Below are 230,686 nucleotides of genomic sequence, written 5' to 3'. Positions count from 1 at the left end.
TAATAACCCCCCTCCAAGGGTTGTGAGCTTGATATTCCCGAAAATAGACGAAAATAAATTTCTGCATCGCTTTGAAACTGCACTTCCACAAGATAAATTGGGTTTTGTTCATCTTGCTATAGGCAGAAAAATCCCATCTATACGAAATGTAGTTTGCTTAAGTTCAATAGATAAGAACTTATAGTCCGTTGCTATTTGGGGTTGGTTGCCAATTAATTCAAAAAATATGCTGGGAAACTCTTGAAAAAGGTGATAAAATATGCCGTCAATTTTAACGGTCGATAAATTGCTGAAATCAGCACTGTGAATAGATTACTTCTTCGCTATTTACCCCAGTGTTGTACACAATTTAAATAGTCACATCTTGTACCTTATAAATCTGGATTGTAGGGCAATATCCATCTCTTTCCTGTTCCCTATTCCCTATTCCCTATTCCCTATTCACTCATTTTGACGGCAAATACGACTTAGAGATTACGGTTCACCCCAATTCGTGAACGTATTAATTCTCATACATTAGTCAGAGTGGTAACTGTTCAATCCATGAACCAACTAAAAACAAAGTTTAAAATTCACCGTCCTACCAAAGGTTCGGGAACCCACCCTTCATGGACTGGCTACACAAGTTCAGTATATATATCATCAGCGTAATTTGTGGTTTCAACCCCAGAGAAACTAAACCATGCTGGACTGACTGCTTTTTTCAATCAGTTGGTTCAAGATGTAGTGCATTATAATCCCATTCATTTGTAGTTATACGGAGCCAGCACTTAAAATGGCAAAAGTAGTAGGAATTGACTTAGGTACGACTAACTCCTGCGTAGCAGTTATGGAAGGTGGCAAACCCACGGTAATTGCTAACGCCGAAGGTTTTCGGACAACGCCATCAGTGGTGGCATTTGCTAAAAATGGCGATAATTTAGTTGGTCAAATCGCTAAACGCCAAGCGGTAATGAACCCCGAAAACACCTTTTACTCGGTTAAACGGTTTATCGGTCGTCGCTTCGATGAAGTTACCAAAGAAACGACTGAAGTCTCTTATAAAGTTCTCAGCAGTGGTGGTAATGTCAAGGTAGACTCACCCGGTGCTGGTAAGCAGTTTTCTCCAGAAGAAATTTCTGCCAAAGTTCTCCGCAAATTGGTAGAAGATGCTACTAAATATCTTGGTGAAACCGTTACCCAAGCAGTAATTACTGTTCCTGCCTACTTCAACGACTCCCAACGCCAGGCCACAAAAGATGCTGGTAAAATTGCCGGGATTGAAGTTTTGCGGATTATCAACGAACCAACAGCAGCTTCTCTAGCTTATGGTTTTGATAAAAAGAGTAACGAAACCATTCTCGTATTTGACCTTGGTGGCGGTACATTCGACGTATCGGTACTAGAAGTAGGTGATGGTGTATTTGAAGTATTGGCTACATCTGGTGATACCCACCTTGGTGGTGACGACTTCGATAAAAAAATTGTTGACTTCTTAGCAGAACAATTCAAAAAAGCAGAAGGTATTGACCTACGCAAAGATAAACAAGCTTTACAACGTCTGACTGAAGCCGCAGAAAAAGCTAAAATTGAGCTTTCTAGCGTTACCCAAGCAGAAATAAATCTACCATTTATCACTGCTACCCAGGATGGTCCAAAACACCTGGATACGACTTTAACTCGTGCCACATTTGAAGAACTTTGTTCAGACTTAATTGACCGTTGCCGCATTCCTGTAGAAAATGCTCTCAGAGATGCCAAGTTAAATAAGAGCAATATTGATGAAGTTGTGTTAGTTGGTGGTTCTACTCGTATTCCCGCAGTGCAGGAAGTAGTGAAGCGGGTACTGGGTAAAGAACCCAACCAAACTGTTAATCCTGATGAAGTTGTGGCAGTTGGTGCAGCTATTCAAGCAGGTGTTCTGGCTGGTGATGTTACAGGTATCTTGTTGTTAGACGTATCACCACTATCCTTGGGTGTAGAAACCTTGGGTGGTGTGATGACCAAGATTATTCCTCGTAACACCACTATTCCTACCAAAAAATCAGAAGTTTTCTCGACTGCTGTTGATGGTCAAACTAACGTAGAAATTCACGTCCTGCAAGGGGAACGTGAATTTGCTAACGATAACAAGAGTTTGGGAACTTTCCGCTTAGATGGTATTCCTCCCGCACCTCGTGGTGTTCCCCAAATTGAAGTGACTTTTGACATTGATGCTAATGGTATCCTCAATGTCACCGCTAAGGACAAAGGAACTGGAAAAGAACAGTCAATCAGCATTACTGGCGCTTCCACTTTGGATAAAAATGATGTTGACCGGATGGTACGAGAAGCTGAACAAAATGCCAATTCTGACAAAGAAAAACGGGAAAAAATTGAACGTAAAAACCAAGCTGACTCTTTAGCATACCAAGCGGAAAAGCAGCTGCAAGAATTAGGTGATAAGGTTCCCGAAGCTGATAAAACCAAAGTTGAAGGTTTGGTGAAAGAACTGCGGGACGCGGTTGCAAAAGATGATGATGAGCAAATCAAGAAACTGACACCTGAGTTGCAACAAGCTTTGTTTACAGTAGGTAGTAATATTTATCAACAAGCTGGTGGTGCTGCTCCTGGTGCTGAACCTCAAGATGGTGGTGCTACTCCTCCTTCTGGTGGTGGTGATGATGTGATTGATGCTGATTTTACTGAAAGCAAATAATCCAATTTTTCAGCAATTTTTATAGAAAAATAGACTGAATTCCCTGAAGTCAAACCCTAAAAGCCTCAAAAGTTTTTAGGGTTTTGTATATTTAATGACAGGAAATATATCTTAACAAAGCTGTAAATTCTGAAAATATGATTATCCTTAATATTTTATTATAACTAATTCCTTATCCCTGTTGCAGCAATACCCCGAATAAACTGCTTTTGAGCAATTAGAAATAACACCATCACAGGAACAATGGTAATTGTCACCGCTGCCATCATCAATGGCCAATTGTTCGTAAATTGTTCTTTAAACTCTGCTAAAGCCAGTTGTACCGTTCTTAACTCCGGTCTAGTGGTAAATACCAATGGCTTCAATAAATCGTTCCATTCACCGATAAAGGTGAACAAAAACAGTGTCACTAAAGCAGGACGTGCTAAAGGTAAGATGATCTGCCATAAAACCTGTAATCTGTTCGCTCCATCAATTGCTGCAGCTTCCTACAATTCTATGGGAATTGTCTGGAAATATTGACGTAACAAAAAGATACCAACGCCATTTACCGCACTGGGTAGAATTAGCACCCAATACCCGAAAAACTTCGTAAGGTGTTTATCATGTGTCCCAATTTCAGTACCAAAAAGATGGGAATCACCAATAACTGAAAAGGAATGACTAAAGTTGCCAATACAATTAGTAGCAGTGCTTATCTACCACGGAATTTAAGCCTAGCGAGGGCGTAACCAGCTAAAGCAGATGTCATAATTTGAAAAGCTGTAACTGCGATCACGACCAAGGTAGAATTAGCAAACGCCAGTAAAAACTTCCCCCTTTCCCAAGTTTTGCGGTAATTAGCTAAAGTCCAGTTATTTTGTCCCATAACTCCTGGTGTTGTACCTGTGGGAGCAAAGGAGGTGAGAAAAACCATTATCAAAGGCAGTAAAACGATGAATGCTCCTAGTAATAACAGTACCAGGCTCCAAAAATTCGTGTTTTTCCAATTGCAGGTTCGTTTGGACATGGGTTATTGCTCCAAAAGCATTGGTTTTTCTTAGTCTGACTATAGATAACAAGGAATAGGGAACAGGAACAAGGAAGGATGTGTTTATTTCATTTGTAGCGTGTAGTTTCCCCCTAAAGGGTCGCTCCTTGGTAAAAACTAATCTAATTACCATAATTTCTTGTTAAGTTAAATTAAACCACAGTGATTATTACCCTAAATTGAGAGGGTGAATTGAATTTCAGTATCAAATAAATCCAGGGTACGGAGTAAACATATTATGCAGCAACTTGTTGAAGAAATTGAAAAAATCGATTTCCAAAGTGAAAAATACAAAGACGCATATAGCCGTATTAATGCAATTGTGATTGAAGGAGAACAAGAAGCCCATGAGAATTACATCACATTGGCTAAACTGCTGCCAGAAAGCAAAGAAGAACTAATGCGGCTGTCAAAAATGGAAAGCCGCCACAAAAAAGGATTTGAGGCTTGTGGACGCAATTTACAAGTCACTCCCGATATGCAATTTGCTAAGGAGTTCTTCTCTGGACTGCACCAAAACTTCCAAACTGCAGCCGCAGCAGGTAACGTTGTTACTTGCTTGCTGATTCAATCTTTAATTATTGAATGTTTTGCGATCGCAGCTTATAACATCTATATTCCCGTTGCTGATGACTTTGCCCGCAAAATTACAGAAGGCGTAGTTAAAGAAGAATACAGTCATCTAAACTTTGGCGAAGTTTGGCTCAAAGAACACTTTGCAGAATCCAAAGCAGAACTTGATGATGCAAACCGCCAAAACCTGCCTATTGTCTGGCAAATGCTGAACCAAGTAGCTGATGATGCTCGCGTCTTGGCAATGGAAAAAGAAGCTTTAGTAGAAGACTTTATGATTCAATACGGTGAAGCATTAAGTAATATCGGCTTTACAACTCGTGATATCATACGTCTTTCAGCATACGGACTGGCAACCGTCTAAGGAGCACGGAGCACGGAGCACGGAGCACGGAGCACGGAGCACGGAGCACGGAGCACGGAGCACGGAGCACGGAGCACGGAGCAGGGGGAAAAATTAACTTTTTCTTGTTCTCTTCTGGACTCCTAATAGCGGAGGGTGGCGTAAGCCATACTCCTGAACTCCTGGTAGCGTGGGGTATAACTCTTACGTCGTCACAGAAGCTATAGGCATACTTCTACCTTTTACCTCAAATTACAAATAACAAATGATTGTGACAGTTTATGTAGTATTGTTAAGAATTGGAGATTATTTTCTATCCCTAGTTGGCATAATTTAGTATTTTTGGCTATTCCCACAGCAGTCTAATAGCACAGATTGTTAATCAAAAATCTAAAATCCAAAATTTGTATTGCTTATTAATTCCACGCTTTTCATAGCACACGCCTAATATATCACTAATGTTTGGTCTAATTGGACATCTGACTAGTTTAGAACACGCTCAATCCGTAGCTCAAGAATTGGGATATCCAGAATATGCCGATCAAGGGCTAGATTTTTGGTGTAGCGCCCCTCCGCAGATTGTTGATCACATCACTGTCACCAGCATCACAGGTCAAAAAATAGAAGGTCGGTATGTAGAATCTTGCTTTTTGCCGGAAATGCTGGCCAATCGGCGGATCAAAGCTGCCACCCGTAAAATCCTCAACGCTATGGCTCATGCTCAAAAGCATGGCATTGATATTACAGCTTTAGGTGGGTTTTCCTCAATTATTTTTGAGAACTTTAATTTAGAGCAGTTTAGCCAAGTCCGTAATGTCACATTAGAGTTTGAACGCTTCACTACAGGTAACACTCATACAGCCTATATTATCTGTCGCCAGGTAGAAGAAGCTTCTAAACAACTAGGGATAGAACTGTCAAAAGCAACTGTGGCTGTGTGTGGTGCGACAGGGGATATTGGTAGCGCAGTTACCCGCTGGCTAGATAAAAAAACAGATGTCCAAGAACTACTGCTGATAGCTCGCAACCAAGAACGTCTTCAAGAACTGCAAGCTGAACTGGGACGGGGTAAAATTACGGATCTACACGAGGCACTACCCCAATCAGATATTGTAGTTTGGGTGGCTAGTATGCCCAAAGGTGTAGAAATTGATCCCATAGTGTTAAAACAACCCTGTTTACTGATTGATGGTGGTTATCCTAAAAACTTAGGGACAAAAATTCAGCATCCTGGAGTGTATGTGTTAAATGGTGGAATAGTGGAACATTCCCTGGATATTGACTGGAAAATTATGAAAATTGTCAGTATGGAAGTTCCAGGCCGCCAATTATTTGCTTGTTTCGCGGAATCAATGCTGCTGGAATTTGAGAAGTTATACACAAACTTTTCTTGGGGACGCAATCAGATTACCGTAGACAAAATGGATCATATTGGTCAAGTTTCCGTCAAGCATGGATTTAAACCATTATTAGTTTAGAAACTGGGGATTGGGGAGTGGAAACTGGGGACTGGGTAAAATTAATCCAACTTTTGCCCCTTGCCTTTTTCCTATTCCCTATTCCCCATTCCTTATTCCTTATTCCCTCTTCCCTAACTATGGCAACTATTGAACGCAAACCCCTACTGTTGGATTTTGAAAAGCCTTTAGCAGAAATGGCTACCCGGATTGATCAAATTCGGCAACTTGCAGATGAAAATGGTGTTGATGTTTCTGGTCAAATTCGCCAACTCGAAACACGGGCAATGCAATTGCGTGAGGAAATTTTCAGCAGTCTGACACCATCTCAAAGATTACAAGTAGCTCGACACCCACGCCGACCCAGTACCCTAGATTACATTCAGGCTATTAGTGATGAATGGATGGAGTTACATGGTGATCGCTGTGGTAGTGATGATCCGGCTTTAGTTGGTGGTGTTGGTCGCTTGGGTGGACAACCTGTAGTCATGTTAGGGCATCAAAAAGGCCGGGATACAAAAGATAACGTCGCCCGTAATTTTGGTATGGCGGCTCCTGGTGGTTACCGTAAGGCACTACGGTTAATGGAACACGCTAACAAGTTTGGTATGCCTATAGTGACATTTATCGACACTCCGGGCGCTTGGGCAGGGATAGAAGCCGAACATCAAGGACAAGGTGAAGCGATCGCCTACAATTTACGGCAAATGTTTTGCTTTGATGTACCAATTCTCTGTACAGTTATTGGAGAAGGTGGTTCCGGTGGTGCTTTGGGTATTGGTGTAGGCGATCGCCTGCTCATGTTTGAACATTCTGTTTACACAGTTGCTACCCCAGAAGCCTGTGCCGCTATTTTGTGGAAAGATGCTGGCAAAGCCCCTCAAGCAGCCGTGGCATTAAAAATTATTTCCCATGACCTCAAAAACTTGGGAATTATTGACCAAATTTTACCTGAACCCATTGGTGGCGCTCATTCCGATCCCTTGACAGCTGCTACCAATCTCAAAAAAGCTTTGTTGGAGAACCTAGACGAACTCAACCGTTTAACCGCAACTGAACGTCGCCAACTACGCTATGAAAAATTCCGCAAAATTGGTGTCTTTACAGAACTTGCGCACTAAAAATAATAGCTACTAACTGATTAGTACATCAACGGTGCTATAATTGCCTATGGAAGCTTAACGATTCTTAACAATCTGAGCAGCTATAGGCATTTGTATTGTGTATTCAGCAAACAAACCGAATCTAATTGACTAGTTTGCAGAGTATTCAGTAATTAGCCTTAAGTTTAGAACCTGATTTATCAGGTCTATATTTTTCATCCTGACTGGTAAAGCTAATGATAGGGAATATAATACCCATAATGGCAAGGCCTTATAGCAATTGTCATAAAAACAGCAATTGATTTTTAGATTTATTTAATTTATGGGTAGGTAGCGAATTAGAACGCTGCCAAAAAATTTGGAGACACCATGAGTTTTGATCAGAAACGACGCGCCTTGATTACCGGTGCAAGCAGTGGAATTGGGAAAGCAACAGCTTTAGCCTTTGCAAAGGCTGGAATAGATGTCGCCTTGGTTAGCCGTTCCCAAGATAAGTTAGAGAGGGTAGCAGCAGCAGCAAAAGAAATAGGAGTGGAAGCAAAAGCCTTCACTGTTGATCTCAGTTGTGTTTCCCAAGTACAAGCTAAAATACAGGCGATCCCCCATGAATTTGGCGACATAGATATTCTGGTCAATAATGCTGGCATGGGATACACAGCCAACCTAAGCGAAACTCCCTTAGAAGATTGGCAGCAGGTGATTAACTTAAACCTCACCAGCGTCTTTGCGTGCATAATGGGGACTTTGCCAGGAATGAGACAACGAGGTCAAGGCACAATAATCAACATTGCCTCCATAGCTGCCAAACAAGCTTTTGCAGGTTGGGGAGCCTACTGCGTTAGCAAAGCTGGGTTATTAGCCCTTTCTCAAACCCTAGCAATTGAGGAACGGAGCCACGGCATTCGTGTTATTGCAATATGTCCAGGTTCTGTCAATACAGAAATTTGGGACACCGAAACAGTTCATGTTAACTTTGACCGTTCCAAAATGTTAATTCCAGAAATAGTAGCTCAGACAATTCTGCACACTGCTTTATTACCACAGCAAGCAGTCATTGAAGAATTGACATTGATCTCTAATGCTGGAGTTATTTAATTAGTAATTGAGTCATTGATTATTTTCATAACGAATTACCAATTACCAATTACCAATTACCAATTACCAATTACCAATTACCAATTACCAATTACCAAGACTTATACCATGACTATCGCTAGCTCCAACGCTTCCAATCGCTCACAATCTCCTCTGATTCCTGACTTATCACAAGCTATCAGTACCAGACCTGACCGCAACACCCATAATGGTAAGCAGGCGGATTTGCACCCACCTTCAGAGGAAAGCATGGAGCAAATGATGGAAGCTGTGCGGACAATGCTCATAGGTGTTGGAGAAGATCCAGAACGTGAAGGATTACTCAAAACACCCAAGCGCGTAGCTGAAGCAATGATGTTTCTCACTGGTGGCTACAACCAATCTTTAGAAGAACTGGTGAATGGTGCCATTTTTGATGAAGGCCATAACGAGATGGTGCTAGTACGAGATATTAATTTCTTTACTCTCTGCGAACATCATATGCTGCCATTTATGGGCAGAGCGCACGTTGCTTATATTCCTAATCAAAAAGTCGTGGGTTTAAGTAAGATGGCGCGAATTGTAGAAATGTATTCTCGTCGCTTACAAGTGCAAGAAAGGCTAACTCGACAAATTGCTGAAGCAGTCCAGACAATTCTTGAACCTAAAGGTGTTGCGGTGGTCATGGAAGCTACCCATATGTGTATGGTGATGCGCGGTGTACAAAAACCTGGTTCTTGGACAGTTACCAGTTCTATGGTGGGTGTGTTCCAAGATGAGCAAAAAACCCGTGAAGAGTTCTTGAATTTGATTCGTCATCAACCTGCATTCTTTTAAGAATTAGGGATTGTTATAAATTAGGGATTGTTATAAATATCGCTCATCCTCAAAATACATTAGGGGGTGAGTGATTTTGTTGCTTTGTGCTTAGAATAAGCGATCACTCTTCGTATTAATTATAAGCTAGACATCTCGCATTGGTGACAAGTTAAGGAAAAGAAGAAATTGTCAAGGGTGGGATTTGGATAGGTCAAAAATCGTGATAAACTCGGTGTAGACAGGTAATTGAGCGATTGAGATAAGCAATAAGAAGCAGCCTAAAAACCAATCGAGACCACGGCAAAAAGAAACACAGACCAATAGTGGAAGATGAAGTAATAGCCGAGCAATTGGAAAGATTACTGACACCAACCATTACAAATCAAGAAAATTACTACCGAAAACATCGAGATTTAGGTATTATCAAACAGAAGCGAAAACCAAATGTTAAGTTAATTAACGCTCCTTTTCGTGATCTTCAACGTGGGACTGACCAGTTTTTTTTCCATATTTCTCCGAAAGCCTCTTGACAAAGGACTTTCAGCCTTAACTTGTCACAAATGGAAATCTCGCACAACTATCACAGCCCAAAAATCAAGAGTATTTAGTAGCCCTACCAGTACAAACAGCACAAACAGCACTAAAAGCTGGACTGTATCTAGCGATGCGTGAAAAAGGTATTACCAAAGTACAGCTTGCTTCTTCTCAATATCCATGAAAAAGAGGTAAGACGTATCCTTGACCCCCATTATGCAACAAAGTTATCTATTATGGAGCGAGCGGAGGCTGGCGGTACTAGTAAAACGAATAGAATTACAAATCACAGCACAATAGAATTTATGATATCAATAACAACATGACGGAAAAAATAGACTATGACCACTTATTTAAAGAACTAATATCCACGTTTTGCATAGAATTTATAGAATTATTTTTTCCCAAAGTTCTCAAATATGTAGACACCAACTCAGTCACATTATTAGACAAAGAAATATTTACTGATGTAACCGCAGGAGATAAATACGGCTTGCTGATAGCGTAGGGTGGCGTTAAGCCATATAAACGAAAAACCTAGATGAATCAAGAGATTCGGGGGGATAAAAAGTTAATTCAGTTCTTATGTACTTAGTACATCCGTTTTGTTGGGGTGTGACAGTTGTGGGTGCAGAATGTGGGTTCAAAATCCCCATCAGATTCCTATATTTAAATCAGAGATGCGATTAACTTAACAACTCGTTCCTTTACCTCATCTCCCAGTCGATGAAAGGTGTCAATATCATGACCTTCAGGATCATCAAGTTGCCAATCTGCAAACACTTCTCTTAAAAACCAGGCTTCTGGTAAATTTACTCCACAACCACATAAAGAAATCACCCCATCAAAATCATCAGCATTAAAATCACTCAAAGCCTTAGAAGTCTGATTACTAATATCAATGCCAATTTCTGAGATCAATTGTACACAAATACGGTCTACTTCACTTGAATCTAACCCAGAACTAAAAATAGCAATTTTTCCCTCTCCTAAAACTTTGGCAAAACCCTCTGCCATTTGAGAACGACGAGAATTTTTTTTACAGACAAACATGACCTTTTTCATGATGTTTTTATTTATTAAATAACGGTTTATGAATTCAAAGCACTATTAGCTAACTTAATAGCTTCTTTTCCTGCTTTTTCCTTGCGTTCACTGTAGCGGTCAGTTAAATAATCAACTTGCTCACGCAACAGCAAGGTAAACTTATATAATTCTTCCATAATATCAACTACTCGGTCACGATACGCAGAATCTTTCATAGGTCCATCTTCGTTAAATTCTTGATAAGCTTTTGGAACCGAAGATTGATTAGGAATGGTAAATATTCGCATCCAACGTCCCAATATTCGCAGCGTATTCACAGCATTAAAAGACTCAGAACCACCACTTACTTGCATAACTGCTAAAGTTCTACCTTGAGTTGGTCTAAATGCACCAATACTCAGAGGAATCCAATCAAGTTGATTTTTCATAATCCCTGTAATATTACCGTGCATTTCAGGAGAAGACCAGACTTGACCTTCAGACCACATACTTGATTCTCGTAATTCTTGCACTTTGGGATGAGTATCAGAGACACTACCATAAATTGGTAATTCACACGGATCGAAGAATCGGACTTCTGCACCAAATTCTTCAATAATTTTTGCTGCTTCTTCTACTAACAAACGACTATAAGAACGTTCTCGCAATGAAACATATCAAAATAATATTCTCGCTCGATGATTGCAATTTGTCATTTTACATCTTTATTTTTGAGAATCTTGGAAATTATTAGAAATAATTCTATAAACTACGACTGCAAACTGTGAACCTAAAATTGGCGCTACCCAATAAATCCAATGATGCTGCCAAATTCCTGCTACTAAGGCTGCTCCAAAAGAATGGGCAGGATTCATACTTGCACCAGTAATAAGACTCATAAAAGCCACTTCCATTGCTACTGTTAAACCAATAGCTAAACCAGCAAAACCAATGTGGGTGCTACGATCTAATCCAGATCCTAAAATCACAAACATTAAAATGAAAGGGATAACTATTTCTAATACTAAAGATTGCTACCAATTGTTGTTTAGAGGTAAAGTTACACCTAAATTAGCAACTCTTCCTAAACAAATTAGTAGTAAATTAGAAGCTAATATAGCTCCTAATAATTGGGCATAAATATAGGCTAGTACTAGCTTTTTAGAAGAAACACTAGTGAAAATGCCAGTGTTAACGCTGGGTTAAAGTGTGCGCTGCTGAAATGTCCTACAGTGTAAATTAATGCAGCTACTACAGCCCCAAATACAAGACTAATACCAATATGTGTGATAGCACCTTGGCTGATTTTGTTCACCGTAATAGCAGCAGTACCAGCAAATACTAATATAAAAGTGCCAATGGTTTATACTAAACATTCCCGTCTAAAATGATAAATTTCCTTAATGAATGACTTGATTTGGAAGAGGACTTATTTAACTACAATACTTCTGGGGAAGATGTGCGAAAAAACTATTTTTTTAGCCTTCTGGCTAAAGTAAGTCAGGTTACTTATGTCTATTTCCCCAGCGCAGAATTTTTCAAACCCGCCCCCATTAGCGGACATTTTCACTTGTACTTGGGTATTATTTTTTGTAATTGCTGGAAAATCCTTGGTGATTGCCTGGGTAATTGGATCTACTGTACTAAAACCATCAATTTTAATAACGGTTACAGTTTGAGAATTAGCAACGTTTGTTGCTTGTGGTGACTGCTTAATGCTAACACTTCTACTGTGATAACTAATATTTGTGCATTTGCTTTCACTAGCTTTAGCTGTATGGTTGCTGCTAGAGTTATTTATCCATCATTAAAAAAAAATTTATATAACAACCATAAGAATAACACAATATAAAAAAATTAATCAAAAAAAGTTGATGAGTGACAGTAAGAGTATTTCCTAACTACGAGTTATTAATTGATTGTCCCCAGTTTTCCTTACTCACAACAAGAATGAGGGGTAGATGATACAGAATTACGGTGAAGATTGGCTACATAGTGTTCTAAAACGTGAAATTGAGATAAATTTAAACTAAAATAAATCCAGCGTCCTTCTTGACGGGCATTAACTAAATTTGCTTCTTTAAGATTGTTGAGATGGAAAGATAGTTTTGATTGACTTATTTCTAAATCATCGCATAAATCACATACACAAAGTTCACTCTGACGCAGCAATTCTATAACACCAATTCTAATTGGGTCAGAAAGGGCATGAAAGCCTTCAGCAATTAAATGAGAAGTTGTGCTGGTAGGAGTGATCATTAATTTCTCAATTATTAAATAGGATTGCTATATAACAATATTAGACAGCAGAACTACTCAAGTTGTATCATAAAAGTTACACAGTCATCTGCCACAGATTATGGACTGCTGTATTAATTCGGAGTCTTACGAACCCATCAACGCTGATCATAACAAGTTTCTCCAAGCTTGCAGGAGACAAAGTTAGTACCATGATGAACCAGAGAATATTATGAAAGAGTCTGTCATTTATCAGGATGTTTTCCAGAAGGGTGAACGCACGGGAGAACAAAAAGAAAAAGAACCAGTTAGATTTTGTCTGCGTTTACTTAATCAACTGTTTGCAGAAATTGATTCTGAGATAGTGGAAAGAGTAAAAGTCTTACCTGTAGAAAAGTTATAAAATTTAGGTGCACCTTTGTTTAATATTTCTGAAGTTGCTGATTTATTAACTTGGTTAAATCAACAAGAGCACTAAACAGTGATTGGTGATTAGTGATTAGTGATTGGTAAAAATGGTCATCTATTCCCTATCACCTATCACCTATCACCCTGATTATGACGCAGAAACTACAGCTTCAGGTTGATAACGAATTCCTGCTTGTTTAAATCTCTCTAAAGCTTCACCCAAGCGATCACACTCGGCAATTAAACTAATTCTTACATATCCTTCACCACCAGCACCAAACGCATTACCAGGAGTAACAACCACACCTGTTTGCTGTAGCACATTTAAAGCAAAATCTGTAGAACCCATTCCCACAGGACATTTTACCCAAAGATACATAGTGGCCTCAGTTTTGGGAATATTCCAGCCTAATTTTCCTAAACCATCAATCAGAAAATCCCGACGGGTGCGATAACGTTGTTGAACATCGTGTAAGTAAGTATCTGGCAATTCTAAAGCTGTTTCTGCGGCGGTTTGCAATGCGGAAAAAATGCCATAATCTAGGTTAGTTTTTAATGTCCGCAAACCTTGGATAATGTGACGATTTCCCACCACAAAACCAACGCGCCAACCTGCCATATTATAAGTTTTAGATAGGGTGTGAAACTCAACACCAATATCTTTTGCACCGGAAATTTCTAATAAGCTGGTAGGTTGATAACCATCAAAAGCTAACTCTGCATAACATAGGTCATGCACTAACATGATTTCATATTTGCGGGCAAAAGCAACTATTTCTTCAAAAAACTCACGGGGTGCAGTGGCGGCGGTGGGATTACTGGGATAATTGAAATAGAGGATTTTGGCTTTTCTGGCTACTTCGTCAGGAATAGAGGTTAAATCAATTAACCAGTTATTTTGTTCTTTAAGAATTAAACTGTGAATGACTCCACCGGCGATGATGGGACCACGAAAATGGACGGGGTAAGATGGTGATGGTACTAAAACAATATCACCAGGATTGATGTAGGCGATCGCTAAATGTCCTAAACCTTCCTTAGAACCTAACAAAGGCAAAGCTTCACTATCAGGATCTAAGACTACACCATAACGGCGATTGTACCATTTAGCAATTGCCTTACGGAAATTTGCAGTTCCTTCAAATGGTGGATAACCATGATTGGCAGGATTTTTTAAAGCTGCTATCCCTGCTTCTATAATTGGTTGAGGAGTAGCCCCATCAGGGTTTCCCATCCCCAAATCAATCAAATCTAGCCCTTGTTCCCTGGCTTTTCCTTTCAGTTCATCTAAACGGGCAAACACATAAGGCGGTAATTTTTGTATTCTTTCTGCGGGGGTAATCCAACTCAAACTCATTCTATAACCTCGGAATAGGTGACTGGGGATTGGGGATTGGGGACTGGGGAATAGTAAAATAATTACGAATTACAAATTACCCATTTTTAATTTTTAATTGATTTGGCGCAGTGGTAGAAATCATAGCCGCCATTAAATGTTCCCAGGCTACTGGAAAAGGTAAACGGTGAATATCAGAATTAGGTGCTAAGGTGATTTCTGCCGCTGTTTGCAACTCAGCTAAAGTAATATTTCCTAAACCCAAGTCTGCTAGTTTTTGCGGTAATCCAATCTCTGCATAGAACTTTAGTAATTGCTGTCTAGCTGCGTCTGCAAGTTGATTGCCTTGGAGCATTTCTTCTAATCGCAGTTGTACTAAAATACCATAAGCGACTTTTTCGCCATGAATGCTAGCATATCCAGATAAGTGCGTTAACCCATTATGCACTGCATGGGCGGCTACAGTACGACATTGTGCGCCACCTAAACCACCAATTAGACCTGCTGATAATACAGTTGCATCAACAACTTCTCGCCACACTTCGCTACCAGGAGATTGTAAAGCAGCAGCAGCTTTTTGGAAAAGGATATCTCGTAAAACTCGTGCTAGTTGGACTGCGGCAATAACCAGAGTATCTTGTAAATGGCCACTGCTAACAGATGCTTCATACCATTTTGCGATCGCATCCCCAATTCCCGCAACTAAGGTCCGTTGGGGTGCAGTCTGAATCAAATCATAATCCAAAATCAGCAAATCAGGACAGCGCGACAACGCCACATCATACAAAAACGCCCCAGATTCCGAATATACATTAGATAAAGCCGTCCATCCTGCACAAGTAGCTGCAGAAGTAGGAATAGTCACTACAGGTAACTGTAACTGATGGCCGACCAACTTGGCTGTATCTAAAGCCTTACCACCACCCACACCAATAATCACATCTGCTTTATGTTCCTTTGCGGCTTTGCGTAAGGCTTTTAAAGTTACTTCACAACAATCAGCACCATAAGAAACAGAAGTGGTTTGTAATTCTTGGGCTTGAAAAATTTCCTGTAAACTTTCTTGGCAAATACCAAGAGTGCGATTTCCTGCCACAATCAGAGGACGAGTTCCCAATTTAGCAATGTCAGCCACAGTTGACGACAACACACCGCCACCTCGAATTACTTGAGCCGGTGCAATAGTTAGGGTTAATAATGAACTAGCGGTTGGAGTAGAAGATTGATTAGGCATAAATAATCTAGTACCGCAAGGCGGAATTCAAAATTCAAAATTTAAAATTAATACGGCGTGAGCCTTTCAGGGATTTGGAATGGTTGGTTTATTTACGCCGTACTGTACTAGTATGTCAAAACTTGATATTTTTTAATCAAATTAGACTGTTAATTAAAGGTTCTTGTTGCCACATTGACAGAAGTCTATTGGGAATTAGCCAGGAAGGTGATCAATTTTTCCTGATAGTGAAATTTCTGAAGTTTTATTATCTTAATATAAGAATAATCGTAATTGTATTGTAATTGACAGAAAAATTCTATCCATTTGGGAATGGGGGCTTGAGACTGGGTAAGAGTAGTTCCCAATAACTGATAACTGATAACTGATAACTGATTTAAGCCGTGGGTTTTGATAGTTGGGCAAACTTGTCAAGATAAACTTCTACAGCCATTTCTGGATCTTCACGAGTTGTCAAAGTTCTTTGTACCTTACCTAAGTAAACTGGTACGGATACCCCTGGTTCTGCGTGGATTATTGTACGGGCGCGGATAGTCAATTGGTTGTTTCCCCTGCTACCTAAACGACCATAAGAATAGAGATGACTAGCCGCTTGACGTAAAGTTGCTTCTAATTCTGTTGGTGTAATTTCAGGTGCAGTCGCAATTACAGCCTGACTGGAACCATTGTCATAAACTAGGGTGTACTTAACTGCACCCGGAATCACAGTCCGACTCAGAGGTACTAAAGACAGTGAAAATAAGCCAGTTGTCAAAACTATCATAAAGCCTGTTGTACCTACCAGCCGAAAGCGGAAACCCCATTTGAAAATAAAAGCCAGAATTGCTAAGACTGCAAATAATAGGGTAGCAATTCCTGACCATTGGGAATATTGCAAAAAATCAGCCGTTGTAAACATAAGGTTTTCATGACAAATATAGCTATTTTACCCTACAGACACCCACTCCGCTTTGTTATCTAGGGTTTGCGGTTAGCCATCAATTCAAAAATCATTCAAAAATGAGTCATTAAAACCGACCTTCCGTACCCTAACTGTCACACATCAAAAAAAGCTGGTGAAGTAGTACACAAGAACTAAAGATCCTTGAAGGAAGAAAAGGCTTAATAAGAATAAGTATGATTAAAATGGCAATAGAGTGGGAGAATAAAGTTTTGTGAAGAAGATAAAAGAAAAGAAAATTGAATGATTTAAAAATTAAATTAGAACAGAAGAAGAAATGATTGAATCACAACAGGAGTTGTGGATAATTCTGTTGTGAAATCAAAGCTTCAAAAAATGGAGATCAAAACCTAGACCATTTAGGCATAGTAGCAGGAATAATAGACGCCATAGGAGTAGTAGAAATAATCCTTGAAATTGCAGAGAAAGTAAGTCCAGGTTATGTAGTAAAAGCCATGATAATCAACGGGTTAGGATTTGTATAAAAACCCGTATATATGTTTCCCCAAGATTTTGAAACAATCCCCTGTGAGCATCTAATAGGAGCAGGAGTAACACCAGAATATCTCAAGGACGATAAACTGGGGAGAGTCATGGATGAACTATTTATAAAAGGATTGGATAGAATATTTTTTCTTGTCGCCTTCAAAGCAGCCCAAAAATTTGGAGTATCCCTATGAGCAGGCCATCTAGACTCATCATAAATGCACATACATTGGCAATATAATACCAGCTTACCAGAAGTAATATTTGAGAATCAAAAAGTAGGAAATAATCAAGAACTAGAAGAATTAGCAGTAAAATCACCAAAAGAAATAACCATCACCTACGGTTATTCTGGTGACCATAGACCGGAGTTAAAACAGTTCATCATAGAAATGATATCGTCATGAGATGGAGACATACCAATATATATTTTTAAAACTAGCATCGGGAAACCAAGCAGATTCATCATGCTTTGGTAAAATAGCAGTAGAGTACCAAAAACAGTTGAAAGTTAATAGTCTCATAGTAGCAGACTGGGCCTTATATACAGAATGAAATCTGAAAATGATGTCAGCTTTAAGCTGGTTATATCCAGTGCCATTAAGCGTAAAATCAGCACAATAATTAATATCAACATTACCAGAACCAGAATTTGTTGATAGTAACTTACCCCGATATAAACTAGCTTCAAAAACAGTAAATTATGCAGGCATAGAATAAAGATGGTTAGTAGTGCAAAGTCAAAAAAGAAGAGAATCAGACATGGGTAAACTCTCACAAAAAATTACCAAGGCACAATCAAAAGCTGTGCAAGTTTTGAAAAAGTTATCACCAGAAAAATTCGCTTGTGAAGCTGATGCTATCAAGGGGTTATCTAAACTATTCAAACAATTCAAATATCACCGAATTAACCAGAGTAACGTTACTCAAATCAAATCTAAGAAAAAAGATAGTTCAGGAGAGATATCCTAATGAAATATCAGCTACAGTCTCCCAGAATGAAAGTAAAATTAATACAGAATTTCTGAGGGCAGGGCCTTTTATTTTTGCTACAAACCTTTTGGATTCCAATGAACTTACCCATGACTCCATCTTGAGTGAATATAAAGCTCAACAGTCTTGCCAGAGAGGGTTTGCTTTTCTCAAAGACCCATTATTTTGTGCAGACAGTATTTTCCTAAAAAGTCCAGAGAGAATAGAGTCCCTGGGAATGATTATGGGTTTATATCTGCTGGTTTATACTTTAGCGCAACGACAAATCAGAACCGCTGTGAGAGAGTCTAAATCAACAGTAAAAAATCAATTGGGCAAACCAACTGACCGCCCCACTTTACGCTGGATTTTTCCATGCTTTCAGTCTATTTATTTAGTTACACTTAACCAAGAAAAACACATCTGTTACTGGACTCAAGAGAGAGATTTCATTGTGAATCTTTTACCAGAGCATTGTTTTCCCTACTATCAATTAGTTACCTAATTTCTCTCTCTATTAATTTAATTTCTATCAGAAAATAACCTCATGTCGTTGATTTATAGCTCTATTTTACTATGTCCATAATTTCTTTTTTTACTTCAATCTATTAGTCTAAGTCATGATTTATCTCTTGAATATCTTCATTTATCTGTTGACTGCTCTGGGCGGTGTTCTTTCTTATTGCTCCTTATTGAGAATAGCTTTTGATGCTATTCTTGGTGCTTTACTGTTTCTCCAATACCTTTTTTCACTGCATCTGTTTGTTTTTATGCTCCCTTGGATTTTTTCTCTCCATAATTTCTCTCTGTGGCAGTTTATGGTGCCGAATGTGGGTTATATTCCAAATTTACTTAAGTATGATCAGTGCTTTTAGAATTATCAAAGATTCTCTAACAATTCAAAAAAAGCTGAATCACTTACAACAAATACTCAAGGCTACGAATGATACTTTGTATGCAGATTTAAACCGAATTAATCAGGAAGTTAAAACAGCCACTGAAAATTATGTATATGCAATGGAAGAGTCAGGAGAGGATAATCTTTTATATTTGTCACCACTGCTATAAATTATTGTTGATATGAATATTATGATGAATAAGTTATATGAACAAGATGTTAAATTCTTCTTAGTTAAGCAAGCAAATTAATTTCCAATTAACTCATAATTCCTTACCTCTTAATTAGTGAATTCTGGTGAAAAATTACTCCACATAAAGCGGCTATGAACACCCAAGACAGTATACTTAAACGCAAGTCGAAAGTGGTAACATCTACCGTATTAAATAGTATCCAAGAAATAACAGCTAGTAGATAACTAAAAAATATTAATCTGTTTTCTGGTTCTAAAGATTGTGATTTCCATAGAAGTTGACTGGCGGTAAATAAAATCCCAGCGAGTATTCCAGAAAATAAAAAAGTTGTAATTAAACCAGTTTCCGCAGATAGCATTAAAAAGAGGTTGTGGGGATGACCCAAGTCAGTTGCCATTTTCGCTTTGTAGAGTCCACTAAAACTGCGTAAACCCCAACCAGTAAAAGGATGCTGTTGTGTTAAATTCCAGGCAAACTCCCATTGGGTTTTTCGCATTAAGGCCACTGGTCTATCAGGATAGATATCATCATTTAACCGCGCCCAGATAAAATAGGGAACGAAGCGACGGAAAAATTGAGCTATGGCAGAAGGTGCAAAAGCTGCTAAAAGAATAACCGTGGCTATACTCATACAACCAGCCACAATTAGCCGCCAACCTTGGTACAAGGCATAAGCTAAACAGGTAATAATAGCGATTACCCAGCCATTGCGGGAGTTGGTTAAAATCAAAGCGATGAAATTAGCAAATACTGCTATTGTCAGAAAAATAACGGGTCCGTAGGTAGATGAAGAGATAGGAAGATTTTTGACTTTGAGTTTTTGTTTGAGTTTTTGATAGTTTTCTAACCACAACCCTAAACCCAAAATAAAAATAGTCACCAAATAAGCGGCTAAAGTGTTGGCGTGCATCAGTACAGAAGCCATACGTCCTGGTGGTTTTCCTCCAGGGGAAAGTGTTGAATCTATCAACTCCCAGAGAAATTGTAATTTGAAACTCCAGCCTAGAAATAATTGCCCAAAGCCGATAATTACCATAGGTAAAGAACCAAATACTATAATCCAAGCTATTTGCCTTAATTGGGCTGATGTTTGGATTAGGGCGGTCAATGCAGCAAATACGAAAAAATAAGGTAATAAGTTGAATAAACCGAGGAAAGCCTCTAGTTTATGAGAAGCAAACCCTGTGGTTATCAACAACAATAAACTGAGAACTGCAAATCCTTGGTGGAGTGGTCTGCGGATAATTAGGCGGTATTTTTTCGCCCAGGTAATTAATGCTGCCAACGATATTGTAACAGCCCCCAAAAATGGATTGAGTGGGAAGACAAGTAACCCAAATTGAAGACTGTTCCAAGGGATTTGCAAACTAGAATCTGGATGATAAAAAGCCTTGTTCAAGCTGGCTCCCAACATTCTGCACGGGTGAGACGAATTTGCGCTAAGGTAAAGATGGTAGGAATAATACGACCGTAATTAGTAGCGATTGCTCTCCATCCCAAATCCGCAAAAAACCAAGCCCACATCATCGGGCCAATAAAGGCAAACATAGTACGGACTGCACCATAACGGGCTGCACTCATCGTCATTCCCCGTCGCGCCATTTGCGCTGTAACATAGCTTTGAAATTGTTTGCTGGCTACTTGTGTGCCTGTAATTGCAGCTTCTTTAGTTACTTGATAGGTAGCAAAGTGGACAGCAAATTGACGGGCAATTTGTTTAAGAACATAAGGTTGAATGACGGAAGTTACAGCTAAAGCACTACCGCCTTTAAAAATTAATCCCAAAGGATCGTTTTGCAATGATAGTGGTAATGGTTGTTGAATTTCTGATGTTAACAACTGACGCTGTACATTTGTGGTAATTTTTTGCTGTTCTTTTTTTGGTAGCTTTTTCCAGACCTTTCCTAAAAGATGTAAAAAAACTTCTGCTTCTAAGTCAACGGTGGCTAAGTCATCATAATAAGGAATTTTCAAATATTTACATACTTGAATTAAAGCTTGTCGGTAAGTTACTTGTTCAGTACGTCCGCGTAATACCGTCATCCCATCAGCCGCTAAAAAACGAAACCGATCTTCTAGTGCATCTAACCAAACTTGACGATCTTGGCTTTGTACTTCGATGGGTTCAGGTGTCTGAACATAATCTAGGGGATTAAACTTGCGACTAAACAGAATTGCTGTTAAGTCCTGTAGTTCTTCTTTGGTGGCTAATTCTAATACCGCCCTTAGTTCATCCAAAATTTTCCCATCCTCCGTTCCATGCAGCTTGTCTGTATATTCTACTATTAGCTTTTAGCAGATATTCTCAAGGTTGAGGTGTGAGGGATGAAATATCCTAATTCTCAGAATTCCCAAGCCAAAATTATTATCCCTGATATTGCTGTCATTGGTGCAGGTATATCTGGTTTAGTTTGCCCCCAGCGGTTACGTCCAGCTGGTTATTCGGTAGTAGTTGTGGAAAAATCTTGCGGTGTGGGAGGAAGAGTTGCGACACGGCGTTTGCAAGGAACTTGTGCAGATCATGGTGCTTGTTATGTCCAACCCAAGGGTGAATTATTCAGTAAATTTGTGGATTTATTGCCAAGTCGCCACATTCTTGAAGTTTGGACAGATGCAGGTGAAGAATTCTCCGTTAGTGAAGGTATATCTCAATCAACAAACCACAGTCCGCGTTATATTGCACCAGCAGAAATGAGTGCGATCGCCAAATTTCTGACTCCTGGCTTAGACATTATACTCAATCAGCGTGTTATCAACATTAATTTAACCCCAGAAAATACTTGGCTTCTCACCCTGGAAACCAATGCACAATTAACCACCAAAGGTATAGTCGTAGCGATTCCTGCACTCTAAGCAGAGGATTTATTAGCACCTTTAGGTAAAAGTTTATTAGGTTAGGTGCTGAATTTCTAGATAGTTTGCATTCCGTCAAGTTTAACCCATGCATCAGCGTCCTGGATATTCCCCCAACACCCAACCCCTTCCCAAATGGAAAGCTTTAACTTTTCATGATCATGGAAATTTACCATGAATTGGACTTGATAGCAGTAAGGGTATCCACGAAGAAGAACCGCATTTTGTGGTACAAAGTAGTCCGAGTTTAGCGCAACAACATCTTGAAACCCAAGACTTACAATCTGTTGGCAATTATATATTGCAAAAAGCAGCAGAAAATTTAGTAATTCCCTGGTTAGAAAATCCTCAATCGATGCAGCAAGTACATCGCTGGCGTTATGCCTTTCCTCACACTGCTTTAGATGTAACTTGTTTATCTGCGAAAAATCCTCTACATTTAGTTAGCTGTGGTGACTGGTGTGGTGGAAATCTGGTGGGAGGGGCAATGGTTTCAGGAGTAGCTGCTGCTGTTGAAATTGACAAACAACTGCGTAATCTACTGCCGGAAAACATAGATTTTTTGGAAAAATTTGTCTAACAAACACTGTAGCTGGCAGTATTAGCCAGTAAAAACGGACTAACAACCCAGTATAATCTCAGGTACACAGGCAAAATATCTAAAAAGTAATGTAAACTTTATAGTGAGCTTAATTTGACCATCAGGTTAAGCATAATTAAGATAACTTTTAGTGATCAAAATTGCTCCATCTAATAGTTTATGCTGCGGTTTCTGTAGTTTTTAACTAAAATAGCGTTTATTTAAAGAAATTGAATTTGTGGAGCTATAATATCGGTAATTAAGCATTAGCTTGAGTCCTATTCAAGAACTTATTCTGTTAATGGGTATAGATTCAATACTACTTGGTTAACAATCCGAAAGTTGTTATTTCGTTTAGGGCAACGTTAAAGGGTCAAGATTTTTTCTTCCTCTGTCCCCCTTAACCGATAACTATTGGTATGGATTAGGAATTAGGATGCAGGCAAGTGTCAGGAGTCAGGAATCAGGAGTAAAACTCTCTTGCTGTGTAGGTTTCAATCTAGATTCTGTACCTCATGGATCTACAATCTGCTATCAGTTTGTTAGTATTAACAGATTTTCGATATCTGACGCACCTTACTAAATATGCAAGTTGCGTAAGTCATGGTAATAAATATTGTAGGGAAATAAATGCTCTGATATTTCACCATAATCAAATATTAAATTGGGGGTTTCAGGTCTAGTACGGGAAGGGGCTATAACTTTAGATCATTACCAAATTGGTATTGATCTAAAGTTAGCGTGACATAAATCATTAAATGGATTAAAAAAGGACATGATAAATCATGAAAACCGCATTTAAATTAACACATTAATCTGTTATTAGTGAAATTAAAATTGTTTTATATACATACCCATACGAAATCAACAGGCTTTTACGATCCCTGATTTACGCCAAGAACTAATTTCTTTTGTGAGCAATCATCTTCCTTATTTTTTCAGCGAACTTCCTGATCACCAAATTATCTTAGATGAAGATGAAAAAGATAGTTTTTTACATAACAAATTATCCCGTAATTTTTTATAAAAACAATTACATCTGCAAAATTTAACTCACCAAGGTACTTTCTCAAGTGTCTAACAAAAATCCGATTGGACTAGTAATAATCTTTGTGAAACAGTTCAACGAGGTTCTCAAACTTCTCACCGTTTTGGTTGATGCTTCTCAAGAGTTTTTTGGGTTTTAAGTAATATCTGTAAGGAGCGATTAATATCTTACACCGTTATTAATCATAAGCTAAGCTAACGTAACTATGCCGTATCTACAACAGATAGATCAACTGCAAGCACATTGCTTAGAATATTTAGCAGATTTAGCTAATTTACATGGAGTTTCTTTGATGGCATTGATGCAGAATTGAGGTTTTCAACCATAACATAAATCGACGTCAGAATTCAGGAATCAGGAGTCAGGAGTCAGAATGTTTGAGAAATTGGTTAATTATCAAATATATCAAATAGGTATTTTTGTCCTTAGTCTGAAAAAGCTGACTGATGATAGCTGAATAATTACATACTACATTGTAGCCTTTACGAGCAAAAGGGAGCATCCCAATTTGGCAAAAATAAAAGAATCCAGATTTAATCAAGTGGTTGTTCTGACTCTTGCTGAGATCCAGAACTAATGTCTAGCAGACAATTACGGAGGGTATAAAATAATCTCGGTATTCCATCACCAAGAGAACGTCTAAAAACAGAAATAACAGCATCAATATGCTCTTGAGTACCAGCTTTGCCCAAATGCTTATATTTACTCAGTTTGTCTGATGCCGGGCATTGGAAATATGGGATTGGCACTTGTAACTTGTAGTACCAATATCTCTTGAAGTTTTGACGGACTTGATAACGGGCTACCCAAGCCCCGGATGCAGCCAGAACACCCTGCTTTAATAAAAGTGTTTGTTGTTTTCCTAAGGCTGTAATCGCCTTTTTAATCCGCTCAAATCGAGCTAGTTTATCCTGTGACGAATATCAGAGTCGGCAATTTCTGCAAATAGATTCCAAATTCTATCATGCCCATCTCCCAAGCAGTAAAGAGTTTTACCGATGTTTTGGCTATTGACCCAATTACTTAGGGAGAGATTGTCTTGAAAGAATGCTCCTTAATATATACCCTCTAATCGCCCTGTTTTATACTCCTTCCAGTACGCAGGCTTTCCTTTCTCTTGAGAGCGTAACCACACTTTTCCCCCCTCTACGCAGACCTCTGTTAATTTCTGTTTTACCTTCGGGGGAGATAAGTCCACTTTTTTGATTTGGCGATGATAGGTACTATAACCAAATTCTGTCCCTGTTAGAACCTTAAGGTCATTCTCTGCGTCCTGGAATGACTCCTTGGCTGCAAGTAATAAAAAGCACTTTTCGACCAATGGGCTAAATCGCCTATACGGTTCTCTCCCCAAAGGAGATGCTTATTTGTTAGTGACTTTAATCTTACCAGTGCAACTTCTTATTGTCCGTGTTTTACCTTTGTTGTGAGAGTCTTTTCTCTGACGAAAAAAAGGCGCTTTTCGGACTGACATGTTCTAAAACCTGGTCGTGTACAGATGTTTCGATGCCCTCAAATGTTTCGATTTTCTTGGGTGGGGTATTTTTATAAAAGATTTTGGCTATCTCGTTTGATGTGAGCTTCTAAGAGTTTTTTATCTTCTGCTGTCATTGTTTTAAACCATACTCTCTGATTCCCATAATTTTCTCAGTTATGGATCGCATTCTTATAGTCCCCCCTTAATTTGCGAGGCATCATCGCGAATTATTTCTCCTTTCTTTCATCTTCTTCCCAAATTGGGATGCCCCTGTGCAAAATCTGTTAATGCTTCAGTTTGATCAGCTTGTGCTACATTTTCTACATAAGCTATTTCTGCACCCAGCTTTTGTTTAGCGAGATTCACACCTTCATAGCCAGATTGATTGCAGGCTTTACCTGTTATGACTGCAGGGAGGACAACTGCTATTTTCAATCCTTCACCACTATTAGCTGTTGTGGGTGTAGATGTAGGATTTGCATTAGGGTTATTAGTACAGGCTTTTAGTAGTAAACTAGTAGTCAACCAAGGCAATGTTGCTGGGTAAGCCCCTCTAATTGATAAACTAGTCAAAAAAGGGGTTGACCATGGCAAAAAAGTATGTTGTAGATTTAAGCGAAGAGGAAGTTTTACAACTGCAAGCAATCCTCAAAAAAGGAAAGCACAAAGCAAGAAGTATAAACCGTGCAAACATTCTTTGAATGGTATCTGAGGGAGAAAAGGAAACGGCGCTGCCGCAGTTCGAGTTCATGTTGCCAAGGTGGAAAGGACAAGAGAAAAGTTTGTGATTGGTGGATTAGAGTTTGCTTTAAAGGATGGGGAAAATCCACCAAAACCCAAAAAATTAGATGAAAAACAAGAAGCATTTTTGATTGCGACTGCTTGTTCTAATCCGCCAGAAGGAAGAGTGCGTTGGACAATGCAATTATTAGCGGAGCATTTAGTGAAGGTTGGTATCATAGATTCCATTTCAGACGAAACAATACGCCAAACTCTAAAAAAAATGAAATTAACCCGTGGTTAAAAGAACAGTGGTGTATTCCCGAAGTTAACCCAGAGTATGTGTTCAGAATGGAAGATGTTTTGGATTTGTACAATGAGCCATATGATCCGAAAAAACCTACACTCTGCCTAGATGAACGCCCATATCAATTAGTAGAAGAAGTAAGACTTCCTTTGCCACCAGAACCACATCAGCCTGAAGGTTATGATTGTGAGTATAAACGCAATAGTATTGTAAATTTATTTGGCTTTTTGAACCAATAGCCGGGTGGAGGCATATTGAAGTTACACAAAGTCGGACAAAAGCTGATTTTGCTAAACAATTAAAAGATTTAGTAGATGTTTATTAACCCCAAGCTGATGTGATACCTTTACTTGTTGATAACCTAAACATTCATACTCCAAGTGTTTTATATGAAGTTTTCTCTCCACAAGAAGCAGGCCGCATTATTCGGAAATTAGAGTTTCTCTATACTCCTAAACACGCTTCTTGGTTGAATCAAGTAGAAATTGAATTATCAGTGTTATCTCGCCAATGCTTAGAACGACGTATTCCTAATGTAGAAATATTATCTTCTGAAATTGCTACTTGGGAGTCACAGCGTAATCAACGAAAACCCAGTGTTTATTGGGGTTTTAAAACCAAGGATGCACGTAAAAAAATGCAGCGTTTATATCCGAGCATTTAACCCAGCAAAATTGTCTTGGCAGACTATTAGTACCTAATGTAGCTGAACTATATATAATAAATTTCCACCGATTTCAGTTAATCACCGAGTTAATTGTCCTAACAAATTATATTTTACATACACGATCACGTATTTGAATATACCTATGTAAAGGATCTAAAAAGCAAGTGCCATGCCCAAACGCCTCCTAGTTGTCTAATCACCTGGAAAAGTCAAAAAGGTGAGTCAAATTCTCGGTTCAGATTGGATTGTTCGCGCTAGTTGTGGATATATCTGCGAACTCAGCAATGAGGGTGATGATTTACTGAGATTCACAATGGAGGGTAATAGTGTCCGCTGCAACTATATCTCCCGTGACCAACGAGCAAAAGAAACAATTCAGCAACTCAAAGCTGCTGTTAGGCAAGTTGATGAAGTCGTTTTAGCCACCGACCCAGACGGAGAAGGAGAAACCATTGCTTGGCATCTTAAATAAACGTTAGGTTTGAGAGAATCCAAGCGAGTAGTTTATACAGAGATAACAGCATCTGCGGTTCAGAATACGATCGCACATCCTAGAAAACTTGACTCCAATTTAATAGGTGCACGATTATGTTGAGATTATCTCGACAAGCTGGTAGGTTACAAGGCTAGTCCGCTAGTTTGGGCATTAAATAAGGGTGCAAAAAGTGTAGGGAGAGTTCAAAGTGCCACATTACACTTAACTTGTCAGCTAGAAAGAAAAATTCTGGCTTTTGTCCCCCAAGATTACTGGAGTGTTTGGGTAGATTATGATTATAAAGAAGGATTCCGGGCTTTCTATAAAGGTACAGCGAATTCTCCCACAGAAACACCACAACCAGAAACTGAAACTCATGATGATGCAGCTAGTAATAACATAGAAAGAGCTGAACCTAAGCGCGTTCTTTCAGAAGCAGAAGCAACAAGATTAGTTGAGGAAGCAAAGCTTCATCCTCATCAAGTTATTCAAGTTGAAGGGAAACTTGTTAATCGTCAAGCACCTCCACCATTTACCACCTCAACCCTGCAACAAGCAGTCAGTTCTAAGTTGAAATTTGCCCCTGACAAAACCATGCAGGTAGACCAAAAGCTATATGAGGCAGGGTTAATTACTTACATGTATGGGAACAGATTCAGTGATGTTGAGTCCTGAATTTTGTGCCAGTACGCATGCATCAATGGTTGGAGCAAAATGACCCCCAGAATGTCCCCCAGTAAGTAGCCAAGCAAGCACCGTAGTAGTAAAATGGCTCCGGAAGCACAGGAAGCTATTCGTGCTACAGATATCTTTCGTCCTTCAGTCCAATTCCGTGAAGAACTACCTACTGATGAGTTTAACCTGTATCTGATTATTTGGAAAAGAGCGATCGCATCTCAATGTCGTCCTGGGCAAGTTCGCAAAGCTTAGGTAATTACTCAGTCAGGAAATCTTTTATGGCAAGCCAGAGGATAGGTTGTAGAATTTTACGGTTATGAACAGTATTGGCCTAATCTTGGTAAAGATGCCGTTTTACCTCTTTTACAACAGCGACAGGTACTGACTTTAGAGAATGCTGGGCATGAAAAAAAACAAACCCAACCACCACCAAGATACAGCGAACCAAAACTCTTACAACTGATGGAATGCAACGGGGTTGTCCTAGTACCTATGCTCCTACGGTTGCTACTTTAAAGAAAGGTAATTATGTGGAGTTGAAAAAAGACAATCTCCAAACTACAGCCTTGGGATTAGAAGTTGATGAGTTTTTACAAAAGGCATTGGCAGATTTATTAGAAGCGGAATTTACTGCCAAGATGGAAGATGCACTAGACACAATCTCTGAAGGAAAAAACTCTTGGCAACATTACCTAACTACTTGGAATCAAAATTATTCTGTACCTGCGCTTTCCAAAGCTAAAGGTGTGGTTATCAATTCATCATCTACAGCTGAAAGTAATAGTTTATTTGAGCAAAAATATGAAACTTCTAAAACTCGCTGTCCTGATTGTAAGGACTTTTTAGCTAAAATTCCCAGCAGTAAAGTCAAGAAGAAATACTTCCTTAAATATGTGAGTGGCTGTGAAAATACTGTTCTGTTTTGGAGTGATTTTAACAAAATCTGGGAAGCACCTAAAACTCAAACATCTCCAGATGAAAATGATCCCAAGCCTTCAGCAAAGCTGACTTTATATCCCTGTCCGGTATGTAAGAAACCTTTGGAGGAATACAGCTATATTAAGGATAGACAAAATAAAAATATGTTGCGGTGTTCTGGTCAAGATTCATGGAAGGATAATAAACAATAAGTGGGAATTTAAATTTAATTGGTTAAAACACCACTTATTCTTTTATTTCCCCCCTCAAAACAAAACCCACCCACACATAAAGGTGTTAGGTGGATTTGTTAATTATTAAAAGTGGAGCTTATGGGAATTGAACCCATGTCCAAATTGGGTATTAACCCCCCGCTCATTCACAGGTTTAGCCTTTCTGACCCTCAAGGCGGGAATCGTTCATTATCCCGAACGTAGGATACTCTGATTTAATCTTAGCCACCAAGCCAACCAGAGAACGCTTGCGGGAGCATCCGTTGGGGTTAGGTCTTTAGTCCTTAACGGAGTCAAACTAAAGACGCTCGAACCTGAAAGAGGTGTTTTAGGCAGCTACTAGAGCTTCCCGACGAGCAAATTTTACGATATTGTTCGCAATTACTTTTTTTTCGAGTCTTTGATTTCCGAGAGGTGACTCGCTCTCGACCTGAATCACAGAGTAGCTTTCGCCAACCTGTCGAAACCGTTAAAGCCCCATGTCTTTCATATTTTTTATTATAGTACGGGATTTTGCAAGTTGACAAATAAAAGGTATAGCTATTTTATTTTTTTTGACTAAATTAAGGGTAGGGATAGACATTTTACAGGTATAGGGATACGCCATGACTAGCCTAACTCTGATTCAACCAGAAGAAATCGTCCATTTATCAGGTATCAGTTGGCATACCCATGAGAGTTTGCTAAATGAACTCAGTACCAATCGTCGTCTCCGCTTAACCTATTACCAGAGTAATCTGGAAATTATGGTTCTTTCACCAGAACACGAACGTTATAAAAAAATTGTTGGTCTATTTGTCGAAACTTTAGCCGAGGAACTAGAATTGGATATTGATCCTCTAGGTTGTACCACTTTTAAATATCCAGAACTATCTAGCGGAGAACCTGATGAATTTTTCAACATCAAAAATGTCAAGTCCATTCAAGGTAAAACTAGAATTAATTTACAAGAATATCCACCACCTGATTTAGTTGTGGAAATTGATATTACTAGCAATTCTAAGGATAGTTGCGCAGTTTATGCAGAAATGGGTGTGCCAGAAATTTGGCGATATAATTTAGCGATATGATGGTATAGTATTTACTATTAATTTTTAGAAGATGGTAACTATAGAATAGTAGTGGACGAAAGTTTAGCTTTTCCTAATTTGCCCTTACCAGAAATTTCCAACTTCTTGAAAAATGCTGTTAGTAAAAATATTTTGACTTAGTCAAAGAATTTAGAAACTGGGTGAGGAGCAAAATTCAAGAGACTTCCAGTTAAAAATTTAAACAATCAGAACACACCATGATTAGCCCTGTGTTATCTCGACTTTAATGAAATTGATGGTTTTGAGGATCTAAGATAGGTAATTACTATAGAAAAAAATCTAAATTTAGAGTAATACTCGGTATTCTATAATGAATAGAAAGGAGGTGATTTTTCAGGATGACTGTAACTGAAATATTAAGATCATAGCTTTGTTGTTTTCATAAGGTTACTGATTTAATATGTCTAAAAAAAAGAAAACTAATAGTCCCAATCATGATCAATTAGAATTAGACTTAATATTTACTGCTTTGGATTATAAAGACAACAAGAAAAATAACCAAGTTTAATCCCTAGTAAATTCCCATATAAACAATCAATCACAATCCTATTCTACCAACTCCCTAAATAGTCCAGAAAACCCGAAAGATGCTTTAGTATATTCTTGACTACACTTCGTTCCGTATGGCTTACACCAAGCTACGCCACGCCACGCCACGCTAACAGAATGACATTGGGTATTGCTTTTTATGGAGTTCTCTTATTAAATTCGGTTAATGTCTAGTGCAAATATTTACATTCATGAACTATTGCATAATCATTAAATTTATTGATAAAAATAGAGGATACATAGAAATTTAATAAAGACCTTATAAATGGGTTATTTCAGAGTTTTTAGAAAACTGAATATACATCATCATATACATCAGTTTTATTGCCCCGACTTACTTAATAACTGATGATTGGTTATGGTTGACTTTACCAATCACCAATCACCGATTACCAGTTTAAGTCAAGGCTTCTGCACCACCTACAACCTCTAAGAGTTCCTGGGTAATTGCTGCTTGACGGGCTTTGTTGTAAGAGAGTGTCAGGGTACTAATCAATTCCCCGGCGTTCTCGCTGGCGTTACTCATTGCTGTCATCCGTGCAGCTAGTTCACTAGCTGCGGATTCTTGTAATGCCCGTAATAGCTGATTGCTCAGATATAAGGGTAATAAAGAATCGAGAATTTGTACTGGGTCTTGCTCGAAAATCATGTCACGGGGTAAAGCCTTTACTTGACTAACGACTTTTTCGCGTTCGACTTGGAACTGACCACCACGGGTAGTTAAGCGGAAGACTTCATCATCTGCTGCTTCTAAACCTTGGGTATTTAGAGGTAACAAGGTTTGGACTACAGGACGAGAACTAACTAAAGAAACAAATTTGGTATAAACTAATTCGATTCTGTCTACTTTTTCTGAAAGGAACAGAGAAAGTAATTCATCAGCAATATTAGTTGCTTCAGCTGCGGTGGGGATTTGTTCTAACCCGCTGTAGGTCGCATCAATTTTATAGTTGCGACGTTGGCAGTATTGGGCAGCTTTGCGCCCAACAACTACAAGACTGGTATCTATACCTTCTGCTTGCAGTTCTTTGACGCGGTTTTCTGCGCGACGGATCACGTTACCATTGTAACCACCACACAGACCACGGTCACCGGAAATTACTAATAAAGCAACTGATTTAACTGCCCGTTTTCTTAGTAGTGGTAAGTTGACATCTTCGAACCGCAACCGGGTTTGCAAGCCATACAATACTTGTGCTAAGCGGTCAGCAAAGGGACGGGTGGCAATTACCTGTTCTTGGGCGCGACGTACCCGCGCTGCTGCCACCAACCGCATGGCTTCTGTGATTTTTTTGGTGTTTTTGACCGACTGAATGCGATCACGTATTGCTTTGAGATTAGCCATAATTTTTATTAGTTGTCAGTTGTCAGTTGTCAGTTGTCAGTTGTCTGTTGTCTGTTGCTACTGACCACTGACAACTGACCAATTACGCTGCTGCTTGGAAGGTCTTTTTGAACTCAGAGATAGCGGCTTTCAATGCTGCTTCTTCTGGATCACCAAGGACTTTCCTATCTTGTACTGCTTGGTAATAAGCTGTATTTCCTGTCTTCAAGTAATCGCGTAGGCCTTGAGCAAAGCTGGTTACTTTATTTACAGCAATGTCATCCAAATAACCGTTAATACCAGCGTAAAGAACTGCTACTTGTTCAGCTACGGAGAGGGGGTCGTTTTGGGGCTGCTTCAAGAGTTCCCGTAAGCGGACACCACGTGCTAACTGGTCTTGGGTGGCTTTATCTAAGTCAGAAGCAAATTGTGCGAAAGCTTGAAGGTCATCAAACTGTGCCAATTCTAACTTAATCTTACCAGCAACTTTTTTCATTGCCTTGGTTTGTGCCGCAGAACCTACACGGGATACGGAGATACCAGGGTTTACAGCGGGACGGATACCAGAGTTAAACAAGTCGGAAGACAAGAAAATCTGACCGTCTGTGATGGAAATTACGTTGGTAGGAATGTATGCAGATACGTCACCAGCTTGGGTTTCGATGATAGGTAGGGCAGTCATACTACCTTTACCTAGTTCGTCGCTGAGTTTAGCAGCACGTTCCAACAAGCGGGAGTGAATGTAGAATACGTCTCCAGGATACGCTTCCCGTCCGGGTGGACGACGTAGTAGCAAGGACATTTGGCGATATGCCTGTGCTTGCTTGGAAAGGTCATCGTAAATTACTAAGGTTGCTTTGCCTTTATACATGAAGTATTCAGCAATGGTAGCGCCTGTGTAGGGTGCGAGGAATTGTAAGGTTGCTGGGTCACTGGCGTTAGCTGCTACAACTACGGTGTAGTCCATTGCGCCTTTTTCTTGTAAGGTTTGGACTACGTTAGCAACTGTGGAAGCTTTTTGACCGATCGCCACGTAAACGCAAACTACATCTTCACCTTTTTGGTTGATGATGGTGTCAATTGCAATCGCAGTTTTACCAGTTTGACGGTCTCCAATGATTAATTCCCGTTGACCACGGCCGATGGGAATCATGGAGTCAATTGCGGTGATACCTGTTTGCATAGGTTCGTGTACAGACCGACGGGCAATAATACCAGGTGCTGGGGATTCAATTAACCGAGTTTCGGTAGTCTTAGGATCACCTTTACCATCAATGGCGCGACCCAAAGCATCAAGGACACGACCAATGAGGACTTCGCCTACCCCTACTTGAGCAATTCTACCAGTAGCAGTTACGGAGCTACCTTCTTGAATGTTTCTACCTTCACCCATCAGTACCGCGCCCACGTTATCTTCTTCTAAGTTTTGGGCGATACCAATAGTACCATCTTCAAATTCTAGGAGTTCCCCAGCCATAGCCTTTTCTAGACCATATATCCGGGCAATACCGTCACCTACTTGTAGCACAGTACCAACGTTAGCAACTTTAACCTCTTGGTTGTATTGCTCGATTTGCTGTTGGATAATGTTGCTGATTTCGTCAGGTCTAATGGAAATACTCATGTGACTATCTGTAATTTTCTGTCGAGATGGAAGAAGTTAATGATGATTGGTAATTGGTGATTGGTGATTGGTAATTCGTAAAAATCTTACCCAGCCCCCAGTCCCCAGTCCCCAATTCCTAGTTACTGCTTAAGCGTAAGGAAAGACGACGGAGTTGACCGCGCAAACTAGCGTCTATCACTTGAGAACCAACTTTGATGATGACACCACCAATTAAATCGGAGTCTATCTTGGTAGAGATTTCTACTTCCCGTACTTTGGTTATAGCAACAACCTTTGTTTTCACTGCTTCCAGTTGTGCTTCTGTCAACGCAACAGCAGATGTAACTTCAGCTAAGACGGTTTGATTTACTTGCCGTAACAAAGCTAAATACTGATCTAGAATTGCTTCTAAGAAGGCTATGCGTCCTCTATCGACCAAAAACAGTAAGAAATTACGTAGATAAGGACTGGTTCCTTCCCCTAGGATTTGTTTGAGCAGATTTTTCTTGTTGTCAGACTCGATAAAAGGATTATCCAAAAAGTTTTGGAGTTCTTGAGAGCCTGAGAGCAAGTTAATCAATGTTCTAGCATCTGTCCCAAACTCTTCTGTCAGATTGTGTAATTGGGCGATGGATAATAAAGCCTGTGCGTAAGGCTGGGCTACTTCGGCTCTGGCTGCATTACTTTTCATGGTCAAGCTCCCATTTGTGCGATGCTACGTTCAATTAAAATTTGTTGAGCATCGTCGGCAATGCCTGTTTGCAGTTGTGCCTCTGCCTTTTTGAGTGCCATAGCTACCACTTGTTGACGGAGTTGAGAGATCGCTCGCTCTGTTTCCGCATTTAAATCAGCCGCCGCAGTTTCTTTCAAACGTTCTACATCCAGAGTCGCCCGTGCTAGAATTGCCTCTCTAGCAGCTTGAGCCTTTTCTTCAGCTACTTGGGTGATTCTTTGTGCTTCTGCCTGAGCCTGATTCAACTGCTCCTGTACTTGTGCCAAAGCAGTTTGTGCTTGCTTCAAGCGGCATTCTGCATCTTGAATAACGCTTTCAATATTTGAGCGTCGCTCATTCAAGATGTTAGTTAAAACTTTACGTCCAAAGTAGAATAGTATGCCAATCAGAAGCACTAAGTTAATGAGATTGGTTTCTAGGATGTCTAGGTTTAGACCGAAACCACCTTCTGCCATTTCAGAATGTTCTGTGGCAAGTAATAAAAAGTTGCCCATGTTACCCATCTACAAGTGCGCTGCTCGCTTGATAATTCGTTGATTTTTCCCGCTCGGGAAAAAAGTGCCTTTTTCGGACACTTAATTTCAGCACGCTGGGACTAATGCCCTTATGTGTTTATGCTTTGATAGTACCAATTTGGCGAGATAGTATTACCTATTTCACCAATGCTGGCCCTAATAGTTTTTCTAGAATCTGGCTGCTGAGGGCATCAACTTGCTGCTCTAAGGTAGCCATAGCTGCTTGCTTTTGCTGCTCTATTTCTTTAGCAGCTTGTTCTCGTTGAGCTTGTGCTTCTTGTTGAGCTTGGGCTATTTTCTGTGCCTTAATTTTCTTAGCTTCAGCCTGAGCAGTTTCCATTGTCAGTTGCGACTGTCTAAGGGCTGATGCTAGTTTTTGCTCATACTCTTGGGTTAAGCGTTCAGCTTTCGCCAAGTGTTCACGAGCATCAAGGTTATTGGTACGGACATAATTATCACGATCATCCAATACCTTGGTCATAGGCTTGTAGAAAATTACATTCAACAAAGCTGCCAGCAACAGGAACTGCAATGCCATTAATGGCAAGGTAGCATCGAAATCAAACATTTCTCTCCTCTGGGGCTGGGATAGTAATTTTCAAAGGCTAGTAACATCATCCAGCCACTCCAAAAAATGCTCACAATTGCTCACATTTTTTCCTGCTTAATTCTGGCAGTATCAACACTATCCAGTCCACAGGTAGCAGTGATTTTTCTAGCGGCTAGCTGTAAATTATCGAAAAATTGCCAGTTGTAGAGGCGTGATTATGTCTAGCAAATTCTAGCTAAACATATCTCACGTCTCTACACTAACAAAACTTTTTAGGTCTTAGGCGAAGGGGTTAGCAAACAACAATACTAGCGCGATCACCAGACCGTAAATTGTCAGGGATTCCATGAATGCTAAGGTTAATAGTAGTGTGCCGCGAATTTTCCCTTCTGCTTCTGGCTGACGGGCAATACCTTCTACTGCTTGACCTGCTGCATTACCTTGACCAATACCAGGTCCAATTGCAGCTAAACCGATAGCGAGAGCAGCAGCTAGAACTGAAGCAGCTTGTACTAATGGATCCATGACGATTTTCCTTGCTTTAACTACAGAAATGACAAATGTACTTAACAACTAGATGTGTGTTTTTCACACTGCACTAGGTTCTCAAATCGCTGAGGCGATGTTTGGAGCAAGTTTGCTCGTCTGAACTGTGCGATCAACTGAGGGCGTTAATGCTCCTCATGTCCTTCTTCGCCGTGTCCCTCTAGTGCCTCATGAATATAAGCCCCTGCTAGGGTAGCAAATACCAGGGCTTGAATGGCGCTAGTAAATAAACCCAAAGCCATAACAGGTAAAGGTACAAAGAGAGGCACGAGCAGAACCAGGACCGCTACTACCAATTCATCCGCTAATATATTTCCAAATAGACGGAAGCTTAGGGAGAGGGGCTTGGTGAAGTCTTCGAGAATTGCGATTGGCAATAGTATGGGCGTTGGCTCTATATATTTCTTAAAGTAGCCTAAACCTTTTTTGCTAAATCCCGCGTAAAAATACGCTAAAGAGGTTAGCAATGCCAATGCCACTGTTGTATTGATGTCGTTGGTGGGGGCTGCTAGTTCACCTGCTGGCAGTTTGATCAACTTCCATGGTATGAGCGCACCTGACCAATTTGATACGAAGATAAACAAGAATAGCGTACCAATAAATGGTACCCAGGGACGATACTCTTTCTCTCCGAGTTGGTTTTTCGCTAGATCCCGAATAAATTCTAGGGCATATTCCATGAAATTTTGGATACCGCCGGGAATTTTCTGGACGTTTCTAGTGGCTGCTAGTGAGGCTATTACTAGGATACCAATCACAAACCATGAGGTGAGAAAAACTTGCCCATGTATTTTGAGACTGCCCAGTTGCCACAAGAAGTGTTGACCTACTTCCAATTCGGCGAGGGGAAAAGCATTAAAGGCGTTTAAGACACTAAGCATGGGCATTCTTCAAGATTTTTCCCCAGAAATCGAGGATTGGAGGATTGTCTGGAGTGAGCCTGAGTTTTAAGTTTCAGGAATGAATACAGTTTGCACCATATAGATGAGGAGGGTAACTTTGTAGGTGAGAAATCCCAAGAATATAGGCAAAATATGTAGCTGATGCCATTGACTCGCCAATATAATCGGTATAATTATCAGGGCAAAACGATTTTTGCTCAGACTTTGTTTTTCGCCACCAAGCCTCTCAACATCTTTAGCCAGCATTTTTAAGTAAACCACACCTGTACAAGCCCCAATAAAATAATTGAGGGCAATGTTTAAGGAATGAAAAATCCACACAGAGATAAAAAGAATCCCCGTCAACACAAGTGTGATTACTAACAACTTCTGATAGAGTTGATAGAACTCTTGCATAGATATGTCATCTGGTTCTGTATCTTCAAAACCAGATGAAACATCTTGTTGTGTTGTCTGATTGGGCGCAATTGATTCGTCTGACAAGCTCACAGGACTTGAAACTAGTACAGCTAAATATGGTGACTGCACATTCAGTCAGCTGAATCATATCACGATCCGGTAACAATACTTTAGGAAAAAACAATTAACTTATTTTTAGTCATTGGTGATTGGGCATTGGTAAAGAAATTTCTCCTCTGCTTCCTCTGCTTCCCCTACACCCTCTCGCTGGGTGTTAATAAGAGTAGTTGTTGTTTGAGGAGGTTTCTTACTCCGTTTAAGTCTAGCTCAACTTGGGCTAAAATGTTGGCCAATGTGGCAGAACCATTACATTTTTGCATAAAGTCAAATTCGGCTGGTGATAGGTTAACTATTTGGTAATCATAGTTAAATAAACATTGACTGGGAAATCCATCTATGCAGGGGTTAAGTTCGGGTACTGCTGCTAATAAGCTGTTATCGTTTGACCAGTTGGTTTTGGTAATGGGGGGACGACCGAGAAAAAATTCGTAATGGCTTACTTCTGGATTTAGTAATTCTATCAGTCGATAACGTTCTCTTTCGCTCAATTCTCCAGCTCGTTCTATTAATTCCGGTGCTTTAGCTAAGAGTGTTTCTAATTGCCAAAATCCAGGATTGGAGAAACTAATAAACTCTAACCCGGAAGCATCAATTAATTGAAATAATGTATCAATATTGTAATCAGTTTCCTGGGGATGCACGTACATATCAGCAAAACATTCATCCTGCTGGTTTTCTAATGCCCAACGTTCTTTTTCTCTTTTGACAATGCGGTTGCTTTCTGGTAGGGAAGCGAATATTTTTCTACCGACTTGGACACCATCGTGATAGTCGCCTTTTATATTACCTTGGAGGAGTGCAATCGCTTTTTGAATGAGTTGAATTTCCCAGCGTCCCAATTCTCCATACACAAAAATGTGCATTAATCCATCGGTAGCTAACTTTTTAGCTAATGCTTGGATACCACGTACGGGGTCAGGTAAGTGATGCAATACACCAACACAGTTAATTAAATCAAATTTACCTGGTATCTGTTCAACATCATATATACTCAGGTGATGAAATTCTACACGGTCAGCACCAGAACTTTGACAACGTTTCTTTGCTACTTCTAGCGTACCAGCACTTAAATCAATTCCGACTATCTGTGCGTGGGGGTTGAGATGTACTAAATATTCTGTTGAGACTCCTGAACCACAACCAGCGTCTAAGATGCGGACATCTTGTTTTTGTGGTTTTCTACCTGTGCAGAAGTTGTATGCGGCTAACCAATTCCAACGCCAATTATATCCTGGTGGTGGTTCATCAAGGATAGGTTCTGGGGGGTATGGATAGGTGTCGTAGAGTTTTGCAACAGCAGCACTTACTTGGGAGTCGGACATGATCAAGATTAACGCAGCATTTTTGAGTTTAGCTGATGACGGGAATTAGGGCAAAGATTGACCATATAAATTCTCTACATTCGTAGTGGTTTACTGTAAATACTTCTTGTACATAAATGTATTTATTGCTTGCAAGTTAAGCGCTTCTATGGCGCTTAACTTGCATTATCCATGAACGAGTAGTATCTAAATTAAATATTTAGGATCCAATTTTGATTAACCAGGAGCATTAATCATGCCAGTAAGACTGCCTGAGTTTGTGGAAAACCCTGAAAAGAAAATCGTTGTCCTGTAATTCTTCTGTTGGATACTTCTGGTTGAATGTCAGGGCAACCTATACAGGAGTGAAATACACGAAGGGAAATACAGACTCTACCACGATATTCTTTTAACTTGGTTAATTCCATAGCATTCAGCCCAAATGCTCAAACCCTTGCTAGTGGTAGTTATGACGGGACTATCAAGATTTGGCGGATATGATGACGTGAAAAATGTATCTATCTAATTTAACTAAATCTAATTTAACTAAATATTTATTTATAATAGCCATCAATTGTATTAACATGACAAAAACAATATCCAAAAAAAAGCTCCTGTACTTGTATAGATTCAGCTAAGGGTAGATAAAATTAGAGAAAGTAGGTAGACACAAATAAACATAACTATGTAACAAAATGTAAACTACCTGAAACCCTTGGGATTGCTTGATTCCCCTTTGCTGCATTCGCCATGACATAGTTATAAATTTTTCCGCCCACCTACTTATTTATAATGAATGGAATACAGCAAGTTGACATTAATCAATTACCTCCAGAAGTTCAAACTACTATCAATCTTATTTGCATAGGCGGTCTCTAGCCTCATAGTAAAGATGGCATTGTGTTTAAAAACCTTGAAGGATTATTGCCACCACAACCTCGAGGATATTATAAAGAATACACAGTACCCACTCCCGGGGTAACAGAGAGAGGTAGTCGTCGCCTCATTACTGGACAAAATGGCGAAATTTACTATACAGTAAATCACTTAGCTTTCAAGAAGTCATCTAGTAGTTGTAATAAGTAAGGAATATTATGAATAATTTTTTCAATGTTTTATCAACAGATATTAAATCAAACATCCGCCAAGCAATCGAACAAATAGCCGCAGAACCAGGAACAAAAGTTTTTGACCTGGATGGTTAAGAAAATCAATAGCAAAGAAACATTTTTAAAACAAGCTGCTGAAGCAATGGAATTTCCTCAATACTTCGGCAATAACTGGGATGCTTTTGATGAATGTATTACCGATTTAAGATGGTGTCAGGCTCAAAGATATGTCATATTTTATGATCATGCTGATATCTTTGCTCAAGCTGAACCGAGCCAGTACCAAATAGGGATATTTTAAATTCAGAGAAAGAATACTGGGAAGATAATAATATTGCTCTTAAGTTTTTACAGATAAACCAATAGGTAAAATTAATGTTGCACTATTTGTGGTGTGGATTGTTTTTTGTAGTTGTCTGAATCAGGATATCCTGAATTTAAGGATGTAAAGGATTGTTATTTATAGATTGTTTGTGAATATTTAATGATGAGTTATTTTAAAGAATAGAACTCCATCAAAAAACATCCTGTAAATCCTCTGATCCTATAAATCCTGAATACTTAAAGTAAGGATTCCCTTTCTTCCTTCATAATTAAAATATGAATCACTATAAATAACTAAACAGGAGTAAACAAATTATTAATAATTAACCGCAAATAATACTAGGAGAAGGAACTGTACGAACTTATGGAGACTTACTGAAAAAGGTACGTAGAGGTGATAACCTCACACCTCATCATATACCTGCGGATGCTTTTATGAAAGATGAAGTTCCAGGTTATAAAACAGAGCAAAGACTTGCCATCATGATGCAACATTTATCACCAGGAAAAGGAGGTCCTCATCGGCAAACTATTTCTTATGGTAAACGTCCTAACTTAAACTTATCACCTAGAGAAGCATGAGCACAAAAAATTTGTGATGTCCGTTCTATTTATGTTTCTCAAGGTTTGTATAATAGAGAAATCAGAGAGAGTTTACAAGCATTAATCAGACTGAATAAGGTAATTTTGCAATCTATTTTCGTTAAAGGAGGTAAAAACCATGAATCAAAATAATTTCACGACAATCTTAACAGAAAATTGCCTAATGCAAACAGAAGAACAAGTTAGAAATTTTGAAAATGCTTTAACTGCAATAGCTAAAAATCCTGATGAAAATAATTTATCTGCATATCATCTGACTTTAGAGGGTCAATGTCAAGAGCCAGAAGTGATGTTTGGGTTAATTCACTTCCTGGAATATTTTGATATGAAAACCCAAATTTCAGCATTTATTCATGTTATTCCCCAACTAATAATAACTGCACCTGAATGGACAAGAATCATTCATAACCGAATTTTAAATCATGAATCAGCTTGTCAAGTTTATCAAAACCTATTACATTCAGCTAATTTAAACTCTCCTCATTTCCTCTATCATCTTTTGGAAGAAAGTATTATGAATAAATTGCAAGTGAAAGAAAGTGTATTAACGTAATGTGATAATTTGGAGCTTAGACTCCAATCTTATAGACGGAAATTATGCACTTTCTCAAAAACCTTCCAATTAAGAGTAACTGAAATACCATTAACTGATATAGCAGCAATGGGTAAATCTTAAGTACCAACGCGAATATTTTGCTTGACTAATTCAGTGGAAATATTACCAGCAGCTTCGCTCGCTAAGTTACAGTAAATTAACAGTTCCTAAGAAGTCTAAATTAGCGTAGAAATTTGCATAAGCTAATACTAATTAATCCGATGATCAGGCATTTGTAATTACATTGAACCTACCAGATAATTGTTCTTTAGCAGTAATTAATCATAGTATATTTATGGCAACTTATTCAAATTTAAAGTTGTCTTTATTAAGACACTGTAACACAAATGCATGTCTATGTTGAAAGAGAGAAAAATGATCTGTATCAAGTATCCATAAGCTCATTATATATATCTCCTCACTTTCAATTTATTGCTAATCTTCCTCCATCGCTGCATCTAATTCACGACGATATTCTGCTATATATTGCTGTACTTTATCAAAATGTGGATTATCCTCAAGCATTCCTGCAAACTTCATCCAATGATTTCCTGTTTTCACTGCTTCAATTTATAAAGTCATAATCCTAGCATTTCCTAAACGCACTTGGAAAATCTGATCTAATGCTTCTATTGCTTCCGTTTCTGTATTTCCTATACCTTGACATTCTGGTAAACTTAATAATGCCGCTTTCAAAGTGCGATCTGTTTGACTTTTAATTAATAGGTCATAAGTTGATTTAGCTGCAATTTTCACGGAAGATTAGGGATAAGAACTTCTAAGGGTTAAAATGATAATATAGCCACCTTTTTAGTTGCATTTTAATAATTATAAACTTAATCATAAATTACCAGCAGTAAAGTAGATTTTTTGTGGTTCTCAGAATCAGGATGCGCAGGATTTAAGTATATACAGTATTGTAATTCTTATATCTTATGTGCTATGCTTTAAATTTAAATATTCATAAAATAATGCTACAAGATGAATTTGAACATTTACCAAAGCAGGAAAATATGGCTAATTTAGCAAAGTTAGAGTAAGAAATTAAACAGATTGTTAAAATAGTAACTTTGTTAAAGTAGTAAATACAAGCTGTTTATGGGAGAAATAGCCATGACAGTTATAACTCCTAAAAGGATGACTTTTGAGGAATTTCTTCAATTTGATAACGGTACGGATAATTTATATGAGTTGGAGAACGGAGAATTAATTCGTATGCCTTTAGAAAGTGAGCCAAATCGTCGACGATGTTTTTAGTTGCCTATTTTCTGAAATTAGGTATCCCATTTTACCGCTTGAGTATAAAAATAGAAATGGCTGTATATAGTCGGCAGGTGGCGTGCATCTTCTTGACTTGGTGGTGTTTTCTGAAGAATTAGCTCAGGTCATGACAGGTGCTACATGCTCTCTAATTTTAATGGATATGCCGCCACGTTTCTTAGTGGTTGAGGTAGTAAGTCCCAATCAGGAAAATCGGGATTATCGTTACAAGCGTTCTGAGTATGCAGCGCGGGGAATTGCTGAGTATTGGATTTTAGATCCGATTCAGCAAAAAGTGACGGTTTTGGAGTGGGTTGAAGGTTTTTATGAGGAGTAGGTTTTGTCAGGTGATCAAGTGATTTCTTCTCCTTTATTTCCTGATATGAAGTTAACTGTGACTAAGGTTTTACAAGGATAAAATGTTATGAAAATTAAGGATGTAGAAGATTGTATTTTATCTATCGTCTTGAATATTTCATGATGCTTTAAAAAAAGATCTCCATGATTTCTAAAAACTATATTTCATCAAAAAACATCCTGTTCGTGTAGGGTGGCGTTAGCGATAAATCCTTGAGACCTGGAAATCCTGATTCTGACATTTTTTATTTATATGAATTAAGATATAGTCCAATATTCTCAATACAAAACCTAATCACCTCATCAGAACTTAACCAGACTATTCGCTTGCAATAAGATACCCCAGTTCTTAAATGAGTTGGGGAGCTTTTAACTTTTATAAATTCAAAGTATAAAGTATAGAGTATAGAGTATTAATTATTAATTAAGAATTATAGATTTAGATTATAAATTATGGTCGTCTCCACAATGTATGTAAATCCTGTTACAGGCAATGATGCTAATACTGGTTCTCGCCTGAGTTCTGAAAGAACTATCACTGCTGCTTTAAAGGCGACTCAATCATCGGCAATTATTCAGTTAGCACCGGGGACGTACAGCACTGCTAGTGGTGGGGTGTTTCCCCTGATTATTGGTCGGGGGATATTAGTGCTGGGTGGTGGGTAATGAAGCTAACAAGGGTCATTTAATTGTGATTATCTGGAAGTGGTGAGTATCAAAGTCCTACTTTTGGTCTACAAAATATTACATTATTGCTGCTAGGTGATGCAAGTTTGTTGGCTGTGACTGTAAGTAATCCTATTGCTAGGGGTACGGGGATTTGGATTGAATCGACAAGTCCGACTTTAGCAAATAATACTTTCAGTAAATGTGGGAGAGAAGGGATATTTGCAACTGGTAACGCTAAACCTGCAATTTTGGATAATCTGCTTGTGCACAATGTAGCCAGTGGGTTAATGATGGTACGTTATAGCAAAGGGGAAGTGTTGCGGAATGTATTTGAAAATAACCCTGTGGGGATAGCTGTTAGTGATTTTGCAGCCCCTCTGGGGGCTAATAATAAACTCACAAATAACCGAATAGTGCTCGGATTGTCTCCTGATGCTAGTCCTGTACTGCGACGCAATCTGATCAGCAAAAATATTCAAGGTGGTTTGTTGGTAAATGGTAATGCAAATCCTGACTTGGGTAAAGAACAAGACCCGGCTGATAATATTTTTCGCACTCAAGGTGAATTTGATGTCCAAAATTTATCTTCTCAAAACTTAATCTCTGTGCCTAATCAGTTGAATCCTACTCAGGTGAAGGGGTTGGTAGAATTTATTGCGGCTACAGCCGACACTCCCAGTCAAGTGGGAATTAGTACCAGTTTTTCTGATTTAGATGGACATTGGGCTGCTGCTTTTGCTGAGGTTTTGGTGAATAGAGGTTTTATTAGTGGCTTTCCTGATGGTACTTTTCAACCATCCACATCAATTACTCGCGCTCAATATGCTGCCTTAACTACCAAGACTTTTCAACTCCCTGATAGCAATAATTTAAATAAGTTTAAGGATGTGAGAACTGATTTTTGGGGTGCTGGTGCTATTGTAAATGCTGCTGATAGGGGTTTTTTGGGTCGTTTCCCTGATGGGACTTTCCGACCAGGACAAAATTTAACCAAGGTTTAGTCCATAGTATCTATTGTCAATGGGTTGAAATGTTCTGGCAATAATCCCAATGGGTTAAGAGTGTACCAAGACAGGGCCCAAATTCCCAGTTATGCTACCAATACAGTTACAATTGCTACCCAAATGCTGCTGGTAGTTAATTATCGACAATTAGAACCTTTAGAACCATTACGAGAAATCACCCGTGCGGAGGTAGCTCCTTTAATTTATCAGTCATTGGTGGCTAAAGGTGAAATAGAAGCCATACCTTCTGTTTATATTGTGAAACCAGATACAGATATTCCCTCATTTTCTGATTTAGTGGGACACTGGGCAGAACCTTTTATTCGGGCTTTGGTAAGCATGAATTTAACTCAAGGTTTTGCTGATGGTAGTTACCAACCAGATAAACCTATGACTCGCGCTCAATATGCAGCTTTCATAGCTGCTGCTTTTAACCCTGTGTCCAAACGTCAAGCCACAGAATTTACTGATGTAACATCAAATTTTTGGGCTGCTAAGGGGTGATTCAACAGGCTACTAGTGGGGGTTTTGTGGGCGGTTTTAGTGAGCGCACATTTCGTCTTCATCAGAATTTACAACGCCTACAGGTTATAGTTTCTCTTGTCAACGGACTGGGATTACCAACAGCTAGCACCGATTTGTTAAATGTCTATAGTGATAGAAAGTCTATTCCTGAATATGCTCGCATAGCGATCACTACTGCCAGACAATATAAAATGATCATCAATTATCCAGACTCCAAACTACTTGCAGCAACACTAGATGTCACAGGGGGAGAAGTTGCAGCTATGATTTATCAGGCACTAGTCGCTCTCCAGCGAGTCAAACCCATTAATATAGTTATCAGTTAACAGTAATCAATGGTTATTTTCTCCTACACTCCTGCTCTCTTGGTTTACCTTAAATTCCATACAAAAGTACATTTGTCAAGTGCGTAAGTTATACTATAATATTTTGCATATTAGCGATTGACAAGTAGAATAAAAAACACTGCCTATAAAATTTGCTGCTGCTGAACAAACATTCATGTAGCTAAAAAGACGTTAGGCTAGATGCGATGGGTGAGACATTTATACCTATTGCCTGGAACTAAAAGCCCCATGCTAACAACACCCCCAGATACCTCCGCCCAATTGGCCGTCAACTTATTAGTCCACTATAGTTTTGACCTCAATGGGTACAGTGCCAGTGAGTTAATTAACCGTTGGCGATATGATTACCCAATGAATTGGCTACATCTAGCAGTTATTGAAGCACTGTATCAAGGACGCTATAAAGCGATATCAGTACAACAAATATTAAACTTTTGGCTACGGCGAGGTGAGGTGATTTATCATTTCAACATGGAATTTGACCGCCTAATTTGCAGTAAGTTTCCAGCCAATTTAACCAAAATATCTCCCCCTGTTTTACCAGCAATACCGCAAGCGCAGCCAATTGAGCACCCGAAAAACCTTCAATTACTGCCTGCTCCAGGAGGTAATAATTACCGAGAGAGTCACATTGCATCCCGAACTCTGGCCAATGGAGAACGGGATAGTCGTGTTTTAACATCTCCTTCATTTAAAGTGGTAACAGATGTTAGCAAGCGACAGTTAGCAGCAACCGTCAGTCAAAAGCTGATTGCTCAAAAAAGCCTGGTTCCCGCTCAAATGCCAAAACTGCTGGCAGGAAATGCTAATAATCCGCCAATTGGCCAGTTTACTCCTCACAGGAGCGATCGCACTGAGTCATTCACATCCAAACTCAAAGCCATGACTGGTGAAGAAGCTGAATTTGCTGTGTGATGGGAGAGAGGAGGCAAAAGACAAAAGGCAGCAGTATGAATTTATTTTCCTCCCCTACACCCCCACATCCTTATACCCTTTTCTTCGTCCTAATCCAATTACAAGTTAATTCAATCGCTCGATGATAGCTCTCAAACCCCTGCTATTAAGAATTTGAACCATGTCGCTAGCTTTATTTTGAGTGCTAAAAACTCCTACTTGCATGACTGTGCGACTTTGTGAGACTTTAGCAAAAGCATCAGGGACTACAGAAAGCACTGTTTCCCGTTGTTGGTTGTTCGTGACTGGGACTACCACACGATAACGTGAACTCTGACGAGTGGTTGTATAAGGTTTGGATGGTACGACTACACTGGAATTACTATCAGTTCTAGGTGTGGAATTGGATGCTTGAGGAGCAATAAATTCAATTACTCCTGATTCCATCACTTCTCATTCAATTAGACCCTGTTCAATAACTCTGGGTTCAACTCCCACATAATTTAATACCGATGTATTGCTTTGAGAATTAGTTTTGGGAACAGAATTTTCTAGATTAGTTGGGGCTATTTTAGGGATGGGATTATTTTCAGGGGTATTGCTACGACTGGATAAAATCACTATAGACTGGTTGAAAGCTCTGGGGATATTGGGTTCTGCAAAAACTATCTGTCCTCCTGTGGGTATTTGCTGTGCAGAGACAGAATTAGTTGCAGAATTTCTAACAATTATTGCTTTTGTAGCGTTATTAATATCTACATTGCCGATGGATGATGCGATTTTTACATATGTTATTTCCACCAGCGAAAATTACCTGCTTGGCAGCTTTGGCGTTAATATCATAGCGCGAATTATTCCTAAATCGGTTGCCACCTGGCTCACTGGAATTGCCTAAATCTGGTATAGCTTGGTCAATTATGACCAAACCATCTTCTTTACTGCTTTGAATGAAATTTTTCCGTAAAATCGGGCTGGTATTTGCTTGAACGACAATTCCTGATCTGTTGTTGGAGATTTGATTACCAACAATTATAGGAGAAGCATTTTGAGCGAAGTTAATCGCAAAACCATTGTTTTGAAAGAGATTTTCCCAAATTTCGGGACAGGAATCAGCAGAAACGGTAATGCCATTTGCACCATTTTGATAAAAATAATTTTTGCTAATTGATAGGAGTGGCATTACCAGTGGTAGAAATGCCATCTTGGGTATTGCCAGTAAATCTATTTTTCTGAATCAAGAGATTAGCCGATTCAATCCATCAACCATAAGCAAGGCTGTTGGTCTTGGTGACTGTGACTCCGCTTAAACTGGCTAGGTTAGCACCGACAATAGCGACGTTTTGACGGACAAACCTGCGACTGAGGTATTCACCACCACCGATAATTTTGACGGTTCTGCCTTGGTTGCGAATACCTCCTTGAATAGCTACATTCTGTTTGAGGATGATGGGGAATACTTCGCCTGTTTTGGGGCTGTATGTACCTGGAGCAAGGATAATGAGAGTATTTGGTTGTGCTAGTTGCAAGGCTTTGGTAATTGTCTTTAAGGGAGCGATTTTACTACCGTTACTTTCTTGGTCATTGTCGATACTTGGGTTGACAAAGAAGATGTTAACCTGAGAAATTGTTCTGTCACTCTGGACTACTTTTGTTGATGTTGTGGGAATTTGAGCGATTGCACTGCTAATGTTGTTACTCCATAAGGCTGGAATTACTACCGCCAAACCTAAGGTCAAACATACAATTGGGGAAGGTGTAACTGAAAGTCTCTTAAATTCTGAGAAAATGAGTTTTTGAAACAGCATCTCTGCTTTACAGCTAGGAATAAAATTAAGAAGAGGCATAAACTATATGCAACTCCGGTAGCACACCAATCAGTAATGTTCTCAGACTTTCAGACCTCAATATGTCGATTATATTACCCGTAAAGCTGACCAAGTGGCTATTTTTCCTACAAATAAATTAGTAAATTTTAACTGTAGCAATCCTCAATGTAACGTGAATAAACTCAATTTCCAATGCCCAATGCCTAATATCCACACAACATAAGTGAAATAACAAATTAAATCGGATTGCTATATGTCAATTTTAATTAAACTCATAATGGGATTGTTTTAATGGTTACAGCCCATCATCAAGGACAAGAAACACAACAAGTGGTATACCGCATTCTGGATGCTAATTTGGATCGCGCTCGTGAAGGGTTGCGTATTATTGAAGAATGGTGTCGCTTTGGATTAAATGATGCCTCGTTAGCTGAAGCTTGTAAGCACTTACGTCAAGAGCTCGGTCGGTGGCATACCGCACAAATGAGGGCAGCACGAGATACACTTGGTGATCCTGGTACGGGTTTAACTCATCCTCAAGAGGAACAACGGGCTGATATCACATCTTTGTTACAAGCTAATTTTTGTCGTCTCCAAGAAGCACTGAGGGTTTTGGAGGAATATGGCAAACTGTATAACCCAAATATGGGGAGTGCTTTTAAGCAGATGCGTTATCAGGTTTATACTCTAGAAAGCACTTTGATGGGTTATCAACGTCATCAATTACTGGGGCAATCGCGTCTATATTTGGTAACATCGCCAGTAGATCATTTTTTGGAGACTGTGGAAGCAGCTCTCAAAGGCGGACTAATGCTGCTACAGTTTCGTGAAAAGACATCTGATGATCTGACTCATCTGGAAAGAGCCAGGAAACTCCAGCAACTATGTCACGATTATGGTGCTTTGTTTATCATCAATGACAGGGTAGATTTGGCGCTGGCTGTGGGTGCAGATGGAGTGCATTTAGGACAACAAGATATGCCGATCGCAGTTGCTAGGCAATTATTGGGTTCACAACGGTTAATTGGGCGGTCTACCACAAATCCCCAAGAGATGCAAGGGGCTATTGCGGAAGGTGCAGATTATATTGGTGTGGGTCCAGTCTATGAAACACCAACTAAAGTAGGTAAAGCCGCAGCAGGTTTGGAATATGTCAGATATGCGTCCAAAAATTGTCCAGTTCCTTGGTTTGCGATTGGGGGAATTGATGCGAGTAATATTAATGATGTGATTGATGCTGGAGGTCAAAGAGTAGCTGTAGTACGAGCGCTCATGCAAGCTGAACAACCTACATTAGTCACACAGTATTTTATTTCTCAGCTTTATCGGAAGTAGGTAGGGGACTGGGGACTGAGGACTGGGAAGATAGGAAAATTAATCAAATTTTGCTTATTCGCTATTTTGAATCTTGAATTGATTTATTATGAATTCTCAAATTAGTTTGCAAGTCAATGGGGAAATACAGAGTTGTGTATCCCAAACCTCTTTACCTCAACTACTTCAGCAGTTGGGTTTTAATCCTCGTTTGGTGGCGGTGGAATATAATGGTGAAATTTTACACCGTCAATTTTGGTCAGAAACTAAAATCGAAAATGGTGATCGCTTGGAAGTAGTTACTATTGTCGGAGGAGGATAGTCTTCTGTATATATTTAGACAGAGTTTCTGCGTAGTTATTATTCTCACCCATCAGCCTTAATGCGGTAGGATTTTTAGCGCAACTCAATAAAGTTCTAAAATAAAAAAGAAACGCAATCATTCATAACATTCATCAAAATCAATGGGAATATTCGGATTAGGTAAAAAACTGGCTATGATTTCACCTGAAAAAGCCTTACCAGGACGCACAAACAAGATGGCAGTACCGGCAAAACACTACGTTAACAGCAATCCTCTCAAACCGCCTTTTCCGGAAGGGATGGAAACAGCAATGTTTGGTTTAGGCTGTTTTTGGGGTGCAGAACGTAAATTCTGGCAACAACCAGCAGTTTACACCACTGCGGTTGGTTATGCTGCTGGTTACACACCCAACCCAACCTACAGAGAAGTATGCACAGGTTTAACGGGTCATAATGAAGCAGTGCTTGTGGTTTTTGACCCTAAGGTAATTAGTTATTCCCAAGTGTTAAAAGTTTTCTGGGAAAGTCATAATCCTACCCAAGGTATGCGTCAAGGTAATGACAGTGGTACTCAATACCGTTCGGGTATTTACGTTTATTCCCAAACTCAAAAGCAACAAGCAGAAGCATCACGGGACGCTTATCAACAAGCACTTAATGGTGCTGGTTATGGCAAAATTACCACGGAAATTTTAGATGCACCTGAGTTTTACTATGCTGAAGACTACCATCAGCAATATTTAGCCAAAAATCCTGGTGGATATTGTGGTTTAGGTGGTACTAATGTGGCTTGTCCCGTGGGAGTTTCGGTTAACAGTTAACAGTTATCAGTAGGAAAAGGCAATAGGCAATAAATAGGTTATTTTCTCCATCTACCCACGCTCCTATTACCTAATTATTTGCCTTTGAGCCTTTTGCCTTCTACTTGTAGATCGTGTTCTTTTACTAAAAAATACTCATGATTGTGATGATCCCTGCACTAGTCACAATGATTAAAAAACCCATGACTATAGATTGACCCAAGCTATTTGGTAATTTTGTATTATTCATTTCTCAGTAAAATGCTTATTATGTTTAACCTTAGGTTAAGCTTAACAGGATTTGTATAAAGGAATATATATCTATGCGAAATCAAGTAAAACTTAAAATTGCTTAAAAGAACTTAGTATACCCTTTATTGTTCTTTATAAAATTATCCCCGTATTAATACGCAATATCAATACTCATACTAATATAACTTGACTTGTTATAGTCAATCTCATTTTCATTATATTAAATGCATTTATTTGTACATGTATACGAGTAATCAGGGTTTACTGATGGCGTAGCTCGGACTTAAGCCATATAAACGGAGAGCCCGTATAAATCAAGAGTTTCAGGGGTTGAAAAGGTGAATAAGGTGCAAGGAATAAGCCTTGAAACCATCAAAAACCGATTGATTGCCTGCGGTACTAGGGAAGCCAAATACTTTCCCAGATTCGAGACTATTCTTACCTCCTTCTAATTCTCCCTCCTGACTCCTGACTCCTAGCCCTTAGGAAAAGACTTTTTCAGCAAACCCTAATTAATTATTTTTTAAGTCCGATTCTATGCAGCTTTATTTCAAATAATCATGATATCCGTAGAGAATCAATACCCTATTATCGACAGGGATAGGTGCCTTTATAGGGTAAGATAAAGCTTAATTAAGGTAAAAATATCTTTTCTAGGGAATCATCATGACAGTTTCCATAGCTTTTGACTTAGATCGCTTAAATCAACAATTTGAAACCGCAACACCCAAAGAAATCCTAGCTTGGTCTATTGAAAACGTCCCTATAGGACTGGTACAAACCAGCGCCTTTAACGTCGATGACTTGGTAATTACTCACATTCTCTATACTGAACTCAAACATCCAGTTCCTGTAATCTTTCTCGATACCTTATATCACTTTCCCCAAACCTTGGAACTTGTTGCTAAAGCTAAAGAAATCTATAACCTAGATTTGCAAACTTATAAAACTCCCGATTTAGACTCCCGCAAAGCCTTTGCAGCTAAGTATGGCGAAGCACTTTGGGATGAAGATATTACAAAATTCCACCAAATTACAAAAATTGAACCACTGCTACGGGGTCTACAAGAACTCAACACCACAGCTTGGATTACAGGCCGTCGCCGTGACCAAGCTGTTACCCGTGCGAATATGCCTATATTTGAATTAGATAATCTGGGAAGATTGAAAGTAAATCCTATCGCTGCTTCGACACGCAAGGATAGCTGGGGTTATGTAGCTGAACATGGAGTAATTTACAATCCTCTCCATGACCAAGGGTATCCTAGTATTGGTGATGAACCCATTACCACCAAAGTAGCTGATGGTGAAGACGAACGCGCTGGACGTTGGAGGGGAACTGCTAAAACTGAGTGTGGAATTCACATTTAGTTATTGGTCATGAACTCACAGTAGGGTGTGTTAGCGACAGCGTAACGCACCTTAATCTATATATTTTGTCAGAATCAGGAGGTGAAGGATTTGAGGATTGACAGGATGTTGTTTGAAAGTATGATGTTTTGAATTTTGATTGTCCATCTTTATCTGTGTTTATCTGCGTTCATCTACGGTCAATTATTCTTGATATTTTATTCCATGCAGCTTTATATTAATTTGGCATTACTGTTAGATTAGGAGTTTTAATCACAAGGGTAAAATTCTAATCTTTATGTTTTGCTTTATAGGTAACACCAAAACCACCAGCACCAATTTCTTCTTCTATTACATATTGCGGACTTTGTTTTAAGGGCTTTCCTGGCTGTAACATAGAAAGATGTATGAATAAATATGTCCGTAATTGTAACAAAATCGGGTGATTGAAAATCGCGGTTAATTCTAAATCAATAGACCTATTGCAAAATTGTTTATGTGGTATGATAGATAGAGAGATTTAGATCTTATGTATTTTTAGTGTTATTTGCCATCGCTAATTCAAACATAATCTTGTAACTCTAACTTTTGGCTACAACAAAGACAATCCACTTTTATAACATAAAATTAATTCTGTCAGAGGTATAATAACTAATGACTAATAACTAATCGCTAATAAGCACTGACTAATTATGATTAAAATTCTCCACCTTTCAGATATTCATATAGGAAGCGGTTTTTCCCAGGGACGCATTAATCCGGTGACGGGTTTGAATACGCGATTGGAAGATTTTGTTAATACTTTATCTTTGTGTATTGATCGAGCTTTAACAGATAATGTGGATATGGTGATATTTGGCGGTGATGCTTTTCCTGATGCTACACCACCACCTTATGTGCAAGAGGCTTTTGCTAGTCAATTTCGCCGTTTGGTAGATGCTGATATTCCGACGGTGCTGCTGGTTGGTAATCATGACTTACATTCCCAAGGTGTGGGAGGTGCAAGTTTAAATATTTACCGGACTTTGTGTGTACCAGGGTTTGTAGTCGGTGATAAGTTGACAACTCACCACATCCAAACCCGTAGCGGAATGGTGCAAGTAATTACACTTCCTTGGTTAACTCGTTCTGCCTTGATGACTCGCAAGGAAACTGCAGGTCTATCTATGGCTGATGTTAATCAAATGTTAACGGAACGGTTACAAGTGGTTTTAGAAGGGGAAATTCGCAAACTTGACCCAAATGTACCTACAGTACTGTTGGCGCATTTGATGGCTGATAATGCAACTTTAGGTGCGGAACGTTTGTTGGCTGTCGGTAAGGGTTTTACTTTACCTCTATCTTTGCTGACACGCCCTTGTTTTGATTATGTGGCTTTGGGTCATGTTCACCGACACCAGAATTTAAATAAATCCAATGACCCGCCGGTGATTTATCCGGGTAGTATTGAACGGGTGGATTTTAGTGAAGAGAAGGAAGATAAGGGTTATGTGATGGTGGAATTGGAACGGGGAAGTGTAGAGTGGGAATTTTGCTCCTTACCTGTTCGGACTTTTCGCACCATTGAGGTAGATTTATCTAAGAGTAATGATCCTCAAGCAGTATTATTTAAGGCTATCGCAAAACATGATCTGCAAGATACCGTAGTTCGACTGATTTACAAACTGGGATCGGAACAGTTAAATTTAATTGACAATTCCTCTGTCCATAGTGCTTTAAGTGCAGCGCATATATATACTATTCAACCAGAATTAGTTAGTCAGTTGGCTAAACCACGCATTCCGGAATTAAGTGCCAGCAGCAGTATTGACCCCATGGAAGCCTTAAAAACCTATTTAAATAATCGGGAAGACTTAAAAGACCTTGCCACATCTATGTTAGAAGCAGCACAGAATTTATTAGATGATGATGAGGAAATTTGGTCAATCTAGCAGGCCAGAACTAAAGATTAACAAATCAGAGTATACAAACTTTTCCCGCTTATTCACTCAATACCTTTGCCAATTTACAAGGGTTCAACGGATGTAGAAACATTGTGAATACGACCAAGAGAGGTAAGCTTGGCCAAAATTTGGGCTAATAAAATAGGCTCTGGTTATTCCGGAAGCATTTTTAACATTTCACAAACATATCGAAAACCACGACAGTAAGTCTTACGATCAACAATGCCAGAGCTAGCCCTCTCTTCATACTCTTTCTTTGGCTAAGGTATTGAGTGGTTGCTACCCAAATTCGATCATCCTTGAGTTTGCAAACGATTCTAGACACGACTGTGGAAGAGATACGCCCATTGTTGAATTGTGAGCGCGTCAATATTTGGCAATTAGATGCCAATGGGAAAGTAATCACTGTGGCTGAGTCCACAAACTCGGCTCTGTCTCTGCTAGCACAACAAATTCAAGAACAATGTTTTCGGCAACAGCTAGTTTAGATGTATCGCCAAGGAAAGATTCGTATTGTGTCAGATATCTACACAACTGAAATGTCAGACTGTCACTGCGATATGTTGATTAACCTCCAGATTCGTGCCAAGATTTTGATGCCGCTTCTATGTCGTGATGAACTGTGGAGCTTTCTCAAAGTCACCGAAAGCCAGCATCCTCCTCAGTATCAAGAATCAGAAATTGAACTATTGCAACTGTTAACAATACAACTGGCGATCGCTCTTTAGCAAGCTACCACCCACCAAAAATTACAGCAAGAACTAAGAGAACGAACGCCAACGGGCTGAATTAACACTGCAAAAATGGGTAGCAGGAACCGCCACAGTGACTGGAGATGACTTTTTTCCCGCCTTGGTGCCACATATTGCCGAAGCCTTGGATGTTAGCTATGCGCGATCTTCACCGAACTAGTGGTATGTCAAGCTAAAAATTGTGAGTTTGAGGGAAAAGAGAGAGGCTATTCACTCTAAACCTCACCATATATCCTGATAACTGACCATGCTCAAGAACTATATTGTCCTCCCCAGTGCCCAGTCCAGTCTCTAACGATAGTTTGTAAATTGTAAAGCGACAGGAAAATCTTCTTGCTTCAGCCGCTGAATCACAGTTTGTAGATCATCTTTAGCTTTGGCAGTTACCCGCATAGTATCACCTTGAATTGAAGCTTGCACCTTTTTGAATTCCTCACGAATTAATTTAGAAATTTGTTTGGCAATTTCTTGGCTGATGCCTTTTTTGAGGGTAATTTCTTGACGGACCCGATTGCCACTGGCAGATTCAACTTTGCCAAAATCAAGGATTTTTTGGGAGAGGTTACGTTTGGCTACTTTTTCTCGCAGTATGCTGTGTACAGCGTGTAAGGTCATATCACTATCGGTGCTGATAGTAATACTTTTTTCGCCTAATTCGACAGTAGTTTGTGTATCTTTGAGATCATAACGGCTTTTGATATCTCGTACTACTTGATCAATAGCATTAACTAATTCTTGGTGGTCAAAGTCGCTCACAATGTCAAAAGAAAAAGTAGAAGCCATAGAAATTTTAGATATGAAATGTTGAATTTTGGAAGGGTTTATAGTTACTAAAAATATAGTCAAATATTTCTAGCTGTGAAGGGGTACTGAGTAATTTAGAAAAATCATTACCCAATACCCAATGGTAATTTCCCATCTCTATCATTAGCTATGTGGAGACTACGTTTCACTTTAGTCAAAGTAGAACAGTGTCACCACTTTTCTTTGTTCTTCTGCGTCTCCACAAGTTTGCAGCAGGGTGCCGCTATCGTGAAAAGCAAAGCAGATAAGTTGCTGACAACGGGAAACAATCTCCTTATTGCACAGGTAGCTGGCCTCGGCTAAAGACAGATGATCATTACTGGGATTTTCGACTAGATGCATGACCTGCTCTAGCTGCTGCCGTGATTCAGATGGCTGGCGTTCCAAGCTCTGAGGTAAGATTACTGTCAGCAAATTTGGGTCAGCCCGTGTGGCTCCCCTGATAGCAGCTGAATTAGTACCTGTAGCACCAGAAGTGATGACACGATTGCCCAATAAAACTAGGGCATAAGTCATCATTTCAATTAGATTTTGATGAGTAATTGGCACGTGACGCGAACCCAACAAGGCAATTCGTTTAGAACCTGTTTGCTGGATTGTCGCCAGTTCTTGCGCTAATGTATCAAGGTTGATGAGGTCTATTGACTGGCTCAAAGATGGAGGTGATCAGATTAAACGACCTAGATATTCTATCAAACAGCGTGTAGTTGAGAAGCCAACTAGAGTTACATATTGCTATGTTTTCTGGATTGAAACGTTAAGTAACAAAAAGTTTATTGATGGAAACGTTTCACTAAGTCCTTAGTATAAATCTTGAACGATTATTTGTAAGTAATTAGGTTGATTGTGCATATATTCTCACAAATCAACTCAGATGTAGGATTTACGCTGGCGATTAACTGGTAATCTGGGTCAGTAATAATACTAAGATACAGCTGCTGCTGGGTTTAATCCTAGTTGAGATAACAAACGGTTAATATCAAAATGTTCGGACATTAATTGGCAGATGCACTCTACTTTTAGAGGTTCGTGGACACGGACTTGTCCGAAAGTGCGATGAACAATCTCTACGGTGGTCAAGGTGTCGAGGTCAACAGACAAAATCGGGATTTCTAATTCTTCCGCACGATTGAGAATAAAGGCAGGAGGTGGTAATTGTCCGGTCAGGATCAGGCACTGGGTAGAGGTTTCTAAAGCTGCTTGCTGAATTTCTACGCGATCGCCTCCTGTAACTACTGCCTTATTGCGGCGTTTGCGGAAATATTTGACCGCCGCATTTACATTCATCGCCCCAATAGCTAGACTTTCCACCAATAAATCTAAGCGATCACTCCGACACAAAACTTCTGCTCCTAACTGTTTTACCAGTTCTTCCACACTAACACTACGGAGTAAATCACTTTTAGGTAGCATTGCTAGTACAGGAATACCCTGTTGTTCCAAAAATGGACGTAAGAGACTATTACCAGCTTCTAATTGTTCGGTGGGAACTTCATTGATCACAACACCAATCAAGCGTTGGCGTTGCCTCCCACAGGCATCGTCTATCTGTTTTTTGGCAGACAATAGCGCTTCAACGGAGAGCAATGATCCGTACCTATGTACTAACAGCACAGCAGTGTCTAAGACTTGAGCAACTTGCAGCAAAGACAAGCCGAACAAATTACCTTCTGCTAAATTACCACCCCCCTCTAACAGCATCAAATCACCTCTTGGTACTTCTAAATAATGCTGTATTAGTGACTGCTGATAATTAGTTTGATCTTCTCCTCGTAACCGTTTTTGGACTCTGACCTCATCCAACGCCAACAAAGTCGGTGCCACGTGGTTTTCCGACAGTTTGAGGTTTTGAGTAATGAACTGGACATCTTCTTCGACTAAAGTCCCATCAGCATTGTGCAAACAAGTTCCCAGTGGTTTACCGTAGGCTATATCCAGTCCTTTCTGCTTTAGCTGATCAGACAAACCTAGAACTGTTGCGGATTTACCACTGTAAGTCTCTATTGATCCAATCAGCAAATATTTAAAAGATGTTGGCACGCCATGCACTCCTAATTTCAAAAGTCTGTTGAACCCAGCTAGGTGTTTCCTAATTTTAGCTGAAGCAGCAGAAATTGCTTCTGTGGGGATTGGGGATTGGGGATTGGGGGAGATGAGGGAGATGAGGGAGGTGGGGGAGATGGGGGAGATGGGGATATATTACTGACCCTGCCCCCTGTTCCTTTTGCCTTATGATTCAATCTTCTATACTCAGTAGTTTGCGGTAAAAAGTTGTGGAGAAATCACTAAGTTTTTGGCGCTTATAATTTTCCATTAGTTCAATTAAAAAATTAATAAATTCAAAACTGGCCATCCTGACCTCATAACTTAATTCAGCATTGCCATTAAACTGGATTCGGCAGCGGGTCAGGTCTGAGGGAAGGGTGGCAACGTTCCAGGTAGCAATAAAAGGAATATTCTTACTGCCTTCTATTTTGCGGTGTCCTTCCACAAAGCCCTTTTGATAAAGACTGATGGCATAGGGTAAGAAATTCCGTTTGGTTTGCTGGATGTACGGTAGATATACAGTAGCTTGTTGCTGGCTGACAGGCGGGAGTTGGTCGATAGACATCCTTTAAGATTCCTCAAGTTGGCTAATAAATGGGGATATTGAGTTGTCATCAATCAATAGTATTCCCATAACTATGTGTATTCACACAGATTAAAAAAATATTTGTAATTTATGAAAAATACCGAGTATTATGCAGATCGTTATTCGTTATAAGTTCAGGTAAGTTTTGTGGTAAGCATTCACCCATCAGCAGTTAGGTATTTCAGGCTAACGCCAAAAATACCTGTTTGTTAATTAACCAATTTCTCAAACATTCTGACTCCTGACTCCTGACTCCTGACTCCTGAATTCTTACGTTTTGCGATGCTCCCCAAGGTAAAGAAAAGCGGTTGTGAAGGTTAGCAAAATTCTAGAATTTTGCTAACCTTCACAAGGGAATTGTAAACTTTAAACAGATACTGGTTTTTACTCAAATTAACTATGCCAGCGAATTCCTGGCCGGAAAACGACTCTGATAACGGAACCTCTGCTCCTCTTAACTCCCTAGTGTCTGACCTATCAGCACAACAAGAGTTAGTGGAAGACGCGAATGCTATGTCTGTACTTTCACACCGATTTAAACGACGTACACCCAAAGCCGCCCTGGTCTTGACTATTGTCTGGAGTGGGACGATCGCTTTGCATTTAGTTTCCTGGGGTTATATTTTCATTCTCGGACTGACAACTATCCTTGGTATTCACGCCTTGGGTATTATTTTTGCTAGACCCCGCCACCATCACAAAGAAATACACGGAGATTTGCCTTCTGTATCTTTGTTGGTGGCTGCAAAAAATGAAGAAGCAGTTATTACTAGATTAGTCAAGAGTCTTTGTAGTCTGGAATATGCCAATGGGGAATATGAAGTCTGGATTATTGACGATAATAGTACGGACAATACGCCGCATTTATTGGCAGAACTGAAGCAGGAATACAAGCACCTCAAGGTGTTCAGACGTTCTGCTGAGGATAGTGGTGGTAAGTCAGGAGCTTTAAATCAAGTCCTACCAATGACAAAGGGGGATATTATTGTGGTATTTGATGCTGATGCCCAAGTTAACCCAGATTTACTATTACAGGTAGTGCCTTTGTTCCAAAAAGAACAGGTGGGGGCGGTGCAGGTGCGAAAAGCGATCACCAACGCTAAGGAGAATTTTTGGACTAAGGGACAAATGGCAGAAATGGCTGTTGATACTTGGTTTCAACAACAACGGACTACTATTGGTGGTCTTGGTGAACTGCGGGGTAATGGTCAATTTGTCCGTCGTCAAGCTTTGGATGGCTGTGGTGGCTGGAATGAGGAAACCATCACCGATGATTTGGATTTGACAATTCGCCTGAATCTGGATAAATGGGATATTGAATGTATGTTCTATCCCCCAGTGCAAGAAGAAGGAGTCACAAATGTGATCGCTCTTTGGCATCAACGTAACCGTTGGGCTGAAGGTGGTTATCAGCGTTATTTAGATTACTGGGATCTGATCCTTCAAAACCGGATGGGGACGCGGAAAACCTGGGATTTGCTGATTTTCCTCCTGATTATGTATATCCTACCCACAGCAGCAATACCAGATTTATTAATGTCTCTAATTCGCCATCGTCCACCAGTATTAACCTCTGTAACTGGTCTGTCAGTTACGATGTCTTTTGTGGGGATGTTTGCTGGTTTAAGGCGGACACGCCAAGATCAGAAAACATCTAACTATTTTGTGTTACTTCTACAAACCATTCGCGGTAGTATTTATATGTTGCATTGGTTGGTAGTTATGAGTAGCACTACCGCCCGGATGTCAGTACGTCCCAAACGTCTAAAATGGGTGAAAACCGTGCATACAGGTGTTGAGAAAGATTGACACTAGATGTCAAAATAATTCGTAATTGCAATTAGTGGGGGTTTATACCCTCTTAATTACGAATTACGAATTAGTAATTATTGAGTGTGTTTCTAAGCATTGGTCAATATCGAACAGCAACTGTTGAGGTATTTCCCAGGGAAAAAGATGGGCTGTGTTGGGGTAACATTGCGACTGAGAATTTTTGAGATCTCGTCCTGTCTCTAAGCGAGAATCGGGAGTAATATGGCAGTCTGGAGAACCAGCAAGCACCAAACTAGGACATTGTATTTTTTCTACTAGGTCAGGAAGTCGGTTGTACCCTGCTTTTATGGCGCTATAGAGGGCGTGAGTAGAGAGAGTATGGAGAAGTTTGTAAATAAGCTGGTATAGCTTCCCTGTCAATGTAACCGTAAGCTGTGGGTGTATGTTGTTGAATGAGATAGCGAAAGAGCGATCGCTTGCCAAAAGTTTCAATATTCCAAGAGCAACTAGGTTTGATATAGTTTAATAGCACGGCCAGATGACTATAAACATTATCCTGCCAAGAAATAGGAGGATGATTACCCTAAGGTCTAGCTGAAGTTGCCACCAATATCAACCGAGTAACTCGCTGTGGTAAGCGCAATGCCAATTCCATCGCCAAAATTCCACCTAGTGACCATCCCAATACCAGACACTTTTCAATCTCAAAACAGTCTAGGAGAGCTTCTAAGTCCTCCGGTCTTGCATATTAAAATTGCTATTACAGCGACTTTTGCCGTATCCGCGCAAATCTGGGGCAAAGGTTTGAAACCGTCGCGATAAATGATTACTGAAAACAGAAAGACTGCGACCCGCACTAGGATGGTCGTGTAAACCCAAAATGTGAAATCCTTGACCTTGGATATAAACGTTCAGAGGTAAAGCTTCAGTATTCATGATAGGCAGGGAATAGGTGACTTTGACCGATAATTCCTTGATGCTACAAGCCTCCGGCTTTATCCGTGTAATCAATCTCAAATTCAAAATCTCAAATCCTAGTCACTATTATTCTCAGCTTTGTCATGTTATTCAGTGGTGTCGATTCTCCCTTAGCAGATACCACCCCTGCACCTACTCTAGCACCTACTAGAATATCTAATCCTCCTCAAGCAACATTAGGTATTACAACAATTTACAACACTATAGAGCAGCAGCAAAAAGGAGTTACAGCTTATGACGATATTCTGAATTATGGCATAGCTGTTCCTTTTAAATTACCACCAGAATTTCAAGTTCCTGCTAGTAAAAAATTATTTGACAAGAACGTAGTACCCAAACTTGTAGATGCTCTTGGTGATAGTTCAGTAACCAAAGCTTGGTTTCATTTCTAAGCGGGGAATACAGCAACTGCTGGTAACAAATTATTTACCGTTGATGCTCCTCTGGGTGGTAACCTCTATAGTGTTGTAGCTAGCTGGAAGACCGCCTGAACAATGTCCTCTAGAAAATGAAGATACTCAAATTGCTTTCTTTACAGATGCAACTAAAGCATCAGCCAAAGCTAAATAAGTGGATGGATACACAAGGCTATTTTATCTATGTTTCTTCAGTGAAGGAATTACGTAAGAAAGTTCTTGATTCTCTTTACGACCAATATAAGAGTGGAAAGGAAAACCCAACTTGTGTCTTAGTTAACGGTGCTACTCAAAAGATTACTGTTAATTTGCAAGACATCTTTATTCACTCTCTTACCTCCTGACTTACAACAACCAGGACGGGAAATACCCTTTGTTTTATTCCCCGAACTTGGCAAGAACGTGTATATTGTTAATGCCAGACAGTCAGCTTAGTTTTGTCATCTAGCTAAGTGTTAGCACCAATAAAGTCTTTCAGATTTAAATAATCATCAGTGTTATGAAAGTGACCAATATTTCATGGCACTTTTTTATTTTACGCGATCACTCAACTCCCCAACTATACTAAACTGCTAACATACTTACTTTTTCTAGGAAAGCAATATGCAAACCAGTCAATCACTATCTTTACCCACAATGGGATGTGGAACTTGGGCTTGGGGAAACCAACTGCTTTGGGGATACAATGAAAGCATCGATGACCAACTGCAACAGGTATTTAACCTCTGTGTGAATAATGGTGTCACCCTGTTTGATACAGGAGATTCCTATGGTACAGGTAGATTAAACGGACGCAGTGAGTCACTTTTAGGAAAGTTTACTAGAGAATATCAAGGACTAAATAAAGAACATATTTGTATTGCTACAAAATTAGCAGCTTACCCTTGGAGATGGACAAGAAAATCAATTATTTCTGCTTGTCATGCCTCTGCGAACAGATTAGGAAAAAAAGTTGATTTAGTTCAGATGCACTGGTCTACAGCTAATTATGCACCTTGGCAGGAAGTAGGATTATTAGATGGTTTAGCTGATTTATATGAACAAGGATTAGTTAAAGGTGTAGGATTATCTAATTACGGTACAAAACGACTTTTATGGGTAGATAAAAGATTTCAGGAAAGAAGAATACCGATTAAAACTTTGCAAGTGCAGTATTCATTATTATCTACCTATCCAGTCACGGAATTAGGTTTAAAAGATGTATGTGATGATTTAGGAATCCAATTAATTGCTTATAGTCCTTTAGCTTTGGGTTTATTAACAGGTAAGTTTTCCGAAAATGGCAAGTTTCCTAAAGGTGTGAGAGGAATATTATTTAGGCAAATATTACCAGGCATTAAAGGTATTTTAGGGACTTTACGAGAAATAGGAGATACAAGAAATAAAACTATGTCTCAAGTCGCTATTAACTGGTGTATTTGTAAAGGGACAATTCCTATTCCTGGTGCCAAAAGTTTGGAACAAGCACAACAGAATATTGGTGCATTGGGTTGGTTCTTGAGTGATGGTGAAGTTGCAGAGTTGGATAATGCTGCTGCTAGGTCTGATAAAACGATGGTGCAGAATATTTTTCAAGCAAGGTGATATAATTTCTCTTGATTATTATCTTGCTCGAATTAAATATTGATTGACTCAGTGAGCTATAATTAATAATTATTTGTGTCTTTCTGTCGAAATTGAGCCAATTATATTGTTACGAGCAATAACCGTTAAGCAACTCAGTCTAATTACAGATTGACTAACTAAACCACTAGATTGAAAATCATCATCACCAGGTGAAACTATTTCATCAAAATCAGAAATATATTCTTTTAATTGTGTACTAATTCCACATACCAAGAAATCCTGACATTTTGGCATTTCTCTCACAATTAGAGCCGGACGGTTTTTATTTCTCCACTTGCTTGAGGAATAGGAGTTAATATAATATATTATCTTCTTTCATAATCAGCGTTATAGTTTTTAATTGATTCCAATAATGTATATTCTGGTTCGTTTTTTGCATTAAATTGATTTAAGTTATTTAAAGAGAAATCTTCTCAATGTTCGGTTTTATCTGGCATTATTAGGAGTAATAAATACTTTTGTCACCTCTGGGATAGATACAGGATATAGTAATTCTATTTACCCATCTTTAACAATTGGTAAATGTCCTGATGTCATTATTTTATCTCCTTGTTTTTCATAATTTTAGCATATTTTAAATATTGCAATCTTCAAAAGGACATAGTTAGCTCAACACGTAAGGATTCAGGTGGTGGTATATTGACAAGTGTGATAGTAGAGGGAGAATATAGCAGTTGGCAATAGAGCAACTGGTAGAAATCATTATTGACCAGGGGAAAAGTATAGAGAAGCTAACAAATAGAGTAGTAGAACTGGAAAAAGAAATAGAGAAACTCAAAGTCAGTAGACATTTAGAGACCATAACATGATTCAAACCACCGTCGGGAGACATCCTCAAGGAAACCGAGAACAAACAAGAAGAGAAACCAAAAGAAAACCAGACACGAAAACGGAAAGCAGGAGGACAACCAGGGCATAGGGGAAAAAGGAGAAAGGGTTTTGGTGGAGTAGATGGAATAGATTTAAGATAGTGGGACGGCAAGTCTGTGGATGGTGAGGTCAGGGGCAATTGTTTGGCGAACCAATAAAAATCCAAATACAACAACTAGGGGAGTTGGTGGACAGGGCAATCGAAATAGTAGAAAATGAAAGATATACGTAGACTTGCAGTGTGTGTGGGAAAACATAAAGGGCACACACACTGGTCACCAGAGATAGTACTGGGAAAAGATATAGGAATCACAGGACAAGCTTTTTTGGTATGGATCAATAACTAGGGTCATTGACCCTATGAAAAAGAATACTTCTTGTTGTGGGAAGTGGGTCAAATAGAAATTGGAGTGGGAACATTAGTAGGTACCAATGAAGGAATAGATGGTTCAGTGGCTCAAAGTATTCATAGCCTCAAACAGTGGATAAAACAAACCCAGCCTCATATCCTTGGGGATGAAACACCCTGGATAGTCAAAGGGGTGAAACAATGGTTATGGATCTTTGCCAATAGTGACTTCCCTTTATTTCATGGGTCTGATACTCCTTGTCCTGGCGAATTAGAATCCATTGTGGGTTCAAGTTACTCTGGTGTACTCATTTCTGATGACTTTACTGCCTATAATGGTTATACCGGTCACAGCTCAACAGAAATGTCAACCACATCTACCTTACCCCGTCACTTCAAGACACTAATCAAGATTCCTGGCTTCAATCACCAAGAAATTGGCACAACATTCATGGACCTCATAGATGAAGGTCTTAAAAACTACCCTTTATTCCAACAAACCCAAAACCTTCATCAATTCTTAACTTGTGCATCCTACTTTCAACCAAAAGTTGAATCTTCCATTCATTTATTGATCAAGCCCCAGGTGAACCTGGTAAACTTTTACCTTCCTTAGGCAATAGACCTTGATCATAATTTAGCTGAACCAAGGTTAGGTTTAGCACTGAAACAAGGAAAAGTCTGTGGTGGTTCTCTTTCTCTGGAGCTATTCCAACATCCTGCCAATTTATTGACGGTTATACAAACTTGTCGCCGTCAAGCACTTTCTCTAATTGAGTTTTTTGACCAACCTATGAAAGCCATGGATCACTCTGCTTTCCATACACCTTCTTTAATCCCTCTTCCTTACACCTGAATCCTTACGAATAAATGAGTCTTTTCCATCAATTTATTTGTCTATTTTGTTACTTGCCATGCAATTTATAAGTATATCTTCTTGTGTGAACAGAGTAATTTATGGTTATCATTATTATTAATATCAACAATTCTATTATATCGCCAATATCTAAACTTTGTTGGGAAAAATGAAGATCATTTTTCCCAAAAATTCCCGAAATCCCCAAATCTAATTATCAACCTCAAAGCCAAGATACAACAATAGAAGCTGATATTTATTTAATAAATTACGACAACTCACATTGAAACAACGCATATAAATGTTTGTTTCCCATGAACAGGGAGTAAAAAAACTATGTCTTCTAGCAATTAAATCTCGACATCGGAAGCTTCCTAGAGAAGAAATTCGTGATATATTTACTCGTGCTGTATTAGGAGACAAACTTATTCCTGATTTCAACCAAAAGGTATTGATGAAAATATGTGGATTCAAGATTCAATTTCTTTAGCAGGTGAACTGCACCAGATTTTTGAACCAATCAATATTCGTTACTGTGTAAGTGATTGTGTTGCGATTTCTATTCATGGAGAACCTTGTTCTACTCGTGATTTAGATTTAGTTATAGAAATCACACCAAATCAAATAGGTTCATTGGTAAAAGCCTTAGAAGCATCTGGACATTATTGTCCAGCAGGTGCGGTAGAAGACTTGCAACATGGATATGGGAATATGTTGAATATTACCCATACAGAAACTATTGCTAATGCTGATATATATATTACTGATAATTCACCTTTTGCATTCTAAAGGTGGGGATATCGTAGCAAATGAAAAAAGAGTATTATATTATTAACACCTATGGGCTCAATGACTATGAAGCTAGGCCGTATAACCACAAGTCCTAATCGTATGAATGGACAACTATGTATTCGCAATTTACGATTGACACTAAAGAGATTCATAGATTTATTAGCAACTTATCCAAATCGGGAAGAGTTACTGCAAGAATTTCCAGAACTATGAAGATGAAGATATTCAACAAGGCTTAATTTATGCTTCTACATACTTATAAGCTCGCATTTATAGAACTGCCATTAAACTATGAAACTGTTGGTTGATAAAGGATTACCACGTTCTGCGGTAGCTTTGTTATGTGAAGCTGTGATACTTACTATTCATGTTGCTGATATTGGTTTCTCAGCAGCTGACGATACACCAATACTCCAAACAGCTCAAGAGGACAAGCATGTCGTTGTTACTCTGGATGCAGATTTCCACGGATTATTAGCTCTTTCTGAAGCTACTTCTCCATCAGTGATTCCTATTCCCATTGAAAGATTACGCGCTCAATCCTTGACTGGATTGTTAATAAAAGTTATTGCTCAATGTAAGGAAGATTTAGAACAAGGAGCAGTTGTAACAGTTGAAACTCATCGTATTGGTGTGCGTCGTCCTCCTTTACTAAGTTGAGATGTATTACACAGATAATTTAGAGATGATTTATAAAGTAAATGTTTAGGAGAGAAGAGGAAGTAGCATAATTCTAGTCATAAGAGCATATATAGCCCCTTCCCTCATTTGTGTTAAACGCTCATAATCCTTGCTTAGACGATGATATTGGTTAAACCACCCAAATGTTCTTTCTACTACCCAGGGTTGTGGTAAAACTTTAAATTCTTGCTCAGTAGGTCCTATGACTTCAACATGAGCTTGAATCAGGAACCAAACTGCAAGTGCAAATTTATCACCGTCATAACCGGAATCAACCCATAAAACTTGGACTTTTTCCAATAATTCTGTGGGTTCCTCTAGCAGTTCCATTAGTGCATAGGCAGCAAGTATTCGTTCTGGGGCATTCGCTTCATTAACAACAACTTTCAACACAAGTCCCAGGCTATCAACTAAAGTCTGCCCCTTTCTTCCTTTTACCTTTTTACATCCGTCAAAACCATACACATCCCCTTTTTTTGGTCAGTGTTGACCGACTGACTGTCTGCGGCGAGCGCGGTAGGTTGTCTTGATTTACCTAATTTCGAGCGAACTTGACTACCCAATGTATGGTTGAATTTTTCCCAAACCCCCTGGCCCTGCCATTTCCTGTAATAGCTATATACCGTTGACCTTGGCGGGAAGTCACCTGGAAGCATATTCCATTGACATCCAGTTTTCAAATGAAAATATATGGCATTACATATTTCACCTATATCTTTTGTGGGTGGATGCCCTCCTTCTTTGGCTGGTGGAATCAATGGGGCTAGGATTTCCCACTCCATATCAGTTAAGTCTGTGGGGTAAGACTTTCGTTCCATGAGTAGCTATGTAAATACACTAGATTTTATGTATCCTATCCTTCCAACATTCCTTTTCTACTCCCCTTTACATTTACTTTATCAGCCTCTTAGATCAACTATTTGCTAAACTCCAAATTTGGGAAAGATTGAGAAAATATTGGTTATTGGGAGCGATCGCACTGTGACTCACCGTGAAGGTAGAATCAATATAGAAAACATCAACCCCCAGGACTATGAATGGAGGTTCTGGCCTGTTGTCGCCCTTTATCCTTAGGGTAAACGTCGCACTATCTGCAAAGAGGTAGTGAAGTATACTATCTGGATTTTTGACCAAATGCAGGGGGTTTTCTATGTAGTCGTGCCGATCTGCATGAGGGTGGTAAAGTTAGAAAATGGCGGTTTGCTGGTTTGTACACCTGTAGCACTAAGAGGAGAATATATCCGTTTAGTAAATGAGTTGGTGGCAGAACATGGTGATGTTAAGTATATTATTTTGCCAACGATATCGGGAATAGAACATAAGGTTTTTGTTGGACCCTTTGCGCGATGCTTTCCCACTGCACAGGTATTTGTTGCACCCGAACAGTGGAGTTTTCCGGTAAATTCACCTTTGAGTTGGTTGGGTTTACCAGGGAAAAGAACTCAGGTTTTATCAGAAGATAGTCAAAAAACGCCTTTTGCAGATGAGTTTGATTATGGGATACTCGAAGCGATTACTCTAAGCCCAGGTAAGTTTGCAGAGGTCGCTTTTTTCCACAAGCGATGGCACATACTCCTACTTACAGATACCATAGTCTCAGTATCAGCAGATCCACCTGCGATCATCCAACTCGATCCCTACCCCTTGCTGTACCACGCCAAAGATAAAGCTTATGATATTATCGTAGCCGATACCCAAGAAAACCGCCGTAAAGAATGGCAACGCATCACCTTATTTGCCTTTTACTTTCAGCCAAGTGTGGTAAACGTACCCAAATGGAAAGATGTATTTACAGATGCCTGGAAAGCCCCACAAAGCAACAGAAAAACATATTTTGGCTTTTTCCCCTTCCAATGGCGACAAGACTGGGAAAGGTATTATGAAGTGTTAAGAGGACATGGACGGATATTTGTTGCAGCGGTTTTACAGAGTTTAATTCTTAACCGCGCACCGCAGGAAACAATAAATTGGGCTGAGCAAGTAGCAAAATGGGATTTTCAATGGATAATTCCCTGTCATTTTGACGCACCTGTTAAAGCTAACTCGCAACAATTCCGGCAAGCATTTTCTTTTTTGGAAAAATATCCCAGTGGGGGTTTATTTAATAGTAATAGTTATACTTTACCGGATGATGATTTTCAGGTATTGCGAGATATTGATCAGGAGTTGAATAGATTTGGTATTGTGCCACCTGCAAGGGAGAGCATTTAAAGCCAGTGATGAGAGATGTCTAATATTGACTGGTCACTTGTATTAGGTAGCTGATTATCAAAATTCTTAAATAGATCTAGTTGTAATTGTATTGACTGTTCAGATTTTGTCTCCTTTATCTGTTGAGATTTCTCTTCTATATTAGAAGGTGTAATTTTCTTATTTTTATGATTATCTTTTTCCATTTCAGGAGGATTTTCTAGTAAGTTGGCACGTATATTTGCATCTTCATTTAAACTATAGAAAGCACCTCTTCCTCCGATTCCCATTTTAACTAATAGTCCTCTACGAACAAGTTTACTCAGTAAGTAACTTGCTTGCTTACCATTGATGTGATGCGGCATAATTCAGCAGTTTGGGTTCTTGTAATACTTCTATTAGTCTTAATATACTTCACAATCATTTTTTCCTTCTGTATTTCATCAAAACCAGGACGACGAATATATACAGATGAACGACCCATTTGATGATAAACAGGAGCACTCAAATGATACTCTCTCCGTTGTAAAGTTTTGATAGGTTCTACTAAACTATTTTCCATTAATACTGGTTCAAGTAAATGTCGAGCTTGATCTTATCTTTTCTGGATTAGTTTTGCTGCTTCATTAGAATTTAGTTCTCTTTCTTACCATAAATAATTGAGTAGTATTAATTCATCTAAATTAAACTAGCGAATAGATTTTGACGTTTTTCTTCAGATAATATGATTTTTATAAACTCTAAATCAGCATCTCCACCTGGTAAACCTACAGTAACTCGTATATTAGTAGTAGTTGAATAATATGGTAGTTGATGTCCCGTTATTAATTGACCAGAATATATCATTCCTATTCTCCTTGCAGTACGTTCTACTAAACCAATTTTCTTAAATAGGCAAGTAGTAGATTTGTTGGCAAGGGTCCAGTAACCAATAAAGAATCTAATCTAATTCCTTCTAAAAAACCCCCTGAATTGATAATCCTTCAAAAATTATCATGTATTTGAATATGAAGTACTCCCATGAGATCATAATCCCGATGGGTAAGTGCATTATTAACAGCTTCACGAAATATACGGGGGTTATAAGCTGGAACTCCAACCCGGAATAAATCAAAACTTAATTCATGTTCTTCATTTCTTAGAGTAAATGCCTCTATTAGCCTTTCGGAAATACGCAATAATGGCCAACAAGAGAATTCGTTAACAGTAACATCTTGACTTCGTAAAACCTGAAATGCTACTTCATGGGTGGGAAGATGTTCATTAATAAGCGTTTCTCTGCAGACAATTAATAAATCTGCAAGGGTAGGAATTGTATCATCTCCCCCTACTAAATTTAATGCTCTTGTTAACTCTAAATCAGATAGATATTGAAGGGATATATCACCTCGATATTCAGTTAATAATTCTCTTAATAAAACAGATCATCATGGATCTAAATCATTCCAAGTAGTACCAGATATTACTATTGCTGATACATCACGTTCACCTCTATCTGCATACCAACTATTTATTTCACTTGGATATAGGGGTCTACATTCAGGTTGTCCTTGAGTATTTAAAATTAGTTTTAAGGTTCTTCCATCACTGGTTCACACTAATTGTGTAGCAGGAGGTACTTTTACTATGGCTATAGGTATTTCTGATCAATTAATTAACGGGACTTAAACAAAAGTTAAGAGTAAAAAGGAGTATAGTGGGGTTTTGGTGTAGCTTTCACGTTAAAAGAAGCTGATGAGAGAAACCACTGCCCCAGCAATGGCACCATGGTTTGAAAGATGGTGTGATTTGATGATGTATTTACTCATCAAGGGGAAAGAAGAGAGTTTAGACATGATTTAGGGGGATGATTGGGTGAAAGTGAGAGAAAAAACCTATTTGAAATACCAGAGAATGCCCTAGGGGTGACGTACCACCGATTACACTACGTTTTAACTGAAGCACCTTGGTGCAGTTCCCAAGTCAATGACCGTCGGTTAGAGATTATGAACAAATATAGTCAGAGGAGAATCACCAGAGGATTTAGCTTAATAATTGATGATTATGACCATAGAAAAAGGGGGAATTTTAGGGATGGTGTAGGAAGAAAATATATTGGAGAAATTGGGAAAAGGGATAATGGAATAGTAGTAGTAACAACACATCTATATGATGGCAGTCAAGGCTTACCATTAGATATAGAGTTATATCACCACGGCGATTCTTTAGCCAAAGGGAAATAAGACCCTCTATTTGAGAAGAAAGAAGAAACCTGAGTTAGGAATTAAATTAATAGATCTGACCTTAAGCCGTGGTTATCAACCAGGAATAGTAATTATAGATGCTGGATATGGCCACAATACATCTTTCTTATTAAAGATAGGAAATCGGAATTGAAAGTATTTAGGAGGATTAGGTAAAAATCCCAAAGTCCTTGCCAGTGACTAAGAGGATAGTCCACAAATAATTAGGTTAGATGAATTAGCACAAACTTTACCCCAAGAGGCTTTTACAGAAATTAAACTGGAGTTAGATAAAACCAAAACATTATGGGTAGTAACTAAAGAAGTAGAAATATCACCCTTAACTGGAAATGGCAACATTGCTATCGTCATCAACGGTTCTACTTTCTCTCAAGCCACTGATATGGACTACTTTATGACCAATATTTCTTCATCAATTGTCACACCCCAATGGATAGTTGATACATATTCCCAGAGAAATTGGGTAGAAGTTGTTTACAGGGAAGCCAAGGGATGGTTAGGACTCAAAGAATATCAAGTTGGAGATAATAGCAGTTGACTGCGCCATTTTATTTTGGTTTTCTGTGCCTACACTTTTATTCTTTGCCATCAGTGGACTGGAGAGTTAAGACCAAAGTGGGCTAAGAAACCTTTGAATACTTTTACTGCAGCTTTAGAAGGGTTGAGAACAGCCATATCTTTTCTATTTATTGATTGGTTCAACTGAAATCCGGACGTCTTTCCTTCTTATCAAGCTAGTTTGGGCTACATTTGGGCTTGATTTTTGTTTAAGTCCCGTTATTTGTGTATCTACACTTAATGGCGGTACGGTTCTATTAGCCACCATTGCAGATAAATCACTAGGAGGAAATTTTAAATCTTTTTTATGTAAACCTGTGATCTTGCCATCATTTTCTACACCAATTAATAATGTACCACCACTGGTATTAGAAAAACACACTACTGCTTCTAATAAATCTTGATCACTCAGACAAGCAGAATCACTCTTAAACTCTATAGTCAAAGTTTCACCATTAGCTATGAGTTGTGTGATTTCATCTGGAATCAGATTTTATTCTGGAGTCCTAGCACTCGCCTTTTACAAAAAATAATCCTTATAGTTTTGTTAAGTCAACGGCTATCATTGCCATACAAAAATACTAATATTTTTTCCTGTTTTCACCTGGAAGTGTCGTTACTATGCAGTTAACAAACTAATATGATTACTCTAAATTAGAGTAACCCACTTTCCTGAAATTCTCAACTTCCTTTTCTTTGGAAATAGGTTCCCAACTTCTCAAATACGTTTGGTATCTTGGCATTAGAATATCTTGAGTCCTGGATTCTTGAATTTCTAACTTTTAATTCCCTTAAACCGTTATTTTTCCCCTTCAAAAACCTCTTTCATCAAATTTTGAATTCTTTGAAGATCGGGTTTTCTGCCACCCATTAAATCACCAAAATATACACAAGCAGCTTCACCCAAAGACCAAGTATAAGCACCTGCCCAAGATGCTGCAATGACACTACCAAAACCAGGGATAAATTTAATTAACTCCCGTCCTACGGCTTGAGCAATAAAACCACCTGCTATGGCACTCACAATACCCCCAGCTTGAGATGGTGTCAACATCTGACCATATAATTTACCCAACAGTCCCACCATTGAGACTTGCAAAGCCCTTAAAACAGGCATGGTTGCAAAAGGTATAGGTAGTGCGGCTAAAGTACCTGCCATAATCGAAAAAGGTAAAATATAACGTCTTGCACCATCTCGACAAATATTACCTAATTTCTCACCAGCTTGTTTATCTAATAATTGATAAATTGCTTTTAATTCTGCTTCGGTTAACAGTTCAGCTCAATTATCTCGCAGTGTTTCTAAAGCATAAAATACCAGCTCATAACCATCTGCTTCTAAAGTAAAATCAATCAAAACTGTACGACTATATAAACCAGCAGATTTTTTTTATTTCTGTAAATACTCGATTTATTTCCTCAAAATCAGGTGGATAATTAGTATGCTCATCTGTTTTCATTGGATAAATTTTATGTAAATAAGTCACCGCTAACAAACAAGGAATATTGGGATATTGCTGACGCAATTTCTGAGCAATTTTTCGCAGAGTATCAGTAGGAAAATCATTAATTTTAACAGTGAGAATTAAAACTCTCGCCCCTGTAGCTTCTCTTTGTAAATCACTAATTAATTCTTGAATAATTCTTTCTGTATCTTGATTTAGATCTCCTAATCCTACCGTATCCGTAAAAACTAACAACGGCAAATCATTAGAAGGATAAGCGTAACGTTGGGTATTTTGAGTATGAGGACGAAAACCTTGTCCGATAATTTCCGCAGAAACGCCTGTTAAACCCCGAACAATAGAACTTTTACCAGCTTGGGGTTTCCCTAACAGTAAGGCTTCTGTGGTAGGTAACTGAATACGGACAGTTGCTAAAATCTCTGCAACTTGGGCATCATTGACACTAAACCATTGTCCTACGGTCTGTGTTACTTAGTCTACAGGTAGGAGTTGGGTTAATTTAGCTGTAGTGTTGTTAACAACACCAGTGATGCGATTTTTCCGAGAATCATTGTCTAACTTGGGTTTTGTTTCATCAGTTGGCGTCTTTAATGAGTCTGTTTTGGATTGTTCAGTCATTGGTGTAATTTCAACTTGCCACCATTTCTAGTATAGCTGTGCTGTGTTGATACCAGCCCCCGCATTTATCCGTGGAATCAATCCAAAATCTAAAATCGGATGAGAATTAATGGTAATATTTGTCTATCCATTGGGTGAAGATTTACAATCCTAAGTATCTCTGTGAAAAATTTAGCTCTACTATGTATCACAGTTCTCATCGCCACATTTGGATTGGTTCTTGGGACAATGCAAACCGCCTCAGCTTTAAGTTGGAACTGGAATTATTCTGCTACTAGCGTAACGGCAAGCGGTACTTTTACCACTAATGATAAACCTGACCATTTGGGTTTTTACGTAATTACTGGAATTACTGGGACACGAAATGGTGAAACGATTACTCGTCTGCTATCTGCCGGGACTGCAATACCAGGAAATGAACCTTATCATATTGACAATTTAATTAGTCTGAATAGTCCACAGTTAACCGGTGACGGTTTTGGATATTCTACTGCTAGTGGGAGCTATTCTAGTCCGTTTTTCGCTAGTTTTTTACCGACACCGGGTTATTTAGAGGTGTTTTCTGCTCTACCATTTGTACCAGATGCTGAAAATTTTGGACCCGAAGATACTGAACTAGACATTGATTTTTCTGCAACGATCATTCATCGAGGTAGGATGTCATCAAGTTGAAGTTGTAAATTTGGCACAATACCAGAAATGATGGATTCACCAAGACGAAACTGTTTTTGGGTATAGTCATCACCACTCAACTGGCAAACTGTGAAGTAGGTTGTTTTGGCCTACCGATAAAAGCGACACCTCTCAGTCCTCGGTAATCTGCTATCCAGTATTCAGGGGTTCGTAAAAAAGCGTATTCTTCAACCTTGCAGGCATAGTCGCTTTCCCACTTACTACTAACAACTTCAACAACGAGTTTAACTGAACGACCATGAGTAATTACTGGTTCTTGTTCCCATAAGGGTTCACTGAGAAGAACAGTTTCATCCAGGACAACAATATTAGGTCTACGGGCGGTGATGCCATCATCAGCGAAGGGGCAAATCAGGCAAGTGCGGGGAATTAACCAAGGTAGTTAGGCGTTAGTAATAGCAACACCAATTTTAGTCGCCAGTTTCCCACAGAAGGTTTCGTGGCATCTTGTGAGTGACCTGTCAATTAATTCTCCGTCAGCCAACTCATAGCGGGGATTATCGCGGTACTGGGTAATAAAATCCTCGAAGCTAAGAAGCTTTGATGGTGCATAACCATGGGACTTTTTCCTATTTATCAATTCCCTTGGGGGTAATCATCCCAGAAGCTTGTAATTTCTTACACAATTTGATGAGTGCCATTACTTAAAATTAAATGATCTAACAAGGGAATACTCAAAAGTTGTGCCCCTGCTAATAATTGCCGTGTTATTTCTATATCTGCTTCACTAAGTTCTAAATTACCAGAAGCATGATTATGGGTAACTATCGCCCGTGTTGCACCTTGACGAATGAGTTCTCGAAAATATGACGGGCAGAAGCTAAAGTTTCCGTCGCAGTACCACCAATAGTGATTACTTTTGTCCCCAGAAATTTATTTATTTTTCACATCTAAAAGTAAGACGGCGAAACGTTCTCGATTTTGCCACATTAAGTCTTGATTGAGGGTTGCGGCCGCAGCTACAGGACTGTCAATTACTGTTCCATCGGCAGAACGGCATCAAAAAGCACGTTCACCTAATTCAATTGCGGCGAGAATTGTTGTGGCTTTTGCATGGGTAACACTGTGAATTTCCATCAACTCAGCGAGTGTAACTTCTCGTAAAGCAGCTAAGGGGTCACGCTGATTCTGGCTCAATTATTGTAGTATATATTGCCCTAAAGCGACTGCGGAGAGTTTACCCGATCCTTGTCCAGTTCCCAACAGAATGGCAATTAATTCCGCATTGGCTAATATTTTCGGTCCATCAAATCGTTCACGGGGACGCTCATTTCCAGGTAAGTCGGCGATTCTGAGGCTGTCATATAGAAACAAAGGGAATATGCAGCGAGGATGGAATTATTGTAGTTATCCCTTTTTTAAACTGAAAATTATCTCTATGGACAAAAATATTTAATTTTTGAACGTTACTACTTGCCTTTAGGCTTGATGATGAATGTTTATCTTTACTGTGAACAAATTAAGTCAGCAAAACCACAGATAGATGGTGATACCGAGTAAAAGTAAGGCTGTAAATTGAGTGATGCGTCTTTGGTGTCAGGCTGGGTGAGTGTGATCTGTTATTGACATTGCTTCTTGAACTAAAATCGAAATTGATGAACCCACTACAAAGCTCAAGCCCACCACTAAATAAGGTTCCTCTGGTACAAGTGTCGCAATTATTAGCATAGCTATCGCTAACGTCAGGACCAATAACTCAATAAATCGCGGTGGATTATATTGACTTGATAAAATCAGGGTATTTACATAAGAGTTCCACAATCGCATAATTTGTTAGTGGTCAGTAGTCAAATGTGATTCTTCTAGAATCCTTGCAGAGACGTTCCATGGAACGTCTCTGCATTAGATGATAGAACTTAGACACAAACAGAGTTAAAAGTCTGTCACCTGTCACCTGCTATAACTAACGCGCCCCACCTTTGATTCCTGTCCCGTTTTTCTGTGCAGCATCATCTTCTGAAAGTTCCACACCAAAAACGCGAGCAAAAGCTTTTTGCACTTTGTAGCCAGAATCAATTGATTCTAAAGGATCCTTCCGTAAACGGTGACGCAGACATAAAGTAATTACCCGTCGGATATCATCAACGGTAACTTGTGTCCTTCCTTCAAAGGCGGTTAAGGCTTTAGCAGCGCGGTTGGTTACAATGTCACCCCGCAAACCATCAACATCTAATTCTGAACAAACTTCTGAAATTTTCACCCGCAGGTCATAGTCAAGGTTAACTTGGGGTAACAATTCTTGAGCCTTGACAATTTTTTCCTGTAATCCTTCTTGTTCGGATTTGTAATTTTCTAGAAAAAACGGGGGATTTTGGTCAAATTCTGACCTTTTTTCCACAATGTGCACCCGCAATGCTGGTTCTTTCACTGTGTGAATTTCGGCGTGCATTCCGAAGCGGTCGAGTAGTTGGGGACGGAGTTCTCCTTCTTCTGGGTTTCCTGAACCAACCAGAACAAACCGCGCTGGGTGACGGATAGAAATTCCTTCCCGTTCTACCGTGTTCCAACCACTAGCAGCAGAGTCCAGAAGTACGTCTACCAAGTGGTCATCTAACAAGTTGACTTCATCGACGTAGAGAATACCCCGATTCGCTTTGGCCAGTAGTCCTGGTTCAAAAGCTTTTACACCTTCAGACAAAGCTTTTTCGATGTCGATGGTACCACAAACCCGGTCTTCTGTAGCTCCCAATGGTAAATCTACCATCTGTACTTTTTTGTGAGCTATGGGAATTTCTGCCCCTTGGGATACTAGTTGACGGACTTCATCGCTCATCAAGTCCGGGTCGCTGGGGTCACTGCTGAAGGGGTCATTGGCAACCACGGAGATTTCTGGCAGCAGGTCTGCCAAAGCGCGGATAGTTGTGGATTTGCCGGTGCCGCGATCGCCCATAATCATTACACCACCAATTTTGGGGTCAATAACGTTTAACAGCAACGCCAGTTTCATTTCTTCCTGGCCGACAATTGCAGTAAACGGAAAGATCACGCGACGCGCACTTGCCATAGATTGAGCAGTTGGAGTCACTAAATTACCTTAACAATACTTTTCTCATTACAATTCTTTATTTTGCCATATTTGGCCAGTGTGGTTCAGTTATTCAGTTTTCGGGAACAGGCAGAGGTGACAATATCTGAATTTTTCAGCACCTGATGATTGGGCTGCTGTTTCTATGTAAGGAAACTGGGGATTTGAGGACAAAATAAATAGACCTCTTACAAAATTGTTTCTGTGGTATGATAGAGAGATTTAGATTTTATGTATTTTTGGTGTTCTTTGCGGTCGCTAATTCAAACATAACTGTGTAAATCTAACTTTTGGCTAAAACACATGTACCCTCTCATTATAACATAAAATTAATTCTGCAATAGGTCTAATAATTACGAATTACACGGTGTTTTTGCAAATCGTCTAAATTACAAACTTCCAAAGGTCTAGCGTGTGTAGCTTCTAGAACAACTGGAGGTGCAACACCATCTGCTAGGGCTTCTTGCCATCTGGCTGCACATAAATACCAACAATCTCCAGGTTTTAAGCTGGGAAAGTTAAAGTGAGGTGCAGGTCTGCTGAAATCATTGCCTTGGGACTTTGTATATTTTAAAAATTCTTCTGTCACTTGAGCGCAAACAATGTGCATCCCAAAATCCTGACCACCTGTCTTACAAAAACCGTCGCGGTAATATCCAGTTATGGGAGATGTGCAGCAAAGTTGTAGTTTTTCACCAAGTACGTTTTTGGCTTCTGTCATTTTTCAAGATTGTGTAGGTTGTTAGATATAGATGGAGATGATACAATCAAAAGTTATTTTTTTATCCTTTGAGCTTTTTGACCCATGTTGGACACGATGTAAGCCTGTTGAGTAGAGATTGGTCTGCTGTCCAAAAATTCCGCAGATTCTAGTTCGGTAACTGCCAAGAAAGCAGTATCATAGAGAGTTGCCAGAGAGAATTTTTCAGTGATCGCATAGGTTTTTGTACGGATATCATCCCTATCGAGGTAGTCAATGGGTATTTGGCAGGAATTATCATAAAAACCTTCTGGTTGTGCTCCGGTAATTGCTCCCGATCTAACTTTATTTTCGCAACACTGACCCAACTTCAGACCATGCAAATCCCGGAGCAACTAAATGCACATCTGATGTTAACAAGGGAATAATCCAGTTTCTTGCTTGGGTTGTAATGTTTCAGGCAGAAGATAGGGAATCCAAATACTGGTGCCAATACACTTAGTCACGGCTTCCCTAACCTGCTCGTAACTGACGAATTAAGTCCACTGAACTTGATTGCATACCTGTTTTAGCTTCTACTTCCGCACTACGACCTACAATCCGCTGATGGGCTGCCAAAGCCCACCGTCGTCGCACTTGACGGGCGATCGCATCCACAAGCATCTCATTAAAAGACTCACGGCTTTCTCTAAACTGCTTTGCTTGTTGTAGCAAGTCCGCAGGAATGCGAATACTTATAGCGCTCGTTCCATAGTTACATTTAATGTAATTAAAATATGATTTCATATGATGTAACTATGGTCCAATATTGTCAATTCTAAATATCCAATCATAATGATTATTCTTTCTGCTCCTAGTTTTGGTTAACGATAGAATAGTTATAAACCCCAAATCTAGTTACAGATTCATTATGGAAACAACTTTAAAGCGTCTGAATTTTGAAGAGTACCTAACTTACGATGATGGTACAGATAATAAGTATGAATTAGTTGATGGGGAGTTAGTATTAATGCCACCTGCTGTATTTAAACATGATAATATTGTTAACTTTCTTGACATAGCCTTTTATTTAGAAATTAAACGTTTGGATTTAGACTGGATAGTTAGGCAAGGAACTATTGGAGTCAGAACCACTACAAACAAATGTCGTATTCCTGATATCATAGTCATTCAGGGTGAAGAATGCCGATAAATTCTCCTGATGCTCCTTCCTGAGGTTTTAGAAACAGCACCATTATTAGTAGTGGAACTTGTTAGCGAAGGTTCTATAACTACTGATTATCGGCGTAAACGTACAGAATATGCTAATCGAGAAATCCCTGAATATTGGATTATTGATGTTATGAATTCTAAAATTTGTGTATCATACCTCTTGCAGATTTACTTTTATGTAACAATGAGAGGGTGTCTTTGTTTTAGCCAAAAATTAGAGTTACACGGTTATGTTTGAATTAGCGATGCCAAATAACACTAAAAATACATAAAATCTAAGACTCTCTATCATAACCAAAGAAACAATTTTGTAAGAGGTATATTTTTATTAAATGAGGGAGTTTACGATTTTCTGGAATTTAAATAAAGATAATAAAAAAATTGTCTCTATGATCTTTCCTGAATTAGTGTTAATGGTAGAATAAATAATATTGAGCGCATAATGAATTAGTAAAAATTGAAAAATGCACAAATTAAATAAACGTTATAATTAGACAGGCAACTATAAATGATCATCAAGGCATGAGAAAATAGGCTATCAAATTAGTTCATCAACATCAAGATTTTAATCCACTCAGATTGGTTGAATTTGAGAATCACGAACAACGGCCTTTTAATTTATTTGAAGAACAAATGACCAACCCAAAAGCAATTATGTTAGTTCTGGAAGTAGAAAATGAAATTGTTGGTTATTCATTTACACGGTTAGAAGAAAGTAGTTTCGTTGATATTATACCAGCACCAGTATGGCTTCATGATATATACATTGCGTTAATAGATTGACCTCCATCTTTTAGCAATCTAGTTAGGGCAGATTTATACTCATCAGAGTATTTTCTTGTTCGATATACATCTGACTTTTTTCTGCTTATTGTGTAGGTTTGATTGGACGAATTCTACCACGATTCATACAGGATTAGGAACAGGGGAAACAGTGATATTTTGAATCAAAACCATATCAATAGGACTTGCGCATCGATAAAGTAGCAAAATAGTGTAATGGTAAAAATGTCATTTACTTAGCAGGTATGGGAGAATTAGAGAAATAATCAAACCTTCTACAGCAGAATGCAATCTGGAACATTACACTGTGTTGTTACTATCAGAACCAAAGCATGGGGGATGTTGTAGATTGGCAGAGATATTGGAAAACGTTTCACATGACAGTGTAAATAAATTATTGCTCAGAGAGAGATAGGAACCGAAAGATTTATTCCATACAGTAAAGAAAATCATAAATATAGTAGGAGGGATTTTAAGTGTGGATGACACAGTAGTATAAAAATTGTATAATGACACAAAAATTCAGAATTAATCAGTTATGTTTGGTCTAGGAAATATCATAAGAGCATCAAAGAAATAATAAATTTAATCACACTGTACTAAAGTGATGTGTATGAAAATTCAGTACCAATAAATTACAGAATATACGAGAAGAAGGAGGGAAAGACGAAGAACGATTATTTTCAGGAAATGCTCAAGGAAGTGATTGATTAGGGTGTAAAACCAAGAATAGTTACAGGAGACAGTTGGTATTCAGGGGTAGAAAGCTTAAAATTCTTGAAAAACCAGAAATTGGGTTTTCTGTTTGGGATTTAGAAAAAAATAACCGTATCAAGTAAACTGGAAATAAACTGGAAAAGTACTGTCTATTAAGGAGTTTACAAATTCCCGATAAAGGTTTGATAACTCATTTGAGAGCATTTGGATTGATTAAATTTTTTAGGCAAGAGTTCAAGAAAGAAGATTATAGAGACTATATAGTGTATGTACCAGATGAAGAAGCTCTCAATCAAATCACCAAAGATGAATTTGTGACAATTGATGATACTCATTGGGGGATTAAAAGTTTTCATAGAGCCATCAAACAAGTATGTGGAATTTGTCGATTTATGGTTAGAGATAGCCAAGGAATTAAAACACAGATGTTTTGTTCACTTCAAGGATTTGTTTGTTTAGAAAAAATGTACTCTGAAAACATAATTTCTAATTGGTATGAATTGCAAAGGAACTTATTCACTTCAGTTGTGCGCGACTACATTGTGGAAAATCTTACCAATGCTGGTGCTGCTTAATACCCCTGGATGAGTTTTTTTGTCAATGCGTAACTCCTACGATATTGTAATTCCTCAAAAAGGACAACCAAAGTTTAGCGGTTGGATTTTCAATAGATTTGATACAATGAACGCTGAAACTTAGATAAGGAGATGGTTGAAATTTATGGAGACTTTTTCCTAATAACAATCCATTGGTACATAAGTAAACATATTTCTTGCGTTCCACTAAACCTTTAAAGATTTCATCAATTTGAGGATGTAATAGTGGTTCTCCTCCAGGAATGGAAATCACAGGTGTGCCGTATTCTTCTACAGCTGCAAAGCACTGTTCTGGGGTGAGGTTTCGTTTAAGAGTTTCTGTAGTATACTGGATTCTTCTACAACCTGTATAATCTAAGTTACAACGGAAAAGAGATTCTAAAATTAATACGAGGGGAAAGTGTTTACGTCCTAGTAGACCCTGCGTAACTAAATACTTTCCAATATCAATTGCTTGTTGTAGATTAATCGCCATTTAACTAACACTCCTCTCTTTGATTATAGGGAATAGAGAGGTCCGGAAATTTAGAAAGGAGTCTGTGTATGGCTTTCCATAGTATTAAGATGAGAAAATAGCCAACGAAAGAATCAGGGTTGGGAATAGTTACGGATAGTTCCTATCCATGAAGATGTTAATGACTAATTCATAACTGACCTCACATCCATAACATTTATGAAATGGGCAAAACTAATTAACCAATTCCTAATATGACTAAACCACAAATAGTTAGTAAGAATTACTTGTGAGTAAATTGGGCAATCCAGGGGAAATCTTTGTTGAGGTACCCGGAATATTTTTACAAGTCTAATGACCTATTCAACGAAAATACCCTTGGTGGAAAACTCTTTGTTTCCTGCCTTTTATCCTGAGTCGCCATGGCATAATCGCTATCATGTTTTTTTACCTGTTCAAGGAGACTAGGAGGGAAAACATTCCGTAATATCTTTAGCCAGTAATAAAATGTGTCCTTTGCCTCCTTTTTCCATATACCGAAATGTAAACCTAAAACCTCAGATGTTGGTATTTCCCTCAAATAGAATAATGATAGACATACCTGTTGTTTTATCTCTAGTTTCCCTTTCCCCCCTGCTCCTTTCTGATTTATACCTATCTTTTTACTTTCTATGTCACCTTGAAGTTTTTTATGCTACATTTCACCTCGGGCTAACAAGTCTTGAAACTCATGCTTAGTTATTCCCAGTATTTGTTCTGTAGGATGTGAATGTTCTTGAATATAGTTAATTTAGTGGATTTTTCCTTTTGGTACACCCTCAAAATTCCCTTCTACCATTTTTTTCACTCCAAGTTAATTTTCCTGACAGGTCTAATTGTTAGTTGCTACCATATATTCTCAGAATTTTCTCTGGAATTATCTAGCCTATTTGCAGCTTGCTTATTTTCAATATATATATTGACGTATTGCAAAAATAAATGCTGGTAGTAGCGGAGTTACAATATCCAATACGAACTTTCCTAAAGTTAACCCTCCAATTAAACCTACTAGAAAGACAATTATTTATTACAATTGCTACTAATCCAATAAGTATACAATGGAGATAACGACGCTTTTGTTTAGCATCCCACCAAATATTAGATAGTTGACAAATCAAACGTGCTTCATGGATAAGTAATTGGTCAACACTAACGGGATACCAGTCTTTTAAATCTAAGTAATTTGGATCTTCTTTTCTATATGGAGCACCATTAATAATGAATTCTGGCTCAGGACGACTACCAGAGCATAATTGTGACTAATCTAATTCAAAAATAAATATTGCAATGAAAGAATTGTTATATCTTCGCTGCTTTTTCCTGTAGGGATTTTTGTAAATGACTGAGAATAGCTTGTTCTAATAAATAATCTTACAGACAATCCCCATAAAGCAGCAGAAATTTGTAAACCAGGAAAAATTTCAACCAAAATAGACCATAGAATTACAGATAGGATACACTGATGTTTTGGATATTCTTAGCATCAGAGTAAAGCTGACGCTGTGCGGCTAAACGTTCTAACTGAAGTTGTCTATCTTGTTCTTGAGGTATATGGTTCATGAGTATCTGGTGAATAGTTATTAGCTAATTTTTACTTAGTAAATAGGAAAATAACTTCCAAAGATTTATCCACATTTATTAACAGCTAACCTATGATAACCTGCACTTTGCAATCCAATAGCCTCTAAGGATTTTGTATAATCTTTAAATCCGCGACTATAAATTATTCTTTTATCTTCTAAATCCAAATTATCAATATTACCTTGTATTGACTTAGGATCATTGACTGGATAGAAAATATTAGTGGGAATATGGGAATATGTGTATTTCTAATAAAACAAAAGACGCAGAAAAAATTCTCTGCGTCTCTGGGTGGAAAAAACCCTTAAACTATCTCAGAAGTCTGCACAGTAGGCTGTGGCTGTGGCTGGAACATAAACAGCGAATAAACCACATCACGGCGGATATTCACCATCATATCCAAGAACAATTCATAACCCTCACTCTTATACTCAATCAGAGGGTCTTTTTGACCATAACCACGCAAGCCAACAGACTCCCGCAAAGCATCCATTTGTTGCAGATGTTCCCGCCACAAAGTATCTATGCGTTGGAGAATAAAGAACCGTTCTGCTTGTCGCATCAAACCTGGTTGAATTTGGTCAATTTGCGCTTCCTTCATATCATAAGCAATACGCGCTTGTTCATGGAGGAAAGCCTTAATTTCTGATACTCCCATATCCTCCAACTGACTGGCTTGCATATCAGCCAACAGGTAAACAAACTCCTTAACTTTTTCCACCAATTTTTCCAATTCCCATTCTTCTGAAGGCAAATCAGGGTTAATGTAATAATTAACGATGTCGTCCATCGTTTTTTCAGCGTACTTAATTACCTGTTCCTTCAAATCTTGACCTTCCAACACCCGTCGACGTTCTGCATAGATGGCACGACGTTGGTTATTCATCACCTCGTCATACTCAAATACCTGTTTTCGGATGTCGTAGTAATAGGTTTCAACTTTTTTCTGTGCGCCTTCTAAGCTGCGAGTTAACATACCTGATTCAATAGGCATATCTTCTTCTACTTGGAAAGCATTCATCAAGCCGGCTACGCGATCGCCCCCAAAGATCCGCAATAGGTTATCCTCTAAACTGAGGAAAAATCTTGTCGTCCCAGGGTCACCTTGTCTTCCCGCCCGTCCACGCAACTGGTTATCAATTCGCCGTGACTCATGGCGTTCTGTGCCAATTACGTGCAGTCCGCCTCTACTTACCACATCATCGTGTTCACTGCTGGTGAATTCTTCATACTCATGCTTAATACGCTGGTAAGCTTCTCGCAATTTCTGAATTACAGGGTCGTCCGTAGGTGCTTTTTCCGCCGCCACAGCTACCTTATCTTCCGCTTCTAATTCTGGTAAACTCCGACTGCCATAAGCTTTTACTGCTACCTCCACCGCTTCTTTTAAAAGTTGTTCTGTTTCCTTCGATAGCTGGGTTGGGAAAACTTCCGGGGAAGCCCGCCAAGTCTTCACCTTTTTACCAGGAACAAAGCCTTGAGCACCACCACTAGCAGCCATAGGTAGTCCAGAAGCCCTTTGCATGCTAAAAACATCTTCATCCTCTGGGCTGACAATACGGGGCATAAAATATTCCCGCAGCTTCAACCGCGCCATATACTCAGAGTTACCACCCAGGATGATATCTGTACCCCTTCCCGCCATGTTAGTGGCAATAGTTACACCCCCCCTACGTCCCGCTTGGGCGACAATCTCTGCTTCCCGTTCTACGTTTTCCGGTCTAGCATTAAGCAACTCATGGGGAATATTTATTTCCTTCAGGAGTCGGCTGAGGAGTTCAGATTTTTCTACACTGGTTGTACCCACTAACACAGGTCTACCATTTTCGTACATTTCCGCACATTCTTTTGCGATCGCCCGCCATTTTCCTGGTTCAGTCTTAAACACCATATCCGACAAATCTTCCCGTCTTCTAATCCGATTCGTGGGAATAACAGTAACTTCCAGTTTGTAAATCTTCTCAAACTCTACCTCTTCCGTTTTTGCAGTTCCCGTCATCCCCCCCAACTTGGGATAAAGCAAAAACAAGTTTTGATAAGTAATAGTTGCCAAAGTTTGGGTCTCAGGCTGAATTTCTACGTGTTCCTTCGCCTCAATGGCCTGGTGTAAACCATCACTCCAGCGTCGTCCCGGTAGTACCCGACCCGTAAATTCATCCACAATCACAACTTCATCATTGCGGACAATATAATTCACATCCTTGAGAAACAATTCCTTAGCCTTAATCGCATTAAAGACAAAATGCGCCCAAGGATTTTCAGGATCAAACAAATCTGTCACACCCAACAGACTTTCCGCTTCTGCAAAACCCTCATCAGTTAAAATAACGTTACGATCCTTCTCATTAACATCATAATGTTCATCTTTTTGCAGAGTAAAAGCAATTTCCGCCGCTTGCAAATATTTTTCTGTCGGTCTTTCCACCTGACCAGAAATAATCAACGGTGTCCGAGCTTCATCAACTAAAATTGAATCTACTTCGTCAATAACACAATAATTAAACGGGCGTTGCACCACCTCAGGCATAGAGGTAGCCATATTATCCCGCAGGTAATCAAAACCGATCTCACTGTTAGTTACATAAGTAATATCACAGTCATAGTTTTTCTTCCGTTCCGTCGGGTTCATAGTAGCTTGAATCAGCCCCACACTTAAACCCAAGAACCGATGTACCTGACCCATCCATTCAGCGTCCCGACGTGCCAGGTAATCATTAACAGTAATAACGTGAACACCTTGACCTGTCAGGGCATTTAAATAACTCGGTAAGGTAGCCACCAAGGTTTTACCTTCACCAGTTTTCATTTCCGCAATTTGCCCAGAGTGGAGAATCACCCCACCTAATAATTGCACATCAAAGTGTCGCAACCCTAACACACGCCTTCCTGATTCCCGCACAACAGCAAAAGCCTCAGGCAAAATATCATCCAGAGTTTCACCCTTAGCTAATCGCTGTCTAAATTCGGCAGTTTTACCTTTTAACTCATCATCAGAAAGTGCTTTAATTTCTTCCTCTAACAGGTTAATTTCTGTAATGTAAGGTTGGTATTTTTTAAGTTTACGAGCGTTGGGATCGCCCAACAAGAGTTTTAGCATGGCAGTTTATGGAACTAAATCAAGGGGGATGGAAATTAAAGGTTTTAGCTAATAGCTATATAATTATAGACACTTAACACAACCCAGCCGTTTTGGTTATAGATGGCTAGGAAATGAGAATTTACTCAAAAACCAAATGAAAAAATCCCAATCACCTTGTTATGACGATTGGTTTTAATTCTTATCTTAATATTTAAACTCCTTCATAGTATAATTCTGCCACCAGATAGCGCAGGGGAGCAGGGGAGCAGGGGCGAGAATTACGAATTTATTTCTCCCATTCTAGTGTCAGGCTGCGGAAATTATACTTACTTGCACCAGGATGACAACTGACACAACTGCCGATGTTTATAGGTTCTGGTAATTTGACACCAGGATGTAAGGCTTGGAAATAACGGGATCTATTGAGGCGATAGGGTATTGCTTCATCTTGACGCTGCACACGGGAGAAAGTAGAAATATATTTCCACACCAAGATGCGTTGTGGATCGACCAACGGCTTAATCTGTGCGCCATAGTGCTGGGAGTCTTCCACAAGATTCTTCCAAGTTTGGGTGGGAAATACCGCTGGTGGTAAAGCAATGTGACAGGTTGAGCAATTTTCTATATATAATTCTTGCCCTAATTGGTATTGTGCGGGTACTACGTCAACGGTGCCAACTGAGGGGGTGGGGTTAGCGGCGTGAACACTGGTGGTGGCTAAACCTAGTATAAATCCTATAGCTACACTCCAAGCGAAAATCACCAGCATGACAATCAGCAGTTGGCGTTTCATTCGTTGATGGGATGATTTTAGTTTAAACATATCAAGTATAAGTTAAATTACTTTAAACTAAATATTGCTGTTTTTGTATCTATTGAAATACAAACCTAATTGTTGAGTCATTTGTATGCACCGGATATTTAGACAGGTTTTATCAAAATTTGTTGCATGATGTCTTGTTTATTTGCAGGTTTTATAATTTCTTTCAACAAGTTCGATACCATCATAGTCTTCTACAAACTCTATCGCCAATGCTTGCCAACTTGAATCAAGTTTTGGGTAAAATTCAGGAGTACAAACATAAGCTTCTCAATTTAATGCTGGGTAGTTTCTACTTAATTTAAAATTAAACCGACTTATAGTGTTTATTAATTGCCTAATAGCATCTGGGAGGATAGAGTTTTAGCAGAAAGACTCAAATAGGAAGCAAACCATTGAGATAAGCACAAGGAAGGGAAAGGATTTGGTAGACACTTTCAACATTCCACTGTGGTCCAGAAATTTTAATCCTTGCTCCAATGTGTTTAATAGCAGATTCGACAAATCCAGAACCAATAGAACACAGTTGTTTAGCTTGGTAGTAGGTGTAGTTAATAATGCCAGTGGGATGTTTTTCGCCTATGTCGAAACACTTCTTAACTTGTTTGCCTCGACAATTATTAAATAAAGGTTGAATTGGCTCTATCTGACCTTGCCACAATAAACTCCCAACAGCTTGGAGACGCTTTAAAGAACCACTAATTTGATAAAGATTCTCTTTGAGGTGATACCAATCTAAAATTTCCAAAGGTTTGAATTTTTCAGTTCCAAACTCTTTAACTAAATTCCAAACTCCATCATGACCATCCCCCAAACACACAAGGGGGTTAACCAAAGACTGGCTATTAACATAATCAACTAATGATTGATTAGTTATTATCAAAAAATGCGCCATCATAAATTCCTTGTAGACGAAGGGTCTTATAGTCTCGCCAGTACCAGCCTGCTTGTAGTGTTTGCCCCCTAGTAGTCGACCAAGGCAATGTTGCTTGGTAAGCCCCTCTAATTGATAAACTAGTCAGAAAAGGGGTTGACCATGGTAAAAAAGTATGTTGTAAATTTAAGCGAAGAGGAAGTTTTACAACTGCAAGCAATCCTCAAAAAAGGAAAGCACAAAGCAAGAAGTATAACCCGTGCAAACATTCTTTGAATGGCATCTGAGGGAGAAACGGACACGGCGCTGCCGCAGTTCGAGTTCATGTTGCCACGGTGGAAAGGACAAGAGAAAACTTTGTGATTGGTGGATTAGAGTTTGCTTTAAAGGATGGGGAAAATCCACCAAAACCCAAAAAATTAGATGAAAAACAAGAAGCATTTTTGATTGCGACTGCTTGTTCTAATCCGCCAGAAGGAAGAGTGTGTTGGACAATGCGATTATTAGCGGAGCATTTAGTGAAGGTTGGTATCATAGATTCCATTTCAGACGAAACAATACGCCAAACTCTAAAAAAAATGAAATTAAACTGTGGTTAAAAGAACAGTAGTGTATTCCCGAAGTTAACCCAGAGTATGTGTTAAGAATGGAAGATGTTTTGGATTTGTACAATGAGCCATATGATCCGAAAAAACCTACACTCTGCCTAGATGAACGCCCATATCAATTAGTAGAAGAAGTAAGACTTCCTTTGCCACCAGAACCACATCAGCCTGAAGGTTATGATTGTGAGTATAAATGCAATGGTGTTGTAAATTTATTTGGCTTTTTTGAACCAATAGCCGGGTGGAGGCATATTGAAGTTACACAACATCGGACAAAAGCTGATTTTGCTGAACAATTAAAAGATTTAGTAGATGTTTATTAACCCCAAGCTGATGTGATACCTTTACTTGTTGATAACCTAAATATTCATACTCCAAGTGTTTTATATGAAGTTTTCTCTCCAGAAGAAGCACGCCACATTATTCAAAAATTAGAGCTCCACTATACTCCTAAACACGCTTCTTGGTTGAATCAAGTAGAAATTGAATTATCAGTTTTATCTTGCCAATGCTTAGAACGACGTATTCCTAATGTAGAAATATTATCTTCTGAAATTGCTACTTGGGAGTCACAGCGTAATCAACAAAAACCCAGTGTTTATTGGGGTTTTAAAACCAAGGATGCACGTAAAAAAATGCAGCGTTTATATCCGAGCATTTAACCCAGCAAAATTGCCTTGGTAGACTACTAGTCGTACTTTTCCACCATCCATGCTCACTTTACAGACAGCTTGTTTTCCTTGTGGTAGCTCCCAATCTTCTTCTACAACTAGTTTTTGTTGCCTTCTATGGGCAACTTTTACTCCTGTTAATGCTTCAATTTCAACTTCTGCTTGTTGATATGATTCCTTAGCTGATAGCCTCAAGCAGCACTTTTGAAGTAATGGACTTAACCGACTTCTTGGCTTCAAACCCAGTCTCTGCAACTGTTTAGCTTTCAGTTTTAGTTCTCCTCTCCTACCAAGGCTTTGACTTTCCTGGTTTTACCTACTTTCCTTCCGGTTGTTTCTTCAATAAAAAAGGGCTATTTCTGGACTTACCACTTCTAATATTTGACTCCTTACTGTTTTTTCTATTCCTTCCAAGTCTGTTATCTGACTTTTGTCTGCTTCTTCATATAACAATGTTGCCTATTCTTCTAAGCAGGCTTTGAGCCGTTCTTTTTTCCTGGTTCATAGTTGCTAATCCATACCTGTTTATCCTGATATTCTCCTAACACCTGTGTATCTTCCAATAGTGGATGCTCCCTTTTGTTCTGTTCTTATGTCTGGATCTTTCTTCTGTGCTTATCACATTCAATTTGAACTCTACAAAACAAAAATCATTTTCATCAAAAAATAGAAAATCGCCATAAGAATTACCAAAGCTTAAAAGTCCCTCTTGTCCATCAACATCAATAGGAATGAAACTAACTATTTTAGCATTGCTGACATTAATACCAAGTCTAAATGAGTGTAGATAGAACTGTAGAATAAAGAACATGGAAGATAAAGACTCATGAGGAAGCAATGGCACGCCCTTTCAATCTAGAAGTTCAAGAAAGTGCTGAGTATTTGTCAAAAAGCCTGAAAAATGCGCGGACAGCATTAGACAAAGAACGTTTACAAATGCTGTGGTGGATAAAAACAGAACAAGTAACCCAGCATCAAGAAGTGAGCCGAAGATTGGGCAGAGATGGGTCAACAATAACAGGATGGTTACAAAGGTATGGAAAAGGAGGACTATCTTCTCTTTGAGAGGTAAAAACTGCGCCTGGGGCAACTCCTTTAATACAAGGTGAAATGCTATCACAACTAATATCAAAGTTAGAATCCCCCCAAAGGTTTAGCAGTTATAGGCAAATTGTGGAATGGCTAGAGCAAGAATGGCACGTCCAAGTCAAATACAAGACAGTTTACAGTTTAGTGCCCTACAAACTAGGGGCAAAGTTGAAAGTACCTCGACCCATCAGCTCATCACAAGATGAGCAAGCTATAAACCTTTAAAAAAAAACATCCCCCTTGCCTTGGTAGCTTTAGAGAAACTATTGGGTGGGGGAAAACGACTGAGTTACCTGTGCCAGGACGAAACCAGATTAGGTTTGAAGACCGAAACTGGACGAGTGAGTGATTACGGCTCGTGGTGTTAAACCTGTAGTGAGGGTGCAGTGGCCACGAAAAGCATTTTGGCTTTATGGAGTTGTTGAACCCACCTCTGGATGGCATTTTTGTCAGGAATATCCTCATCTAAACAGTGAAAATTTTCAGAAATTCTTGGATGTCCTATTTCAGGAATTAGGTTCTGATATGGCATTAATGCAGATGGATCAAGCTTCTGCACACCAAGCTTTGGCACTGTCTTGCCCTGAAAATATTATTCCCATTTTTCAAACATCTCACTCTCCTCAACTTAACCCCATGGAGCGATTATGGCAGTTTATTAAACGTCAGTTCAAAGGTGAAAGTTTCTCACATCTCGACCAATTGCGTCAATGAGTTCAAAATGAATTAGCTCAATTATCTTCTGAGGTCATCTCCTCTTTGACCAGTTATGATTTCATCCTTGAAGCTCTGTTTCACCAAGCTTTATTCTGTGCAGCCTCATAGAGAATTGGTATAAGTAATTTATTGCTGTTAAATCCTTCAACAATAGTTTTAATACCATTTAGTTGAATACTAAAGGTATTATCCTCGAGTTGAATACTGGTAAGAATGAAAGATTATCCTTTATAGTCTTTGACTGAAAACTCGTCTCTCAATTCTATTTATAGAAAGAAGATCAGGCAACTTAGGGAAAATATTTGATAGAAGTTCTTTGATATCAGGACTTACGCAACTGGCACAAATAGCGGGCGGGATGTAGCCCTGGCACGGAACAATTAAACTCAAACCAAGCACATAGGAAGACTTGGGCATTTTAGTTGCTGAATTAAATAATTAGAAAGGAATCTATGCTTGTTTTGATAAACAGTTTGACCAGTTTGATAGGCTAAATTCTTTAATCTAATCCAAACCAACATTGCACAAGCAATATGATCTCCTTGAAGCCTAGCTTTACGACATTGACAAGATTCAATGCCAGTGATTTGTTTAATCTCTCGGTGAAACTCCTCAATTTCCCAACGAATTTTACACACCTCTTGTACAACATTCGTAGAACTTTGAGATAAATCCTTAGTAGCGACATAATCCGTTCTGTTGGTAGAAACAGCAACCCGGAATAGTTTCACTTTTTTCTGAGCGGGAAACCCTTTAATTTTTATAATTTTACCACATTCTAACTCTTCAGTACTCCATTGTCATAATTCAATAGGTTTATCTTTTCCTTTGGCAAATGTATCATCAACTAACCGATTCTTTTTTAAAGGGTAATAATAAATTTCGTCTAATCTATCAATATACAGCATGAAACTGTTTACTGCATACCATGTGTCCATCAGAACAGTATTAAATGGGAAAAGCTGATGATACACCAGGTTTTGCAGCATATCTTTCACATGGTCTATCTTGGTTTTACCATCCACATCAGGATTAAAAATGCGGTAATCTATTACCCCAAATCTTTGAAATTTAGGATTCACATATACACAACTGACTACACCAATTCTTTGGAGTATGCCATGTTCATTACCACTATATTGTCTCCTCACTATCTCTATTTCTTCAGAATATCTTTTGTCTAAAACACTATCATCAAATATGATGTACCAATTACCATCAGCTTCTACTACCTCTTTCACCTTATCCCATAGTAAACGAGATGTTAACTTTTCGGTTTTTAAATAATAGTTAATTGCATCATGGCTAATACTTTCTAAATGCTCTGCTAAATTAGTAATTGTATAGTTAATTTAACTAGTTCATAAGTATTGGCAGTAATCAAGTTTAGTAAATCTCATTACCGTCAGGAACATTTATCTAATACAATCTCCTACCTATTTTCTCATGAATATTTCAATAATGTTTTCTGTTGCAGCTACTTCTTATGGGTTGATAAAGCTTTCGGTATCCGATTTATTTAATACCGATGTACTATATTCACCCATTGCCTGTCCCAGTTGCCTAAGTCCTGAATATCTTCAAATTGGCTGATCTTGTTTTAAAGGTTCTAGCGTGGATACTGTAAAAAGCCTGAAAATCACCAGTCAAAATTTCGGAAACAGTATCCAAATAATTTTGTTGAATCGTACCTTTTCCAGCATTGAAAATGGGTTGACAATAATTGGTATTCTCTCCAACAGATTGATAACCTAGTAAATAAGCTGAAAAGTCATGAGCATTTAACCAACAATCTTTCGGAATTATTTCTGTTACTTCTGATTCTAACGACGGATTCTTTTTTACTACTCTCTCTGCAAAGAGTAGATTATTGAAAACTGTTAATACATAATGACTCTGAGTTCTAACGATAAGTTGTTGTCATCATTTTGATTTACCATTAAGGCTAATAGTTTAATCACTTCCTTTTGAGCAATGGCAAATAAATGTGCTTATGGTTTTTATATTATTCTTAATATTTCTAACTCATCAAGGATATTAATAAAAATATCTGGCGAAATCCTTATACACTCCTGCTGTCCTGATGAAGCATTACAAAGATAAATATAATCCTTTACTTCATTATCCAATCTGATTTTTTCATTACCAGAGGGATCAATATAATATTTTTCCTTTAATATTCCATGTCCCATGGATTTTGTTCATACTAATAGATAGTTTTCTTCTTATCTACCCTGTTATTTTTTTACGAAATCTTAATTGGTTAATCTTTCCATATAAAATATCTTAAGAATATCTCTATTTATTATAACTTTGTGCATGAATTTTAGCATTCAGATTATATCTATCTTTTGCTCACTACCTTAATAGTTAAAATTTAAAATATTTGTCGTAAACTATTTTAAATACTTGCAAATAGATACCTTGCAAGGAAATCATAATAACTTACTGTTGCGCTTATTACCGAAATTATAAATAATGGATTTTTTTACTTACTTTCAAAAAATTAATTTAAAAGTGTATAAAGCTGTTAAGTATATCCTAATTTCATCTTCCTTATTAATTAAGGATTCAAAATTAGAATTTAAATATTCCTGCCTAACTCTCAGTTAGATACTACTAGCAAAATTTTTAAACTCCCCATCTATAAGATGAGTGAGTATATATAATTTTCACTTCTTGATTTCATTCTAAAATTAATTTTATATATTTATCTTTCCCAAAACTATATTAGACCTACTGCAAAATTGTTTCTGTGGTATGATAGAGAGTTTTAGATTTTATGTACTTTTGGTATTCTTTGAGCTCGCCAATTCAAAATTTCGAAATCATGTAAGTGATTGGTAGGAAGAAAAAACCTATAAAATTCTTCCCGAATAGGAGATAATATATCAGAACCAATATCCACATATTTCTGTTTATCCCAGTAAATTTGACTACATAAATTGACTGAATAAATCATCTTTTAGTGTTTTAAGGAAGTAAATGAGTTTAGCAATAGTGCTTTTATGACTGGCTTATTCACCAATTAAAACTAAGATTTTCTTGACTTCAGTCTGTGCATTTTGAATTGCACCGAAGTCTTTGATAAAAGTTTTCTGCATAATTGCTCTTTTTTTATGTTACCATTCAGCTAATGCCTAACGGCACGCTACGCTAACAGCAGTGAGCGTTTTCAGGCTAACGCCAAAAATACCTATTTGATAATTAAGCAATTTCTCAAACAGTCTCACTCCTGACTCCTGAATTCTTACTTTTTTATATTCTACAATTAATTTTTTTATGTTACCCATCGCTGACTTGTTTATCAAGGGAAATCACCGCAGCAAGACAAGCCAGCAGTTCTGGATACATTTATTTACCTTTTAAAAATTACGGAATAGCAACCGATCGCAAGATCCCATCAACTATATCTTTAGCATTCCTTCCACCTCTAGGAATCAGGCGATGACAAAGAACGTGAGGTGCAAGAGATTTCACATCATCGGGAATAGTATAATCTCGTCCTAAAATAAAAGCTAATGCTTGGGTCGCTTTTTGTAATGCCACCGTACCACGTGGACTAACACCAAGACTAATTTCCTCATCCTGTCTGGTTGTCCGCACCAATTCTAAGATGTATTGTTGCAAGGAAGTTTCTACTTTTACTTTTGAGCAGAGTTGGCGTAACTCAGCCACCTCATCCAAAGTAATACAAGGCGCCAAATCAGCTAATTGAATACCATTATCTAGATTTTCCAGCATTTGTAATTCATCTGACTCCGAAGGATAACCCAAACTCAAAGACAGCATAAATCGATCCATCTGTGCTTCTGCTAAAGGAAACGTCCCTTGGTACTCAATGGGGTTTTGAGTAGCAATCACAAAAAAGGGCTGAGGAACAGTATGGGACACACCATCAACCTTCACCTGACGTTCTTCCATTACTTCCAGGAAAGCTGACTGGGTGCGGGGAGTAGCACGGTTAATTTAATCAGCTAGTAGGACGTTAGCAAATACTGGCCCCGGCATAAAGGTAAATTCACTGCTTTTAGGATTCCAAATATTTGTGCCTGTAATGTCAGTGGGGAGTAAATCGGGGCTACATTCATTGTAGCCGCTGAAATCTGCTATCTACAGAACGTGCTAAAGATTTGGCCAGGAGGGTTTTACCAACTCCTGGTACATCTTCTAACAAAGGGTGACCACCACCAAGTAAAGCAACTACCACCAAGCGAATGGCCTCATGTTTAGCAACAATGGTACGAGCCAGATTTTGTGTTAAAATCTCGATTTTTTCTCTCATGCTGGGGATTGGGTACTTGGGATTGGGGAAGATGGGGAGATGAGGGAGATGGGGGAGATGGGGAAGTAATTTTCCTAATGCCCAATGCCCCATGCCCAATGCCCAATCACCAATATATACAGTGTTCCCTAGTAATTATCCAAATTCAGTATGATGCTAAAAATTCAGTATGATGCTAAAATTTCTCTGGCTACAGTGCAGTCCAGTTGAATTTGGGTTTTTAGGGCTTCTAGGGAAGGAAATTTTTGTTCAGGGCGCAAAAATTTTACTAGCTGAACAACTAGTTCTTTACTGTATAAATCATCAGGCCAATCAAACAGATGTACTTCTACAGCAAAATGAGTACCATTAACGGTGGGGCGGTTGCCTATATTCATTACTCCTAAGTTCTCATTAGCAGACACTTCTGGGTTTTGGCTATGGATAACAACCCGTACTGCGTAAACTCCTTGATGGGGTAAAAATTTATCTTTTGGTAGTTGCAGGTTTGCGGTGGGAAAGCCAATGGTTCTACCTAATTTTTGACCTGGTATCACTACACCCGTTAGGGTATAGGGTCTTCCTAGTAGGCGGTTTGCTTTTTCTATATCCCCTGCTTCCAAACTTTGACGAATTAATGAAGTGCTAATCCGATTGTTCTCGGTCAGTGTGGTATTGATGTCACTGCTCTTTGTGGACAATTCATCTATATCAGTTTGGATGGGAACTATGGTGACGGGTATATTGAATTTGGCAGCGAGAGTTTGCAAATCTTTGGCTGTACCTGTGCGCTTTTTGCCAAAACAGAAATCTTCTCCCACACTGATTTGTTGACATTGTAGTTGTTGGACAAGTATTTTTGCTACGAAATCTTGGGGTGAGAGGGCAGATAGCTCTTTATCGAAGGGTAATAATACTAGTTGTTCTACCCCAAGCGATCGCAACTGTTCAACTTTTTCATCAAGTGGTGTCAACAAAGTACGGGGTTGTCCTGTAAAAAACTCGTGTGGATGAGGATCAAAGGTGACAACTGTCGAGTGTATTCGCTTTTTTTGTGATTCTAGGGGTGTTAGATTCCCGGTTGGAAGGGTTGATTTTTCTGCTAAGTTCTCCCCGTTTCCCCGTCGTTCCTGATCCTGGGCTGAGGGCAAAATTGGTTGAATTACCCTTTGATGACCAATATGAACACCATCAAATTTGCCAAGAGCAACAGCAGTTGGTGTTAGTATTCCTTCAGTTGAAGAAGTAACCAACACGGAACACCCATTTTGAAACAAATTTAGCACGTGGATTCTGGGATTTTAGGTTTATTCTAGCTGTCAGCAACAAGCTCTGTCACCTCTATTTTTGCTGGGGAGAGTTACCTACCCCTCAAAAATCCCTCGTCTGAATTCTGGATACTTACTTGCCAATTGGCAAAAAAGAGGGCCGAAAATTTAGAAAGGAGTATGTGTCTGGCTTTCCATAGTGTTAAGATGAGGAAATAGCCAAGGAAAAAATCACGGTTGGGAATAGTTACGGATAGTTCCTATCCATGAAGATGTTGATAACTAATTCATAACTGACCTCATATCCATAACATTTATGAAATGGGCAAAACTAATGAACCAATTTCTAATGTGACTAAACCACAAATAGTTACTAAGAATCACTTGTGAGTAAATTGGGGAATTCAGGGGAAATCTTTGTTGAGGTACCCGGAATATTTTTACAAGTCTAATGACCTGTTCAACAAAAATACCTTTGGTGGAAAACTCTTTGTTTCCTGCCTTTTGTTCTGAGTCGCCATGGCATAATCACTATCATGTTTTTCTACCTGTTTAAGGAGACTAGGAGGGAACACATTTCGTAATATCTCTAGCCAGTAATGAAATGTGTCCTTTGCTTCCGTTTTCCATATACCGAAATGCAAACCTAAAACCTCAAATGTTGGCATTTTCCTCCACTAGAACAAGCATAGACATAGCTCTTCTTTTTTCTTTTATCTCTAGTTTCCGTTTCCCCCCTCCTCCTTTCTGATTTATACCTATCTTTTTACTTTCTATGTCACCTTGAAGTTTTTTATGCTACATTTCACATTGGGCTAACAAGTCTTGAAACTGATGGTTAGTTATTCCCAGTATTTGTTTTCTACGATGTGGATATTCTTGAATATAGTTAATTTAGTGGATTTTTCCTTTTCCTACACCCTCAAAATTCCCTTCTACCATTTTTTTCACACCAAGTTAATTTTCCTGACAGGTCTATTGATTCTGATAAAGGATCTAAAACCGGAACTTGGAGTATTAATCCCTCTCTAGCCATGATTGCACCAGGAAATTTCTCAAATACTTGTTTGCCTACATTATCTAAGAAATCATCGTTGTGGCCAGGATCATGATGGTAAATTACCAGAGTTTTGACGTTGGCTGCTTGTGCTACTTTCACAGCTTCTTGCCAAGTAGAATGTCCCCAGCCAATTTTTGGTAATTTTGGGGAATGGTATTCATCATCAGTATAAGTGGAATCGTAAATCAAGATGTCGGCATTGCGAGCCAACCAGAGAACATTTTGGTCCAATTTCTCAGGTAAATGTTCTGTATCTGTGATGTAAACAGCAGATCCACCATGCCAGTTAACTCTATATCCCACAGCTTCACCGGGATGGTTTAAATGCCTGGTTTCTATCATAATGTCATCAATCTGGATGGGCTGCCCTGCTTTAATGTTGTGAAAATTCAAATTAGCTTGCATAATCTGCAAGGGTACAGGGAAGTTGGGATGAAGCATCTGGTCATTGAGACGTTGTTCAATGGTAGAGCCATCAGGAGCGATCGCTCCATAAATATTAAATTGATTACCTTTGATAAAAGCTGGGCTAAAGAAAGGAAACCCCTGCATGTGATCCCAATGGGAGTGAGTGAAGAAGATATGACCTTCTACGGGCATTTGGGACAATAGCGATTGACCTAAAACGTGGACTCCCGTACCACAATCAAAGATTAAGCGTTTACCCCCGACTTGCATGGCTACGCAAGGGGTATTACCACCATAGCGAACTGTGCTTGAACCTGGACAGGGGATGCTGCCCCTAACGCCCCAAAATTGGACTGTAAATTGATTCTCTATCCTAGACATGGGTGTTGGTTGCTGGACTGAGCGGGTAATCAATCAAAAAAAGGCTTCTTATGTTTTTTAGTTTATGCTGTCTTAGCATCTTGGTTATAGGGTATGTTTTTTAGTACAAAATCATACCCTATAACCGTTACAAGAAAGTTAAAAGTCAAAAGTTCTTTGTTTCTAACTTTTGTCATTTTGCTCTGAGTTGGCTGATTTGTATCATTCTTTAATAGTAGATACCGGGTTAAGCAAATAGAGTATAATTAATTCTCAATGCACCATAATTTATTATGTAGTCATTTATCCGAATAAAATGCCTAAATCTATATGGTCAATTTGATTGTAAAAGATTTAATTGACACTACAGTCTTAACCTAATACCAAAAAACTTAGGGGAATTTAAATTCCCACCTGGAGAGTTGATGCAGTCCATTGGCATAAGTAAGATTGTATTGCAATGGAGTAATACTAATGAAGTTATTACGCATGACTTCTACATCAGTGGGGATATCTGACGGCAGATTTAAACCTGCTGGTGGTTGCACATCTTCTAGAACCTCTCCCGTTAACCAGTAGTAAGTTTTGCCACGGGGATCTACTCGCTTGTTAAAAACATCTACATAGCGACGCACTCCTTGACGGGTAAGAGTTGCACCAACAATTTCTTCCCAGGGAATAGGAGGAATGTTGACGTTAAGTAACATTAAATCTGGTAATGGTTCTGCTGTCAGTTGGTCAACTAGAAGTTTGGCAAATTTGGCTGCTGGTTCAAAGTTTTTGTGAGTATGACTAGTCAGACTGAGGGCAATACTAGGAATGCCTTCTATTATACCTTCCATTGCTGCCGAAACAGTTCCTGAGTAAAGGATTTCCGTTCCTAAATTGGCACCTTGGTTAATTCCAGATAACACCAACTCAGGAGGGGAATCGAGCAAAGCCCACAAAGCTAATTTTACACAGTCGGAGGGTGTACCGTCACAAGCCCAAGCATTGATAGCAGGATGAAACAGGGATTCAACCATTTCAGCGCGAATCGGTTGATGTAAGGTTAATCCATGTCCTGTTGCCGAGCGCTCTCGATCTGGACAAACTACACTAACATCATGGCCGGCTTCGGCTAGAGTGTTGGCTAAGGTGCGGATACCCAAAGCGGAAATACCGTCATCGTTGCTAATTAGTAATTTCATGTGTCATTGGTCATTAGTCATTGGTCATTAAATTAGTGGTCATTAGTTATTAGTCATTAACTGGGTGTCAGTTGTCAGTGTTTTTGGTCACAAAGGCAAGAAAAAAATTTCTCATCAGAAAAAGGGGTAGAAAATTTGTTGGATACACAACCTTGATTGCCGACGTAAAAGTTGTGTTCGTCCTACCTGCATATACCAGTTAAACTTGTTCCCGATGGGGAGATATTCACCCAATCAAGGGTAGGTCCTATCCCTAGGGGAAAGTTTTTAAGTGTGGGCATTGTGGATTTGAACATGATGGTGATCTAAACCCTGCTATTAATATTGCTCCTTTGGGGAAGTCTGTAAGCCTTCCTGAAAATCCAGGGATGAATTGTCAATTAGAGGATCCACTGCGTTGGGCGGCTCTGCCGACTTGTTAGGGAAGCTCCTCTGAAAGAAGCAGCAAGTGGCGTGGGCAATTCTCTCTCTTCCTGATGATTCAAATCTGTGACTCAAGCCTTGTGCCTTTAGGTCGAGGTAAGCTTACGGCTAATCGCTTCTAAACTGCTAAAGATAGGAGAGGCTTTAACTGATGCCGTTGACTTAATTACTGGCACATTGCTAAGGTTAATCGTCCTTTGTCAGTTTTTGGTTGTTTGTATTTTGCCATTGACCACTGACTAATAACTAATGACTAATAACTAATGACTAGTAATTTAGAGGATCAACTTTTAGCATTGCGGCAGGAAGCAGAAGCAGCAGTCGCATTTGCCGATACCCTAGAACGCCTGGAAGAACTCAGAGTTAACTATTTGGGTAAAAAAGGGCAATTAGGGGCGCTATTACGCAGCATGGTAGAGATGAGTGCGGAGGAACGTCCAAAAATTGGAGCGATCGCCAATACAGTTAAAGAAGCTTTACAAAACAGTCTTGACCAGCAACGCGCCGCTTTAGAATCTGCTCAAATTCAAGCACAACTAGAGGCTGAAACTTTAGATGTGACAATGCCGGGTATTTATCGCCCCCAAGGTCGCATACATCCCCTCAATGGGATAATTGATCAGGCACTAGATATCTTTGTCGGTATGGGCTACACTGTCGCCCAAGGGTCAGAGATGGAAACAGATTACTACAATTTTGAGGCTCTTAACACCCCTCAAGACCATCCAGCCCGTGATATGCAGGATACCTTTTATTTACCAGATGGTAATTTACTGCGGACTCACACCTCATCTGTGCAAATACGGTACATGGAAAAGGAAGAACCACCATTTCGCATCGTTGCCCCAGGTCGAGTTTATCGAAGAGATGATGTAGATGCAACCCACTCCGCAGTTTTTCATCAAATTGAACTGTTAGCAGTTGATGAAGGACTAACTTTTACAGACCTTAAAGGCACTGTGAAGATATTTTTACAAGCAATGTTTGGTGATTTACCAATTCGTTTCCGCGCTAGTTATTTCCCCTTTACCGAACCTTCTGCTGAGGTAGATTTACAGTGGAATGGACGCTGGTTAGAAGTGATGGGTTGCGGTATGGTTGACCCGAACGTATTAAAATCTGTGGGTTATAATCCAGAGATTTATAGTGGGTTTGCAGCCGGTTTTGGTGTAGAACGTTTTACAATGGTTTTACATCAAGTTGATGATATTCGCCGTTTGTATAATAGCGATTTGCGTTTTTTACGGCAGTTTTAACTAATTGTCAGTGGTCAATAGTCGGTAGTCAGTAGAAAAACCACTGAGAGACTGACTAATGACTACTGGCAAGTGTTTACAATTATCACAATCTTCACAACCCCTAACCATTAAAGGAGGTTTTATATATATTGAGTAAACCTTTGAGGATTTATATGGATTCCTCTTGTTTCTGCCGTATTGTAGATGATCCCGTACAGTATCGACTTCGTTTACAAACTGAAGCAGTAGTCTCAATTCTAGAATTTTGCGATCGCGGCAATTTAATGCTAGTTAGCAGTGATGCTCTAGAGTTTCAGCTTCAAAAGATTCCTGATACTGGTCATCGTGATCAAATATTGGCTTTTTTAGGCGCAGCCAATATTTTTATTGAGTCGAATGGAAATATTAAATCTAGAGTAGAGACTTTATGTAACATAGGTTTTACTTGCTATGATTCATTGCACTTATTTAGCATTTGCAGAAGCAGCGGAATTAACATTTTTTTGACGACAGATGACCGGCTGTTAAGAAAAGCAAGGAGTTATATTAATGATGTTAAAATAAGTGTGGCCAATCCCGTAAATTGGTTAATGGACGATCAAGAGGTAATTCAGGAGTTTTAGAAGTGAAAGCCAGTGAGATTTCGAGAAGAGGCTACCAAGCACTAATTCAAGAATTAGGTTATGGTGGTGCTGGGAGATTTTTACTCAGATTTGAATCTGGTTCGATCGATTATCTAAAAGAGCGTCATCAATGGCTAGAACCATTAAAAATGGATGACTTTCGTAATTATATTCAACAAAAACCCAAACAGAAATAACTGATAACAATAGCTAAGGCTCTGATTCAGGAGTGCGTATATAATTCTAATCAAAAACCACATATCAAGCAGGTTTTACTCCTGAGTGCTGTTGTATTTATCCCTAAACTTTTTCAAGGTGGTTCTGAGTTTTCCCTGCAGTTCTGGTGGATTTTCCATGACAGAGATAAATAAGTCCCTATCGCGACTTGATAAAACCAGCCTTTCATAGGAATTTATTTCCTGGTTATCAATGATAAGCATATATAAAATTATATTGCTGATCAGTAAAGCTTTTTTAATGGCTACGGTTTGTTCTAATAGTTATTTTTGCTATTGTGTATCCCTCAAATCAAGTCTACTGTCTTTGGGTGAAGAGGTTTCCAACATTTTCGCGATTGAGGGAGTATCTTAAATTGATATTTAAGCATTTTAGGCGTTAAATTTCCACAAGGCCCATTTCTCTATTAGGTTCAGTAATATCTCTCTCTATTGTCTGACGCATGGATTAGTCTGCAATCCCTTTTGGCTCGATGGTTTGCAGTAACTCCTCTCCCGACTTTTTACTCGAATCCAGTTTTTGCGTCATCTGTCATATTTTATTACATTGTGTATCCCCTACTTACCTTATCTTTCTCCCCTTGCCCTACTTATTGAGCCGATACAATTTCTTGATGCTTTATTCACGATTAGCATTTGTTTCTCCCCCTTATATTCCTACAGGAGATTGCAGATCAATGAAGTACAGAATCTAAATCGAAACCTAGAGAGCAAGAGAGTTTTACTCCTGACTCCTGCTCTATAACCAATAGACCTCTTGCAAAATTATTTCTGTGGTACCTAGGGAGTTTTGGATTTTATTTATGTATTTTTGGTGTTCTTTGCGATCACTAATTCAAACATAACCCTGTAACTCTAACTTTTTGCTAAGACAACTACAAGCCCAGATTATAACATAAAATTAATTTTGGAATAGGTCTAATTTTCAGCAGGTTAACGCACCACAGCCGCTCTTTATTTCAGTTGTTCTATAATTAATTGCAAGTAAATCAGAGAAAGATAACGATGGCAGCTAAAGATAGATTTCATGCTGTGGTTAGAATTGCTCTCGAGAAGGAGTAGTGGCAAATAACCCATGATCCCTTGCTACTGGAAGTAGGTGGAACAAAGTTTGAAATCGATTTAGGTGCCCAGCAACTGTTAGTAGCAGAGCAAGACCAAGAAAAAATTGCAGTTGAGATTAAAACTTTTTTGATTCATTCCCCACTGACTGATTACCATGGTGCGTTAGGACAGTTTTTGAATTATCGGGTGGCCTTAGAAATTAGCGATCCAACTCATATTCTCTATCTGGCCATGGCTCTAGTTGCTGATGAAGCCTTTTTTAAGCAGGAATTTGCACAAATTTCATTGGAGACATATCAAATGAAACAAATTATTTATGCCCCGATTGAAGAGGTGATTGTGCAATGGATAAAATAGAGTCTTATCTCCATATAGTTCAGTCATTGTTGATGAATTATGCTGCTATGCCCATCGCCAATGGGTCAATTGCTACACTATTTTTGATACGAAACAAGACCATTACCAGGTAATGAATGTAGGACGGGATGGATATCGGCGGGTATATGGTTGTGTTTTACATTTGGACATCAAGAAGGGAAAGACTTAGATTGAGCAAAATATGATGGAAATGAGAGTAGCCCAATAACTTGTGGAAACAGGGCTGGCAAAGAAAGATATTGTGTTGGGGTTTTAAGCTCCAGAAATCGGGACATATACGGATTATGCAGTTATATAATTTAATTGGAGTTTGGCAAACCCCTAAGTTGGGGCGTAGGGGCTTCATTTTTTCTTCACCGCCCCAAACCCCATCGCTAAATGATGTTGTGTCGTAATTTTTATTCTATTCACCGTGAACATTCTTAGTTAACGGTTAGCCTAGTAGAGTACGGCGTAAATAAACCAACCATTCCAAATCTCTGAAAAGCTCATGCCGTATTCATTTTGAATTTTGTTCGTGTAGGGTCTCTGAAGGAGATATTTTGTTAGGGTAGCTCTTCTGAAAGAAGCATTTTGAATTCACGGTGGTACTAGTAGTCGACCAAGGCAATGTTGCTGGGTAAGCCTCTCTAATTGATAAACTAGTCAAAAAAGGGGTTGACGATGGCAAAAAAGTATGTTGTAGATTTAAGCGAAGAGGAAGTTTTACAACTGCAAGCAATCCTCAGAAAAGGAAAGTACAAAGCAAGAAGTATAACCCGTGCAAACATTCTTTGAATGGCAACATGAACTCGAACTGCGGCAGCGCCGCAGTTCGAGTTCATGTTGCCAAGGTGGAAAGGACAAGAGAAAAGTTTGTGATTGGTGGATTAGAGTTTGCTTTAAAGGATGGGGAACGTCCATCAAAACCCAAAAAATTAGATGAAAAACAAGAAGCATTTTTGATTGCGACTGCTTGTTCTAATCCGCCAGAAGGAAGAGTGCGTTGGACAATGCAATTATTAGCGGAGCATTTAGTGAAGGTTGGTATCATAGATTGAATCTCAGACGAAACAATATGCCAAACTCTAAAAAAAATGAAATTAAAGCGTGGTTAAAAGAACAGTGGTGTATTCCCGAAGTTAACCCAGAGTATGTGTTCAGAATGGAAGATGTTTTGGATTTGTACAATGAGCCATATGATCCGAAAAAACCTACACTCTGCCTAGATGAACGCCCATATCAATTAGTAGAAGAAGTAAGACTTCCTTTGCCACCAGAACCACATCAGCCTGAAGGTTATGATTGTGAGTATAAACGCAATGGTGTTGTAAATTTATTTGCCTTTTTTGAACCAATAGCCGGGTGGAGGCATATTTAAGTTACACAAAGTCGGACAAAAGCTGATTTCGCTAAACAATTAAAAGATTTAGTAGATGTTTATTAACCCCAAGCTGATGTGATACCTTTACTTGTTGATAACCTAAACATTCATACTCCAAGTGTTTTATATGAAGTTTTCTCTCCACAAGAAGCACGCCGCATTATTCAAAAATTAGAGTCTCACTATACTCCTAAACACGCTTCTTAGTTGAATCAAGTAGAAATTGAATTATCAGTTTTATCTCGCCAATGCTTAGAACGACGTATTCCTAATTTAGAAATATTATCTTCTGAAATTGCTACTTGGGAGTCAGAGCTTAATCAACAAAAACCCAGTTTTTATTGGAGTTTTAAAACCAAGGATGCACGTAAAAAAATGCAGCGTTTATATCCGAGCATTTAACCCAGCAAAATTGCCTTGGCAGACTATTAGTACTCCGTCAAAGACATTTGGGATGCTCCCCATTTTGACAGGTAATGATAGGAAAAAATTTCTCTGAGTACAAACGTCTGTCTCGTAGTTCTTTAAGTGCTTCAGCAGCTGTGTAAAATCCTTTTTCAACTTGCCTTCGTACTGGAGTTTAGACTAAATCGGTGATGTTCAAGAAAAAAATGAGCTCTGTATTCAATCACACCTCCTAGTAGTAGAAACTGAGACAAGTACTACCAACTCTCACCTGCGAATATGAAACGTGCCAGATTAGAAGAATTCTTTCAAGCAGCTTACAAACATCTAGGTAGGGCTAAAGATGCTACCTTTGAATTGACAGATGCCATACTGCTGACCCGAAATATTTATTGCCTAGCAGAATTGTCCTTATCACCAGTATTTAGACGTAAGTGGCCAAGCATATACGAGGTATTAGCAAGATAGCAGTCCACAGCTACAGAAATTGATGGAGCTATATATAAAACAGATGCCCCAAGGGGGGAGAGACTTTTATTGGCAGGAGACCATACTAACTGGTCACACCCGGATGCAGTGCAACTACAAGAAAGAACTTATGAACCCATATTCCGCACTTCATTTTGAAGTACATATATATCCACATGTAAAAAAGATAGAAGGCTACCTAGTCACACATAATTTAAATAGTAAAGCAATAGACAATATAATAAAAATTGCCAACAACTTGGAACTCGGCAGTATTGACAATAAATTCAGGATAAAAGATGAGAAAATCAATCTAAATGAGCCTAGATCAAATAAAAATAGCCAAGAATATGAATTACCAGAAATAATAGTTTGAGAGTAAGAACTTAGATCACTTGGGAATAATAGATGAGATAGTAATTTTAGAAAAAATCAATGAAATATTCTGAATACTATAGTAGGGAGAAAGTGAATAGAGGAGAAGTAGTCAAAGCAATCATTCTGAATGGACTAGTTTTCATGTATATTTCTTCCCTTAATTTCTTGACTAAAAAGCCATAGAAGATTTATTAGGAATGGGAATTGAAGGCGAAGATTTAAATGATGATAGAACAGGCATAGTAATGGATAAGTTATACAAATATGGATTAACTAAATTATTCCTAATAATTGCCTTATAAGTAGTAAAAAAATATGGCATAGCAACCAAATACTCCCATTTAGGTTGAACCTCAGGGAGCATCCACTATTGGAAGACACACAAGTGTTAGGAGAATATAAGGACAAACAAGTGTGGATTAGCAACCATGAACCAGGATAAACAAGAACTGCTCAAAGCCTGCTTAACGGCTTAAGGTCAGATCTATTAATTTAATTCCTAACTCAGGTTTATTCTCAAATAGAGGGTCTTGTTTCCCTTTGGGTAAATCATCACCGTGGTGATATAACTCTATATCTAATGATAAGCTTTTACTGCCATCATATAGATGTGTTGTTACTACTACTACTCCAGTATCCCTTGTCCTAATTTCTCCAATATATTGTCTTCCTACTCCATCCCTAAAATTCCCGCTTTTTCTATGGACAGAATCATCAATTATTAAGCTAAATCCTCCGGTGATTCTCCTCTGACTCCACTTGTTCATAATCTCTAACCGACGCTCATTGACTTGGGAACTGGACCAAGGTGCTTCAGTTAAAAAGTGGTGTAATCGTTGGTAAGTAACCCCTAGGGCATTCTCTGCCATTTGAAATAGGTTTTTTCTCTCACTTTGACCCAATCATCCCCCTAAATCATGTCTAAACTCTCTTCTTTCCCCTTTATGAGTAAATACATCATCAAATGACACTATCTTTCAAAACATGGTGACATTGCTGCGGCAGTGGTTTCTTTCATGAGCTTCTTTAAACGTGAAAGCTACACCGGAATCCCATTATACTCCAGGGGAAACGCAGCTTATTTCCTAATAAAAACTAATGAGGATTTTAAAATCATCTATATAAGTGCAAAGCTTGATGGATATATAAACAGAATCAATCAGTTTTCTATTAAGTGCTGAATTAGCTTATCTCTAATTGAATAACTCTTAGCTAAGGATAAATGAGCTAACTATTCATCCATAAATAAGTAAACTTATCTGTAAAAATAAGTAGAAGAAAATATTAAGTAAATTGTTGACAAGTTAGTTGAGGCTAAAGCTAAAACTCTTTCTCAAGAGTTATTATCCATTTCTGCCAAAAACTGTTTATTTTTTATCCCCCGCTTCACGGGGTTCTCTTTACCCAAAAGATCGACTGCTATCTGCCGCATCACTGCAAAGTTTTGTGGAGCATTATCTTTCCTAATCCGGTAGTCATCTTGTTTTAAAGCTACATCTAATACCCAATGCAATGAATTTTCTATTGCCCAATGGCTGCGGACAGAATTAGCCAATTGTTCTACATTTGACTCAAGACTACTAATAAAATAACGAGTCTCTACTGTTGTTTTATCATCCACTTATCCGATAGATTCTACCATCCCAACACTTTTTAGATTTGACCAAACTGAATCAGGGTCAAGCTGAAATCCCATTCCAGGTAACATCACATAGTTGCGGATTCCATGACGACCATGCCCTATTGCTTCGGGTTTATATGTGCTATGTTGAAGCTCTGGAAAACCTGTACTTATCCCTGACTTCAATAGCTGTTCTACTGACTCATACAGATTACCTTGGTTCTTTTTTAAAGAAATTACATAATCTGCATTTTCTTGCGTAATTAACTTTACTATGTCTTTGTGACACCCGATGGCATCAATCCTGACAATACATCCAGCTAATTCTAAAACCTTTAATAATTCGGGAATTGCTGTAATTTCATTTGATTTCTCATGCACCTTCACCTGTCCCAACACTAATTTATTTGTAGTTGCCCATGCACTTACCATTTGGATTGCACTCTAGTCACTATTTTTACCATGAGAACTACATAAAGTTTTCCCGTCAATTGCCACAACTTCACCATCCCTTATCTTATGTACTGATTTCATCCAGTTCAAGAAACAATTTTGAAATTGTTGCGGATTCAATTGTGCAAATACCCTTCCAAATGTGTCCTGGGACCGGAGCCCATTTCCTAGTTCTAAAAAGGTTTTTAACCACTTATATTTTGTGCAGCCATACAGTTCAATTGCCACCTAACTATCTGCTCCACAAATTACTGCACAAATTCCAATGGTAAGAATGTCAATTAACTTGTGTCGTTTCCTCCCCTCTACTCTTGGATCTTCCATCTGTGCAACGTGGTCAGTAATCATGATTTTGGGCTTGAGCTTCACACTTTTTGGGACTTTCTTCTTCTACTTTTACAATGACTTTACCATCAGAGCCTCATTGGTCAACCTCCATATCATCAGCCCTCCCTACCTTTCTCGTTTCTTAGTATATATTTACCATATTTACATGCGTTCGCCCTACATTATACTCCTTTTTACTCTTAACTTTTGTTTAAGTCCCGCTACCCTGACTGCGACGGACAACCTATGGCAGACAATACTAAATAATTTCGCTGGACTCTCACTTTTAAAGAAAATTTAGAAATCTTATTTGCATCACCGGATGATATTTTTATTGGTGGAAATCTTTTATGGTATCCGGTTGAAGGAAGTGTGAAAACTCGTCAAGCACCTGATGTGAGTGATGGTTATCTTTGGCAGGGTAAAAGGTGATAGAGGTTCTTATAAGCAATGGCAAGAAAATAATATTTCTCCACAGGTAGTATTTGAAATACTATCACCTGGAAACAGAACTCAAGAGATGAGTAATACATCACTATTTTATTAACGTTATGGAGTAGATGAATATTACGTTTATGACCCAGATACATTAGAATTGTCTGGTTGTTTGCGTTCTCAAGATTCTTTTGTAGCTATTGAAGAAATCAATACTTGGGTAAGTCCACGCTTGGGTATCCGGTTTCAACTCACGGCCGATACTTTAGCAATTTATTATCCTGATGGTAGGAAATTCCTCACATCTGTGGAACTTGATCAACCTGCTGAAGAAGAATATCAACGTGCTGAACAAGAACATCAGGAAAAAGAAGCAGCACTTTTGCAATTAGAACAGGAACGAAAGCAGTATCAAGAATTATTAGAAAAATTGCAAGCTCAGGGAATTGATGTAGAAAACGTATGAAGTTGTAGTGAATAAACTCACCTGAGTGGTACTGATAATTACCCTGGTCGTGTATTGTGCGGTGGTTCTTTGTCTTACCGTCTAGTCTATTGCCGTTCAGCGTATCGCGTCAATTATCCGGCTGTTAGCAGAGATTTCAATCACGGTTTTCGTGTTGCTTATTCTGCTAAATGGAGTCAGTAATTTCTGATTAGTTGTGAAGGTAATAGAGAATAAGAAAACTCAAAATTCTGAATTCTTAAACCCTTTATTAAAAATTTTGGTACGTATTCAGCTAATGCCTAACGGCACGCTACGCGAATAGCCATCAGCAGTCACCTTTTTCAGGCTAACGGTAAAAATACTTTTTTGATAACTAACCAATTTCTCAAACATTCTGACTACTGACTCCTGAATTCTTACATATTCTCCCTAACATAATTCATGTTTTTTACCAATTCTTCAGAGAATCAACTCCAAGGCTGTAACGAAACTATTCGTAATCAACCCAATAACGCTAATGCTTATATTCGTCGGGTAATGGTTTATTTTCAATTAGCGAAAATTCAAGAATCAATTGAAGATTTTCATACCGCAGAAAAGTTAGATGCTAGACTAACACCCTATCTTTGGCAACGTGGTTTATATTATTATAATGCAGAAATATTTGCTGAAGGTGCTAAACAGTTTGAAATAGATTTAACGGTAAATGCTCAAGATCTGGAAGGCACAGTTTGGCGATATCTTTATACTTCGCAGTTATCTAGTGTAACAGAACTGCGTAATTATTTGTTACCGGTAAAAAATGATCCTCGGAAAATCATGCGGTCTGTATATGATTTCTTCTCTGGAATTTGGACACATAATGATGTTTTGAATATTGGTAAATCAGAAGGCTTAAAAGGTAATCTTTACAGTCATCTTTACTTTGGTTTATATTATGAATCTGAGTGTAATTTGGAGTTAGCACAAGAGTATATTATGCAAGCTGCCGATAATTAGAAAATTGATGCTTATATGTGGTATTTAGCTGTGGTGCATAAAGAGGTGAGAGAATGGAATTAGGAGATAAGCTGAATATTTTTTTATAGAAAACTATAAAATATACAATTACAGATAGTGATAGTCAATGAGGTGATAAATTCTAGTATTATTGACATCTAATAGTCACAATTCTAGAGAATCATAATTATTTGGAGTTCTTTTGTCATTAGTTAATTACCAAAAATTAACCACCAGTTCTCTATGTAGAGACTATAAGAGACTGTCCCCATCATGTAAAGATACTTCTGAAAGACTGGTATGATATCTTGCAACTCCCTGAAGATTGCTTAAAAGTTAAGGTTGATTTTCAACATTGCAAATTTCTAGGACATATTGGAGTTACCTTTTTAGGGGGAATAGTTCGCTTATTTGAATCCCGTGGTGGTTATGTGACTTTTGACTGGAATACACTTGTCGATGAAAAAATTCCTATGAATTTGGCTCAGAATGGATTCCTGTATGAATTTGGCTATGACAGGAAACCTTGGGATGGTAATTCAGTACCTTATGGAAGAGATATCCAACATGACCCCATAGCTATAGCTGATTACTTGGGACATAAATGGCTTGGCAAAGGTTGGGTTAATATCAGTCCTGGATTACAGAATGCGATCGCAGGGAAAGTAGTTGCAATATATTTTAACCCCTTTGAACATAGCCATTCTCCAATTGGGGTGTTTTGCGGCGGACAACGTTATCCTGAGTCAGCTACTCTTCAGTTAACGGTAGTTGACTTTGGTATTGGTATCCCTAATAGTGTTCGTACCTTACCCGAAAATGTAGGAATGACGGCTAGTAAGGCTCTAAAGTGGGCATTTGACCCGGTAAATAGTACCAAGCAGTAAGATGTCCGACAGGGTGAAGGTTTACACATACTAGAAGAATTTGTCAAAAAAAATCATGGAAACCTGATGATTTTCAGTAATGGCAGCTATGTCAACATAGGGGATAATGGAGTTGAATATGCGAACATTTGTACTATATTATCGTGAACGCTAGTTAATATAACCTTTGGATGTGATGAAAGATACTAATGTTTAGCCTCTGAAGTTCCTAAACTCAAGAAGCTGAAGCTCTAGAGAGAAGGAGACAAGGAGACCATGTATAAAGTTTATGATATACTTGGTAAGTGTGCTATCACTGCTGAGGGTGGACAGAAGTTATATGATCAGATTCATCCCTGTTTGCTGACTGGTGAATCGGTGAAGATAGATTTTAGAAGAGTTGAAGTTTTTGCATCTCCATTTGTGAATTTCGCATTTGGTCAATTGTTAAAAGATGTTCCAGCAGAAAGGTTAAATCAATTACTTGAATTTATTTCTCTCAGTGATGATGGCTGGGACGTTATCAATCATGTAATGGCTAATGCGAAACGATATTATTCTGATGAAAAATATCGTAGTGCTGTGGATACTGTAATTACAGATATGGCTGAAAGTATTTGATATATGGCGATTAATATCACAATTCAAGCTGATGTAATAGACATTAGAAATGATAATCCACAAAAAAGCGATATTTTCCTTGTAGAAACTAACCTATGGTTTTGGCAAACTTACACCAACCTTGGATTTAATGCTAAACCTGATCAACTCAAAAAGATTAGAAGTTACTCTAAGTATCTTAATCTAGCTCTGTCAAATGAAGCTACTTTAACTTATTCAGCACTAACTTTAGCTGAACTTAGTCATATTTTTGAGAAAACTGAATATAAGATTTATATCAAATCTAATGGATATTTAGCAATCACGAAATACCGTCATAACTATCCAGCAGAACGAGCTAACGAGCTAATGTAGTTACTGAAGTTAAGTTGGCTTGGAAGCAGGTGAAGGCGCTCGCAATTCCTATTGATGTAACAGTAGATAATGCTACATTTACTGATGCAGCCCTCAAGCGTTTTCAGACTAAAGCGGTTGATGGTTATGATTTACTACTGCTCGAAGCTATTAACAGAGCAGGAGTAGGAACAGTTAAGATTATTACTGATGATATGGACTATAGTGTTGTTCCAGGTATTCAGATTTTTACAAGCAATAAATATGTCATTCCAGACGCTGTTGTCCAAAAGAAGTTAGTAGTGCGCTAATTATAAATTTATTTTCCTAACATTTTACCCCTGAGATGTTTAATGCGATCGCGCAATTTTGCTGCTTCTTCAAATTCCATCTTTTTCGCTGCTTCCTTCATCTGTTTTTCTAACAGCGTAATTAACTCTGGAATATCTTCTAACCATAATTCATCTAAATGTTTATCCACCACCTTTAAATCACGTGTATTTAAGCGCCGCGATACATCCAAGAATGATAAAATCGCATTACTTGACTTCTTCACAACTGGTTTTGGTGTAATTCCGTACATTTTGTTATATGCTGTTTGAATTCCCCTTCTTCTATCAGTTTCGTCAATAGCTTTAATCATGCTATCTGTTAACTTATCAGCATACATAATCACCTTACCTTGAATATGACGCGCAGCCCGTCCAATAGTTTGAATTAACGAACGTTCTGCACGTAAGAAACCTTCTTTATCTGCATCCATAATTGCCACTAAAGAAACTTCTGGTAAATCCAAACCTTCCCGTAGTAAGTTCACACCTACCAAAACATCAAATTTACCATTTCGTAAATCTTGTAAAATCTCAATTCTCTGAATCGAATTAATTTCCGAATGCAAATATCTAACTTGAACTCCCTTATGTTCCAAATATTCCGTTAAATCTTCCGCCATGCGTTTAGTTAACGTGGTGATTAAGGTTCTTTCTTTCAGTTCAACTCTATCTTTAATTTCTCCTAATAAATTATCAACTTGTCCTTCCGTAGGACGAACAAGAACTTCTGGATCTACTACTCCAGTAGGTCTAATTACTTGCTCAATTATATTATCTTCAGAAACTTCTACTTCCCAATTTCCCGGCGTAGCAGAAACAAAAATACATTGATTAGCTTTTTGCCAAAATTCCTCTGCTTTTAAGGGACGATTATCCGCCGCACTAGGAAGCCGAAAACCATGATCAATTAAAACCTTTTTCCGTGCTTGGTCGCCGTTATACATCCCGCGAATTTGCGGAACAGTAACGTGAGATTCATCTATTACTAATAACCAATCTTTAGGAAAATAATCAAGTAAACATTCTGGTGGTTCTCCTGCTTGTCTACCTGCTAAATGACGAGAATAATTTTCTACTCCGTTACAATATCTGACTTCCCGTAACATTTCTAAATCGTAGCGTGTGCGTTGATCTATGCGTTGTGCTTCCACTAATTTACCTAGTTCTTCTAATGCTAATTTCTGCTGTTTTAATTCTGCGGAAATATCTTCACAAGCCACTTCTAAACGTTGTTCTGGAGTGATAAAGTGACGCGCAGGGTAGACATTCACCGCTTGCAAACTACTGAGAATTTCCCCAGTTACAGGGTCAATATAACGAATTGCGTCAATTTCATCACCAAAAAATTCAACACGAATGATTCTATCTTCGTAAGCGGGTCCAATTTCTAACAGATCACCCCGGACGCGAAATTTTCCCCGACCCATTTCTACATCGTTGCGGCTATACTGCACAGATGTCAAATCTCGCAAAATCTGCCTTTGGTCAACTTCCATACCTATCTGTAGGGGAATTGCAGCTTTGAGGTATTCAGCCGGCATTCCTAAACCGTAAATGCAGCTAATGGAAGCAACAACAATTACATCGCGACGTTCAAACAGAGAACGAGTTGCAGAATGTCGCAACATATCTATTTCATCATTAATCGCTGCTGTTTTTTCTATATATGTGTCTGTGACGGGAATATAGGCTTCCGGTTGGTAATAGTCGTAATAGCTGACGAAATACTCAACGGCGTTATTGGGGAAAAATTCCCGCATTTCGTTACATAGTTGTGCTGCAAGGGTTTTATTATGGGCTAAGACTAGGGTCGGTTTACGAACTTTTTCAATCACTGCCGCGATAGAAAACGTCTTACCTGTTCCCGTCGCACCCAGTAAAGTTTGGTAACGATTACCCGCTTCGATGCTGGTTATAAGTTGGGCGATAGCCTGTGGTTGATCACCAGTGGGACTAAAAGGAGCTTGAAGACTAAATTCTGTCATAACTGTTTGTGCTGAACATACCCTTTTCCATAGTAGCGATAGTAGCGATGCGATCACCTTGAGCACTGGCGTAGCCAATCGCCTATCCCTGTGAGTCAGATATTATTCACAAAAATTCACTCTTTTAATTTACTTATGTGTCAGTTTTGAAGGAACCTATATCTAGGTGTGGTTTTTTAAGGTTACACTCTTAATATTATAGGAAAAAATAAACCTTGCCTTAATTATTGTAAAATTCATGTAACAAGCTGGATGCGTTAGTTTACAAAGCACTCAGCTGCAAAGGAGATAAGAAAGTGGAAGAAAATAACCAAGGTAATACAGAACAGGGTTCTCAGGGGACAATAGTAGTTGCTGGAGAGCGTCCTATTGGCAGCAGCGACTTACAATTTTCAGGAACATTATCAATCGCTGGGTTACGTCCTATTAGTACAAGCAGTTTAGAAGTAGTTGAAACTTACAATGCCATGGGAATTCGTCCCATTAGTGCTAACACTTTCCAAGTTGTGAGCAGCATTAACCTATCCGGTATTCGTCCTATCGGTTCTAGTGCATTGGTAGTTTCGAAAAACTATTCAATATTTGGTAATCGTCCAATAGCATCAAATACTGTTGATGATTCTGAGACTTTGATGGGTTTTATAGACTAATTTCAAACATTATTCCCATATTCTTAACAACCCAGTTAACTAATAAAACTGGGTTTTTTTATTATTTATAAATAGCTGTGCAAAATAAATTATCTAGTGAAGATAGCTAATAGAAATTCTTCCTGCTTTGTTCTTCCTTGTGAAATTCCGACTCCTTAACTCTACTTTATATATTCCTGTTTACAGAGATACTTAATATATCTTGTATACCTTGTGGTGGAAGCATTAAGTTAATATTCAAGCTAACTTAGTATGGTAATGAATAATTATAGGTAAAGCAAATGAGCTTAGAAGAACGGGCTAAAGCCACAGGTAAAAATATTGAAGGTAAAGCACAAGAAGCTTTAGGAAATATTACTGGTGATCCCAAAGATCAAGCCGACGGTAAAGGAAAACAAGCAGAAAGCGAAGTACGTCACTCTGTAGAAGATATCAAAGATAATGTGAAGCAAAAGCTTGACTAAAAGAAAGATTGATTGAATAAAATGCAGTTCATAGTGACAGATATTTCTCTCACTTCCAGAATTTTAAGGAGTTGTATAGTTGTATATCTGATTAGTAACTTTTGTATTCTCATCTTTCTTAGGACTTACAGAAGTGTCACGTTCAAGTCTATTGAAGGGTGCGTCAGACCTATATATTGGTTAATATCAACAGATTTTTGGCACCTGACGCACTGTAATGATATGCCAGTTACGTAAGCCTAAGTCCTGTTTCTATCGAAAGTACAACTTAAATTTTGAGTTGTCTGAGGAGAAAAATTATGATTCTAATTCAACAGAGTCGTAAAATTTTGATATCTTTAGTTTTGATTTTGGTGTTAACGTTGACTACCGCTTGCGGTGGTGGAAGAGTCGCAGAATCAGACCGCACAATTACTCCATCAGCAGTAGGAAGAGATGGTACCTATGCAGAATTAGAACGTGGTAATACTCCCGCAGGGGGGAATTTTGGCAACTGGGTTGTGCAAACTTCTAAAGGATTAGTTACAGATGCTTATGTTAGAGACAATAACAAACTAGGTGTAGTTATTTCTCCTCAATTTAGTCCGGATGAAGTGCGACCACTAGCAAACTCTTTGGTGCAAGGTTTTAGAAAGAACTTCCCTAATCAAGACTTGGAGGTTTTGATATATGCACCTGATAAAAAGTTAATTTTGACTGCTGATTATATTGCTCAGACAAATCAAATTAGGTATAGCTAAAAGAGGTTATTGAAAGTTCAAAATAAAGAAAATAAAGTTGGATTGTGTAAAAAATATAAACCAGGAGAGAAATCACGTGAGAAGTAGTAAAAAATATAAACGCGATATCATGAAAGATTTGGCTCACGGAAATATCGAATCTTTGGATAATATGCCAGCCGATACTACAAATGAATATGAAACTTTTGATGATTTTGCTCAAAGGACAACAATAGATCAACGTCGGCAATTATTTAGTCAATCTTTACATCCAGAAGGCATTCCTCCTAGTCAAGTGGAGCCTGAATTACAAAAGGCAATTTCTCAAATTAAACCCAATGAACGGGATGATGTTGCACGGGCTTTTCTCAAACAATTAAAAGGAAGAGGAATGGACGAAAATCGTTTACAACAACAGTTAAATCTTTCCACTCACAACCCTAACCGTATGACTGCTGATGATGTGAGTAATCTTGCATCTTTTGCTTATCATCATCATCCTGATATTCTCCGTGAAGTGTTAGCGGAACAACCAGGAATTATCAACTTTCTCAGTAATCCTATTGTGGCAGGAATTATTGGGATTGCGGCAGCTAAATGGTTGGGTAGTCGGAAGTAATAATGTATAGTTATGAAGGGTGGGCAATGATCACTGTACACCATAATAATGGTAATGACTACAGGTAAAAATCTTGTTCATAATAATGTTTTGTTGCTATCAACTGTCACTATACTGTTTTCACTGTGCTTTGGTAGTCTTTTTTATCTTTGTTGAGATGAAACTTGTATTGTAGAATAACTATTATCATTAATAATTGAATGAGATTTTAACCAATGAATCAAAATGGCTTTATTCTAGTTCAAAAAACAAACTAAATATTTCGGTAAAAAATTTTCAAGTGGTATATTACCTCAATAGAGGTTGAGTAATTTGCTAAATAAAAACATTTTTCTTAAAGTTGCGGGTTTGAATAATTTTATTCTCCCATTTAGGTTAAGTGTAATTCGCTTTTTTTTTAAGTTCGCTTATTTATTATAGATGTGTTCATTTTTTCGGATGTTCATTATTTACCCACGAAATACCTTAGATGAGTCCAAAACTAAATCAGCGAAATCAGGAAATTTAACAGACTCATTAGGCAATAAAATCAATTTCCGAGCGACGATAATCAAAATTACTTCTATAACCTTGACAAGGCTCACTGTAAAACTCTAAACGATGATTGATTAAATTAGAAATCCAATACTCAGAAATGCCTGCTTCTACATAAAGAGGTAATTTCACTTCTTGGTAATATTTCAAAATAGAATTAGAAATTTCAATTAAAAGTAAAATTTCAGATGCTTTAGGATGGATTGAAAGATAATTATCATTGACATTACAAACAATGGTTAAATCTGGTTCTGGTTCGCTATGATCAGGAATAATAATAGGCTGTTGTCCTCTGACCATAGCACGGCCTAGTAAAAGTTGAATCAATTCCTGACAGAACAGTGTTTCACAAACACAATGGGGTGTAACTTTTGCAGTCATTTGTATGACTTCACCCTTAATTAATTCAACTCGCTCATATTCTCTAAAGAAGCCGAGTTCCGCTAGACGTTGATATTCAGGTATAGTGAAGCGTTGAGCAGTAACTACAGTCATAAAAGTTAGAGAATTACAGAGCTATTTATTTTTATGTATAACCGTTAATTATTTACCAGTAGACTTTTGATACTCTTGAATTTTGTCATATAAGCTATCAAGTGTTTCTTCAGAAAATAGGTTTTCTTTCAGTTGTAAATCATCCCCTTCACCTATTTTACAAGCTGCCCAAAATTTCATTAATTTTGCTGGTTCTAAGTGAGCAAGCAAAACCTGCATCACTTCCTGTAAGTTTTCTTGTTCGTTAATCACTTTTATACTCATCTTCTATCTCCGAAATTAAATCTGTTTGGTTAATTACTTTGAGTGATAAATATTGACAATGATTAATTAATCTTTTATCGCAAGTGATAAAGTAATAACTTTGATATGCTTCTGCACAAGCTAAATGAAGTGCATCAATAGGTTTAATACCTTGTTTTTCCAATTGCTTGGCGCTGGTTCTAATATTTTCGTCTACTACTACTCTTATTGAACTTCTGCCATTTGTAAAATTAAAATAACCGCCTGTCTTTCTAGAAATATTTTGGGCTCTGTTTGGTCGTCAAATGGACGATCATAAATACCGATATCTAGATAAACCCTGGTCATATAACTATTGTTGCATATTTCTCTAGTAAACAGGCAAAATAGCCCTATTCCCCAGTCTAAAATAAAGAAGTAGGATGAATATTAATCACCCTACTTTTTTTGTCACTCTATCTAATTGAAACTAAATCTGACTAAATTAAACAGCTGCTAATTCTGGTGTGGGACGCTTACTGTTACGAATATTCTTAATCGCCTCAGCATAATCAGGAGCATTAAACACAGCAGAACCCGCTACAATAGCATTAGCTCCTGCTTCCAAAACTTGCCAGGTATTATTGGCTTTCAATCCACCATCAACTTCAATCCAAGGGTCTAAACCGCGTTCATCACACATTTGACGCAGTTGGCGAATTTTAGGAACTACGCTAGGAATAAAGCTTTGTCCACCGAAACCGGGGTTAACGCTCATAATCAGCACTAAATCACACAGTTCCAGTACATATTCAATTAATTCTAAAGGTGTACCAGGGTTAAGCACAACTCCAGCTTGTTTACCGAGTTCTTTAATTTGTCCCAAAGTCCGGTGGAGGTGAGGTGAAGCGTTATGTTCAGCGTGTACAGAAATTATATCAGCACCAGCCTTAGCAAAACCTTCTACATACTTTTCTGGTTCCACAATCATCAAGTGGACATCTAGAGGTTTGGTTGTAATCGGACGAATCGCCTCCACAACCAGAGACCCTATTGTAATATTAGGTACAAAACGTCCGTCCATTACATCGACGTGAATCCAATCTGCTCCCGCTTTGTCTACAGCGCGAATATCGTCACCCAGACGGCTAAAATCGGCTGATAGGATAGATGGAGATATAACTATAGGCTTTTTAGATGGGTTTTGGGTCATGGCTAGTGGGTTCTTAAGCGTCCTCGTCTGTAAGCATTGTAACAAAATATGGAGAAATCTATTCTAATTTCAAGTAGAATTCAAAATTTTCTATAAAACTCCTTCTTTTGCCTCTTGCCTAAAAACTGACTATGAACAAAATCTGGATAATTTGCGGTTTGGGTGTTTCCTGTTTGACTCTGCCAGTACTGGCATCTGTGCAGTTTAGCAGTTCTCTAGGAAGCGGTGGTATTGATGTGCTGAAATTACATCAACCTCCTTACAATTTAACTGGTAGCAAAATCGCTATCGGTCAAGTAGAAATTGGTCGTCCTGGTATGTTCGGCTTGGATAAAGCCGTGTCTAAAAATCGTGCGATTTCTCCTGTAGCTGTTTTTTTAGGCACTACACCAGCTAAGTCAAATAGTGGTGTTGATCCCCATGCTTATAATGTAGCTGGGCTGATGGTAAGTCACCATAAAGCTTGGCCGGGAGTTGCACCAGATGCAAGGCTATATTCTTCTGCTGTCGGTTCTACGAAAAATATGGGTCAATGGGAAGAGTGTTTATCAACACAACATATAGCTTTACAAAATAGCGGTGATGTTCGCGCTATTAACTTTAGTTTTGGTGAACCTTTCAACCGTGACCCCAGACCAGAGGCTGTTTTGGATGGTCAAGCTTTACTAACTTTGTGTATTGACTGGTCGAGTCGGTTTCATAATGTGGTGTATGCAATCGCAGGTAACCAAGGCAAAGGTGGGATTCCGATTCCTACAGATAATTTTAACGGAATTAACGTGGCTTTTTCATCCCCAAGAGCAGGGATTTTTAATAAGGTTCATGTTTCTAATCTAGCAGGTAATAATCAAGGAGTGGGCGATCACTTAGTTGGTAAGGAATTTAATATTGGTGGACGCAGATCAATCAGTTTAGTTGCTCCCGGTAGTAATATTCCTTTACTGAATCCTGATGGCAAGTTGAATAAATCTACAGGTTCGAGTTTTGCAGCACCTCATGTTACAGCGACTGTGGCTTTATTACAAGAATTTGCTGACCGACAACTACGAATTAAACAACCAAATTGGACTATTGATGCTCGAAATCATCAAGTTATGAAAGCTGTATTATTAAATTCAGCCGATAAAATTCAAGATAGAGGTGATGGTTTATCGTTGGGTATGACTAGGACTTTAGTTGATAAACAAAATCGACATTGGTTTGCTTCTGATGCTTACAAAGATGCAAGAATTCCCCTTGATGATCAAATGGGGATAGGGCATTTAAATGCTTTTCGTGCTTATCAACAATTTCTTCCTGGTCAATGGCAACCTCCAACTTCTATCCCGGCAATTGGTTGGGATTACAATACTATTAATACTGCATCATCTGTGGAATATAGTTTAGCTAAACCCTTAAAACACAATAGTTTTGTAGCTATTACCTTAACTTGGGATAGATTGGTGGAATTAGAAGATAAAAATAGAAATCAGGAATATGATGTGAATGAAAATTTTCTAGATAAGGGATTAAATAATCTCGACCTTGATCTAGTGAAAGCAGACGCTCCCACAACTGAAGTTCCTACTTGTTGTTCTGTCAGTAAAATAGATAATGTAGAGCATATTTTCTGTCCTATTCCTGCTAATGGTAATTATAAAATTCGGGTCCAGTTTAAAGAAAAAGTCAATAAACTAACTCAAGCATATTCTTTAGCTTGGTGGACTGTGCCTGTAAATTAGATGGTAAGAATTCATGAATCAGGAGTCAGAATGTTTGAGAAATTGGTTAATTATCAAATAGGTATTTCAGGCTAACGCCAAAAATACCTGACTGCTTATAGCTGTTCGCGTAGCGTGCCGTTAGGCATTAGCTGAATGTTTAAGATTTTATATTCCAATTTTCTACATCAAACTTTCAGGATGGACTCCTAACTTTTTTAATATTTCTGGGAATTTACGGGCTCTTTATTCACTAATATAACTAAATTAATAGTTTTTGCGTTTAGTTTTACGAAATCTTGTTAGTGTAGTGTTTTGTAGAAATGCGCGATCACACGAAACCAAAATTAGGATGTGGTTCATTATCTATTACCACAACTGTAACGGTCAACTGTTTTTGTGCTGGTAAATGAATGTGATAGTGAACATCTGACACATAATCAGCCTCTAATTTGATGGATAGCTAAAACAACGAATGAGGTAATAGATGAACGTATACAAATTTAGTGCTGTGCAAGAAAATTCCTTACAGAGACGCTACGGAGTTAGTTTGGGTAGACGCTACGTTTTAGCCGCAGCTAGTGTTGTGATGTTAAGTTTATTTGGATGTTCGCAAATTGCTAATAATAACAATTTGATGACTAAATCTCCTCTACGTAGTTGTGAATCTAAGGGACTTCCAAAAAACAACATCTAAAATTTGCTTGTCTCTTCAACTTTGGATTTGTAATTTTAAATTGTAGATACTTGCATCCAAAATCCAAAATTTTCAAGCTAAGTTATCAGAAACACTAAGGGAATTGTTCACTTCAGCTTTTGCAGATTCTTCTGGTGTCATGGGTGCAACTATTTCTCCTGATGAGGATTCTTCGGGATCATGACGCATTACTGGAGGACGAATGGCGCTAATTATTGTTTTAATGACAACAGCGCAGGGAACCGCTACGATTACACCCAAAAGTCCGCCTATTCTCGCTCCTGTTAAGACGGAAATTAGCACCCAAACGGGATTTAAACCCGTAAAACTCCCTAAAATTCGGGGTGCAATTAAGTTTTCTAAAATTTGTTGGACTATGACTGCTGCGGCTAAGACTCTAGCTCCCATCCAAACATCTTGGAGGGATACTAATAAAGTTGTGGCAGCAATACCTACAGAACCGCCAAAGGGGATAAGAGCCATAATACCGATGGTTAAGCCAAACAATAACCCATAAGGCACTTTTAACCACAAAAAGCTGGGTATAAGGGCAGATGCCATACAGATAGATAGTATTAATTGGCTGATGAAGAAGTTTTGGAAACTGAGGCGTACGGTTCTAGAAAAGGGTTCACGAAATCTTGTGGGTAGCCATTCTACTAAACTTTCCCAGAGTTCACCACCATGTTGCAATAGATAAAAGGTTAACACCATTGTCAACAGAAAGTCTAACAAGCTGGTGACGGTGACAACTGCTAGATTTAAAACTTGTCCAGCTATGGCTTGTAATTGTCCCTTGACGCGATCGTTAATTTGCACCACGATCGCATCAAGATTAATTGGTAAGCCCATGCTTTCGGCTTTTTCGTTTAAAATCATTAACTGCGAGCGCCCGGAGTCAATCAACTCTGGTAAGCGGGCTACAAGTTGTTGGGCTTGGGTAAGGGCTAGAGGAAAGAGGGTGACACCCAGCGCCAATAAAATGGACAAAGCTAATAAAAATACTAAGATAGCAACTTGTTCTCGCCTAGCACCGCGCCTTTCCATCCAACTAACTGGGTAGTTGAGGAGAAAAGCTAGAACTGAGGCTCCGACTAAAATAGCTATCAAAGAGTGAAAATAATTGAAAATTGCCGATATCGCCCATCCATTGAGAACTAATAGAGGAGCGAATAGCGCGCTCGCCCCGATTCGCGCTATTGGTGTAAGTGTTTGCCACCAGTCGAGTAGCTTGCGTGTCTGCATTTTTAGATAATTGGGGATAAAACTAAATAGAACTCAGTTAAATTCTTCTTTACAGACTATTATCTCTAACTATATGAGTCTTTTTCATTCCTCTACTTTATAAGTAGACCCACCACATGCACAATCTACCACCAATGGACAATTACCTACATCCTCAAGACACAGCTACCTCTAACAAACTTTTGCTTTTATACTTAATTCCCGTGTTCGGCTTTTTCCCTTCCCTCTGGACTCTCTATCGCCGTCAAGGTAGCCGGGAACAATTGGCAGTAAGTCGTCTGTCCATTACTTTGTGTTTTACATGGATGTTGGGATACTTTTTGTTATCATCTGGGGCAGCTAGTTCCGATTTTTTGGCAATCCGTTTGTTGATTCTTAACAGTTTCTTCACATCTGGTTACTTTTTGGTGAGCATTTGGCTAATTTTCCGTGTTATCCAAGGAAAGTCTTACCGTTTACCAGGATTGAGCAGTTTTGCCGAACGCATACTGCGTAAATATTAAATCTTCATTTATTAAGTGATTAGCCCGTTAAGATGTTTATTGCTGATACACAACTTTAGAGTTAATCCATAAGCAATATGATCAAATCTGGTTTATTATTGCCATACTTCCAGAAACCTCTCCGGATTGTCAACAGATAAATCGAAATCCGGGTAAAGGTCTTGTAGTTCCCAAGATCATAAAAAATCAGCACTATTAATTAAGATTTATCTATTAAAGTCTGGTTTGTCTACATATATTGGTTCGGCAAATTTACGGTATTGTATCAGTCAGTGTGAGGGAATTTGTGACTAGTCAAAGAACATCAGCAGAAAATAATAAATCAGCAAAAGCGAAAACCAGAAGTAAAACCTCTCGTAAATCAAAATCAGGGCGTTGGCTATGGTTTGTGGTGGGTATGGGTGGGATTGCAATGGTTTCAGGTATGGCGGGAGCTTTGTTGGCAGTTTCTTGGGACAGTACACCTTTGCAGCAAGAGCAGTTGAGTGCCAAGGATGCAGCAGTTTTTGACGGTGATCGCATTTCGGGAAATGGATTGCAATTTTCCCAATTAACTCGCCCAGTGAATATCTTAGTTATGGGCATGAGTGTACTGCCACCAGATGTTCAAAACCAACCCAGTGATACCAAAGAACTTAAATATCTACCCCAGATCAATTCTTTTGATGGTCTCTCTGACGTGATGCTCTTAATCAAATTTGATCCAGAGACAAAAAAAATTGTCATGCTTTCTATTCCTAGAGATACTCGTGCAGAAATAGAAGGGTTTGGTGCCAAAAAAATTAACGCCGCCAATGTCGATGGTGGACCAGCTTTAACTGCTAAAGCCGTCAGTAATCTCTTGGGTCGAGTGGGAATTGACCGTTATGTCCGCATTAATGTCCTGGGGGTTGCCAAGCTGATAGATGTTTTGGGTGGGGTAACAGTTTACGTTCCCAAAGATATGAAATATCAGGATGATTCACAGCATTTATATATTAATTTAAAGGCAGGTAAACAGCATCTTAAAGGTGAACAAGCCTTACAGTTGCTGCGTTTTCGCCATGATGAACTAGGTGATATTGGAAGAATTCAGCGTCAGCAAATGGTCTTGCGTTCTTTGATTGAACAAACTCTCAATCCCTCAACATTAACGCAATTGCCCCAAATTTTGAATGTAGTTAAAGATAATATCGACACTAATTTAACAGTTGAAGAATTAGTTGCGTTAGTTGGTTTTGGTTCACGAACTAATCGTTCTAATATGCAGATGTTGATGTTGCCTGGACGCTTTAGTGGAAAGAGTGAGTATGATGCCAGTTATTGGATACCCCAGAAACGAGCAATCAACAAATTAATGGTTCAGAATTTTGGTTTAGAATCAGAATTATTAGACACTGAAACAATAGACCTTGGTGCATTGCGAGTAGCGATTCAAGATAGCACAGGTGGCGATCACTCTCAAATCCGTCCCCTAATTATAGCCTTGGAAAAAGCCGGATATCGCAACATCTTTATCTCTAAACCATGGGGTGAACCTCTGGAAATTACCCATATCGTCGCCCAACAAGGAGACAGTGAAAGCGCCGAATCAATTCGTAATACTTTAGGATTTGGCGAAGTGCGAGTAGAAAGCACAGGTAATATCGGTTCAGATATCAGCATCCAAGTCGGTAAAGATTGGTTAGAAAAGAAGGCAACTTTTGAAGCCTATAGTAGGTAAGGGTGTAAGAGGTTGTTTGAGAAGTCGGTCTTTGTATTATGGTGAATGCAGCGGAGCGGAATGAAACATCTCAGTATACTCTCAAAACCTAGATTCTAGAGCCTCCGCCACGCTTCACGTTAACGCAGTGTCCCGAAGGGATACGCCCCATTTCATGGCGCTCAGAATGACAATTTATTTATACCTCCTAAAATTTTCAAACATTCTCTAAGGGTATAAGGATGTAGGGAAAAGAGGAAATCTTCTCCTCTACACCCTGCCCTCTCATTCTCCTGTCACGTGTCACTTGTCACCTTATTCTTATCAAGAAAAAGGCGTGGAATTTGATCTCAGGCCTTCATTGTTATTACTTCTACAGTTGTGAAGTCTTTTTAAATAAATATCTACCAAGACGCTGCTTTACCTTTCTTATAAGGATCCCCAGTAAAAGGTTGGAACCCAATTACAGGATAGGCATCATCTGTAGGGCTGAAAATTCGCATGAAGCCTTCACAAAGAAATTGAGTTATGCTAGTAAGCATTTTAGTGATACCCATAATATTTAGACTCCCTTTTTTTATGCTTTCCATTTTTCATATCTATAATTTAATGCTGATATCTATACACTTGCTCATATTCGCAATATATTGATATTATCTGCAATGATTATTCAGATATATTCGTAATACCTTATTTTGTTGAATTTGCAAACTTTTCTGTTTAATTGTAATTGTAACTGCCATCGTAGTAAAGGGCATTTCCACCGCTTGATTGTTGGTTTTACTATTAAAAATAGTAAAATAATAGGTTTTCATCGCTTAATTTGCCTGTATTTACAAGACTTTCAAGCATAATTATTCTTAGACTTGACATTAATTATGGTGTTATTTACTATAATTAGATAAGCAATTTTGCTAGGATACAGTTATATGACCACTTTTATAGATGTGGGCTATGGCTACCAAAACCCAGAACTGAATCTCAGTCAAGAAGATTACAGCATGCTGACTGACCTTTACCAGCTAACAATGGCAGCTTGTTACACAGGTGAAGGGATAGAACAAAAACGGGCAAGTTTTGAATTATTTGTGAGACACTTACCTAATGGTTTTGGCTATTTAATAGCTATGGGTTTCGCGCAAGCTTTGGAATACTTGGCTAAATTCCGCTTTAATTCCGCGCAAATTGCTGCTTTGCAGGAGACGGGAATTTTTACCCATGTACCTGAGCGTTTTTGGTCATTACTGGCTGAAGGGGCTTTTACTGGGGATGTATGGGCTTTACCAGAAGGAACTGCGGTATTTGCCAATGAGCCATTTCTACGGGTGGAAGCGCCTTTATGGCAAGCACAGTTAGTAGAAACATATCTTTTAAATACTATTAATTACCAAACTTTAATTGCTACAAAGGCAGCTAGATTACGTGATATTGCGGGAGAAAAAGTAACACTTCTAGAATTTGGCACGCGCAGGGCTTTTAGTCCCCAAGCTTCTTTATGGGCTGCACGGGCAGCTTTAGCTAGTGGTTTAGATGCAACTTCTAATGTGTTAGCAGCGATACAACTAGACCAAAAACCAAGTGGTACTATGGCACACGCTTTAGTTATGGCTTTATCAGCTTTAGAAGGAAGTGAAGAACAAGCTTTTACAGCCTTTCATCAATATTTTCCGGGTGCCCCATTGTTAATTGATACCTATGATACTGTTGCTGCCGCTCAAAAGTTGGCGCTGAAAGTAAAAACGGGGGAAATGAAATTAACGGGGGTGAGGTTGGATTCTGGAGATTTGGTTAGTTTATCAAAAACAGTGCGAGCGCTCCTACCAGAAGTTTCAATTTTTGCCAGTGGTGATTTAGATGAATGGGAAATTCAGCGACTCAAAACAGAAGGTGCAGAAATTGATGGTTATGGTTTAGGAACAAAATTAGTTACAGGTTCTCCTGTCAATGGAGTTTATAAATTAGTAGATGTTGATGGTATTCCAGTGATGAAAATGTCTAGTGGCAAGTTTACTTATCCAGGACGTAAACAAATATTTCGTTCCTTTACAGGAAGTAAATTACAAGCAGATAAATTAGGTTTATCATATGAAAATAATTCTGATAAAAAACCTTTATTGCAGTTGGTGATGAAAGAGGGTAAACAATTACAAAAACCTGAGAGTTTAACAACAGTTCGTCAGCGAACAGAGTTTTCTGTCGCTAGTTTATCAGAAGAAATACGAAGATTAAAAAATCCTATTTCTCTGAAAGTAGAAATTTCTCAAATGTTGCTAAACTTGACTGAGGAAACGAAGGAAAAACACTAACTTTGAATACAGATACACAGATGATTAACTTATAGTGCTGAGTGAGTAGTTAGCAATTTATAACTGTGAAATGTCAACTTTCACCTACTTCTTGAACTCCTATATTATGAACATTGCCTTATTTGGAACAAGTGCTGATCCACCAACTGCTGGACATCAAAACATTCTCAAGTGGTTATCTGAAGATTTTGATGGGGTTGCTGTTTGGGCTGCTGATAATCCCTTTAAGTCTCAGCAAACTCCTTTACCTCATCGGGCGGCTATGTTACAACTTTTACTCAGAGATATAGAAAATCCCAGAGATAATATTTCTTTGGAACAAGATTTGAGCAGTTGGCGGACTTTTGAAACAGTAGAAAAAGCTAAATTCCGTTGGGGTGATAACGCCGAATATACTTTAGTAATTGGTTCAGACTTATTGCATCAGCTACCACGATGGTATCATGTTGAAGAATTGTTAAAACAAGTGCAACTTTTAGTAATTCCTCGACCAGGCTATGTCATAAATGATTCTACTTTGGAGGAAATTAAGCAGTTAGGAGGTAAAATTGCCATCGCCAGTTTAACTGGTTTAGATGTCTCTTCCACAGCTTTTCGTGAACAAAAAGATCCCGAAACTCTTACCCCCCCTGTGATCGCTTATATTTATCGAGAGCATTTGTACCTTTAAATGCCAGCACGCAACCACAAAAAAAATCCCAATCCGATAAATCAACTAAATCAACAACCTTTGGCTGATTTCAAAGTCGGTGTAGATAATGTAATTTTTTCTGTAGATACAGCCCAAAATCGGCTGTTAGTTTTATTAGTAATCCGACAGCAAGAGCCATTTTTAAGTTCTTGGAGTCTTCCCGGTACTTTAGTACGTCAAGGAGAATCTTTAGAAGATGCGGCTTATCGCATTATGGCAGAAAAAATAAAAGTCAATAATCTCTATTTAGAACAACTCTATACTTTTGGTGGTCCCAATCGTGATCCAAGGGAAAAAACTGATAGCTATGGAGTGCGTTATTTATCAGTAAGTTACTTTGCTTTAGTCCGGTTTGAAGAAGCAGAATTAATTGCTGATAAAGTTGCTGGTATTGCATGGTATCCAGTTAAACAAATACCCCAACTAGTATTTGATCATCATGAAATTATCACCTATGGACACAGAAGATTGAAAAATAAATTAGAGTACAGTCCTGTAGCTTTTGAAGTCTTACCAGACACCTTTACTCTCAATGATTTATATCAGCTATACACCACGGTTCTAGGGGAACATTTCTCAGATTATTCTAATTTTCGAGCGCGTTTACTCAAGCTAGGTTTTTTATCGGATACTGGAGTTAAAATATCGAGAGGAGTAGGTCGTCCTGCTAGTTTGTATAAGTTTGATGCAGAAGCCTTTGCACCTTTTAAAGATAAACCTTTAGTTTTTATTTAAATAGGTGATAGTTAAGAGGGAATAGGGAAGAGAAAATAATTATTTACGAATCACCAATCACTCATTACTAATTACCTTTTATATGAAGATAACCATTGTTCAACTTAATCCTATCATTGGTGACTTGCCCGGAAATGCCCAAAAAATTCTGGAAACTGCACAACAGGCAGTATCAGCAAATGCACGTTTATTATTGACACCAGAACTTTCTTTATGTGGTTATCCACCACGAGACTTATTATTAAATCCTAGCTTTGTGGAAGCTATGAATACCACATTACAAAAATTAGCTAAAGACTTACCACCCAATTTAGCTGTATTAGTGGGAACTGTTGTCAAAAATACCGAAGCATACATTAATGGCGGTAAAACTTTATTTAACAGTATTGCTTGGTTAGAAGCAGGAAAAATAAAGCAATATTTTCACAAACGACTATTACCAACTTATGATGTATTTGATGAAAAACGATATTTTGAACCAGGGTTACAGGCTAATTATTTTTCTTTGGATGATATCAATATTGGAGTAACAATTTGTGAAGATTTATGGAATGATGAGGAATTTTGGGGTAAACGTAGTTATGCAGTTAATCCCATTGCTGATTTATCGATTTTAGGTGTAGATTTAATTGTTAATTTATCGGCTTCACCTTACACAGTTGGTAAGCAAAAGTTACGGGAAGCAATGTTGCAACATAGTGCTGTAAATTTTCAAGAACCAGTAATTTACACTAATCAAGTCGGCGGAAATGATGATTTAATTTTTGACGGTCGGAGTTTTGCTTTGAATCTTCAAGGTGAGATTATTTGTCGTGCTAAAGGATTTGAGACTGATTTGTTAGTCGTTGAATTTGATGAAACACAACGAGATTTACAGCTAGGTTCTATTTCCCCAGTTTATGAATCTGAAGATGAGGAAATTTGGCATGCTTTGGTTTTGGGTGTGCGCGATTATGTTAATAAATGTCGCTTTTCTGAAGTTGTCTTAGGTTTAAGTGGCGGGGTTGATTCGGCTTTAGTCGCTGCTATTGCTACTGCGGCATTAGGCAAAGAAAACGTTTTAGGAATTCTGATGCCTTCTCCTTATAGTTCTGAACATTCTCTTACTGATGCTTTGGCATTAGCTGTTAATTTGGAAATTAAAACCCATATTTTACCCATTGGGGAATTAATGCAAGGGTTTAATAATTCTCTAGTTGAGCTGTTTGCCGGAACAGAATTTGGTATTGCCGAAGAAAATATTCAATCCCGGATTAGAGGTAATTTATTAATGGCTATAGCAAATAAATTTGGTTATCTGCTCTTATCTACTGGGAATAAATCAGAAATGGCTGTTGGTTACTGCACTCTCTACGGTGATATGAATGGTGGTTTAGCGGTAATTGCAGATGTTCCCAAAACTCGTGTTTATTCTCTTTGTAATTGGTTAAATTTCCATAGCAATAGGGAAATTATTCCCCAAAATATCCTCACTAAACCACCAAGCGCCGAACTCAAACCTGGTCAAGTTGATCAAGATTCTTTACCTGCTTATGAGATATTAGATGATATATTACAACACTTGGTTCATGACCACCAATCAGGAGAACAGATAGTTGCATCTGGTCACGATTCAGCTATTGTCAACCGAGTGTTGCAAATGGTAGCGCGGGCTGAATTTAAGCGCCGACAAGCACCCCCTGGACTCAAAATCACTGACCGCGCTTTTGGTACTGGTTGGAGAATGCCTATTGCTAGAGTTTTTAGTATTCAGTAACCGCAACCTTCCAGATGCCAAATTTTTGAATCATAAAATTCTGAGAATCCTTCACTATACTGCCAGGAGTCCAACACATTCCAGAATATTCAATGTGTTGACCTACGTGATAGTTTACTCCAACTTGTGTGTACACCGTAGCCCTCTTTGAGAGAGTGCCTATGGTATGGCCAATCTTTTTACATTTAAGCTACCCAGTGCTTTACACAATAATTCTGCCTGTTCTAAAACTGTGGAAGTTGCTCTATCACATTTATCTGGTGGATAACCATGCTTTTTCAATAATCATTTAACTGTTACTCGTAATTTAGATCTGACATTTTCTTTCACTGTCCAATCAATGGTTAAATTAGCACGAATTGCTTTTACTAAATCACCAGCGATCACTTTAAGGGTGTCATCTCCCAAAACCATCACTGCACTCTCGTTTACTTCCAAGGTATCATAAAAAGCTGTTTCATCGACCGTTAGTCCCAAGTCTTCACCCCGTCTTTGTGCCTCCGGTATAGCTTTTGCTAGTTCAAAGCCGGAATTTGGGTATTATAAAATAACTATCCTGGCAACGGCACCATGCAATCAACTAACTCTGCTTCAATTAAAGATTTCCTAGTCTCTTTTTCCCCAGATTGATTAGGACTCATTGAACCATTAGCTAATACAAACCCCCCAGAATATTGAGGGGATAAATGAGTGATAATATGTTGAACCCAGGCGTAATTGGCATTAGTAACCGCAGGGGTTCCGTAAATCCAACGTCCATCTTCTTGTAATTTGTCTCCTCCCCAACCACTCATATTAAAAGGAGAATTTGCTAATATATAATCTGCTCTTAAATCTTTGTGTAAATCACTGCGGAATGTATCACGACTCTGATGACCAATATTTCCCTCAATCCCCCGGATAGCTAAATTCATTTTGCACAGTTTCCAAGTTGTGGGATTAGATTCTTGTCCATAAATAGAAATATCCCCAACTTTTCCACCATGAGACTCAACAAATTTCTCTGACTGGACAAACATTCCCCCAGAACTGCAACAAGGATTATAAACTCGTCTTTTGTAGGATTCTAGTATTTCTACTAAGAATTGAACTACACATCTAGGAGTGTAAAATTGTCCTCCATTCTTCTTTTCCGCACTGGCAAAATGGCCTAAAAAATACTCGTAAACTCTCTACCTGAAATAGCCTTAGAGCGACTTTCAGCATCTCCTAAACCAATTGTGCTAATTAAACCTATTAATTCCGCCAGTAATCGTTTATCTAGGGAGGGTTTACCATATTCTTTGGGTAATATGCCTTTGAGAGAGGTGTTTTCTTTTTCTATGGCCTCCATCCCCTCATCAATTAACTGCCCAATCAGCGGGTTTTTAGCATTACTCTGGAAATGTAACCAGCGTGCAGCCTGGGGGACGTAAAATATATTGTCTGCTTTGTATTTGTCTCCTTCTTCTGGGTCTGCGTATTCATCCTCTGCTAATTTCTCCTAGAGTTCGTTAAAAGTATCGGAAATGTACTTGAGCAAAATCAAACCCAGGACAACGTGCTTGTATTTGGCAGCATCTAAGTGACCCCCCAACCTATTAAACTTCATACATAGTTAGTCTGCGTTAGCAGACTAAGCTGCAAGCTGCAATAATTAACCGCCTATTTCTCGTAACAAGGCTTCTACCCGGTCTATACCTTCTGGGTCATTACTACTACGATATAAATTCAGGGCTTTTCTTAAAATATTGCTGGCTTCTTGAGTTTGTCTTCGCTGCTTAAACATTGAACCCATCAACTCATAGGTGCGGGGGTTGTTCCTATTCAGGTTGATTGCTTGTTCATAAGCCCACATTGCTGATTCGTAGTCTCCCAAAGTAGTTTGGGTTACACCTAAACCTAAATAAGCATTAACGTTATTACGGTTTAGCTGGATGGCACGACGATAAGCTTCCTTAGCGCCAGGTGTGTCTCCTGTGTTACCTTTGATATAACCTACGGCGTAATAAAAATCACTGTTATTAGGGTCGATAGTGATCGCTCGGCCATAAGCAGCTAACGCCAATTGAAAATTACTTTGTTGAGCATATAAATAGCCAATCCCAGAATAAATTTTGGCATTTCTAGGATCTAATTTCCCTGCTTCCTGATAAACTGCGATCGCTCCATTATAATCCCCCGCATCTACTAGCCTCCGTCCTTCTTCCAGCAGTTCCTTTAACCGCTGATTACTGGCTTGAGCAACTAATACTTCTGCACCCACTGCTACCAAAGGAGTAGTAGTAACGAGAGATCCTAATAATAGAACAGTCACTAAAAATGATGTCTGTTTATACACAATAAATTTCCTTAAATTTTAATGAAGTTTTTGTTTGTACATTAAGACAAAAATCTTTCAATTTGAAATCGGTATTTTTTCACATTGACAAAATACTCCATTCAAATATACAAATCCGGTTTGATTACTGATAGTAGTGTCATGAACCAAATTTCCTTGTTATCGTTCAGGTATAAAGGTAATTGATCAAAACTACAGTTATTAACTGCCTTCTGTTCTCCGTTCCCCTAACTAGCAACTTACCTTATTAGGATGACAACAAAATCTAGAAAGTTCCAGGCATTGTTACCTTCTTCATCAAAAAAATGCAAAATTAGAAAATATCCAGCTATTTGCTATTTATGAGGTAATTGATACTTTTAAGTACCACCGATGTAATTCAAGGTGCTGTAATTGATTCTTATTTGGGCATAGTAACAGCAGAAGTTGTCTATGGTAGCAAATTTCCTGCGGGATTTCTTAGCCAGCATTCGTGATATTATTAGTGGACGTACTGGTAGTTATGAGCGTTTATTTGAAGAAGGACAACGAAAGGCGCTAGAAGAACTGGAAAACAGAGCGCAGTGTTTAGGAGCCGATGCTGTCATCGGGATTGACATTGAGACTGGTACAATCAACGTTGACCAACCTGGAATTTTATGACTGATTATTGCTATAGGTACAGCAGTAAAAATTCGCTAATATTTTCATCATTCTCTAATAGATAAAAAGTCTGACTTATACAATCTAATTCATAGTCAGTTCTATGATTAGATTTGATCATATTCAGATATTGAAGATAACTAAACCTAGTATCAAAATGAATTAAAATTCAATACATCATAATAAGTTGTTTATAAACTCTGAAATTAGTGTTTGATTTATGCCGTAATTTACTAGTTTAATTTAATCAGGTTTGCCCAAATTTATTCTAACTACAGACATAGTGATTAACTCTTTCCATTGATAGAGATTAAAAAGCCAAATTGGGAATTTAATTGTAAATATAAGCATTAAATATACCTGATAATCCTTACTAAAATTGCAAGGGAGCAAATAAACTATGTCATACGTAAATCGAGTAGGCGATGAAATTATTCCTGAATCTACGGTCGCTACTAGAGTAACAGAATATCGTGATCGCGTGCGTTGGGGTCCAGTTATTTCTGGTGTTTTGATGGCTTTGGCCATTCAACTAATTTTGAGTTCCTTTTTTGGAGCGCTGGGTGCAGGTAGAATAGCCGACTCTTTAGCACCAAGATCAATTGCTACAGGTATTATTAGTAATGTAGGAATTTGGTCAACTCTCGCATTATTACTTTCCCTATTTCTTGGTGGTTGGGTAACAACTCGCGCTTGTGGATCAATGCACCGAGATACAGCCCTACTTAATGGCGCAATTCTTTGGGGAACAACCCTAGCAATTAGTTCTTTTCTATTAGCAAATGGAGTCTGGGGTGCTTTTGGTGTTGCTGCTTATAATGCTGCCGAAGTAATGAATCAACTACGACTACAAGGAAGTACCATATCACCAAATTTACCTGCATTAACCACCGCACAAACTCGTGAAATAGCAGCAGCAACTTCCAGAACATTATGGTGGTTTGTCTTAGGTTCTTTATTGAGTTTAGCAACAGCATTAATGGGTGCAGTTGTGGGCGCTCGCACACCCCGGACTAATAATTACAATCATTAACCAATTTTTTTTAGATTTGAAATTTTGGATTTCGTCGTGAGTGATAAGTCGAACAATTTTGGTTTGAAAATTCAAACAATAAATTCTACGTCCCTGAATTATTTGAGAATTTGGGGATTCGATTATTACCGTAGTACGGCCGTGAATTCAAAATTCAAAATCTATATGGCATGAGCTTTTCAGAGATTTGGAAGGGTTGGTCTATTTACGCCCTACTGTACTAGTAATTAATTTTTTCCAATTACCAAGCCCTAACAGATATCATCATTATACTAAGAACGGTTTAAAAGTGTCATTCTGAACGTTCGCGGAGCGTCTCTGAAAGAGATAGTGAAGAAATCTCCGAGATACTAGAGCCTACGGCATGCTCTGGGTTCACCCAGTGTGCTGAAGGGATAAGCTGCACTACGTTACCCATGGCTTACACCACCCTGCACTATCAGTATGACATAAGTCCAAGTTTCACCCGTTTGCAGTATATTTAACCGATCATGATATGACTTTTTTTGGGCTTTATTCACGACCGCCATACTCACCTTTAATTAATTGTTGAAATCTGAAATCTTTGTTAAAATCATTAAACTCTATATCAGTTGCAGCATCTTCTCTGTAGCTAGGTTTAATTTGAATAGCTTTTTGGAGATTCTCTAAAGCTAGTGGAACTTCTCTTTGCAGTGCAAAACAAGCTGCTTTATTATAATAAGCACTAGGATAATGTGGATTAATTTCTAATGCTTTATCAAAATTTGTAATCGCTTCGTCATCTTGCCCTAATCTTACCAAAGTGTAACCGCGTTTATCCCAAATTTTGGGGGAATTGGGTTGAAATTCCAAAGCTTTATCAAAGGAAGAAATAGCATCTTCATAATTCTCCAATTCTAGCAAAGATAACCCACGATTGAACCAAGCCACACCATCATCAGGCTTAATTTGTGTAGCTTTATCAAAACAGTTGTAAGCTTCTTGATGTTTACCTAAATTACCGCAAGCTACACCAATATCACACCAAGCTTGATGATAATCAGGATTAATTTTAATGGCTTGATTGTAAGATATAATCGCATCTTTATAGCGTTTTAACCTACTCAGAGTTAAACCTCGCTTTAGCCAAATTTCTGCATCATCAGGCTTAATTTTAACGACTCGCTCATAAATCGCTAAAGCCTCATCGAAGCGTTTTTCTAAAAAAATTATTTCTGCTTCTTTGATATCATGATCAGCAGAAATTTCTAGTTGTTTTTCTTCTGGGATTGTTTGCAGTTCTGGAGTAGGTTGAGGTTTGATTTCCACTGACTCTTGTAAAATTGCATTTTTACGTTGGTGAGCATCTAAGAGGATCTTTGAAAGTTTATCAACCAATTCAGATTCTAACTTTTCTAAGTTGTCTAATTTATGTAAAATCCTCAATTCTTGTTGTTGAATATCAGATTGAATGTCTGAAAACTGAGTAGTAAATTCATTACCAGATGCTTCTAAATTATCAATAATTTCTTGTTGACGAACTTGAGCATCATTCTGTAATGCTGCAACTTCATTGATAAATTCAGATTCTAAATTTTCAAACCTCTGTAAAATCTTCAATTTCTGTTGTTCAAGATCAGACTGAATATCTGAAAACTGAGCAGTAAATTCACTAGCAGATGCTTCTAAATTACCAATTATTTCCTGTTGACGCAGTTGAGCAGTATTCTGTATTTCTGAGACTTGTTTAGAAAGTTCTAATTGTAATTTCACTAAAGTAGCAACCAGGTTATCCTTTTGGTTTTGCTCATCAATTTCTAATTCAGCAATCCGTGATTTCAACAAATTATTTAATTCTTCGAGATGAGCTATAAATACATTTTTTTTATTTTGAGTATCTAGTTGAAATTGAGATAACTGTTCACTAAAATTTGACTGGTATTTTGATAGACTTTCAAAAGTCTGTTCTTTGTGTTGTAGAGTTTCCGACTCTAACCCATGAAGTAGAGAGATGAACTGAGAACGGGATTGTTCAATATCATTAACAGCAGTATCTTTTTGATGGAAAACTTCTAAGTTCACTTGCGTAAATTTAGAAACTAAATCGGCTTGTAATTTTCTGACATTTTCAATATTTATTTTTTGCTGTTGAGCAGATAGAGTTACTTGTTCTAATTGTGTATTCAATTTAAATTCTAAATTGCTGATATTCTCTTGAGCAGATTCAACTTCACGTTCTAAGGCTGTTAAAAATTCTTGTTTTGATTTTGGTAAGTCTGATAAAAGAATAGATAAATTTTCTTCTTCACCTTGAATTGCTTGCTTGAGTCTATTAACTTCCTGTGCTAATTCTTGAGTAAGATATTGTGATGTTTGAATCAAGTTTCCTGCATCTTGATTAACAGTCAGTAGTTGAGTTTGCAATTTGTCTATTCCTTCTATTTGTTGCATTGATCGCTCGATAATCTCCTGAATGATGGCTTTTCTTAAAAACCATACTGTAGCGATTAAAACTACTGGAAATAAACTTAAAATAGTTAACCAGATATTTAGTAGTGTATTGGTGCGAGTAAAAGCACGCTCAAAATCTGACTGTACTTGCTTTTGAATGCGGTTTTCTGTTCGCAGTCTGGTTAGTTCTTCCCGTTCCTGATTTGATATTACCTGAGCAGTAGCTGATAGTTCGAGTTTTCCACTGAGAAAACTAGTACATATCAAGAGGGGTGACAATAAAATGGCGCTTCTTAAAGTTAATTTTGAGAATATGGGTTTTTTGCTGTTCATTAAACCTTCCCTATCCGTTGGTTAGTATTTCCAGCGGTATGTGTCTATGCAATCTATGATATATGATGGATGTAAGGTTACTGGATCTTAGGGTGGTTATTTGATCTTAGCAGATTTATGATGGGTGATCGCTCTATCAATAACCTTGTAAGAGTGTTTCATAAAGGTATAAAAATCGTGATTATAGCTGGCTGACAAATGTTTGAGGTTTCAGTATTGTTATACTCCCAAAAGGATGAAGAGTAAGTAAATCAGAGATTATCATTTAGCTGGTTTCGCCGCAATGCAAGAGTCGACACAGAAGTATCAACAAGGACGTTCATATTGTTTGTCATTGTTGCTTGTAGTTATAATCTTCCTCAGTTAATAGTACCAAAAACTTCCAATACCTTAACTTGTTTGCGACGTTGGATTTACTCATGTAAACCAGTTTCTGTCAATAATGAAGTGGCTGTTCGATAGTTACTCAAAGCTAAGGCTTCTTAAGACAGATTCGTGTTAATTTCAATCTTAGTTACCATATAATATTTTTTTTCTTTTGTCAGTGGGGTATGACAAAATCTTTAATAAATATTAATATTAATATTATTGTGATTTAATTTTATCACAATCCCAGGATATAGATTTTTACTTCTCAAAGAAGTCGGGGATATAGTTATTCAAAATATGAGCTTCAATACTTAAATCATCCCCGAATCACCATAGAATAATTAGCGTGGTATCTTGAAGATTGAGGAAAATTCAATGACATTATTACACGATCAAGTTGCAATTGTCACAGGTGCATCAAGAGGAATCGGACGTGCGATCACTCTCCAACTAGCCTCTCAAGGCGCAAAAGTCGTTATTAACTATGCTAATTCTAGTGCTGCAGCAGACCAACTAGTAGCAAAAATTACAGCAAAGGGAGGCGATGCGATCACCCTCCAAGCAGACGTTTCTCAATCAGATCAAGTAGATACATTGATAAACACAACCTTAGAAAAGTTTAAACGCATTGATATCCTAGTCAACAATGCAGGGATTACCCGTGACACCCTGTTATTAAGAATGAAACTGGAAGAATGGCAAGCAGTAATAGATTTAAATTTAACAGGTGTATTCTTATGTACAAAAGCTGTTAGTAAAACTATGCTTAGACAACGTTCAGGACGAATTATCAATATATCCTCCGTTGCTGGGCAAATGGGTAACCCTGGACAAGCCAACTACAGTGCCGCTAAAGCAGGTGTAATTGGGTTTACCAAAACCGTCGCCAAAGAACTAGCCAGCCGTGGTATTACTGTAAACGCAGTTGCCCCTGGTTTTATCACCACTGACATGACCAGTAATATCGCAGCCGAAGGCATTCTGCAATACATCCCTTTAGGGCGTTTTGGTGAACCAGAAGATATTGCTGGTATGGTGAGCTTTCTAGCAGCTGATCCCGCCGCAGCTTACATCACTGGACAAGTTTTTAATGTCGATGGTGGCATGGTAATGTAATTTCTAATTATTAATAATGCCTCCGGTTCCCATGAGGGATATGTAATTTGTAATTCGTAATTAAGGAACTTCCAATTAAATGTGAGTTTGGAAAAATACAAGTTTTACCCAAAGAATGCTTTCATCAATATATAATATATGATTTGCATTTGAATTAGTAATTTGTATGATTAATTACGAATTACGCATTATTAATTAGGGCTTGCTGATAGCCTAGCATGGCGTTAAGCTCTATAAAGAGAAAACCTCTATAGATCAAGAGTTTCAGGGCTTGAAAAGGTGAAGAAGGTGCAAGGAATAAGTCTTGGAACCATCAAAGAACAATCAATTTCCCAGATTTGAGACTATTCTTACCTCCTTCTAATTCTCCCTCCTTACTCCTGACTCCTAGGCCTTACGAAAAGACTTTCTCAGCAAACCCTAATTACGAATTACTATGGATTCTCTGCCAGATACTAAAACCCAAAAGCAAAATAATAGTGGTGGCAGAAGCTAGCATCACAGATGAAGTCATACCTTGTATTCTCATTGCCAGCAAATTAAAAAACAAGGTGATTGACCACAGAGTAAAAGCTGCATGACGTTGGGAGAAACCCCAAGCCAGCAAACGGTGGTGTAGATGGTCTTTACCGGGTGTACTCAGGGGATTTTTTCCTGCTAAGATTCGCCGGACAAACACCTGAGTGGTGTCTAATACCGGCAACATCAGAAATAAAATCGTCGGGACAAGAGCATAAACAGTATTTTGTTGAAGTTTTCCTAATATGCTAGTTGCTGCTAGTACATAGCCAAAAAAGTATGCTCCAGCATCACCCATGATGATGCGTGAAGGGTGAAAATTGTGTCTTAAAAAGCCGAGTGCTGCACCTCCCAAAGCGGCTAAAACTAGGGTTGCTGCTGCCCGATTGTCAAACTGAGCAGAAACCCCTAACAAACTCATGGCAGTAATAAAACTAATCCCGCCAGCTAAACCATCCATCCCATCCATCAAGTTAATGGCATTGGTAATACCTACTACCCACAATACTGTCAATGCCATTGACAATAGTGAGTCGATAGGTGTACCAAACGTGACTTTGATACTAATGCCATTAGCCACCAACAACAGGGCTGTGATCATCTGCGCCCACAAACGCACAGAAGGAGGTAAGCCAAATTGGTCATCAATAAAGCCAACTAGGACTAATATCGAACCTCCCAAAAGTACAGTTAACACCTGAGCTAATACGCCTTGGAGTTCAATGGGTCGTAAAAGACTGGCTAATACTAAAGCGGCAATAACACCGGCATAGATAGCCAAACCTCCGGCATTAGGTAAGGGTTCTCGGTTAAGTCGTCGAGCGTTCGGTTGGTCAGCCCAACCTACCCGCAAGGCAAATTTACGGATGGCGGGAATCAAACGCCAAGTTACAAGCCAAGCCAAAATAAAAGTAAATACTACCGCCAACCAGCCGGTGCCGCTAGGGTTAGCAATACCAAGGGATCTAAGGGAGTTGTCTAAATTCATCTCCCGATTCAACCATTACTGCTAGTATCCAAAATGAGCATCAACTGTAATATTAATCAATTTTTTATGACAATTTGTAAAATTGAATAGCTGAAACTCTTAGCACTCTTTACCTGTGAGTGCTAAATTATCTAATGGAAGCGTTAGAAAAATTAAACATGGCGAAAATTATTGCATTTGATGAAGAATCTCGGCGGGCTTTAGAAAAGGGTATTAACGCTCTGTCCAACGCAGTGAAAATCACCTTGGGGCCAAAAGGTCGTAACGTCCTGTTAGAAAAAAAATTTGGTATCCCTCAAATTGTCAACGATGGTATCACCGTCGCCAAGGAGATTGAATTAGAAGATCCTTTAGAAAATATTGGCGCAAGATTGATCCAAGAAGTGGTATCCAAAACTAAGGATGTGGCTGGAGATGGTACTACAACTGCGACAGTTTTAGCACAAGCCTTGGTACGAGAAGGACTCAAAAACGTAGCGGCAGGTACAAACCCCATTGCATTAAAGCGGGGTATAGATAAAACGGTTGAGGCACTGATAGCTGAAATTGCCCAAGTAGCCAAGCCAGTAGAAGGTAGTGCTATCGCTCAAGTAGCTACTGTTTCCGCTGGTAACGATGAAGAAGTCGGCAATATGCTGGCACAAGCAATGGAAAAAGTCACCAAAGATGGTGTGATCACCGTTGAAGAATCCAAATCCCTGACCACCGAATTAGAAGTAGTCGAAGGGATGCAGATTGACCGGGGTTACATTTCTCCCTATTTCATCACCAATAACGACCGGATGACGGTGGAATTTGAAAACGCCCGCATCCTAATTACAGACAAAAAAATCACCGCCATTCAGGATTTAGTACCTGTACTGGAAAAAGTTGCCCCTTTAGGTCAGCCTTTGTTAATTATTGCTGAAGATTTAGAAGGTGATGCTTTAGCAACCTTAGTACTTAACAAAGCACGGGGCGTTTTAGCCGTTGCAGCCATTAAAGCCCCTGGTTTTGGCGAACGTCGCAAAGCCTTATTACAAGATATTGCCATTCTCACCGATGGCCAGATGATTTCTGAAGAAATCGGCTTGAGCTTGGATACAGCTACTGTGGAAATGTTGGGTACAGCCCGGAAAGTCACCATTGACAAAGAAAGTACCACCATTGTCTCTGGCACTTCTACCAAACTAGAAGTACAGAAGCGAATCGCCCAAATTCGCAAACAGTTGCAAGAAACAGATTCCGACTACGATTCTCAAAAACTCCAAGAACGCATTGCCAAACTGGCTGGTGGTGTAGCAGTAATTAAAGTGGGAGCAGCTACAGAAACCGAACTCAAAGACCGTAAACTGCGCATTGAAGATGCTCTCAACGCTACCAAAGCGGCAGTAGAAGAAGGTATTGTTCCTGGTGGTGGTACAACCTTAATTCACCTGGCTACAAAAATAGATGCAATTAAAAATAGCCTCAACGCTGAAGAAAAAATTGGCGCTGAGATTGTGCAAAGAGCATTAGAAGAACCTTTAAAGCAAATTGCAGACAATGCTGGTGCTGAAGGTTCCGTCATTGTTTGTAGAGTTAAAGAAACCGATATTAACATCGGTTACAACGCTGCTACTGGAGAATTCGAAGACTTAATCGCCGCAGGTATTATCGACCCTGCTAAAGTTGTCCGTTCTGCATTACAAAACGCCGCTTCTATCGCGGGTATGGTTTTAACCACCGAAGCGATCGTTGTTGAAAAGCCTGAAAAGAAAGCTGCTGCTCCTGACCCTGGTATGAGTGGTATGGGTGGTATGGGTGGTATGAGTGGTATGGGTGGTATGGGTGGTATGGGTGGTATGGGTGGTATGGGTGGTATGGGTGGTATGGGTATGTTCTAATCACCCTTGTCCCAAATAAATAAAGTGTAATTCTTTCTACAGTTTGTCTTGACAAAAAGGCAAACTTTTTTTATACAAGCAACAGGGAAGAGAGGACGTAAACTAAGGTTAGTGCCGTGATCATATATCAGACACCAACTACCAACTGCTCACCGCTAACTACTATAGGTAAAATTTGATGATTAAAAAAATTCGCCGTCTTCCTAAAAATATAAGTAAGCTCACGTCCATACAGGACTATTATCATCAACAAGGAACTGTTCCAGGGACAATAATTATTGATGAAAATGCTGTACAGCCAAATATTATTTTGATTGATTACAACCAAGCTGAATTGATTCGTGTACAAATAAATAACCCAGAAGATTGTACTAATTATTTAGATACTGAATCAGTTTCCTGGGTGGATGTTCAAGGTTTAGGGAATAGAGATATCTTAGAAAGATTGGGGCAGGTTTTTGATTTACATTGTCTGGTATTAGAAGATATGGTAAATATGGCAGAGCGTCCCAAAATTGAGGACTATGGAGACCAATTACTGATTATTGCTCGCATGGTAATACCAAAAGAAAGAAGCTATGGTTTTCACAGTGAGCAAGTAAATTTAGTATTGGGCAAACATTATTTACTGACAGTTCAAGAAGAACCGGAATATGATTGTTTTGACGGAGTAAGAACGCGAATTAAAAAGAACAAAGGTATAATTCGTAAACAAGGATCAGACTATTTAGCGTATTCTCTATTAGATGCGATTATTGATGGTTTTTTTCCAGTGCTAGAACTCTATGGAGAACGCATTGAAGAATTAGAGGAAGAAGTAATTGTTAAGCCTACGCCGCAAACATTACAACAAATTTACAAAATCAGGAGAGAATTATTACAATTACGTCGAGCAATTTGGCCTCAAAGGAATACAATTAATTCTTTGATTAGAGATAGTAGTGAAATAATTAGTGATGATGTACGCATCTATCTACGAGACTGTTATGATCATACTGTACAAGTCATGGATATGGTAGAAACTTACCGAGAATTGGCATCTGGATTAATGGATGTATATCTTTCAGCAGTTAGCAATAAAATGAATGAAATCATGAAATTACTAACTGTGGTTTCATCAATTTTTATTCCTCTAACCTTTGTAGCTGGAATATATGGGATGAATTTTAATACTGAAAAATCACCATATAATATGCCAGAATTAAATTGGTATTGGGGATATCCATTATGTCTGGGATTGATGGCAGTAATCTCTGCTGGGTTAATAATATTTTTCTGGCAGAAGGGTTGGCTTTCTAATTCATTTAAAATTAAGTGAAAATCAAGTCTCAAAACCATATAGGGAGTTTATTACCAGTTCTATGGTACTACAAAGTAGCGATCAAAATCTAATTATTTTGACAGTTTATATTCTAGGAATATATTACACAGTCAATCGGATGATTGAATCTATCGACGACATGGTGATGCTAAATTTCCAAAAAAGTGCTGTTGATGAACAATTGAAAGAACAAAATATTGAAAATAAAGTAGGGATTTCCTGTGGTACAGGCACATATTGTTTGGAAGAATTGAAAGACAATTTGAAAGAAGTGTCAATTACTATTGATAATAAATCAGAAAGTTTAGCGGTATATGTGGACTGGGATAATAGTTCTTGGGTTGTTGAACATACCAAAAAATCCCGTAGAGTGATCCGCAAATCTCCAGACCTCAGCCGTGATTTAGCAATACCGCAAGTTCCAACTATTATTGCTCCTAAAAAAACAATTTGTGAAAATGTTACCGCAGAAGATGTTTTAAAAAGGGACAAAGACACAGGAACATATCAACCAGGAGAACCTTTAATTGATATTGTTGGTATGAAGAATAATAAAAGTCTAAAGGGTTTGTACAAAGATTTTATGGATGGTAAAAAGAAAGTAGAATTTTCTTTTCAATTGGTGCTGAGAATATCTGAATTACGTGTTGGTTTAGCTCCGGGTGTAAATGTTCCTCCAATATCAATTATCAATTGTCCGTTTACTATTGAGAAATTACACTGGACTTATGCTTTACCTTGGAATAAGAAAAAGTGATGGGGACTGGGGACTGGGGAAAAATGACCAATTACCTGATAACTGAACAACACAGAAGGGGCTATCAAGGCTTAAACTGGATCTAGGGGAGAGTAGGCGCAGGCAGTTGCAGATCAGTTATTAAGACTGGTTTGAGGAAAGTCCGGGCTCCCGAAAGACCAGACTTGCTGGATAACGTCCAGTGCGAGTGATCGTGAGGATAGTGCCACAGAAAGATACCGCCAAAACAATTCAAAATTAAAAATTAAAAATTTTGAATTGAATGGTAAGGGTGCAAAGGTGCGGTAAGAGCGCACCAGCAGTATCGAGAGGTGCTGGCTCGGTAAACCCCGGTTGGGAGCAAGGACAGAGGAACTATGGTTGGTCTTTTACCAGTTCTGTTAAACAAGAGCCGCTAGAGGCGTTTGGTGACAAGCGTCCCAGATAGATAACTGCCCTCGCAAGAGAACAGAACCCGGCTTATGTCCTGCTCTCTCTTTTGATGAACTATGGATGTTTGATTTTTCCATAGTTCGTTTTTTATCGGTGGTGAGTTTAAGTTTTTTGGGAAGATGCGATCACTCTATAGTACTTAACTATAGGTATAAACCGAAGATTTTCATGCAATTTACAAAGATTCAATTGTTAAAAGGCGTGCAAAAACTATAATGGTAAACAAACCAAAAAATAAAACGAATTTTAAGTTTATGGACTTGATAAAAAAATACAGAATATCAAAACACGGCGAATAGAAGAGCTTTATCAGGCAAAATTGAAGAAAGTAAAATTGCGAAAGTAGTTAGTTGTAGATCTTGAAAAAATAGGTGAGCCAGAGGGTATTATAAAATCTATCTATGAGTGAATCTATGTGTTGAGATAGCCTAATCTTCCTCACGATTCTACACTTTTAGAAAAGCGAGCTACTGCCAAAATGGATATGGCGAAAAAATGTATAAATACAGCACGAGACTACAAAAGCAAGCCAGAAATAAAGGCATGGGCATGGGAAATGTGCGGAGAATTGTTGGAAGAAGCAGAAAGAGATTTCAATGTAGCGTTAGAAAATGCTGAAAATCCCAATGGAATTTTTTTTATTGAGAAGAATATTAATTTCTTAAATGATTTGAAACAGACTTCCGGAAAACCATCAAATAGATAAGATACTTTGTATTTATGCTTTATATTTAATGCTAAGTTAAGAGTTATTAGCCCTTTTTCCCACACTTACCTAATGTCCCGCGTTTATCCTCGCCGTCAACGGCAACTTGAAAATTTAGTCCAAAAGTTAGGTTTGTCACCAGATAGTCCCATAAAGTGGCCTTTACTTGATTTGGCACTAACTCACGCCACTGTTTCTGAGTCGGCAAATTATGAACAACTGGAGTTTGTTGGTGATGCGGTAGTGCGGCTGGTGGCTGCTGTGGTTTTATGGGAACATTACCCATATTGTTCAGTAGGGGATTTTGCGGCTATTCGTTCGGTGTTGGTGAGCGATCGCATTCTCTCCCAACTCGCAAGAGAATATGGTTTAGAATTATACTTACTAGTCGCTGGTAGTGCTACTGCTGATCACGTTGGTCAAGAGTCACGTCTAGCAGATGCCTTTGAAGCGGTTCTGGGGGCGCTTTATCTTAGCACTCATAATTTAGAATTGATACGTCCTTGGTTAGATCCCCACTTTCAAGAACTAACAAAAGAAATTCGCCTTGATCCGGCTAGACTCAATTATAAAGCGGCTTTACAAGAATGGACTCAGGCACAATTTAAAATTTTACCAGAGTATCGAGTTATGGAAGTTAATCAACCTCACCGTACTCATGAGCGTTTTATGGCTGAGGTTTGGTTGCATAAAAAAATGTTAGGACAAGGTAAGGGACGCTCGATAAAAGCGGCTGAACAGGCTGCTGCTAAAGTAGCTTATTTGGCAGTTACTGAAGAAGTCTAGGGGTGTGGGGGTATAAGGGTGTAGGGGAAGAATAATCTCTTGCCCAATGCCTAATGACTAATAACCAATAACTAATGACCAATGACTAAAATTAAACTTGCAGTTATGGGGGTTGGACGATGGGGAGTACATTTGTTCCGGAATTTTCTCGCACACCCCCAGGTAAGTGTAGTGGCTGTAGTAGACCCACATAAAGAAAGATTCACAAAAATCAAACGACAATTTGATTTAGATGAAAATGTATTATTAACAACGGAATGGGAGTATGTAAAACAGATTGCGGGACTCACAGCCGTGGCGATTGCAACTCCAGCTACTACTCACTATGCCTTAATTAAAGATGCTCTCCACCAGGGATATCATGTTTTAGCAGAAAAACCTCTGACTATTGACCCAGAAGAATGTCGGGAACTTTGCCAAATAGCAGAGTATCAGCAATTAATACTGATGGTTGACCACACTTATTTATTTCACCCAGCAGTGGAAAAAGGTCAAACAGTCGTTCAATCGGGTCAGTTAGGTCATTTACGTTATGGTTATGCTACCCGTACTCATTTGGGACCTGTTCGCCAAGATGTTGATGCACTATGGGATTTAGCAATTCATGATATTGCTATCTTCAACACTTGGTTAGGTAAGTTACCTATAAAAGTACAAGCAACTGGCACAGCTTGGTTACAAGGAAATAGGGAAGTGGGGGAAAACACCATGAGCACATTACCTGCAACCCAAGGTTTAGCTGATTTACTTTGGTTGACACTGACTTATCCAGATAATCTTCAAGCTTATGTTCACCTGTGCTGGCTGAATCCTGATAAACAGCGTCGGTTAGGGATTGTGGGTAGTCAAGGTAGTTTGATTTTTGATGAAATGTCAGCTTCTTCACCGTTAACTTTGATACATGGTGAAGTTACCAAAGAGGGAAATTCATTTATACCTGTCAATCAACGTCAAGAAGTGGTGGAAATTGAAAAAGCTGAACCTCTGGGAAAAGTGTGCGATCACTTTGTTTCTTCTGTTATTCAGAATACACCTTCACTGATTTCCTCTGGTTCGGTAGGAAGAGAGTTAGTAGTAATTCTCCGTGCTTTAACCACATCACTCAATCAAAAAGGAAAATCTATCAAAATCAGTAATGGTTGATAATCACCCATTTGGCTTTTTTGACGTAAGCATTCAGCCATTAGCAGTCAGCCTTTTCAGGCTAACGCAAAAATACTTATTTGATCATTAACCAATTTCTCAGCCAACATTAATCCATCTCCTGGGCTCACGTGCCGGTTCAACTGTGAAACTTCCTGGAGGTGAAATAGGGTATGCTAACCAGTACATTGTGGAAGGTATACCTCTAACTTGGGGTGAAGCGATCAAAGATTGTACTCGCATTCCCAATAGTAGTCTGCCAAGGCAATTTTGCTGGGTTAAATGCTCGGATATCAACGCTGCATTTTTTTACGTGTATCCTTGGTTTTAAAACCCCAATAAACACTGGGTTTTTGTTGATTACGCTGTGACTCCCAAGTAGCAATTTCAGAAGATAATATTCCTACATTAGGAATACGTCGTTCTAAGCATTGGCGAGATAACACTGATAATTCAATTTCTACTTGATTCAACCAGGAAGCGTGTTTAGGAGTATAGTGAAACTCTAATTTCCGAATAATGCGGCCTGCTTCTTGTGGAGAGAAAACTTCATATAAAACACTTGGAGTATGAATGTTTAGGTTATCAACAAGTAAAGGTATCACATCAGCTTGGGGTTAATAAACATCTACTAAATCTTTTAATTGTTTAGCGAAATCAGCTTTTGTCCGACTTTGTGTAACTTCAATATGCCTCCACCCGGCTATTAGTTCAAAAAACCCAAATAAATTTACAACACCATTGCATTTATACTCACAATCATAACCTTCAGGCTGATATGGTTCTGGTGGCAAAGGAAGTCTTACTTCTTCTACTAATTGATATGGGCGTTCATCTAGGCAGAGTGTAGGTTTTTTCGGATTATATGGCTCATTGTACAAATCCAAAACATCTTCCATTCTGAACACATACTCTGGGTTAACTTCGGGAATACACCACTGTTCTTTTAACCACAGTTTAATTTCATTTTTTTTAGAGTTTGGCGTATTGTTTCGTCTGAAATGCAATCTATGATACCAACCTTCACTAAATGCTCCGCTAATAATTGCATTGTCCAACGCACTCTTCCTTCTGGCGGATTAGAACAAGCAGTCGCAATCAAAAATGCTTCTTGTTTTTCATCTAATTTTTTGGGTTTTGGTGGATTTTCCCCATCCTTTAAAGCAAACTCTAATCCACCAATCACAAACTTTTCTCTTGTCCTTTCCACCTTGGCAACATGAACTCGAACTGCGGCAGCGCCGTTTCCTTTTCTCCCTCAGATACCATTCAAAGAATGTTTGCACGGTTTATACTTCTTGCTTTGTGCTTTCCTTTTTTGAGGATTGCTTGCAGTTGTAAAACTTCCTCTTCGCTTAAATCTACAACATACTTTTTTGCCATGGTCAACCCCTTTTTTGACTATTTTATCAATTATAGGGGCTTACCCAGCAACATTGCCTTGGTTGACTACTAGTTCTGAATATGTAGCAAATACAATTAAACTAGCAAAAGTTTCGTGAGGAGTAAGAGAAAAGTTTGATTCACCAATTAGAATCACTTCTGGTTACCGTCCACCGCAGGTAAATAAGAGTGTTAGTGGCGTTAGTAACAGCCAACACATTTACTTTCACGCCCTGGATATGCAGCCCCTGAATGAAGATTTTGGCAAACTTTCGGAAGTGTTAAAAGCTTCTCTATTTACAGGTTTGGGAGATGCTGTATTCATGGGGCGCAATAAAGCATTTTTTCATGGAGATACTAGACCTAGTGGCAGAATTATTTTCCCTTATCAATAGCTCAAAGCTCGAATTAATCAATTAGTACAACAGGGGAAAATACTAGAGCGTGGTTGCTTTTTCCCCTTTTTGTAAAAATAGACTTATTTCGCCACTATCAACGGGTTCTGTATTTAATTTCCCTGGAGAAAAATCGTCAATTTCTGAAGATTTATCTGGCGACAAGTGAGAGTAATTAGTACCTTTGACTTCATTAATTGACGCGCGTTCATGATTACCTAAATCTCCCTTTTTACCGGATGCGGATAATAGGGAAATATCAATTAAAGGTAAGATAATTTTCACCGTTGTTCCATGGTGCAAACCCAAACTCTCCAGAGTGATTTTCCCTCCCATCAGTTCAATTAAATTCCGGGAAATTGCCAATCCTAATCCAGTACCTTCAAATTTACGTGTAGTTGTACCATCCACCATCACAAAAGGACGGAACAGTTTATCTTGTTGCCCAGGATCAATACCTATACCGGTATCTTTTACAGAAATTATAACATGAGATGAGCTGTTATTGTGGTGAATGTCTGTACTAATAACGATGCTACCTTTATCGGTGAATTTAGTAGAGTTACCAATAATATTAATCAGGACTTGTTTAAGTTTTAGCTCATCTGCCCTAACTGGTATCAGTTCATTACCAATTGCACATTTTAGTTGTAGTCCCTTTTGTTGAACATTAACTGATTGTAAATTAATCACGTCTAGTAGTAATTTACGTAATTCTAGAGGTGTCGTAATTACAGAAATTTTACCCGCTTCAATTTTGGAAATATCGAGTAAATCATTAATAATCCCTAATAAGTGAATTGCTGTTTCATCCGCTCGCTGAAGAAACTCTAATTCTTCTTCTCGATCATCACACAAACCATCTCTAACTAAGCGAACACAGTTAATAATAATATTTAGTGGGTTTCTCAATTCATGGGAAGTTGTCGCTAAAAACTGACTTTTAACAAAATTAGCTGATTTAGCTTCTTTCCAGGCTATTTCTAGTTCTTCTGCCCATGCTTTGAGTCGTTCAACCATTTGGTCTAGTGCCTGAGCAAGTTGATTAAATTCCCGGATTTTAAAGTTTCTAGGAATTGGTTGTGCAGCGTGGTGACTGTGAATATTTAAAGCATAGTCTCTGAGTTCTTCTAAAGGACTAGCTAAGTAAGGTGCTAAATATAAAGATACTAACAAACTAGCACCAATTAAACCAGCAGTTAATACTATGAGAATCACTTTGATTTCATTTAAACCCAACAGGGCATCTTTGACACTGGCAACAGCTAAAATAATCCATTTCTGTTGTTTTTGTTGTGTAATCGGATTAGGGATTGCTGTATAACCAACGATTGATTCTTGTCCATTTGGGAAATTAATATTTATGGAGTTATTATTTCCTTGAATGGCATTTTGAATGATGTCTTGTATTTTTTGAATATGTGAAGGATTCTTAAGATTAGTTACGAATTTTTCCCGTGATAAATTAGCCAAGATAGTACCATCTTGAGCAATTACTACCAAGTAACCAATCAGTGAACCTTGCTTATGTTTAATTTGTTGATGTAATGTAGTTTTGATAGTTAAGGTATACGCTAAATTTCCTCGTTGACTATAAACTGGTGCTGATAACAGTAATTGCAGTTGATTATCTGGGTTTTTCTTACCAGTTTTTCCTGGTTGTGGTGGTGAAATAGCAGTAATCTGCACTTCATCATTGGTAAATGATATTGGCAATTCGGCAATTGTTTGCTCGCCGCAGCTACTAGCAATAATTTTGTGTTTTCGGAGAGCTTTAAGTTGAATACAAGCAATTTTAGTAGGTAATTGCTTGGCTAACTGAGTGAGAAATTTTTGCGCTTGATATGATGATCCAGACTGAACGGCTTTTGTTTGACTGGCACTCAGTAAATTAGTTTTCAGTGCAGCGATATCATCAGTGATTTTTTCTCCTTTGTTAATAGCACTGTCTGTTAGGTTTTGACGTGCGGCTGTCAGAAGGCTGGAACGTGCCTTATTGAGTGTAACCATTTCCCCAATTAGTAAAACTGGGACAAATAGTAGCAATATTTTAGTTACTAAAATTCGTCGAAAGGACGATTGACGGGACTTAGCCATCGAGTCTCTCACTTCGTATCTGCAAACCACAATAATAACGATATGCGATGAGTTTAGCTAAATGATGCATTTTATGAAGTTATGAGAACTTTTTTGTAATTGGCTAAAGGAATCAGAATTTGATACCTTTAGAACTTACGCAAGTCTCACACTCAATGTTTCTTGTAGGGTTAGTCAGATGTCAAAAATCAGTTGATGCTAACCAATTTATAGGTCTGACGCACCTTAGTAATATGCCAGTTGCGTAAATTCTATGGTTAAAAAGAAACTTGATATAACAAAACTTTGGGACGGTAGATGTAATAACGATTTGTGTCGCATATCGATCCAGAAGTGAAATTATTCAATAAGGAGTTCAGAATACAAGAGTTAATGAGAAATTTGTGGTTGGTTTAGCTTAGGCACTGATACAACAGTGCTATTACGCTTTATATTTACGGTACAATAACTACCATATTAAAGCCAGTACTGTTACAACAGAGAAAGAAAGAAAATAAATCTCCTTGGCCTCTTCATATAGTGCTTTCAAGTTCTAGACACCTCAATCCGGATATTAAATTCTTTCAACAACTGGTTAAATACTGTTTGTTACTAGAACTTTACACAGTTGTACTGGAAGTATTTCTCCATGATCCACGGCAATAATCAGTGGTGATGGATTAGGCTAAATAAAGCTTTTGCTAACTTTTAGATATTCAAAGTAGATATTTAAAACTACACGATGCTGAAACAATTCAAACCAAACTACTCTGTTATTTGGACTAATAAAATTACCGAAGTTCCTCAAGCAGTCTGGGGTGCTTTGGCTATGCCCCTGAAAACCCCGTTTTTGGAGTGGGATTGGCTGAATAATATGGAAACTTCCCATAGTACGACAGCAAATGCGGGTTGCTTGCCAAATCACTTAACTTTGTGGCGAGATAGAGTATTAATTGCTGCTGCCCCACTGTATCTAAAAGGGAATAGTCAGGGTGAATTTGTATTTGATCATCACTGGGCGGAATTAGCTTGTCGCATTGGGGTAGAGTATTATCCAAAAATGTTGGGAATGTCACCTTTTACTCCCGCTGAAGGCTATCTCTTCTTAATTGCAGATGGGGAAGATGAGGAAGAAATCAGCGCGTTAATGGTGCATGAGATTGATGCCTTTTGCGTTAAACATGGGATTTCTGGTTGTCATTTTCTTTATGTTGATCCTCAATGGCAGCCAGTCTTGTAAAGACAAGGTTTTACGCCTTGATTGCACCATAACTATATTTGAAAAAATTCTAATTTTCAAACTTTTGATGATTAGTTAAAAGTATTTAATGCTAATCAAAAACGGAATATTAGGCGGGAACGTAAGGCTGTAGAAAAGGCAGGTTTACGACTGCAAGCAATAACTGGGGATGAAATTCCTAAGTCGCTGTTTCCGTTGATGTATGATCTTTATGCTGATACCTGTGATAAGTTTGGTTGGTGGGGCAGTAAATATTTAACCAAAAGGTTTTTTGAACAACTATTTTATAATTATCGCCATCGAGTGGTGTTTTTCGGTGCTTATGGTGAATATAATCAGCATCAGCCTGTGGGGATGTCATTTTGTCTATTTAAGGATGACAAACTGTATGGACGCTATTGGGGGCAGTTTTCAGGACATAGATTGCTTGCATTTTGATGCTTGTTATTATGCACCGATTGAGTGGGCGATTGCTCACGGTATCCAAACTTTTGACCCCGGTGCAGGTGGAAGACATAAAAAACGCCGTGGGTTTCCCCCTACCCCCAATTACAGCCTACACCGCTTTTACAATAATCGTTTAGGACAAATCTTAGGTCCCTATATCTTGGAGGTGAATCAAATGGAAGAGGAGGAAATGAAAGCAATTAACGCAGAGTTACCTTTTGCTACCAGGAATTCAGAATAAATTTCCAGTACCAGCCTGTAATTTTTGAGAAAAAGCTAACTTAAGAATTACACTTGAGTTGTAATGTAAAAAAAACTGTTGACATAATTTCTCTTTTTAGAATGGGTATGGATTTAATAGTTGATGATTTAACGGCCATTGATGATAAACTTTCACAGCGTCGTATTGACCTTGACCCTAACGGCTATTTCATTATTTACATCGACCGCAATGATCGGTTGATTTATGCCAAGCATTTCACAAATGTGATTGATGATTGCGGTTTGGCTGTAGATCCAGAAACAGGCAAGGTGATTCCAGCACGGGGTAAGGTGGAAAGAACTCACACAATGGTATTTAGCGGGCGGACGGCAAAAGAATTGTGTGTGAAAATTTTTGAAGAAACTCAACCCTGTCCTGTTACTTTCTTAGATCATGCTGCTTATTTAGGGCGAGAATTTGTCCGGGCTGAAGTTGCTTTGGTGACAGGGAAGGATTACGTGCAGGATTAGGGACAGTTATCAGTTATCAGTTATCCCGGTTTACTTTTTCCTATCTCATACCTCCAATCATGACAACATCTTTAAAATGCTTGCCAGAAAATCATCTCGGTTGTGTTGAGAACGCAGAGGTTCAAGAATATAGTTAAAGGTAGGAGAAGTCATTTTAATCCCATTGGTTGTTTATATTCAGCAGCAGCTTTCATCATGGGCTGATTAGGTGCTGGGGGATTAAGAAGTGAAGCCACAAATGCATTTCCACTTTCTCCTATTCTAGGTCTATTTTCCGTAATTATAATGTGGGGAATGGGTCGACATTGATAGGTTATTAGCCACCCAATCCCCAATTAGCTACCCTTGATTTGAAGGCTGATTGATTTGATAGATGTAATAAGTTGCCATGGGGATCACAGTGGCAGCAATTAATAATCCTACTACCCAAGCGGTAGCATTGCCCTTATTTTTGTCGGTGTCTTCAGCTTTGGTAAATGTTCCTTCTACCTGTATGGTTTCTTTTTCTTCCGGTGGGCCGGGATCAGGTTTACCGGAAAGAACTGTTACCAAGCGCTCGCTCGCATCCAATAATCCTTGATTATATTTATTACCATTGCGTAAAGCTGCACCCAGGGTTTCCTCAGTCACACTATTAGCGATTGAATAAGTCAATAAAGATTTAACCTGATCCCCGCTAATAATAGTTGCGCCATTGGTAACAGTATCAATGACCAACAGACTTTGATTAGCCTGTTCCTCTGGTGTAGGAAACCATTTTGTAAATAGTCCTTTGGCGAAACTTTCCGGTGTTTCCCCATAGTCAAGACGATGAATGGTAACAATCCTGACTTCCTTGCCAGTTTCCTTAGCCAAGTCTTTAAGAGTGCCGCTAATTTGACCTTCATTAAGACGGCTAATAACTTCACCTTCATCTACAATCCAAGTATCCCCTGTCAGGTTGGGGATTTGATATACACCTGTAGCTAATGCTGGTGCAGTAAACAGATAAGTTGCCATCAAGATCACCATCAAGGGTAAAATGAGGCGAATAATGTATTTCTGAATACTAAATAATTGCTTGAGTAGCTGTTCCATGGGATGAATCCTAAGACACTCTAGCACTCAAAATACTACACAATCCATGTCAAAAGCATCTCATTTGTGGATAATTTTCCAACCCAAAACTCTGTGTACCTCCGCGCTACCTCCGTGTTCCTCTGCGTTAAAATACAATAATGAAAATTATCTTAACTAACGACGACGGTATCGACGCACCAGGTATCCAAGCCTTAGTCAAAGTCGTAAACAACAAAAATGTAATTATCGCTGCACCACAAGAATATCAGTCTGGTTATGGATATCAAGTTACTACCCATCGTCCTATTAAGCTACAACGCTGTTCTAAGGTTGAGTATAGAATTGCTGGTACTCCCGCTGATTGTGTCAGAATTGCAGTAACACAAATTTGCGAAGATATCAAATTTGTCCTGTCAGGTACTAATCCTGGTGGAAACTTAGGAGTGGATGCATACATTTGGGGTACTGTTGCGGCTGTTCGCGAAGCAGCAATGCACGGTATTCCCGGAATTGCCATTTCTCTGTATCGCAAATACAAGCTAAATTATGATTGGGATTTAGCCACTCAATGGACATCAGAAATATTAGCAAACTTGCTGGAACGTCCTTTAGAACCTGGTGGCTTTTCGAATGTTAAGTTACCCCATCTATTACCAGGAGATACTGATCCTGAATTTGTATTTTGTCAACCTTCTACCAAACCTTTACCTGTGAATTGTCGAATAGAAGGTGATAATTTTTATTATGAAGATGAATATGGTAAACGTGTTAGCGAAGCTCACTGAAGGTATTGCACTCCTGGTAGTGATGTAGATATATGTTTGTCTGGAAATATTGCAATTACTCAGTTGAAGCTTTGATTTAAAACTTCATGTTTCTTCATCTGAACATTGCAGCAAAGATACGATTTTATCTACAGTTTGTGTCAATTGACTAATTCCTTGTAGTGAATCTTTCTGAGATTCAGCTAAACTTTGAACAGCATCACACAAAGCAAAAATTTGATACCCTTGCTGCTGTACTTGTTTTCCTTGAGCCTCTACTTGTGAACTTAGAGCATCTAATCTTTCAGCGAGACGTTCAATTGTCTCAGTTGTTGAGAGTACAGCTTCACCAATTTGCTCAAGAATAGATTCTAATCTGTTGATTTTAGTTTCGATACTTACTGAAATCATTTCCTGACCGCCCCAATTTTGAGAAATCATCATAGTAATATCGTTAATATTCATCAAATAATTTCATAATCAGCCATAAACTGTGTTAATTAAAATTTCGGAATCAAAAGAAAATTCCATAGCAGTGTTGTTTTATTTGTTCACTTGTGGAAGCAGGTATATAGAAAAAAATTCACACACACAAATGATTAAGGATGACTAGATTGTGTAATCTAGTAGTTACTTAGTAATAATTTTGATCTTATTTTCACAAAAGTTAAGGTTATTAGCAACAATAATACCAAGTTTGTAATTGGGCAAGTTATTTTAATTTTTCCTAAGGACAATTACCAAGCTAGTGATATTCCCAGTAGCAAAACAACGCTAAAGTATTTTGTTAATCCTAGATTACTGCATTGCCCAAAAATACGATACCAACTGCACAAAAAGTTAACCCAATCCAGGGAATAGTTCTAGGTAACATCTGAGTCATTACCTTTTGAGTGATAATTATGCCTATTCTTCTAGCAGACATTGCAATCGCAATTTGAGTTAAGCTAACACCAATCAAATATGGAACTAGAGTTACAATTTCTGTACCTATGATGGCTTGACCATCAGTATAACCTTAAGATAGACCAGCAGTAACACTGAGTATAGGACCAGCCAACCAAGTTATTTGCGTAGGTAAAGTTAACACTACACCAAATATGATAGTTCATAAAGCGACTACCATTTCTGCACCTTGGAGATTTGGCTCACACAAATGAAGTATTTGTCCACATAAAGCAGATTAGATAAAGAATCCACCTATCCAAGCACCACGGACAAACCTTGCAGAGAGTAAAGCCAGAGCGATTATACCAGCTAACCAACTTAAGCCAATAACAGGATCTCCTATACCCCAAACAAACCCTTCCCAACTGTTAGAAATAGTATGAGGAATTGGCGCTCCACCAGATGAAGTCGACAGACTAATTAAAACTAGAACTGCCATCGCCCCCATAAAACGATACTGTTTATTACATGTGGGGAGCTTTTCAGGAATAGCTGATGTTGATAATGGAATTTTGAACATAGAAATTATATCTCAAATTCTTCCTTTCGGTAATCTATATTACTCCAATCCCCAAAAGGATTAATGTAATTACATATATTTCTCAGTATCCTGTTTCAAGCTGATAGGTAAACCATTGATTCACTTATGGGAATCCCTCAGTACTAGTCACAGATTGGCTAAAATGACAGAATAGACTCAATTTAAGTTCTCAAGCTAAGTTATCTCCTGTAGCCTTTAGTACTTTCGTAAACATTTATTTTCCCTGAACTAAACCTGAACGAAAATTTATGTCTTCTTCCAATCCCAAATCAGACAAACGCTTTGTTTACCAAGAATTTGGTAAGGGTATCTCACCTGCATTAGAACGTGGTGTAGAATGCGGAATCCAAGATTTACCACCAAATCAGCAAAATGTGAGAGTACAAGCTACTCGTGCTGGACGCAAAGGTAAAACTGTGACAATAATTACCGGGTTTCAAACTAAACCAGAAAATTTGGCTGCTTTATTAAAACAGTTAAAAACCCAATGCGGTACAGGTGGAACTCTGAAAGAGAACGAAATTGAAATTCAGGGAGATCATAAACAGAAAATATTAGAGATTTTAATCAAGCTTGGTTACAAAGCCAAAATCAGCGGTGGTTAAGAAGTACGGTTTACCGTATCTTTTTAGGAATCGTATTTATGGCAAGTGATGTTAATTGTACAGACGTGGAATATTAATGGGAGGGTGAAATGGATTTAGTACGGATTTTATGCGCGGTTTTTCTGCCACCTTTAGGAGTATTTTTGCAAGTAGGTTTCGCTTGGGATTTTTGGATTAATATCGTTTTGACGTTGTTCGGTTATATTCCGGGAATTATCCACGCGGTTTGGATAATTGCCAAGAAGTAATTATGGCTGAGAGGTAGGTGCTATTTTCCTATCTCTCGACTTATTCCTTTAATTTTATTGATTTGTATAAGTATCTCATTGTGCCTTCACCAAAGAGTCCTTTATGAACTATAAAGCTATTGCTTTAGCAAGAATTTTGGGTATTTCTGCACCTGCGATTATTGATGTTGCCATTCCTCAACCTGTACTAGCCGCATCATACAATTATCCAAAAGTAAATTTTGCTGATAAAGACTGGATAGTAAGTTTGTCTGGAGAGTAAGTTTGTCTTTTGATAATAATATCTATTATTATGGCGAGAACCGTAAGAGTAATTCTTATATTACCCTGTCTAGTGCTGTTCCTTCAGGAACTAATAACCGTCAAGTTTATACTTGAAATAATAATGGCACAAAATATCAAGTAAGTTGGCGACCAAGTGATCCGAGTTGTATTCAGGTAGAGGTAAAAAGTCCTAGTGGTAAGGTGATTTTGAATCTGTTCCTGATGGCTACAGGAGATTAGAGACATTTATTGATCATAGGTAACGGGTAATAGGTGAAAGCTTATTACCTGTTTTTGATAGCATTTATAAAATTTATCATCATTGTCATGGATTTTTACGGTATACTATGTAATATTTCTTAGTCTTCACCGATATTCTGCTAGAAAAACCTGAAAATGAAGAAATATCAGGTTTTAGTAAAAGATTTTGGGCAGATATTAGTTATGGTTTTTAGCAATTTAGCTACTCAAGTCCTGCAAGAATTTGGTTTTCGAGTTCCAGAAGGTAAGGATTCAGGTGGTGGGGTATTGACAAGTGTGATAGGTGAGGCAGAATATAGCAGTTATGGAAAAGAAGCTGCCACCAAAACTAGACAGAGACATATTGAAGCAGTTAGCAATAGAGCAACTGGTAGAAATCATTATTGACCAGGGGAAAAGTATAGAGAAGCTAACAAAATAGAGTAGTAGAACTGGAAAAAGAAATAGAGAAACTCAAAGTCAGTAGAGATTTAGAGACCATAACATTATCCAAACCACCTTTGGGAGACATTGTCAAAGAAACGGAGAACAAACAAGAAGAGAAACTAAAAGAAAACCAGACACGAAAACGGAACCCAGGAGGACAACCAGGGCATAGGGGAAAAAGGAGAAAGGGGTTTGGTGGAGTAGATAGAATAGATTTGAGATAGTGGGACGGCAAGTATGTGGATGGTGAGGTCAGGGGTAATTGTTTGGCGGACCAATAAAAATCCAAACACAACAACTAGGGGAGTTGGTGGACAGGCCAATCCAAATAGTAGAATATGAAAGATATACGTGGATTTGCAGTGTGTGTAGGGAAACCCAAAGGGCACACTGGTCACCAGAGATAGTACCGGGACAAGATATAGGAATCACAGGACAAGCTTTTTTGGGATGGATCAATAACTAGGGTCAATGACCCTATGAAAAACAACACTTCTGGTTGTGGTATTCACAACCAGAAGATACATAGGGCCTTGAATTGCGTCACCTCACCGTTGGTTTAACCATTCCCTCCGGTTTTAAACTCCGACTTCTTACCGAAGATTTACAACCCTTCCCCGACAACAAAGCCGTAGCTACAACTGCGGTAGAATCATTATTTATAGATGTCGCATTATAACCAGGAGAAGGCATAGTTTGGGAAATTGAACCCTTACGGAAAAATTATGACCGTAAAATTCTCAGGTTTTAATTGTACAGTTTTAATAGATTTGAACTTTCAACTTTTAACAAACTATGATTGGTGTTGCAGTTGTCGGTACTGGATTTGGTCAGAAAGTACATATTCCCGCATTTCAAGCCCATCACAAAACAGAGATAGTTGCTATTTATCATCGAGATATTCATAGAGCTAAGGCCATAGCCGCAACTTATAATATCCCCCATGCTAGTGATAATCTAACAGAAATTCTCGCTTTACTAGAAGTGCAAGCAGTCAGCATTTCCACACCGCCATTTTTACACTATGAAATGGCAAAACAAGTCCTGCAATCTGGTAAACATATTTTACTAGAAAAACCCATCACCTTAAATGCAAACGAAGCCAAAGAACTATATCTTTTAGCTAAAAATCAAGGTGTAATTGCATCTGTAGATTTTGAATTTCGCTTTGTTCCCGCATGGCAACTGTTTTCTCAGCTTCTATCCTCAAACTCTGTGGGTAATTTGCGCTTAATCAAAATTGATTGGTTGGGTTCTTCCCGTGCAGATACATCCCGTCGTTGGAATTGGTATTCTAGTCAAGAAGAAGGTGGAGGTGCATTAGGTTCTTTAGGTTCTCATGCTTTTGATTATATTAACTGGTTATTCGGTTCAGTTAACAGATTAAACGCCCATTTGAGTACAGCTATTACTGCCAGAACTAACCCAGAGACTGGAGAATTAAAACCAGTAGATACAGATGATAATTGTTTACTAACTTTAGAATTAGCAAATGGTATACCTTGCCAAGTTTCTATTAGTGCAGTTGTTTATGCAGACAGACCACATTGGCTAGAAGTATATGGAGATAAAGGGACATTAGTTTTAGGAAGCTATAACCAAAAAGATTATATTCACGGTTTCCGGGTTTGGGGTTCACAACCAGGTCAACCTTTACAAGAAATAGAAATTCCTCAACATTTACTCTTTCCCCAACATTATAATGATGGTCGGATTTGTGCATTTCTGCATGTGGTAGACCAATGGGTAAAAGGAATTGAAACCAAGCAGGAAACTACACCCTCTTTGTATGAGGGTATGTATTCTCAATTATTAATGGATTTATCCTATAAATCCAATCAATTAAAAACCTGGGTAGATGTACCAAGTATAGAATCATTCTTAGCTAGAAATACTCAATTATAAACCTGAAAGTTGCAAATTGGTTTGGGGAAAGGTTAAAGCTTCTTCTCCCCTAACCGAGCAGTATTGAGTTCGGAGTCTGATCAAATTTGAATAATAAATTTACACAAGTTTAAGTTTCTCTAGAATCATATTGCTTGATATATAGGTTACTATATATCAAGCAATATTTTATTATGTCTAATATAAAAGTTCAAGATTCTTTTAAATAAGATGGTTCAAGTCCTTACCAAGAATGCTTTGATAGCTTGGATTCCCAAGCGGGGCCGAAGGTGACAGTTGCTAAGTCTCCTCTGGAGTTAGGTAATACATCAAATGTTAAATGGTTTGATGGCATTGGTGAATATAAGATTGATTGGAGTCCAGGATATTGAATTTATCTAGCTCAGGATGGTAAGTAACTAATAGTCTTATTTGTTCGTTTGTAAGGATTGAGGTGGTGGGGTATTGACAAGTGTGATAGGAGAGGCAGAATATAGCAGTTATGGAAAAGAAGCTGGGACCAAAACTAGACAGAGACATATTGAAGCAGTTGGGAACAGAGCAACTGGTAGAAATCATTATTGACTAGGGGAAAAGTATAGAGAACCTAACAAATAGAGTAGTAGAACTGGAAAAAGAAATAGAGAAACTCAAAGTCAGTAGAGATTTAGAGACCATAACATGATCCAAACCACCCTTGGGAGACATCCTCAAAGAAACCGAGAACAAACAAGAAGAGAAACCAGAAGAAAACCAGACACGAAAACGGGAACTAGGAGGACAACCAGGGCATAGGGGAAAAAGGAGAAAGGTGTTTGGTGGAATAGATAGAATAAATTTGAGATAGTGGGACGGCAAGTATGCGGATGGTGACGTCAGGGGCAATTGTTTGGCGAACCAATAAAAATCCAAACACAACAAGTAGGGGACTTGGTGGACAGGGCAATCCAAATAGTAGAATATGAAAGATATACGTAGACTTGCAGTGTGTGTGCGGAAACACAAGCGCTACTCTGGTCACCAGAGATAGTACCGGGACAAGATATAGGAATCACAGGACAAGCTTTTTTGGGACGGATCAATAACTAGGGCCATTGACCCTATGAAAAACAACACTTGTTGTTGTGGGAACTCGGTCAAATAGAAATTGGAGTGGGAACATTAGTAGGTACCAATAAAGGAATAGATGGTCCAGTGGCTCAAAGTATTCATAGCCTCAAACAGTGGATCAAACAAACCCAGCCTCATATCCTTGGGGATGAAACACCCTGGGTACTCAAAGGGGTGAAACAATGGTTATGGATTTTTGCCAATAGTGACTTCCCTTGATTTTATGGGCCTGATACTCCTTGTCCTCGTGAGTTAGAATCCATTGTGGGTTCAAGTTACTCTGGTGTACTCAGTTCTGATGACTTTACTGCCTATAACGATTATGCGGTCACAGCTCAACAGAAATGTCAGGCACATCTACCCTACCCCGTCACTTCAAGACACTAATCAAGATTCCTAGCTTCAATCACCAAGAAATTGGCACAAAATTCATGGACCTCATAGATGAAGGTTTTAAAAACTACCCTTTATTCCAACAAACCCAAAACCTTCATGAATTCTTGACTTGCTCATCCTAGTTTCAACCAAAAGTTGAATCTTCCATTCATTCATTGATCAAGCCCCAGGGGCACCTGGTAAACTTTTACCTTCCTTAGGCACTAGACCTTGATAATAATTTAGCTGAACCAAGGTTAGGTTTAGCACTGACACATCGAAAAGTCTGTGGTGATTCTCTTTCTCTAGAGCTATTCCAACATACTGCCAACTTATTGACGGTTATAAAAACTTGTCGCCGTCAAGCACTTTCTCTAATTGAGTTTTTTGACCAACCTATGAAAGCCATGGTTCACTCTGCTTTCCATACACTTTCTTTAATCCCTCCACCTTAGACCTGAATCCTTACGGATTTATGGTGGATGTTATCTGCAAAACATAATCCAATAATGGATAATCTGACTGCCATTTTCAATGTTTTACGGAAAAAGCTGAATTTTGATATCAATGTTCAGACGACGGTTGTTTCATAGTATAACCACCGTATTGTCTTATAGTCGGCTTTATCTGAATCTGATTATTAATATTAATTAATTCGACGAATCAAATTAATCGTAATTCCTAAACATAAATTAGTCCAGAATTTATCTGCTGTCAATACCGATAAATTCAAACGTTTACCTAAACCAAGACAAGCCCGATCACCTAATGAAAATCCTACACTTTTGCTTAAGGGTCGAAATTTAGCTATAGTGATAGCATCTTCTTCGATGCAAGGAATTTCTAAACTCTTTTCTAGGAAGATTTCATTTTTTAATCCTTTAATAATTTCCTCAGGTGATTCTCCTCAATCAACAATTTTTCATAAGACTTCTACCCAGTCAATAATACTGATATAGCACCCATCAGTCACAGTATTCTTCTACAACTTCTGCACCTGGTTTCTCCCTCAGATAAGCTAAAAATACAGAAGCGTCTAAAACCGATTTATTCACTTAAATACTCCTGCCTGCGTTCCTCAATGAGTTTATCAACCGAATTTCTATCAGGTGATTTATTCTTTAATAAAACTCTTAATTTCTTAACTTGTTGTTTGAGACTAACTAGTTCCAGTTTGCCGTTATCTTCAAGTGTTAAAATTAATCTATCGCCATCTTCTCAATTTAGAATCTGTTGAATTTATTTAGGAAAAGTTAAACATCCTTCTGGTTCAATATCAAGTGTATAGTGTTGAGGGATTGATGAATTAGCAAGTGTCATAACTTGATATTCTCTTCTCTTATACATCTTTCTAATTTAGCAAAACTAAGACTGGGAGGATCGAGTTTTGGCAGAAAGACTCAAATAGGAAGCAAACCATTGAGATAAGCACAAGAAAGGGAAAGGACTTGGTAGACAGTTTCAACATTCCACTGTGGTCCAGAAATTTAAATCCTTGCTCCAATCTGTTGAATAGCAGATTCGACAGATCCAGAACCAATAGAACACAGTTGTTTAGCCTGGTAGTAGCTGTAGTTAATAATGCCAATGGGATGTTTTTCGAGATAAGCGAAAAACTTCTTAACTTGTTTGCCTCGACAATTATTAAATAAGGCTTGAATTGGCTCTATCTGACCTTACCACAATAAACTCTCAACAGCTTGGAGACGCTTGAAAGAACCACCAATTTGATAAAGATTCTCTTTGAGGTGATACCAATCCAAAATTTCCAAAGGTTTGGATTTTCCAGTTCCAAACTCTTTAACTAAATTCCAAACTCCATCATGACCATCCCCCAAACACACAAGGGGGTTAACCAAAAACTGGCTATTAACATAATCAACTCATGATTGATTAGTTGTTATCAAAAAATGCGCCATCATAAATTCCTTGTAGACGAAGGGTTTTATAGTCTCGCCAGTAGCAGCCTGGTTGTGGTTTGCTCCTCGTACTTTTCCACCATCCATGCTCACTTCACAGACAGCTTGTTTTCCTTGTGGTAGCTCCCAATCTTGTTCCACAACTAGTTTTTGTTGCCTCCTATGGCCAACTTTTACTCCTGTTAATGCTTCAATTTCAACTCCTGCTTGTTGATATGATTCCTTCCTTAGCTGATAGCCTCAAGCAGCACTTTTGAAGTAGTGGACTTAATCGACTTCTTGGCTTCAAACCCAGTCTCTACAACTCTTTAGCTTTTAATTTTAGTTCTCCTCTCCTACCAAGGCTTTGATTTTCCTGGTTTTACCTACTTTCCTTCCGGTTGTTTCTTCAATAAAAAAGGGCTATTTCTGGACTTACCATTTCTAATATTTGACTCCTTACTGTTTTTTCTATTCCTTCCAGGTCTGTTATCTGACTTTTGTCTGCTTCTTCATATAACAATGTTGCCTATTCTTCTAAGCAGGCTTTGAGCCGTTCTTTTTTCCTGGTTCATAGTTGCTAATCCACACCTGTTTATCCTGATATTCTCCTAACACCTGTGTATCTTCCAATAGTGGATGCTCCCACTAAGACTTACGCAAGAACTCTCTAAAATTCTCTTTCCTTCCTGTCCTTCGTCCCTATCCCTATGGGACGCTATGGGGTGGAGCTTTCGCTTTAGCGATACGTGATTTGTTTTTCCATTACTAATCCTTTTCTTTCCCCACACCCTTCTTTTTCTTCTTTTTCAATCCTGCCAACTATTAGGTAGAATAATCATCTATTTGCAATTTTTGTAGTCAAAGGAAAGTGGGAAATTATGGCGCGTCTAGCCCTGCTGAGTGTATCTAAGAAAACTGGTATAACTGATCTAGCCCGCAGCTTAGTTGAAGAATTTGGCTTTGATATTATCAGCAGTGGGGGAACTGCCAAAACCCTCAAGGATGCCGGAATCCCAGTTACTAAGGTTTCAAATTATACGGGTTCACCAGAAATTTTGGGTGGTCGGGTGAAAACTCTCCATCCCCGCATTCATGGCGGTATTTTAGCACGGCGGGATATAGAGCAAGATATCAAGGATTTGGCAAATAACCAAATTCGTCCTATTGATTTGGTGGTGGTGAATCTTTATCCTTTTGAGGAAACTATTGCTAAACCTGGTGTCAGTTTAGCAGAGGCTGTGGAACAAATTGATATTGGTGGCCCTGCAATGTTACGGGCTTCATCCAAAAACTTTACCCATCTGACTGTATTATGTAATCCTGATCAATATGATGAGTATTTGCAAGAACTACGCACAAATGGGTCAGCTTCTTTAGAATTTCGGCAAAAATGCGCCTTGAAGGGATTTCTGCACACGGCAAGTTATGATAACGCCATTGCTGCTTATTTGGCTGGTGTAGAAACTGAAGGTATACCAGAAACATACACTGTTTCCGGTATACAAATTCAATCTCTGCGTTATGGTGAAAACCCTCATCAACCTGCTGCTTGGTATCAAACGGGAACTAAACCTACAGGTTGGGCAGCGGCAACGAAACTGCAAGGTAAGGAACTCAGCTATAATAATTTGGTAGATTTGGAAGCTGCACGCCGCATTGTTGCTGAATTTACTGATACTCCCGCAGCGACAATTATTAAACATAATAATCCCTGTGGAACTGCTGAGGCTGGCAGTATTTTTGATGCTTATCAGAAAGCTTTCAATGCTGATTCTACCTCAGCTTTTGGCGGAATTGTGGCTTTAAACCGTGCTATTGATGCTCTCACAGCCTCCGAATTAACTAAGACCTTTTTAGAATGCGTGGTTGCACCTGGTTGTGATGAAGAAGCCCAGGAAGTTCTTACCAAGAAAGGTAATGTCAGAGTTCTGATTTTACCAGATTTCCTCACTGGCTCGAAAGAAACGGTGAGAGCTATCACGGGTGGTTTCTTAGTTCAAACTGCTGATGATATCATTGCTGACACCAGTAAATGGCAAGTTGTTACTGAACGTCAACCCACTCCCGCTCAGTTAGCTGAGTTGCTGTTTGCTTGGAAAGTTTGTAAGCACGTTAAATCTAATGCTATCGTTATCAGCAAAGACCGGACAACTTTAGGCGTAGGTGCTGGACAAATGAACCGTGTCGGTTCCACAAAAATAGCTGTAGAACAAGCTGGAGAAAAAGCGAAAGGCTCAGTTTTGGCGAGTGATGGCTTCTTCCCCTTTGATGATACCGTGAGAACCGCAGCCGCAGCGGGAATTACAGCCATTGTTCAACCCGGGGGAAGTCTGCGGGATAAAGATTCTATCAAAGCCGCTAATGAACTGGGTTTATTGATGGTTGTCACTGGTGTTCGGCACTTCTTACACTAAACAAAATACCTTGCTTTTTAGAGAAGTCGGGAATGAATCTAAAGCACTGCTACAACTTAATTCTCACATTATCATGCAATATACTTGCTATTTTCTGACTTGAGTGATATGGTTATTTTGTGTGAGGAGCAAAGTTAAATATAAAAAGCGTTTGGGGTGGAAACACGGTAACACTCCCAAGCGCTTTTTATTTTGTGTGTAGGAAATCAACTCCTGGTACACTTATCAAAATGGCACTCATAATACTTATTTTTAAGTTAGCACTGGTATAATTCCTCTTGTGTGTGAGGAGTAAGTTGAAAGTAAAAAATGGCTGGGCTGGAAACACGGCAACACTCCGAGGCGTTTTTATTTTTGCTCTCAACGACATAATATTTGAATTACTAATTTAAAAAAAAAACACTTGCTATTAAATTAAACCAGTGATATATTCTATTTGTGTGTGAGGAGCAAATTTGAAAAAAGCGTCTGGGGTGGAAACATGGCAACACTCCCAGGTGCTTTTTGATTTGATAAATGATTTCCTATTATGGTTAATTAGCACTGGTTAAGAATCTCTTCCCACTCAACTTCAGAAAGCGGTTTTAACTCTGTTTCCATATTAAAACAATCACAAGCCGCAATAATTAAAGCTTCTATTACGGTTTCTAGATGGAAATTATGCGGCAGTTGAACTGGAGTAAAAGCATCTTTTCCAAATACTTCCTGAAATAAACCTGCATGTGGGTCTAGTAAAATAGAACCATGTTGTAAGATTGCTTCACCTTTTCGCAGTTGGGCGCTACCAATTAATTTACTACCATCGGCTAAAATTAAATCTGCACCTGTCGCAGTTCCAAAACAGTTAGGGTTGTGAATATAACCGCGTCCAGCCTGACCGTAGTTTAACTCTACACCGAGCGATCGCCATCCTTGAATCAAAAACTCACAAATCTTTGCATAAACCTGGAGACGACTTCCCTCAAGTCCAGAAGTAACAACAGCATAAGTTAAATCACCTTGGTGTAAAACAGCCCTCCCACCGCTAGGACGACGCACCAAATCAAGTTTATCACCTTGCCCAGTGAAATTTGTCCTTAAATTTTGCCAAAATTCCGGGTATTGTTTTTGATGACAACCCAGAGAAATAGCGGGTGGCGACCAAGTATAAAACCGCAAAGTGGGAGGATGCTTTCCCGACTCGTGTTGTTCAAGCAACCATCTGTCAACTGCCATTTGTACATTACCAGCAGCTGCTAAAGAAGGAATTAGTCGCCAAACCTGTTTTACCAATTCAACATCCAAAATAGCCTATGGTCCACCAAACTGATCCACCAAAGCTTGATCATTATCATCAGCGATAGTGGCAACAATTGTAATTAGCCGAGAAGTTTCCCCTGGTGACAACTCTGCTAAAGTGCGCGAGGAAATGACAACAACGTGATTTTCAATAATGCCAAAACGGGCTTCAAATGTACTAGTGCAATTCAACTCTAACAAATAACGCATCAATTTGGGTTCATCTTTAGCAGGTAACTTTAGCACTGCTGACCAAACAGTGATAGTATCTTCATCAGTAGAACCAGTGAGTTGTACAAATACTTCCACACTACCATACTTAAACTTCCATAGATAAGTGCCTCCTGGTGTGTGGTTAAACATTGCGCTGTTATTTTGTCCTAGCGTACTAATAACGTTTTCAATGACTTCTATATGGTTAGAACTTGATGTTTCAGCAATAATTTCATCAATCAATTCATCGGGAGTGAGAGTTTCTTGGTAGCTTGTCATACAGATTTATTCCTGAATATAGTTACTGCTTTTCTCTACAACTACTTTATCGCTTGTAGGTCAAATTAGTTTAAGTCAGAAGTTCAGGGAATAGGGAACAGGAAATAAAGGTTTACCTAGCTTCGCAAAAATCAAATATGATTTTTATACTATGACGGCGAGTATACTTAATTTATAACATATAATGCAGCAAATAATACCTAAGTTTACTACCTCTATTTTTCCAGTTTTACAAACAAGTGTCCGTTAATTGGGAATTAATCCAAATAAGTAGTATGCAATGGCACGTAGTAAAGAAGTAAGAATATACCAATTGCTATAACTATTTGGACACGAGTGATCGCACTCTATAGAGAGAATAGTCTAGAAGTTCACACCCTAGAATACCGCTGTCCCCATCGTCAAGTTAAACTCAGTCATAGGCAAATTATAACAATCAGTTAGAATGTACTTATCACGATTGGCATTTCAATAGTGAAGGTGAATGTACAGCCGTTCGCTATTTAGCAGCCAATCAAAAATTACCAACTTCCACAATTCGCTATTATCCAGTCAAACAACAAGAAGGTTTTATCTGGTTATTCCCGTCAGATATAGAACCATCTGTAGAACCATTTAGTTTACCAGAATGGGAACATTTAGATTAAATTGCCACAGTTTCCCTCATTAATACTCAAGCTCATTCATTATTCTTATTTAATTGAAAACTCGATGGATATGTATCACGGATATTTACATCAAGTTTTGCAAGCTTAGGCAGAAGTATTACTGCAAAATATTGACGAAGATGAAAGTTGTCTCAATGCTCATTATACAGACAAAAGTTATTCTGAAATAGATAAAATTTGGTCAATATCACAATTATTTTTCCCAGCTTTGCGTCCCTTCCATCCTGAACCATTAGATGTCAGTTACGTTCATCCCCATTGGGTATCTACCTTGGGTAATGATTTGAAAATTTACTGTTTGTTGTGTCCTGTAAATGAGACACAAACCAAAGCCTCTTTAATTTATCTTACCTCACTCAATGCATTTTGGAGACAGCACAAACTACCTGTATGGTTTCAGATATTTATCAGAAATAGCTTATTTCGTACAGCCCAAAAATTACTTGACGGTTTGGTGGTACAAGATGTAAAAATGACTGAATAAGAACGACAACCTTATTTGCAGAACCCAGGAATCCGAAATTATGAATTAAATCGAGCTTTAGTAACTGTGTAGACGCTAATGAAAACTCAAGTTGAGAAATTAGGTTAAGGTTTGATAGTTAGTAGTTTGAAAAATTTTACTAAATCGGCAACAATTTCGAAAACTTCAGCCTCTTCTCTAAAGAGACTTAAATATTTGTGATTTGGTGAATATGAAAAACTTCTCTATCCTAAAAGCCAATATCACTCACAGAAAAGTGACAGCTTCCTTGATGTTAACTGCCATTTTATCTACAATTGGCAGCTTAACTATCATTAATAATCATCCTGCTTCTGAAAATCCTATCAATATTCATCAGAGAAATATAAACAATAATAAGATCCAACCTATACCAATTCCTGAAAACGAGTTACCACCACCTTTAGATAGAGGTATGGTATTCCGAGAGATTTCCAATGGTAGAATTACAGGAGCAACATATCAAACAGTCTTACTGAATGATGGACTTTTGATACCTGTGGGTATTGGTGATGCGAATCACTTTGAATGCAGCCTCCGTCGTGTTTCTTTACAAGAGGTGAAAAAGTTTAAAAAATTGTTGAATCAAAATAACATTGCTAAATTCAATAATCTCAGTTGTCCCGCACCTCGCGGTGCTGCTGACTACATTACCTACACTCTAACTAGTCAACAAGGTACGGTTCAATAGAACGATATTTCTCAAAATAGCTTACCGAATAAATTGCAACTCGTTATCTCAGCTTGGAATCAACTCAAGACTAAAGTACAATGACTTTGACACTCTACGGTCTGAAGACACGCAGATTATTTAAGACTCGCGTGAAACAGTAATTGTGGATGTTAACATCCAATGAAATTTAACAAAAACCGCACAATTCCTCATACAATTTAGTAAAGGGGTAATTGGTGATAGATAATTAGTAAAAATTATTACTCCTTACCCCTTATCTAATTTACAGGTTACCGTTGCGAAAAGCGAGGACAAAGATTACTGCTGGACCAGCAATTATAATCAATGCTACACAGGCTAATTGAAACACAACTTCCAAATTAATATTGGCCAAAGCTTCCATTTTTCCTCCAAACGGTTTTAAAAAGTTCAATAATTCAAGGCTAAAGCCTGCAATATATCATATCTGGATAGGGGCAGCAATTTTTAATTTACTTAATAAAATTATAGGAAAATACATAAAAAAGTAAGCTGTGAATGGGTTCACTTATCAAACAGGTGTGGTCCTTTTCCCAGTCCCCAGTCCCCAATCCCTAGAGGTAAATTATGGCTTCTTGGCAATGTATAAAGCAATGTGGAGCGTGCTGTCATCTTGATCCTGATGAGCGTCCAGATTTAGAAGAATATCTTTCACCAGAGGAACTGGGACTTTACCTGAGTATGGTAAGTGAAGGAGGATGGTGTGTGAATCTTGACCAGCAAAGGAAAGAATGTACTATTTACGCTAATCGTCCGCGTTTTTGTCGGGTGGAAGCAGAGATTTTTCAGGATATGTATGGGATTGAACCAGAGGAACTAAATGACTTTGCCATCGACTGCTGTCGTCAGCAAATAGAAGCAGTTTATGGCGATCACAGTTTGGAAAGTTTACGGTTTGATCAAGCTCTTGGATTTTAAACGTCCAAGAATAGTGTTCTTTCTTCCATAAACAAGTAGCCATCATTCATCTTTTTCGGGTCTCTGAGCTTCATAAGATTCTCTAAAACGAGGTTCATCAGGCAATAGTTCCATCGCTTTGTTATAAGCTTCAAGAATCTCGGTTTCAGATGCTCGTAACCAAATTCAATGTTTTTGCAAGGTCAAACCAACACCAAGCATTTCTGACTTTATCATCAGATAATTGAATTGCACGACGAAGTAATTCTACAACCTCCCGATTTAATCGTTTCTTTCTGTGTATATCTCCGCTTTCTTGGAGAGAGTAATTTTAGTTTGTGCTAGTTAACCTCTCTGCTGCAAGTCGAATGGTTTGGGTAGTAAGTAGGTGGGCAGAAAAATTTATCTATCGGCGGAATAAGTAGGGGTAAGAGAAAAAAAGAAAAAGTTGAGGGTGGGACACAGGGCATTATAAAATATGAGACATGAGGCAAAAAATTTTAGTAAAAGACTTATCACAAACAGAGTTGCTGCAAAGCATTGAGCGAAAAGGAATTGCAGAAGAATCCATGGGTCAGAAAGTAGAGATATTACTGACTCTAATAGAGCAATTACAATTAGAAGTCAAAGAACTACGGGTAGAAAATCAAGGGTTAAGAGATGAAAACAACCGATTGAAGGGAGAAAAGGGTCAGCCAGAGATAAAAGCCAAGAATAAAAAAGGCTTCACAAGTAATCACTCATTGGAGAAAGAGCGACAAACACCAAAAAATGACAACAAAGGCAGTAAGAAGGCTGGGATTAAAATAGACAGAGAAGAAATACTAGAATATCCCCAAGAATTACTGCCAGCAGAGGCGCAGTTCAAAGGGTATGAAGAAGTAATCATCCAAGACATCATCCTGGCAACCGATAACGTACTATTCCGGAAAGAGAAATACTACTCACCATGAGAAGGAAAAACCTATTTGGCAGAACCTCCTTGGGGTTATGAGGGAGAGTTCCAGGGCGAACGCATGTAGATATGGTACATATATACTAAGAAATGAGAAAGGTAGGGAGGGCTGATGATATGGAGGTTGACCAATGAGGCTCTGATGGTAAGGTCATTGTAAAAGTAGAAGAAGAAAGTCCCAAAAAGTGTGAAGCTCAAGCCCAAAATCACGATTAATGACCACCTTGCACAGATGGAAGATCCAAGAGTAGAGGGGAGGAAACGACACAAGTTAATTGACATTCTTACCATTGGAATTTGTGCAGTAATTTGTGAAGCAGATAGTTGGGTGGCAATTGAACTGTATGGCTGCACAAAATATAAGTGGTTAAAAACCTTTTTAGAACTAGGAAATGGGCTCCGGTCCCAGGACACATTTGGAAGGGTATTTGCACAATTGAATCCGCAAAAATTTCAAAATTGTTTCTTGAACTGGATCAAATCAGTACATAAGATAAGGGATGGTGAAGTTGTGGCAATTGACGGGAAAACTTTATGTAGTTCTCATGGTAAAAATAGTGACTAGAGTGCAATCCAAATGGTAAGTGTATGGGCAACTACAAATAGATTAGTGTTGGGACAGGTGAAGGTGCATGAGAAGTCACATGAAATTACAGCAATTCCCGAATTATTAAAGGTTTTAGAATTAGCTGGATGTATTGTCAGGATTGATGCCATCGGGTGTCACAAAGACATAGTAAAGTTAATTACGCAAGAAAATGCAGATTATGTAATCACTTTAAAAAAGAACCAAGGTAATCTGTATGAGTCAGTAGAACAGCTATTTAAGTCAGGGATAAGTACAGGTTTTCCAGAGCTTCAACATAGCACATATAAACCCGAAGCAATAGGGCATGGTCGTCATGGAATCCGCAACTATGTGATGTTACCTGGAATGGGATTTCAGCTTGACCCTGATTCAGTTTGGTCAAATCTAAAAAGTGTTGGGATGGTAGAACCTATCGGACAAGTGGATGATAAAACAACAGTAGAGACTCGTTATTTTATTAGTAGTCTTGAGTCAAATGTAGAACAATTGGCTAATTCTGTCCGCAGCCATTGGGCAATAGAAAATTCATTGCATTGGGTATTAGATGTAGCTTTAAAACAAGATGACTACCGGATTAGGAAAGATAATGCTCCACAAAACTTTGCAGTAATGCGGCAGATAGCAGTCGATCTTTTGGGTAAAGAGAACCCCGTGAAGCGGGGGATAAAAAATAAACAGTTTTTGGCAGCAATGGATAATAACTCTTGAGAAAGAGTTTTAGCTTTAGCCTCAAATAACTTGTCAACAATTTACTTAATATTTTCTTCTACTTATTTTTACAGATAAGTTTACTTATTTATGGATGAATAGTTAGCTCATTTATCCTTAGCTAAGAGTTATTCAATTGGAGATAAGCTAATTCATCGCCTAATAGAAAAGTGATTGATTTCGTTTATATATCCATCAAGCTTTGCACTTATATATATAGATGATTTTAAAATCCTCATTAGTTTTTATTAGGAAATAAGCTGCGTTTCCCATGTTTCAGTATCCGATTTGTTCAGTATTTCTGTACTATACATTAGCCATCGCCTGTGCCACTTGCCTAGGTCCAGTGCTATTAAGAGGCTATTGATAAAGTAAATGTAAAGGGGAGTAGAAAAGGAATGTTAGAAGGATAGAATACATAAAATGTAGTGTATTTACATAGCTACTCATGGAACGAAAGTCTTACCCCACAGACTTAACTGATATGGAGTGGGAAATCCTGGCCCCATTGATTCCACCACCCAAAGAAGGAGGGCATCCACCCACAACAGATATGGGTGAAATATGTAATGCCATCTATTTTCATTTGAAAACTGGATGTCAATGGAATATGCTTCCAGGTGACTTCCCGCCAAGGTCAACGGTATATAGCTATTACAGTAAATGGCAGGGCCAGGGGGTTTGGGAAAAATTCAACCATACATTGGGTAGTCAAGTTCGCTCGAAATTAGGTAAATCAACACAACCTACCGCGCTCGCTGCAGACAGTCAGTCGGTCAAAACTGACCAAAGAAAGCGGATGTGTATGGTTTTGACGGATGTAAAAAGGTAAAAGGAAGAAAGGGGCAAACTTTAGTTGATAGCCTGGGACTTGTGTTGAAACTTGTTGTTAGTGAAGCGAATGCCCCAGAACGAATACTTGCTGCCTATGCACTAATGGAACTGCTAGAGGAACCCACAGAATTATTGGAAAAAGTCCAAGTTTTATGGGTTGATTCCGGTTATAACGGTGATAAATTTGCACTTGCAGTTTGGTTCCTGATTCAAGCTCATGTTGAAGTCATAGGACCTACTGAGCAAGAATTTAAAGTTTTACCACAACCCTGGGTAGTAGAAAGAACATTTGGGTGGTTTAACCAATATCATCGTCTAAGCAAGGATTATGAGCGTTTAACACAAATGAGCGAAGGGGCTATATATGCTCTTATGACTAGAATTATGCTACTTCCTCTTGTCTCCTCAACATTTACTTTATAAATCATCTCTAAAAGGCTTTTGCCAACGTTGAATATCTTGTCCTTAATCTTGCATAAAAGCATACCAGGCACCATAACCTTCTGGTGCGCGATTATAACTTGAACCATTTTTAATTTTGCTGCTGGGAGCAACTCAACTATTAAACCCACTATAATCATGACTGCTAGAGCGATCACGCCTAGCCAAATCACACGGTGGAGGAAATGAATAATTACGAATTAAACAATTCTTGATAAGCCTGTCGGCATTGTTGATACTTTTCTGCTAGGATTTTAGCATTACTAAAACATAATTGCTCATGAGTATTAATTAAAGTTTCATAAGGCTGAATGGAATTTACCGCAGACGTTAGTAATTGCAGATATTCTCTATCAGTGCGGCTAGGTTATTGAAGTGTGATCGCTTTTTCATGTAATTGCAGTAAAGTAGCTAAATATAAAAAACGACAAGCTTAACAGTTCTCACCATGTTGATATAATTCCTGTGCTTTTGTTAGCATAAATTGGATGGATAATTCACCGATTTGAATTTGATAATCCGCAATAGTTGATCTACCAACTTTCCTAAACCAAGCATAGATATAAGGATTAAATTCTTGCCATAACTGCCAACCTACCCAAACCACAAATAAACCGAATATTATCCGAGATAAGATTTTTATTAACTCAACTACCCAAGGACTAATTGACCATCCAGGAGGTAATCATGGCAGAGTTTGTTGAAAGTGAGACAACTGGTATTCCAGCCATTTTGCTACTTGTTGCTACCACAAATAAATCTGCCAACCCGAATTTATTTTTCCAAAACCATCTGTAGACAGAATTCCTAATTCGTAACTTGTAATAGTTACTCCGACTCCCGTTAGTACAGTACGGTGTAAATAAACCAACCATTCCAAATCTCTGAAAAGCTGACGCCGTATACATCTTAAATTTTCAATTTTGAATTCCACCTTGCAGTACTAGGGTAATTAATTAGTTCCTGTCTGCTACCTCCCATGAATAACTAATGACCAATGAATGCCCAATGCCCAATGACTAATAAATTCTTTGCTGTTTTGTAGTAAGCATTCAACTAATGCCTAACAGCACGCTATGCGAACAACCATCAGCAGTCAGCTTTTTCAGGCTAACGGCAACAATACCTATTTGATAATTAACCAATTAATCAAACATCCTGACTCCTGACTCCTGACTCCTGAATTCTTAGCTTCTGTATCATTATCCAGCCAATTATTACAAGCAATATACCTAGAGCCAAAAATCCTAAATCCCAAGCTAACTCATTTGTCCCTGGTTTGACATCATGGATACCGAGAGTTTGATGGTCTATCAATCCTTCCACTACATTAAATAACCCACTACCCATAAGTATTGCCCCGACAAAGGTCTGTAACGACCAAACACCATCATGCTGCTTCCCAGGTTCCCACAGTAAAATTACTCCTATAAGAGTGAAAATCCAGTCTAAAGCATGAAATAAACCATCCCAGACCATGTTCAAATCTATATTTGAGATAGTTGTTGGTGGTTGAATATTACTGATCATGTGATGCCATTGGAGAATTTGATGCAACAAAATGCCATCAATAAACCCTTCCAGACCCAGACCCAGGAAAATTCCCGCAGGAATTAGCAGTGTAGTTCTTTTACCTCCCTCATTCTTCACGTTCATATCAACCTCAGAAATAGAGCCGACTACCAAAATACAATTGTTGTTGGAGTAATATCTTCTGTCTTGAGGTTAGTAACAGTGTGTGTCAGTCAAAGAGACAGATAAAATTTGATATATAAAAGAGCAATTTTCAAATGACCATTTACTTTTACAAAGTTTGGCAGCCCTATGGCTGTTTTTCTAACTTCTCCCCACATCCGATCGAAATCCAGGGTACTTACTGGCCAACTGTTGAGCATTATTATCAAGCACAAAAGTTTGTTGGTAGTGAAGAAGCAATTATTATACCCTCAATCCATGCTGCTCCTACCCCTGAAGAAGCAGCTACTTTAGGACGTTGTGGCACAAGAAAACTACGTTCTGACTGGGAGATGGTCAAAACTGATGTGATGCGTGCAGCTGTACTAAAAAAATTTATTACGCATAGGGAGATTCAAGAAGTTCTTTTAGTAACTGATGATGAAGTTCTGGTGGAAAACTCACCTACAGATTATTTTTGGGGTTGTGGTGCCGATAAGACTGGTCAGAATCATTTAGGTAAAATCCTTATGAGTGTAAGAGAAGAAATCCGTCAGTTACTATCTTTATCTGTAAATAAGTAGGTAGACACAAAGAAACATAAGTATGTAACAAAATCTAAATTACTTGAAACCCTTGGGATTGATTGATTTCCCTTTGCTGCATTCGCCATGATATAGTTATAAATTTTCCCGCCCACCTACTTACTTGACAGAAAGAGAAACTAAGTAACTGGTGTTGCTTAAAAACTACTAATGTTAATTTTTCTAAAATTATGACCTCAGAACATAAAACTTGATGGAAGAAGATTATCTTGATCAGTATAATGCTAAGAACTCTCCAGAAACCGCGTATCTTTACTAGGAAGAGGTAGGAATGCGGATACACGATTTGTTTGTCAGGATAAGATGAGGTTTCATCAATAAAAGATAATAAATATATACAGTACTGTACATATCAAATGAACACACCTAAATACATGAAATGCCTATATAGTGAGAGTTATAGGGTTGAATTTCGTACCAAACCGTTGAGTAAGGTGCTGTATATCAAGATTTAAGTGATAAATTCACGCCAGGGAAATGGGTTAAAAACAATTTAACCCACCTTCTTCACCCTAACTGTCACAGATACTACTACACAAGAACTAAAGCTCCTGCAAGGAAGAAAAGGCTTAATAAGAATAAGTATCATGAAAATGGCAATAGAGTGAGAGAATAAAGTTTTGTAAACAAGATAAAAGAAAAGAAAATTTAATGATTTAAAAATTAAATTAGAACAGAAGAAAAAATGATTTAATCACAACAGGAGTTGTGGATAATTCTGTTGTGAAATCAAAGCTTCAAAAAATGGAGATTCAAAACCTAGACCATTTAGGCATAGTAGCAGGAATAATAGACGCCATAGGAGTAGTAGAAATAATCCTTGAAATTGGAGAGAAAGTAAGTCCGGTTCATGTAGTAAAAGCCATGATAATCAACGGGTTAGGATTTGTATAAAAACCCTTATATATGTTTCCCCAATATTTTGAAAAAATCCCCTGTGACCATCTAATAGGACCAGGAGTAAAACCAGAATATCTCAAGGATGATAAACTGGGGAGAGTCATGGATAAACTATTTATAAAAGGATTGGATAGAATATTCTTTATTATCGCCTTAAAAGCAGCCCAAAAATTTGGAGTATCCCTATGAGCAGGCCATCTAGACTCATCATAAATGGACGTACATGGGCAATATAATACCAGCTTACCAGAAGTAATATTTGAGAGTCAAAAAGTAGGAAATAATCAAGAACTAGAAGAATTAGCAGTAAAATCACCAAAAGAAATAACCATTACCTACGGTTATTCTGGTGACCATAGACCGGAGTTAAAACAGTTCATCATAGAAATGATATGTTCAGGAGATGGAGACATACCAATATATATTTTTAAAACTAGCATCGGGAAACCAAGCAGATTCATCATGCTTTGCTAAAATAGCAGTAGAGTACCAAAAACAATTAAAAGTTAACAGTCTCATAGTAGCAGACTGGTCCTTATATAGAGAATCAAATCTAAAAATGATGAATGATGTCAGATTTAAGCTGGTTATGTCCAGTGCCATTAAGCGTAGAATCAGCACTATCATTAATATCAACATTACCAGAACCAGAATTTATTGATAGTAACTTACCCGGATATAAACTAGCTTCAAAAACAGTAAATTATCCAGGAGTAGAACAAAGATGGTTAGTAGTGCAAAGTCAAGAAAGAAGAGAATTAGAGCTGGGTAAGCTCTCACAAAAAATTACCAAGGCACAATCAAAAGCTGTGCAAGATTTGAAAAAGTTATCACCAGAAAAATTTGCTTGTGAAGCTGATGCTATCAAGGGGTTATCTAACCTATTCAAACAATTCAAATGTCACCAAATTAACCAGAGTAAAGTTACTCAAATCAAATCTAAGAAAAAAGATAGTTCAGGAGAGATATCCTCTGAAATATCAGCTACAGTCTCCCAGAATGAAAGTAAAATTAATACAGAATTTCTGAGGCTAGGGCCTTTTATTTTTGGTACAAACCTTTTGGATTCCAATGAACTTACCCATGACTCCATCTTGAGTGAATATAAAGCTCAATAGTCTTGCCAGAGAGGCTTTGCTTTTCTCAAAGACCCATTACTTTTTGCAGACAGTATTTTCCTAAAAAGTCCAGAGAGAATAGAGTCCCTGGGAATGATGATGGGTTTATGTCTGCTGGTTTATACTTTAGGGCAACGACAAATTAGAACCGCTGTGAGAGAGTCTAAATCAACAGTAAAAAATCAATTGGGCAAACCAACTAACCGCCCCACTTTACGCTGGATTTTTCCATGCTTTCAGTCTATTCATTTAGTTATACTTAACCAATAAAAACACATCTGTTACTGGACTCAAGAGAGAGATTTCATTGTGAATCTTTTACCAGAGCATTGTTTTCCCTACTATCAATTAGTTACCTAGTTTTTATCTCTACTAATTTAATTTCTATCAGAAAACAACCTAATGTCTTTGATTTATAGCTCTATTTTACTATGTCCATAATTTCTTTTTTTACTTCAATCTATTAGTCTAAGTTATGATTTATCTCTTGAATATCTTCATTTATCTATTGACTCCTCTGGGCGGTGTCCTTTCTTATTGCTCCTTATTGAGAATAGCTTTTGATGCTATTTTTGGTGCTTTACTGTTTCTCCAATGCCTTTTTTCACTGCATATGTTTGTTGTTATGCTCCCTTGGATTTTTCCTCTCCGTAATTTCTCTCTGTGGCACTTTATGGTGCCGAATGTGGGTTACATAGCCAGGGGAATAAATATTCTCAGATACATGGTGTTATTGTGATTATTATGAGTGACACATCACCAATTTCTAATCAAGCTTACTAATGTCTAGACGAGATGATTTACATTTTTCTGTGCGTCGCACCTTAGAAAAGGACGGTTTGAACATCTAATCCCTTAGTTTTAGTATTAGAGACAACATTACTAAAAGCTGATATTGGAGTAGAGAAGTTTTTTATCGCCAATAAAGAAAACCAGAAAATTGCCATTAAAGTCGAAGATTTTGATACTCCTTCTATAATTAGTGAACTCGAAAAGACGATGGGTCAGCTTCAGCTTTATCAATGGGACTTATAAGGACAAGATGCATAAATGAAACTTCTTTGTAGCTGTAAGTCAGCCTATATATTTAATTATATCATTTTCAAGAACCTATTTTTCAGTTAGTTATAAAACGGAATAAAATTAATTTGCTAGTTTATAAACCCATATATGAGGTACTTCTTCAACGGATAACTCACTAAAATGAATGTTCAGAAATTTTAACCCAAGTATTACGGAGAGCCGCATTTGCACAACCTCGCTTATACCCTATTTCAACTCGTGCTGTATGTGATGCTGAGTCAGGTCAGTTTTTAATTATTAGAACAGGTTGGGAAAAGAATTGTTAGATGAATACAATTTCCTTTCATGATCAGTTGATAGAGGGAAAAGTTGTGATTGAAGATGATAATGTTGAAGAGGGTTTAACAGAGGCATTAATTACAGACGTAATCGCACCTGAGGATATTGTGACGGGGCTTTTGTAGAACATAGACAATTGAGTTGACACTCTTAAATAATGGTTGCTTTCCATCCTATGTGTACATACAAGTTTTTCAAAACTAAACACGATTTTATTTACGATTAAGGTCCGCTACAATCTCGCCCCGGAAAATAGTATCCCATTTGAGAATATGATTGGTATACTCGTTACTTTCTAACCGATTTATACCATTGCTACCAAATAAAAAATTTCTTCATTATCTATACTTTGATTTAACTCTGTTTGTACTTTCTTATTTCTTACCCAGAGAATAGCTATCTCAGAATCAGAATAAATAGGTATATCTCTATCTTCTTTCTTGAGGTATGCAAGACCGTGAACAATAGCTAAGAACTCTCCAAGATTATTTGTTCCATTTGACATAGGGCTTTTATGAAAAAGTACCTTATTTATTCCTGTATGAATATCTCTATACTCCACATCACCAGGATTACCTAAATAGGAAGCATCCACACAAGTGCTATCCATAATTAACTCTGTTGCTGGAGAAGTTTTTGCTTTCCTCTGCTTGATAGTTTCTCCTTCTTGCTCATTTCTAAGATTGAAATAATGTTCTGGAAACTCTAATGCTGCTTCTGCTTCTACTCTAGTCTTAAAAGACTTATAAAGCGCACCCTCAACTTCAAAAGGAAGCATATCCCCAATGCCTTCATCATTTTCAATTGCAGCCTTTGCTTGGTTGATTACCTCTTTTAAATTGGAGTCAACACCTTGGACTTGAATAGTACCTGTCCCGTAAACCTTAACAACACAGACAAACTTTCCGTGCTTAATGTCTATGCATGCGTTTACAGCCATTTTCAAGTTTTTCTTCACATAACCATGTATTTCTCTGAATAAAGGACTTCATTTCACCATAGTGCTTTTCTTGAATTCCAGACAGTCCAAAACTCTTTTTGTTACGCTTATCACCTCTGGATATTACAGATGTCTATACCTCTAAATAACAGTACATAGAGTAAAGTATAATAATAGACTATCTCCTACGTCCATCGACCAGCAAAATCAAACAAAGTTAGCCTTTATAACTACCAAACAAGACGGTAAATACTGCAAGCTTTCATTTTTAATACACCACAACTAGAGCTGCAGAAACCTCTTAGCCGAACGTGGTTCATTCTCTATTCTCCTTACTTATGTAGCCATTATATCTAATTCCCCCTACTTAAACCGAAATCAACAACAGCCAAACCGAAATTGTTAAAATCTAATTCAGAAGGTGCCTGATATCCTAGATGGATGGTACAAAAGAAGAACTTGTAAAATTAAACACCCTGATATTCTAAAAATGGTGAAAGCATCTCCTAAGTTCGATTTTGAAGACGAAAAATTTAATGCCCTACCGTCTCAAGTCCTTCCCTGGGGTTTGATGATCAATCCTCGTTATGGTACGGATGGTTTACAAAGTTATGGTTTGGCTATTAGCCAGGATAATGCCCAAGCAGTTGGGTTTCAGCCTGATGATAATTGGCAACAAGTAGAGCATGAATTTAGTTCAGGAATGGAAACGGTGTTTATTAGCTCCACTCCCCGATTAGTAATTGTGCGTCGTGGTCCATTATCTGTTAAAGACCGGGAAACTGGTATGAAATTGGGTACTTTTAAGGATAATTATGATGCTTTTTTAGCAGATAAAGTTAAATTTAAAACTTTTACTCGCCATCTTATTTTCTTAGTAGGTGAAGATAAGAAGTTTTTGCATCAATCACCAATACAACTGACTTTGAGTGGTGCAGCAGGAGCAAGTTTTGGTAAAAGTTACGCTGAATATCAACAAGGTAGAATCACTGGCGGTTTTGCTGGGGAATTAGAAAAAGCCTATGCTGGTTTTCAAAAGAAACCTCTAACTCCCAAGGGTCCTTTATTTCATGCTCACGGAATTTTTTGCCCAATCATTGAATGTGAAGAAAGAGGCATTGAACCTAATATTGCCTTGGTAGCTTCAACTGTAGATTATAAACAACCTACAGTCTCAACTTTAATTGATCATATGATTGCCTCAGATTCTCCTGAGTCGGAAATAATTTGTCAGGCTTTTGAAGAATATAAGGAATTTGGTAAGGAAGTGATTAAACCAGAAATTTCTAAAGCAGAAATGGCTGGTGTTACCAGTTCTTATGTTTATGCAGATGATGATGATTTTGCTTATCCACCGTATTAGGGAGTGGAGATGAGGGTGATGAGAGAGAATACTCTGTCACCTGTCACCTATTCCCCATCACCTAGCACTAGTTTTTCAGTAGTAAATAATACAGCGAACCCTTGCCGCCTGTAATCCCGGCGCGCTCGCCTGCTAATTTACCTGTACCCATGAAATAATCTACTCTTCCTGCGCCTTTAATTGCGCTGCCTGTATCCTGATCTAATACAAAGCGGCTAACTCTACGAGATTCCAGGTTGCCGCGACTATTAGGATAAGGAAATGAGTTGTTAATCAGTGCTAGTGCGCCCGGAGGCATGAGAGATTTATCTGTAGCAATGGAACGTTCTGCGGTTACAGGTACGCTAATACTGCCTGTAGCTGCTGCACTATTGGTTTCTTGAAAGAAAACAAATCTTTCCCAACGTGGCAAATAATTACTCATTTCCCTGGGATTTTGATGGAAATAACTGAGTAACTTGGGCATGGTTAAACCGCTGAGTGGTAACTTACCATCTTTTGCTAGTTCTCCACCAATGCTAGTCCAAGGATAATCTGTTCCTCCACCAAACCCAACAGAGGTTCTTTGTCCATTAGTTAATTTAATTTGGGCAGAACCTTGAATTTGAATCATGTAGGGATGAAAGCGATCGCGAAACCAAAGCATTTCTAAGCCACTTAGCTTGCTTTTGTTCCCCAACAAACCATCTTTCCCTTCTAAGTCAACCCTTTTGGGGTGGGGTTTAGCCCATTGTTTAAAATCTGTTGGGACTCTATACAGGGGATATTTGTATACTGAAGTCCTGACACGACTAGCAGTATACTCAGGTTCATAATAAGCAGTAAATTTAACAGTACCCTTGCCATCATTTCCTATGGACTGGTAAAAGACAAACTCCCGATGGACAGAGGCTTGTAGTTCTGCTGCTGACTTGGAACTCATAACCAGTTGACGGAAGCGTACCAAACTCCGACGCACACGATCCAGAGTAATTTCTCGGATTGGATAAGTTTGATAAACAATGATCGCTTTATTAGTTTCGAGGTAACGCAAACTGTTATCTATAGAAGTTAACAAAGCTTGGCAATCGCCATTTCTCCCCCACAGTTGCTCATCCCAACCCAAGCAATTTCGGGAGTTACAAGCAGTTGCTGGGCTGACGGGTTGGAGTGGTGGTACAACTTCAGGTGTAATCGGTACAGGTGCTGCTACAGGTACTGGTACTGGCTGCGGAATAATAACTTGAGCGACAACAGGCCAAAGTGGATTTACAACAGCAATTCCCAGACTCAAGGACAGCAAAGCAAGGGTTTCTCTCATCATTTATCGTTCAATACTAGAATTAAAAATGGGTTCTACCCGAATTCCGACAATCCGGGATGGACGTACCACCATATATTCACCTTGAATATTCTTAATCGGTACGCTGATAAAATCATTAGACGCAGATTTTGGTACAAGCTCACCACTATACCACTTCTGAAACTCCTGAATAGTAGGAAAACGTACTTCTTCTCGATGACCACTTTCTAACAGTAGGTAGACAGCATATTGGTTTGGAGTTCTAGGCATAAATTCACATCATTTTTAATACATCCAACCGATTGTTAACCACATCAGCCCCCAATGAAAAGAGTAGGCACACGGGAAAAGTATCAGATTTACCACAATCACAGAGAGTTCAAAATTTTTACTTTCGCATCACGACGCTTGCTTCTCCAGAAATAGTTCCCAACTCTTTAGGAACAGGGGGAGATGAATTTTATTACCAGTCCCCAGTCCCTAAAATCATTTGAATTGTGCTAACTGTGTTTCAACCGCTTCTGTGAGGATTTTATTTAATTCCTCACTATCTTGAAATAGTAAAATTTGCTGTATTGGTAAATCAAAGGGAAATTGCCCCTCTAATTCTGGACGTTGCTGATGTACAAGTAAAATTTGCTCAGACCGCTTACTTTCCATCGCATAACCAATTTCTACGCAGACATTGGGACTGGGAATTAATTGACGGGTCTCTTTAGCTTCAACCCTTGTAATGGCTGTGGTGTCAGCAATAAATAATAAACTCTTACGGATTTTCCGCATTATGGTACGGTTAAAGCGCAGTGGTGCGTTCTTGGGACGAGATGATTCTATTAATGTTAGAGGTAGACGCGATCGCAAATTTAAGGTTTTCAAACTTGCCTGGAATTCTTCCCTGAGCAGATCACTGGCTATTGCATATTCAGTTTGATAGCAGAAAAAAATTGTTGGTTCTAACTGCGCTAACAACCCCTGTTTAGGATAATAAATCTCATGACTAATTAAGTCAATACTTAGCTACACAATAACCACTACTACCATCAATATAAAGTTCAGTATTTTCATCTTCCAGATAACTTTTAAACCAAGTTAATGCTTTAACTTCATCACTATCTTCCAGAAAATCCACACGCAACCCAGTTTTGAGCAGGCTTTTTCACTCAAACGAATATTTGGAGGACGTTTTTCCAATGACGTTTTTCCAATTCTGAAATTGGTTCACAATCTTTTAGATACCAAGCTTTGAGCCAAATTATTGACATGAAAAGCTATTGAAACTGTCTTTTTCTATTCAATTTCCATACAAACTTACGCATTAGTCAGTTATCACTTAAATAACTAAATTTTCAATGCCTAATCCCCAAAAACAACAACACCCAATATCTACTAGCTTGGTTTCTCACTCCCCTTGTTCATTCTAGCCAGGGATGTACTACCTTTCACCACCTTGATAAACAAGGAATGAAAACCAGTGACATTGCCCCCTAACTCTCAATAATTTAAGGGAATATAAGCGTTCGCCTTGGGTGTTGTTCTGATTTGACGGGACAGATAGGAATTTAAAAGCGATTGTAACCTCTTACTACTTTTTTTTCTACCTCTAGCTGTTTAATCTGCCAGGGAAGCTTCTTTTTGAGCTTCAATTATTAGAATTAAACCTCTCATTTGGAGTTTGTATATTAGCAATTAAACTTTACTTTCATCGTCAGTAAAAGTTTAAGAAATAGGTTGATGAACCCCTTAAATACTTGAAGTATAAATGTTTATTTTGTATAAAATTTAAATAGTAATTACTCATTAATATCTTAAGTCTTGAAGACATACAGCAGCTTAACGCTTAGGATATTTCAGGTTGTGGGATGCAGAGGTAAATTTCTTTGTCTGAGATGGTTCAATCCAAAGTCTAAAATTTCTCAGCCTCCTGATCCTGGCAATTTCAGAGGAATTTCAATCCAGAATTCTGTACCTTTTCCTGGTTGTGATATACACTCCATCAAACCGCCATGTTTTTCCACTACAATTTGGTAGCTAATTGCTAATCCTAATCCTGTACCCTTACCTACAGGTTTGGTGGTAAAGAACGGGTCAAAAATTCGCTTTCTTATATCTTCACTCATGCCAGGTCCATTATCTGTAATCCTGATGAGGAGATAGGAGTTGTGTGCAGAAACTCTGGTGGAAATACGAATAGTAGGTGAGGGTTTGTTATCATTAGAGTTTTGTCTTTCTTCTATTTCATCGGTTAAGATATCAATGGCACTGCTAATGATATTTATGAATACTTGATTCATTTGTCCGGGATAGCATTGTACTTTTGGCAAGTCAGCATAATCTTTGATCACTTCAATACCAGAAAAATGACTGTGTGGCTTAAGGCGATGTTGTAAGATTAATAAGGTGTTATCAATGCCTTCATGCAAGTTAACACATGTGTTTTCAGCTTCATCAAGACGGGAAAAATTGCGTAATGATAGTACGATGGAACGAATTCGATCTGAACCTACTTTCATTAACCTACTTTCATTGATGATAGGATGTTCAGTAGGTCTTGCACCAAAAAGTTAAAGTCTATGGACTCTATAGTGGCAAGAATTTCACTACCAGGGTTAGGATATTTGGACTGGTAGAGTTGTACTAGCTTGAGTAGGTCTTCCGTGTAGTTGCTGGCATTATAAAGGTTGCCATAGATAAAGTTGACGGGGTTGTTTATTTCGTGAGCTATACCTGCTACTAATTGTCCTAAACCGGACATTTTTTCCGCTTGAATTAATTAATTTGGCTTGGGTTTCTTGGAGTTGATGGAGGGTATGCTCTAAGTGTCCAGCTTTTGCTGTAGCTGTGGCTTCTGCTAGACAACTTTGTTCGTAGAGTTGGGCTTTTTGAATGGCGATCGCAGCTTGGTCTGCTAGTTGTTGCAATAACTTAATTTCTGCATCTTGCCAAGTTCTGGCAAATTCACACTGGTGGGCAACCAGTAAACCCCAAAGTTGGTTTGCCATTCTAATGGGTACAATCAAATTGGCTTAGACTTCCATCATTAACAACAATTCTAGATGACAAGGCGTTAATGTAGCTACAGATACATTACTAATTGCTCTGACCCTACCTTCTAAGTAAAGTTGGACATACTCTTGTGGGAAACAATGTGATGATAACTTCAGACCTAAAACTGACCGCCAATTACCATTACTTTCTTCTACAATGACTTCGCCATTGTATTCAGCCATTAATTTATAAATCAGCGTCAGAATCAAGTAAAGAACGGACTTCTCTAACGATGCTTTGTAGGGTTATATTCAAGTCCAATGTACTGCGAATCTGATCTGTGATTTGTTTGAGTGCTTTTCTCAAAAATAATGTTTTTTCCATTTCTGCGGTTTATTCCTGGACTCTAACTTGTAAGTTGGTATTAAGTGTTTGTAATTCCTGGTTTGTTTGCTGTTGCTGAATTACCATTGAGAAGCTATGTGACAAAGCTTGTGCTAGTAATATTTATTCAGGGTTCCATCCAGGTGCTAGTCATTTTCTTTCTTCTCTCCAAACTTCAAAAGAAAGGCGTGGTAATTCTTGATGCCTATTAGAGTCTGTTCTACCTGCCCAGAGGATTTCAATATTCAATTCTGCTCGGAAAATAGTTAATACACCGATAAATTTTCCGCGGTAGTGCAGGGGAATTAGTATCAGTCCCTGAATCCGAGTAGACCGAAAGTCCAGGGCTAAAACTTTTAATTTTGCTTGTTTGTAAAGGTCGGGAATTGCTAATATTTGGTCTGGTTGGTACTCCGAAATCGAGTTTTCCCAAACGGGATGTTTTTCCAATACATTATTTTCCAGCTCATCAGCTAGTTCTGGTTGTTCGTCACAGGTATATAGTTCTTCATTCTGTTCAATGTAAAGCCTGCCACCTATCCCTTGAAAGGATTTAATCGTTATTTCTAGTGCTTTTTGTAGTTGGATGGTTGGTAGTTGATGTAGGAAAGTTGCGACTTGGTTAATGATGGCTTCTCGGTGTTGTTTGTCTCTAGCTTCACTGAGTAGGTTACTTTGAGAAATTGCGATCCCAACTTGATCTGCTATTTGCTGTACTACCTTGAGTTCTTTTTTCAGGATTATTCGCTCCTGACTGTGATGAGATACTAGTAATCGCCACACTTTTGGCTATTTTGATTCTCCTCTAGGATCATATTCTAGAATTGGTACTACCAGCAAAGATTTAACACGCATAGCTTTTAGGTGTTCAATATGACAGGGATCTAGTTGCCGATAGTGAATATTCTCTGTCAGTAAAGATTTACCACTTGTTGCTGACTAGAGTGGTGATAGTCCTATTATTCCCTTAGTTACATCTACTATGGAGCGTTGTCTCATTAACAAAAACATCTCTTTTGCAGATGAGGGAATGTCATTAGCAGGAAAATGAAGTCCCAGTAAGGATGGTAAGTTTTGGTGATGAATAGATTCCGCAATGACTTCACCGCTACGATCAGCTGCAAACTTATATATCTTAACTCGATCTGTTCTCAAGAATGATCGCACTTCACTAACAGTACTTGTTAATCTTTCTTGAAGATCAAGCGAGCGCCGAATCTGTTTAATCATCCGGTGCAGTAAAGTTTCTTGATCTATTTGCTACAGTCGGTTTGGTTTATCTGTAAAAGCCATTACAAATCTTTACCTTATCTATAAATCCCACATTCCGCACCCTAAATTGCCACAGAGAGAAATTACGGAGAGAAAAAATCCAAGGCAGCATAAAAATGAACATATGCAGTGAAAAAAGGCATTGGAGAAACAGTAAAGCGCCAAAAGTAGCATCAAAAGCTATCCTCAATAAGGAGTAATAAGAAAGAACACCGCCCAGAGCAGTCAACAGATAAATGAAGATATTCAAGAGATTAATCATAACTAAGAGATGATTTATAAAGTAAATGTTTAGGAGAGAAGAGGAAGTAGCATAATTCTAGTCATAAGAGCATATATAGCCCCTTACCTCATTTGTGTTAGACGCTCATAATCCTTGCTTAGACGATGATATTGGTTAAACCACCCAAATGTTCTTTCTACTACCCAGGGTTGTGGTAAAACTTTAAATTCTTGCTCAGTAGGTCCTATGACTTCAACATGAGCTTGAATCAGGAACCAAACTGCAAGTGCAAATTTATCACCGTCATAACCGGAATCAACCCATAAAACTTGGACTTTTTCCAATAATTCTGTGGGTTTCTCTAGCAGTTCCATTAGTGTATAGGCAGCAAGTATTCGTTCTGACACATTCGCTTGACTAACAACAAGTTTCAACATAAGTCCCAGGCTATCAACTAAAGTATGCCCCTTTCTTCCTTTCACCTTTTTACATCCGTCAAAACCATACACATCCCCTTTTTTTGGTCAGTTTTGACCGACTGACTGTCTACGGCGAGCGCGGTAGGTTGTGTTCATTTACCTAATTTCGAGCGAACTTGACCACCCAATGTATGGTTGAATTTTTCCCAAACCCCCTGGCCCTGCCATTTCCTGTAATAGCTATATACCGTTGACTTTGGCGGGAAGTCACCTGGAAGCATATTCCATTGACATCCAGTTTTCAAATGATAATAGATGGAATTACATATTTCACCCATATCTGTTGTGGGTGGATGCCCTCCTTCTTTGGCTGGTGGAATCAATGGGGCCAGGATTTCCCAGTCCATATCAGTTAAGTCTGTGGGGTAAGACTTTCGTTCCATCAGTAGCTATGTAAATACACTACATTTTATGTATCCTATCCTTCCAACATTCCTTTTCTACTCCCCTTTACATTTACTTTATCAATAGCCTCTTAATGGCACTGGACATAACCAGCTTAAATCTGACATCATTCATCATTTTTAGATTTGATTCTGTATATAAGGCCCAGTCTACTACTATGAGACTGTTAACTTTTAATTGTTTTTGGTACTCTACTGCTATTTTACCAAAGCATGATGAATCTGCTTGGTTTCCCGATGCTAGTATTAAAAATATATATTGGTATGTCTCCATCTCCTGAACATATCATTTCTATAATGAACTGTTTTAACTCCGGTCTATGGTCACCAGAATAACCGTAGGTGATAGTTATTTCTTTTGGTGATTTTACTGCTAATTCTTCTATTTCTTGATTATTTCCTACTTTTTGACTCTCAAATATTACTTCTGGTAAGCTGGTATTATATTGCCCATGTACGTCCACTTATGATGAGTCTAGATGCCCTGCTCATAGGGATACTCCAAATTTTTTGGCTGCTTTTAAGGCGACAATAAAGAATATTCTATCCAATACTTTTATAAGTAGTTTATCTATGACTCTCCCCAGTTTATCGTCCTTGAGATATTCTGGTTTTACTCCTGGTCCTATTAGATGGTCACAGGGGATTTTTTCAAAATATTGGGGAAACATATATAAGGGTTTTTATACAAATCCTAACCCGTTGATTATCATGGCTTTTACTACATGAACCGGACTTACTTTCTCTCCAATTTCAAGGATTATTTCTACTACTCCTATGGCGTCTATTATTCCTCCTACTATGCCTAAATGGTCTAGGTTTTGAATCTCCATTTTTTGAAGCTTTGATTTCACAACAGAATTATCCACAACTCCTGTTGTGATTCAATCATTTCTTCTTCTGTTCTAATTTAATTTTTAAATCATTAAATTTTCTTTTCTTTTATCTTCTTTACAAAACTTTATTCTCTCACTCTATTGCCATTTTAATCATCCTTGTTCTTATTAAGCCTTTTCTTCCTTGCAGGGGCTTTAGTTCTTGTGTACTACTATCTGTGACAGTTAGGGTGGGGAAGGTGAGATGTAAACCAGGAGTATAAACAAGGTAAATAGAGATTTACAGACGTTGGAGTATATTTAACCCATGTGTATCAGTCCCACAGGTGTTATATAAACCATACTCTTCAGCTAACAGTTGTACTTCTTCTGTTTGTACAGGACTTGGTTTCCAGGGATTAGGGTTGTTGTAAGCGTAGAAAGCCTCAACACCATCAATCCTGTATTCTGCTGCTGCGGGAATTAAATCAAAATGTGATCGCCTATAACGTGCTGGATGTGCTAATACTGCTAATCCTCCAGCATCATGAATAGCTGCTATGACATTAGCTGCTTGATAGTTCCTACCTGTCGTTGGTTTTTTTTGTAAGTAAGGCTTCATGCTGGAATCTTTCAACTCAAAACCATAAGCCAAAATATGAACTTCTATATCCAATAAGTTGGCATTAATTTCTACACCAGTCCACAAATGAGGAATAATACCATCAGGATTATTCCACTTCCAGTCTTCTAACCAAGCGGATGCTGCTTGGTAGCCACCAGTACCATGATGATCAGTAATTGCCAGTCCTTTTAACCCAATAGAGATCGCTTGCTCCATTAGTATATTGGGCTGCAACCTCCCATCAGAGCTAACTGTATGCAGATGAAAGTTGTACAATCTGGGACAACTTTGTCCATCGATACTTTGAAATACTTGTGTTAAAAGTTCTATAGAAGCAGTAGTAGTCCGGGCCAAATTTACAACCATAACCCCCTCTGAGCAACAATACAATATGCGATTCTAAATACACCAACAGACCACATTGAAAAATAATAAATTACTAGCTCCCTACAGTAGTATTAGGTGCTACTTTTTTAGCTACAGCAATTAATTCTTGAGATTTATCAAGACTACGTTAGCAAATCTGAACGCTTATGGTCATGCGTATTTTTGATCACCTTTATAAAGGCAAGCTAAAATTTTGCTGAAGTTCCCAAAAATACTGGTATTTTCCCGACGGGAATTTCTAGAAAAAATCTTGGACTGAGTAAAGTTATCACCTCTATCAAAGCTAGTTCAACTATCTTCAGTTTTGGCTGTTACTTTTACTTTCACAGCAACCTAAGTAAAAAGACCTACTAGTTCTCCAGAACCAGTGACTACTTCACCAATTGTATAAGCGGGAATGTTCTGTTCCTGAAAATGAGTAATTGCTTGTTCTACTTGATAGGGTGGTAGCACTAGCACAAATCCAATTCCCATATTAAAGGTATTATACATAGCTTCAGCACCCACAGAGCCAGCCTTGGCTAACCACTGAAACACAGCAGGAATATTCCAACTACCAGAGTTAATTTTAATACTTTGATCCGTCCCTAAACATCTAGGCAAATTTTCTGGTAAACCCCCACCAGTAATATGTGCCATACCGTGAACTTCTAAACCAGCTTTTAAAGCTCCTAACACAGGTTTAACATAAATATGCGTAGGTGTAAGGAAAGTTTCACCGATAGTTTCCCCATTTAATAAATCTGGGGTATCATGCCAAGAAAAACCACCGTCCCTAACAATCTTTCTCACCAAACTCAAACCATTACTGTGAACACCAGCACTGGCTAAACCTATGGCCACATCTCCCAATTGTATCTGAGAAGTATTAAGCATTCGGCTTTTTTCCACGATTCCCACACAGAAACCAGCCAAGTCATATTCACCAAATTGGTAAAAACCAGGCATTTCTGCGGTTTCTCCCCCCAATAAAGCAGAACCAGCTAATTTACAACCAGCAGCTATTCCAGCCACTACTTGAGTTAACTGTTCTTTATCTAGCTTACCCATAGCCACATAGTCTAGGAAGAACAAAGGTTCTGCACCTGATGTCAACACATCATTAACACACATCCCCACCAAATCAATGCCAACGGTATCATGGCGGTTGAGAATTTGAGCAATTTTTAGCTTTGTACCGACACCATCTGTCCCAGACACCAAAACCGGTTCTTGATAACCTGTGGGGAGTTGAAAACAACCACCAAAACCACCAATACCACCAATTACTTCTGGTCTAAAGGTACTATGGACCAAATTGCGAATTTGGTCTACAAAAGCTCTACCTGCTTCAACATCAACACCTGCATCCCGATAATCCATGCCTAATTACACCGTTATCATTCCGTTATTAATCCAGTTTCCTATCATTACATAATTTAGGTCATTGGTGATTGATGATTGGTGGTCATTCAGAAAATTACTTCCCAATCTTCCTCATCTTCCCCATGGGGAGCAACGCGATTGTATGAGGTGGGGCAACAAAGTGTGTGATCGCTAAACCCAAAATAGGAATCGATAAAAATCATTTACCGTACAGTTAGAGTATCCTATATATTCCAGTTAACTATTATTACTTAGGGAAACTTTCAGATGAGAGAAGTTGCAACAGACTGGTATTGTGGTCAAAACAAAGGTAGGATTTCCAAAGAAAAAACAGGGAATGTCTACCATTAATGACAAGAAATATATATTCAAGTCTGGATTCGACCAAATGTTTCAAAGATTTTCAAGAGTAACTTACGAAATCTTTAGGAAAAAAGAACATTCCCTAATGGAATGGACAAGCTTTTAAGGTCCATGAAGAAAAGATTAGAGAAGCTGCATTAATATGGTTTAATTTATTGCTTCAGCAGTAGGACAGCATTCTAAAACTCTGGTTAAACAAAGAAATTATCTTTTACATGCCTATGGGGAAGAACATTTGAACTATGCTCAAGTTTCAGCCCGTAAATTACCTATTGGTAGTGGAGCTATGGAAAGTTTAATCCGCCAAGTTGTCAATTTAAGAATGAAAGAAAACAGTGAATTTCGGTTAAAAGAAAATGCGGATATTATGTTACATCTTCCTTGTCAATGGATAGCTGGAAGTTGGCATAATTTCTGTAATTCCATTTTTACCTCTTTTATCCATCTTGAAACTGTCTAATATCTTATACCTACAACTCCCATTTAACACAATTATCTGTGCTAATCACTACATGCCTATTTGATTACTGACCTAAGCAGCTTATTCCCACAAGCGACAAATTATTGAGTGCAAGTCTCCTTAGGATATTTTAAGAAGATACTTTGTCTTGCAATTTTACTTGTTTAATGTGATTTATTGTACTTTAATTCCAGAAAAATATTTTAGCGATATCTGTGATTGGCGTAGCTAAAAGCACGATTTTTACCCCAGCTCACAAAATCGTGTTGCTCCCTCCCCATCTTCCCCATCTTCCCAGTCTCTTAAAAGACTTTATCTTCTATACGGCGCCAGCATTCGCCTGAATTCATTAAAGTTTGCTCAATACCTGCTAGTTCTTGCTGATACACGTTGCGTTTAAACTGTTGGTTGTAGGGCTGAGTCTGTAGCTTTATCATCAAACAGTGCCATGATAGCATCACCAATATATTTCAGGACTGACGCAACTGGCACAAATAGCGGGCGGGATGTAGCCCTGGCACGCAACAGTTGAACTCAAACCAAGCACATAGGAAGACTGGGGCGTTTTAGTTGCTGAATTAAATAATTAGAAAGCAATCTATGCTTGTTTTGATAAACAGTTTGACCAGTTTGATAGGCTAAATTCTTTAATCTAATCCAAAGCAACATTGCACAAGCAATATGATTTGTTTGAAGCCTAGCTTTATGACATTGACAAGATTCAATGCCAGTTATTTGTTTGCTCTCTCGGTGAAAATCCTCGATTTTCCAACGAATTTTACACACCTCTTGTACAACATTCGTAGAACTTTGAGATAAATCCTTAGTAGCGACATAATCCGTTCTGTTGGTAGAAACAGCAACCCGGAATAGTTTCACTTTTTTCTGAGTGGGAAACCCTTTAATTTTTATAATTTTACGACATTCTAACTCTTCAGTACTCCATTCTCATAGTTCAATAGGTTTATCTTTTTGTTTGGCAAATGTATCATTAACTAACCGATTCTTTTTTAAAGGGTAATAATAAATTGCGTCTAGACTATCAATATACAGCATGAAACTATTTACTGCATACCATGTGTCTATCAAAACTTTATTAAATGGGAAAAGCTGATGATACAACAGGTTTTGCAGCATATCTTTCACATGGCCTATCTTAGTTTTACCATCTACATCAGGATTAAAAATGCGGTAATCTATTACCCAAAATCTTTGAACTTTAGGATTCACATATACACAACTGACTACACCAATTCCTTGGAGTATGCCATGTTCATTACCACTAAATTATCTCCTCACGATCTCTATTTGTTCAGAATATCTTTTGTCTAAAACACTACCATCAAATATGATGTACCCATTACCATCAGGTTCTACTACCTCTTTCACTTTATCCCATACTAAAAGAGATGTTAACTTTTCGGTTTTTAAATAATAGTTAATTGCATCATGGCTAATAGTTTCTAAGTGCTCTGCTAAATTAGTAATTATATAATTAATTTGACTAGTTCATAAGTATTGGCAGTAATCAAGTTTAGTAAATCTCATTACCGTCAGCAACATTTATCTAATACAATCTCCTACCTATTTTCTCATAAATATTTCAATAATGTTTCCTGTTGCAGCTACTTCTGATGGGTTGATAAAGCTTTCGGTATCCGATTTATTTAATACCGATGTACTAATTTCATCCATCGCCTGTGCCAGTTGCCTAAGCCCTGTATTTATCAATAAAGCCACCTGCTTGATCTATAACTTTTCCCATACAAGCCAAATAGTCATTTAACAATAAAAAAATCTGCATTGGTATCATCGCCTCTGACATGGAAGTATAACCGCAAATATCACAGAATAAAATTGTCATTTTTCGCGTTGAAGCCATACCTACTGCAATATTTTCTATTCCTTGAGGAGGGATGACGGAAACAAATTTATCTGGAACAAAGCGCTCAAAAGAGCAGGATCATAAATGGAATATAAGACAGCTTGTAGCTATCGGACTACAGGAGTATTAAAAAAGCCGCTATCTAGATGCAGTGTTTTTACATTTATTTTAAGAGAATCAATTTCCGCTAATAAATAGGTAATAATAGAGACACTCGTATCAAATCTACGAACACCTATTATGGCAAGATCCACACGCTTATTATTGTTAATAACATATAAAGTTGCATAGGCACACAATGAATTTATGCCAGATTTATTTTGACTTTGATATATGTAGGGTAATTCCTCCGATATCGGCTGAGCCTAGTAGCAGATTCAATTTAAATCAATAGCTATTTTTAAAGAATTGTTTTTAACCCCAGAGGAATTCCGCTTTTCAATGCTTGATTTATTTGTGGCTCTAATTCGTCAGAATTATTGATTTTCTTCAGATGATATCTAATATCATTTGCTGTAGTGATATTTTTGAAAATTTCAGCTGTGTTCTAAGGCTATCCCTACTACTTGCTGCTTTTACTAGAATTTAAAATAACGTTTCTTGGTCACATCCACCTTGAGTTTCAATTGACGAATTCTCTGCTAAACACTCAAGAACTTTCTCAAGGGTTTCCGAATCCGTTAAAGCCAGATGTTCTGATGGAAATGTCAATTGATTTCAGCCAAAATCCTACACATTACTTTCATTATTTCATCTTTAGAAAATTCTGATAGCACTATAAGTATTAGTTATACCACTACTAATCAGTACTTATACAATAAATATTGCATAAGTACTGATTAGCGAGCACTCTTCTGAGAAAAACTTTTTGGTTTACTGATAACTAACTATCTTTACTCTATATCTCCATAAATTATTTTCTTTTCAGCATATGAATATCCTAATTTTTCACTTTTAAAAAATTCTGATCCTGCTAAACTTATCACTAAGCTTTTTGCTGATTTTATCGTAACTACTAATCGAGTTAACCATTTGATACTGCGTATTAAATTGATATTTGATTCTGTATATGTGCTATCTGCTACTATTAAACTATCAATTTATATTCTTTTATGATATTCGACTGCGATTTCTCCAAACCTTTTAGAATCAACTTCATTTCCTGATAATGACTTGATATATGTTGGTATATCTTCATTTCCTCAACATACTAATACTGTGATAAAGTCGCTGTCTTACCTTCTATAACTAAGTCCCAGCCACCCTGCTGGTTATTTTGGGCTTGTTCTGCCAATATTTGATTGTTGCGACCGCTCGCCTCTTTCCGCGATACTTCCATTTGTTCTTTTGTTGGTCTTTCTGTAAAACCTCCCAAACAGACAATAGCTATCCTCAAAGATACTAAAACCAGGTTTTTGAAGATATTCAATGCAACTACAGTCAAACTACTACTTGAGAAAGTTTACAAAATGGTAGTAACTAAGTTTAAAATAGCACCATAGTACAGTTTTACACAGTGATTTGATATTATTCAAAACTGGGGACTGGGGAACATGAGGGAGATGGGGAAGTAATTTTCCTAATGCCTAATGACCAATGACCACTGACTACTAACATTTATGATGTTACAAGTACAAAACGGCACTTACGAATCTAAAACACAAGAAATTGCTAAAGAATTTCTCGCTGCTACTCAGGAAAATCGCTCTTTTTTGGCTTCTTTAGGCGATCAAATGCGGTGGGATGATAAATTACTCGCTTGGGCTATGAGTAATCCAGGTTTGCGGGTACAATTATTCCGGTTTATTGATACTTTACCTGCTTTAAATAGCAAAGCAGAAATTGCGTCCCATTTGCAAGAATATTTGGGTGATCAGTTGGTGGAATTACCTGCAGCTTTGAAGGGGATGTTAAATTTTGCCAACGCTGATTCTATGCCAGCACAGGTAGCAGCAAGAACAGTGGAAACTGCCGTGCAAACTTTGGCACATAAATATATTTCTGGGGAAAATATTTCCCAGGTTATCAAGACTTTGGAAAGACTAAGAAAGGAAAAAATGTCTTTCACTATTGATTTACTTGGAGAAGCGGTAATTACCGAAACAGAAGCGGAGTCTTATTTACACAGATACTTGGATTTAATGCAGCAATTGGTAGCAGCATCCAAAAATTGGGCTAATATTCCCAGTATTGATGAAGCAGACGGTCAGAAAGTTCCTAAAGTTCAGGTTTCTGTGAAATTAACGGCGTTTTATTCCCAGTTTGATCCTTTAGATGCTCAAGGTAGTGAAGAGAAAGTTAGCGCTCGCATTAGGATTTTATTACGTCGCGCTCAAGAATTAGGTGCAGCAGTCCATTTTGATATGGAACAATACGCCTATAAGGATATTACCTTTAATATTCTCAAAAAACTTTTACTGGAAGAAGAATTCCGTCAGCGTACCGATATTGGCATGACGATTCAAGCATATCTGCGCGATAGTGAACAAGATGCTAGAGATATCATTGCTTGGTTAAAACAACGTGGTTATCCTTTGACCATACGTTTGGTTAAAGGTGCTTATTGGGATCAGGAAACTATTAAAGCAGAACAAAAACATTGGCTCCAACCAGTATATAACGATAAAGCTACAACAGATGCCAATTTCGAAGCAATTACAGAAATATTGCTAGAAAATCATCAATATGTCTATTCTGCCATTGGTAGTCATAATATGCGATCGCAATCTCGCGCCATAGCAATAGCCGAAACTCTCCAACTTCCTCGTCGTTGCTTGGAATTGCAAGTTTTATACGGCATGGGTGACAAAATCGCTAAAGCCTTAGTAGATAAGGGTTATCGAGTTCGGGTTTATTGTCCCTACGGTGATTTGTTACCGGGAATGGCTTATTTAATTCGTCGATTGTTGGAAAATACCGCTAATAGTTCCTTTTTACGGCAGAGTCTCGAAAACCGTCCGGTTGAGGAATTGTTAGCACCTCCAATTCCATCTTCCCCCTCCCTTGCGGGGGGGATTGAGGGAAGGTTTATTAGTGTCGCGGATACGGATTTTGCTGAAGAGAAAAAAAGGAATAAATCGAGCTTAGCTTTTGCAGGTGTGCGTCAGCAGTTGGGTAAAACTTATTTACCTTTTGTAAATGGTGAATATGTCAATACAACAACGTTTGTTGATTCTCTTAATCCTTCTAATTTTAGTGAAGTAGTTGGAAAAATTGGGTTATTAAGCATTCAACAAGCTGAACAAGCTATGCAAGCTGCTAAAGCTGCTTTTCCCGCTTGGAAGAAAACCCCTGTGAAAGAGCGTGCGGATATTTTGCGGAAAGCTGCCGATTTGATGGAACAACAACGCGCTGAACTTTCTGCGTGGATGGTTTTAGAAGTGGGAAAACCTGTTAAAGAAGCTGACGCCGAGGTTTCGGAAGCAATAGATTTTTGTCTTTATTATGCTAACGAGATCGAACGTCTTGACAAAGGTGTAATCTATGATGTATCTGGAGAAACTAATCGTTATATTTACCAGCCTAAAGGAATCGCGGTGGTAATTTCTCCCTGGAATTTCCCATTATCTATTGCTTGCGGGATGACAGTTGCTGCATTGGTTTCTGGGAATTGTACTTTGCTTAAGCCTGCGGAAACGTCTTCTGTAATTACTGCGAAGTTAACAGAAATTTTGATAGCAGCAGGAATACCAAAAAGTGTTTTTCAACACCTTACTGGTAAGGGTTCTCAAGTTGGTGCCTATTTAGTCAATCATCCTGATACACATGTGATTGCTTTTACTGGTTCTCAGGAAGTTGGTTGTCGAATTTACGCAGAAGCAGCAATTTTAAAACCTGGTCAAAAGCACCTCAAAACAGTAATTGCCGAAATGGGTGGCAAAAATGCCCTCATTGTTGATGAAAGTGCTGATTTAGACCAAGCTGTAATTGGAGTTGTGCAATCTGCTTTTGGTTACAGTGGCCAAAAATGTTCAGCTTGTTCACGAGTAATTGTGCTGGAACCGATTTATCATGCTTTTTTACAAAGATTGGTGGAAGCGACTAAATCTTTAAACATCGGAGAAGCGGAGTTACCAAGTACCCAGGTTGGTCCTGTGATTGATGTCAATGCACGCGCTCGCATTTTGGAATATATTGAGATTGGGAAAAAAGAAGCAACATTAGCTTTGGAATTACCCGCACCCAACCAAGGATATTTTATCGGACCAGTGATTTTTTCTGAAGTTCCTGCTAATGGAGTCATAGCCCAACAGGAAATATTTGGCCCTGTTTTAGCAGTAATTCGAGTTAAGGATTTTCAAGAAGCTTTAGAAGTTGGCAATGGCACAAATTACGCTTTAACTGGTGGTCTTTATTCTCGTACTCCTTCCCACATCCAGCAAGCACAAGCCGAATTTGAAGTTGGCAATTTATACATTAATCGTACCATCACCGGAGCGATCGTCGGCCGTCAACCTTTTGGTGGGTTTAAACTTTCTGGTGTAGGTTCAAAATCAGGAGGTCCAGATTATTTATTACAGTTCCTAGAACCGCGACATATCACAGAAAATATCCAACGTCAAGGTTTTGCACCTATTGAGGTTTCTGAGTAATTACATGAAACACATACCCCTAAATCCCCCTTTTTAAGGGGGACTTTTTCTTATCCTGTAAATCCTGAAATTCTGGATATCCTGCTTCAGACAAATGGTAATATTTTTATGCTACAAGATTAAACTAGGATATATCTATTATTTATGGGTAGAAAAGATGATATTAAATAACTTGATTCCATTGCTAGAGAATTTACTATGACATTACAAATTCACAGCAGATTGTAGGTAAAAGATGTACAGAATTTACTAACAAAGGTGTATAGTAAGAAACTTTCCAGCCTATTCCCTGTTTCCTACTGTAATTCTTTGGTGAATTTCTAACTAGAACGACGTGAAGAAAACCAAAAGTATGTAGCAAAATGTAAAGTACCGTGAAAACCTCTTCACTCTTCCCTTGTTATAACGACAGTTTTTAACGCCCACTTACTTATACTGGCACTATTATAGCAGCCCTACTAAAGGCGAGCGCAGATAAAGCATATAAATCTTAACTTATGCCGATTTTATACAATCTTTGTGTATAAGTTAAGTGTAGAGATTCGGAATTATAACATCCTCAAGATAGATATCTTCCCACTGAAACTATGTAACTATGAGAATAGAATGGCTATTAAGAAAAGTAGAAAACTTTTTCTATTTTCAACTCCAGGCCTCTGACTAATAATTTCTTAATGGTATAAGCTCCCAGATTTATCCGTGGAATCAATCCAAAATCCAAAATCCTGTTAGAGGATGACTTCTGAACTCCTATCGCAGGAGGTGGAACTATGATAGATAAAAATATAAGAATTGTCTCTTTAATTCCTAGTGCCACAGAAATAGCTGCTACTCTGGGTTTACAATATGCTATTGTGGGGCGATCACATGAATGTGACTATCCTCCAGAAATAGCTCACCTGCCAGTTTGTACGCAAGCACGTTTGAATGGTAATGCTGATAGCAGTTCTATTCACAACGAAGTCGATAATATATTGCTATCTGCTCTGAGCATCTACAAAATTAAAGTTGATGTTTTAGAACAATTGCAACCTACCCACATTCTCACCCAAGACCAGTGTGATGTTTGTGCTGTTAGTTTACCAGAAGTAGAAAAAGCTGTTGCCCAACTGACCTACACCACACCCCAAATAATTTCTTTACAACCCAGTACACTGCGGGATGTATGGGCAGATATTGAACGAGTCGGTCAAACATTTGGGATTAATTCAGTAGAAATACTAGAAAATTTAGAGGCCCGTGTAAAAATATGCAATCGCAAAATCCAAGGACTTTCGATCACAGAAATGCCTACAGTTACTTGTATCGAATGGACTGATCCTTTGATGGTGGCTGCTAATTGGATTCCTGAACTCATTCATCTTGCTGGTGGACAGACATTATTTAGCGGTATCGGTCAACCTTCAGCACCTTTAAGCTGGGACACATTAATTGCGATTAATCCCGATGTAATTATTTTTATGCCCTGTGGCTTTGATTTACAACGAACTTACCAAGAAGTAAAACTGTTAACTCAGCGTCCAGACTGGGAAAAATTACACGCATTTAAAGCTGGTAGAGTCTACATCACAGATGGTAACGCTTACTTTAACCGTCCTAGTCCACGCCTAGTAGATTCTGTAGAAATATTAGCAGAAATTTTGCACCCAGACATTTTTGAATATGGTTATAAAGGTACTGGTTGGCAAAATTTATAAAACCTAAATCACTCCCATTCCTGGGATAAGTGAGACTTATAAAAAGAATAATCAATCTACCACTTTTTGGGAAGGCTTCGTTTACATCAAGCATCATCATTCCTTGATAGTACAAGCCCCCATATTTATCCCTATAATCAATGCAAAATCCTGTTAGAGTAAGCCACAAAATAAATGAGCCTGTGTTCATTATCTGTATCCCTTTGGGACACTGCGTGAATGCGAAGCCTGGCATATGAATCCTAGGTCGTCATGCAACCTATAGCCATGTTTAGCAAGCATTTCGGAAGATTCTTTTCTACACTTATTGAGGATAACCCGCATCAACTTGCACCTTCACAAAGATACAGCAGATTGCAGATCAATGAGGTACAGAATCTAAATTGAAACCTAGACAGTAAGAGAGTTTTACTCCTGACTCCTGACTCCTGACTCCTGACTCCTGACTCCTGACTCCTGATGTATTAGCCAAGATATATTAGCTTATTGCTAACTCGGTTTCTGGGTCAAAAAAGTGAATTTTTTCAGGAATAAATGATAACCACAGTTGTTCACCCAGACTAATGAATCTATCCGGGGGAACTCGCACTTGCAAAGATTGACCTTCTGGACTTGATGATTCAGGATCAAAAATCCTGATAGATAAAAAACTATCATTTCCTAAATTTTCTACCAAATCTACTTTAATTGGTAGATTTTTGGTTGCAGGTACACTCAAAGTTAAATGTTCTGGACGAATACCTAAAATTAAAGTTTTTCCATCGTATTTTTGTAAGAGTTTTCCCCACATTTCTGGAAGAGTGAAACGAAAGTTAAGATGGGTAATTAATAAAGGTGCGTGAAATTCTACCGGGATGAAATTCATTGGTGGTGAACCAATAAATTCGGCTACAAAGCGGTTAGCAGGGTGGTTGTAAAGTTCTAATGGTGGTGCGACTTGCTGGATTTGACCCCCATACATGATCGCAATGCGATCGCCCATTGTCATTGCTTCAGTTTGATCATGGGTGACATAAATCGTTGTTGTTCCCAACTGACGCTGCAATTTGACGATTTGGGCGCGAGTTTCAGCCCGTAATTTAGCATCTAAGTTTGATAATGGTTCATCCATTAAAAATACTTGAGGATTCCGGGCGATCGCCCTTCCTAATGCTACCCGTTGTCTTTGTCCTCCAGATAACTGTTTAGGTAAGCGATTTAATAAAGTTTCAATTTGTAATAATTGGGCAACATTCCACACTTGTTGTTCTACAGTTCGTTCTTTTGGAGAAAGATAACGCAGTCTTTGGGGTAATTTTCTGGTCATTCCCACCAGTAGATTTTCTCCCCACTGACGTAGCAGGGGTGAAGAAACTGTTTCTCTATTTCCAAATCGACGACGCAACCCAAAAGCAATGTTTTCATAAACTGTCATGTGGGGATAGAGGGCGTAATTTTGGAACACCATGGCGATGTCACGTTCTTTGGGAAGTAAATCATTAATCAAGCGATACCCTTGGTCAGCTTCGCTATCGCCCACCCAGATATTACCCGCAGTCATCACCTCTAACCCTGCTATTAACCGGAGCAAGGTACTTTTACCGCAACCAGAAGGTCCCACCAGCACCATAAATTCACCATCCGCGATGGTTAAATTAATTCGCCGTAGGACATTAATATTATCTGCACCTTCCTTTCCTAGTAATGACATCTGTGTAGTCACACCTTCCCCCTTACGAGGAGGAAAACTTTTATAAACGTTTTCTAATACAACTTGTGCCACAGGTAATTATACCAATTCAAAATAGTGATTACAACAGGTTACACCAACGAAATTCAAACTTCATAAAGTTAGACCTTACAGCATATTGCAGATCAATGAGGTACAGAACCTAAATTGAAACCTAGACAGCAAGAGAGTTTTACTCCTGACTCCTGACTTCTGCTGTATCTGCTCCTCTAGAGTTAAATTAGAGTTTAAATCCTAAGTTTCATCTTGTTTATCCTTAATTTCTATAAGTTCTGATTCTGAGAAGAGATTAGTTAATTTTAGTTAATTATGCCAAATGCATAAAAATCATTTTTACCAACTCAGTAGGAGTAAAAGGTTTAGTTAAATAACCAGAGGCTCCCACCATTCGGGCTTTTACTTTATCAACAATTCCTTTGCTTCCTGTAACAAAAATAATGGGAATTTCCTGAAACATTGAATTATTACGGATTATTTTACATAACTCATAACCATCAATTCCTGCCATATTGAGATCCAACAAAATCAAATCCGGTTTATGTCTAATAATAGACATAACTGCTTTGATTGGATCATTAATCGTGACTACCGCAACATTTTCACCTTCTAAACAACGGCTGATTTCTTTAAGAATGGTTGGACTATCATCTACAGAGATAATTTTGTAGGTTTCCTTAGGACTTATAGTAGTCGTATTTACGGTTTCGTTTTCAGCCTCTATGTTATTTAGTATGTTTAGTTGCTTATGGTTCTCTGTTCGTAAAGTAGAAATTTCAGGTACATGGTTTTCTACAGCAGGATTATCATCTGCTAACGCTTCTACATCAGATTCTTCCTCATTAATTACTAGTGTGCTATATGTAGAAGATATAGAAACATCTTCAAAAGTCTTAGGCAATTGATCAAATGGAGGGTCTGGTTCATGGAGAATAACCGAACCCTGAAGTATATAAGGGTATAAAGTTCGAGCCAGTTCTACTTCATCTACATTCATAATTACAGCCAAATGACGCAGGCTAAAGCCCTTCATCCAAGTTGTCATATTCTGCTGTAATTCTGGTAGTTGTTTGTTATAAAACCTGCTGTTAATCAACAAGTATGGACGCTGATAGGGAGAAGATATTTGCGGAGCGCAGGATTGCCAACTTTGTAAACGCTTTTGGCAAATGTCTATAATGTTTTCTGTATCCAACTTGCAAAGTTTAGGAAGGCTCTTTACTCGTTCTGTTAATACATAGGTTGCTTCTTTCATCAACATAAATGATTCAATTACTTCTTTTACTAACTCTTGAATTAGTAATGCTGCCTGGTGAGAAGGTAAATGTTTTTGCGTCACTAGCCAGTGAATTCCTTGATATTCTGGCGGTTCACTCAGTAAATCATACTCAGGTTTGCTTAACTGAGTTTGCCAATCAGGTTCAAAAGTCAAGCGTAATTGTACACGAACTTCATTAGTTAGTGGAGAAATTTGCTGATTCAGACGACGTATATGTCGTTCTAATCTATCAAAAGGTTCTACTGAATGGGTAGCATAAATAATTTTACCTTGCTCTAAGTATATTGACCACAGTACTGAGTTGTGCGAAACCTGTAAACAAGTAGTATCAGAGGAATTAGTTAACTGTCTTAATAGACGTTCAGGAGATAGTTTGCTAAATGTGCCAGTATTATTCATATTTTTACAGTTTTCTCTAAGAACTTAACTTTCTATTGAGAAAGAGGAATTTTGGGGTTAAGTATTGTCTTTCCTTCTGTAAGAATTCAGGAGTCAGGAGTCAGGAGTCAGAATGTTTGACAAATTGGTTGATTATCAAATAAGTATTTTTGGCGGGCGTTAGCCTGAAAAAGCTGACTGCTTATGGCTGTTCGCGTAGCGTGCCGTTAGGCATTAGCTGAATGCTTACTCCCTGCTATATTTCTCTATCAACCAATTATATATCGGTAAATTTTATGTTATATAAAAGCGAAGACCAGTTTCCATTTTTACATAGTAATAATCAGCAAATTACCCACTTAATTATGATTACTTAGGGGTCTTGAATCAGGAAATTTTCCACATAAAATCTTTAAAATTTTTCTTTATGTAAATGTATATATTGATTATTATATTCTTAATTTGTTGAAAATAAATTATGGTAGCTCCACTACAACAGGTAATGTTCATACCTCCTAATCATTCGCCTCTACTAAAGTATATGGTGATTCAAGTTTCCTGAAATAGAGAATTTGGTGAGAATAATTGAATTAATGAAATTTAAGCGCTCTAGAGCAAAATACCATAGTTCTAGTCGTACTAGTCTAGGAAACTATATACTTTGAGAAAAGGAAATTAAAACGTTGGACTATAACATAACACAAAAGGTTATGCTGGATACGCTAAAATTAGATGAAGTCGTAGAATTTGCAGAAAATCCAGAACCACGTTGTCCCTGTGTGCTATTGCTAGACACATCTGGATCAATGCAAGGAGAACGAATTGAGGCTCTAAATCAGGGTCTGCTAACTTTTAAGGATGAACTAGTAAAAAATTCCTTGGCAGCTAGAAGGGTAGAAGTAGCAATTATCACATTTGATAGTCATGTTAATGTGGTGCAAGATTTTGTAACCGCAGACCAGTTCAACCCACCTATTCTAACAGCCCAAGGGCTAACAACAATGGGGGCTGGAATTAATAAATCTTTAGAAATAATTCAAGAACGTAAATCCCAGTATCGTACTAATGGGATTGCTTATTACCGTCCTTGGGTATTTATGATTACAGATGGTGAGCCGCAAGGTGAGCTAGATAATGTGATTGAGCAAGCTGTACAGCGTCTACAAGGAGATGAAGCGAATAAACGAGTTGCCTTTTTTACGGTAGGAGTAGAAAATGCGAATATGACCCGTTTAAATCAAATAGCCGTGCGTGCTCCTATCAAACTTCAAGGATTAAACTTTATTGAAATGTTTGTTTGGCTTTCAGCCAGTATGTCAGCCGTCTCTCATTCCAAAGTAGATGAGCAAGTAGCACTACCACCAATTGGTTGGGGATCCGTTTAGGAGTTATCAATTATAGCAGGGAATAGGCAACAGGTAGAACTGATAACTCTTGACTGTGTGCTGTTGGGGTAATTAAAATTACAGCTACTTAGCTGTGAACAACAAATTTATGAACATACCAAAACAGATTACTAAATGGCGGATAGTAGCCGCATCTGTGTGTGGTACGAGCCACATTAAAAACCAGCAGTTATGTCAGGATGCTCACCATTGGCAAGTATTAGCAAATAATGTATTGGTTATAGCAGCAGCAGATGGGGCAGGTTCTGCAACATTGGGAAAAATGGGAGCAATGATTGCTGTAGAGACAGCCACAGAATATATCTCACACAGTGAAATTAGCCATAAAACCTTTGCTGAGGATGGTTTTTTGCGTGATTTGCTAACTGATGCCATGTTAGCAGCCAAAAAAGCAGTAGAAGATCAGGCAGATTTGTATCACCATCAGCCCCATGATTTAGCTACTACCTTAATTATTGCGATCGCCACACCAAAAATTGTAGCAGTAGCCCAAATCGGTGATGGTTTAGCCGTAGCTAAGGATAGCAGAGGCAACCTAATAGCACTGACCATTCCTAGCAGCGGTGAATATATTAATGAAACCACATTTTTAACTTCACCTGATGCCTTAGATACGGCACAATTCAGAATACTGCGGCAAGAAATAGTGAATCTTAGTGTTCTTACAGATGGACTACAAATGCTAGCTTTGAATATGCTAGTGGGTGAACCGCACAAACCGTTTTTCTTTCCTTTATTCGATTTTGTCGCCAATGCCGAGGATAAGACCATCGCCAAAGAACAGTTGATAAAGTTTTTATGTTCAGAGCGCATTACCCAAAGGACTGATGATGATTTGACCTTGGTTATAGCGGCATTAAGAAAGCCCTGAAGGTAAAAACAACGCAGTCACAAGTATTTAGCCCCCTCGTTACAAAAGGAATAAACACGAAAAATCACATCCTGTTCCCTATTTCCCTGACTGTTGACTAATTTTAACCACCATTCTTAAGCACATATTCCACCATGCAGGTACTACGTTGTCTTCCCAAGCAAGAAACTCTCAATCTCACTGTTAGTTTGGGGCGTGGCGGTGAAGCTTGTGTCTATACAGTGCCATCAGATGAAAATTTAGTGGCAAAAATTTATCATAAGCCAATTGATACCTATGCTCAAAAACTTCAGGCCATGATAGCTAATCCCCCCGAAAACCCTACAGCTAATTTGGGGCATATTTCCATCGCTTGGCCACAGGAATTGTTGGAAGCTGTGGATGGTAGCGGTAGTATCATTGGCTTTTTAATGCCGCGCATTCGGGGAATGCGGCCGATTATGGATTTTTACAATCCGGGGAACCGACGTCAAAATTTCCCATTATTTAATTATCAATATTTATTGCGTACTGCTCGCAATCTATCGGCCGCTTTTGCAGCTCTACACGCCAGCCAATACTGCATTGGGGACGTAAATGAATCAAATATTCTGGTGAGTAATACTGCATTAATAACCTTAGTAGATACAGATTCATTTCAAGTACGTGATCCAGAGAAAAATATTGTCTATCGTTGTTCAGTAGGTAAACCGGAGTATACACCTTCAGAATTACAGAATAAAACTTTTGCTGACTATGATCGGGAAAGTCATCATGATTTATTTGGGTTAGCAGTGCTAATATTTCAATTATTAATGGAAGGTACTCACCCATTTTCTGGAATTTTTCAAGGTTTATTTGATCCACCGGGTTATGAAGCCAGAATAGTTGCTGGTCATTTTACTTACAGTCAAAAGCAGAAAGTTCCCTATTTACCTACTCCTATTGCACCTGCTTGGCAGATGCTTCATCCCCGTTTACAGGAACTGTTTGTGCGTTGTTTTGAAGATGGTCACAACAGTCCTCAATTGCGTCCTACTGCTCAAACCTGGTTATCTGCGATCGCAGAGGCTGAGGAGAGTCTTGTCACTTGTTCTCTAAACCCCCAGCATCTTTACCATAATCACCTCAATAAATGTCCTTGGTGTGAACGTGCTTCCCAATTAGGTGGACGTGATCCTTTTCCATCACTGGAGGCGATCGCTTGTGGAGAGCATCTCAAACCACGTTGCAAATCTAAAAAGTACCATCTCCCAATTCCTCGTATACGCAAGCCAGCTATTTCTCCATCTCCTCTACATCATTGGCAACCAATACTTACTGCCAATCTTTCTGCTTATCAAGCAGCTAAAAAACCAAACAAAACAAGGTTTTATACTATTATTTTTTGCTTGTTAGGTTTTGGTTTATTAGGATATCTCGACATAATGATTAAATTCACTCGTCCTTTTATTTCCCAAAATCCTTATACCCAACAATCCTTAATATCTCACTTAGGAAATAATAGTATTCAGACTGACAGTCTCACCTTTATTGATTACTATGACCGGGGTAATGAAGCTTATCAAAAGCGAGACTATGAACAAGCAATCGAAAATTTCACCCAAGGAATTAAAAAAAAATCTACTTTTTCTAAGTTCTATATCAATAGAGGTAATGCCCGCTATAATCTGAACGATTATGAAGGAGCATTAGCAGACTATAACCAGGCGCTAAAAATTAATCCCCAGGAAGTGAAAGCACTAGTCAATAGGGGTAATGCTTATTATATGCTGGCTGATTATAGTAGCGACCCTGAACAAGAATATCAAAAAGCTATCAACAATTTCAACACTGCTATTCACATCAATGTACGTGATACTGAAGCTTATATTAGACGAGGTATTGTGCGTTCTCAAATGGCTAAATATAGCAGTAATTATCAACACGAATACCAGAAATCTATTGCAGATTTTACTGAAGCAATTAAACTCAATACCTCCAAAGCAGAAGCTTATTTTCAGCGTGGTCTTGCCCGTTATCAATTTGCCCAATATAGCAGTAATTATGCTAGAGAATATAAACAGGCAATTGTAGATTTTACCCAAGCAATAAATATCAATCCACGCATGGCTAAAGTTTATCTCAAACGGGGTATGGTTCATTATGAACTAGCACAATACGGTGAAAATACAGTCCAACAAAACCATGCTCAAGCCATTGAAGATTTAGAAAAATCCGCTCAAATTTACCTTGAAGATGAGGATATGGATAACTACCAGCAAGCCCTCAGTAATATTTGTGTTATTGTCTCCAAAAAGTGTGATACTTTATTCCAAAGTTCCACAAGTTTTAACCAAGTTCAACCTTGATATAGTCGGTGACAGATAACAATCAAAAACTTTTTCAGATTTGAGACTATTCTGACCTATTTATAACTCCTACCTCATGGCTAACCCCACACTACCCTATCACGAATAAATCTTTACACTCAACCTTCAATACTTACAAACTACCCCTCTCAAGATACTTAATATTAGTTAGAGGGTATTTAATTTATATTAAATTTATTAATCTTCATTAAATGTATATATGTGAGGTATAACCACTGGTGTTCATAAATTTTTTACTTTTTTACATATAAAATATCTTAAATTTACTAATTCTTGATAATTTTTCAGCAGTTTCCAGTTAAATTATTTCTAGGTTAGTCATAGAGAGAAGTGTATAGAAGTTGATTTTTTATCTAGATTATTCCTCTATTTGTGGTGCATCCTCCTCATCCCTAAAAACTCAAATAATAACCTAAATAAAATAAATCTTTAAGGTGATTGCATGAAAGCAGTGATTTTGGCTGGCGGACTGGGTACACGCCTCAGTGAAGAAACGAGTATCAGGCCGAAGCCGATGGTTGAGATTGGAGGTAAGCCAATTCTCTGGCATATCATGAAGATATATTCGGCTCATGGTATTAATGAATTTATCATCTGTTGCGGGTACAAAGGTTACATCATCAAGGAGTATTTTGCTAACTACTTCTTATATATGTCAGATGTGACTTTTGATATGCGCTTTAACCAGATGAGTATACATTCTGGGTATGCTGAACCCTGGCGAGTTACCTTAGTTAATACAGGTGATAATACCATGACAGGTGGACGTTTAAGAAAAGTCAGAGAACATATTGGTAATGAAACTTTTTGCTTTACTTATGGTGATGGTGTTAGTGATGTAAATATCACTGAACTCATAAAGTTTCATAAAGAACAAAAAACGTTAGCAACATTAAGCGCAGTCCAACCAGTAGGAAGGTTTGGTGCAATTTCCCTAGGACAAGAGCAAACTAGAATTACTAGTTTTAGAGAAAAACCGGAAGGCGACGGTGCGTGGATTAATGGCGGTTATTTTGTGCTTGAACCTGAAGTAATTAACTTCATTACTGATGAATCTACCGTTTGGGAACAAGAGCCATTGGAAAAATTAGCTGATATGGAACAACTTTCAGCTTTTAGACATAATGGGTTTTGGCAACCAATGGATACTTTAAGAGATAAACAATACTTAGAAGGGCTATGGGAAAATGATGAAGCGCCTTGGAAAGTGTGGTAATAAAAATTAGGATTTCTCGAAGTTTCACACTAAAGTCCTAGGGTGATTCAGCCGTGATATATTGGCTAATATCAACAGATTCTCAACATCTGATACACCATACTAATATATGAGTTGCATAAGTGCTGACAATAGTAGATTTTAGAACTTAGATTTTCGATTGGGGAAAAATTACTAATGTATGATTTTACGATTATTGGTGGGGGGATAGTTGGACTTTCTACAGCTATGGCTTTAGGCGATCGCTATCCCCATGCCAAGATTTTAGTCTTAGAAAAAGAAAGTCAATGGGCATTTCACCAAACAGGTAATAATAGCGGCGTAATTCATTCGGGAATTTACTACAAACCAGGCACCTTTAAAGCTCAATTTTGCCGTGAAGGCAGTCGTTCAATGGTTGAATTCTGCCAAAAGCATGATATTGAGCATGACCTTTGTGGTAAAGTGATTGTAGCCACAGAATCACAAGAACTCCCACGTTTAGAGAACCTCTACAAACGAGGTTTAGATAACGGCATAGCACTGCAAAGAATTAGTCCCGAAGAAGTTAAAGAGATTGAGCCTCATGTTAGTTGTGTAGGTGGAATTCGCGTATTATCTACAGGCATTGTTAATTACAAACAAGTTTGTTTAAAATACGCTGAAGTTATTCAAAAACAAGGGGGAGATTTATGCCTCAATACCAAAGTTAACCAAATCTTCCAAAGAGGTAAAAACCAAGTAATTGATACCAGCAAGGGTAATTTTGAAACTAAATTTGTGATCAATTGTGCCGGATTGCATAGTGATCGCATTGCAAAATTAGGTAAAGTAAATCCCCAAGCAAAAATCGTCCCGTTCCGTGGTGAATACTACGAACTCACACCCGCAAAATGCTATCTCGTCAAAACCTTGATTTACCCAGTTCCTAACCCGGACTTTCCCTTTTTGGGTGTTCACTTCACGCGCATGATTGACAATAGCGTTCACGCAGGGCCAAATGCAGTTCTCAGTCTCAAACGCGAAGGTTATAAGAAAACCGATTTTGACCTGAGAGATTTTGCCGAAGTAATCACCTATCCGGGATTCTGGAAACTAGCCGCCAAACACGCTGACGAAGGCATTCAAGAAATTATTCGTTCCTTTAGTAAAGCCGCCTTTGTGAGAAGTTTGCAAAAACTAATTCCCGAAGTTCAAGCAGAAGATTTAGTCCCAACCCATGGAGGAGTTCGCGCCCAAGCATTAATGAATAATGGCTCATTAGTAGACGATTTTTTAATCATCCAAGGTGATAACTCCATTCATGTTTGCAATGCACCCTCTCCCGCAGCTACATCTTCTCTAGAAATTGGTAAAGCGATTGTCACTCAAATATCGCAACAGTCTCATTTACATCGGAACAGTCTCATTTACAAAGCTTAGTAGCCTAAACCAAATTTAGAATGGGAATTTGTGGAAAATTTCATCCGTATTAATCTATGTTAATTTGCGGTTAATTAGTCATGCTCTACATCTGAAACCAAAAGTAACTCCATACCTCAAGATATTTAAAAATCATGAAAATATTAGTCACAGGAACAGAAGGATATCTCGGTTCTTTACTACCTTCTTTATTAATTGCTAAAGGTCACGAAGTGAGCGGACTAGACACAGGTTTTTATAAAGTTGGTTGGCTATATAACGGAACTAACATCACAGCTAAAACCCTCAACAAAGATATTCGCAATATTATTCCTGAAGATTTAGAAGGTGTGGATGCAATAGTTCATATGGCGGAACTTTCTAATGATCCCGCTGGACAATTAGCACCTCACATTACCTATGAAATTAATCATTTAGGTTCTGTTCATCTAGCTAACTTAGCGAAAAGAATGGGGGTACGTCGCTTTCTTTATATGTCTTCTTGCAGTGTTTATGGTGTTGCCAGTGAAGGTGATGTCACAGAAGAATCACCTGTTAATCCGCAAACAGCTTACGCAGAATGCAAAACATTAGTAGAGAGAGATATTAAACCATTAGCTGATGATGATTTCTCTCCTACATTTATGCGAAATGCTACCGCTTTTGGTGCTTCTCCAAGAATGCGATTTGACATTGTTTTAAACAATCTATCTGGTTTAGCATGGACTACCAAAGAAATTAAAATGACCAGTGATGGTACTCCTTGGCGGCCATTAGTTCATGCTTTAGATATTTGTCAAGCTATTATTTGTGCCTTGGAAGCACCAAGAGATATTGTCCACAATCAAGTTTTTAACGTTGGAGATACAGCGAATAACTATCGCGTTAAAGAAATCGCCGAAATCATTGCTGATACTTTCCCTAGTTGTAAATTAACCTTTGGTAATAACGGTTCAGACAATCGTAGCTATCGAGTATCTTTCGAGAAAATCAACACAGTCCTACCCGGATTTAAGTGTGAATGGAATGCTCAAACTGGCGCTAAACAACTATTTGATTTATTCAGTCAAATTGACATGACTGAAGATACTTTCTTGTTTAGAGGATTCACAAGATTAAAGCAGCTAGAGTATCTGATTCGCACTCAACAAATTGATCAAAATTTCTTCTGGGCTAAATGCGATAATGTAGTAGTTTAAGTTTCTGAGTCGAAAAATTTGGTTCGGAAAGCCATCATTTACAAGCTAGTGGAGTACGGCGTAAATAAAGCAACGATTCCAAATCTCTGAAAACTAACGACGTATACATTTTGAGTTTTGTTAGCGTAGCTCTTCTGAAAGAAGCATTTTGAATTCACAGCGTTACTAGTTTTCTCAAGTTCGCCTATGAAATCCAGCAGCATCAAATATGAATAAATTACTTACAGTTGGTATTCCTAGATTCAATCGCGCCACCTTTTTAGAGCAACAACTCTCTTGGTTAGCAAAAGCTATTAAGGGTTTTAAACCTCAATGTGAAATAAATATTTCTGATAATTCTTCCACATATAACACTCAAGAAATCATTAATAAATGGCAGACAATATTTAATCAGACTTCATTTATAACGAATAAAGGTATAAGTAATATTGGTGTAATGGCTAATATAGCTCATTGCTTTAAATCTGCTAGAACTGAATATGTTTGGGTAATTAGTGATGACGCTCGGATTCAAATAAGGACTTTAGGATATGTAATCAACAACCTGAAAACTCATCCAGAATTAGCATTATTAATTTTGGATTTCTCCTGGCTTTATTTAGGAAGTGGTAAACTAGCTCATGAACACTGCTTCACTGTTAAAGATGAAGAAACTGTATCTGGTTGTAAACCTCTGATTGAAAATTATTTACATTAGAACTTTGGTAGTCTGGGTTTTATGACTGCTCAAGTATACAAAACACAAGCAGTTCAATAGGCGTTAAGATCATAGATCTCTAGTGTAAATAACAGAGAATCTCAGGCCTATTGAAATGCATTTTCTGCTGATCAGGGAAGTGTAAAAATTACCACAGATGTTTATTTAGAAAATGCTTGCGGCATCAATTCTGCACCTGGGGAAAAACTACGGTTGAGGATGTATTATTTAGACTTAACCATGATGTATGTAAAACTCATAGAAATAGGCTATAGAGAAATATTTATTTTGCTACAAATTAATTATCGATCACTTTGCAGAAAACGATTTGAGGGTAGTTTTAGGTGCCGTGAGAAGATGGATTTTGACGACAATAAATATTGTCTATCATACTCTACTGAAGTTCAGTAGGTATATGTCGTTGGAGACTTCTTAATCATTCAGTAAAATAACCAATAAACATTTCAGTACAATAACCAATAAATAGGATGAGAATTCAAACAAATAGTAAATTTAAGATATTGACAATTGATCTAATCACCCATGAATAAATTATTGACCATTGCTATTCCTACTTATAATCGGGCAAATTCACTTGAGCGACAATTAGAGTGGCTTTCTAAAGCTATCAAAGGCTATGAATGTGAATGTGAGATATTAGTTTCTGATAATTGTTCGACTGACAACACTCAAGAAATTATCCAGAAATGGCAATATACTCTTAATAATATCACTTTTATATCTAATCGAAATAGTGAAAACTTAGGCGTAATGAGAAATATTATTTATTGCTTAAGTTCGGCAAATACAAAATATGTTTGGACAATTGGCGATGATGATCCCATTCAAGAAAGAGCAGTAAGTTATGTAATAGAGAAAATAAAAAGAATTGAGGATTTATCATTGGTTTTCCTCAATTTCTCTGGTAAAAATAAAATAACTGGTGAAGCAGTTCATCCACCGACAATTTGTGGTAATTGCTGGTTTGATGCTGATACTGAAAATGGTGAGGGTGATGGTAAAGCAATCTTTGAATATTGTTTTACTAAAAGTGTGGGAGCAGTCATTTTTCTCACTGCTACAATATATCGTACTGACTTAGTTAAACGCGCTCTACAAATTTGGCCAAATGCTATCAATAACTGGATATCTTTAGCATATTTAGCGGGTTATTGTGCTGCTAATGGCAAAATAATTGTCACTAAAGATACCTATCTGGAATGTATTATTGGTGTAAGTTATTGGCAAGAAGAGCCAAAATCTGCGCTATTAATGCAATATAAACACATCCCAGAAGTAATTTTAAAGCTGCAAGAGAACGGATATTCCAAGCAATTTTCTGGAAAAATGATGCTGCATAATTTCCGAGAAATTAACTTGAGAGTTTTCTTAGGTGCTTTGAGAAGATGGCCAGTTTCCGCTATTCAAACAGTCGTTCCTTTTTTAGCATTAGTGACTATTTCTGCTTTTGAAATCATGGCTTATCCAGAATTGAAAATTGCAGAATCTCAGCCAATATCTAACCAAATTGTCCGTAGTAATAAAGAATAAGGAAGGAGAAAGCTAGAAGTTCTATGATTATTACCAAGCTTAACGACAAAATAAGTAACCTGACTTCTGAGCTAGGTTATCGAATATCATTATTCAGGCACAGAAAAAATTTACCTGTATTATCTAATTCTGATCAATTAATTGCCAGGACTCTAACAGGGGAAGGTGTTTACATCACTTCTTTAGAGAAGTTAGGATTACCATCAACTGCAGAAATGTTAGATCGTGCTAACAGTTATGCAGCTATGATGAAAAGTCCAACGAATATGCAATCAAGATATGAATTACCCCAAATTTATACAGTTACAGATTTGCCAGAGTTTTTTACTTGGGGAATTGAAGAACGCCTACAAGATATCATCGAAAACTATATAGGATTACCTATAGCCTTTCATGGTGTTCATATGCGGAAAGACTTCCCCAATCAGCAGCAATTACAAACATTGTTGTGGCATAAGGATGCGGAAGACCGACGGATGATTAAAGTCATCATATATTTACATAATGTGACAGAAAGACACGGTGCTTTTGAATATATACCATTACCTGCTAATCTTTTAGACTGGTATAATTATTATCGAGTTGATTATGCACTCTGGAAGTCTAACTTTTTAGGAATTAACGATCAACAAATGATCAATTTTATTCCTAAATCAGCTTGGAAATACTGTCCAGGCAAAGCGGGAACTGTGATTTTTGTAGATCCTAGAAATGTTTTACATCATGGTACTGTAAGATCCGAAGCACGCTCAACACTATTTTTTATCTACACATCGAATTCACCAAAGCGTCCAGAACTTTGTACTCAATACAATGATTATACTTTCATCAGACCCAAAAAACAATAAATCCCTGAGAGCATAGGAAATGGTTAGTAAATTATATATGGTAATTCAATCCTTACCATTTCTAGTGCTTACGGATAATTAGTCATTGTAAACGTAATTTTGTAAGCATTTAGCTAATTCCTAACGGCACGCTACGCGAACAGCCATCAGCAGTCAACTCTTTCAGGCTAACACCAAAAATACTATTTGATAGTTAACCAAAGTCTCAACCATTATGACTCCTGAACTCTTATGTAATTTTCTGCTACCTGTTACTTAGAAAACTATGATTTTTACGAAAACTGAACTCCCTGGTGCTTTTATTATTGACTTAGAAGAAAAACCAGATCAGCGTGGTTTCTTTGCTCGGACTTTTTGTGCTCAGGAATTTGCTAACCATGGCTTAAAGCCGACGGTTGCTCAATGTAACCTTTCTTTTAATCATATAAAAGGTACATTGCGAGGAATGCATTACCAACTTCTACCAGCGGCAGAAACTAAATTAGTTCGTTGTACTCAAGGAGCTATTTATGATGTAATTGTGGATATGCGTCCTGAGTTTCCAACTTATCTGTCGCATATTGGTCTAGAACTAAGTGCGGAAAACCGCCGGGCTTTATATGTACCGGAAATGTTTGCTCACGGTTATCAAGCTTTAACAGATGGGGCTGAAGTTGTGTATCAAGTGGGTGAATTTTACACTCCTGGTTATGAGCGTGGTTTGCGTTATGATGATCCACTTTTAGAAATTTCTTGGCCTTTGGCTGCAACTGAAATGTCTGATAAAGACCGGAATTGGCCTTTACTAGAATCTATTTTAATAGGAGTTTAATGATGATTATTATAGATAAAGCCTTACAAGCCCGTGCGGCATTAGGTAAACCTATAAAAGTAGCAATGATTGGTGCTGGTTTTATGGGTCGCGGTATTGCTAATCAAATTGCCAATTCTGTTCCTGGGATGGAGTTGGTTGCTATTTCTAACCGTCACATTGATTCAGCTAAACGAGCTTATTCAGAAGCAGGAATTGAGGATGTTCAGGTTGTTTCTAGTGTAGTTGATTTAGAAGATGCACTGATTCAAGGTAAATATGCAATCACTGAAGATGCTATGTTGCTGTGTGAAGCTGATGGCATAGATGCAATCATTGAAGTGACAGGAACAATTGAATATGCTGCTCATTTGGTGATGAGAGCGATCGCTCATAAAAAGCATATCATTTTAATGAATGCAGAACTCGATGGTACTATTGGCCCCATCCTCAAACTGCATGCTGAGCGGGCTGGAGTCATCCTCACAGCTTGCGATGGCGACCAACCAGGGGTAGAAATGAACCTCTACCGCTTCGTTAAAAGTATCGGTTTAACCCCCCTATTGTGTGGCAACATCAAAGGCTTACAAGACCCCTATCGCAACCCCACCACCCAAGCTAGTTTTGCTCAACATTGGGGTCAAAATCCCGCAATGGTGACAAGCTTTGCTGATGGAACAAAAATTTCTTTTGAGCAAGCAATAGTTGCTAATGCTACAGGGATGAAGGTAGCAAAACGAGGAATGTTGGGATATGATTACACAGGTCATGTTGATGAAATGACCAAAATGTATGATGTTGACCAACTCAAAGAATTAGGTGGCATCGTTGATTATGTAGTTGGCACGAAACCAGGCCCAGGAGTGTTTGTCTTTGCCACCCACGACGACCCCAAACAACGCCATTATCTCAACCTCTATAAACTCGGTGAAGGACCCCTGTACAGCTTCTACACCCCCTATCACCTCTGCCATTTTGAAGTTCCTCTATCAGTAGCCCGTGCAGTCCTCTTCCATGATGCTGTTCTCTCACCCATAGCAGGCCCCATTATCGATGTCGTCGCTACTGCCAAAATTGACCTCAAAGCCGGAGAAACTCTTGATGGCATCGGTTATTACATGACCTATGGACAATGCGAAAACTCAGAAATTGTCCACCAAGAAAATTTACTACCAATGGGAATAGCAGAAGGATGTACTTTGAAGCGTGATATTTCTAAAGATCAAGTCCTCACCTACGACTGTGTAGAATTGCCTGAAGGTAGACTTTGTGACAAACTCCGTGCTGAACAACTAACTTATTTTGTACCAGTAAAAACCTTGGTACTTGCAAAATAGTTTTCATACCGCAATAGGTTCATAACCTGGAATTAGTAAATTGATTTGGGGAAAGGTTTTCTCTTCACCTTTTCCCCTTTACTTGATCCGAAGCCTAATTTTGCTTATTTTGAGCAAATACTTAAAATATTTCCTGATATTCTTATTCAACCGTTGATTGTTATTAACAGGTAGTAGAAATTTCTAGTTGATAGTATTGACTTAGGGTTTATCTATATTAAATTAAGTAAACTATTAGCATTGGTAATTTACCTTACTAAATTCAATTTTCAGATAAGTAAATATTCCATTTTTTTATATGTTGCAAGGGTATTATCCCAAATTTCAAATACATACAACCACCTCAGGATGGGTTTAGTACAGAAGGTAGACTGGTATAAACATATCTGTACATACTTGCTAGTCAACCCAGAATTTAATCAATATTGCAATATAAGGCATCATCCATGAAAATTGCTCTCGTCCATGATTACTTAACCCAGCGCGGTGGGGCAGAGCGTGTGTTTGAATTGCTTTCTAAACGCTACCCCGAAGCTGATATTTTCACATCTTTATATGATCAGCAAAAAAGTATTGATTTCGGTGAGCGTATAGTTAACACAACTTTTTTACAAAAGATTCCCGGTGCAGCCAAGTATTTCCGCCTGATGGCTCCTCTCTACTTTCCTGCCTTTCGGACGTTGAATCTCCAACACTATGATTTAATTATCAGCAGTAGTACTAGTTTTGCTAAATCAGTCAGAAAAAAACCACAAGCACGCCATATTTGTTTCTGCCATAATGTTACCCGGTTCTTATGGGATACAGAGACTTATTTACGGGAGTATGGAGACTATCGCTATTTTGCTCCCTTAATTGAAAAAGTCTTTCAAATGATGAGAAATGTAGACCTGAAATATTCCCAAGAACCAGACCTCTACATTGCTAACTCTAGTGTTGTTGGCCATCGTATTCGGAAAATTTATGGTAAACAGGCAATTGTGATTAACTATCCAATTGATACCAAGAATTTTGTTTTTTCTGATACAAAAGATGAATACTACTTGGCATCTGCCCGGATGATAAGTTATAAACGTCTTGATATAATAGTTGAGGCTTTTAACTGGTTAGGGTGGCATTTATTAATATCAGGTGAGGGACCCGAACTAGAACGGTTAAAATCGAAAGCATTAGGTAATATCCAATTCCTAGGTCACGTTAGTGATGGACAACGCAAAGACTTATTTTCTAGAGCTAAGTCCATTATTGTCGCAGCCTTAGAAGACTATGGATTGGTTCCAGTGGAAGCTAATGCTAGTGGGACTCCAGTAATAGCCTATGGTGCTGGTGGGGTATTAGATACTCAGATACCTGGTAAAACAGGAGTTCTTTTTAAAAGACAAACACCCGATTCTCTACAAACAGCATTATTAGAGGCTAGAGGAATATCTTGGAATTACGAGAATATTCGTAATCATGCCGTAAATAATTTTTCTGAACAAGCATTTTTTAGTAAAGTTGAGCAAATTCTTGTTCAAGTTTCTGGTGTGCATCACACATTCATTTAACTTGTCATCAAAAACCCTTGAAAAAAACTGGCATTCCAATATTACTCTGTTAATAACCTGAATTTTATCAGTTGTGTTGGGGAAAGAGCAAAGGTTTTTTATTTTCCCCTTACCCCCTCAGATTTTTTCCTTAACAGAGAAGTATTGACAAGCTATATATAGCGTCTCGCACAACAAGGATAAGGATAATTAAAGTGGTTCAAACTAGTCTAAATCCCCATATAAGTTCAGCAGCTGATACAGAAACAGGTTATGGACAAATGTTTACTGTATTTGTCAGAAGATTTCCCTGGTTTTTATTAGTATTCCTGAGTTCTACTGCTCTTGCCTGCATCATTACTTTAAAGACAAAGCCCAGTTTCAAAAGTACGATGCAACTGTTAGTAGAACCTAACTATCAAGGTAAAAAACAAGGATCAGATACAGCAGAAAGTCAGTTTACAGACTCTAACGTTGTCATAGACACGGCAACACAGCTTAATTTGATGCAAAGTTCTGGACTGATTCAAAAAGCAGTTAATAAACTCAAGTTAGAAGATCCAAGTATTACTGTAGAGGAAGTAAAGAGATCCTTAGTCTTAACCCAAATCAGGACTAAAGAGGATAATGTTGTCACCAAAATTTTCCAAGTTGACTATACCGATGGCAATCCAGAAAGAACACAAAAAGTTCTAACTGCTATTCGACGAGTCTATGTGGATTATAACAAACAACAACAGGATTTACGGTTACAAAAAGGTCTGCAAGTTATTAGAGAGCAGTTGCGAAAAGCTAGTGACGAAGTGAATGCTTCTGAAACCAATCTCCAACGATTTCGCAGAAACCAAAATTTAATTGATCCAGAATTACAAGCCAAAGCGATTGAAGAATCTTTAACTTCTATTCAGAGAGAAAGACAAACAACTCGTTCTCAATATCAAGAAGCTTTAGCAAAGCAAAAGTCTTTGCAGCAACAACTTAATCGTTCTCCTCAAAATGCATTGGTTTCTTCTCGTTTGAGTCAGTCTATACGCTATCAGGGCTTACTGAATGAAATTCAGAAAACAGAACTAGCTTTAGCACAGGAACGCTTACGTTTTACGGATGATACTCCCAACGTACAGAAGCTAACTGAACAACTCCAGAGTCAAAAGGAACTTTTGCAAAAAGAAGTCAGCAGAACTTTAGGTAGACAATCCACCAGTGTATTCAGTTTTGGAGAAAATCTTCTCGAACAAGGACAACTTGGGGAAATTGACCTAAATTTGACTGGGGAATTAGTAGAAAATCAGACTAACATAGTTGCATTAAGTGCGCGTGATCAAACTTTAGCAGCAAAAGAGAATGAACTGCGATCACAACTCAAACGTTTTCCCTCTCTCTTAGCTTATTACAACCGTATCCTTCCCCAATTACAATTTAGTCGAGAAAGAATGGAGCAATTGTTGAGAGCAGAACAGCAGTTGCGGCAGGAACTATCCAAAGGTGGATTTAATTGGGAAGTAGTAGAAGAACCACAACTAGGTATAAAACTAGGTCCCAATCTCCAGCAGAACCTCTTATTAGGTGCCGTAGTAGGATTAATGTTAGGTGGTATTGCCGCCTTTATTCGAGAAACATCTGATGACTCTGTACATACTACTGCTGAATTAGAAAAACAAATTACCCTACCATTATTGGGCACAACTCCCAAATTGCCACCAGCAAAACCCAAAGAGTCAATCATCAAATTACCATTTGGTAAACCAGAAGTTCTTGCCCCTTGGACAATTCAAGTTTTACAATCACCACCCCGTTGGGAATCACTGGATCTCATTTATAAAAACATAGAACTCCTCAATAGCGTCACTGATTTAAAATCATTGATGGTGACATCAGCATTACCAGATGATGGTAAATCAGCTTTGACATTAGGTTTAGCTATGAGTGCAGCGAGATTACATAAAAAGGTACTGCTCATAGATGCCAACCTTCGAGACCCCAGCTTACACAAACAACTTAACCTTCCTAATGAACAAGGTTTATCCACCCTATTAGCCAGTGATGCTACCCTTCCTAATCAGATTGGGCTTCAATACTCAGGTTCATCTTATATCGACATTTTAACTGCTGGCCCCATACCTGTAGATCCTGCTCATCTTTTGAGTTCTCCACGGATGATGGAATTGATGGCTGCATTTGAAGAAAACTATGATTTAGTCCTCATAGATGCTCCCTCAGTTATCGGTATGGTAGATGCTATACTCACAGCCTCATCTTGTCGGAGTGTAGTCATGGTAGCAAGCATTGGTAAAGTAACACGCAATAATTTAGCTCAAGCTACAGCAATGTTGAGCAAGTTAAATCTCATTGGAGTTGTAGCCAATGGAGTATCTAACTCTGATAGCACTTATGTACCTTATGCCAAACAATCACAATTAATATTACAAGAAGTTATGGAAAAATAGCTAAATGATTTCTACTGACTATACTTGTTGGTTAAAGGTAAACCGTGAAATAAGTTAACAGTTAGCAGAAAAACTAGTACAGTACAGTGTCAATAAAGTAACGATTCCAAATCTCTAAAAGGCTCATGGCGTATACATTTTAAATTCTGTTGGCGCATCCTGCGGGAAGCACTATTTTGTTAGCGTAGCTCCTCTAAAAGAAGCATTTTTAATTCACGGCGGTACTAATTTTTTTGTAGGTTGGGTAGAACGATGGTGAAACTCAACAAATCCTTGTAAATCAGGACTTGCGTAAGGTTTATAAATTTTGGGTGATGTCTACGGGACACTGCATGAATAGGAAGTGTCCCGTAAGGATACGTTCCAAGCAACCTCATTTCATTTTTTGCACTTAACCGATACTGATGAGGAAAACATCGAAGTTCATCAGATTTTTATATTAGTTTCCAAGAAATCTAGATATTTAAAGATTTAATCAAGAATTTAGTAGCAGGATAAGTTATTTCTGTCCGTTCCTATATTCTAGAGATTAAGGACAAAACTAAATTGTTCGAAATTAAGAGCAGACATGTTTTGCAATAGATCCTGAAAGTAGATTGATGTAGCGGTAATCTGAAGGGATGATTGACCTCTACATATCCCTAACAGAAATACCAACTTTCCTAACTCTCCATTTATCTTAGTTGCCGTTTGCTTAACTCCTATTGTTTCTTTCTGTACATCTTCACACCTACAGAAATCTGCAAATCTAAACTCTTACTTACCGCTTCAGTAATTTTATACTGCACAAATCTCAAGACCTATGACAACTTCAATAGTTCCCAAGTTACAAGCTCAAACTACTATAGCCCAGTCTCGCGAAAATTATCACATCCAATACTGTACACTTCAATGGCGTAGAGGTCAGCTACTGGTAAAGCCTCCTAGTGATTTGAAACAACCTTATTTACCTTCACTATATAACGAACAATTATTAGTGGAGTGTTTAAAACATTCCCCAGTTAATTTAGTAACTATAGATCCTAAACTAGGTGATGCTGCGCTGCGATTTTGGGCGGATGCTTGTCACCAAGCTAATAAGCCTATATTCCTATCTATCCCTTTTAAAAATCAACTTCCCAAATTAAGTAACCAAGTATTGAGATTAACACAACGGGTAATCAACTGGATTTTAGCATTAACTTTACTGCTATTAATTAGTCCTTTAATCCTGGGATTAATTGTCATCATGCGTCTTCAATCATCAGATATACTCTTTGCTTATGAATGGCGGATTGGTGAAAAAGGTAAACTATTTCGAGCTATCGAATTTTGCACAACTAGAAAAAACCATAGCACGCTATTAGGATTATGGATGCGTAAATATGGCCTAGATAAATTACCTAAATTATTGAATGTCATCCGTGGTGAGATTAGTTTAATCGGATACCATTATTGGTGTTTAGAAGAAGCAGTTAAACTAAGTTTAGAGAAAGAAGCAGAACAATCAGATCCATTACCAGACGTGATCAACTCATGGCAAATAGAAACTAAATACAACCCAGTTAGACTTTCATAAAGTCATCACTAAAGAAACTAGGAAAGTCATTGATTCTTTCATCCTATTACAGTACGGCGTAAATCAACCAAGGATTCCAAATCACTGAAAAGCTCACGCCGTATTCATTTTGAATTTTGTCGGTGCAGCCTGCTGGAACCACTATTTTGTTAGGGTAGCTCTTGTGGAAGAACCATTTTGAGTTCACGGCGGTAGTAGTATATTTTTTATTCCCATGAGGATTATTTCCTGTTTTCATATTTAAACCCTGGAAGTATATACGTAATTTAAAATATAGAATCGTGATGGATACAGCAATTTGTACAGTATTTGAAAAAGACTATCACTATGGTGTAGGAGCTTTAGTGAATTCTTTATATCACCACGGTTTTCGAGGCATATTTTGGGCAGGATATCGTGGTAATTTGCCACCTTGGGCTAAGTCTCTGCAAGCAGGAAATGGTTATCAAGAATTACCTATAGCTGAAGGGTGTGCAGTACGGTTTATAAAACTAGAAACTCGTAAACATTTAGGTTTTTACAAGCCTGATTTCATGTCTCAACTATGGGAAAATTATTGCCCAAATATTGAGGTATTGTTTTATTTCGATCCTGATATTGTAAATAAATGTAGTTGGAACTTCTACGAACATTGGGTGAGCAGAGGAATTGCTATTTGCGGCGATTCTTGGTATCTTGTTCCTGCTAATCATCCGAAACGTTTAGCATGGAAAGAATTTGCAGAAAATAACGGTTTTGTTTGTGAACGTAAATTAGATTATCACTACAATAGCGGGTTCATTGGTGTCCCTAAAAAATACAAATCTATCCTCACCCTTTGGCAAAAATTAGAAGAGGTGGCTGAAATGTCAGGATATGCAGATTTAGAGCATCTTTATGGGGATAAGACTTTCCATCAATATCCCTATCTTTATGGAGATCAGACTTATCTAAACTTAGTATTAATGCTGAATAATTATCCTTTAAGTACCGTTGGACCTGATGGTATGGATTTTCTTCCTGGTGGTACTATTATGTCTCACGCCACTGTACCAAATATTAAACCTTGGCGCAAGCAAATAATCATCAGTGCTTTACAAGGTAGTTCTCCAACTATAACTGATAAATTGTATTGGCGGCATAGCCAAACACCAATTCAATTATATTCAACGGCAAAATTACTATGGCAACAAGTTGAAATTCTCTTTGGCTCTGCTATTGGGCGTTTTATTCGTCGTGCTCCCATGTAAGTAGATTAATTATATTTTGACTATAGTTTTGGCGCTGAATTCTGAAAGAAATCATTCCCAATTTTATGTATCTAAAATTACCGACATCAACATTAAAAATTCTACAAGCTACGAACTTTTGGCAGAATAATTATTTAATATTACGAGAGTTTAAACACTTTCGGATTATAGCCTCTTTAGCTATAGTTTTTTCAGCTTTTGCTGCTAGTTGTGAGGGATTTGGCTTAGGTTTTCTACTAGTATTTCTGCAAAGTTTAACTACTCCTGGTGCTGAACCTCTGAAAACAGGAATTGAGTGGTTTGATATTTTTATCTTAGGAATTAACGCTTCAGCAAATGAACGATTATATCGCGTTTCAGCGTTAATCATCATTACAACCTGTATGCGTGCATCTTTTAACTATCTAGGACAGCTTTGCATCCAGTTTAGTGAAATAAATTTAATAGATAATCTACGTAGAAGAATTTTTGGGCAATTAGCAGCTCAAAGTCTTAGTTATTTTGGCAAGAAAAATTCTGGAGAGTTGATTAATACTCTCACCAATGAAATGGAGAGAATTAGGCAGATTTTCGGAGGCATGGCTTTTTTAGTCACAAAAACCTTAACACTAGTTGTTTATTCAATTTCATTATTTGTGTTTTCATGGCAACTTTCCATAGTTTCCGTTTTATTATTCAGTCTTTTAGCAGTAGGACTATCAACACTAAATAAACAAATTAGAGAACGTAGTTTTGCTATTACCAAAGCTAATGATCATTTTACTTCAAGGGCGCTAGAGTTTATCGAAGGTATCCGCACAGTTCATGCTTGTTCTACTCAAGAATTTGAACAACAGCGATATTATCAGGCCAGTGGCAATATCGTTAAGACTTGGAAGAGTGTTTATTGGATTTCTCTGCTAGTTAAACCTCTAGCTGAAAGCCTATCTACTATGATTCTGATCTCAATGATCATTATGGCTCTAGTGACAGGATTCATGAAGATTTCTTCATTATTAACCTTCTTCTTTATACTATTTCGTCTTGTGCCAATGACTCAAGATTTGAATGGAGTAATAGCTTTTTTAAGTACCCAAGCCGGAGCAGTAGAAAATCTCAAAGATATCCTAAAAACAGATGATAAAACTTACTTTGAAAACGGTCATCTTGAATTTTTGGGATTACAACGGGCCATAGAAATAATAGCTCTAAATTTTAGTTATGAACCGCATAAACTTGTACTCAAAGATATCACGTTGACCATTGAAAAAGGCAAAATGGTCGCCTTAGTGGGTGCATCTGGTGGTGGTAAAAGTACCCTAGCAGATTTAATAGCCAGATTTTACGAGCCAATAGATGGAAAAATTCTGATCGATGGACTGAATTTGCGAGAATTAGAAATTGATTCACTGCGTCGTAAAATGGCGATAGTTAGTCAAAAAACATTTATTTTCAACACTTCTATTCGCAACAACATTGCCTATGGGACACCAAAAGCAACTGAGGCAGAAATTGTAGAAGCCGCACGGCTGGCAAATGCTCTAGAATTTATCACAAAATTACCTCAAGGTTTGGATACAATTGTCGGTGCTGATGGGATTGAATTATCTGGAGGACAACAACAACGAATTGCGATTGCTCGTGCTTTGGTAAGAAATCCAGACATTTTGATTTTAGATGAACCAACCAGTGCTTTAGATGCAATTACAGAGCAGGTCATTCAAGAGTTGTTAGAAAAGTTCACTGTCGGTCGTACAGTAATTGTTATTGCCCATCGATTTTCCACAATTGCTAAAGCAGATAAAGTGGTAGTGATTGAACAAGGAACAATTGTCGAACAGGGAGCATACCAAAGCCTACTAGAACAACGTGGTAAATTTTGGAAATATTATCAAATTCAAAATGAAGTGAGATAGGTACAGTAATTAAGCTATTAAACCTTTTATTTGTATATTTAATTAGGCAAGGGAGCAGCATAAATAAACTATAATTTGTTAAATAAGTTCGGTTTTATGTCAAGAAACATTAAGGATATGATTAACAATCTTCCAGCTAAATTTAATGGGAAAGTATATTTCTTCTGTGATCCTAGAGAAGAAACTAAGCCAGAATATAAGTTCCAACATCTATTGATTTGTTTGGCAGAAGGGTTTCGGGAGCTGGGAATATCTTTGTTTTCCAATGTCAACTACTGGCAGGAATCAACACAAGAGAATAAATATCTTTTTAATCATCAACCAGATATCACACCTGATGATTGTTCTATTGTGGTATTAACTAATAATTGGTTTCATATTAATTATCCTTTACCAGATAATTTATCTCATCCCAATCGTCCGTATACAACTGTGTATTTAGATGGGGAGGATAGTGACAAAACCTACATAGAAAGACCGGAATTTAGACAATTTGATTTTATTCTTCGCAATCATTACAATAATAAACTCAAATATGCTAAGAATTTTTATCCCTGGGCTTATGGTTTGAGTAATCGGATTTTACAGGAACTGAAAGAAGTTCCCAACTCTTATGAGCGAAAAAACCAAATTCTGATTAATTTTAGGCATTGGAAAAAAGGTCATCCCGTTAGAAATTTTAGTGCTAGTACCTTCATCCCTCACATTAAAAATATGCTACAGGTAGATAATAGTATTGAGCATCCAGATGACCATTCAACTGATCCATATCATGAATTGCAATGGTTACAAACAGGTAAACGCCATTATCCAAGTTATTATAACCGACTCAAAAATTCCATGGCTTGTGCTTGTTTTGGCGGCTTTTTTGTTCCTGCTTGGCCTAATGATCCAGGTATGTTAATGAATCGGATTGGGAAGAATCTTCTGAGTAATCTGAGATTGAAATCTAACACGGTTGTACAGTGGGATAGTTGGCGATTTTGGGAGTCATTGGCAGCTGGCTGTACTACTTTTCATTTGGATTTTGAGAAATATGGGCTTTCTCTTCCTGTGATGCCTGAAAATTGGCGGCATTATATTGGCATAGACTTAGATAATGTACAAGGAACTATTAATAGAATAGCTGATGAACCAAAAATTTTAGAAAAAATTGGTGTACAAGGAAGGCAGTGGGCAATTGAAAATTATAGTCCAGTCCCGACTGCATTACGGTTTTTAGAGACAATTTACCAACAGCCAATAACTAGCACAACTCAAGTATCAACCTTGACAAACATCTGAATAAATTATTATTTTCTGGAGTTGATTGGTTATCAATTAGCATTTTAAATATAACCATTTTATACTTGGAATTTATATGTAATTATCAGTAACATTCCAATTTTGCTAAGAAAATCAACAGACTAACTCACAAGCCATTTAAAGCGCTCTTTACTTTGCGGTTTGTTTATTTCATGCCTTCGATAAGTTGTAAGGTCAGATGGAAATAAACTTAAATATCTGGGGAAATAAACTTAAATATCTGGGATAGTTTCTATTTATCTGTATGGCTCTACCGTTAATTTATATTCTTTACTTTTGGAAGTATACCGAGTTGAAATTATGACTATTAATTCTGAATTACTAGAACCACTAGTTAGCGTGATTATTCCTACTTATAACAGACCACAATATCTAGAACAAGCTATTTCTAGTGCTTTTAAACAGACCTATCAAAATATTGAAATTATTGTTTCTGATAATTTTAGTCCTGAAGATCCTCAAAATTTAGTTGCATCTTTTGGGGACTCCCGCATTAAGTTTTGGCGACATACAGAAAATGTGGGAATGCTAACTAATCAGATGAATGCCTTTAAGATGGCACAGGGTAAATATGTAGCTAGTCTTCACGATGATGATATCTGGAATCAAGATTTTCTAGCTAAACTCATACCACCATTAGAGGCAAATTCTAACTTAATTCTAGCTTTTTGTGACCAATATATTATTGATGCTCAAGGTCAAATTAATGTTGCTGCTACGGAAGGAAATTCACGCAGTTATAAGCGTGATCGAATCACTTCAGGAATTCATGAGGATTTTCAGAAAATTGCCTTAGTTGATAAAAGTATCCCTACTGCCGCAGCTTGTGTAATTCGTAATGGTTTGATTGATTGGGATAGTATTCCTGCAGAAATTGGGGGAATGTGGGATTTATATTTAAGTTACCTGTGTTATATATCAGGATATGCTGTTTATTATTATCCAGAAAAGTTGACCTATTATCGTGAGCATGAGCAAACTGATACTATGCTCAGTGGTAGACGTAATGTACAGGCAAAAATTCGCAAGGCTGAAAGTGAAATATTCTGTTATAAAGTTTTTATGAAAGATGTCCGTTTACAGGAGTATTATTCACACTTTAAAAAATTATGGTTAGAAGCTAATACAACCTTAGGCATTGGGTTGTTACTAGATAATAAAACGAAAGCAGCACGTTCTTA

The 230,686-nt window shown here is 38.2% G+C and carries 204 protein-coding genes, 2 other RNA genes and 53 pseudogenes (2 of these 259 only partly in view); 142 read left to right on the top strand and 117 right to left on the bottom strand.

Annotated elements, in window-relative coordinates; translation table 11 throughout:
* Positions 1-309, bottom strand: a pseudogene (locus AAZO_RS30890) (Rpn family recombination-promoting nuclease/putative transposase) (it extends 535 nt beyond the left edge of the window).
* Positions 310-775: 466 nt separating this feature from the next.
* Between AAZO_RS30890 and dnaK the strand changes: the two are divergent.
* On the top strand, positions 776-2,677 hold the full coding sequence (gene dnaK / locus AAZO_RS15995) for a molecular chaperone DnaK (RefSeq protein ID WP_013192044.1): 1,902 nt from the start codon (positions 776-778) through the stop codon (positions 2,675-2,677).
* 164 nt (positions 2,678-2,841) lie between these two features.
* Here dnaK and AAZO_RS15990 read toward each other — a convergent pair.
* Positions 2,842-3,686 (bottom strand): annotated as a pseudogene (locus tag AAZO_RS15990) (carbohydrate ABC transporter permease).
* 259 nt (positions 3,687-3,945) lie between these two features.
* On the opposite strand from AAZO_RS15990, the gene AAZO_RS15985 reads away from it, so the two are divergent.
* From AAZO_RS15985 to AAZO_RS15950, 7 genes and pseudogenes are all read left to right on the top strand, one after another.
* The gene (locus AAZO_RS15985) at positions 3,946-4,644 is read left to right on the top strand and encodes an aldehyde oxygenase (deformylating) (protein ID WP_013192043.1); all 699 of its coding nucleotides are present in this window, start codon (positions 3,946-3,948) and stop codon (positions 4,642-4,644) included.
* Positions 4,645-5,081: 437 nt separating this feature from the next.
* A complete protein-coding gene (locus tag AAZO_RS15980; RefSeq protein ID WP_013192042.1) occupies positions 5,082-6,101 on the top strand; it encodes a long-chain acyl-[acyl-carrier-protein] reductase in 1,020 nt (339 codons plus the stop codon).
* A 119-nt stretch (positions 6,102-6,220) separates the two neighbouring features.
* Positions 6,221-7,201 (top strand): acetyl-CoA carboxylase carboxyltransferase subunit alpha, encoded by a 981-nt coding sequence (locus tag AAZO_RS15975; protein WP_041643289.1) that lies wholly within the window; start codon positions 6,221-6,223, stop codon positions 7,199-7,201.
* 351 nt (positions 7,202-7,552) lie between these two features.
* Positions 7,553-8,278, top strand: coding sequence for an SDR family oxidoreductase (locus tag AAZO_RS15970; RefSeq protein WP_013192040.1), 726 nt, complete (start codon positions 7,553-7,555; stop codon positions 8,276-8,278).
* Positions 8,279-8,386: 108 nt separating this feature from the next.
* The gene (gene folE / locus AAZO_RS15965) at positions 8,387-9,094 is read left to right on the top strand and encodes a GTP cyclohydrolase I FolE (protein ID WP_013192039.1); all 708 of its coding nucleotides are present in this window, start codon (positions 8,387-8,389) and stop codon (positions 9,092-9,094) included.
* A gap of 305 nt (positions 9,095-9,399) precedes the next feature.
* Positions 9,400-9,606 carry a hypothetical protein gene (locus AAZO_RS15960; protein WP_013192038.1) on the top strand — a complete coding sequence of 69 codons (207 nt, stop codon included), beginning with the start codon at positions 9,400-9,402 and terminating at the stop codon, positions 9,604-9,606.
* 326 nt (positions 9,607-9,932) lie between these two features.
* A pseudogene (locus AAZO_RS15950) lies at positions 9,933-10,100 on the top strand (flagellar assembly protein H); the annotation flags it as partial.
* 179 nt (positions 10,101-10,279) lie between these two features.
* Here the strand turns inward: AAZO_RS15950 and arsC are convergent.
* The 5 genes from arsC to AAZO_RS15930 all read right to left on the bottom strand — a co-directional run bounded on the left by arsC (position 10,280) and on the right by AAZO_RS15930 (position 12,895).
* Positions 10,280-10,675, bottom strand: coding sequence for an arsenate reductase, glutathione/glutaredoxin type (gene arsC / locus AAZO_RS15945; RefSeq protein ID WP_013192035.1), 396 nt, complete (start codon positions 10,673-10,675; stop codon positions 10,280-10,282).
* Between the two features lie 26 nt (positions 10,676-10,701).
* A complete protein-coding gene (gene arsH, locus AAZO_RS15940) occupies positions 10,702-11,304 on the bottom strand; it encodes an arsenical resistance protein ArsH (protein WP_228371239.1) in 603 nt (200 codons plus the stop codon).
* A gap of 57 nt (positions 11,305-11,361) precedes the next feature.
* Positions 11,362-11,625, bottom strand: coding sequence for an aquaporin (locus AAZO_RS42655; protein ID WP_338026905.1), 264 nt, complete (start codon positions 11,623-11,625; stop codon positions 11,362-11,364).
* A gap of 164 nt (positions 11,626-11,789) precedes the next feature.
* Positions 11,790-11,951, bottom strand: coding sequence for an aquaporin (locus AAZO_RS42650; protein ID WP_338026904.1), 162 nt, complete (start codon positions 11,949-11,951; stop codon positions 11,790-11,792).
* A gap of 620 nt (positions 11,952-12,571) precedes the next feature.
* Positions 12,572-12,895: an ArsR/SmtB family transcription factor gene (locus tag AAZO_RS15930; RefSeq protein ID WP_013192033.1), complete on the bottom strand. Its 324-nt coding sequence runs from the start codon at positions 12,893-12,895 to the stop codon at positions 12,572-12,574.
* Between the two features lie 211 nt (positions 12,896-13,106).
* Between AAZO_RS15930 and AAZO_RS30885 the strand changes: the two genes are divergently transcribed.
* Entirely contained in the window at positions 13,107-13,277 is a 171-nt protein-coding gene (locus tag AAZO_RS30885) for a DUF4351 domain-containing protein (protein ID WP_228371238.1), read from the top strand.
* 153 nt (positions 13,278-13,430) lie between these two features.
* On the opposite strand, the gene AAZO_RS15925 is transcribed toward AAZO_RS30885, so the two are convergent.
* From AAZO_RS15925 to AAZO_RS15915, 3 genes are all read right to left on the bottom strand, one after another.
* Positions 13,431-14,639, bottom strand: coding sequence for an aspartate aminotransferase (locus AAZO_RS15925; RefSeq protein WP_013192032.1), 1,209 nt, complete (start codon positions 14,637-14,639; stop codon positions 13,431-13,433).
* Between the two features lie 76 nt (positions 14,640-14,715).
* A complete protein-coding gene (locus AAZO_RS15920; RefSeq protein ID WP_013192031.1) occupies positions 14,716-15,852 on the bottom strand; it encodes an iron-containing alcohol dehydrogenase family protein in 1,137 nt (378 codons plus the stop codon).
* Between the two features lie 376 nt (positions 15,853-16,228).
* Positions 16,229-16,750: a Ycf51 family protein gene (locus tag AAZO_RS15915; RefSeq protein WP_013192030.1), complete on the bottom strand. Its 522-nt coding sequence runs from the start codon at positions 16,748-16,750 to the stop codon at positions 16,229-16,231.
* 378 nt (positions 16,751-17,128) lie between these two features.
* On the opposite strand from AAZO_RS15915, the pseudogene AAZO_RS43900 reads away from it, so the two are divergent.
* The 3 genes and pseudogenes from AAZO_RS43900 (at position 17,129) to AAZO_RS15895 (ending at position 19,318) form a co-directional block, all read left to right on the top strand.
* A pseudogene (locus AAZO_RS43900) lies at positions 17,129-18,755 on the top strand (IS1634 family transposase).
* A gap of 115 nt (positions 18,756-18,870) precedes the next feature.
* A complete protein-coding gene (locus AAZO_RS38725) occupies positions 18,871-19,125 on the top strand; it encodes a hypothetical protein (RefSeq protein ID WP_013192029.1) in 255 nt (84 codons plus the stop codon).
* Positions 19,079-19,318: a hypothetical protein gene (locus tag AAZO_RS15895; protein WP_013192028.1), complete on the top strand. Its 240-nt coding sequence runs from the start codon at positions 19,079-19,081 to the stop codon at positions 19,316-19,318. The genes AAZO_RS38725 and AAZO_RS15895 overlap by 47 nt, the downstream gene beginning before the upstream one ends.
* A gap of 103 nt (positions 19,319-19,421) precedes the next feature.
* On the opposite strand, the gene AAZO_RS15890 is transcribed toward AAZO_RS15895, so the two are convergent.
* Positions 19,422-20,756, bottom strand: a complete 1,335-nt coding sequence (locus AAZO_RS15890) for an O-antigen ligase family protein (protein ID WP_013192027.1) — start codon at positions 20,754-20,756, stop codon at positions 19,422-19,424.
* Positions 20,738-21,580 carry a YaaW family protein gene (locus AAZO_RS15885; protein ID WP_013192026.1) on the bottom strand — a complete coding sequence of 281 codons (843 nt, stop codon included), beginning with the start codon at positions 21,578-21,580 and terminating at the stop codon, positions 20,738-20,740. The genes AAZO_RS15890 and AAZO_RS15885 overlap by 19 nt, the downstream gene beginning before the upstream one ends.
* 87 nt (positions 21,581-21,667) lie before the next feature.
* Between AAZO_RS15885 and AAZO_RS42645 the strand changes: the two genes are divergently transcribed.
* Both AAZO_RS42645 and AAZO_RS42640 read left to right on the top strand, forming a co-directional pair.
* Positions 21,668-22,195: an NAD(P)/FAD-dependent oxidoreductase gene (locus AAZO_RS42645; RefSeq protein WP_338026903.1), complete on the top strand. Its 528-nt coding sequence runs from the start codon at positions 21,668-21,670 to the stop codon at positions 22,193-22,195.
* Between the two features lie 226 nt (positions 22,196-22,421).
* A complete protein-coding gene (locus AAZO_RS42640) occupies positions 22,422-22,775 on the top strand; it encodes an NAD(P)/FAD-dependent oxidoreductase (RefSeq protein WP_338026902.1) in 354 nt (117 codons plus the stop codon).
* 1,581 nt (positions 22,776-24,356) lie between these two features.
* Here the strand turns inward: AAZO_RS42640 and AAZO_RS38715 are convergent.
* From AAZO_RS38715 to AAZO_RS15865, 3 genes and pseudogenes are all read right to left on the bottom strand, one after another.
* Complete coding sequence (locus AAZO_RS38715; RefSeq protein ID WP_228371236.1) at positions 24,357-24,572, bottom strand: hypothetical protein; 216 nt, start codon at positions 24,570-24,572, stop codon at positions 24,357-24,359.
* A gap of 158 nt (positions 24,573-24,730) precedes the next feature.
* A pseudogene (locus AAZO_RS32855) lies at positions 24,731-25,434 on the bottom strand (ISKra4 family transposase); the annotation flags it as partial.
* A gap of 121 nt (positions 25,435-25,555) precedes the next feature.
* Positions 25,556-25,873, bottom strand: a pseudogene (locus AAZO_RS15865) (BMP family ABC transporter substrate-binding protein); the annotation flags it as partial.
* Between the two features lie 14 nt (positions 25,874-25,887).
* On the opposite strand from AAZO_RS15865, the pseudogene AAZO_RS43895 reads away from it, so the two are divergent.
* Both AAZO_RS43895 and AAZO_RS15850 read left to right on the top strand, forming a co-directional pair.
* Positions 25,888-26,991, top strand: a pseudogene (locus AAZO_RS43895) (IS630 family transposase).
* 220 nt (positions 26,992-27,211) lie between these two features.
* Positions 27,212-29,271: pseudogene (locus AAZO_RS15850) on the top strand (type IA DNA topoisomerase); the annotation flags it as partial.
* 115 nt (positions 29,272-29,386) lie between these two features.
* On the opposite strand, the gene ssrA reads toward AAZO_RS15850, so the two are convergent.
* Positions 29,387-29,777, bottom strand: a transfer-messenger RNA (tmRNA) gene (ssrA, locus tag AAZO_RS30855).
* 126 nt (positions 29,778-29,903) lie between these two features.
* Here ssrA and AAZO_RS15845 point away from each other — a divergent pair.
* Entirely contained in the window at positions 29,904-30,368 is a 465-nt protein-coding gene (locus tag AAZO_RS15845; protein WP_013192023.1) for a Uma2 family endonuclease, read from the top strand.
* A 967-nt stretch (positions 30,369-31,335) separates the two neighbouring features.
* Here AAZO_RS15845 and AAZO_RS15840 read toward each other — a convergent pair.
* From AAZO_RS15840 to AAZO_RS35480, 10 genes are all read right to left on the bottom strand, one after another.
* A complete protein-coding gene (locus AAZO_RS15840) occupies positions 31,336-32,283 on the bottom strand; it encodes a F0F1 ATP synthase subunit gamma (RefSeq protein ID WP_013192021.1) in 948 nt (315 codons plus the stop codon).
* Positions 32,284-32,365: 82 nt separating this feature from the next.
* The gene (gene atpA / locus AAZO_RS15835) at positions 32,366-33,886 is read right to left on the bottom strand and encodes a F0F1 ATP synthase subunit alpha (protein ID WP_013192020.1); all 1,521 of its coding nucleotides are present in this window, start codon (positions 33,884-33,886) and stop codon (positions 32,366-32,368) included.
* Positions 33,887-34,004: 118 nt separating this feature from the next.
* Entirely contained in the window at positions 34,005-34,559 is a 555-nt protein-coding gene (atpH, locus tag AAZO_RS15830) for an ATP synthase F1 subunit delta (protein WP_013192019.1), read from the bottom strand.
* 2 nt (positions 34,560-34,561) lie between these two features.
* A complete protein-coding gene (locus AAZO_RS15825) occupies positions 34,562-35,104 on the bottom strand; it encodes a F0F1 ATP synthase subunit B (RefSeq protein WP_013192018.1) in 543 nt (180 codons plus the stop codon).
* Between the two features lie 148 nt (positions 35,105-35,252).
* Positions 35,253-35,684 (bottom strand): F0F1 ATP synthase subunit B', encoded by a 432-nt coding sequence (locus tag AAZO_RS15820; RefSeq protein ID WP_013192017.1) that lies wholly within the window; start codon positions 35,682-35,684, stop codon positions 35,253-35,255.
* A gap of 261 nt (positions 35,685-35,945) precedes the next feature.
* Positions 35,946-36,191 carry an ATP synthase F0 subunit C gene (gene atpE, locus AAZO_RS15815; RefSeq protein WP_013192016.1) on the bottom strand — a complete coding sequence of 82 codons (246 nt, stop codon included), beginning with the start codon at positions 36,189-36,191 and terminating at the stop codon, positions 35,946-35,948.
* Positions 36,192-36,337: 146 nt separating this feature from the next.
* Complete coding sequence (gene atpB, locus AAZO_RS15810) at positions 36,338-37,099, bottom strand: F0F1 ATP synthase subunit A (protein ID WP_013192015.1); 762 nt, start codon at positions 37,097-37,099, stop codon at positions 36,338-36,340.
* A gap of 60 nt (positions 37,100-37,159) precedes the next feature.
* Positions 37,160-37,603, bottom strand: a complete 444-nt coding sequence (locus tag AAZO_RS15805; RefSeq protein WP_041643270.1) for an ATP synthase subunit I — start codon at positions 37,601-37,603, stop codon at positions 37,160-37,162.
* 164 nt (positions 37,604-37,767) lie between these two features.
* A complete protein-coding gene (locus tag AAZO_RS15800; RefSeq protein WP_013192013.1) occupies positions 37,768-38,955 on the bottom strand; it encodes a class I SAM-dependent methyltransferase in 1,188 nt (395 codons plus the stop codon).
* Between the two features lie 233 nt (positions 38,956-39,188).
* Positions 39,189-39,362 carry a hypothetical protein gene (locus tag AAZO_RS35480; protein ID WP_187289499.1) on the bottom strand — a complete coding sequence of 58 codons (174 nt, stop codon included), beginning with the start codon at positions 39,360-39,362 and terminating at the stop codon, positions 39,189-39,191.
* Here AAZO_RS35480 and AAZO_RS30850 point away from each other — a divergent pair.
* The 5 genes from AAZO_RS30850 (at position 39,349) to AAZO_RS15785 (ending at position 41,523) form a co-directional block, all read left to right on the top strand.
* Positions 39,349-39,435, top strand: coding sequence for a WD40 repeat domain-containing protein (locus AAZO_RS30850; RefSeq protein ID WP_228371727.1), 87 nt, complete (start codon positions 39,349-39,351; stop codon positions 39,433-39,435). The two genes, AAZO_RS35480 and AAZO_RS30850, sit on opposite strands and share 14 nt — an antisense overlap.
* Positions 39,436-39,834: 399 nt before the next feature.
* The gene (locus tag AAZO_RS43890; RefSeq protein ID WP_420807024.1) at positions 39,835-40,020 is read left to right on the top strand and encodes a ribonuclease domain-containing protein; all 186 of its coding nucleotides are present in this window, start codon (positions 39,835-39,837) and stop codon (positions 40,018-40,020) included.
* A gap of 111 nt (positions 40,021-40,131) precedes the next feature.
* A complete protein-coding gene (locus AAZO_RS15795) occupies positions 40,132-40,344 on the top strand; it encodes a barstar family protein (protein WP_013192010.1) in 213 nt (70 codons plus the stop codon).
* A 458-nt stretch (positions 40,345-40,802) separates the two neighbouring features.
* Positions 40,803-40,949: a hypothetical protein gene (locus AAZO_RS38695; RefSeq protein ID WP_228371232.1), complete on the top strand. Its 147-nt coding sequence runs from the start codon at positions 40,803-40,805 to the stop codon at positions 40,947-40,949.
* 139 nt (positions 40,950-41,088) lie between these two features.
* Positions 41,089-41,523, top strand: a complete 435-nt coding sequence (locus AAZO_RS15785) for an Imm30 family immunity protein (RefSeq protein WP_013192009.1) — start codon at positions 41,089-41,091, stop codon at positions 41,521-41,523.
* Between the two features lie 477 nt (positions 41,524-42,000).
* On the opposite strand, the gene AAZO_RS41525 is transcribed toward AAZO_RS15785, so the two are convergent.
* Positions 42,001-42,126 (bottom strand): hypothetical protein, encoded by a 126-nt coding sequence (locus tag AAZO_RS41525; RefSeq protein WP_266885483.1) that lies wholly within the window; start codon positions 42,124-42,126, stop codon positions 42,001-42,003.
* A gap of 9 nt (positions 42,127-42,135) precedes the next feature.
* Positions 42,136-42,321, bottom strand: coding sequence for a hypothetical protein (locus AAZO_RS34010; RefSeq protein ID WP_081462802.1), 186 nt, complete (start codon positions 42,319-42,321; stop codon positions 42,136-42,138).
* Positions 42,322-42,678: 357 nt separating this feature from the next.
* On the opposite strand from AAZO_RS34010, the pseudogene AAZO_RS15775 reads away from it, so the two are divergent.
* From AAZO_RS15775 to AAZO_RS15765, 3 genes and pseudogenes are all read left to right on the top strand, one after another.
* Positions 42,679-43,243, top strand: a pseudogene (locus AAZO_RS15775) (Uma2 family endonuclease).
* Positions 43,244-43,635: 392 nt separating this feature from the next.
* Positions 43,636-45,706: pseudogene (locus AAZO_RS15770) on the top strand (DUF1565 domain-containing protein).
* 249 nt (positions 45,707-45,955) lie between these two features.
* Positions 45,956-46,642: a hypothetical protein gene (locus AAZO_RS15765; RefSeq protein ID WP_041640985.1), complete on the top strand. Its 687-nt coding sequence runs from the start codon at positions 45,956-45,958 to the stop codon at positions 46,640-46,642.
* A gap of 105 nt (positions 46,643-46,747) precedes the next feature.
* Here the strand turns inward: AAZO_RS15765 and AAZO_RS38690 are convergent, their stop codons facing one another.
* From AAZO_RS38690 to AAZO_RS41515, 4 genes are read right to left on the bottom strand one after another with little or no spacing between them, the layout of a single operon-like run.
* Positions 46,748-47,068 carry a hypothetical protein gene (locus AAZO_RS38690; protein WP_013192005.1) on the bottom strand — a complete coding sequence of 107 codons (321 nt, stop codon included), beginning with the start codon at positions 47,066-47,068 and terminating at the stop codon, positions 46,748-46,750.
* Between the two features lie 6 nt (positions 47,069-47,074).
* The gene (locus AAZO_RS38685; RefSeq protein ID WP_013192004.1) at positions 47,075-47,422 is read right to left on the bottom strand and encodes a hypothetical protein; all 348 of its coding nucleotides are present in this window, start codon (positions 47,420-47,422) and stop codon (positions 47,075-47,077) included.
* Complete coding sequence (locus AAZO_RS41520) at positions 47,370-47,822, bottom strand: DUF1565 domain-containing protein (RefSeq protein WP_049790759.1); 453 nt, start codon at positions 47,820-47,822, stop codon at positions 47,370-47,372. The genes AAZO_RS38685 and AAZO_RS41520 overlap by 53 nt, the downstream gene beginning before the upstream one ends.
* A 58-nt stretch (positions 47,823-47,880) precedes the next feature.
* Positions 47,881-48,345 (bottom strand): DUF1565 domain-containing protein, encoded by a 465-nt coding sequence (locus tag AAZO_RS41515; protein WP_266885474.1) that lies wholly within the window; start codon positions 48,343-48,345, stop codon positions 47,881-47,883.
* Between the two features lie 393 nt (positions 48,346-48,738).
* Here AAZO_RS41515 and AAZO_RS15750 point away from each other — a divergent pair, with 393 nt between their 5' ends.
* The 4 genes from AAZO_RS15750 (at position 48,739) to cysH (ending at position 52,487) form a co-directional block, all read left to right on the top strand.
* Positions 48,739-49,782, top strand: a complete 1,044-nt coding sequence (locus AAZO_RS15750; protein ID WP_013192003.1) for a thiamine phosphate synthase — start codon at positions 48,739-48,741, stop codon at positions 49,780-49,782.
* 88 nt (positions 49,783-49,870) lie between these two features.
* Positions 49,871-50,083 (top strand): sulfur carrier protein ThiS, encoded by a 213-nt coding sequence (gene thiS, locus AAZO_RS15745; RefSeq protein WP_013192002.1) that lies wholly within the window; start codon positions 49,871-49,873, stop codon positions 50,081-50,083.
* A gap of 142 nt (positions 50,084-50,225) precedes the next feature.
* Positions 50,226-50,885 (top strand): peptide-methionine (S)-S-oxide reductase MsrA, encoded by a 660-nt coding sequence (msrA, locus tag AAZO_RS15740; protein WP_013192001.1) that lies wholly within the window; start codon positions 50,226-50,228, stop codon positions 50,883-50,885.
* An 897-nt stretch (positions 50,886-51,782) separates the two neighbouring features.
* On the top strand, positions 51,783-52,487 hold the full coding sequence (gene cysH / locus AAZO_RS15735; RefSeq protein WP_013192000.1) for a phosphoadenosine phosphosulfate reductase: 705 nt from the start codon (positions 51,783-51,785) through the stop codon (positions 52,485-52,487).
* A gap of 268 nt (positions 52,488-52,755) precedes the next feature.
* Here cysH and AAZO_RS35475 read toward each other — a convergent pair whose 3' ends face one another.
* Positions 52,756-52,902: a hypothetical protein gene (locus tag AAZO_RS35475; protein ID WP_187289498.1), complete on the bottom strand. Its 147-nt coding sequence runs from the start codon at positions 52,900-52,902 to the stop codon at positions 52,756-52,758.
* A gap of 256 nt (positions 52,903-53,158) precedes the next feature.
* Between AAZO_RS35475 and sbcD the strand changes: the two genes are divergently transcribed.
* Positions 53,159-54,397: an exonuclease subunit SbcD gene (gene sbcD / locus AAZO_RS15730; protein ID WP_013191998.1), complete on the top strand. Its 1,239-nt coding sequence runs from the start codon at positions 53,159-53,161 to the stop codon at positions 54,395-54,397.
* Positions 54,398-54,471: 74 nt separating this feature from the next.
* Here the strand turns inward: sbcD and AAZO_RS34005 are convergent.
* Positions 54,472-54,636 (bottom strand): annotated as a pseudogene (locus AAZO_RS34005) (IS4 family transposase); the annotation flags it as partial.
* Between the two features lie 45 nt (positions 54,637-54,681).
* Between AAZO_RS34005 and AAZO_RS34000 the strand changes: the two are divergent.
* Positions 54,682-55,137 (top strand): annotated as a pseudogene (locus AAZO_RS34000) (GAF domain-containing protein).
* A gap of 315 nt (positions 55,138-55,452) precedes the next feature.
* Here AAZO_RS34000 and AAZO_RS15715 read toward each other — a convergent pair.
* From AAZO_RS15715 to ebsA, 4 genes are all read right to left on the bottom strand, one after another.
* A complete protein-coding gene (locus tag AAZO_RS15715) occupies positions 55,453-55,944 on the bottom strand; it encodes a YajQ family cyclic di-GMP-binding protein (RefSeq protein WP_013191997.1) in 492 nt (163 codons plus the stop codon).
* A gap of 171 nt (positions 55,945-56,115) precedes the next feature.
* Complete coding sequence (locus AAZO_RS15710) at positions 56,116-56,619, bottom strand: hypothetical protein (protein ID WP_013191995.1); 504 nt, start codon at positions 56,617-56,619, stop codon at positions 56,116-56,118.
* Positions 56,620-56,889: 270 nt separating this feature from the next.
* On the bottom strand, positions 56,890-58,005 hold the full coding sequence (locus AAZO_RS15705; RefSeq protein ID WP_013191994.1) for a phosphotransacetylase family protein: 1,116 nt from the start codon (positions 58,003-58,005) through the stop codon (positions 56,890-56,892).
* Positions 58,006-58,201: 196 nt separating this feature from the next.
* A complete protein-coding gene (gene ebsA / locus AAZO_RS15700; protein WP_013191993.1) occupies positions 58,202-58,576 on the bottom strand; it encodes a type IV pilus biogenesis protein EbsA in 375 nt (124 codons plus the stop codon).
* Positions 58,577-58,996: 420 nt separating this feature from the next.
* On the opposite strand from ebsA, the gene AAZO_RS15695 reads away from it, so the two are divergent.
* Positions 58,997-60,406, top strand: a complete 1,410-nt coding sequence (locus AAZO_RS15695) for a glycosyltransferase family 2 protein (protein WP_013191992.1) — start codon at positions 58,997-58,999, stop codon at positions 60,404-60,406.
* A 63-nt stretch (positions 60,407-60,469) separates the two neighbouring features.
* Here AAZO_RS15695 and AAZO_RS15690 read toward each other — a convergent pair.
* A pseudogene (locus AAZO_RS15690) lies at positions 60,470-61,306 on the bottom strand (alpha/beta fold hydrolase).
* A 125-nt stretch (positions 61,307-61,431) separates the two neighbouring features.
* On the opposite strand from AAZO_RS15690, the gene AAZO_RS15685 reads away from it, so the two are divergent.
* The 3 genes from AAZO_RS15685 to AAZO_RS15675 all read left to right on the top strand — a co-directional run bounded on the left by AAZO_RS15685 (position 61,432) and on the right by AAZO_RS15675 (position 63,348).
* The gene (locus AAZO_RS15685; protein ID WP_013191991.1) at positions 61,432-61,740 is read left to right on the top strand and encodes a hypothetical protein; all 309 of its coding nucleotides are present in this window, start codon (positions 61,432-61,434) and stop codon (positions 61,738-61,740) included.
* A 116-nt stretch (positions 61,741-61,856) separates the two neighbouring features.
* Entirely contained in the window at positions 61,857-62,108 is a 252-nt protein-coding gene (locus AAZO_RS15680) for a hypothetical protein (protein ID WP_013191990.1), read from the top strand.
* A 259-nt stretch (positions 62,109-62,367) separates the two neighbouring features.
* Complete coding sequence (locus AAZO_RS15675) at positions 62,368-63,348, top strand: aldo/keto reductase (RefSeq protein WP_013191989.1); 981 nt, start codon at positions 62,368-62,370, stop codon at positions 63,346-63,348.
* A gap of 69 nt (positions 63,349-63,417) precedes the next feature.
* Here the strand turns inward: AAZO_RS15675 and AAZO_RS15670 are convergent, their stop codons facing one another.
* Positions 63,418-63,636 carry a hypothetical protein gene (locus AAZO_RS15670; RefSeq protein ID WP_266889577.1) on the bottom strand — a complete coding sequence of 73 codons (219 nt, stop codon included), beginning with the start codon at positions 63,634-63,636 and terminating at the stop codon, positions 63,418-63,420.
* Positions 63,637-64,064: 428 nt separating this feature from the next.
* On the opposite strand from AAZO_RS15670, the gene AAZO_RS41510 reads away from it, so the two are divergent.
* The 7 genes from AAZO_RS41510 to AAZO_RS15655 all read left to right on the top strand — a co-directional run bounded on the left by AAZO_RS41510 (position 64,065) and on the right by AAZO_RS15655 (position 66,917).
* Positions 64,065-64,199 carry a hypothetical protein gene (locus tag AAZO_RS41510; RefSeq protein ID WP_266885449.1) on the top strand — a complete coding sequence of 45 codons (135 nt, stop codon included), beginning with the start codon at positions 64,065-64,067 and terminating at the stop codon, positions 64,197-64,199.
* Between the two features lie 438 nt (positions 64,200-64,637).
* The gene (locus tag AAZO_RS30825; protein ID WP_081462801.1) at positions 64,638-65,225 is read left to right on the top strand and encodes an IS66 family transposase; all 588 of its coding nucleotides are present in this window, start codon (positions 64,638-64,640) and stop codon (positions 65,223-65,225) included.
* Between the two features lie 114 nt (positions 65,226-65,339).
* Entirely contained in the window at positions 65,340-65,465 is a 126-nt protein-coding gene (locus tag AAZO_RS41505) for a hypothetical protein (RefSeq protein WP_266885446.1), read from the top strand.
* A gap of 301 nt (positions 65,466-65,766) precedes the next feature.
* Positions 65,767-65,955, top strand: coding sequence for a hypothetical protein (locus AAZO_RS38675; RefSeq protein WP_013191987.1), 189 nt, complete (start codon positions 65,767-65,769; stop codon positions 65,953-65,955).
* A complete protein-coding gene (locus AAZO_RS38670; protein WP_013191986.1) occupies positions 65,928-66,254 on the top strand; it encodes a hypothetical protein in 327 nt (108 codons plus the stop codon). The genes AAZO_RS38675 and AAZO_RS38670 overlap by 28 nt, the downstream gene beginning before the upstream one ends.
* 66 nt (positions 66,255-66,320) lie before the next feature.
* A complete protein-coding gene (locus tag AAZO_RS30815) occupies positions 66,321-66,470 on the top strand; it encodes a DUF433 domain-containing protein (protein WP_228371231.1) in 150 nt (49 codons plus the stop codon).
* Between the two features lie 78 nt (positions 66,471-66,548).
* Positions 66,549-66,917, top strand: a complete 369-nt coding sequence (locus AAZO_RS15655) for a DUF5615 family PIN-like protein (protein WP_013191985.1) — start codon at positions 66,549-66,551, stop codon at positions 66,915-66,917.
* A gap of 45 nt (positions 66,918-66,962) precedes the next feature.
* Here the strand turns inward: AAZO_RS15655 and AAZO_RS30810 are convergent.
* A protein-coding gene (locus AAZO_RS30810; RefSeq protein ID WP_085940212.1) for an IS5 family transposase occupies positions 66,963-67,756 on the bottom strand; the annotation gives its coding sequence in 2 pieces (ribosomal slippage) (positions 66,963-67,405 and positions 67,405-67,756; 795 coding nt in all).
* Between the two features lie 163 nt (positions 67,757-67,919).
* On the opposite strand from AAZO_RS30810, the pseudogene AAZO_RS15640 reads away from it, so the two are divergent.
* Positions 67,920-69,149 (top strand): annotated as a pseudogene (locus AAZO_RS15640) (DUF4336 domain-containing protein).
* Here the strand turns inward: AAZO_RS15640 and AAZO_RS26930 are convergent.
* The 3 genes from AAZO_RS26930 to AAZO_RS26920 all read right to left on the bottom strand — a co-directional run bounded on the left by AAZO_RS26930 (position 69,146) and on the right by AAZO_RS26920 (position 70,306).
* Positions 69,146-69,493, bottom strand: a complete 348-nt coding sequence (locus AAZO_RS26930; protein WP_013191983.1) for a hypothetical protein — start codon at positions 69,491-69,493, stop codon at positions 69,146-69,148. The pseudogene AAZO_RS15640 and the gene AAZO_RS26930 sit on opposite strands and share 4 nt — an antisense overlap.
* Positions 69,451-69,690: a hypothetical protein gene (locus AAZO_RS26925; protein ID WP_049790756.1), complete on the bottom strand. Its 240-nt coding sequence runs from the start codon at positions 69,688-69,690 to the stop codon at positions 69,451-69,453. The genes AAZO_RS26930 and AAZO_RS26925 overlap by 43 nt, the downstream gene beginning before the upstream one ends.
* A 421-nt stretch (positions 69,691-70,111) precedes the next feature.
* Positions 70,112-70,306, bottom strand: a complete 195-nt coding sequence (locus tag AAZO_RS26920) for a hypothetical protein (RefSeq protein WP_049790754.1) — start codon at positions 70,304-70,306, stop codon at positions 70,112-70,114.
* A gap of 556 nt (positions 70,307-70,862) precedes the next feature.
* Between AAZO_RS26920 and AAZO_RS30805 the strand changes: the two are divergent.
* Positions 70,863-72,077, top strand: a pseudogene (locus AAZO_RS30805) (IS701 family transposase).
* Here the strand turns inward: AAZO_RS30805 and AAZO_RS15620 are convergent.
* Complete coding sequence (locus tag AAZO_RS15620; protein WP_041640938.1) at positions 72,054-72,374, bottom strand: AlbA family DNA-binding domain-containing protein; 321 nt, start codon at positions 72,372-72,374, stop codon at positions 72,054-72,056. The pseudogene AAZO_RS30805 and the gene AAZO_RS15620 overlap by 24 nt on opposite strands.
* Positions 72,375-72,728: 354 nt before the next feature.
* A pseudogene (locus tag AAZO_RS15615) lies at positions 72,729-74,013 on the bottom strand (YcjF family protein).
* Between the two features lie 162 nt (positions 74,014-74,175).
* Between AAZO_RS15615 and AAZO_RS15610 the strand changes: the two are divergent.
* Positions 74,176-74,685 (top strand): hypothetical protein, encoded by a 510-nt coding sequence (locus AAZO_RS15610; protein ID WP_013191982.1) that lies wholly within the window; start codon positions 74,176-74,178, stop codon positions 74,683-74,685.
* On the opposite strand, the pseudogene AAZO_RS30800 reads toward AAZO_RS15610, so the two are convergent.
* From AAZO_RS30800 to AAZO_RS15580, 7 genes and pseudogenes are all read right to left on the bottom strand, one after another.
* A pseudogene (locus AAZO_RS30800) lies at positions 74,658-75,283 on the bottom strand (Uma2 family endonuclease). The gene AAZO_RS15610 and the pseudogene AAZO_RS30800 sit on opposite strands and share 28 nt — an antisense overlap.
* Positions 75,284-75,324: 41 nt before the next feature.
* A pseudogene (radC, locus tag AAZO_RS15605) lies at positions 75,325-76,020 on the bottom strand (RadC family protein).
* Between the two features lie 240 nt (positions 76,021-76,260).
* Positions 76,261-76,473, bottom strand: a pseudogene (locus AAZO_RS15600) (hypothetical protein); the annotation flags it as partial.
* A 136-nt stretch (positions 76,474-76,609) separates the two neighbouring features.
* Positions 76,610-77,731 (bottom strand): magnesium chelatase ATPase subunit I, encoded by a 1,122-nt coding sequence (gene bchI, locus AAZO_RS15595; RefSeq protein ID WP_013191980.1) that lies wholly within the window; start codon positions 77,729-77,731, stop codon positions 76,610-76,612.
* Between the two features lie 346 nt (positions 77,732-78,077).
* Positions 78,078-78,452, bottom strand: a complete 375-nt coding sequence (locus tag AAZO_RS15590) for a DUF2237 family protein (RefSeq protein ID WP_013191979.1) — start codon at positions 78,450-78,452, stop codon at positions 78,078-78,080.
* Positions 78,453-78,505: 53 nt separating this feature from the next.
* Positions 78,506-78,799 carry a PIN domain-containing protein gene (locus AAZO_RS15585; RefSeq protein WP_228371230.1) on the bottom strand — a complete coding sequence of 98 codons (294 nt, stop codon included), beginning with the start codon at positions 78,797-78,799 and terminating at the stop codon, positions 78,506-78,508.
* A 145-nt stretch (positions 78,800-78,944) separates the two neighbouring features.
* Positions 78,945-79,217, bottom strand: coding sequence for a YlcI/YnfO family protein (locus AAZO_RS15580; protein WP_013191977.1), 273 nt, complete (start codon positions 79,215-79,217; stop codon positions 78,945-78,947).
* A gap of 124 nt (positions 79,218-79,341) precedes the next feature.
* Between AAZO_RS15580 and AAZO_RS41500 the strand changes: the two genes are divergently transcribed.
* The 4 genes and pseudogenes from AAZO_RS41500 (at position 79,342) to AAZO_RS15565 (ending at position 81,718) form a co-directional block, all read left to right on the top strand.
* Positions 79,342-79,623: a Uma2 family endonuclease gene (locus AAZO_RS41500; RefSeq protein ID WP_049790753.1), complete on the top strand. Its 282-nt coding sequence runs from the start codon at positions 79,342-79,344 to the stop codon at positions 79,621-79,623.
* A gap of 9 nt (positions 79,624-79,632) precedes the next feature.
* Positions 79,633-79,881, top strand: a complete 249-nt coding sequence (locus AAZO_RS41495; protein ID WP_049790752.1) for a Uma2 family endonuclease — start codon at positions 79,633-79,635, stop codon at positions 79,879-79,881.
* 395 nt (positions 79,882-80,276) lie between these two features.
* A complete protein-coding gene (locus tag AAZO_RS38660) occupies positions 80,277-80,426 on the top strand; it encodes a hypothetical protein (RefSeq protein ID WP_228371229.1) in 150 nt (49 codons plus the stop codon).
* Positions 80,427-80,679: 253 nt separating this feature from the next.
* Positions 80,680-81,718 (top strand): annotated as a pseudogene (locus AAZO_RS15565) (IS701 family transposase).
* A gap of 106 nt (positions 81,719-81,824) precedes the next feature.
* Here AAZO_RS15565 and AAZO_RS15560 read toward each other — a convergent pair.
* The 7 genes and pseudogenes from AAZO_RS15560 to AAZO_RS15540 form a co-directional block, all read right to left on the bottom strand.
* Positions 81,825-82,214 (bottom strand): annotated as a pseudogene (locus AAZO_RS15560) (radical SAM protein); the annotation flags it as partial.
* 322 nt (positions 82,215-82,536) lie between these two features.
* Entirely contained in the window at positions 82,537-82,806 is a 270-nt protein-coding gene (locus tag AAZO_RS26905) for a helix-turn-helix domain-containing protein (RefSeq protein ID WP_081462799.1), read from the bottom strand.
* Positions 82,807-83,113: 307 nt separating this feature from the next.
* Positions 83,114-83,473 (bottom strand): annotated as a pseudogene (locus tag AAZO_RS43885) (S-4TM family putative pore-forming effector); the annotation flags it as partial.
* A gap of 202 nt (positions 83,474-83,675) precedes the next feature.
* Complete coding sequence (locus AAZO_RS35465; protein WP_013191973.1) at positions 83,676-83,792, bottom strand: S-4TM family putative pore-forming effector; 117 nt, start codon at positions 83,790-83,792, stop codon at positions 83,676-83,678.
* Between the two features lie 325 nt (positions 83,793-84,117).
* Positions 84,118-86,910 carry a preprotein translocase subunit SecA gene (gene secA / locus AAZO_RS15550; protein ID WP_013191972.1) on the bottom strand — a complete coding sequence of 931 codons (2,793 nt, stop codon included), beginning with the start codon at positions 86,908-86,910 and terminating at the stop codon, positions 84,118-84,120.
* 268 nt (positions 86,911-87,178) lie between these two features.
* Positions 87,179-87,715: a cytochrome c gene (locus AAZO_RS15545; RefSeq protein ID WP_013191971.1), complete on the bottom strand. Its 537-nt coding sequence runs from the start codon at positions 87,713-87,715 to the stop codon at positions 87,179-87,181.
* A gap of 373 nt (positions 87,716-88,088) precedes the next feature.
* Positions 88,089-88,662 (bottom strand): annotated as a pseudogene (locus AAZO_RS15540) (ISKra4 family transposase); the annotation flags it as partial.
* Positions 88,663-88,748: 86 nt separating this feature from the next.
* On the opposite strand from AAZO_RS15540, the pseudogene AAZO_RS30795 reads away from it, so the two are divergent.
* Positions 88,749-89,853, top strand: a pseudogene (locus AAZO_RS30795) (IS630 family transposase).
* Positions 89,854-89,880: 27 nt separating this feature from the next.
* On the opposite strand, the pseudogene AAZO_RS30790 reads toward AAZO_RS30795, so the two are convergent.
* Positions 89,881-90,367 (bottom strand): annotated as a pseudogene (locus tag AAZO_RS30790) (ISKra4 family transposase); the annotation flags it as partial.
* Positions 90,368-90,699: 332 nt separating this feature from the next.
* On the opposite strand from AAZO_RS30790, the gene AAZO_RS33990 reads away from it, so the two are divergent.
* The 3 genes from AAZO_RS33990 to AAZO_RS15510 all read left to right on the top strand — a co-directional run bounded on the left by AAZO_RS33990 (position 90,700) and on the right by AAZO_RS15510 (position 91,665).
* The gene (locus AAZO_RS33990) at positions 90,700-90,927 is read left to right on the top strand and encodes a helix-turn-helix domain-containing protein (RefSeq protein WP_041640488.1); all 228 of its coding nucleotides are present in this window, start codon (positions 90,700-90,702) and stop codon (positions 90,925-90,927) included.
* A 45-nt stretch (positions 90,928-90,972) separates the two neighbouring features.
* Positions 90,973-91,176 carry a winged helix-turn-helix domain-containing protein gene (locus AAZO_RS43880; protein WP_049790750.1) on the top strand — a complete coding sequence of 68 codons (204 nt, stop codon included), beginning with the start codon at positions 90,973-90,975 and terminating at the stop codon, positions 91,174-91,176.
* 120 nt (positions 91,177-91,296) lie between these two features.
* Positions 91,297-91,665: a transposase gene (locus AAZO_RS15510; RefSeq protein ID WP_144031312.1), complete on the top strand. Its 369-nt coding sequence runs from the start codon at positions 91,297-91,299 to the stop codon at positions 91,663-91,665.
* A 389-nt stretch (positions 91,666-92,054) separates the two neighbouring features.
* On the opposite strand, the pseudogene AAZO_RS30780 reads toward AAZO_RS15510, so the two are convergent.
* The 6 genes and pseudogenes from AAZO_RS30780 to surE (AAZO_RS15475) all read right to left on the bottom strand — a co-directional run bounded on the left by AAZO_RS30780 (position 92,055) and on the right by surE (AAZO_RS15475) (position 100,218).
* Positions 92,055-93,020 (bottom strand): annotated as a pseudogene (locus AAZO_RS30780) (IS701 family transposase).
* A 2,020-nt stretch (positions 93,021-95,040) separates the two neighbouring features.
* Positions 95,041-95,953, bottom strand: a pseudogene (locus AAZO_RS15495) (AAA family ATPase).
* Between the two features lie 164 nt (positions 95,954-96,117).
* A complete protein-coding gene (locus AAZO_RS15490) occupies positions 96,118-97,218 on the bottom strand; it encodes a bifunctional riboflavin kinase/FAD synthetase (protein WP_041640862.1) in 1,101 nt (366 codons plus the stop codon).
* 422 nt (positions 97,219-97,640) lie between these two features.
* Positions 97,641-97,868 carry a transposase family protein gene (locus AAZO_RS33980; RefSeq protein WP_041640849.1) on the bottom strand — a complete coding sequence of 76 codons (228 nt, stop codon included), beginning with the start codon at positions 97,866-97,868 and terminating at the stop codon, positions 97,641-97,643.
* A 254-nt stretch (positions 97,869-98,122) separates the two neighbouring features.
* Positions 98,123-99,049, bottom strand: coding sequence for an MBL fold metallo-hydrolase (locus AAZO_RS15480; protein ID WP_013191968.1), 927 nt, complete (start codon positions 99,047-99,049; stop codon positions 98,123-98,125).
* A gap of 371 nt (positions 99,050-99,420) precedes the next feature.
* Complete coding sequence (gene surE, locus AAZO_RS15475) at positions 99,421-100,218, bottom strand: 5'/3'-nucleotidase SurE (RefSeq protein WP_013191967.1); 798 nt, start codon at positions 100,216-100,218, stop codon at positions 99,421-99,423.
* A gap of 686 nt (positions 100,219-100,904) precedes the next feature.
* On the opposite strand from surE (AAZO_RS15475), the gene pheS reads away from it, so the two are divergent.
* The 12 genes and pseudogenes from pheS to AAZO_RS43870 all read left to right on the top strand — a co-directional run.
* On the top strand, positions 100,905-101,897 hold the full coding sequence (gene pheS / locus AAZO_RS15470) for a phenylalanine--tRNA ligase subunit alpha (protein ID WP_013191966.1): 993 nt from the start codon (positions 100,905-100,907) through the stop codon (positions 101,895-101,897).
* Between the two features lie 155 nt (positions 101,898-102,052).
* A complete protein-coding gene (locus AAZO_RS15465) occupies positions 102,053-102,502 on the top strand; it encodes a hypothetical protein (protein WP_013191965.1) in 450 nt (149 codons plus the stop codon).
* 2 nt (positions 102,503-102,504) lie between these two features.
* Complete coding sequence (locus tag AAZO_RS15460; protein ID WP_013191964.1) at positions 102,505-102,699, top strand: hypothetical protein; 195 nt, start codon at positions 102,505-102,507, stop codon at positions 102,697-102,699.
* Positions 102,700-103,806: 1,107 nt separating this feature from the next.
* A complete protein-coding gene (locus AAZO_RS15455; protein WP_338027207.1) occupies positions 103,807-104,160 on the top strand; it encodes an element excision factor XisH family protein in 354 nt (117 codons plus the stop codon).
* Positions 104,161-104,185: 25 nt separating this feature from the next.
* Entirely contained in the window at positions 104,186-104,350 is a 165-nt protein-coding gene (locus AAZO_RS43875) for an element excision factor XisI family protein (RefSeq protein WP_420807068.1), read from the top strand.
* Positions 104,351-104,954: 604 nt separating this feature from the next.
* Positions 104,955-105,221, top strand: a complete 267-nt coding sequence (locus AAZO_RS38655; RefSeq protein ID WP_228371228.1) for a helix-turn-helix domain-containing protein — start codon at positions 104,955-104,957, stop codon at positions 105,219-105,221.
* Positions 105,167-105,541: a hypothetical protein gene (locus AAZO_RS38650; protein ID WP_228371227.1), complete on the top strand. Its 375-nt coding sequence runs from the start codon at positions 105,167-105,169 to the stop codon at positions 105,539-105,541. Before AAZO_RS38655 ends, AAZO_RS38650 begins: the two co-directional genes overlap by 55 nt.
* A gap of 78 nt (positions 105,542-105,619) precedes the next feature.
* On the top strand, positions 105,620-105,751 hold the full coding sequence (locus AAZO_RS38645) for a transposase (protein WP_228371226.1): 132 nt from the start codon (positions 105,620-105,622) through the stop codon (positions 105,749-105,751).
* A complete protein-coding gene (locus AAZO_RS38640; RefSeq protein WP_228371225.1) occupies positions 105,752-105,946 on the top strand; it encodes a hypothetical protein in 195 nt (64 codons plus the stop codon). It abuts the gene before it with no gap.
* A gap of 282 nt (positions 105,947-106,228) precedes the next feature.
* Positions 106,229-106,417, top strand: coding sequence for a hypothetical protein (locus AAZO_RS38635; protein WP_041640810.1), 189 nt, complete (start codon positions 106,229-106,231; stop codon positions 106,415-106,417).
* A gap of 22 nt (positions 106,418-106,439) precedes the next feature.
* Positions 106,440-106,793 carry a hypothetical protein gene (locus AAZO_RS38630; protein ID WP_041640796.1) on the top strand — a complete coding sequence of 118 codons (354 nt, stop codon included), beginning with the start codon at positions 106,440-106,442 and terminating at the stop codon, positions 106,791-106,793.
* A 19-nt stretch (positions 106,794-106,812) separates the two neighbouring features.
* Positions 106,813-107,094, top strand: a pseudogene (locus tag AAZO_RS43870) (DUF4277 domain-containing protein); the annotation flags it as partial.
* A 168-nt stretch (positions 107,095-107,262) separates the two neighbouring features.
* On the opposite strand, the pseudogene AAZO_RS15430 reads toward AAZO_RS43870, so the two are convergent.
* Together AAZO_RS15430 and AAZO_RS15425 are read right to left on the bottom strand one after the other, a co-directional pair.
* Positions 107,263-107,813: pseudogene (locus tag AAZO_RS15430) on the bottom strand (transposase); the annotation flags it as partial.
* Positions 107,814-108,128: 315 nt separating this feature from the next.
* A pseudogene (locus AAZO_RS15425) lies at positions 108,129-109,238 on the bottom strand (ISAs1 family transposase).
* Positions 109,239-109,442: 204 nt separating this feature from the next.
* On the opposite strand from AAZO_RS15425, the pseudogene AAZO_RS30740 reads away from it, so the two are divergent.
* The 6 genes and pseudogenes from AAZO_RS30740 to AAZO_RS38620 all read left to right on the top strand — a co-directional run bounded on the left by AAZO_RS30740 (position 109,443) and on the right by AAZO_RS38620 (position 113,209).
* Positions 109,443-110,097, top strand: a pseudogene (locus tag AAZO_RS30740) (Uma2 family endonuclease).
* A 423-nt stretch (positions 110,098-110,520) separates the two neighbouring features.
* Positions 110,521-111,078, top strand: a complete 558-nt coding sequence (locus tag AAZO_RS15415; protein WP_013191961.1) for a tetratricopeptide repeat protein — start codon at positions 110,521-110,523, stop codon at positions 111,076-111,078.
* 308 nt (positions 111,079-111,386) lie between these two features.
* Positions 111,387-111,965: a hypothetical protein gene (locus tag AAZO_RS15410; protein WP_013191960.1), complete on the top strand. Its 579-nt coding sequence runs from the start codon at positions 111,387-111,389 to the stop codon at positions 111,963-111,965.
* Between the two features lie 255 nt (positions 111,966-112,220).
* A complete protein-coding gene (locus tag AAZO_RS15405; protein WP_013191959.1) occupies positions 112,221-112,565 on the top strand; it encodes an STAS-like domain-containing protein in 345 nt (114 codons plus the stop codon).
* Between the two features lie 3 nt (positions 112,566-112,568).
* Positions 112,569-112,919: a hypothetical protein gene (locus AAZO_RS38625; RefSeq protein WP_228371224.1), complete on the top strand. Its 351-nt coding sequence runs from the start codon at positions 112,569-112,571 to the stop codon at positions 112,917-112,919.
* 14 nt (positions 112,920-112,933) lie between these two features.
* Positions 112,934-113,209: a hypothetical protein gene (locus tag AAZO_RS38620; protein ID WP_228371223.1), complete on the top strand. Its 276-nt coding sequence runs from the start codon at positions 112,934-112,936 to the stop codon at positions 113,207-113,209.
* 8 nt (positions 113,210-113,217) lie between these two features.
* Here the strand turns inward: AAZO_RS38620 and uvrB are convergent, their stop codons facing one another.
* Positions 113,218-115,215: an excinuclease ABC subunit UvrB gene (gene uvrB / locus AAZO_RS15395; protein WP_013191958.1), complete on the bottom strand. Its 1,998-nt coding sequence runs from the start codon at positions 115,213-115,215 to the stop codon at positions 113,218-113,220.
* Between the two features lie 296 nt (positions 115,216-115,511).
* Between uvrB and AAZO_RS15390 the strand changes: the two genes are divergently transcribed.
* The 4 genes from AAZO_RS15390 to AAZO_RS15375 all read left to right on the top strand — a co-directional run bounded on the left by AAZO_RS15390 (position 115,512) and on the right by AAZO_RS15375 (position 117,667).
* Positions 115,512-115,865, top strand: coding sequence for a hypothetical protein (locus AAZO_RS15390; RefSeq protein WP_013191957.1), 354 nt, complete (start codon positions 115,512-115,514; stop codon positions 115,863-115,865).
* A 281-nt stretch (positions 115,866-116,146) separates the two neighbouring features.
* Positions 116,147-116,329, top strand: coding sequence for a CsbD family protein (locus tag AAZO_RS15385; protein ID WP_013191956.1), 183 nt, complete (start codon positions 116,147-116,149; stop codon positions 116,327-116,329).
* A gap of 299 nt (positions 116,330-116,628) precedes the next feature.
* Positions 116,629-117,069, top strand: a complete 441-nt coding sequence (locus AAZO_RS15380; protein ID WP_013191955.1) for a hypothetical protein — start codon at positions 116,629-116,631, stop codon at positions 117,067-117,069.
* A 76-nt stretch (positions 117,070-117,145) separates the two neighbouring features.
* The gene (locus AAZO_RS15375; protein WP_013191954.1) at positions 117,146-117,667 is read left to right on the top strand and encodes a hypothetical protein; all 522 of its coding nucleotides are present in this window, start codon (positions 117,146-117,148) and stop codon (positions 117,665-117,667) included.
* 449 nt (positions 117,668-118,116) lie between these two features.
* On the opposite strand, the pseudogene AAZO_RS15370 reads toward AAZO_RS15375, so the two are convergent.
* The 5 genes and pseudogenes from AAZO_RS15370 to rpe form a co-directional block, all read right to left on the bottom strand.
* Positions 118,117-118,696: pseudogene (locus tag AAZO_RS15370) on the bottom strand (Uma2 family endonuclease).
* A gap of 48 nt (positions 118,697-118,744) precedes the next feature.
* Positions 118,745-118,960, bottom strand: coding sequence for a hypothetical protein (locus tag AAZO_RS15365; RefSeq protein ID WP_041640771.1), 216 nt, complete (start codon positions 118,958-118,960; stop codon positions 118,745-118,747).
* Complete coding sequence (locus tag AAZO_RS15360; protein WP_266885382.1) at positions 118,941-119,123, bottom strand: PIN domain-containing protein; 183 nt, start codon at positions 119,121-119,123, stop codon at positions 118,941-118,943. Before AAZO_RS15360 ends, AAZO_RS15365 begins: the two co-directional genes overlap by 20 nt.
* 41 nt (positions 119,124-119,164) lie before the next feature.
* Positions 119,165-119,287, bottom strand: coding sequence for a hypothetical protein (locus AAZO_RS41490; RefSeq protein WP_266885379.1), 123 nt, complete (start codon positions 119,285-119,287; stop codon positions 119,165-119,167).
* A 136-nt stretch (positions 119,288-119,423) separates the two neighbouring features.
* The gene (gene rpe / locus AAZO_RS15355; RefSeq protein WP_013191952.1) at positions 119,424-120,131 is read right to left on the bottom strand and encodes a ribulose-phosphate 3-epimerase; all 708 of its coding nucleotides are present in this window, start codon (positions 120,129-120,131) and stop codon (positions 119,424-119,426) included.
* 131 nt (positions 120,132-120,262) lie between these two features.
* On the opposite strand from rpe, the gene AAZO_RS15350 reads away from it, so the two are divergent.
* Both AAZO_RS15350 and AAZO_RS30735 read left to right on the top strand, forming a co-directional pair.
* Complete coding sequence (locus AAZO_RS15350) at positions 120,263-121,852, top strand: S8 family serine peptidase (protein ID WP_013191951.1); 1,590 nt, start codon at positions 120,263-120,265, stop codon at positions 121,850-121,852.
* A 466-nt stretch (positions 121,853-122,318) separates the two neighbouring features.
* Positions 122,319-122,528, top strand: a complete 210-nt coding sequence (locus AAZO_RS30735) for a hypothetical protein (protein ID WP_013191949.1) — start codon at positions 122,319-122,321, stop codon at positions 122,526-122,528.
* A 72-nt stretch (positions 122,529-122,600) separates the two neighbouring features.
* Here AAZO_RS30735 and AAZO_RS15345 read toward each other — a convergent pair whose 3' ends face one another.
* A complete protein-coding gene (locus AAZO_RS15345) occupies positions 122,601-123,773 on the bottom strand; it encodes an AI-2E family transporter (RefSeq protein WP_013191948.1) in 1,173 nt (390 codons plus the stop codon).
* A gap of 116 nt (positions 123,774-123,889) precedes the next feature.
* On the opposite strand from AAZO_RS15345, the gene AAZO_RS15340 reads away from it, so the two are divergent.
* Together AAZO_RS15340 and AAZO_RS15335 are read left to right on the top strand one after the other, a co-directional pair.
* The gene (locus tag AAZO_RS15340) at positions 123,890-124,276 is read left to right on the top strand and encodes a hypothetical protein (protein WP_013191947.1); all 387 of its coding nucleotides are present in this window, start codon (positions 123,890-123,892) and stop codon (positions 124,274-124,276) included.
* 286 nt (positions 124,277-124,562) lie between these two features.
* Positions 124,563-125,978 carry an LCP family protein gene (locus AAZO_RS15335; protein WP_013191946.1) on the top strand — a complete coding sequence of 472 codons (1,416 nt, stop codon included), beginning with the start codon at positions 124,563-124,565 and terminating at the stop codon, positions 125,976-125,978.
* 383 nt (positions 125,979-126,361) lie between these two features.
* Here the strand turns inward: AAZO_RS15335 and AAZO_RS38615 are convergent, their stop codons facing one another.
* The gene (locus AAZO_RS38615; protein ID WP_013191945.1) at positions 126,362-126,514 is read right to left on the bottom strand and encodes a hypothetical protein; all 153 of its coding nucleotides are present in this window, start codon (positions 126,512-126,514) and stop codon (positions 126,362-126,364) included.
* A gap of 372 nt (positions 126,515-126,886) precedes the next feature.
* Here AAZO_RS38615 and AAZO_RS15325 point away from each other — a divergent pair, with 372 nt between their 5' ends.
* From AAZO_RS15325 to AAZO_RS15310, 4 genes and pseudogenes are all read left to right on the top strand, one after another.
* On the top strand, positions 126,887-128,263 hold the full coding sequence (locus AAZO_RS15325; protein ID WP_013191943.1) for a nicotinate phosphoribosyltransferase: 1,377 nt from the start codon (positions 126,887-126,889) through the stop codon (positions 128,261-128,263).
* 106 nt (positions 128,264-128,369) lie between these two features.
* Positions 128,370-128,973: pseudogene (locus tag AAZO_RS15320) on the top strand (nicotinate-nucleotide adenylyltransferase).
* Positions 128,934-129,689 (top strand): NUDIX hydrolase, encoded by a 756-nt coding sequence (locus tag AAZO_RS15315; protein WP_013191941.1) that lies wholly within the window; start codon positions 128,934-128,936, stop codon positions 129,687-129,689. The pseudogene AAZO_RS15320 and the gene AAZO_RS15315 overlap by 40 nt, the downstream one beginning before the upstream one ends.
* Before the next feature lie 82 nt (positions 129,690-129,771).
* Positions 129,772-131,445: an NAD+ synthase gene (locus AAZO_RS15310; RefSeq protein WP_013191940.1), complete on the top strand. Its 1,674-nt coding sequence runs from the start codon at positions 129,772-129,774 to the stop codon at positions 131,443-131,445.
* A gap of 159 nt (positions 131,446-131,604) precedes the next feature.
* Here AAZO_RS15310 and AAZO_RS30730 read toward each other — a convergent pair.
* From AAZO_RS30730 to AAZO_RS15295, 4 genes and pseudogenes are all read right to left on the bottom strand, one after another.
* Positions 131,605-131,955 (bottom strand): annotated as a pseudogene (locus tag AAZO_RS30730) (type I restriction enzyme endonuclease domain-containing protein); the annotation flags it as partial.
* Between the two features lie 41 nt (positions 131,956-131,996).
* Positions 131,997-132,554: pseudogene (locus AAZO_RS38610) on the bottom strand (N-6 DNA methylase); the annotation flags it as partial.
* A 41-nt stretch (positions 132,555-132,595) separates the two neighbouring features.
* Positions 132,596-133,036 (bottom strand): annotated as a pseudogene (locus AAZO_RS44625) (type I restriction-modification system subunit M N-terminal domain-containing protein).
* 45 nt (positions 133,037-133,081) lie between these two features.
* On the bottom strand, positions 133,082-133,765 hold the full coding sequence (locus AAZO_RS15295; protein WP_013191939.1) for a tetratricopeptide repeat protein: 684 nt from the start codon (positions 133,763-133,765) through the stop codon (positions 133,082-133,084).
* 353 nt (positions 133,766-134,118) lie between these two features.
* On the opposite strand from AAZO_RS15295, the pseudogene AAZO_RS15290 reads away from it, so the two are divergent.
* Together AAZO_RS15290 and AAZO_RS15285 are read left to right on the top strand one after the other, a co-directional pair.
* Positions 134,119-134,407 (top strand): annotated as a pseudogene (locus tag AAZO_RS15290) (YbjQ family protein).
* A 400-nt stretch (positions 134,408-134,807) separates the two neighbouring features.
* A complete protein-coding gene (locus tag AAZO_RS15285; RefSeq protein ID WP_013191938.1) occupies positions 134,808-135,440 on the top strand; it encodes a hypothetical protein in 633 nt (210 codons plus the stop codon).
* A gap of 513 nt (positions 135,441-135,953) precedes the next feature.
* Here AAZO_RS15285 and AAZO_RS15280 read toward each other — a convergent pair.
* Positions 135,954-138,185: a tetratricopeptide repeat protein gene (locus AAZO_RS15280; protein ID WP_013191936.1), complete on the bottom strand. Its 2,232-nt coding sequence runs from the start codon at positions 138,183-138,185 to the stop codon at positions 135,954-135,956.
* Positions 138,186-138,929: 744 nt separating this feature from the next.
* Between AAZO_RS15280 and fabG the strand changes: the two genes are divergently transcribed.
* Positions 138,930-139,670: a 3-oxoacyl-[acyl-carrier-protein] reductase gene (gene fabG / locus AAZO_RS15275; protein WP_013191935.1), complete on the top strand. Its 741-nt coding sequence runs from the start codon at positions 138,930-138,932 to the stop codon at positions 139,668-139,670.
* A gap of 424 nt (positions 139,671-140,094) precedes the next feature.
* On the opposite strand, the gene AAZO_RS15270 is transcribed toward fabG, so the two are convergent.
* Positions 140,095-141,177, bottom strand: coding sequence for an MraY family glycosyltransferase (locus AAZO_RS15270; RefSeq protein WP_013191934.1), 1,083 nt, complete (start codon positions 141,175-141,177; stop codon positions 140,095-140,097).
* A gap of 158 nt (positions 141,178-141,335) precedes the next feature.
* On the opposite strand from AAZO_RS15270, the gene groL reads away from it, so the two are divergent.
* The 7 genes from groL to AAZO_RS15240 all read left to right on the top strand — a co-directional run bounded on the left by groL (position 141,336) and on the right by AAZO_RS15240 (position 148,187).
* On the top strand, positions 141,336-143,042 hold the full coding sequence (gene groL / locus AAZO_RS15265; protein WP_041643235.1) for a chaperonin GroEL: 1,707 nt from the start codon (positions 141,336-141,338) through the stop codon (positions 143,040-143,042).
* 178 nt (positions 143,043-143,220) lie between these two features.
* Complete coding sequence (gene corA, locus AAZO_RS15260) at positions 143,221-144,360, top strand: magnesium/cobalt transporter CorA (RefSeq protein WP_013191932.1); 1,140 nt, start codon at positions 143,221-143,223, stop codon at positions 144,358-144,360.
* 43 nt (positions 144,361-144,403) lie between these two features.
* The gene (locus AAZO_RS15255; protein WP_013191931.1) at positions 144,404-145,120 is read left to right on the top strand and encodes a hypothetical protein; all 717 of its coding nucleotides are present in this window, start codon (positions 144,404-144,406) and stop codon (positions 145,118-145,120) included.
* 89 nt (positions 145,121-145,209) lie between these two features.
* Positions 145,210-145,597: RNase P RNA component class A (gene rnpB / locus AAZO_RS27965), an RNA gene on the top strand.
* Positions 145,598-146,030: 433 nt separating this feature from the next.
* Positions 146,031-146,258 carry a hypothetical protein gene (locus tag AAZO_RS15250; RefSeq protein WP_013191930.1) on the top strand — a complete coding sequence of 76 codons (228 nt, stop codon included), beginning with the start codon at positions 146,031-146,033 and terminating at the stop codon, positions 146,256-146,258.
* A gap of 72 nt (positions 146,259-146,330) precedes the next feature.
* Positions 146,331-147,044: a ribonuclease III gene (gene rnc, locus AAZO_RS15245; protein ID WP_013191929.1), complete on the top strand. Its 714-nt coding sequence runs from the start codon at positions 146,331-146,333 to the stop codon at positions 147,042-147,044.
* 81 nt (positions 147,045-147,125) lie between these two features.
* Positions 147,126-148,187 (top strand): Gfo/Idh/MocA family protein, encoded by a 1,062-nt coding sequence (locus AAZO_RS15240; RefSeq protein WP_013191928.1) that lies wholly within the window; start codon positions 147,126-147,128, stop codon positions 148,185-148,187.
* Positions 148,188-148,480: 293 nt separating this feature from the next.
* Here the strand turns inward: AAZO_RS15240 and AAZO_RS44620 are convergent.
* A pseudogene (locus AAZO_RS44620) lies at positions 148,481-149,570 on the bottom strand (IS630 family transposase).
* A 146-nt stretch (positions 149,571-149,716) separates the two neighbouring features.
* On the opposite strand from AAZO_RS44620, the gene AAZO_RS38585 reads away from it, so the two are divergent.
* Complete coding sequence (locus tag AAZO_RS38585; RefSeq protein ID WP_228371722.1) at positions 149,717-149,965, top strand: D-Ala-D-Ala carboxypeptidase family metallohydrolase; 249 nt, start codon at positions 149,717-149,719, stop codon at positions 149,963-149,965.
* A 42-nt stretch (positions 149,966-150,007) separates the two neighbouring features.
* Here AAZO_RS38585 and AAZO_RS15220 read toward each other — a convergent pair whose 3' ends face one another.
* Entirely contained in the window at positions 150,008-152,062 is a 2,055-nt protein-coding gene (locus AAZO_RS15220) for a sensor histidine kinase (protein WP_013191925.1), read from the bottom strand.
* Positions 152,063-152,783: 721 nt separating this feature from the next.
* Between AAZO_RS15220 and AAZO_RS15215 the strand changes: the two are divergent.
* Positions 152,784-153,969 (top strand): annotated as a pseudogene (locus AAZO_RS15215) (GNAT family N-acetyltransferase).
* 107 nt (positions 153,970-154,076) lie between these two features.
* Positions 154,077-154,460: a DUF4346 domain-containing protein gene (locus AAZO_RS15210; RefSeq protein ID WP_041643210.1), complete on the top strand. Its 384-nt coding sequence runs from the start codon at positions 154,077-154,079 to the stop codon at positions 154,458-154,460.
* Between the two features lie 339 nt (positions 154,461-154,799).
* Here AAZO_RS15210 and psb32 read toward each other — a convergent pair whose 3' ends face one another.
* Complete coding sequence (gene psb32 / locus AAZO_RS15200) at positions 154,800-155,537, bottom strand: photosystem II repair protein Psb32 (protein ID WP_013191923.1); 738 nt, start codon at positions 155,535-155,537, stop codon at positions 154,800-154,802.
* Positions 155,538-155,677: 140 nt separating this feature from the next.
* On the opposite strand from psb32, the pseudogene surE (AAZO_RS15195) reads away from it, so the two are divergent.
* Positions 155,678-156,379: pseudogene (gene surE / locus AAZO_RS15195) on the top strand (5'/3'-nucleotidase SurE).
* Between the two features lie 9 nt (positions 156,380-156,388).
* On the opposite strand, the gene AAZO_RS15190 reads toward surE (AAZO_RS15195), so the two are convergent.
* From AAZO_RS15190 to AAZO_RS38575, 3 genes are all read right to left on the bottom strand, one after another.
* Positions 156,389-156,748: a hypothetical protein gene (locus AAZO_RS15190; protein WP_013191922.1), complete on the bottom strand. Its 360-nt coding sequence runs from the start codon at positions 156,746-156,748 to the stop codon at positions 156,389-156,391.
* A 328-nt stretch (positions 156,749-157,076) separates the two neighbouring features.
* Entirely contained in the window at positions 157,077-157,244 is a 168-nt protein-coding gene (locus tag AAZO_RS38580; protein ID WP_228371219.1) for a hypothetical protein, read from the bottom strand.
* A 222-nt stretch (positions 157,245-157,466) separates the two neighbouring features.
* Positions 157,467-157,751, bottom strand: coding sequence for a hypothetical protein (locus AAZO_RS38575; RefSeq protein WP_228371218.1), 285 nt, complete (start codon positions 157,749-157,751; stop codon positions 157,467-157,469).
* A gap of 269 nt (positions 157,752-158,020) precedes the next feature.
* Between AAZO_RS38575 and AAZO_RS15180 the strand changes: the two genes are divergently transcribed.
* From AAZO_RS15180 to AAZO_RS41480, 11 genes and pseudogenes are all read left to right on the top strand, one after another.
* Positions 158,021-158,377 carry a translation initiation factor gene (locus tag AAZO_RS15180; protein WP_013191921.1) on the top strand — a complete coding sequence of 119 codons (357 nt, stop codon included), beginning with the start codon at positions 158,021-158,023 and terminating at the stop codon, positions 158,375-158,377.
* A gap of 89 nt (positions 158,378-158,466) precedes the next feature.
* Positions 158,467-158,625, top strand: a complete 159-nt coding sequence (locus tag AAZO_RS30715; protein WP_013191920.1) for a YqaE/Pmp3 family membrane protein — start codon at positions 158,467-158,469, stop codon at positions 158,623-158,625.
* 103 nt (positions 158,626-158,728) lie between these two features.
* Positions 158,729-158,887 carry a hypothetical protein gene (locus AAZO_RS38570; RefSeq protein WP_013191919.1) on the top strand — a complete coding sequence of 53 codons (159 nt, stop codon included), beginning with the start codon at positions 158,729-158,731 and terminating at the stop codon, positions 158,885-158,887.
* Positions 158,888-159,650: 763 nt separating this feature from the next.
* Complete coding sequence (locus AAZO_RS35460; RefSeq protein WP_187289496.1) at positions 159,651-159,800, top strand: hypothetical protein; 150 nt, start codon at positions 159,651-159,653, stop codon at positions 159,798-159,800.
* 86 nt (positions 159,801-159,886) lie between these two features.
* Positions 159,887-160,042, top strand: a complete 156-nt coding sequence (locus tag AAZO_RS35455; protein WP_187289495.1) for a hypothetical protein — start codon at positions 159,887-159,889, stop codon at positions 160,040-160,042.
* A gap of 69 nt (positions 160,043-160,111) precedes the next feature.
* Positions 160,112-160,327 (top strand): annotated as a pseudogene (locus AAZO_RS30710) (DUF1822 family protein); the annotation flags it as partial.
* Between the two features lie 44 nt (positions 160,328-160,371).
* Positions 160,372-161,481 (top strand): Gfo/Idh/MocA family protein, encoded by a 1,110-nt coding sequence (locus AAZO_RS15160; protein ID WP_013191918.1) that lies wholly within the window; start codon positions 160,372-160,374, stop codon positions 161,479-161,481.
* A 245-nt stretch (positions 161,482-161,726) separates the two neighbouring features.
* Positions 161,727-161,852 carry a hypothetical protein gene (locus tag AAZO_RS41485; protein ID WP_266885334.1) on the top strand — a complete coding sequence of 42 codons (126 nt, stop codon included), beginning with the start codon at positions 161,727-161,729 and terminating at the stop codon, positions 161,850-161,852.
* Between the two features lie 305 nt (positions 161,853-162,157).
* Positions 162,158-162,307 carry a hypothetical protein gene (locus AAZO_RS35450; RefSeq protein ID WP_187289494.1) on the top strand — a complete coding sequence of 50 codons (150 nt, stop codon included), beginning with the start codon at positions 162,158-162,160 and terminating at the stop codon, positions 162,305-162,307.
* 269 nt (positions 162,308-162,576) lie between these two features.
* Positions 162,577-162,789, top strand: a complete 213-nt coding sequence (locus AAZO_RS15150; protein ID WP_144031311.1) for a hypothetical protein — start codon at positions 162,577-162,579, stop codon at positions 162,787-162,789.
* Between the two features lie 45 nt (positions 162,790-162,834).
* Entirely contained in the window at positions 162,835-162,957 is a 123-nt protein-coding gene (locus tag AAZO_RS41480) for a hypothetical protein (RefSeq protein WP_266885330.1), read from the top strand.
* Between the two features lie 1,388 nt (positions 162,958-164,345).
* On the opposite strand, the pseudogene AAZO_RS15140 reads toward AAZO_RS41480, so the two are convergent.
* Positions 164,346-165,418: pseudogene (locus AAZO_RS15140) on the bottom strand (ISKra4 family transposase).
* A 306-nt stretch (positions 165,419-165,724) separates the two neighbouring features.
* On the opposite strand from AAZO_RS15140, the gene purH reads away from it, so the two are divergent.
* The gene (gene purH, locus AAZO_RS15135; RefSeq protein ID WP_013191916.1) at positions 165,725-167,260 is read left to right on the top strand and encodes a bifunctional phosphoribosylaminoimidazolecarboxamide formyltransferase/IMP cyclohydrolase; all 1,536 of its coding nucleotides are present in this window, start codon (positions 165,725-165,727) and stop codon (positions 167,258-167,260) included.
* 537 nt (positions 167,261-167,797) lie between these two features.
* On the opposite strand, the gene AAZO_RS15130 is transcribed toward purH, so the two are convergent.
* On the bottom strand, positions 167,798-168,475 hold the full coding sequence (locus AAZO_RS15130) for a lipoate--protein ligase family protein (protein WP_081462914.1): 678 nt from the start codon (positions 168,473-168,475) through the stop codon (positions 167,798-167,800).
* Between the two features lie 75 nt (positions 168,476-168,550).
* Positions 168,551-169,030 (bottom strand): YbjN domain-containing protein, encoded by a 480-nt coding sequence (locus tag AAZO_RS15125; protein WP_013191914.1) that lies wholly within the window; start codon positions 169,028-169,030, stop codon positions 168,551-168,553.
* Positions 169,031-169,280: 250 nt separating this feature from the next.
* Between AAZO_RS15125 and AAZO_RS15120 the strand changes: the two are divergent.
* Both AAZO_RS15120 and AAZO_RS15115 read left to right on the top strand, forming a co-directional pair.
* Positions 169,281-170,254, top strand: a pseudogene (locus tag AAZO_RS15120) (Rieske 2Fe-2S domain-containing protein).
* A 139-nt stretch (positions 170,255-170,393) separates the two neighbouring features.
* A complete protein-coding gene (locus tag AAZO_RS15115) occupies positions 170,394-170,891 on the top strand; it encodes a hypothetical protein (protein ID WP_013191913.1) in 498 nt (165 codons plus the stop codon).
* A 265-nt stretch (positions 170,892-171,156) separates the two neighbouring features.
* Here the strand turns inward: AAZO_RS15115 and psb30 are convergent, their stop codons facing one another.
* Complete coding sequence (gene psb30, locus AAZO_RS15110) at positions 171,157-171,276, bottom strand: photosystem II reaction center protein Ycf12/Psb30 (protein WP_013191912.1); 120 nt, start codon at positions 171,274-171,276, stop codon at positions 171,157-171,159.
* A gap of 203 nt (positions 171,277-171,479) precedes the next feature.
* Between psb30 and AAZO_RS15105 the strand changes: the two genes are divergently transcribed.
* The 4 genes and pseudogenes from AAZO_RS15105 to AAZO_RS30690 all read left to right on the top strand — a co-directional run bounded on the left by AAZO_RS15105 (position 171,480) and on the right by AAZO_RS30690 (position 175,318).
* The gene (locus AAZO_RS15105) at positions 171,480-171,830 is read left to right on the top strand and encodes a YkgJ family cysteine cluster protein (RefSeq protein ID WP_013191911.1); all 351 of its coding nucleotides are present in this window, start codon (positions 171,480-171,482) and stop codon (positions 171,828-171,830) included.
* Between the two features lie 464 nt (positions 171,831-172,294).
* On the top strand, positions 172,295-172,762 hold the full coding sequence (locus tag AAZO_RS15100) for a hypothetical protein (RefSeq protein ID WP_013191910.1): 468 nt from the start codon (positions 172,295-172,297) through the stop codon (positions 172,760-172,762).
* 189 nt (positions 172,763-172,951) lie between these two features.
* Positions 172,952-174,061: pseudogene (locus tag AAZO_RS15095) on the top strand (ISAs1 family transposase).
* Between the two features lie 448 nt (positions 174,062-174,509).
* Positions 174,510-175,318 (top strand): IS5 family transposase gene (locus tag AAZO_RS30690; RefSeq protein ID WP_228371217.1). Its coding sequence is split into 2 segments (ribosomal slippage): positions 174,510-174,846 and positions 174,846-175,318, totalling 810 coding nucleotides; the frame shifts between segments, so codons are not numbered across the junction.
* A 211-nt stretch (positions 175,319-175,529) separates the two neighbouring features.
* Here AAZO_RS30690 and AAZO_RS42635 read toward each other — a convergent pair.
* The 3 genes and pseudogenes from AAZO_RS42635 to AAZO_RS15075 form a co-directional block, all read right to left on the bottom strand.
* Positions 175,530-175,691 (bottom strand): annotated as a pseudogene (locus AAZO_RS42635) (DUF4129 domain-containing protein); the annotation flags it as partial.
* A gap of 78 nt (positions 175,692-175,769) precedes the next feature.
* Positions 175,770-175,943 (bottom strand): hypothetical protein, encoded by a 174-nt coding sequence (locus tag AAZO_RS42630; protein WP_338026893.1) that lies wholly within the window; start codon positions 175,941-175,943, stop codon positions 175,770-175,772.
* A gap of 542 nt (positions 175,944-176,485) precedes the next feature.
* A complete protein-coding gene (locus tag AAZO_RS15075; protein ID WP_013191907.1) occupies positions 176,486-176,992 on the bottom strand; it encodes a DUF2243 domain-containing protein in 507 nt (168 codons plus the stop codon).
* A gap of 134 nt (positions 176,993-177,126) precedes the next feature.
* Here AAZO_RS15075 and AAZO_RS15070 point away from each other — a divergent pair, with 134 nt between their 5' ends.
* The 5 genes and pseudogenes from AAZO_RS15070 (at position 177,127) to AAZO_RS38540 (ending at position 181,120) form a co-directional block, all read left to right on the top strand.
* Positions 177,127-177,594 (top strand): NADAR family protein, encoded by a 468-nt coding sequence (locus tag AAZO_RS15070; RefSeq protein WP_013191906.1) that lies wholly within the window; start codon positions 177,127-177,129, stop codon positions 177,592-177,594.
* Between the two features lie 765 nt (positions 177,595-178,359).
* A pseudogene (locus AAZO_RS43865) lies at positions 178,360-179,993 on the top strand (IS1634 family transposase).
* A gap of 115 nt (positions 179,994-180,108) precedes the next feature.
* Complete coding sequence (locus tag AAZO_RS43860; RefSeq protein WP_013191905.1) at positions 180,109-180,372, top strand: hypothetical protein; 264 nt, start codon at positions 180,109-180,111, stop codon at positions 180,370-180,372.
* Positions 180,373-180,527: 155 nt separating this feature from the next.
* Positions 180,528-180,668, top strand: coding sequence for an element excision factor XisH family protein (locus tag AAZO_RS43855; RefSeq protein WP_420807067.1), 141 nt, complete (start codon positions 180,528-180,530; stop codon positions 180,666-180,668).
* 314 nt (positions 180,669-180,982) lie between these two features.
* Positions 180,983-181,120: an element excision factor XisI family protein gene (locus AAZO_RS38540; protein ID WP_013191904.1), complete on the top strand. Its 138-nt coding sequence runs from the start codon at positions 180,983-180,985 to the stop codon at positions 181,118-181,120.
* A gap of 179 nt (positions 181,121-181,299) precedes the next feature.
* On the opposite strand, the gene AAZO_RS15055 is transcribed toward AAZO_RS38540, so the two are convergent.
* On the bottom strand, positions 181,300-181,953 hold the full coding sequence (locus AAZO_RS15055; RefSeq protein ID WP_049790742.1) for a hypothetical protein: 654 nt from the start codon (positions 181,951-181,953) through the stop codon (positions 181,300-181,302).
* A gap of 475 nt (positions 181,954-182,428) precedes the next feature.
* Here AAZO_RS15055 and AAZO_RS15050 point away from each other — a divergent pair, with 475 nt between their 5' ends.
* The gene (locus tag AAZO_RS15050) at positions 182,429-183,298 is read left to right on the top strand and encodes a DUF5895 domain-containing protein (RefSeq protein ID WP_041643203.1); all 870 of its coding nucleotides are present in this window, start codon (positions 182,429-182,431) and stop codon (positions 183,296-183,298) included.
* Positions 183,299-183,365: 67 nt separating this feature from the next.
* Here AAZO_RS15050 and mltA read toward each other — a convergent pair whose 3' ends face one another.
* The 14 genes and pseudogenes from mltA to purM form a co-directional block, all read right to left on the bottom strand.
* Positions 183,366-184,598: a murein transglycosylase A gene (gene mltA, locus AAZO_RS15045; protein WP_041643199.1), complete on the bottom strand. Its 1,233-nt coding sequence runs from the start codon at positions 184,596-184,598 to the stop codon at positions 183,366-183,368.
* Between the two features lie 3 nt (positions 184,599-184,601).
* On the bottom strand, positions 184,602-184,850 hold the full coding sequence (locus AAZO_RS15040; protein ID WP_013191900.1) for a hypothetical protein: 249 nt from the start codon (positions 184,848-184,850) through the stop codon (positions 184,602-184,604).
* A gap of 216 nt (positions 184,851-185,066) precedes the next feature.
* A pseudogene (locus AAZO_RS15030) lies at positions 185,067-185,842 on the bottom strand (hypothetical protein).
* A gap of 651 nt (positions 185,843-186,493) precedes the next feature.
* On the bottom strand, positions 186,494-187,090 hold the full coding sequence (locus tag AAZO_RS42625) for a sensor histidine kinase (protein WP_338026892.1): 597 nt from the start codon (positions 187,088-187,090) through the stop codon (positions 186,494-186,496).
* Positions 187,091-187,249: 159 nt separating this feature from the next.
* A complete protein-coding gene (locus AAZO_RS42620) occupies positions 187,250-187,579 on the bottom strand; it encodes a GAF domain-containing protein (RefSeq protein ID WP_338026891.1) in 330 nt (109 codons plus the stop codon).
* A 24-nt stretch (positions 187,580-187,603) separates the two neighbouring features.
* Positions 187,604-187,807, bottom strand: coding sequence for a hypothetical protein (locus tag AAZO_RS42615; RefSeq protein ID WP_338026890.1), 204 nt, complete (start codon positions 187,805-187,807; stop codon positions 187,604-187,606).
* A 4-nt stretch (positions 187,808-187,811) separates the two neighbouring features.
* Positions 187,812-187,949 (bottom strand): hypothetical protein, encoded by a 138-nt coding sequence (locus AAZO_RS42610; RefSeq protein ID WP_338026889.1) that lies wholly within the window; start codon positions 187,947-187,949, stop codon positions 187,812-187,814.
* Between the two features lie 150 nt (positions 187,950-188,099).
* On the bottom strand, positions 188,100-188,732 hold the full coding sequence (locus AAZO_RS42605; RefSeq protein WP_338026887.1) for a hypothetical protein: 633 nt from the start codon (positions 188,730-188,732) through the stop codon (positions 188,100-188,102).
* Between the two features lie 156 nt (positions 188,733-188,888).
* On the bottom strand, positions 188,889-189,179 hold the full coding sequence (locus AAZO_RS42600) for a GAF domain-containing protein (protein WP_338026886.1): 291 nt from the start codon (positions 189,177-189,179) through the stop codon (positions 188,889-188,891).
* 46 nt (positions 189,180-189,225) lie between these two features.
* Complete coding sequence (locus AAZO_RS38535) at positions 189,226-189,483, bottom strand: hypothetical protein (RefSeq protein WP_013191899.1); 258 nt, start codon at positions 189,481-189,483, stop codon at positions 189,226-189,228.
* 83 nt (positions 189,484-189,566) lie between these two features.
* Positions 189,567-190,306: pseudogene (locus tag AAZO_RS30655) on the bottom strand (IS5 family transposase).
* Positions 190,307-190,397: 91 nt separating this feature from the next.
* Positions 190,398-191,160, bottom strand: a pseudogene (locus AAZO_RS43850) (IS1634 family transposase); the annotation flags it as partial.
* Positions 191,161-191,443: 283 nt separating this feature from the next.
* Positions 191,444-192,133, bottom strand: a complete 690-nt coding sequence (locus AAZO_RS14995) for a PHP domain-containing protein (RefSeq protein WP_013191898.1) — start codon at positions 192,131-192,133, stop codon at positions 191,444-191,446.
* Between the two features lie 354 nt (positions 192,134-192,487).
* Positions 192,488-193,516 carry a phosphoribosylformylglycinamidine cyclo-ligase gene (purM, locus tag AAZO_RS14990; RefSeq protein ID WP_013191897.1) on the bottom strand — a complete coding sequence of 343 codons (1,029 nt, stop codon included), beginning with the start codon at positions 193,514-193,516 and terminating at the stop codon, positions 192,488-192,490.
* Between the two features lie 517 nt (positions 193,517-194,033).
* Here purM and AAZO_RS14980 point away from each other — a divergent pair.
* Positions 194,034-194,342, top strand: a pseudogene (locus AAZO_RS14980) (ISLre2-like element ISCst1 family transposase); the annotation flags it as partial.
* A 534-nt stretch (positions 194,343-194,876) separates the two neighbouring features.
* Here the strand turns inward: AAZO_RS14980 and AAZO_RS30645 are convergent.
* From AAZO_RS30645 to AAZO_RS14970, 4 genes and pseudogenes are all read right to left on the bottom strand, one after another.
* Positions 194,877-195,842 (bottom strand): annotated as a pseudogene (locus AAZO_RS30645) (IS701 family transposase).
* Between the two features lie 220 nt (positions 195,843-196,062).
* A pseudogene (locus tag AAZO_RS30640) lies at positions 196,063-196,299 on the bottom strand (adenylate/guanylate cyclase domain-containing protein); the annotation flags it as partial.
* A gap of 38 nt (positions 196,300-196,337) precedes the next feature.
* A pseudogene (locus tag AAZO_RS43845) lies at positions 196,338-196,938 on the bottom strand (ISH3 family transposase); the annotation flags it as partial.
* A 499-nt stretch (positions 196,939-197,437) separates the two neighbouring features.
* A complete protein-coding gene (locus tag AAZO_RS14970; RefSeq protein ID WP_013191895.1) occupies positions 197,438-197,671 on the bottom strand; it encodes a hypothetical protein in 234 nt (77 codons plus the stop codon).
* Between the two features lie 175 nt (positions 197,672-197,846).
* On the opposite strand from AAZO_RS14970, the gene pruA reads away from it, so the two are divergent.
* Together pruA and AAZO_RS14960 are read left to right on the top strand one after the other, a co-directional pair.
* A complete protein-coding gene (pruA, locus tag AAZO_RS14965) occupies positions 197,847-200,819 on the top strand; it encodes an L-glutamate gamma-semialdehyde dehydrogenase (protein ID WP_013191894.1) in 2,973 nt (990 codons plus the stop codon).
* Between the two features lie 770 nt (positions 200,820-201,589).
* Positions 201,590-202,516, top strand: coding sequence for a cobalamin-binding protein (locus AAZO_RS14960; RefSeq protein WP_013191893.1), 927 nt, complete (start codon positions 201,590-201,592; stop codon positions 202,514-202,516).
* Between the two features lie 478 nt (positions 202,517-202,994).
* Here the strand turns inward: AAZO_RS14960 and AAZO_RS14955 are convergent, their stop codons facing one another.
* Positions 202,995-204,278, bottom strand: coding sequence for an ABC transporter ATP-binding protein (locus tag AAZO_RS14955; protein ID WP_013191891.1), 1,284 nt, complete (start codon positions 204,276-204,278; stop codon positions 202,995-202,997).
* 274 nt (positions 204,279-204,552) lie between these two features.
* A complete protein-coding gene (locus AAZO_RS14950; protein ID WP_013191890.1) occupies positions 204,553-205,920 on the bottom strand; it encodes a response regulator in 1,368 nt (455 codons plus the stop codon).
* A 689-nt stretch (positions 205,921-206,609) separates the two neighbouring features.
* On the opposite strand from AAZO_RS14950, the gene AAZO_RS14945 reads away from it, so the two are divergent.
* The 18 genes from AAZO_RS14945 to AAZO_RS14855 all read left to right on the top strand — a co-directional run.
* Positions 206,610-207,284, top strand: a complete 675-nt coding sequence (locus AAZO_RS14945) for a vWA domain-containing protein (protein WP_013191889.1) — start codon at positions 206,610-206,612, stop codon at positions 207,282-207,284.
* Between the two features lie 109 nt (positions 207,285-207,393).
* Positions 207,394-208,176, top strand: a complete 783-nt coding sequence (locus tag AAZO_RS14940) for a PP2C family serine/threonine-protein phosphatase (RefSeq protein ID WP_013191888.1) — start codon at positions 207,394-207,396, stop codon at positions 208,174-208,176.
* Positions 208,177-208,310: 134 nt separating this feature from the next.
* The gene (locus AAZO_RS14935) at positions 208,311-210,506 is read left to right on the top strand and encodes a tetratricopeptide repeat protein (RefSeq protein WP_013191887.1); all 2,196 of its coding nucleotides are present in this window, start codon (positions 208,311-208,313) and stop codon (positions 210,504-210,506) included.
* A gap of 463 nt (positions 210,507-210,969) precedes the next feature.
* A complete protein-coding gene (gene rfbF / locus AAZO_RS14930) occupies positions 210,970-211,743 on the top strand; it encodes a glucose-1-phosphate cytidylyltransferase (RefSeq protein ID WP_013191886.1) in 774 nt (257 codons plus the stop codon).
* A 177-nt stretch (positions 211,744-211,920) separates the two neighbouring features.
* Positions 211,921-213,144 carry an L-2-hydroxyglutarate oxidase gene (gene lhgO, locus AAZO_RS14925; protein ID WP_013191885.1) on the top strand — a complete coding sequence of 408 codons (1,224 nt, stop codon included), beginning with the start codon at positions 211,921-211,923 and terminating at the stop codon, positions 213,142-213,144.
* 134 nt (positions 213,145-213,278) lie between these two features.
* A complete protein-coding gene (locus AAZO_RS14920; RefSeq protein ID WP_013191884.1) occupies positions 213,279-214,322 on the top strand; it encodes an NAD-dependent epimerase/dehydratase family protein in 1,044 nt (347 codons plus the stop codon).
* Between the two features lie 208 nt (positions 214,323-214,530).
* Positions 214,531-215,019, top strand: coding sequence for a glycosyltransferase (locus AAZO_RS30635; RefSeq protein WP_081462796.1), 489 nt, complete (start codon positions 214,531-214,533; stop codon positions 215,017-215,019).
* 543 nt (positions 215,020-215,562) lie between these two features.
* On the top strand, positions 215,563-216,570 hold the full coding sequence (locus AAZO_RS14910; RefSeq protein WP_013191883.1) for a glycosyltransferase family 2 protein: 1,008 nt from the start codon (positions 215,563-215,565) through the stop codon (positions 216,568-216,570).
* Positions 216,571-216,593: 23 nt separating this feature from the next.
* Entirely contained in the window at positions 216,594-217,418 is an 825-nt protein-coding gene (locus AAZO_RS14905) for a hypothetical protein (protein WP_013191882.1), read from the top strand.
* A 265-nt stretch (positions 217,419-217,683) separates the two neighbouring features.
* Complete coding sequence (gene rfbC / locus AAZO_RS14900) at positions 217,684-218,229, top strand: dTDP-4-dehydrorhamnose 3,5-epimerase (protein ID WP_013191881.1); 546 nt, start codon at positions 217,684-217,686, stop codon at positions 218,227-218,229.
* A gap of 2 nt (positions 218,230-218,231) precedes the next feature.
* Positions 218,232-219,545: an NAD(P)H-dependent oxidoreductase gene (locus AAZO_RS14895; protein WP_013191880.1), complete on the top strand. Its 1,314-nt coding sequence runs from the start codon at positions 218,232-218,234 to the stop codon at positions 219,543-219,545.
* 446 nt (positions 219,546-219,991) lie between these two features.
* Complete coding sequence (locus tag AAZO_RS14890) at positions 219,992-221,092, top strand: glycosyltransferase (protein WP_013191879.1); 1,101 nt, start codon at positions 219,992-219,994, stop codon at positions 221,090-221,092.
* A 194-nt stretch (positions 221,093-221,286) separates the two neighbouring features.
* Positions 221,287-223,518 (top strand): GumC family protein, encoded by a 2,232-nt coding sequence (locus AAZO_RS14885; protein WP_013191878.1) that lies wholly within the window; start codon positions 221,287-221,289, stop codon positions 223,516-223,518.
* Positions 223,519-224,320: 802 nt separating this feature from the next.
* Positions 224,321-225,076, top strand: a complete 756-nt coding sequence (gene hepC / locus AAZO_RS14880; RefSeq protein ID WP_013191877.1) for a heterocyst development glycosyltransferase HepC — start codon at positions 224,321-224,323, stop codon at positions 225,074-225,076.
* 284 nt (positions 225,077-225,360) lie between these two features.
* A complete protein-coding gene (locus tag AAZO_RS14870) occupies positions 225,361-226,305 on the top strand; it encodes a hypothetical protein (protein WP_013191876.1) in 945 nt (314 codons plus the stop codon).
* Between the two features lie 65 nt (positions 226,306-226,370).
* The gene (gene hepA / locus AAZO_RS14865) at positions 226,371-228,200 is read left to right on the top strand and encodes a heterocyst formation ABC transporter subunit HepA (protein WP_013191875.1); all 1,830 of its coding nucleotides are present in this window, start codon (positions 226,371-226,373) and stop codon (positions 228,198-228,200) included.
* A gap of 117 nt (positions 228,201-228,317) precedes the next feature.
* Entirely contained in the window at positions 228,318-229,484 is a 1,167-nt protein-coding gene (locus AAZO_RS14860) for a hypothetical protein (protein WP_013191874.1), read from the top strand.
* A 321-nt stretch (positions 229,485-229,805) separates the two neighbouring features.
* Positions 229,806-230,686, top strand: partial view of a glycosyltransferase family 2 protein gene (locus tag AAZO_RS14855; protein WP_013191873.1) — the 5' portion only. 109 nt of this gene lie beyond the right edge of the window; only the first 881 of its 990 coding nucleotides appear in the window; its start codon is at positions 229,806-229,808; the stop codon falls past the right edge of the window.

The sequence above is a fragment of the 'Nostoc azollae' 0708 genome (assembly GCF_000196515.1).
GTDB classification, from domain to species: Bacteria; Cyanobacteriota; Cyanobacteriia; order Cyanobacteriales; family Nostocaceae; genus Trichormus_B; species Trichormus_B azollae.
Note: the sequence above shows the minus strand (reverse complement) of the source record. Positions and strands in the feature narration are given on the sequence as shown.

Coding starts and splice junctions, on each gene's coding strand:
- AAZO_RS15310 (WP_013191940.1), top strand. CDS start 129,772: ATGAAGATAACCATTGTTCAACTTAATCCTATCATTGGTGACTTGCCC.
- AAZO_RS15115 (WP_013191913.1), top strand. CDS start 170,394: ATGAAAAACTTCTCTATCCTAAAAGCCAATATCACTCACAGAAAAGTG.
- cysH (WP_013192000.1), top strand. CDS start 51,783: ATGACAGTTTCCATAGCTTTTGACTTAGATCGCTTAAATCAACAATTT.
- psb32 (WP_013191923.1), bottom strand. CDS start 155,537: ATGGAACAGCTACTCAAGCAATTATTTAGTATTCAGAAATACATTATT.
- sbcD (WP_013191998.1), top strand. CDS start 53,159: ATGATTAAAATTCTCCACCTTTCAGATATTCATATAGGAAGCGGTTTT.
- thiS (WP_013192002.1), top strand. CDS start 49,871: ATGAATTCTCAAATTAGTTTGCAAGTCAATGGGGAAATACAGAGTTGT.
- AAZO_RS15800 (WP_013192013.1), bottom strand. CDS start 38,955: ATGTCCGACTCCCAAGTAAGTGCTGCTGTTGCAAAACTCTACGACACC.
- AAZO_RS15250 (WP_013191930.1), top strand. CDS start 146,031: ATGGATATGGCGAAAAAATGTATAAATACAGCACGAGACTACAAAAGC.
- AAZO_RS42615 (WP_338026890.1), bottom strand. CDS start 187,807: ATGGCTGAATACAATGGCGAAGTCATTGTAGAAGAAAGTAATGGTAAT.
- AAZO_RS15405 (WP_013191959.1), top strand. CDS start 112,221: ATGTATAAAGTTTATGATATACTTGGTAAGTGTGCTATCACTGCTGAG.
- AAZO_RS38540 (WP_013191904.1), top strand. CDS start 180,983: ATGAATACAATTTCCTTTCATGATCAGTTGATAGAGGGAAAAGTTGTG.
- AAZO_RS42620 (WP_338026891.1), bottom strand. CDS start 187,579: ATGGCAAACCAACTTTGGGGTTTACTGGTTGCCCACCAGTGTGAATTT.
- AAZO_RS38670 (WP_013191986.1), top strand. CDS start 65,928: ATGTGGATTCAAGATTCAATTTCTTTAGCAGGTGAACTGCACCAGATT.
- AAZO_RS15255 (WP_013191931.1), top strand. CDS start 144,404: ATGGTACTACAAAGTAGCGATCAAAATCTAATTATTTTGACAGTTTAT.
- atpH (WP_013192019.1), bottom strand. CDS start 34,559: ATGAAAAGTAATGCAGCCAGAGCCGAAGTAGCCCAGCCTTACGCACAG.
- AAZO_RS15415 (WP_013191961.1), top strand. CDS start 110,521: ATGTTTTTTACCAATTCTTCAGAGAATCAACTCCAAGGCTGTAACGAA.
- uvrB (WP_013191958.1), bottom strand. CDS start 115,215: ATGACAGAATTTAGTCTTCAAGCTCCTTTTAGTCCCACTGGTGATCAA.
- AAZO_RS38630 (WP_041640796.1), top strand. CDS start 106,440: ATGGAGCTATATATAAAACAGATGCCCCAAGGGGGGAGAGACTTTTAT.
- AAZO_RS30815 (WP_228371231.1), top strand. CDS start 66,321: ATGAAGCTAGGCCGTATAACCACAAGTCCTAATCGTATGAATGGACAA.
- purH (WP_013191916.1), top strand. CDS start 165,725: ATGGCGCGTCTAGCCCTGCTGAGTGTATCTAAGAAAACTGGTATAACT.
- rpe (WP_013191952.1), bottom strand. CDS start 120,131: ATGACCCAAAACCCATCTAAAAAGCCTATAGTTATATCTCCATCTATC.
- psb30 (WP_013191912.1), bottom strand. CDS start 171,276: ATGGAAGCTTTGGCCAATATTAATTTGGAAGTTGTGTTTCAATTAGCC.
- AAZO_RS15160 (WP_013191918.1), top strand. CDS start 160,372: ATGATTGGTGTTGCAGTTGTCGGTACTGGATTTGGTCAGAAAGTACAT.
- atpA (WP_013192020.1), bottom strand. CDS start 33,886: ATGAGTATTTCCATTAGACCTGACGAAATCAGCAACATTATCCAACAG.
- AAZO_RS14940 (WP_013191888.1), top strand. CDS start 207,394: ATGAACATACCAAAACAGATTACTAAATGGCGGATAGTAGCCGCATCT.
- AAZO_RS14935 (WP_013191887.1), top strand. CDS start 208,311: ATGCAGGTACTACGTTGTCTTCCCAAGCAAGAAACTCTCAATCTCACT.
- AAZO_RS14920 (WP_013191884.1), top strand. CDS start 213,279: ATGAAAATATTAGTCACAGGAACAGAAGGATATCTCGGTTCTTTACTA.
- AAZO_RS41495 (WP_049790752.1), top strand. CDS start 79,633: ATGCTCCTTCCTGAGGTTTTAGAAACAGCACCATTATTAGTAGTGGAA.
- ebsA (WP_013191993.1), bottom strand. CDS start 58,576: ATGTCTATCGACCAACTCCCGCCTGTCAGCCAGCAACAAGCTACTGTA.
- AAZO_RS38695 (WP_228371232.1), top strand. CDS start 40,803: ATGAAAGATGAAGTTCCAGGTTATAAAACAGAGCAAAGACTTGCCATC.
- AAZO_RS38570 (WP_013191919.1), top strand. CDS start 158,729: ATGAACTATAAAGCTATTGCTTTAGCAAGAATTTTGGGTATTTCTGCA.
- AAZO_RS15285 (WP_013191938.1), top strand. CDS start 134,808: ATGTCATACGTAAATCGAGTAGGCGATGAAATTATTCCTGAATCTACG.
- AAZO_RS15040 (WP_013191900.1), bottom strand. CDS start 184,850: ATGCCTAGAACTCCAAACCAATATGCTGTCTACCTACTGTTAGAAAGT.
- AAZO_RS15465 (WP_013191965.1), top strand. CDS start 102,053: ATGGATTCCTCTTGTTTCTGCCGTATTGTAGATGATCCCGTACAGTAT.
- AAZO_RS15075 (WP_013191907.1), bottom strand. CDS start 176,992: ATGAACGTGAAGAATGAGGGAGGTAAAAGAACTACACTGCTAATTCCT.
- AAZO_RS15920 (WP_013192031.1), bottom strand. CDS start 15,852: ATGCCTAATCAATCTTCTACTCCAACCGCTAGTTCATTATTAACCCTA.
- AAZO_RS15715 (WP_013191997.1), bottom strand. CDS start 55,944: ATGGCTTCTACTTTTTCTTTTGACATTGTGAGCGACTTTGACCACCAA.
- dnaK (WP_013192044.1), top strand. CDS start 776: ATGGCAAAAGTAGTAGGAATTGACTTAGGTACGACTAACTCCTGCGTA.
- AAZO_RS38625 (WP_228371224.1), top strand. CDS start 112,569: ATGGCGATTAATATCACAATTCAAGCTGATGTAATAGACATTAGAAAT.
- AAZO_RS15580 (WP_013191977.1), bottom strand. CDS start 79,217: ATGAAATCATATTTTAATTACATTAAATGTAACTATGGAACGAGCGCT.
- AAZO_RS15750 (WP_013192003.1), top strand. CDS start 48,739: ATGGTTACAGCCCATCATCAAGGACAAGAAACACAACAAGTGGTATAC.
- AAZO_RS33980 (WP_041640849.1), bottom strand. CDS start 97,868: ATGCCAACATTTGAGGTTTTAGGTTTGCATTTCGGTATATGGAAAACG.
- AAZO_RS38575 (WP_228371218.1), bottom strand. CDS start 157,751: ATGTTCAAAATTCCATTATCAACATCAGCTATTCCTGAAAAGCTCCCC.
- AAZO_RS14905 (WP_013191882.1), top strand. CDS start 216,594: ATGATTATTACCAAGCTTAACGACAAAATAAGTAACCTGACTTCTGAG.
- AAZO_RS42625 (WP_338026892.1), bottom strand. CDS start 187,090: ATGAAAGTAGGTTCAGATCGAATTCGTTCCATCGTACTATCATTACGC.
- AAZO_RS14860 (WP_013191874.1), top strand. CDS start 228,318: ATGATTAACAATCTTCCAGCTAAATTTAATGGGAAAGTATATTTCTTC.
- AAZO_RS14960 (WP_013191893.1), top strand. CDS start 201,590: ATGATAGATAAAAATATAAGAATTGTCTCTTTAATTCCTAGTGCCACA.
- AAZO_RS15130 (WP_081462914.1), bottom strand. CDS start 168,475: ATGGCAGTTGACAGATGGTTGCTTGAACAACACGAGTCGGGAAAGCAT.
- AAZO_RS41500 (WP_049790753.1), top strand. CDS start 79,342: ATGGAAACAACTTTAAAGCGTCTGAATTTTGAAGAGTACCTAACTTAC.
- AAZO_RS14910 (WP_013191883.1), top strand. CDS start 215,563: ATGAATAAATTATTGACCATTGCTATTCCTACTTATAATCGGGCAAAT.
- AAZO_RS15890 (WP_013192027.1), bottom strand. CDS start 20,756: ATGTTGGGAGCCAGCTTGAACAAGGCTTTTTATCATCCAGATTCTAGT.
- AAZO_RS15845 (WP_013192023.1), top strand. CDS start 29,904: ATGACTAGCCTAACTCTGATTCAACCAGAAGAAATCGTCCATTTATCA.
- AAZO_RS15220 (WP_013191925.1), bottom strand. CDS start 152,062: ATGGCTAAGTCCCGTCAATCGTCCTTTCGACGAATTTTAGTAACTAAA.
- surE (WP_013191967.1), bottom strand. CDS start 100,218: ATGAAATTACTAATTAGCAACGATGACGGTATTTCCGCTTTGGGTATC.
- AAZO_RS15545 (WP_013191971.1), bottom strand. CDS start 87,715: ATGTTTAAACTAAAATCATCCCATCAACGAATGAAACGCCAACTGCTG.
- pheS (WP_013191966.1), top strand. CDS start 100,905: ATGACTAGTAATTTAGAGGATCAACTTTTAGCATTGCGGCAGGAAGCA.
- AAZO_RS15930 (WP_013192033.1), bottom strand. CDS start 12,895: ATGATCACTCCTACCAGCACAACTTCTCATTTAATTGCTGAAGGCTTT.
- AAZO_RS15895 (WP_013192028.1), top strand. CDS start 19,079: ATGTGGGTTATATTCCAAATTTACTTAAGTATGATCAGTGCTTTTAGA.
- AAZO_RS30635 (WP_081462796.1), top strand. CDS start 214,531: ATGAATAAATTACTTACAGTTGGTATTCCTAGATTCAATCGCGCCACC.
- hepC (WP_013191877.1), top strand. CDS start 224,321: ATGACAACTTCAATAGTTCCCAAGTTACAAGCTCAAACTACTATAGCC.
- AAZO_RS15125 (WP_013191914.1), bottom strand. CDS start 169,030: ATGACAAGCTACCAAGAAACTCTCACTCCCGATGAATTGATTGATGAA.
- AAZO_RS15190 (WP_013191922.1), bottom strand. CDS start 156,748: ATGAATATTAACGATATTACTATGATGATTTCTCAAAATTGGGGCGGT.
- AAZO_RS15365 (WP_041640771.1), bottom strand. CDS start 118,960: ATGAGTATAAAAGTGATTAACGAACAAGAAAACTTACAGGAAGTGATG.
- mltA (WP_041643199.1), bottom strand. CDS start 184,598: ATGAGAGAAACCCTTGCTTTGCTGTCCTTGAGTCTGGGAATTGCTGTT.
- AAZO_RS38675 (WP_013191987.1), top strand. CDS start 65,767: ATGTTTGTTTCCCATGAACAGGGAGTAAAAAAACTATGTCTTCTAGCA.
- AAZO_RS15480 (WP_013191968.1), bottom strand. CDS start 99,049: ATGTCTAGGATAGAGAATCAATTTACAGTCCAATTTTGGGGCGTTAGG.
- folE (WP_013192039.1), top strand. CDS start 8,387: ATGACTATCGCTAGCTCCAACGCTTCCAATCGCTCACAATCTCCTCTG.
- AAZO_RS38725 (WP_013192029.1), top strand. CDS start 18,871: ATGATTTATCTCTTGAATATCTTCATTTATCTGTTGACTGCTCTGGGC.
- AAZO_RS15315 (WP_013191941.1), top strand. CDS start 128,934: ATGCCAGCACGCAACCACAAAAAAAATCCCAATCCGATAAATCAACTA.
- AAZO_RS15985 (WP_013192043.1), top strand. CDS start 3,946: ATGCAGCAACTTGTTGAAGAAATTGAAAAAATCGATTTCCAAAGTGAA.
- AAZO_RS41490 (WP_266885379.1), bottom strand. CDS start 119,287: ATGACCAGGGTTTATCTAGATATCGGTATTTATGATCGTCCATTTGAC.
- purM (WP_013191897.1), bottom strand. CDS start 193,516: ATGGATTATCGGGATGCAGGTGTTGATGTTGAAGCAGGTAGAGCTTTT.
- AAZO_RS38615 (WP_013191945.1), bottom strand. CDS start 126,514: ATGGGTATCACTAAAATGCTTACTAGCATAACTCAATTTCTTTGTGAA.
- pruA (WP_013191894.1), top strand. CDS start 197,847: ATGATGTTACAAGTACAAAACGGCACTTACGAATCTAAAACACAAGAA.
- rfbF (WP_013191886.1), top strand. CDS start 210,970: ATGAAAGCAGTGATTTTGGCTGGCGGACTGGGTACACGCCTCAGTGAA.
- AAZO_RS15180 (WP_013191921.1), top strand. CDS start 158,021: ATGTCTTCTTCCAATCCCAAATCAGACAAACGCTTTGTTTACCAAGAA.
- AAZO_RS43880 (WP_049790750.1), top strand. CDS start 90,973: ATGCTATCACAACTAATATCAAAGTTAGAATCCCCCCAAAGGTTTAGC.
- AAZO_RS15100 (WP_013191910.1), top strand. CDS start 172,295: ATGAGGCAAAAAATTTTAGTAAAAGACTTATCACAAACAGAGTTGCTG.
- AAZO_RS15070 (WP_013191906.1), top strand. CDS start 177,127: ATGACCATTTACTTTTACAAAGTTTGGCAGCCCTATGGCTGTTTTTCT.
- corA (WP_013191932.1), top strand. CDS start 143,221: ATGATTAAAAAAATTCGCCGTCTTCCTAAAAATATAAGTAAGCTCACG.
- AAZO_RS33990 (WP_041640488.1), top strand. CDS start 90,700: ATGGCACGCCCTTTCAATCTAGAAGTTCAAGAAAGTGCTGAGTATTTG.
- AAZO_RS26930 (WP_013191983.1), bottom strand. CDS start 69,493: ATGCCGCATCACATCAATGGTAAGCAAGCAAGTTACTTACTGAGTAAA.
- AAZO_RS15340 (WP_013191947.1), top strand. CDS start 123,890: ATGCACAATCTACCACCAATGGACAATTACCTACATCCTCAAGACACA.
- AAZO_RS15820 (WP_013192017.1), bottom strand. CDS start 35,684: ATGTTTGATTTCGATGCTACCTTGCCATTAATGGCATTGCAGTTCCTG.
- AAZO_RS14870 (WP_013191876.1), top strand. CDS start 225,361: ATGGATACAGCAATTTGTACAGTATTTGAAAAAGACTATCACTATGGT.
- AAZO_RS35465 (WP_013191973.1), bottom strand. CDS start 83,792: ATGAACCATATACCTCAAGAACAAGATAGACAACTTCAGTTAGAACGT.
- AAZO_RS15240 (WP_013191928.1), top strand. CDS start 147,126: ATGACTAAAATTAAACTTGCAGTTATGGGGGTTGGACGATGGGGAGTA.
- AAZO_RS15280 (WP_013191936.1), bottom strand. CDS start 138,185: ATGAACAGCAAAAAACCCATATTCTCAAAATTAACTTTAAGAAGCGCC.
- AAZO_RS15825 (WP_013192018.1), bottom strand. CDS start 35,104: ATGGGTAACATGGGCAACTTTTTATTACTTGCCACAGAACATTCTGAA.
- lhgO (WP_013191885.1), top strand. CDS start 211,921: ATGTATGATTTTACGATTATTGGTGGGGGGATAGTTGGACTTTCTACA.
- AAZO_RS38660 (WP_228371229.1), top strand. CDS start 80,277: ATGACCAACCCAAAAGCAATTATGTTAGTTCTGGAAGTAGAAAATGAA.
- AAZO_RS15685 (WP_013191991.1), top strand. CDS start 61,432: ATGTTATTCAGTGGTGTCGATTCTCCCTTAGCAGATACCACCCCTGCA.
- AAZO_RS38690 (WP_013192005.1), bottom strand. CDS start 47,068: ATGGAATCAGGAGTAATTGAATTTATTGCTCCTCAAGCATCCAATTCC.
- AAZO_RS15385 (WP_013191956.1), top strand. CDS start 116,147: ATGAGCTTAGAAGAACGGGCTAAAGCCACAGGTAAAAATATTGAAGGT.
- AAZO_RS15765 (WP_041640985.1), top strand. CDS start 45,956: ATGCTAACAACACCCCCAGATACCTCCGCCCAATTGGCCGTCAACTTA.
- AAZO_RS15270 (WP_013191934.1), bottom strand. CDS start 141,177: ATGAATTTAGACAACTCCCTTAGATCCCTTGGTATTGCTAACCCTAGC.
- AAZO_RS41520 (WP_049790759.1), bottom strand. CDS start 47,822: ATGGCATTTCTACCACTGGTAATGCCACTCCTATCAATTAGCAAAAAT.
- AAZO_RS15325 (WP_013191943.1), top strand. CDS start 126,887: ATGACCACTTTTATAGATGTGGGCTATGGCTACCAAAACCCAGAACTG.
- AAZO_RS14995 (WP_013191898.1), bottom strand. CDS start 192,133: ATGGTTGTAAATTTGGCCCGGACTACTACTGCTTCTATAGAACTTTTA.
- rfbC (WP_013191881.1), top strand. CDS start 217,684: ATGATTTTTACGAAAACTGAACTCCCTGGTGCTTTTATTATTGACTTA.
- AAZO_RS38535 (WP_013191899.1), bottom strand. CDS start 189,483: ATGATTAATCTCTTGAATATCTTCATTTATCTGTTGACTGCTCTGGGC.
- AAZO_RS14895 (WP_013191880.1), top strand. CDS start 218,232: ATGATTATTATAGATAAAGCCTTACAAGCCCGTGCGGCATTAGGTAAA.
- AAZO_RS43860 (WP_013191905.1), top strand. CDS start 180,109: ATGATTTATCTCTTGAATATCTTCATTTATCTATTGACTCCTCTGGGC.
- AAZO_RS15675 (WP_013191989.1), top strand. CDS start 62,368: ATGCAAACCAGTCAATCACTATCTTTACCCACAATGGGATGTGGAACT.
- fabG (WP_013191935.1), top strand. CDS start 138,930: ATGACATTATTACACGATCAAGTTGCAATTGTCACAGGTGCATCAAGA.
- AAZO_RS15105 (WP_013191911.1), top strand. CDS start 171,480: ATGGCTTCTTGGCAATGTATAAAGCAATGTGGAGCGTGCTGTCATCTT.
- AAZO_RS14890 (WP_013191879.1), top strand. CDS start 219,992: ATGAAAATTGCTCTCGTCCATGATTACTTAACCCAGCGCGGTGGGGCA.
- AAZO_RS26925 (WP_049790756.1), bottom strand. CDS start 69,690: ATGGAAAATAGTTTAGTAGAACCTATCAAAACTTTACAACGGAGAGAG.
- AAZO_RS42600 (WP_338026886.1), bottom strand. CDS start 189,179: ATGATTAAACAGATTCGGCGCTCGCTTGATCTTCAAGAAAGATTAACA.
- atpE (WP_013192016.1), bottom strand. CDS start 36,191: ATGGATCCATTAGTACAAGCTGCTTCAGTTCTAGCTGCTGCTCTCGCT.
- arsC (WP_013192035.1), bottom strand. CDS start 10,675: ATGAAAAAGGTCATGTTTGTCTGTAAAAAAAATTCTCGTCGTTCTCAA.
- AAZO_RS15980 (WP_013192042.1), top strand. CDS start 5,082: ATGTTTGGTCTAATTGGACATCTGACTAGTTTAGAACACGCTCAATCC.
- AAZO_RS15795 (WP_013192010.1), top strand. CDS start 40,132: ATGGTTAAGAAAATCAATAGCAAAGAAACATTTTTAAAACAAGCTGCT.
- AAZO_RS30885 (WP_228371238.1), top strand. CDS start 13,107: ATGAAAGAGTCTGTCATTTATCAGGATGTTTTCCAGAAGGGTGAACGC.
- AAZO_RS38635 (WP_041640810.1), top strand. CDS start 106,229: ATGAAACGTGCCAGATTAGAAGAATTCTTTCAAGCAGCTTACAAACAT.
- AAZO_RS14950 (WP_013191890.1), bottom strand. CDS start 205,920: ATGAATAATACTGGCACATTTAGCAAACTATCTCCTGAACGTCTATTA.
- AAZO_RS42610 (WP_338026889.1), bottom strand. CDS start 187,949: ATGGAAAAAACATTATTTTTGAGAAAAGCACTCAAACAAATCACAGAT.
- atpB (WP_013192015.1), bottom strand. CDS start 37,099: ATGCCCATGCTTAGTGTCTTAAACGCCTTTAATGCTTTTCCCCTCGCC.
- AAZO_RS15925 (WP_013192032.1), bottom strand. CDS start 14,639: ATGAGTTTGAGTTGGATTACCCCCGCAGAAAGAATACAAAAATTACCG.
- AAZO_RS15590 (WP_013191979.1), bottom strand. CDS start 78,452: ATGACAGAAGCCAAAAACGTACTTGGTGAAAAACTACAACTTTGCTGC.
- AAZO_RS15840 (WP_013192021.1), bottom strand. CDS start 32,283: ATGGCTAATCTCAAAGCAATACGTGATCGCATTCAGTCGGTCAAAAAC.
- AAZO_RS15350 (WP_013191951.1), top strand. CDS start 120,263: ATGAACAAAATCTGGATAATTTGCGGTTTGGGTGTTTCCTGTTTGACT.
- secA (WP_013191972.1), bottom strand. CDS start 86,910: ATGCTAAAACTCTTGTTGGGCGATCCCAACGCTCGTAAACTTAAAAAA.
- AAZO_RS15210 (WP_041643210.1), top strand. CDS start 154,077: ATGGATTTAATAGTTGATGATTTAACGGCCATTGATGATAAACTTTCA.
- AAZO_RS15380 (WP_013191955.1), top strand. CDS start 116,629: ATGATTCTAATTCAACAGAGTCGTAAAATTTTGATATCTTTAGTTTTG.
- hepA (WP_013191875.1), top strand. CDS start 226,371: ATGTATCTAAAATTACCGACATCAACATTAAAAATTCTACAAGCTACG.
- msrA (WP_013192001.1), top strand. CDS start 50,226: ATGGGAATATTCGGATTAGGTAAAAAACTGGCTATGATTTCACCTGAA.
- rnc (WP_013191929.1), top strand. CDS start 146,331: ATGTCCCGCGTTTATCCTCGCCGTCAACGGCAACTTGAAAATTTAGTC.
- AAZO_RS35480 (WP_187289499.1), bottom strand. CDS start 39,362: ATGGAATTAACCAAGTTAAAAGAATATCGTGGTAGAGTCTGTATTTCC.
- AAZO_RS15345 (WP_013191948.1), bottom strand. CDS start 123,773: ATGCAGACACGCAAGCTACTCGACTGGTGGCAAACACTTACACCAATA.
- AAZO_RS14945 (WP_013191889.1), top strand. CDS start 206,610: ATGCTGGATACGCTAAAATTAGATGAAGTCGTAGAATTTGCAGAAAAT.
- groL (WP_041643235.1), top strand. CDS start 141,336: ATGGCGAAAATTATTGCATTTGATGAAGAATCTCGGCGGGCTTTAGAA.
- AAZO_RS15970 (WP_013192040.1), top strand. CDS start 7,553: ATGAGTTTTGATCAGAAACGACGCGCCTTGATTACCGGTGCAAGCAGT.
- AAZO_RS30735 (WP_013191949.1), top strand. CDS start 122,319: ATGAACGTATACAAATTTAGTGCTGTGCAAGAAAATTCCTTACAGAGA.
- AAZO_RS30715 (WP_013191920.1), top strand. CDS start 158,467: ATGGATTTAGTACGGATTTTATGCGCGGTTTTTCTGCCACCTTTAGGA.
- AAZO_RS15785 (WP_013192009.1), top strand. CDS start 41,089: ATGAATCAAAATAATTTCACGACAATCTTAACAGAAAATTGCCTAATG.
- AAZO_RS15680 (WP_013191990.1), top strand. CDS start 61,857: ATGAAGATACTCAAATTGCTTTCTTTACAGATGCAACTAAAGCATCAG.
- AAZO_RS15655 (WP_013191985.1), top strand. CDS start 66,549: ATGAAACTGTTGGTTGATAAAGGATTACCACGTTCTGCGGTAGCTTTG.
- AAZO_RS15695 (WP_013191992.1), top strand. CDS start 58,997: ATGCCAGCGAATTCCTGGCCGGAAAACGACTCTGATAACGGAACCTCT.
- AAZO_RS42645 (WP_338026903.1), top strand. CDS start 21,668: ATGAAATATCCTAATTCTCAGAATTCCCAAGCCAAAATTATTATCCCT.
- AAZO_RS15975 (WP_041643289.1), top strand. CDS start 6,221: ATGGCAACTATTGAACGCAAACCCCTACTGTTGGATTTTGAAAAGCCT.
- AAZO_RS15915 (WP_013192030.1), bottom strand. CDS start 16,750: ATGTTTACAACGGCTGATTTTTTGCAATATTCCCAATGGTCAGGAATT.